We start from the raw sequence: 198585 nt of genomic DNA, 5'->3' as shown, positions 1-198585 counted from the left end.
GCCGAGGTCAGCGGGCTGCTGCCGTCAGCGTTGCCGCCGTCGGTCGCGGTGTAGGTGAAGTCCGCAGTGCCGTGGAAGTCCGCGTTTGGTTTGAAGTAAACCGTGGCTTCGCCGTTGACTGCGTCAATCGAGCCGGTCACCGGTTTGGTCATCGCCGCGTCGGTGTAGAAGGTGCCGTTGGTAGGCGTGCCGACGGTGAACGATTTCACGTCCGTCGGGCTGTCTACGTCGGTGGCGGACAGTTTGACCGCGATGCCTACGCTTGGGTCTTCAGCACCGGTCGCGCTAGTGGCTTCAGCCACCGGCGCGTCGTTGACCGGGGTCACGGTGATGGTGCCGTTGGCTGGCGCCGACGTCAGCGGGCCGCCGTCGGTGGCGGTGTAAGTGAAGTCCGCAGTGCCGTGGAAGTCCGCGTTTGGCTTGAAGTAAACGGTCGCTTCGCCGTTGACCGCGTCAATGGAACCGGTCACCGGTTTGGTCATCGCCGCGTCGGTGTAGAAGGTGCCGTTGGTAGGCGTGCCGACGGTGAACGATTTCACGTCCGTCGGGCTGTCTACGTCGGTGGCGGACAGTTTGACCGCGATCCCTACGCTTGGGTCTTCAGCACCGGTCGCGCTAGTGGCTTCAGCCACCGGCGCGTCGTTGACCGCAGTCACGGTGATGGTGCCGTTGGCGGGAGCCGAGGTCAGCGGGCTGCTGCCGTCAGCGTTGCCGCCGTCGGTAGCGGTGTAGGTGAAGTCCGCGGTGCCGTGGAAGTCCGCGTTTGGTTTGAAGTAAACCGTGGCTTCGCCGTTGACTGCGTCAATGGAACCGGTCACCGGTTTGGTCATCGCCGCGTCGGTGTAGAAGGTGCCGTTGGTTGGCGTGCCGACGGTGAACGATTTCACGTTCTCCACGCCATCGATATCAGTAGCCGAAAGCTTAACTTCGATGCCTTGAACCGGGTCTTCGGAACCGGTCGCGGTAGTGGCCATGGCTTCCGGTGCATCATTCACTGCAATCACATTGATCGGCAGGGTGATCGATTCGGATTTCGGATCAGCGGTGCCGTCCTGCGCAGTCGCAGTGACAGTCAGGTTCACCAGGCCGTTGGCGTTTTCCGCCGGGTTGAAGACCAGGGTGGCCTTGTTCCAGTCGCTGATGTCGACGCTTTGATTGCCAGCCGTCGCTGTGAAGGTGTGACCCGGCGTGCCATCGGTGATGGTCGCGTTGACCGGGACACCACTGATTTCCAGCTTGAGCGTCTCGGAGCCATCCTTGTCGGTGGCGTATGCGTCGATGGTCGACAGCTTGATCGCATGGTCTTCCAGGCCGGTGTTCAGCACCTGGGTGACGCTGATGTTGTCCAGCACGCCGCCCACCGAGTTGTTTGTATCGCCAGCCGGGGCTTTGAATTCGAGCTTGGCATCGCCGTCAGCAGTGACCGGCACGACGAAGGTGTAAGTCTTCATGCCAACGGTGGTGGTGTCCAGGGTGCCGACTTTGACGCCGCCCCAGAATACGTCGATCACCGAATTGTCCTCGGCACCCGCACGTGGCGAGTAGTCGACCGAGATGGTGTAAGCCGTGCCGGCTTCCGCCTTGATGATGGTGTACAGGCTGGAGTCGTCGCCGGCGTTTTTCTCAAGCTCGATGACCTGGCTGTTGCCTGGGGTCTCTACGCCGTAGATGCTGCTTTGGCCGATTTCGACTTGGCCGTCGGCATTACCCGTGAGCCACGGAGTGCTCGGGGTGCCATTGACGGCCGGGTTGTTAGCATTACCTACCGCGACGTCGCCCCACGAACCATTGAGATTGGCGCCGTCGAAGTTGATCGAGGTCACCACGCCGCCGCCAAGCAGGCCCAGGTGCGGGGTGTCGGTAACCGGCGCGATCGTGATGTCGGCGGTGGTTACGGTACTCGATTTACCGCCGTTGTCGACCGCAGTGAAGGTCAGCTCGGTTTTGCCGCTCCAGTCGCCGGTCGGGGCGAAGTAAACCGCTGCCTTGCCGTCGGCACCCGCTGGCACCGAGTCGCCGACCTTGAGTTCAGTTTGCAGCGTGGCGTCGCTGTACAGCTTGCCGTTCTCCGGCAAGGTGGTAATGACGAAGTTGGAGACGGTACCGTCCACATCCTTGCCGTCCAGAACGATCTTGGCCGTATGGTCTTCATCGGCGGTGGTGTTGTCGGCCGATGCAATCGGCGCGTCGTTGAACAGGTCGATAGTGACCTTGCCGGTGGCGCTGCCGGTTTCCGGTGGTTCGCGATCCAGGTTGCCGCCGCCGACGTCAGTCACAGCGATGGTGACGGTACGATCGGTGCCGACAGGATTGTCGCCCGGGCTCTGGAAGGTGATGGCTTCAACCACCTTGACGAAGTCGGCGGCGCTGCTGCCGGTCGCCGAGTCGCTGGTGAGGGTGTAGACGATTTTCCCGTCAGCGGCGCTGCCGCTCTGGGTGATGGTAATGCCGGCAACGGCCAGGGCCTTGAGCACGTCGGTATTGCTGAGCACATCCCCCGAAGCCAGGTGGTCGACGGTGACCACGACTTTGCTGAAGGTGGTGTTGTCGACGTCTTTGATGGTCAGGTTTTCGACCAGCGCGACCGCGTCTTTTTGCTCAGTGAACGTGGTGCTGTCGAACTTGACCTCAGGCGGATCGTTCACCGGAACCACGTTCACCACGGAGGTCACGGGGGCCGAATCCAACTGACCGTCGTTGACGGTGATGGTCAGGGTGCGATTGGCCGGGTCCGGGTTCTCGCTTTCGCTGGCGAAGTGTACCGAACGCAGGACTTCCTGGTATTCAGCCGTGGTGGCCTCACCAGACAGGGTCAGGATGCCAGTGGCTTTGTCGTAGCTGACTGCAATTTTGGTGTTGCTGACATCTGCGATCAGCACATCGTCTGCCAGGTGGTTGACGAGTGTGACTTTGGCGCTTTGCAGGGTGCTGTTGTCGACGTCGCTGACGGTCAAGGTCGCCGCCACGTAGCCGCCAGGCTTGCCTTCAATATAGGTGTCGCCGAATGCGTTGGTCGAAGCGTTGCCCAGCACAGGAGCGTCATTAACCGCAGTCACCGTGATGGTGCCGTTGGCGGGAGCCGACGTCAGCGGGCTGCCGTTGTCAGTAATACCGCCGTCGGTGGCGGTGTAAGTGAAGTTCGCGGTGCCGTTGAAGTCCGCGTTTGGCTTGAAGTAAACGGTAGCTTCGCCGTCGACTGCGTCAATAGCGCCGGTCACCGGTTTGGTCATCGCCGCGTCGGTGTAGAAGGTGCCGTTGGTTGGCGTGCCAAGGGTGAAAGACTTCACGTCCGCCAGGCCATCTACGTCGGTGGCGCTCAGCTTGACCGCGATGCCTACGCTTGGGTCTTCAGCACCGGTCGCGGTAGTGACTTCAGCCACCGGCGCGTCGTTGACCGCAGTCACGGTGATGGTGCCGTTGGCGGGAGCCGACGTCAGCGGGCTGCCGTTGTCAGTAATACCGCCGTCGGTGGCGGTGTAAGTGAAGTTCGCGGTGCCGTTGAAGTCCGCGTTTGGCTTGAAGTAAACGGTGGGCTTCGCCGTCGACTGCGTCAATAGCGCCGGTCACCGGTTTGGTCATCGCCGCGTCGGTGTAGAAGGTGCCGTTGGTTGGCGTGCCGACGGTGAAAGATTTCACGTCCGCCAGGCCATCTACGTCGGTGGCGCTCAGCTTGACCGCGATGCCTACGCTTGGGTCTTCAGCACCGGTCGCGGTAGTGACTTCAGCCACCGGCGCATCGTTGACCGCAGTCACGGTGATGGTGCCGTTGGCGGGAGCCGACGTCAGCGGGCTGCCGTTGTCAGTAATACCGCCGTCGGTGGCGGTGTAAGTGAAGTTCGCGGTGCCGTTGAAGTCCGCGTTTGGCTTGAAGTAAACGGTGGCTTCGCCGTCGACTGCGTCAATAGCGCCGGTCACCGGTTTGGTCATCGCCGCGTCGGTGTAGAAGGTGCCGTTGGTTGGCGTGCCGACGGTGAAAGATTTCACGTCCGCCAGGCCATCTACGTCGGTGGCGCTCAGCTTGACCGCGATCCCTACGCTTGGGTCTTCAGCACCGGTCGCGGTAGTGACTTCAGCCACCGGCGCGTCGTTGACCGCAGTCACGGTGATGGTGCCGTTAGCCGGAGCAGAAGTCAGCGGATTGCTGCCGTCAGCATTACCGCTGTCGGTCGCGGTGTAGGTGAAGTCCGCGGTGCCGTTGAAGTTCGCATTTGGCTTGAAGTACACCGTGGCTTCGCCATTGGTGGCATCAATAGCGCCCGTCACCGGCTTGGTCATGGCCGCGTCGGTGTAGAACGTGCCGTTAGTCGGCGTGCCGACGGTGAACGATTTCACGTTGGCCAGGCCATCCACATCGGTCGCACTCAGTTTGACCGCAATGCCCTGGGCCGAATCTTCAGCCCCGCCAGCTTCAACGACCGCGGCCACCGGCGCATCGTTAACCGGCGTCACCGTCACGTCCAGCGTGCTGCTCGAACCGGTATTGGTGGTGTAGCCGATCTGCGGCACTTCACCGTTGTAATCCTTGACCGGGGTAAACGTATACGCGCCATCCTTACCGATGGTGATGGAGCCGACACCTTCGATAAAGGCGACTTTGCCTGCGGCATACGTATTGCCGTCGACAGTAAACGTCGCGACGCTCAGCACGTTGTCGATGTCGCTGTCATTGCTCAGCACGTTGCCAGTGGCAGCCTGATCCTCGACAACGGTGTTGGTGTCCGCGACCAGCACGCTCGGATTGTCGACAGCGACCACTGTAGTAGTCGCGGCTTCCGGATTGATCGCCAGGTTTTCGTAGTTACCGCCGCTCGCAGCGGTGATGGTGGCGCTGATGCTCAGGTCTTTGCCGTCGGCCAGGTTCGCCGGCGTATCGACGCTGACGGTGCCCGTGGTTTTACCGGCTTCGATGGTGATGGTGGTGTTGTTGGACAGCGTGATGGTGACGTCGGTTTGCGCGGCGTTGTTCACGGTCGCGGTATAGACGATCTTGCCGCCCTCATCGACTGACGCGTTCGCGCTCAGCGTGACGGTGGTGGTATCGATGGTGTCCTTGATCAGTGTAACCGCCGGCGCCGGGTCCGTCGTAATGACCAGGTTGCCGCCGCCGGACGTGCCGGCGATGGTGGCGGAGATCGACGAGGCATCCAGGTAAGGCGTGTCATTGCCCGCGAACGTGACGTTCAGCGCACCCGAGGTCTGGCCGGCGGGGATCACGACGGACAGACCGTTGGACAAGGTGACGGTCAGGTCACTGGTCGGCGCCTGGGTGATAAACGCGGTATAGACGACGACGCCACCGGCTTCGGTGATGCTCGGCGTGGCGGTCAGGGTAATGGTGACGTCGCGCGCGGCGAGGCTGTTATTGGTAGCGGCGCTGAATTGATTGGCTGCGGCATCGGCTGCATTTAAGCCGGTCGTCGGATAACCGATAGTAGGGTTAACGGTGCCTGCGGTGGTCTCCAGCACGACAAAGCTATGGCCGCCGCCCACGGCGCCGTCCGCACCGGCGGCAGTTGGGCCAGCAGCGGCGGCTTCGAAGTCTTGGGTCGGGTCGGCACCGGCAGCGATGGCTTGCTGCAGTTCGGCAACGGAGGGGGCCGCCTGGGCAGTGGCGGCACTCAGGTCGGTCACCGAGTCAGGCGTGTTCGCGCTCCATTGAGTGTCACGACCCACGTCAAGGGTGCGGCCATCGGCAAGCTCCAGCGACACGGAGCCAGCAGGACCGGTTTCCACCAGTTCCCCTGTGAACAAGCGATCCCCTTCTACCAGCAGGCGACGAATCCCTTCCGGGGATACCGCAAACACTTGACCGACAATACTTTTGACGACCGCAACGCTGCTCATAAAAGACTCTCCGTGTATTACCGTGCAGGGGTATCCATCATGGAGACCGGCCTTTTTCTCTCGTGCCGATTCAATAGCTGGAGTACGTTAATCCCATGTAAAAAAAATTTGGCGTCAATAATTTGTTGTTTCAAGCGGCAAATTACTTTTCCGTCAAGGTATTGACCTATTTGACGCCATCCTAAACAATCCGCCCGGTAATGTCACATTGATATTTAAGCGGCATCGCGACTTTCTGTTTGCACCGTCCAGCTCCAATGACGAGCAGTGATTTCGGTTGCCACTCCAATGCACTATCCAAGTCTGTTGCGGTTTTTCAGGCAACCAATCCCCAGGGAAGAATCACAATGCGTTTGCACTTATTCAAAGCTTTGCCTTTTGCTCTAGCCGCCAGTTTCGTACAGGCTCAAACCCTGCCGGAGGCCATGCAGAAAGCGGTGGAAGTTCACCCGGAGATCCAATCGGGTGTCAATGCACGCATTGCTGCTGACTACCAAGTCGACGCAGCCAAAGGCGGCTACCTGCCTAAAGTCGACTTGCTGGGCGGTTATGGCCGTGAAAGCTCGGACAACACCACTACCCGCGCGGCCAGCAACAGCCACGATTGGAAAACCTTGAACCGCGGCGAGTCGACCATTCGTCTGCAGCAAAACCTGTTCCAAGGTTTTGGCACCCAAAATGAAATCGGCCGCCAACAAGCCACCGCCAATTCCCGTGGCTATGCGCTGCTCAACACGACCGAGCGCACCGCCCTGACGGTCGCCCAGGTTTATCTGGATGTCTTGACCCGTCGCGAGATGGTGCAACTGGCAGAAGAAAACCTGAAAAGCCACGAACGTATTTTTGACCAGATCAAATTGCGCACCAGCCGTGGCGTCGGAAGAATGGCGGACATGGACCAGGCCGAAGCCCGCCTGGCTCAAGCTCGAAACAACCTGATCACCGAACAGACCAACCTGGCCGACGCCAATACCAACTATATGAGCGTGGTCGGCCAAGACCCCGACCAACTCGAAAAGCCACTGGGTATCGTGACCTTGCTGCCGGCCAGCCTGGATGAAGCACGCCGCCAGATGATTGCGGACAACCCGGCATTGCGCTCTGCCGAGTCGGATATCACCGCCGCTGAAAAGCAGTACGAATCCGCCAAGGCGACCTTCTACCCGCGCTTTGATGCCGTGCTGCAACGTTCGGCCAACGACAACATCGCCGGCGACCCAGGCCATGACAACAGCTATTCCGCCATGTTGAACATGCAGTTCAACCTGTTCAACGGCGGCAGCGACAAGGCCAACCTGCAATCCAAGGCCTCCCAGGCCACCCAGGCGCTGGATATCCGCAACAACGCCCTGCGTCAGTTGAACGAAGAACTGGGCCTGGCGTGGAACGCCTACAATAACGCCACCCAGCAAGTACCGATCGCGCAGGAATACGTGGACCGCAGCACGCGAGTACGTACCTCGTATCAACAGCAGTTCAGCCTCGGTGAGCGTACACTGCTCGACTTGCTCGACAGCGAGAATGAACTGTTCACCGCTCAGCAGCGTCTGGCGCAGATCAAAAACCTGCAGCTATATACGCAGTATCGAATCAAGGCCGACATGGGCCAACTGCTGAGAAGTCAGGGCGTGGTAGCGCCGATGGCATCGGTTGTGCAGAACGATATTAAACCGTCGGTAAACCTGCCAGGGATGAACTGATTCTTGACGGCGTTGGACCACTCAGCAGTAAGAGAGAGTCAGCTTGGATTCTGAAATAGGTGTGGCGCAACTCAACCATGACCCGCGCAGTCAGCATGACGACCCCCTGCTGGATGGGTTGTTGACACTCTGTTCACTGCATTACAAACCCGCCAGCCGCGCGATGCTGACCACTGGGCTGCCACTGGCGGCCCAGCGTCTGAGCGCCGAGTTGCTGCCGCGTGCAGCCGCTCGGGCGGGTTTGCAGGGCCGGTTGCTGCAACGCAAGCTGGAACAGATTCCGTCCATCGCGCTGCCCGCCATGCTACTGCTCAAGGGAGGGCGCAGCGCGGTGCTGTTGGGATGGGACGGTGACACGGCGCGCCTGCTGCTCAGCGAAAGCGACGGCGGCGAAGTACACGTCGCCCGTGAAGTATTGAGTCAAGATTACAGCGGTCGGGTATTTTTCGCCCAACCGCAGCATAAATTTGACATCACCAGCGGCACGCTGATCCCGCGCGCACGCTCGTGGTTTCGAGACACCCTCAAGCGCTCGCGCTGGCTCTACGCCGACGCGATCGCCGCGAGCCTGGTGATCAACCTGATCGCCCTGGCCGCACCGCTGTTTGTGATGAACGTGTACGACCGCGTAGTCCCTAACCAAGCCACCTCGACCCTGTGGGTGCTGGCTATTGGTATCTGCGGCGCCTACCTGTTCGACCTGCTGCTCAAGAGCCTGCGCAGTTTATGCCTGGACCTGGCGGGCAAAAAAACCGACCTGATCATTTCCGCGACGCTGTTCGAGCGCATCGTGGGCATGGCGATGAAAGTACGCCCGGCACGGGTCGGCAGCTTTGCGCAGAACATCCATGAATTCCAGGGGATGCGCGATTTCCTCACCTCGCTGACCCTCGCGAGCCTGATCGACCTGCCCTTTACGCTGATCATCCTGGTGGTGATCGCCATGCTCGGCGGCCACCTGGTGTGGATTCCGATCATCGCCTTCCCGCTGGCCCTGGGTATCGGCCACATGCTGCAAAAACCGCTGACTGCGACACTGGAGCGCACCATGGCCCTAGGCGCCGAGCGCCAGTCGAGCCTGATCGAAACCCTCGCCGGGCTCGATGCGGTCAAGGTCAATAACGCAGAAAGCGAACGCCAGTATCAATGGGAACATACTATTGGCACCCTCAGCCGCCTGGAACTGCGGGTCAAGGTGTTGTCCGGCCTGGCCATGAACATCACCTTGCTGATCCAGCAAGTGGCCGGCGTGGCGATGATCATTTTCGGCGTGTACCAGATCATTGATGGCGTCCTCAGCATGGGCGGCCTCGTCGCCTGCTACATGCTCAGCGGCCGCGCACTGGGCCCGCTGGCCCAACTGTCGGGCCTGCTGACGCGTTACCAGCAAGCCAAGGTGACGATGGTCTCGGTCGACCAGATGATGGAGTTGCCGCAAGAACGCAACTACGACGAACGCCCGCTCAGCCGCAAGGCACTGCAAGGCGCGATGACGTTCCGCGAAGTCGACTTCACCTACCCGAACCAACAGACCCTGGCGCTGCGCGGCATCAACCTGAATGTAAAGCCGGGCGAGAAAATCGGCATCATCGGGCGCAGCGGCTCGGGTAAAAGCTCGCTGGCCAAACTGCTGGTCGGTCTTTACCAGCCGGATTCGGGCTCATTGCTGGTCGATGGCGTGGACATTCGCCAGATCGATGTCAGCGAATTGCGCCATAACATCGGCTATGTGGCCCAGGACATCCAACTGCTGGCCGGCACCTTGCGCGACAACCTCGTCTCGGGCGCGCGCTACGTGGATGATGAAATGGTGCTGCAAGCCGCAGAACTTGCCGGCGTGCATGAATTTGCCAGGCTGCATCCGCAAGGTTACGAACTGCAAGTGGGCGAACGCGGGCAAAACCTCTCCGGCGGCCAGCGACAAAACGTCGCCCTCGCCCGTGCGTTGCTGTTGAACCCACCGATCCTGCTGCTGGACGAACCGACCAGCGCCATGGACAACACCGGCGAAGAGCGCCTGAAACAGCGCTTGCAGTCGGTCATCGAAAACAAGACGGTGATTCTGGTTACGCACCGCGCCTCACTGCTGAGCCTGGTGGATCGCCTGCTGGTGATCGACCGTGGCCAGATACTCGCAGACGGTCCAAAAGCGGCCGTTATGGAAGCACTGAAAAAGGGGCAAATCAGTGTCGCTTAATTCCGGCCCACGCCGTTTGAAAGACGTCATCTTCGGCTATTTCAGGGGCACCGACTCGCTCGAAGACCAACCCTTGCCCGAAGTCGAAAAAGCCCTGGTCGACGACGCCCCGCGCATCGTGCGCCTGACCATTTGGGGCGTGATCGGCTTCTTTGTGTTCCTGCTGCTGTGGGCACACTTTGCGATCATCGATGAAGTGACCAAAGGCGAAGGCAAGGCGATCCCCTCCTCGCGCATCCAGAAGATCCAAAACCTGGAAGGCGGCATCGTCGCTCAGATCTACGTGCATGAAGGGCAAATCGTCGACGCCGGTGCGCCACTGGTACGCTTGGACGACACACGCTTTGCCTCCAACGTCGGCGAAACCGAAGCCGACCGCGTGGCCATGGAGCTGCGTGTGGAGCGCCTCAGCGCAGAAATCGAAAATCGCCCCCTGAATATCACCGAAGACGCGCGCAAAGCGGTGCCCAATCAGGCCTCGAACGAAGAGTCGCTGTACCTGAGCAGGCGCCAGCAACTGTCGGACGAAATCGGCGGGCTGCAACAACAACTGCTGCAACGCCAGCAGGAACAGCGTGAATTTGCGTCCAAACAGGAGCAATACCGCAACAGCCTGAGCCTGCTGCGCCAGGAGATCAGCATGTCCGAGCCACTGGTACAACAGGGCGCGATCTCGCCGGTAGAAGTGCTGCGTCTCAAGCGCTCCGAAGTGGAAACCCGCGGCATGCTCGACGGCACCACCCTGGCCATCCCTCGCGCCCAGGCCGCCATCAACGAAGTGCAACGCAAAATCGACGAGACCCGCGGCAAATTCCGCAGCGAAGCCCTGGGTCAACTGAATGAAGCGCGCACCAACCTGAGCAAGGCCCAGGCCACATCCAAAGGCCTGGAAGACCGCGTCAGCCGCACCATGGTCACCTCGCCCGTGCGCGGCATCGTCAAGCAAATGCTGGTCAACACCGTGGGTGGCGTGATCCAGCCCGGCAGCGATATCGCCGAAGTCGTACCGCTGGACGACACCTTGCTGGTAGAAGCCAAAATCCGCCCGCAAGACATCGCCTTCCTCCACCCCGGCCAGGAAGCGATGATCAAATTCACCGCCTACGACTACACCATCTACGGCGGCCTAAAAGGCAAACTCGAACAGATCGGCGCCGACACCGTGATGGATGAAGAGAAGAAGAACACCTTCTACCTCATCAAACTGCGCACCGACCGCAGCCACCTGGGCACCGACGACAAACCCCTACTGATCATCCCCGGCATGGTGGCCTCCGTGGACATCATCACCGGCAAGAAGAGCATCTTGAGCTACCTGCTCAAGCCGATCATCAAGTCCCGTGCAGAGGCCATGCACGAGCGTTGATCGGGGCAACTTGTTGCTGGAACAGCAGGTAAATGCAGGGCAATGTGCGAAAACTTGGGTTTTCGCAAAAATAGTCAGATTTCAGGGGTTTACAGAACTTTTTCAATCGCTATAATCGTCGCCCTAACACGCCGGTATAGCTCAGTTGGTAGAGCAACTGACTTGTAATCAGTAGGTCCCGGGTTCGACTCCTGGTGCCGGCACCATTTAAAAACAAAGGCTTGCAGCGATGCAGGCCTTTGTTTTTTGTGTCAGACGTAACAAGGCACGTAACAAAAGCTGACTTGTATGTCGGCTTTCAGCCATCGGAGGCAATGTATGAAGCAGGAAGGCACCATTTCTCTTGAGCGTTGCCCCCACTGCAGCACCGCAAAGCCCAATCTGACGTATGCATCCCATTTTGAGACGAGCAACTCTAGCGGCAATTTCCGTCGCAATTGGGCTTGCTATGTCTGCAGAACGTGCGGTGGGGTAATTCTTACCACTGCCATGATTGACGAGAGAAGCAGGCCCCAGGCCATTCATGAGATGTGGCCAACGCCAGCTTCCGTAGACGCAACTATTCCTCAACGTGCCAAGCAATATCTTGAGCAGGCGATCGCCAGCATCCATGCGCCATCTGGAGCAGTCATGCTGGCTGCATCGGCTGTAGACGCGATGCTTAAGGAAAAGGGCCTCAAAGAGGGCAATTTGTACGGACGGATTAATCAGGCGGCAACTCAGCACCTGATCACCCAGGAGATGGCAGCCTGGGCACACGAAGTCCGACTCGATGCAAACGATGAGCGCCATGCAGACGAAGGGGCCGATTTGCCCAATACAAGCGATGCGACGCGCGCCACCGAATTTGCACTTGCCCTAGCTCAATTCCTGTTCGTTCTTCCGAGTCGAGTCGCAAGAGGTCTGGGCAAGTAATACTTCAAAGGAGCGCTGGCCAGGTTGTAATAGCCCGGCGTCCTGAGGAATAGTCCGCCCGAAATAGGGTCGCCGCTGTGAGTGTGCACGTCGAGCGTCCCCCCCACCCTATACACGGGAAAAAATTCTCCGGTGTGCACCTCAAAAGTGCGTCAGAAGTGTAAGTGAGATTTTAGAGCCTCTTCAAACCCTTACAAATCAATGGCTTGAGCCACAATAAAAATAGTAAGTCGACTGTAAGAACACCGTCTGAGCCACACAGTTTGGCACTGTAAGTGCGCACAGCAATAACCTATTGATTTATAACGACATTTCTTTAATGCGCTCTCAGCTGACGCTTTTAGACGGCACAACTGTAAGCGACGTACCCCACGGAATACGCGGGCTCCAGGACTTTCTTTCACCCGTAGACGCCACTTACGTGTCAGGAGGGGGTGACCCAGGAAATGTTTTTTTCGGGAACCTCGAAGGTATGCTGCAAACCACGCCCAGCCCTTTGACCGATCCGGAGAACAGCAATGAGTAAGCCCCACCCACAAGCAGCACTACCGAAGATCAGCGTCGTTAAAGACGATCGACATTGGCGCGTAGATTGGGACTATCAGGAAGCTCCGGAAAGCCGAATCCTTACCAAGAAGGCAGAGTTCTTAGACGGGTATGTTTGCGGCATCCTGGCTACCCTGGGACTCTCAGCAGGCGATCTATGCCGACCCTCGGCCCGCGTTGGCACAGTTAGGAGGGTGGAGGAGGCAACGGCATTAAAGCTGGCTCAACTGCTTAAAAGTCTCTTACACCCCGTGGTTGAGGAGGAACATTGCAGGCTGGTGAATGAGGCGAATCTCCCGCATATTCGTTTCCAGGCCGAGCGAGACGCAGTGAAAGCCTCTGAAACTCAGTAAACCTGATCCAGCCCCCGCCAGCAGCGGCTTGTAGCTCTTTACGCCCTCAGCCTTACTCAGAGCGCAGAACTCATGTTTTTGAGCTGCACTCAAAATGAAAATAGAGGTTTCGGCTTGTTTTCTTGGCGTGCGCTCAGGCCGGCCGGGGCATTTAGAATCTCATCATCACCGAGGACGTCGTGCCACGCGATGCAAGCGCATGACATTTCTCTGCAATACCTTTCACTTTGTGCAATCACCAAACGCCCCACAGCCCCCGCAGCGGGCTTGGGCGCGGGCATGGTTTGCACCACCACCTGGCTTTGCACAAAAAAGGGACGCAGAGCCCGTCGGCGGGAGGGGGATAAGTGCTTTTTCATAGCGATTTTTCTCGCCCTCAGACTTTTGTTTAGCTAAAAATGCGTGCACGTTGATTCGGTTTGAACAGAACGCACTATCTTGTTGTAGATCGGTAAACCCTCCAGCCAGGTCAACCGTGACGGGCAGCAAACGGCCAAGGGCGGATTGATACCTCGCCCCTTCGGAAGATTGCTTCAGATAGACCAGAGGCGCCCCGCCGGCCTCGAAGTCACCACTAAGTGCCGGAGCAAGAGAATTTAGCCATGCTTACTGATGTCTTCTTTCGCAGGTATGCGAATCGCCCAATGTTCGAAAGCGTCGGACAAAACGAATCTGCACTTTTTGTGCAGTCATACAGAATCGTCAACGAGCAGATTTGGAAGTACTACGGACACAGCCAGAAGGTCGACGAAGGCGTTAAGAAGACTTGGACTGATATTCACGACCGTTTGGCGATGGAGATCGGGCTCAAGGAACTGTCGCCGAGGTACTACTCCTATCAAACCGAGTATATGGGCAAGCCTCACACGAACTCGGGTTTGTACAATATCAACCTAGTGGTCGAGCAGTGGCTCAACCTCAAGTTTACTGCCGGCCTGGACCCCGACATGTTCGTCAAGCGCCGACTAAGCTTCGTCGAATTGGCCTTCCGCACCCGAGAGGAGCAGGTAGCTCAAGCAAATTCCGAGTTTCCGCGCCAGCTGGCCGACGCCGAAATTCAAGATAAGAAACCCAGGGGGTCCATGACAGTTCCTGGCTCGCGATGCAGCGGCGTTCGAGCTATTAATGAGCACTTGAACAGCACGTTTGCAGCCCATGTGAATGAGCTGAACGAGCGCCTAAAGCAAGCGGGTATGCCTCTGCACTATCACAATGGGTACTTGCAGATCACACAGGATGCGCAGCTTCAGGAACATGTCGAGCAGCCATTCTGGCTCTTGGTCAACGACGCTCAATGGAAGAACGTCAGCATAGACATGGCCGAGGCGATTGATCGCAGAGACACCGGTGGCCGAGACCCATCGTTCTATGCCGCCAAGGCACTGGAAAGCACGATCAAAATCATTTGCGAACTCAAAAAATGGACTACCAATCATGAGAAAGGTGTGTCTGATTTCCTGAATCATCTTGAGAGTAAAGCGAATGGCGCATTCATAGATGGCTGGGAACGGCAATCAATGCAGCGGTTTTACAGCGACGTGCGAAACGACTTGGGACATGGACCCGGCTCAAAAGACATGCCGAACTTCACAACGCAGCAGATAGATCAAACCATCGAGTTTTGCATGTCTTGGGTCAAGAGCTTGATCAAGCGGCTATAGAAGCAGGGGCCGATGGCCCCTGCTGTGCTGCGCTACAACTGCTGAAGGATTCTGATCAAGCGGATCGACCAATACGCGGTCTGCAATGCTCGAATCAGCTCTTCAGGAAGGTATCGGCTAATGAATGACTTCATTGGCAAAAGCTCCAAGGGAAAACAAAAAGCTGTGCTTCTATAAAAGAGCCCACAGCACTTCCCACTCGTTTAGTGACTCACCCTGTAACGTTGCAAACAATATGCTTACAACGTTTACTTTTAATCGCACCAATTACGCTAATGCAACTTACGCAACTTTAGCCATTTATGGTCAACCGTTTCGGGTTGACGGGTTCGTCACATAGCCATACCCTTTGAGATTCCGGTAACAAAGAAGTACAGCTTCGAATGGTTGAGGGATGCTACCACAGCCATTCTGCGAGCAACCAGCCAGCCTGGTGCATCTTAGAAGCACAATAAAGCCCGCGTCTAAGCGGGCTTTGTCGTATCTGGTGCTGTGAGATCACGCATTTTTGAGCACCGCCTCCTGCAACATAAGGGTTTGACTGGGATCTTGCTTATATTTGTAAACCGTATTCGGTTTACAAGGTAAACACTTGTAAACACCACTACCGCCCAGCATTTCAGACGAACGGTAATGCAATGTTTTATTCTAGAATTTTACATCTACTGACTACGACACTTATGAGGCCCTCATGAGGCCCTCATTACTCCCCATTAAGACTTAAACGACATTCACTGCTCTGTAAACCGAGCGAGCTAATTATCTTTTTATAGAGTAATCATCTTTAACTTCGCACCTAATGCTCCTGCTTTAACTGCATTTCCGTTGAAAGCCACAGCATCACTTGGCGCCGGCGTTGGACCCGGTGTGTGAGTATGCGCAGCCAGTTGCGCGCTCAACTGCTGCACCAGGTCGAGCAAATCACACAGCACCTGCAGCACGCTCACCCCTTCGGATCCCAACCAGATCTTGGGCGCGACTAGCCGCTGGCTGACCGCCGCCACGCTCTTACGCAGCCCCTGAATACTTTCCTCCATATCCCCACCCACCGTGGCGTTATGCTTCTGCCCTACCACCAGGTTCAAATCCCGCCCGGTTGCCTGGTGCAAATCATCCACCGCAGCCAGGCTCGCAGACCCACCCGACAGCAGCTTGAGCGCGCCCAGCGCCTCGATCGTCTTGATCCCACCCACTGACTCTGTGGAATGGTCGTCCACCGTCCTAGTGTGATTCTGGAACGTCTCAATATTCCCCATAGCCTCTACTTCCCGCTCGATCGCCTTGTCCCGGATCTTGCCGTCAGTCTGGCGCAGCCAGTTGCCATCGGCGTCAACGCGCTGCTGACAGGCTTCGCTGTGCTGCCACACCTGGTCGCCCTTCGGCACGCTGGGCATGCTCAACCCGTGGGGCAGGATCGTTTGGATATAGGGCTTGTGCGGCAGGCCGTAGGCAAAGCACACCACTACTTGGGTGCCCTCTTCCGGGAAGGCATAGATGCCCATCTCTTCGCCACCGGTGGGCAGTGGCAACGGCACGCCTGCCAGGATCGGCAGCTTGGTGTCTGGCTCGCCGTCTGGCCCCATGACCTCGATGTCGACCGCATAGCGCGGGCGGAAGTCGTCACAGATCCCGGCGCCGGCCGGAGCGTCGGCCACGGCGACAACCCGGGCAAAGCGTGGCAGGTGGTAACCGCCGGTGAGTTCAGGGAATTGTCGTTCTACGCTGCGGCGGATTGCGTCGTCCATCGGATGGCCATCTGGTTGTCGATGAGCGCCGCACTGGTGATTCGCTCGCCGTGGTTGATCGTTGCACCTGGTCGCAACCCGGGAAGGGCTGCAATCATTGCGCTTTGGTTGCCCTGGTAGCCGTCGAACAGCTCCACCGGCAGCTGCAGCGGCGAGCGAACGCCAAAGAAGCTGTCGGCCCAACTGCCCACAAACACTTCCCCGTCACCCTGCTGCTGCCAGATGAAGTCGGGGATGTTGAAAACCCGGGCCAGGCTGTCCATGGCTTGGTATCCGGCAGCCAGGCTGTAGAAGAATGGCGCCTTGACCCCGGCGTAAGGCCGTTCCGGGACGCGAAAGCGAAGGCCGGTGTGCTGGCTGATTTCGACCAAGACGGCGCGCAGGTCGACTTGGCGCAGGTTCAGCGGTAGCGGGTTTCCGGCGTCCGTGTTCATACCTTTCCCGCATGCAACGTTGTGGAGCAATAAGGCTCAAACCACAGACGGATAGCAAAACCACCAATCTATTTTCCTGATTGCTCCCCACCGCTCACCACGCTACCCTCCACTCTGTCGCTGCCAATTCAGCGATCGGGCCTGAGAACCCCGCAAGATGCAGGCGCACCAAGCGCCCCAAAACCCGATTTGCAGGCGTTTTTTTTCGCCCACCATTTCGTGCAATGGCGGCTGTGCGTGGGAGACCTTCGGGTCTGCCGGGTTCCTGTATCTCCGGTTTCTCAGCCTGCGCACAGCTGCCACCCATTCGCCTGAGAACGAACGTGGTAGCTCTCACTTGATATGGGAGTTTTACCAATGACCGCTACAAATCCATCTGCATTAACCACCCTCGGTGTCACCCCCTTCTCCTTTCACTCCGACCAACCTCTGTTCCGCGTCAACAGCGGTGTTTCTCTGCATGAAGCCTTGCACCACGTCTCCGACTTACTCCATGTCGCCAAGCTACTCGCGGAAGATGCGGCGATGGTGCGGGAGACGGATCGTTATGCCTGGGCGTCGCATTATCTGCAGGAGATGAGCAAGGCGGTGATTGATGACGTGGTGAAGGTGTTGGCGTCGCCTTGCAACGCTGAGTAACGGTCTCCAAGCCCCACACAAAACGCCTCGGACGGTACAGACCAAGGCGTTTCAGTTTACGGAGGCAACCCACGCACAGAAATATGGCACTTCGCCACCACCCCAATTGACACCCCCTCCCCACCACGTTAAAACCCCTGTCTTGCTTGTGCTTTTTATCAAGACATGGATGTTGTCGACCCCCCGCTGTTCAAACATCGCCGCTATTGGCTGGCCGCCATCATCGCGCAGCTGGCGATCCTCGATTCTTTCGGCCTGGCCAGTTCCAGCGACAAGGCGTCGGCGCAGTGGCTCAACCGTATGTTCGCCTGTCACTACGCCAATGACGGCTAGCAGCGGGTGGCGGTGGTGTTGATCGATGATGCGCACCTGATGCGCAACGCAACCTCCTGGCCGATGCCCTATGGCGAGCAGAGCAAGTTGTTCAAGCGCTTGCCGGCGTTCAAACCCAAGGCGGTGTTTGTGGATTTGCTGTATAGCCATGACCACTCTTTCGGCGATCCGGCACGGGGCAGTCAGTTACTGGCGAATGTGTTCGGGAAATAGGGGTCTGACCCCGTTTTCACAACGAGATTTGTGCAACGCCTCGGGCTCGCCGTGGTTGCGGCCTGAGGCTCACCTGCAACCGCTTACTCGCGGACGACTTATTGATGATGGGAAAGAAATCGTGAATCTGGATCAGTTGTTTGAGTGTTGGCGACTTGAAGTATCAAACAAGAAGCGGGTGGGAAGCCGGATAGGGCTGTTCTCGAACATCGTTCGCCGGGCCAGAAAGGACAACAAATTGCGCTTCCTGTTCTCTTTCCGGCTTGCCCAGTATCTCAATGGGAAGGGTGGATTCTGGGCTGCACGCGCACGCCGGATGCAGCAAAAGCTGAATCTCAAATACGCGGTTGATATCGACCTTGGCGCGGTGATTGGTCCTGGGCTGAGAATTGCGCATCTACCAGGTGTTGTGATCACCGGCCACGCCAGGATCGGCCGTAACTTCTTCATTCGGCAAAACACAACTGTGGGTGTCAAAACGCTTGGGCTGGACCATTACGATCTGAGGATCGGCGACAACGTCAGCGTGGGGGCAAACAGTTGCATCATCGCTGACAAACTGGTGGTGGGAGACAACGCCACTATCGGGGCGATGTCCCTGGTCAACAAAGACGTGCCAGCGGGTTGCGTCTTCTACAACAAACGGGAAGCATCGACCAGCCCCTCCACGCCGCCGCATAGCTGACGCCGTTGGCAAGGGGAAATAGGGGTCTGACCCCGTGTTTACAGGCCATCAAGGACCGGAGCCTCGCAGGCCCGTCGACCTATGACCTGATGATCAGCGACCACCTCAAGCGCGGCGATGGCAAATCGGCGCTGGCGATGATCGACAAGGCCGAACGCAACCTGGGCTCGGAAGAACGGTTCATCACCGAGAAGTTGCTGGCCAACCAGCAATTGCAGAACGCGCAGCAGGCGCAAACCGTGCTGCGCAAGTGCGAGCAATACCCGACCCGCAAGGCAAACTGCAAGAAACTGGCGCCGGCCAAAGCCTGAGGTTGACCCACCGACATAAAAAAACCCCGAACCAGTCGGGGTTTTCTATCGCCTGCAATCAGGCGCGACGCCGGATCAATTAGAAAACGTTGATCGGGTAGTCGACGAACAGACGGTATTCGTTGCCGCCTACGTTGTAATCACTGGCGTTGTTGGAAACGCGCAACCACGAGGCACGAGCACGCAGGCTCAGGTCTTTGACCGGGCCGCTCTGAACGATGTACTTGAACTGGTTCCAGATTTCACGCTCGGTGCCATCGCCACGGCCGCTGCCGTCGTCGATGTTGGTACCGCGAACGTAAGCCACGTTGTAGGTCAAGCCAGGCACACCGAAGGTAGCGAAGTCGATGCCGTAGGCCGCTTGCCACGAACGCTCGTCCTTGCCGTTGAAGTCGGACCAGTAGGAGTTGGCCAGCAGGATGGTGTTGCCACCGTCGCCGATGCCGCCAGCGTTGCGGTATCCGCCGTACAGGTAGCCGGTGTCGCCGGTGCTGCGCTGGTGAGCGACGGTGAAGCTGTGCGGGCCGACAGCCCACGTGGCGCCCAGGCTCCAGATTTTGTTGTCGCGGGCGTCCGCATCACCTTGGTTCTCCAGGGCGAAGCTGCGATCCAGCTTGGTTTTGTAGCCGTTGAAGTCAAACGTCAGCGACTGCTTTTCTGGCAGGGCCAACACGTAGTTGACGTTGACGTATTGCTTCTTCAGCACGTCCTGCATGTCGGAGGCGTACAGCGCTGCCGACAGGCTTTCGGTGAATTTGTAGCTACCGCCGATGTAATCGATGCTTTTCAGACGGCCACTGTCGGTACCTTCGGCGCTCTTACGCGCTTCTTTGGTGAAGTGACCGCCATCCAGTTGCAGACCTTCGATCTCTTTGGAAACGATCGAGGTACCGGTGTAGGTTTCCGACAACAGACGAGAGTTGTCGTAAGCCAGCACGGGCACGTTCGGGAACTGGTCACCGTACTTGAGCACCGTGTTGGAAAGGCGGAACTTCACCGCCGCGCCGCCTTTGGCCAGGTCGTTGGCGGCTGAGCCGCTGTCGCCTTGCTTGAAGAAGTCGATACCGCCCGCGCCGCTGCGGCCTTTACCGCCGTCCAGGCGAATGGCGTACTGGCCAATCACGTCCACACCCACACCGACGGTGCCTTGGGTGAAGCCGGACTCAAACTTGCCGATGAAGCCCTGGCCCCATTCGGCTTTGTCTTGCTTGCCGTTCTTGTAGTCACGGCTGATGTAGGCGTTACGTGCTGCGATGTTCAGATGGCTGTCTTCAACGAAACCCTTGGATTGTTCCTGGTCGTTTGCCATTGCTGTCGATGCGCTCAAAATCCCCAGAGCGATCAGACTCATCCGTTGTTTCAACATTTTTTTTATTCCTTATTACTGATTGAATACGCGCTACGACACCAAGCTCCTTTTTGCTGTTTTGGTGTCGACTTTTTCCGAAAAAAAGAAAGCCCGCGGACGACTTAACTGCCGCGGGCCTTTTTTTATTGGTTGAGTCATGGCTGTTAGCCACAGGCGTTGGACGCAATGCTAGTCTCGCGCTGAACTATGTGTCAATTTCGCGAATCGTCTGTATTTAGGCAAAAAAATTCTAAGCCACGGCCTACAGCGCTTTAGCCATCGCCTGGAAATCTCATCCATACAGAAAAAATACGTATTTAGTAACGTATTTTTCAAGTCAGACGTTTGGGAAGACATAACGCGTGCAAATTGAATTGGGCGCTTGCGCGCGGTCGGTGTCGGTCAGCCACTTATTCAGTGGAGGGCACACCGCAATGGCGAGCAAGCTCACTCGCACATTTTGATAGGCTCGTTCCTAGTTGTGCATCAATTCACACAATGCATGCATTTCATCCTCGCTGAAAAAACCAGCCGGGTAGCGCTCATTCATCACGCTGCGTAAATCTGGCTGCTGCCTGATCTGCCGTGAGCCGTGTGTCTTCAACCAGAGCGCCAGCGCATGAATTTCGTCACTGTTGACCCGCACGGGGTGGAACGTGCGCGCGTGCATCACGTCGATATTGGCATTCATTTCAGCGCTCTCTCCTACTGCGTGAGCGGCTAACTTACTCAAGGTTTATGACAGAACTGCGCAGTCATCACCGTGAGCTACTGTGACAATGCCAATACAAGAGCTATGCCAATGTGCCGTGTTTATAGGCAATCGGACACAAAAAAGCCCACGGCCTTACGGGGCCGCGGGCTTGTTGTGAACGCTAAAAACGGCTGGCGCCCGCTCGCCGTTCCGGCGTTGTTACAACTGCACTCAATTTTTCTGCGGGGCAGGCTGTTGTTGGGTCAGGCAATGGATATTACCCCCACCCAGTAACAGTTCGCGGCCCGGCACCATCACCACTTCGTGCTGCGGGAACAGGTTCTGCAGGATTTCCCGGGCCTGGCTGTCCAGTGGGTCGTCGAAGCTCGGCGCGATGATGCCACCGTTGACGATCAGGAAGTTGACGTAGGAACCGGCCAGACGCACGCAAGGATTGCGCTCCTGGCTGCCGTCCACCGGGTCCACACCCGCGCACTCTTCCTCGGTGGCATAGAGCGGCCCCGGAATCGGCATTTTATGCACTGTGAACGAGCGTCCCTGGGCATCAGTGCTGCTTAGCAGCACGTCCATGGCCGCGTGGCAGCGGGAGTAGTTCGGGTCTTGCGGGTCGTCGGTCCAGGCCAGTAAAACTTCGCCTGGGCGCACATAGCAGCAGAAGTTATCCACATGGCCATCGGTTTCGTCGTTGAACAGACCGTCCGGCAACCAGATGATCTTATCCACAGCCAAGTTGGCGCTCAGCACCGCCTCGATGGCTTCGCGGTCGAGATGCGGGTTGCGATTGCGGTTGAGCAGGCATTCTTCTGTGGTGATCAGGGTGCCTTCGCCGTCGACATGAATCGAACCGCCTTCCAGCACAAACCCTTCGGTGCCGTAGCGCGGCGCGCGCTCGATCCCGAGAATCTTGCCGCCGACCTGCGCGTCACGGTTCCACGGCGCATACAGGCCACCGTCAAAACCGCCCCAGGCGTTGAAATCCCAGTTCACGCCGCGCACTTCGCCACTGTTGTTGATCACGAAGGTCGGGCCGGTGTCACGCACCCAAGCGTCGTCGCTGGACATTTCCACCACCCGGATATTGGGCACATCCAAACGGGCGCGGGCGTTTTCGTATTGGCCGGCGGAAACCGCGACAGTGACCGGCTCAAAACGCGCGATGGCCTTGGCCACTGCCACGTGCGCGGCCTGCGCCGGCTTGCCACCCAGGCGCCAGTTGTCCGGGCGCTCGGGCCAGATCATCCAGGCCTGGGTCTGTGGCGCCCATTCGGCGGGCATATGAAAGCCATCGGCGCGAGGTGTGCTGTGCAGGGTGGTCATGGCAATCAGGGCTCCGAAAGGGTGAAAGCCGACTTTATAGCGGATAAAAATCGGCCTTAACAGCATCAAAAGAACATAGTCGATAAATATGACAGCAAATAACCGATAACAATCGATTATTTACAGCTGTTCATCCAACACCTTCGACAGCATGTCGACAAAGAAATCCACACTGCGTTTGGAAGTGACCATCGGCGGCTTGATCTTGAGAATGTTCAGGTAGTCGCCGGTCGGTTGCATGAAAATCCCCAGCTCACGCAAGCGGTCGCACAGCAGTGTGGTCTCTTCGGTGGCGGGTTCCAGGGTATGCCGGTCGCGCACCAGCTCCAGGCCCAGATAGAAACCGGAGCCGTGAACGGCGCCGACCAACGGATGACGGTCGATCAGGGCTTCCAGGCGCGCCTTGAAATGCGCACCGACCACTTGGGCGTTTTCCCAGAGCTTTTCTTCCTCCATCACATCCAGCACCGCCATGCCGATCCGGCAACTGACCGGGCTGCCCCCCGATGACGAGAAGAAATACCCCTCGGCCTCCAGCGCCTCGGCAATCTCCCGACGGGTGATCACCGCCCCCAACGGCTGACCGTTGCCCATGCCCTTGGCCATGGTGATGATATCGGGCACCACGCCCTGCTCTTCAAAGCCCCAGAAGAAATGCCCCATGCGGCCATAACCCACCTGCACTTCATCGGCGATGCACACACCGCCCTGGGCGCGCACCAACGCATACACCTGCTGCAAATAGCCCGGCGGCAGGGAGATACCCCCGGCATTGCCATACACCGGCTCACAGATGAAGCCGGCCAATTGACGTTTGCTTGCGGCGATTTTCGCCAGGTTGTGCTCCACACTTCGCACGTAATCCGGCGCGCTGTCCTGCCCGCGGAACTCGCCGCGATAGGTATTGGGCGCGGTCACCGGATGCACCCACTCCGGACGACTGCTCAGGGCCTTGGGGTTGTCGGCAATCGACGTGGACACCGCGTCCGCCGCCACCGACCAACCGTGGTAGGCCTCCAGCACACTGAGCATGTCGCGCCCACCGCTGTAGGCCCAGGCCAGGCGGATCGCCAGGTCATTGGCTTCGGTGCCGCTGTTGACCAGGAAGACCCGATCCATGCCGTCCGGCGCCAGCGCCAGCAAACGCTCGGAGAATTCGGCAATCGCCGCATAGTGAAAGCGCGAGTTGGTGTTAAGCAGCGACCACTGCCGCGCTGCCACCGCCGCCATGCGGGGGTGCCCATGGCCGAGCACGGCCACGTTGTTGAGCATGTCCAGATAGGAGCGGCCCTGCATGTCGATCAGGTGGTTGCGCCAGCCCCGTTCGATGCGCGGCGGGTCGACGTAATAGTGCTTCTGCGAGCGAGCGAAGCTGGCGTCGCGGCGCGCCAGCAGGGCTTCAGGGTCGAGTTCGGGTTCGGCATCGCAGGCCAGCCCCAGCAGCGTCGAGGGTGACGGGCATAGCGCTTGCCACGCCAATGCTCGGCTCGGCGTGCAGAACAAAGGCGGTTCAAGATCGGCGCGGCACCATTGCACGGTCAGGGGGGCGTGGACCTCCCCCAGCATTTGCCCTTCCACCACCGTCGAACCCGCTTTCAACAGGGTTGTTACGCCCCACAACCGCAGGCTCAACGGGCCGTTCTGCACACACAACAGGCCATCGGCGCCGACATGCAGCACCCCGGCGAAAGGCGCTTCCACCGCTGTGCCGTGGGGCAGGTGCAACTCGACATGCAGCGGGAGCGTCTGCGGCTCCGTGGCGCTGTCTGGGTTCGTGCGCGACAAACGGTATTGGCCGTATCGACTGGCCGCCAACCCGTGCACCGCCGCGGCCTCGTCCAGTAACCGCCGGTCAATCCCGGGTTGTTCCCAATTGCCCGCCTCGAAGTGCGGGCTGAGCACCCCCAGGTCGATCAGCGCGAACTCACGCCCCACCAGCCCCGGCAAGAGCGGCGCAAACCCCTCGCTAGCGATCGGCGGCAGCGTCTGCCCGACACTGCACAGGATCGCCGCCTCCATCAATTCAAACGGCACCGACGTCGCAACGTGGAAAATTTCCCACTCATGCTCGGCGTTTTTCAACAGGTAGTCGTTATCGGGATCAAGGCGTTGCTGCTGTTCGCTGCTGAGTACCAGCACCGCCGCACGGGCGACGATCAGCGGCCACAGCGCCTGTAATTCTGCGCGCTGCAAAGGCGTAACGGCGTGACAAGCCTGGACTGCCGGCAAGATGGCAAAGGGATCACCCTCGGCATGGTGCAACAGCGCGGCACAGGTCACCGACAGGTCGGCGATGCGCCAGGTATGCGCCAGATCGCCGAAATCGATCACCCCCTGGACTTGCCAATGGCGCAGCGCATCGCGCTGCCAGACCACATTGTCATCGGTGATGTCCATGTGTACCGCTTGCCACGGCAAGTGATCCGCCAGGGGCCGAATGCCCGTACCAACTTGCTCGGCCACTTGCTCCAATGCGGCACGGTGGGGCAGGTCTGGCAGGGTCGCCAGCAGGTGGCTGATCAGTTCCTGAGCGTGGCGCGGATCCCATTGCAGGGTCCGTTCCAGGCCTGGGTGAGCGAAATCGGCCAGCGCCTGGCTCATCCGCCCGCACAATTCACCGAAACCTGCGATGACCTCGCGGCCCACGTGAGGCAGGTGGGTCAAGGGTTGGCCGTCGATGTAATCCAACAGCCGCAGGTGCAGGGTTTGCCCGTCGACGGTCACGGTCAGCAGGTCTTCACCGGTCAGGGCCTTGATCACCCGTGGGACGCGCAACCTGTCCTGTGTCTGCAACGTGCGGAGCGCGGCGTGCTGGGCGTGCAGTTCAATAGCGGCGTAGTCGCCCAGGCAGATTTTCAGCACAAACCGGCCACCGTCGCTGTCGACCCTGTAGTTGAGGTCTTGCTGGCTGCCCAGGGACCGTAAGGTGCCCGTGAGGCCGTAATGCTGCTCAAGTAACCGTACCGCCTGGTCGGGCCCCACTTGTGGGCAGGGCAGGCTGGCGCGATGGATCAACGTGGCGAGCAACATGGGGCGACCTCGGGTTTTTATCAGGTACTTATATCGCCATTATTGAGGGGGATTAGGCAACCCCCCGACGTGCCGCGCTTGCACAGATCCGCGTCACAACTCAAGCTATGCTCCATCCGCTTAATGTCCGTCTAAGGAAAAGGCCCTCCGACATGCGCATTCTTGTTACTGGTGGCGCTGGTTTTATCGGCTCCGCCCTGATCCGCCACCTGATTCAACACACCAAGCACGAAGTGCTCAACCTGGACAAACTGACCTACGCCGGCAACCTGGAGTCGCTGACCAGCATCGCGTCCAACAGCCGCTACGAGTTCGTCCAGGCCGATATCGTCGACCAGGCCACCGTCAGCGCCGTACTCGCGCGCTTCGAGCCCCAGGCGATCATGCACCTGGCGGCCGAGTCCCATGTCGACCGTTCCATCGACGGCCCGTCGGATTTCATCCAGACCAACATCGTCGGCACCTACAGCCTGCTGGAAGCCGCCCGCGCCTATTGGCAGACGCTCGCAGAGCCTGCCAGGAGCGCGTTCCGCTTCCACCATATTTCCACCGACGAGGTGTACGGCGACCTGCACGGCGTGGACGATCTGTTCACGGAAACCACGCCCTACGCCCCCAGCTCGCCCTACTCGGCCAGCAAGGCCGCGTCCGACCACCTGGTTCGCGCCTGGCAGCGCACGTATGGCCTGCCGGTATTGCTGACCAACTGCTCGAACAACTACGGGCCGTTTCATTTCCCCGAGAAGCTGATCCCCCTGGTGATCCTCAACGCCCTCGCCGGCAAGCCGTTGCCCGTGTATGGCGATGGCTTGCAAGTCCGTGACTGGCTGTTCGTCGAAGACCACGCCCGCGCGCTGCTCAAGGTGGTAACCGAAGGCGTGGTCGGTGAGACCTACAACATCGGCGGCCACAACGAGCAGAAGAATATCGACGTGGTGCGCAGCATCTGCGCCCTGCTGGAAGAGCTGGCGCCGCAACACCCGACCGGTGTCGCGCGCTTCGCCGACCTGATCACCTTCGTCAAGGACCGCCCCGGCCACGACCAGCGCTACGCCATCGATGCCAGCAAGATCGAACGCGAGTTGGGCTGGGTGCCGGAAGAAACCTTTGAAACCGGGCTACGCAAAACCGTGCAGTGGTACCTCGATAACCTGGAATGGTGCCGCAGGGTCCAGGACGGCAGTTATCAGGGCCAACGATTGGGCAACACAGACATGAAGGATCTAATTGCATGATGAAGGGAATCGTATTGGCCGGCGGCTCCGGCACCCGTTTACACCCCATTACCCTGGGCGTGTCCAAGCAACTGTTGCCGGTGTATGACAAGCCGATGATCTACTATCCGATCTCGGTGCTGATGCTCGCCGGAATCAAGGACATCCTGGTGATCTCCACACCGGTGGACTTGCCGCAGTATCGCAACCTGCTGGGGGATGGCAGCCAGTTTGGCGTGCGTTTCACCTATGCCGAGCAGCCGTCTCCAGACGGTTTGGCTCAAGCCTTCATCATTGGCGAAGAGTTCATCGGCGACGACCCCGTGTGCCTGATTCTGGGCGACAACATTTTTCACGGCCAACACTTCGGTGATCAACTGCGCACCGCCGCCAAACGCCCGTCAGGTGCCACCGTGTTCGGCTATTGGGTCAAAGACCCAGAACGTTTCGGCGTAATCGACTTCGACAAGGAGGGCCGTGCCCTGTCTATCGAAGAGAAGCCGGCGAAGCCGAAATCCAGCTATGCCGTGACTGGCCTGTATTTTTACGATAACGATGTGATCAGGATCGCCAAAGCGGTCAAGCCTTCGCCACGCGGAGAGCTGGAGATTACCGATATAAACAATGCCTATCTCCAACGCGGTGACCTGCATGTAGAGCGCTTCGGCCGTGGCTTTGCCTGGCTCGACACCGGCACCCATGACAGCCTGCTCGAAGCCTCGACCTATGTGCAGACCATTGAGCACCGTCAAGGACTGAAAGTGGCGTGCCTTGAAGAGATCGCTTACGAGAATGGCTGGATCGATCGTGAGCATCTGCTGGAACGCGCCAAGTACTTCGGCAAAACCGGCTATGGACAATATTTGTACACGCTCGCCGGGGATACCGAATGAATGTGACCGCCACTGAGTTGCCCGGTGTATTGATCATCGAGCCGAAGGTTTTTGGCGATGAGCGCGGCTTTTTCTACGAGAGCTTCAACACCAGGGACTTTGCCCAGACCACAGGGTTTCAAACGCAATTTGTGCAGGACAACCACTCGCGCTCGCAAAAAGGCGTGCTGCGGGGCTTGCACTATCAGATCGAACACGCCCAGGGCAAACTGGTACGCGTGACGGCGGGTGAAGTATTGGATGTGGCGGTGGATATCCGCCGCAGCTCACCTAATTTCGGCAAATGGGCAAGCGTGCGCCTATCTGCCGACAATAGCCGCCAACTGTGGATTCCACCGGGGTTCGCCCACGGCTTTGTGGTACTCAGCGACTACGCCGAGTTTCTCTACAAGACGACTGATTACTACACGCCTGCTGCAGAGCGTTGCATTCGCTGGAACGACGCCGAACTCAACATCGATTGGCAGTTGGACGGCGCACCGACATTGTCGGCCAAGGATCAGAACGGCAAAGACCTGAAGGACGCGGAGCTGTTCCCTTGAGCGGCCACCTTAAAATCCTGATCACCGGCCAACACGGCCAACTCTCCCAAGCGCTGCAACAACGGCTCCAGGGCCAGGGCGAACTCATCGTGCTGGGCCGCGACAGGCTGGACTTGGCCCACGTTGACCAGATCCGCGAGCAAGTGCGCGCCCATCGCCCCGACCTGATCATCAACGCCGCAGCCCACACTGCGGTCGATCAGGCCGAAAGCGAGCCGGACGCGGCCTTCGCGGTCAACGCCACCGCGCCCGGCGTCCTCGCCGAAGAAGCCAAGGCCTTGGGCGTGCCGCTGATCCACTACTCCACCGACTACGTGTTTGACGGCAGCAAACCTGCGCCTTACACCGAAACCGACATCCCCAACCCGTTGGGCGTCTACGGCCAGAGCAAGCTCGCCGGTGAGCAGGCGATCGCGGCCGTGGGGGGCGAATACCTGATCCTGCGCACCAGTTGGGTCTACTCCCTTCACGGCAAGAACTTCCTGCTGACCATGCAGCGCCTGCTGCAAGAAAAACCGCAGATGCGCATCGTCGCCGACCAGATCGGCGCGCCGACCTGGGCCGGCACCATCGCCAACAGTACCCGCGCGTTGATCGAGCGCTGGCAGGCCGGGCAGGCGGGCGACTGGGGCGTCTATCACCTGACCGCCCAAGGCGAAACATCGTGGTTCGGCTTCGCCCAGACGATTGGCGAGCACCTGCGCGCCGCTGGCCAACCCTGCGCCGAATTGGAAGCGATCCCGTCCAGCGCCTACCCGACGCCGGCCAAGCGCCCACTGAACTCGCGCCTCGATTGCAGCCGCCTGCAACAGCAGTGGCAGGTCAGCCAACCGTCGTGGCAAGACGCATTGCGCGAGTGTCTTGCACGGCAGCACTAGGCATAATGCGCCGGTACCCTCAGGCGCATGACTCCCATGACCCCATCCCTCCCGCGAAGACCCCGCTGGCGCAGCCTCGCCCTGTTGGCGCTGTGCCTGGCGCCGCTGCTGTGGCCGCTGGAGCACCTGGCCGAGCGCTACTATCGCAGCGAGCTGGCCGGGCAGAACCGTCAGACCCTCGACCTGTACGTCGCCAACCTGCTGGGCACCCTGCATCGCTATGAAGTACTGCCGCAGATCCTCGGCGACTTGCCAGCCCTGCGCACCGCGCTGGCGGCACCGCAGGTCAGTACTAATCTGGTCAACGCCAACCTGCTGCTCAAGGACGTCGCCGCCCAGGCCGGGGTCGAAGTGATGTACCTGATGGACACCACCGGCAAGACCCTCGCCGCGTCCAACTGGGACAAGCAAGACAGCTTCGTGGGGCGCAATTTCTCGTTCCGCCCCTATTTCAGCGAAGCCATGGCCGGGCGCCTGGGGCGGTTCTTCGGCCTGGGCACCACCTCGGCCAAACGCGGCTACTTCTTCGCCGCCGCGGTGCGCGATGGCGCGAAAATCATCGGGGTGCTGGTGGTCAAGGTCGACCTGGACCACACCGAAAGCCTGTGGGGCAACACCCCGGAGCAACTGCTGGTCACCGACCACAACGGCGTCGTGATCCTGACCTCGCGCCCACAATGGCGATTTCGCGCCACCCGGCCACTGACGGCCGAAGAGCACCAGGCGATTATCGCCATCCAGCCCTACCCCACCCGCGATCCGCAACCGCTGGTCTTGAGCCCTACGGCGTGGCTGCGCCAATCCACGGTCATCGCCGAAACCGGCTGGAACGTGGAGATCCTCGCGCCACAATCGTTGATCAACCGCCCGGTGCGCACCGTGGTTGCGGTGGGCGGCGCCACGCTGCTGGTGCTGATGTTGCTGCTGGGCCTGATGATGCAGCGCCGTCGGCACTACCTGGACCGCATCGCCTTCGAAGCCAAGGCCCGGCGCGAGCTGGAAATGCGCGTGGCCGAGCGCACCAGCGACCTGGAAGGCCTCAACCGGCGCCTGAAACAGGAAGTACTGGAGCGCGAACACGCCCAGCAGGAACTGGTGCGCGCCCAGGATGACCTGGTGCAGGCCGGCAAATTATCGGCGCTGGGCACCATGTCGGCGAGTATCAGCCACGAGCTCAATCAACCCCTGGCGGCGATTCGCAGTTATGCGGAAAACGCCGAAATCCTGCTCGACCATGAGCGCACCAACGATGCCCGCGGCAATCTCAAGCTGATCAGCGAACTGACCGGGCGCATGGCCTCGATCATCGCCCACTTGCGCGCTTTCGCCCGGCGCGATCGGCATGCGCCGGAAAGCGTCGCCCTGCAACCGGCGCTGGACGACGCGCTGGCGTTGCTGGCCAAGCGGCGGCGCGCGATGGAAGTCGAGTTGATCCGTGACTTGCCCGAGGCCACCCTATGGGTCGAGGCCGGTGAAACCCGCCTGCGCCAGGTGCTGGGCAACTTGCTGGCCAATGCCCTCGACGCCCTCACCGAAAAAGGCCCGCCGCGCAAACTCTGGCTGAGTGCCGAAACCACCGAACAGGGCGTCAATCTGTACATTCGCGACAACGGCCCGGGGTTTTGCATGGAAGCCCTGGGCCGCGCCAGCGAGCCGTTCTACACCACCAAGACCCGCACCCAAGGCCTCGGGCTGGGCCTGGCGATCTGTGACACCTTGATGCGTGCCTTTGGTGGCGAACTGCTGTTTGCCAACCACAAGCAAGGCGGCGCGCTGTTAACCTTGAAATTGCGTGCCGGCTCGCCGGGCGTCAGTCTGCAACCGTCCGAGGACCGCAGTGTATGAGTATCGATAACCAGATCCAGGTAGTGTTGATCGACGACGATCCACACTTGCGTCAGGCCCTGTGCCAGACCCTGGACCTGGCCGGGCTGAAAGTCCTGCCCCTGGGCGAAGCCACCGGCCTCACCGCACGCCTGTCGCGGGATTGGCCGGGCGTGGTGGTCAGCGATATCCGCATGCCCGGCATGGATGGCCTGGAGCTGCTGGCCGAGCTGCACGGCCAGGACCCGGACCTGCCGGTGCTGCTGATCACCGGCCACGGCGATGTACCGCTGGCGGTGCAGGCCATGCGTGCCGGGGCCTATGACTTCCTTGAAAAGCCGTTCGCCAGCGACGCCCTGCTCGACAGCGTGCGCCGCGCCCTGGCCCTGCGCCGGCTGGTGCTGGATAACCGCAGCCTGCGCCTGGCCCTCAGCGATCGCCAGCAATTGAGCACGCGCCTGGTCGGGCACTCCCCGCAAATGCTGCGCCTGCGCGAGCAGATCGGCGCGCTGGCGGCAACCAAGGCCGATGTGCTGATCCTCGGCGAAACCGGCGCCGGCAAAGAGGTGGTCGCCCGCGCACTGCACGACTTGTCGAGCCGGCGCAGTGGGCCTTTCGTGGCGATCAACGCCGGAGCGCTCGCCGAATCGGTGGTCGAAAGCGAGCTGTTCGGCCACGAGCCAGGCGCCTTTACTGGCGCGCAAAAACGCCGCATCGGCAAGTTCGAATTCGCCAACGGCGGCACGCTGTTCCTCGATGAAATCGAAAGCATGAGCCTGGATGTACAGGTCAAGCTGCTGCGCCTGCTGCAGGAGCGCGTGGTCGAACGCCTGGGCGGCAATCAACTGATCCCGCTGGATATCCGCATCATTGCCGCCACCAAGGAGGACCTGCGCCAGTCCGCCGACCAGGGCCGCTTCCGCGCCGACTTGTATTACCGCCTCAACGTCGCACCGTTGCGCATTCCGCCTTTGCGCGAGCGCGGTGAAGATGCGTTGATGCTGTTCCAGCACTTTGCCGACGAAGCCAGCAGCCGCCATGGCCTGCCGCTGCACGAACTGCAGCCGGGCCAGCGTGCGTTGCTGCTGCGCCACAGTTGGCCGGGCAATGTGCGCGAATTGCAGAACGCCGCCGAGCGCTTTGCCCTGGGCCTGGAGTTGGCGCTGGACAACACCCAGGACAATCCGTCCGCCGGCGTGCTGACCTCCACCCCCGGCGGCCTGAGCGAACAAGTCGAACAGTTCGAAAAAAGCCTGATCGCCGCCGAACTGACCCGCCCCCACAGCTCCCTGCGCAGCCTCGCCGAAGCCCTCGGCGTACCGCGCAAAACCCTGCACGACAAGCTGCGCAAGCACGGCCTCAACTTTGCCGACAGCGCCAGCCACAGCAGCGACGACGAATGACCCACCCTACCCACCAAGAGGCCGCCATGAGCCGCGACAGCCGTTACCTGGAATCCATCCTCCACCACGACATTCCCCTCACCCGGGAAATGGGCCTCAAGGTGCTCGACTGGCAACACGGCCAATTGCAATTGCACTTGCCCTTGCAAGCCAATATCAACCACAAGAGCACCATGTTCGGTGGCAGCCTCTATTGCGGCGCCGTATTAGCGGGTTGGGGCTGGCTGCATTTGCAACTGCGCGAAGAAGGTGTTGAAGACGGGCATATCGTGATCCAGGAAGGGCAGATCAGTTACCCGCTGCCGGTCACACGAGACGCGACCGTGGTCTGCCAGGCCCCGGAGGAGAAGGTGTGGAAGCGCTTTGTGACGACGTACAAGCGACACGGTCGCGCGCGGTTGACGCTGGAGACGTGGATTGTGAATGACGGCAGTGACGAGCACGCAGTGGCGTTCAGCGGCCAGTACGTCCTCCACCGCTAGCCGCCAGGCCACAAAAACAAGTAGGAGGGGCGGTGCGACGATTCGACTTGCTCCCGACGGCGGGGTATCAGTCGGTACATCTGTGACTGAACCACAGTCATCGGGAGCAAGCTCCCTCCCACATTTTGATCTGCTGAGGCCTTAAGAGCGGGCCAGGGTCAACAAGCGTTCACGCCACGCGGCCTTCGCCGGCAACGCCAGGAAGAACGGGTTCAACAGCGAGGCCCGCGCCGGATAGCTGAACGGCTCACCGCTCAACTCCAGCACTTCACCGCCCGCGCCTTCGAGCACGCCCTGGGCTGCGGCGGTATCCCACTGGGATGTCGGCGCCAGGCGCGGGTAGCAATCGGCGCTGCCTTCGGCCAACAGGCAAAACTTCAACGAGCTGCCGATATTCGCCAGCTTCAGCTCGCCCAACCCGTCGCTCAAACCCTTGAGCAAACGCTCCTGCTCAGGGCTGCTGTGCCGACGACTGGCAACCACGGTAAACGCCTCGCCGGCGGCCGGGGCCTGGCGCACTTGGATCGGCATCGGCGCTTCATTCACATCCGAACGCCACGCCCCCAGGCCCGCGCCGCCAAAGTAGCAGCGGCCGCTGGTGGGCATCGACACCACGCCAAACACGACGCGGCCCTGTTCGATCAAGGCGACGTTGACGGTGAATTCCTCGCTGCCAGAAATAAACTCCTTGGTGCCATCCAACGGGTCCACCAACCACCAGCGCTGCCAGCCGGCGCGCACGTCCTGGTCGATATCGGCGTCTTCTTCGGAAAGCACCGGGATGCTCGGGTCAAGTGCGGTCAGGCCGGCGAGAATCAGATGATGAGCGGCAAGGTCCGCCGCCGTCACAGGTGAATCATCGGACTTGGACGTCACCGCCACGTTGGCACGCCAGTACGGCATGATGACTTCACCGGCCTGGCGGGCCAGCTCGATCACCGGGGCTATAAAAGGATGGCCTAGAAACAATTCGCTCATGCGCTGAACGCTCCACGCTGGGTCAACAGGTCTCGTACCAGGTACAACGCGGCCAGGGCACGGCCTTCGCTGAACTGCTCGTTTTGCGCCAGTTGCGACAGCTCGCGCAGGTTGACCCTGTCTACACGCATCGGCTCGGGTTCATCGCCTTCCAGGCGTTCTTCATACAGATCGGTGGCCAGTACCACCTGAATTTTCTGGCTCATGTAGCCAGGCGACAGCGAAAGCTCGGTGAGATGCTCCAACTGGCGTGCGCCATAGCCGGCTTCTTCCTTGAGTTCGCGGTCTGCCGCCGCCAACACATCCTCGCCCGGTTCGATCAGGCCCTTGGGCAAGGAAATCTCATAGGCGTCGGTCCCGCCACAGTACTCTTCCACCAGCAACGCGTGGTCGGCGTCGATCATCGCCACGATCATCACCGCGCCGTAGCCGGCACCGCGCCCCACCAGACGTTCGTAGGTCCGTTCAACGCCATTGGAAAAGCGCAGTTGCACTTCCTCCACGCGGAACAAACGGCTACTGGCGACTATTTCGCGGGCGAGGACGGTGGGTTTCTGGCGCATGAGCGGCTCCTTGGCGTGATCGGGTTACTATACCGTGGCTTTTCCGATTGTCTGTGTCGGATATCTTTACTTACATGAGAACGCCCCATGCCCTCTTTGCCCTGGCACGCCATCGACACCGTCCTGCTGGACATGGACGGCACCCTGCTCGACCTGCATTACGACAACCACTTCTGGATGGAGCACCTGCCCCAACGCTACGCCGAGTTGCACGGGGTGAGCCGGGCCATGGCCGAGATGGAGCTGCAGCCGCTGTTCGAGCGTAATGCCGGCCAGTTGCAATGGTATTGCCTGGATTTCTGGAGTGCGGAGCTGAAGATCCCAGTGCGCGAACTCAAGCTGGAAACCGCCCACTTAATCGCGCTGCGCCCGGATGCGGACACCTTTCTGGCCGCGCTCAGACAGGCCGGCAAGCGCGTGATCCTGATCACCAACGCGCATCGTGATTCGCTCTCATTGAAGATGGAGCGCATTGAACTGGCGCCGTATTTCGAGCGGTTGATCAGTTCCCACGACTACGGTTTCGCCAAGGAAAACCCACAGTTTTGGGACGCCCTGCAAGCCGACATCGACTTCGACCAGGCGCGCAGCCTGTTTATCGACGACACCTTGCCGATCCTGCGCAGCGCCCGAGACTTTGGCGTGGGGCATCTGCTGGCGGTGAAAGCACCGGACAGCCAGAAAGGGCCCAAGGACACAGCTGAATTTGCAGCGGTAGATGACTACCGAGATCTCATTGCGGGACTCTGAACAACTGTGGGAGGGGGCTTGCTCCCGATAGCGGTAGGTCAGTCAACTTATGCATCGACTGAAACGCCGCGTTCGGGAGCAAGCCCCCTCCCACAGTTTTACCGCGTGTACTACTCAGGAATACGCAGTGTCTGCCCTGGGTAGATCTTGTCTGGACTCGACAACATCGGCTTGTTGGCCTCAAATATCTTGTTGTACAGGTTGGCCTTGCCGTACACCGCCAGGGAAATCGCGCTGAGGGTGTCGCCCTTTTTCACCACGACGAAACGCGCTGCCACAATCGGGTCGGTGTTGGTGACCTTGATCTGGTCATCCACGCTCGCGACACCGGCAATGTTGCCCAGCGCCAACAGGATCTTCTCTTTCTCCTCCTGGCTGGCCACTTCACCGGTCACGGTCACTTTGTCGCCGTCGACAGCGGTCTGTACGTTCGGATTACCCAGACCGACCTTGGCCACATGCGCCTTCAACTGATCACTGGCGTTTGCATTACCCGGCGTCAACAGATCGATCAACTTCTCGCCGGCTTCCTTTACAAAGCTGAGAATACTCATGGTGCTCTCTCCTTGGGGGTTAAGTTCCAGATGCAAAAGACTAGACCAGTCCTACAGAATCGGGTTCCAACCCGGCCAAAGATCCAAACGCGCTAGAATCCCCCCGCCATTGGAATAAGCCCTGGAGCGAAGATGGACATCAAGCAGCTGAAATTCCTCATCGCCCTCGACGAAACCCGTCACTTCGGCCAGGCGGCAGCGCGTTGCCATATCACCCAGCCTACCCTGTCGATGCGCCTGCGCAGCCTCGAAGAAGAACTTGAGCTTCCACTGGTCAACCGCGGCCAGCGCTTCGAAGGCTTCACCGCACCGGGTGAACGCGTGCTGGCCTGGGCGCGCACGGTGCTGGCGGCGTATGACGGCCTGCTGGCCGAAGCCGCCGCCTGTCGCGGTAACCTGGTGGGGACGTTGCGTTTGGGCGTGGTGCCGCTGTCGAGTTTCGATCCGCTGGCGCTGATGCAACAACTGCACAAAGAACACCCGAGCCTGCGCTTTGAGCTGTCGGCCCTCAGCTCCGAACAAATCCTCGAACAGTTGGCGAGCAATCGCCTGGACCTCGGCGTGTCGTACCTCGACCGCCTGGACAACGAGCGCTTCGACTCCCTGGCCCTCGGCGAAACCCGCATGGGCCTGCTGTACGACCAACGCTATTTCAGCTTCGGCGAAAAGCCGCTGAGCTGGGAGGCACTGATCGAACTGCCCCTGGGCATGCTCACCAGTGGCATGCACTTCCGCCAGTCCATCGATCACAACTTCCATAGCCGAGGCCTGCAGCCGCAGCCGCTGTTGCAGACCGATGCGGTCCATCAGTTGTTACAAGCTGTCCACGGCGGGCTGTGCTGTGCGGTGATGCCCTTGGACGGCGGCCTGGACGCCCTGACCGAGCATTTGCGCCTGCAACCGATTGAAGACGCCCACACCCTGGCCCGCCTGGGGTTGATCATGCGACGCAGCGCCCCGCGTTCGGCGTTGGCGGAAGCATGTTTCGCGCTGTTTCAGAAATCGCAGACAGAGTCTTGATCGACGTCATCTATCGGTAGATCAGTACTGGCAATTAGACGCGACGCTTTGTCGCGCCTAGTCTAACCACTGACCCATCCGCCGTCGGTACTGCCCCATGAACGCCAAGCGCCCAGTCTGCGCGGCGCCCGCTCTTCAAACGCCCGCGCCCGCCGCCAGCCAGAGCTACCAGTTTTGCACTCTCGAACACACTGAAGTCGCCAGCACCGCGCTGGCGGAAGAAGTGGCGTTGGCGATCGCCTATAACGACATCAGCCAGGCCGTGATGCTGGTGACGCCGACAGACCTGGAAGACTTCATTGTAGGTTTCAGCATCGGCAGCGGCATTATCGCCGACGTTAGCGACATTTATGACCTCAAACTCAGCGGTACGGGCTCTGCCCAGTACGCTCAGGTGCAGATTTCCAGCCGTGCGTTCTGGAACCTTAAGCAGCAGCGCCGCCAACTGGCCGGTACCAGCGGTTGCGGGTTATGCGGCGTGGAAGCGCTGGAGCAAGCCCTGCCGGACCTTGAGGTACTGCCCGGCGCGCCCCTGCCACCGGCCGAATGGCTCGACGGCCTGCGCCAGCGCATCAGCGCGTTCCAGCCTCTGGGCCAGCACAGCGGCGCGGTGCATGCGGCAGTGTTCATGAACAACCAGGGCGAGTTGTTGCTGGGCCGCGAAGACATTGGCCGACACAACGCCCTCGATAAATTGATCGGCGCATTGATCCGCCAACGGATTCCCAGCGAAGGCGGCCTGGCAATTGTCACCAGCCGTTGCAGCCTTGAGTTGATCCAGAAAGTCCTGCGCGCGGGCATCCAGACCCTGGTCAGCCTGTCGTCGCCCACCGGCCTGGCCCTGCAATGGGCACGCCGGCACAACCTCAATCTCATCCACCTGCCGCAGAAAAGTGCGCCGCGGGTCTACAGCCCTGCGATGGAGAAACAGCCGTGAGCAATCATCATCAAGCCGACCAAACCCCGACCCCGCGCTACAAGCCTTACAAAGGTGCCGCAGGCGGCTGGGGCGCGCTGATCAGCGTGGCGCAGGCATGGCTGACCAGCGACAACGCGCTGAAAAACCTGCGCATGATGCTCAAGACCAACCAGAACGGCGGCTTCGACTGCCCGGGCTGCGCCTGGGGCGATTCGCCGGAAAGCGGCATGGTCAAGTTCTGCGAAAACGGCGCCAAGGCGGTCAACTGGGAAGCCACCAAACGCCGCGTCGATGCCGCATTTTTCGCCAAACACAGCGTCACCGCCCTGATCGAGCAGAGCGACTATTGGCTGGAATACCAGGGCCGCCTGACCGAGCCGATGCGCTATGACGCACAGACCGACCGCTATCAGCCCATCAGTTGGGCGGCGGCGTTCGAGCTGATCGGCAAGCACCTCAACGCCCTGCCCAGCCCGGACATGGCCGAGTTCTACACTTCGGGTCGCGCCAGCAACGAAGCGGCGTACCTCTACCAGTTGTTCGTGCGCGCCTACGGCACCAACAACTTCCCGGATTGCTCGAACATGTGCCACGAAGCCAGCGGCGTGGCCCTGGCGCAAAGTGTCGGCGTCGGCAAAGGCACCGTGACCTTTGATGACTTCGAACACGCCGACGCGATTTTCGTCTGGGGCCAGAACCCCGGCACCAATCACCCACGCATGCTCGAACCGCTGCGCGAAGCGGTGAAACGCGGTGCTCAGGTGGTGTGCATCAACCCGCTCAAAGAGCGCGGCCTGGAACGCTTCCAGCACCCGCAACACCCGCTGGAAATGCTCACCAACGGCGACAAGCCGACCAACACCGCGTACTTCCGCCCGGCGCTGGGTGGCGATATGGCCATCCTGCGCGGCATGGCCAAGTTCCTGTTGCAATGGGAACGCCAGGCCCAGGCCGAAGGCAAGGAAGCGGTGTTCGACCACGACTTCCTCAACGAACACACCATCAACGTGCTCGATTACCTCGGCCAGATCGACGACACCTCCTGGGATGAAATCGTCGCGCAGTCCGGCCTGCCCCTGGTGGAAATCGAGCAAGCGGCGCGCATGTACGCCAAAGGCAAGAACGTGATCATGTGTTGGGCGATGGGCATCACCCAGCATCGTCACTCGGTGCCGACCATCCAGGAAATCGCCAACCTGATGCTGCTGCGCGGCAATATCGGGCGCCCGGGCGCCGGCCTGTGCCCGGTGCGCGGCCACAGTAACGTGCAGGGCGACCGCACCATGGGCATCAACGAACGTCCGCCGGTGGCGTTCCTCGACGCTCTGGAGCGGCGTTTCCAGTTCCAGGTGCCGCGAACCAACGGCCACAACGTGGTCGAAGCGATCCACGCCATGTTGGAAGGACGCGCCAAAGTGTTTATCGGCCTGGGCGGCAACTTCGCCCAAGCGACGCCAGACAGCCCGCGCACCTTCGAAGCGCTGCGCAATTGCGACCTGACCGTGCAAATCAGTACCAAGCTAAACCGCAGCCACCTGATGCACGGTAAAGACGCGCTGATCTTGCCGTGCCTGGGCCGCACCGACATCGACATCCAGGCCGAAGGCCCGCAGGCGGTCACGGTAGAAGACTCGTTCAGCATGGTCCACGGCTCCAACGGCCAGTTGCAACCGCTGTCGCCCCTGATGAAATCCGAGCCGGCCATTCTCGCCGGCATCGCCGCCGCGACCCTGGGCAGCAAACCGGTGGACTGGAACTGGCTGGTGGCCGACTACGGGCGTATTCGCGAGCTGATCGCCGACACCCTCCCAGGCTTCAAGGACTTCAACGAACGCATCAAGAACCCAGGCGGTTTCTACCTGGGCAACTCCGCCGGGGCACGTCGCTGGAGCACGCCTTCGGGCCGCGCCAACTTCCGCCCGAACGTCCTGCCCAAGGACCTGATCCACGAACGCACTCACGCCACCGGACGCGTGCCGGACCTGATCATGCAGTCGATGCGCTCCCACGATCAGTACAACACCACCATTTATGGCCTGGACGACCGCTATCGCGGGGTGAAAGGTCAGCGTGACGTGTTGTTCGTCAACGAAGCCGACATCATCCGCCTGGGCTTCAAACCGGGGCAGAAGGCGGACATCGTGTCGCTGTGGGAAGACGGCCGTGAACGCCGCGTAAAAGGCTTCACCTTACTGGCGTTCGATATTCCGGCGGGACAGGCAGCGGCTTACTACCCGGAAGTGAACCCGCTGGTGCCATTGGAAAGCACCGGGGATGGCAGCCATACGCCGACGTCGAAGTTTGTGGCGATTCGCCTGGAGGCGGCGAGCGACAATGGCCTGATCATGGCGCGCTCGGCGTAAATTCCGGGCACAAAAAAGGCCGCTTTTGCATAAAAGCGGCCCTTCCGAAGTAACTACAGACCCGCCAAAATCACTTAAGTTCCTTAGTGAAAACAATAACTTGGCGAATTGTGTACAAGTCGTGTTACTGGTCGGATTTCTATTGTCACAATGTCGACACAGCCTCAGGATCGCGCCGTCATCCTCTTGAGGTCTCTCTATGAAGTTCTCCTCCATTCTCTTGTTGTCCCTTGGACTGGTCAGTGGCGCAGCCATGGCCGGCGGCACCACCGAAGCCGGTGTGGGCGGCGCATTGGGCGGGGTACTCGGTTCGGTTGTCGGCCAGCAGGTCGGCGGTAACACCGGTTCGACCATCGGTGCGGCCCTGGGCGGCGCGGGCGGCAGTGCGGTTGGCGCCGACAAGCGCAGCCGCGGCGAAGCAGCCATTGGCGGCGCCCTGGGCGCAGCGGGCGGCAACGTGGTAGGCCGCAGCATGGGCGGCACCACCGGCAGCCTGATCGGCGCAGCCGCAGGCGGCGGTGCGGGTGGCGCACTGGGCAACTACATGGGCAACAAGAGCAATGAAGACGACCGTGGTTACCGTGGCCGTGACAACCGTCGTTATGACCGGGATGATCACCGTGGTCGTGGCCATGCCTATGGGCATCGCAAGAACAAGCATCACGACCGTGATTGATCAGATCTAGAGAACACTGAAGAAACAATGTGGGAGGGGCGGTGCGACGATTCGGCTTGCTCCCTCCCACATGGGTTTCTAGGCCACCAACCGCTGCAACGCCTCGCGCAACATCCCCGGAATCGTCACCGGCTGGTTCGTTCCCCGATCCACAAACACATGCACAAAGCGCCCCGCCGCACAGGCGTCCTCCTCGCCAGCCTTGAATACCGCCAACTCATACTGCACCGAGCTGTTGCCCAACTTGCCGACACGCAGGCCAATTTCGATGCGCTCGGGAAAGGCGATGGACGCAAAGTAATCACACGCCGAGCTGACCACAAACCCCACCACCTCGCCGTCATGAATATCCAAGCCACCGTGTTCGATCAGGTAGGTATTCACTGCGGTGTCAAAGAAACTGTAATAGGTCACGTTGTTCACATGGCCATACACATCATTGTCGTGCCAGCGCGTGATGATCGGCTGGAAGTGGCGGTAATCGGCGCGCTGGGGCATGGAGTCAGGCATGGGCACCTCTCGTCAAAGTGGGTTTACAGATTACTCAAATGGATTTCGGCCCACTCGCGGACCTCGGCGTAGGGGTAGTCCTCCAGCGCAGCAAAGCCAGGAATGCCGCGTGCCTTCAACTTGGTGAACAGCGGCACGCTGATACCCCCCAGGAACCGCGTCAGCCGTTCGGCGCCGGGCAGTTGGCCGTTGTGCTCATGATGCCTGTGGATAAAATCACCGCACAGCGCCATGAAGTTTTTATCCACAAGCGGCGCCAGGCTCGGCGGCGCGGGCAGATGCGCGACATGGCCGTGACACACAGAACAATGCCCGCAGCGCTGCGGCGCATTTTCATCACCAAAATACCGGGCCAGGCGCTGGCCCAGGCAGTGTTCGGTGGCAAACAGATCGAGCATCGCGTGAATCCGCGCCACTTCTGTGACCTCGTGTTGCTTGAAGCCTGTGTATAACTCGGCGCTCAACACCTGCGGGTCGAAATCGGTATTCAGCAGGCTGTAAACCTCCGTCATCTGCTTGCTTTCCAGCTCGATCAGGCCCTGTTCCTGGAAGTAATCCAGCGCTTTCACCACGCGATTGCGCTCGGCGTGGTGCTGTTGATAAAGCGCGTCGAAATCCACTGTCGCCCAGGTCTTGGCACGTTTACACACCTGGATGATCGCTGCGACAAACGCCTGCCGTTCCCCGGAAAACCGCGCCAACAAGGCGTCGGGCTCGATCAGGTACTTGAACCGGTACTCGGCGTAAAACGCATAGCGCGGCGCGATCACACCTTTGAGTTCCAACTGCACCAGCAGCGTTTTGAGGGGCAGCTCGCGGATGTTGCTGTGGTCCGACAGCGACCGCAGCAGAAACTCCCACTGCCCATCCCCCCGCGCCGCCTGCAACTCTTCCAGCACACGGCGAATGCCTTCCTGCTCCGGCGTGTCGCCGTACACGAAGTTTTCCAGCACATTGAGGCTGTCGCGGTTGGCGAGCACCAGGCAATCCGAGGGCTGCCCGTCACGCCCGGCACGGCCGATTTCCTGGCTGTAGTTCTCGATGGATTTGGGCAGGTCAAAATGCACCACATTGCGGATATCGCTCTTGTCGATGCCCATGCCAAACGCGATGGTGGCGACGATGCAATTGGAACGCCCGCCCATGAAACGCTGCTGGATGCCCTCGCGTTTGTCGTGGGGCAGGCCGGCGTGATACGCCTCGGCCTGGATGCCATTGCGATTCAAGTGCTCGGCGATCTGTTCGGCGGTTTTCTGCAACGTGACGTAGACGATGCTCGGTTGGTTGGGCCGCTCGCTCATCCATTGCACCAGCCGCCGACGCTTGTCCGCGCCGCTCACCGGCTCTACCAACAGGTTGAGGTTCGGCCGGTAGAAGCCCGTGGTGATCACGTTGTCAGGCGCAATGGCGAACTTGGCCTGCATGTCGGCAATCACCTTGGGCGTCGCTGTAGCCGTCAGCAGCAGCGCTTGTGGGATATTGAACTGACGCTGGTAGTCCGGCAGCTTCAAATAGTCCGGACGGAAGTTGTGGCCCCATTCGGAAATACAGTGCGCCTCGTCCACTACCAGCAACGAAATGGGCACGCTTTGCAGGAAGTTGCGAAAACGCTCGTTCTTCAAGCGCTCCACGGAAATCATCAGGATTTTCAACTCACCCGAACGCGCACGAGCCATCACCTCATTGGCCTCATCGCGGCTTTGCGCCGAATCGATACTACCGGCCGAGATGCCATGGCGTTGCAGGAAACCCAACTGGTCCTGCATCAGCGCCAGCAACGGCGACACCACCAGCGTCAGGTGCGGTAGCAACACCGCCGACAACTGGTAACACAGGGACTTACCCGACCCGGTAGGGAAAATCGCCGCCGCCGAACGACCGGCCAGCACGGCACTGACCGCGGCTTCCTGACCCAAACGAAATTGTGGATAACCAAAGACCTGCTGGAGGGTGTCGTGCATAAGCTGTCACTCCATTGACCGCTGAAGGTGGCTCAAAAACATAGCCTGGGATGCTCAGCGAATCGAGATAGGTCGCAAGGAAAAAAGAGACAGGATGATACACAGACTGGGGCAATGGCCTTGGGCCAAATGCGACAAGTTCGACTGTGTCAGTAGGAACATCACAAACCAAATGTGGGAAGGGGATTGCTCCCGATGGCGGTGTATCAGTCAGAAATTAATCGACTGAATTAGCGCCATCGGGAGCAACCCCCCTCCCACATCTTAGAACTGCCCTACAGCTAAATCAGCGGTTTTGCACGCGCTCGATAGCCGTGTCATACACCGGATTGGCCTTCTGCTCCTTGGCCAACTGGTAGTGACGCAACGCATCCGCGAACTGCCCCGCTGCTTCGTAGATCCGCGCAATGTTGTAGTAGGCGCCGGCACGCACGGTCGCAGCATTGGCACCGGTAGCGAGGGCGATGGCCTTGCGGTTGGCCCAGATCGACTCGGCGGTGTTGCCGGCCTTCTGATAGGCCAGGCCCAGGTTGCCGTAGGCTTTGCCGAAGCTATTGTCCAGGTCGATGGCCTGACGGAACAGGTCGATGGCTTCATCCAGCTTGCCAGCCTGGTAGGCCGCTTCACCTTGCAGGTTCAGACGCTTCGCATCCGTTTGCGCGGAAGAGCTGACAGCCACGGCCGCGACTGCAACGCTGTCATCCAGCAACGGTTTGACTTCATTGAGCACGTCCTTGGCGTCCACCTTCACACCGCTGAAGGTGTTGATATCCTGGAAGTCACCGCTTCCGGTCATGCGGAACACTGTCCACAGGTTGCCACTGCGGTTTTTCGGCACGTAGTAAGTACGCACGAGGGACTGGCCCATGTACACGAACACCTTGGCCTCACTGTTGGACAGCTGACGCGAACCTGGGTTGGCGATGTTGGTGAAGTCATGCACGGCATACACGTAGCTTTCGCCGAAGTGTTTTTTCTGCAGGGTGATGGTTTCCGGGCCGTAGCTGTCGACGTCGTCCACATCCAGCTCAGCATCGGCACCCTGCTGATTCTCGAAGTAGATGTTGTTGCCGGGGAAAATCATGTGGGAGTCGAGGTCTTCCGGGGTCTTGCCCCAGGTCAGCACCACACGCAGGCCGTCGAGGTTTTCCATCACTGGGCTGATGGCGTAGGTCATGCCTGCACACGGGCACTTCACTACCAGGTTGGAATAGCCGGGCTTCTTGATGATCAGCAGGTTGCTGGCATCATCGGCCGCTTCGCTGGTGAGGGTCACCTGGCCCTGGGCGTTGGTACGGCCCACTACGTTCTGTGCGCCGTTACGTTGCAGCAGGACTTCGGCGTCGGCGATTTTCTGGTCCTTGACCACCGCACTGAGCACCTCGATTGGCAACTGCTCGGCCTGAACTGAAAACGCTACCGCACACAATGACATCGCCGAAGCGACACGAAGCAAACCCATGCTTAACTCCCTTTAAGTAGTGGACGGGATCGTCCTACAAGATTTTGCGGTGAAACATACGCTGAATTTAGAGCGCTGGCAGAATTTTTCTACAGATTGTGATGTGGTTTTATCGAGCACTGGGTACTACGCCAAGATCAGCTTTTGCCTTGGAGGACGGGCAAACGCAGCGCCCACAATTGATTGGTTTTACCCGGCAAGTCGCTAGCGAAATAAAAAATGCCGGAAGCGCCTGTAAGAAACCGTCAAATACAGCGTAATCCTCTTCCTAAACCGCTTCAAACACCCGCGTGGCCCTCTATAGAAGTGACCTGCGGCTGACCGAAAATAGCGGCTTCTCAACTATTTCGGCAAAAGCCCGTGAATTTAGAAAGGACTCAATACATCGGTCATTACGGCGTCACGCTCTCCGTGATTCGCTTCACCGTAAAGCCTAACGGCAAGCAAGCGCTCAGCGATTTGATATCTCGCAAACCCTGCAACTTGCATAGCGCAGACATCATCATCGGCCTCGATGCTCAGGCGAGCGGTGGCATAGACACTCAGCGCTCAAGCATCTCAATGCACGTGTATTCACATGAACCATAATCAATGGCTTTACCTACAGACGGCGTTATTTCTTGCCTGCTATTTATTGCTTTACTACAAAATCACCGACTGCATGCTAAGAAAGCGTTTCGCCGTTACCTTCGTCGTCACTGGGTTAGTCCTTTTGTTCTGGCTACCCTACGTCGCCATCATCCTTAGCATTCAACTCCTTCCTCTAGCCCTGTTATTGATAGGCTTGGCACTCTTCATCACCCGAAACAAATTTCGCCTCAAACGCAACCATCCCCCTCACCCACTCCTGCGTGCCCCCACCATGAACCTCGCCCCCAACTTCCCCGAAGACCCCGTCATGCAGCAGCTCCTGCAACTGCTGCACGAAGAAATCGGCCTGCCGAAACACAAGACCATTCGCCTGCAGACCTCACTCAACTTCGACCTCGGCTGCGACGGCAGCGAGGCCAAGCAACTCATGGAAGCACTGGAGCAGGAATTCGCCCTCGATCTGGGCGACTACGACACTTATCGTTACTTCAACCCACCGGTGTTTGATGTGTTCCTCAAGCGGCGGGCCAAGGGGCGTGGCGAAAAGGTGCCGCTGACCATCGGCATGCTTTATCTGGCGATCAAAACCCATAGCTGGGACACGCAGACGCTGGAAAATCTGAGCTAACCAGCAAAACAGCCGCAGGCGCCAACTGACCGTTCGCGCAAAAAAAAGCCGCCCACATGGGGCGGCCTTTTCACAACGACCGAATCTTACAACTTCGGACCCGCTGCCTTGATCGCTTCGCTCACGTCAAACTTCTTGAAGTTCTCAACGAACAAACCCGCCAGCGCCTTCGCCGCTTCATCGTAGGCAGCCTTGTCAGCCCAGGTGTTACGGGGGTTCAACAGGCCGGTCTCAACGCCCGGCACAGCCAATGGCACGTCCAGGTTGATGGTGTTGAGGTGTTCGGTTTCAACGCCGATCAACGCGCCGCTCTGGATCGCTGCGATCACGCCACGGGTGGTCGGGATGTTGAAGCGTTGGCCGACGCCGTAGCCGCCGCCGGTCCAGCCGGTGTTGACCAGGTAGACCTTGGAGCCGAAGCCGCGGATGCGCTTGATCAGCAGCTCGGCGTATTCGCCAGCCGGGCGCGGGAAGAACGGCGCGCCGAAGCAAGTCGAGAAGGTCGACTTGATGCCGCTGCCCGAACCCATTTCAGTCGAGCCCACCAGTGCGGTGTAGCCGGACAGGAAGTGGTAGGCGGCTTGTTCTTCGCTGAGGATCGACACAGGCGGAAGTACGCCGGTCAGGTCGCAGGTCAGGAAGATCACCGCGTTTGGCTCGCCACCGAGGTTTTTCTCGGAACGCTTGGCTATGTGCTCAAGCGGGTAGGCGGCTCGGCTGTTCTGGGTCAGGCTGACATCGCTGTAGTCGGCGTGCTTGGCCTCGTCGATGACGACGTTTTCCAGAACGGCGCCGTGCTTGATGGCTTTCCAGATAACCGGCTCGTTCTTCTCGGACAGGTCGATGCACTTGGCATAGCAACCGCCTTCGATGTTGAACACCACGCCCTCGCCCCAGCCATGTTCGTCGTCACCGATCAGGTAACGGCTTTCGTCGGCGGACAGAGTGGTCTTGCCAGTGCCGGACAGGCCGAAGAACAGGGTCACGTCGCCTGCTTCGCCGATGTTGGCGGCGCAGTGCATCGGCAGTACGTCGACGGCCGGCAGCAGGAAGTTCTGCACCGAGAACATGGCTTTCTTCATTTCACCGGCGTAAAGCATGCCGGCGATCAGCACTTTTTTCTGGGCGAAGTTGAGGATCACGCAACCATCGGAGTTGGTGCCGTCACGCTCAGGCACGCACTCGAAGTTGGCCACGTTGAGCACTTGCCACTCATCACGGCCGGCCGGGTTGTACTGGGCCGGATTGATGAACAGGCAAAGACCGAACAGGTTATGCCAGGCAGTCTGGGTGGTCATCTTCACGGCCAGGTAGTGGTCTTCGGAAGCCCCTACATGGACGTGGGAAACAAAATGCTCTTGCGCGTTGTTGAATGCCTCGACGCGAGCCCACAGGGCATCGAACTTGTCGGCCGGGAACTTGCGGTTGATCGGGCCCCAGGCAATGGCGTCCTGGGTCGAAGGCTCTTCAACGATGAAACGGTCAACTGGCGAACGGCCGGTACGGTGACCGGTTTCTACGACCAGCGCGCCAGTATCGGCAAGCACGCCTTCACCGCGCTGCAGGGCTTCTTTGACCAGATCGTCAACACTCAGATCGGTGTATACGGCGTTATTGGCTTGCGTCATGAGGTTCCCCGTCGGCCTATGGCCGAGTGCTCCAAACGTTTTGTAGTAGAAAGTTGCGCACTACTACCGCGAAAAAAGTGGGCCGGATTATGCCAGAAAAGCCCAAAAAAAGTAGGGCCCTCCCGTCAGAACAGCGCTAATCCGGCAATTGTCAGGTGATTTACCTGTGCTTAAACGTTTTAGTGGCGGGTATCAGAGGGCGTGTCGATACCAGCGCCGGCGAACAATTGGACGATATCAGCGGCGTCGAACAGGTACCGCTGGTTGCAAAACTGGCAGTCGATCTCGATATGACCACCGTGTTCCACCACCAGGTTTTGCGCATCTTCCAGGCCGAGGCTGACCAGCGCATTCGCCGAGCGCTCGCGGGAGCAACTGCAATGGAAGCGCAGGCCCTGCGCATCGAACAGGCGCACAGCCTCTTCGTGGTACAGGCGGTGCAGGATGGTTTCGTTGTCCAGGGCCAACAGCTCTTCAGCGGTCAGGGTGCCGGCCAGGGCAGTGAGGTTGCGCCAGCTTTCAGTGCGGTCGTCGTCATCCTTGATGCGGTCGGCGGGCAACTGTTGCAGCAACAGGCCACGGGCGCGCTTGCCGTCGGCGTTGAGCCAGAAACGCGTGCCAATCTGCTGGGACATGACGAAATAGTTGGTGAAGCAGTCCGACAGGTTTTCGCCGTCGAGGTCGACGATGCCCTGGTAACGCTGGCCTTCGGTCGGGTCGACGGTGAGCGCCAGCACGCCGTTGGGCATCAGGTCGGCCAGGGTGGCGTCAGGGGCGATCAGGTCAGCGTCATACCGGGCCAGACCACGGATCTCACGCTCGCTGGAGCACTCGATCATCAGCAACGGGACCGGACCTTCGGAGCGGGCTTGCAGGATCAGCAAGCCGTCGAATTTCATGCTGCCTACCAGCAGCGCCGCGGCGGCCATCAACTCACCGAGCAGTTGCGCGACAGGCTCCGGATAGGGGTGCTTGGCGAGGACTTCGGCATAGCTGCGCTCCAGCGAGACCAGTTCGCCACGGGCGTCGTTCTCGTCGAAGATGAAGCGTTGGGTGAAGTCGGTATCCGGTAAATCAGTCATAGGTCTAGGTATCTGAATTGATGACAAGATTATTACAAATTTTATAAAAATGAACGCTTTAGCACCATTATGGTGCGGCCCTCTCCTGAAAACAGAGAGCTTATAGAGAGCGAAGAGGGACAGTTTATGAACAATCCGGGTTTGTTCCAAGCCAAGTGGAATCCCCGGCGATGGGCTCTTTGCAATTTACTCGCAATCGGGCTGCTGTGTTTTTGGCTGTGGCCCGCGGGCCAGATGCTGTGCGTGTTTTTCGACGAGTGGCTGTTTCACCTGCTCAATGCCCCGCTGGCGAACAATTCGACCTGGCTGCATGCGTGGGCCGTGGCCAGCCAGCGGCGTTTGATGTCGATGCTGCTCAGCGGCGCTGATTCAGATGAGCGACTATTTCCCGGGGCTGGAGAAAACCTGCGCGTTGAAAGACCGTTCGAGCCAGGGTGTCCCTGGGGATCATGCTTCGGTGTTGCTGATCTGGGGGCCGGCGCGCGCTGCCACATGCATCGATCTGCTTTGCGCTAAAGATGCGCGCGGTCAATCGTCATTACCACTGCCGCGAAACTTGAACAGGTCACGGCGCTGCTTCTTGCTCGGCTTGCCATCGGTGGTCATGCCTGTGGCACCGGCCTTGCGCATGGCCGCTGCGTTTTCGCGCTTGGCAATGCTGGCTTCGGTCTCGGCGTACAGCGCCTGCGCTTCGGGCGCGCCACGGCGCACGGCGGAAAGCGCCTGGACCACGATCGTTTTTTCGTCAAACCCTATACGAATCTGCAACTCATCGCCGACGCGCGGCTCTTTGCCCGGCTTGCAGCGTTCGCCGCGATGATGCACCTTGCCACTCTCGATAGCGGCCTTGGCCAAGGCACGGGTTTTATAGAAGCGCGCCGCCCATAGCCACTTGTCCAGACGGATTTTGTCTTCCTCTGCCTGCTTCTGAGCCACTTGAATTCCTCGCACTGAAAAATGCCGCAACTTTAACTGTTGAAACGCTTCGACGCATAAACCCCAAGGCTCACCTAAGATACGCCAGGTAGCCGCCTGTTTTCGCGAGGATACGCTGTGACCGACTTCCCGACTTCACTCACATCGCCCAACCAGCGTTGCGTGGGCTGCCAGCAAAGCGAGCAATTGGGTTTTGATTTTGCATTCGCCTACCAACCGATCGTAGACCTTCGCGACCATTCGGTGTTCGCCCACGAAGCCTTGGTGCGAGGCACGCAGGGTGAGGGCGCGTTGTCGGTGTTAAACCAGGTCAGCGATAGCAACCGCTACCGTTTCGACCAGCGCTGCCGCACCAAAGCGATCGCCGGCGCCGCCGCCCTGGGGATGCAAACCTATCTTTCCATCAATTTCATGCCCAACGCGGTGTATCGACCCGAGCTGTGCATTCGCAGCACCCTGGAGGCCGCCCGCACGCACAATTTTCCGCTGAATCAGCTGATTTTCGAGACGCTGGAAAGCGAGCACATAGATAACCATCGCCATTTGACGAATATTCTGCGTGAATACCGCGAATTCGGCTTCAAAACTGCCATCGACGATTTCGGCGCGGGCTATTCGGGGCTGAACCTACTGGCCGATTTCCAACCTGACTTGATCAAACTCGACATGGCGCTGATCCGCAATATCGACCAGGATCGTGTCCGCCAGGTCATCGTCCAGGGGATTGTCACAATCTGTGAGCAGTTGGGCGTTACTGTCATCGCTGAAGGCATTGAAAGTGCCGGTGAGCGTGACTTCCTGTCCGACTGTGGAATATTTCTGATGCAGGGCTACTGGTTCGCCAGACCCGCATTCAACGCGCTGGCCGAGGTTTCCCCTCAAGCCTGGGCGAATTGACCGGTTACCCATATTGAAGACATTTGACCATTTGACCGTTGTCGGTCTGCGTGAGTGGGTGGCACTTCCCGACTTGGGAGTGGCAGGCCTGCGCGCGAAGATCGACACCGGAGCCAGCACCTCAAGCCTGCATGCCACCGATATCGAGCCCTTTGAGCGCGACGGTGAGAAATGGGTGCGTTTTACCGCACACCTGGGCAGCGTCGTGCAGTTGCGTCACCGCCGCTGCGAAGCGCCGCTGATGGCGATGAAAACCATCAAGAGCTCCAATGGTCATGCGCAGGTGCGCTATGTGATCAGCACCACCCTGGCATTGGGCGACCGGGTATGGCGGGTCGAATTCACCCTCGCCTGCCGCAAGGCCATGCGCTACCGCCTGCTCCTCGGTTCCAAAGCGCTGATTGACGGCCAGTTGGTGGTCAATCCCGGCGTCAAGTACGTTCAAGACAAGCCGGTGTTCCCGGTCTCTACTATTTCTGCCCCAGGTGCTGCATGAAGATTGCTGTGCTGTCGCGAAACCCGCGCCTATATTCCACCCGCCGCCTGGTCGAGGCCGGCACCGAACGCGGCCATGAAATGGTGGTGATCGACACGTTGCGTGCGTATATGAATATTGCCAGCCATAAGCCGCAGATCCACTACCGCGGCAAACCATTGGAAGGCTTTGACGCGGTAATCCCGCGTATCGGCGCCTCGGTGACCTTTTATGGCTGCGCGGTGCTGCGCCAGTTTGAAATGATGGGCGTCTCCCCGCTGAATGAATCCGTCGCGATTGCGCGCTCACGGGACAAGCTGCGCTCGCTGCAATTGCTCTCGCGCCGGGGTATCGGCCTGCCGGTTACAGGCTTTGCCCACTCTCCGGACGACATTCCCGACCTGATCGAAATGGTCAACGGCGCGCCGCTGGTGATCAAGGTGCTGGAAGGCACCCAGGGCATCGGCGTGGTGCTGTGCGAAACCGCCACGGCGGCGGAGTCGGTGATCGAGGCGTTCATGGGCCTCAAGCAGAACATCATGGTGCAGGAATACATCAAGGAAGCCGGCGGTGCGGATATCCGCTGCTTCGTGGTCGGCGACAAGGTGATTGCCGCGATGAAACGCCAGGCCAAGCCTGGAGAGTTCCGCTCCAACCTGCACCGTGGCGGCAGCGCCAGCCTGATCAAGATCACCCCCGAAGAACGCATGACCGCGCTACGGGCGGCCAAGGTCATGGGGTTGAGCGTGGCGGGTGTGGATATCCTGCGCTCCAACCATGGCCCACTGGTGATGGAAGTCAATTCATCACCCGGCCTGGAAGGCATCGAGACTACCACCGGCAAGGATGTGGCGGGGATCATCATTCAGCATCTGGAGAAGAGTGGTGGGGCGAATATGACCAGGACCAAAGGCAAGGGCTGATCGCGTAACACCTTAAACACGCTGAAAAACCTATATGGGAGCGGGCTTGCCCGCTCCCATATTTGATCCTGGTTGTTTAAACCGCATCTCGGGGCAACATCAAACCCAACGGCAAGCGGACCCGTGCTTCAAGCCCGCCGTTCTCGCGATTGCGCAACTCAACATTGCCGCCATGCATCGAGGCAATCCGCCGCACAATCGCCAGCCCCAAACCGGTGCCCTTGCCACCCCGAGCGCGGTCGCCACGGGTGAAGGGGTTGAAAATGCCTTCCAGCTCGGCCGGGTCGATACCGGCCCCCCGATCCATCACGCTCAGCACCACATAGGGCGCAGCACTGTCACCGGAGACATACGCCGCCACTTCCACATCCGAGCCGGCGTGGTGCAAGGCGTTGCCGATCAGGTTGTTCAGCAGGCGCTTCATCGAGACCCGACGCAACGCGAACGGCTGGATCGGCTCCAGGCGCATGCGCACCTGCTCGCCATTCTGGTTGTAAGGCGCCACCACCTCGCGCACCAGGTCCGTCAGGTCGACGACTTCCACCACCTCGTCACGGCCGTCGCGGATAAATGCCAGGAACTGGTCAAGAATCGCATCCATGTCCTCGATATCACGCACCATGTCATCCGTGAGATCGGTATGGTCGCCCATCAACTCCAGGGACAGCCGCAAACGCGTCAAGGGCGTGCGCAAGTCATGGGACACGCCCGCGAGCATCAGCTCGCGCTCGCGCCCGGCCTGTTCGACATCCTCGGCCATCTGGTTGAACGCACTGTATACCTCGGTCATCTCACTGGGCGTGTCGCTGACCGGCAGGCGCACACTGCGCCCCTGTCCCAACTGGCGGGCGGCAAACACCAGGCGTTTAAGCGGTTGATTGAGCTGGCGCACGAAAATCCACGCCGATGCCGTTGAAAGCAAGCCGATAGCCAGGAACCAGCCCAGCACGTTCCAGATCTTCTGCCCTCGCAAAGGGTGCGGATACAGCGGCACCTTCAGCCAATCTTCCCCCAGGCTCGGCGCGCGCACCCAGAGTGCGGGTGACACATGCATACGCAACCGCACTTCGGTGTCGTCGCCCAGTTCCGCCTGCATCTGGCGCTGGTAAATCTCACTGTAGGGCCAATGTTGCTCGCCTTCCGGCACACCTGCACCCGCCACGCGCACCAGCGTGGCCGCCTTGGCGATTTTTTCGCGGTTCTCGGGGTCGGCCGCCCAATAGGCGCGCAGGGTCAGGGCGACACCGTGGCTGTACTGTCGATCCACCAGCACGTCTTCGTTCATCAGCAGATAAACCAGCGTGAGTGCCTTGGAAAACAGAACGACGATAAGCACCAGCCAAAGGGTGCGGGAGAAAAAACTTTGCGGGAACCACAGCGGGGTTTTCATAGGAAACAGCTAGACACCTTGCAGGAACGAGCAGCGCTCGCAGAATTGCAGACGCCGGACATCCCGTCGACCCTCACGGAGCCAAACGCCAGGATGCCCGCCCCTGCAAATCATCGGTCACTTGGTTGCAGTGCCATCCGGCACAAACACATACCCCACGCCCCACACCGTTTGGATATAACGCGGTTTGGACGGGTCCGGCTCGATCATTCGTCGCAGACGAGAGATCTGCACGTCGATGGAGCGCTCCAAAGCATCCCATTCCCGACCACGGGCCAGGTTCATCAGTTTGTCGCGGGTCAGCGGCTGGCGTGCGTTCATCACCAGCGCCTTGAGCACGGCGAACTCGCCGGTGGTCAGCATGTGGACTTCATCGCCACGCTTGAGCTCACGGGTGGCCAGCGACAGTTCGTAATCGCCGAAGGTGACGCTTTCGTCCTCGCTACCGGGTGCGCCCGGCACCGGCGCTGCCTGGCGACGTAATACGGCCTTGACCCGCGCCATCAGCTCGTCCGGGTTGAACGGCTTGGCCAGGTAGTCATCAGCGCCCAGTTCGAGTCCCTTGATGCGGCTCAGCTCATCGCCCTTGGCGGTGAGCATGATGATCGGAATCTGGTTGTTCGCGCCGCGAAGGCGTTTGCAGGCGGTGAGGCCGTCTTCACCGGGCAACATCAGGTCGAGCACGACCAGGTTGAACACCTCACGCCCCAACAGGCGGTCCATCTGCTCAGTGTTTGGCACCGAGCGGGCACGGTAGCCCTTGGAGTTGAAAAAACGCTCCAGCAGGCTGCTCAGCCCCGGATCGTCATCAACGATGAGAATTTTTTCGCCTTCAGCAGTTTGTGCAGTGCTGCTCATTGGATGCTCCTCTTATCTCGGCGCGCATTATGGCCTAGCTGCGGTTATACGCACCGAGTGCATTGTTAGCAGATTTTTCCTCTACTGCCAGCGAACCCGCGCCCTACAACCTGTGGCGCAGTACCCCCCAAGGACAGAACGCTGGTTATAATGCGGCGCCTTCGTGCAGGGCAACGTCAGATCGTTACCGTTTACTGCCGGGCTTTTTTCACCCGCTTGTCGTGATTTTTTCGATTTCGAGGGTCAATAGGCAGCCTCTTGACCCAGGCAGCGGCGCCAGTCGGGCCGCTCAACCAGCCTCGCCGGGCCTTGTTTTTCCGGGCCTGCGAGCTGCTTTTAAGAATTTCAGGTGGTTTTATGGACAGCATCAACAGCCGCATCGCCGAGGAACTCGGTGTACGCCCCCAACAGGTCGAAGCGGCCGTCGCTCTACTGGATGAGGGCTCCACGGTGCCCTTCATCGCCCGTTACCGAAAAGAAGTGACCGGCAGCCTCGACGACATTCAACTGCGGCACCTGGAAGAGCGCCTACGCTACCTGCGAGAACTCGACGAACGGCGCATCAGCATCCTCGCCAGCATCACGGAGCAGGGCAAGCTGACCCCGCAATTGGAACGCGACATCAAACTCGCCGATACCAAGACCCGCCTCGAAGACCTTTACCTGCCGTACAAACAGAAGCGCCGCACCAAGGGCCAGATCGCCCTGGAAGCCGGCCTCGGCGACCTGGCCGACGGTCTGTTCAACGACCCCTCGATGACCCCGGACACCGAAGCCGCGCGCTTCATTAACGCCGAAAAAGGTGTCGCCGACGTCAAGGCCGCCCTCGAAGGCGCCAAGTACATCCTGATGGAGCGCTTCGCCGAAGACGCCAGCCTGCTGGAAAAGCTGCGCACCTACCTGAAGCAGGAAGCCATCCTCAGCGCCCGCGTGATCGCCGGCAAAGAGGAAGAAGGCGCCAAGTTCCGCGACTACTTCGAACACGACGAACCCCTCAAAAGCATGCCGTCCCACCGCGCCCTGGCGATTTTCCGCGGCCGCAACGAAGGCATTCTCAGCTCCGCGCTGAAAGTCGGCGACGAACTGCCGGGCACCATGCACCCGTGCGAAGGCATGATCGGTCAACAATTCGGCATCCAGAATCAGAACCGTCCTGCGGACAAGTGGCTCGATGAAGTGGTGCGCTGGACCTGGAAGGTCAAGCTCTACACCCACCTGGAAACCGACCTGCTCGGCGAGTTACGTGACGGCGCCGAAACCGAAGCGATCAACGTATTCGCCCACAACCTGCACGACCTGCTGCTGGCCGCACCGGCCGGCCCGCGTGCCACCCTGGGCCTCGACCCAGGCCTGCGCACCGGCTGCAAGGTCGCCGTGGTCGATTCGACCGGCAAGCTGCTCGACCACGCCACCGTGTATCCGCACGTGCCCCACAACAAGTGGGACCAGACGCTCGCGATCCTGGCGGCCCTGTGCGCCAAGCACGCGGTAGACCTGATCGCCATCGGCAACGGCACCGCCAGCCGTGAAACCGACAAACTGGCCGCCGAACTGATCAAAAAATACCCAGCCATGAAGATGACCAAGGTCATGGTTTCCGAGGCCGGCGCTTCGGTGTACTCGGCATCGGAACTGGCTTCCAAGGAATTCCCGGACCTCGACGTGTCGATCCGTGGCGCGGTGTCCATCGCCCGTCGCCTGCAAGACCCGCTGGCCGAACTGGTGAAAATCGATCCGAAATCCATCGGCGTCGGCCAATACCAGCACGACGTGTCGCAGCTGAAACTGGCGCGCGGCCTGGATGCGGTGGTGGAAGACTGCGTAAACGCCGTGGGTGTGGACGTGAACACCGCCTCCGTCGCACTGCTGGCGCGGATCTCCGGCCTCAACGCGACCCTGGCGCAGAACATCGTGACCCACCGCGACGAAAACGGGGCGTTCAAGACCCGCGCCGCGCTGAAAAAAGTCGCACGCCTGGGTGAAAAAACCTTCGAACAGGCTGCCGGTTTCCTGCGCGTCATGAACGGCGACAACCCGCTGGACGCCTCGGCGGTTCACCCGGAAGCCTACCCGCTGGTGCAACGCATCGCCGCCGAGACCGACCGCGACATCCGCTCGCTGATTGGCGACGCCGCGTTCCTCAAGCGCCTGGACCCGAAGAAGTACACCGACGAAACCTTCGGCGTGCCGACCATCACCGACATCCTGCAAGAGCTGGAAAAACCTGGCCGCGACCCACGCCCAGGGTTCAAGACCGCCGAGTTCCAGGACGGCGTCGAAGACCTCAAGGACCTGCAACTGGGCATGATCCTCGAAGGCGTGGTGACCAACGTGACCAACTTCGGTGCCTTTGTGGACATCGGCGTGCATCAGGACGGTTTGGTGCATATCTCCGCGCTTTCGGAGAAGTTCATCAAAGACCCACGCGAAGCGGTGAAGGCCGGTGACGTGGTCAAGGTCAAGGTCATGGAAGTCGACATCCCGCGCAAACGCGTCGGCCTGTCGATGCGCATGAGCGACACCCCCGGCGAGAAAATCGACGGTGCCCGTGGCGCCCGCCCGGGCTCGGCGCCACGCCAGTCGCAAAACAACGCGCCGCGCAAGGAAACCGCGATCGCAGCGCCGAGCAACAATGCCATGGCCTCGCTGTTCGCCAACGCCAAACAGTTGAAGAAGCGCTGATGGAGATTCCGGCCGGTTTGACCCAGAGCGCGTTCAGCGAACTGATCGGCTGCCGCCTGCAACGCCTGGAGCAGGGCGTTGCCGAGGTGGCCCTGAGCCTGGAGCCGCAACTGCGCAATCGCGCAGGCAAGCTCCATGGCGGGGTGATTTTCAGCCTGGTCGACATCACCATGGGGCTGGCCTGTTCCAGCGCCCACGGGTTCGACCAGCAGAGCGCCACCATCGAATGCAAAATCAACTACATCCGTGCGGTGGAAAACGGCGACGTGCTGTGTACCGCACGGGTTATTCACCCGGGTCGGCGCACGTTGGTGGTCGAGGCCGACGTGTACCAAGGTGAAAGACTTGTCGCAAAAGCGCAGGGCACCTTCGCTGTCCTATAGCTCCCCACCCTCGATTTGAGTTAATTTCGGCGCTGCGATAACGGCGTCGGAATTTTCTTGCTGCGCTATAGCCCAATTCATGGAGTGAAGTAGGCTTTTTCAAAACGGGTCAAATCGACTCAAAACCAGGCGATCACGCCAGTTTTAACTTCACCCTTGTAGACCGTCCTGCCCACCCCCATATTGGGGCGACTGACGCGTGAAGGAATCCAACTTGAGCGAACTTCTCAACCGCCGCCTGGCCCTGCTCGGCAAGCGCGAACACCTCTCCCTGCTGGAGCATTGCTTGCACGGCATCGAGCGCGAATGCCTGCGTGTCACCCATGAAGGTCGCCTGGCGCAGACGCCGCACCCCGAAGCCCTGGGCGCCGCGCTGACCCACGCACAGATCACCACCGACTACTCGGAATCGTTGCTGGAGTTCATCACCCCAGCCCTGCCCAACCCGGCCGATACCCTGAGCAATCTGGACAAGATCCATCGCTTTGCCTACAGCAAGCTCGGCAGCGAATACCTGTGGAGCCCCTCGATGCCGTGCCCGTTGCCGGCCGAGGAAGACATTCCGATTGCCTACTACGGCACCTCCAATATCGGACAGCTCAAGTACGTGTATCGCAAGGGCCTGGCCCTGCGTTACGGCAAGACCATGCAGTGCATTGCCGGCATCCACTACAACTTTTCCCTACCGGAACAACTGTGGCCGCTGCTCAAGGAAGCGGAAGGGTTCATCGGCACCGATCGCGACTATCAGTCCAACGCCTATATCGCCCTGATCCGTAACTTCCGCCGCAACAGTTGGCTGCTGATGTACCTGTTCGGTGCCTCGCCGGCACTGGACGCAGGCTTCCTGCGCGGCCGTTCGCACCAGTTGGACGTGCTGGATGCCGACACCTTGTACCTGCCGTATGCCACCAGCCTGCGCATGAGCGACCTGGGTTACCAGAGCAACGCCCAGGCCGGCCTGACGCCGTGCTACAACGATTTGGCCAGCTACACCGACAGCCTGCGCGAAGCGGTGGCAACGCCCTACGCGCCTTATGTCGAAGTCGGCACCCACAAGGACGGCGAGTGGGTGCAACTCAACACCAACATCCTGCAGATCGAAAACGAGTACTACTCCAACATCCGTCCCAAGCGTGTGACTTACACCGGCGAGCGGCCGATCCAGGCGCTGATGGCCCGTGGCATCCAGTACATCGAAGTGCGCTGCCTGGACATCAACCCGTTCCTGCCGATGGGTATCGACCTGCAGGAGTCGCGTTTCCTCGATGCGTTCCTGCTGTATTGCGCGCTGAACGACAGCCCGCTGTTCGCCGACAACGAGTGCGGCAACGCCACGTCGAACTTCCTCAGCGTGGTCAAGGAAGGCCGGCGTCCGGGCCTGCAACTGCAGCGCAAGGGCCAGGCGGTGGACATGAAGGAATGGGCCACCGAGTTGCTGGAAAAGATCGCACCGTTGGCCGCCCTGCTCGACGAGAGTCACGGCATTACCGAACACAGCCAGGCACTGGACGCCCAGTTGGCCAAGGTCAACGACCCGTCCCTGACGCCGTCGGCCCAGGTGCTGGCCGCGATGGCCGAGCGCAAGGAAAGTTTTGCGCAGTTCTCCCTGCACCAGAGCGAGGTGCATGCCGAGTATTTCCGCAAGGAGCCGCTGCCGGCCGCAGAGCAGGCGCACTTTGAAGAACTGGCGCGCACCTCGCTGGCGCAACAGGCGGAACTGGAGCAGAACGAAGTGGGCGATTTCGATGTGTTTGTCGGCTCGTACCAGGCCAGCATCCTCGCGATCAGCAACTAAACGCCGAACTCGTTCCCTCAGGGGAATGAGCTCTAATGTGGGAGGGGGCTTGCCCCCGATGACGGTGGGTCAGTCAGTACATGCATTGACTGATCCACCGCCATCGGGAGCAAGCCCCCTCCCACATTTGTCCTCATTGGGGTGAAGAATCCCCTCCACCCTTCTCCTCATAAGCTAATTCGAAAAAGTTATTTATTTTCGAGTTCTTAGATCATTTAGTCTCCTCACATGCCGATTCTCGGCGGCCTGATTGAGGAGCTTCCCCTTGAAACTGCTTACCCCTCTGCGCCTATTGGCCGCGTTGTCCCTGGCCGGTGCCAGCCTGTTTGCCCAGGCGACGGATGTGACCATCGCCTACCAGACCACCGTGGACCCGGCGAAAGTCGCCCAGGCCGACGGTGCGTATGAAAAAGCCACGAACGCCAAGATCGACTGGCGCAAATTCGACAACGGCGCCGACATCATCGCCGCCATCGCGTCCGGCGACGTGCAGATCGGCTACCTCGGTTCCAGCCCGCTGACCGCAGCCATCACGCGCAAAGTGCCGGTGCAGACCTTCCTCGTCGCCACCCAGATCGGCGGTGCCGAAGCCCTGGTGGCGCGTAACGGTTCGGGGATCAACAGCCCGCAGGACCTGATCGGCAAAAAAGTCGCCGTGCCGTTCGTTTCCACCGGCCACTACAGCCTGCTGGCCGCGCTGAAGCACTGGAACATCGACCCGTCGAAAGTGACCATCCTCAACCTCGCGCCGCCAGCCATCATCGCCGCCTGGAAGCGCGGTGATATCGACGCCACCTACGTGTGGGACCCGGCCCTGGGCGTGGCCAAGGAAAACGGCAAGGTGCTGATCACTTCCGGCGAACTGGCCACGTTCGGCGCGCCGACCTTCGACGCGTGGATCGTGCGTAAGGACTTCGCCGAGAAGCACCCGGAAATCGTCAGCGCTTTCGCCAAAGTCACCCTGGATGCCTACGCCGCGTACCGCAAAGACCCACAAGCCTGGCTCGCCGACAAAGCCAACGTCGACAAGCTGGTGAAGCTCTCCGGTGCCAAGGCCAGCGACATCCCCGCGCTGCTGCAAGGCAACGTCTACCCGCTGGCCGCTGAGCAGGTGACCCTGCTGGGCGCGCCAACCACCAAGGCAGTGACGGATACCGCGGCGTTCCTCAAGGAACAAGGCAAGGTCGAAGCGGTGCTGCCGGACTACGCCCCCTATATCAGCGCCAAGTTCATTACCCACTGATCAGGAGTTCATCGCGATGGCCTTGCTACAACTGGAGCGCATCAGCGCACAGTACCCAGGCGCCACAGAACCGGTACTGTCTGACATTTCACTCGAACTTGGGCCCCAGCAATTGCTGGTGGCCCTCGGCCCGTCCGGCAGTGGCAAGACGTCGCTGTTGAACTTGATTGCCGGTTTTGTCGAACCCTCTGCCGGGCGCATCAGCCTCGATGGCGTGCCGGTCAAAGGCCCGAGTGCCGAGCGCGGCGTGGTGTTCCAGGACGATGCCCTGCTGCCCTGGCAGGACGTGCTGGCCAATGTCGGCTTCGGCCTGGAGCTGGCCGGCGTGAGCAAGGCGCAACGCGAAGTGCGCGCCCGGGAAATGCTCGCGCTGGTGGACCTGGCCGGTTTCGACAGCCGGCGCATCTGGCAACTGTCCGGCGGCCAGAAGCAACGTGTCGGCCTGGCCCGCGCCTTGGCGGCAGACCCGCGTGTGCTGCTGATGGACGAACCCTTCGGCGCCCTCGATGCGTTCACCCGCGAACAGATGCAGGAGCTGCTGCTGCAAGTCTGGCGGCGCACGGCCAAGCCGGTGTTCCTGATTACCCACGACATCGAAGAAGCGGTATTTCTCGCCACCGATTTGATCCTGCTGGCACCCAACCCCGGTCAGATCGTCGAGCGCCTGCACCTGGATTTCGGCCAGCGCTATGCCGCCGGCGAGTCTGCGCGAGCGATCAAATCCGACCCGCGCTTTATCGAAACCCGCGAACACGTACTGGGCAAAGTGTTCTCCCAACGGCAGGTGTGCGCATGAGCAGCTACGAACTTCCCGCCACGGCCGCCAAGCCGGTGGCGCACGCGGTTATCCCGCTGCGGCGCAGCCTCAGCACACGCTGGATCAGCCTGCTGACGCTGATCGCCTTGCTGGCGATCTGGTGGGCGGTGACCGCCAGCGGCCAGATCGAACCGCTCTTCCTGCCGCCGCCGTCCGCCGTGCTGCAAAAAGGCTGGTTGCTGGCGACCACGGGCTACATGGACTCCACCTTGTGGCAGCACCTCGGCGCGAGCCTCGGCCGCATCGGCTTGGGCCTGGGTTTTGCGGTGCTGACCGCGGTGCCGGTGGGAATTGCCATCGGCTCGAATCGTATCGCCCGGGGCATTCTCGACCCGCTGATTGAGTTCTACCGGCCGATTCCACCCCTGGCCTACCTGCCGCTGATCGTGATCTGGTGCGGCATCGGCGAGCTGTCCAAGGTGCTGCTGATCTACTTGGCGATCTTTGCGCCGATCGCCATCGCCACCGCGACCGGCGTGCGCACGGTCGACCCGGCCAAGCTGCGTGCCGCGCAGTCGTTGGGCGCCACGCGCGCCCAACTGATTCGCCACGTGATCCTGCCGAGCGCCCTGCCCGACATCCTCACCGGTGTGCGCATCGGGCTGGGCGTGGGCTGGTCGACATTGGTCGCCGCCGAGCTGATCGCCGCCACCAGCGGCCTGGGCTTCATGGTGCAGTCGGCGGCGCAGTTCCTGGTCACCGATGTGGTGGTGCTGGGGATTCTGGTGATCGCGCTGATCGCCTTCGCCATGGAAATGGGCCTGCGTGCCCTGCAGCGTAAATTAGTGCCGTGGCATGGCCAGGCACACTGAGTGATGAGAACCCCATGAGCCGCCTGACCGTTACCCCATTAAGCACCGCCCTTGGCGCCCAGATCAGTGGCGTCGATATCACCCAGCCGCTGAACCTCGAACAGCGCGACGCCATCGAACAGGCGTTGCTCACCCATTCGGTGCTGTTCTTCCGTGACCAGCCGCTCACCCCGCAGCAACAAGCACGCTTCGCGGCGAACTTCGGCGACCTGCATATTCATCCGATCTACCCTAACGTGCCGGAACAGCCTGAAGTGCTGATCCTCGATACCGCCGTCACCGACGTGCGTGACAACGCCGTATGGCACACCGACGTGACCTTCCTACCCACTCCAGCCCTCGGCGCGGTGCTGAGTGCCAAGTTGCTGCCGGCGTTTGGTGGCGACACGTTGTGGGCTAGCGGGATTGCCGCGTATGAGGCCCTGTCCGAGCCGTTGAAGGGGCTGCTCGACGGGCTCACCGCCACGCACGACTTCATCAAATCCTTCCCGCTGGAGCGCTTTGGCAACACTGCCGAAGACCTGGCGCGCTGGGAAGAAACCCGCAAGAAGAACCCACCGCTGTCGCACCCGGTGGTGCGCACCCACCCGGTAAGCGGGCGCAAGTCGCTGTTTGTCAGTGAGGGCTTCACCACCAAAATCAATGAACTGGAACCGGCGGAAAGCGAGGCGATCTTGAAGCTGCTGTTCGCCCACGCGACACGCCCGGAGTTCACGATTCGCTGGCGCTGGCAGGAGAATGACGTGGCGTTCTGGGACAACCGCGTCACCCAGCATTACGCAGTGGATGACTACCGGCCGCAGCGGCGGGTGATGCATCGGGCGACGATTTTGGGGGATGTGCCGTTCTGAGCCGAACACGAGAGTCGCCACACTGAAAATCAAATGTGGGAGGGGGCTTGCCCCCGATGGCGGTGTATCAGTCAGTACATCCATTGACTGGTCCACCGCCATCGGGGGCAAGCCCCCTCCCACATTGACTGTGTGCTGCCAGGTTATTCAGCCGTCGATGGTTTTTCCCACAGGTTGATCCCGCCTTCCAGCGCAAACCGATCGATCTCCGCCAGTTCCTCGGCGGTGAAACTCAGGTTCTTCAGCGCCCCGACGTTTTCAATAATCTGCTCCGGCCGGCTCGCGCCGATCAGTGCGCTGGTCACCCGTGGGTCGCGCAGGGTCCAGGCCAGGGCCAGTTGGGCCAGGCTTTGGCCACGACGCTTGGCGATTTCATTGAGCGCACGCACGTGAGCGATGTTGGCGTCGGACAGGTGCTTGGCCTGCAACGAACCGCCACCAGGACGATTCACCCGCGCATCGGCCGGCACGCCATTGAGGTACTTGTCGGTCAACAACCCCTGTGCCAGCGGCGTGAATGCGATCACCCCGGCACCGAGGGCTTCGGTGGTGTCGAGCAGGTCTTTTTCCACCCAGCGGTTGAGCAGGTTGTAGGCCGGTTGGTGGATCAGCAGCGGGACTTTCCACTCGTTGAGCAGGGCTGCGATTTCGCGGGTTTTCACCCCGGAGTAGGAGGAAATACCAATGTACAACGCCTTGCCTTGTTGCACGGCGGTGGCGAGGGCGCTGGCGGTTTCTTCCAGCGGTGTGTCGGCGTCGAAGCGGTGCGAATAGAAAATATCCACGTAGTCGACGCCCAGGCGTTGCAGGCTCTGGTCCAGGCTCGCCAGGATGTACTTGCGCGAACCGCCGCCCTGGCCATACGGGCCGGGCCACATGTCCCAGCCGGCCTTGCTGGAGATGATCAATTCGTCACGGTAGTGCTTGAAGTCTTCGCGCAGCAAACGCCCGAAGTTGATCTCGGCGCTGCCATACGGCGGGCCATAGTTGTTGGCCAGGTCGAAGTGGTTGATGCCTAAGTCGAACGCGGTGCGCAGCAGGGCGCGCTGGGTGTCGATCGGGGTGCTGTCGCCAAAGTTGTGCCACAGCCCCAGGGACAGGGCCGGCAGCACCAAGCCACTGCGGCCGACGCGGCGATAAGGAATAGATTCATAGCGGTTTTCGGCAGCGATATAAGTCATCGAATCCTCTCTTGGACGGGGGCAAATAAGGCCTGGGAATAAGCCTATTCCCAGGCCTTTTAAGCAGCTGAATCGCTTAACGTTGCCCTTCCGTTTTACAGCAAACGCCTACCAAAGTGGAACGACATAGCTGACATAAAAGCGGTTTTCATCCTGCACGGTGGCACCGGTAATGTCCGGGCTGGCGTGGGCATTTTTCCAGGTCACGCCCAGGCCCTTGAGGGTGCCGGTCGGCACTTGGTAGGCCACGGCAACGTTGCGTTCCCATTCGCTGGTAGTGCCCTGTGCGGTGCGGATGTCATCGCCATGGGCATAGGCGGCGGAGAATGTCAGACCGTTGAGGCCCAGTTTGCCGAAGTCATATTTATACTGCGCCAGCCAGGTGCGTTCGCCGGCGTGCTGGAATTTGTTCAACTGCATGTTGGTCAGCGCCGGGGTGTCGGCACCTGAGCCTGGGCCCTGACGGTTGTCGCCGCTGTTCAGGCCGGAATCCAGGTACGGGAAGTCGCTGCTGCCGCTGTTTTTCTGGATGCCGAGACCGACGGTGTGACCGTCCAGGCTGTAGCTTTCCAACAGGCTGACGGTGGACTGGTTGATGCGGCCCTTGTTCACGCCATCGCCATAGACACCCGCCGCCGAATAATTCTTGTCGCCATCGGCGTTACCGCCCACCCCCAGGCTGCGGAACATACGCACATCGGTGTCGATCGCACCGACCGACAAGGCGTCATGGCGCTTGGCACCGAGGAAGAACTGTTGGTAGTAATCCTCAAGGTTGGAATACCACAGGCTGACGGTGGTGCCCGGCAAGCCAGTGTAGTCGGCACCGCCGAAGAGGAAGCGATCGCTCTCCTTGGTGCCGCCGGCGGTGATCATGCCCTGGTCGCCGGTTTCATTGCGGATCTTGGTCTTGAAGATATCGCCACCGGTGAAGGTGAAGTCGGTGAGGTCCTTGGAGACCAGTTGCACACCGGTGTTGGTCTGCTGGTACAGGCGGCCGTCGGTGTTGGCCAGCACCGGGTTGTTGCCATACAGCGTACCGATCCGCAGTTCATCCTTGGCGAAGCGCGTCTTGAACGTTGGGCTCAGCACGCCGAACTGGTCAGCGGATTTGCCGTTGTCCAGCGGGAACATGCTGCCGGGGTAGCGGCCCTGGTGGTCTTTGTCATTGAGGTCGCCGCCGGAGTCCAGTTTCAAACCGTAGAACGCCTGCAAGTCGAGGCCGAAACCCACGGGGCCCTCGGTGTAGCCGGACTTGAAGTTGAACTCGAAACCCTGGCCCCAATCACGAATGCTATGGGCCTTGGCGTTGCTGCCGACCACGTCACGCCCCTGCTGGTTGAGATAGCGGTTGAGCAGGGTCACATCGGCGTGGCTGTCATCGATAAAATCGGCATGGGCGGACAGCATAAAGCTCGCCATGGCGACACCCACCATGGGGCTTAATAACGTCTTCATTGTTACCGGTCTCCGTCACTGTTCTGAAATGAAAGCGTCAAACGCTTCACACAATTACGCAGTGGCCAGATGACAGTTGCGCGTCAAAACGCGGTTGGGGCACATGAAATTAAATTTAAGAAAGCCCCGCATTACGGGGCTTGGCGTGAAGTGAAGCGAGCCCTGCCCACTCGGGAACAGGGCCTTGGACGTCACCGCACCAAGTGCAGGAACTGCAGGTGGCGCTCGTACTGGTCGAGGATGTCGTTGATGATCTGCTCCTTGGTGTAGCCCACCAGATCGTAGTCCTGGCTGCCCTCGCTCAAGTGCACTTCTGCCCGGTAGTAGCGACGGTTATTGAGCTCCTTGGAGCCCATGCCGCCACGGGCAAACGACGGTGTGAAGTAGCCGCGCATTTGCACCTGGTAGACGAACGGGTGCTCTTCGCCATGGCCGATTTCCAGGCTGACGCTGTCGTTGGACGGGTCAGGCTGGGTCACCACACTCAGGCCCTTCTCGACGAACACGGCGGTCACTTCTTCAATCGCCGGGCGCACCGTCGACTCAAGGAAGCGATACACCTCATCGCGCGACGGGAAATGCACCGCCTGGCTCAAACGCTGGCGCCAGCCGCCACGGCCCTTGCCCGTGGCCGACACCGGGGCCAACGAATGCAACTGGGCGATCTGCTTCTGCGATTCGAGGTAGAAGGCCTTGTGGAGCCCCCACATCATCAGCAGCAGGATCAACGAGAACGGCAGCGAGGTCAGCACCACCGCCGACTTCAGCGAATCGATGCTCCCGGCAAACAGCAAGGCACTGGTCACCAGCGCGGTCATCGCGCCCCAGAACACCCGCAGCCACTTCGGCCCGTCTTGATCGGCGTTGCCGCCTTTGGACGACAGGGTGGAGAGCACCACGGTGCCGGAGTCGGCGGAGGTGACGAAGAACACGAAGCTGATAAACACCGTGACCGCGATCACCGTCTTGCTCCACGGGTAGGTTTCCAGCAGCAGGTAGAGGCTCATCGACGGGTCATCGATGGCCGACTGGCCGAGCGCGGTCAACCCGTGATTGAGCACCTGGTCGATGGCGCTGTTGCCGAAGATCGACATCCACGCCAGGGTGAAACCCAGCGGGATCAGCAGCACGCCGAACACGAACTCGCGGATGGTACGGCCACGGGAAATGCGCGCGATAAACAGGCCCACGAACGGCGACCATGCAATCCACCAGGCCCAATAGAACACCGTCCAGCCCCCCAGCCAGTCGCTCGGCTTGTCGTAGGCGTACACGTCGAAACTCTTGGTCGGCAGCGCGCCGAGGTAGTCACCGATGTTCTGGATCAGGGTGTTGAGCAAGTGCTGGGTGGGCCCGGCGAACAGCACGAACAGCAGCAGCGCACAGGCCAGCAGCATGTTGATGTCGGACATCACGCGCACGCCCTTGTCCACACCGGCCACCGCCACCAGGATCGCCGCGCCCATCATCAGGGTGATCAAGCCCACCTGAATCCACTGGGTGTGGGCAATGCCAAACAGGTAATCGAGACCGGAGTTGAGGTGCAGCACACCGAAGCCCATGTCAGCACCGAGACCGAACACCGTGGCGATGATGCCGAAGCCGTCCACGGCGTAGCCGATCGGGCCGTTGATGCGCTTGCCGATCAGCGGGTACAGCGCCGAACGCAACGCCAGCGGCAGGTTATGCCGATAGGCGAAGTACGCCAGGGCCATGCCGACGAAGGCGAACACACCCCAACCGTGCAGGCCCCAGTGCAGAAACAGGATCTGCATGGCCTGGCGTGCAGCGTCGGCGTTCATCGCCGCGCCCTGGGGCGGTTGCACCAGGTGCGTGAGCGGCTCGGAGACGCAGAAGAAAAACAGCGTGATGCTGATCCCGGCGGCGAACAGCATGCCGGCCCAGGACAGGTAACTGAATTCGGGCTCGTCGTGGTCGGCACCGAGTTTTATCTTGCCGTAGCCCGATAGCGCGGTGACCACCACGAAGACCAGATACAGGGTCATCGCGAGCATGTAGTACCAGCCGACCGTATTGGCCGCCCAGTTTTGCGCCGCCAGCAGCCAGGCACCGGCCTGTTGCGGGATTGCAATAACGGTGATGCCAAACAGCAGGATGAAACTTGCGGCGAAATAGAACACGGGCGCATTCATGCGCACCAGACCGCTGGGTGGGGTGGTCGGCGCACTCATGAACGATGCACCCCGGGGGTGTGAGATGTGGCTGTGTATAACGGACTCAGCAAAGGTAAGCCTCCTGTTGTGAGCGGGCAGCGAACCACCGATTTAACTTGAACGAGCGTTCAAGTTAAACATGGATAGGCGGTTTTGGACTAATCGCAGGGCTGAGTGGTAGATGATTCCTACACTGTCTCAAGGATTGGTATGACGCTTGGGCGAGGCAAATCGTTCAGCGGTTGCAGGCTGAAATACGGCTCACAATTGAAATGCAGTCAACCTGTGGGAGGGGGCTTGCCCCCGATGGCGGTGGGTCAGCCAGCACAGGCATTGACGGGTCCACCGCTATCGGGAGCAAGCCCCCTCCCACAGGGTTTGGTGTGATGTTTAAGGGTGTGCGCTACTTTTGAGTGCCGTCGTCATGCTGATGAACGAACGTTCAAATTGAACATGGATAGGCGGTTTGGAACTAATGCTCAAGGATTGGTATGACATTTGGGCGAGGTAAATCATCCAGCGGTTGCAGACTGCAATACGGCTCACATTTGAAATGCAGTCAACCTGTGGGAGGGGGCTTGCCCCCGATGGCGGTGGGTCAGCCAGCACAGGCATTGACGGGTCCACCGCTATCGGGAGCAAGCCCCCTCCCACAGGGTTTGGTGTGATGTTTAAGGGTGTGCGCTACTTTTGAGTGCCGTCGTCATGCTGATGAACGAACGTTCAAATTGAACATGGAGAGGCGGTTTGGAACTAATGCTCAAGGATTGGTATGACATTTGGGCGAGGTAAATCATCCAGCGGTTGCTGGCTGAAATACGGCTCACATTTGAAATGCAGTCAACCTGTGGGAGGGGGCTTGCCCCCGATGGCGGTGGGTCAGCCAGCACAAGCATTGACGGGTCCACCGCTATCGGGAGCAAGCCCCCTCCCACAGGGTTTGGTGTGATGTTTAAAGGTGTGCGCTACTTTTGGGTGCCGTCGTCATGCTGCAGATTCGCCTGCGTGATGTTCGCCCCCGCTGGCACGCTGCGGGTCAGCCACACGTTGCCGCCAATGGTCGAGCCCTTGCCGATGGTGATCCGCCCGAGGATCGTCGCCCCGGCATAGATCACCACGTCATCCTCGACAATCGGATGCCGCGGATGGCCTTTCTGCAATTGCCCGTCCTCATCCGCCGGGAAGCGCTTAGCCCCCAACGTCACCGCCTGGTAGATACGCACGCGCTCGCCGATGATCGCGGTTTCGCCAATCACCACACCCGTGCCATGGTCGATAAAGAAACTCGGGCCGATCTGCGCGCCGGGGTGTATGTCGATGCCCGTGGCCGAGTGGGCGATCTCTGCGCTGATGCGCGCCAACAACGGCAGGCCGGCGCGGTACAGATGGTGGGCCAGGCGATGGTGAATCACCGCCAGAATGCCCGGATAGCACAGCAGCACTTCATCCACACTGCGCGCGGCCGGGTCGCCGTGGTAGGCAGCCAGCACATCGGTGTCCAACAGGCTGCGCAGGGACGGCAAGGCCAGGGCGAAATCCTGGATCAGGCGGATGGCGTGGGCGTCGACCGCGCTGTCATCCTGGCCGCCCTGGCGCGCGGCGTAGCGCAGCTCCAGGCGCGCCTGGGCGAGCAAGGCATTCAAGGCGACGTCGAGGGTGTGGCCGACGTAGAAGTCTTCACTTTCTTCACGCAGGTCCACCGGCCCCAGACGCATCGGAAACAGTGCGCCGCACAGCGCTTCAAGGATCTGCCCAACGGCCTCGCGCGAGGGCAACTCGCGACCGCCGTGCTCACCACTCATGCGGCCATTGCGCGTTCGCCACTGGTCCCGCGCGCTGCGCAATTGGCTGACGATGGTGGGTAATTGCCAATGACTGGAACGCTCACTCACGGTATTCACTCCTGACAAAATGGCCATCACTTTACGATAGGCACCCTGGGCGCCCTTAAGAACCAATGGTGCAATGCTAAGAACCATCGAGCATAAGCGATTGGCGGTTGCCCGATGAAAAGTGCCTGCCTATAGTCGCCCCATCACTTAGCCACCGTGCGTAGCCATGATCAAACAACAGCTCGACCGCTTTAACCGTCTGGAACTGCTGGGCGGCGCCACCGCCCTGGAAAAACTTGAGCGGCTGTCGACCTGGCTGGGCAGGGATATCTACGTCAAGCGCGACGACACCACGCCGCTGGCCATGGGCGGCAACAAGCTGCGCAAACTCGAATACCTGGCGGCCGATGCCATCGCCCAGGGCGCCGACACCCTGGTGACCGCCGGCGCCATCCAGTCCAACCACGTGCGCCAGACCGCCGCCCTGGCCGCCAAGCTGGGCCTGGGCTGCGTCGCCCTGCTGGAAAACCCCACCGGCACCGAAGACCCCAACTATCTGGGCAACGGCAACCGTCTGCTGCTAGAGCTGTTCGACGCCAAGGTCGAGTTGGTGGAGAACCTCGACAACGTCGACGACCAGCTCAACGCCATCGCCGATCGCCTGCGCAGCAACGGCAAGAAGCCATATCTGGTGCCCATCGGCGGCTCCAATGCGCTCGGCGCCCTGGGCTATGTGCGGGCCGGGTTGGAACTGGCCGCGCAGATCGAAGACAGCGGGATTGAATTTGCCGCCGTGGTCTTGGCCTCGGGCAGTGCGGGCACCCACAGCGGCCTGGCCCTGGCGTTGAGCGAAGTGCTGCCGCAGTTGCCAGTGATCGGCATCACCGTATCGCGCACTGAAGAAGCGCAGTTCCCAAAAGTGCAGGGCCTGGCCGAACGCACCGCCGCGTTGCTCGGTGTGGACATCCCCGAGGCCTTCAAGGTGATCCTGTGGGACGAATACTTCGGCCCGCGTTATGGCGAACCGAACGCCGGCACCCTTTCAGCGGTCAAGCTATTGGCGAGCCAGGAAGGCTTGCTGCTGGACCCGGTCTACACGGGCAAGGCCATGGCCGGCTTGCTGGACGGTATCGGGCGTCAGCGCTTTGAGGATGGCCCAATCATTTTCCTGCATACCGGCGGCGCGCCGGCGTTGTTTGCTTACAACGCCGTATTTAACTGAATAAACAGGGATCAACATGTGGGAGGGGCGGTGCGACGATTCGACTTGCCCCCGATAGCGGTGGGTCAGTGATACATGCATAAACTGACTCGGCCCTATCGGGGGCAAGCCGCCTCCCACATTGGATTCAGTACATATTCAAAAATAGAATATAAATTTAGATTTATATTATTTTCAAGTCTTAAAAACCGGCTTTATCATCGCGCCGTAAGCGAAGACGCGCTACGCGCTTTAAGGCAGGATACGCCTACCGCGTCACCTGCTTCGCTCAACATAACAACACAGGGGCTCTTCATGACTATTTCTGTATTCCGTCGCACATTGCTGGTCGGCACACTGGGCCTGGCCCTCGGCGCTGGTTGGTTGGGCCAGGCCGTGGCTGGCGAACAGTTGGGCAACATCAAGAAAGCCGGTGAGATCAAGATCGGTCTCGAAGGCACCTACCCACCGTTCAGCTTTGTCGACGAAAGCGGCAAGCTCAGCGGTTTCGAGGTTGAGTTGTCGGAAGCGCTGGCCAAGGAGCTGGGCGTCAAGGTCAAACTGCAAGCCACGCCATGGGACGGTATCCTCGCCGCCCTGGAATCCAAGCGCCTGGATGCCGTCGTCAACCAAGTCACCATCTCCGACGAGCGCAAGAAGAAGTACGACTTCTCCAAGCCTTACACCGTCTCCGGTATCCAGGCCCTGACCCTGGCCAAAAACGTCGACACCATCAAGACCGCCGCCGACCTGGCCGGCAAGAAAGTCGGTGTGGGCCTGGGCACCAACTACGAACAATGGCTCAAGGACAATCAGCCCAAAGCCATCATCAAGACCTATAACGATGACCCCACCAAGTTCCAGGACCTGCGCATCGGCCGCATCGACGCGATTCTGATCGACCGCCTGGCCGCGCTGGAATACGCCAAGAAAGCCAAGGACACCGCCGCTGCCGGCGATGCCTTCTCCCGCCAGGAAGCCGGTATTGCCCTGCGCAAAGGCGAGCCTGAATTGCTCGAGGCAGTGAACAAAGCGCTCGACAACCTGCGCGCCGACGGCACCTTGAAGAAGCTGTCCGAGAAGTACTTCAACGCTGACGTCACTCAATAATGGAAGCAGGTTTCCAACTCGCACTGGACTCCGCGCCCTTTCTGCTCAAGGGCGCGTATTTCACGGTAATCCTCAGCCTCGGCGGGATGTTTTTCGGCTTGCTGCTGGGCTTCGGCCTGGCCTTGATGCGCCTGTCGCGCTTCATGCTGCTGCGCTGGATCGCTCGCGTCTACGTGTCGTTCTTTCGCGGTACGCCCCTGCTGGTGCAGCTGTTCCTGATCTACTACGGCTTGCCGCAAGTGGGCATCGAGCTGGACCCGATCCCGGCCGCCATGATCGGCTTCTCGCTGAACATGGCCGCCTACGCCTGTGAAATCCTGCGGGCCGCCATCTCGTCCATCGAGCGCGGCCAGTGGGAAGCCGCTGCCAGTATCGGCATGACCCGCGCGCAGACCCTGCGCCGGGCCATCCTGCCGCAAGCGATGCGTACCGCATTGCCGCCGCTGGGAAACAGCTTTATTTCGTTGGTCAAGGACACGGCGCTGGCCGCCACCATCCAAGTGCCCGAGCTGTTCCGCCAGGCGCAACTGGTGTCGGCGCGTACCTTCGAAATCTTCACCATGTATCTGTCCGCAGCCCTGATCTACTGGGTCCTGGCAAGTATCCTGGCGTATTTTCAAAATCGTCTGGAAGACCGGGTCAACCGGCATGACCTGGAGTCTTGAAGCATGATCGTGGTTGAAAAACTGACCAAGCAATTCAACGGCCAGGTGGTGCTCAACGGCATCGACCTGGAGGTCAAGGAAGGCGAAGTCGTCGCCATCATCGGCCCCAGCGGCTCCGGCAAGACCACCTTCCTGCGCTGCCTGAACTTCCTCGAAACCCCCACCAGCGGTCGGATCAAGGTCGGTGACATCGAGATCGACAGCAGCAAGCCGCTCAATCAGCAACAAGGCCTGGTGCGGCGCCTGCGCCAGCACGTGGGTTTTGTGTTCCAGAACTTCAACCTGTTCCCGCACCGCACCGCGCTGGAAAACGTCATCGAAGGCCCGATCGTGGTCAAGAAGATGCCCCGCGAGGCGGCAACCGCCCTGGGCCGCAAGCTGTTGGCCCGGGTCGGCCTGGCCGGTAAGGAGGACGCCTACCCACGGCGCCTCTCCGGCGGCCAGCAACAGCGCGTGGCGATTGCCCGGGCGTTGGCCATGGAGCCGGAAGTGATTCTGTTCGACGAACCCACCTCGGCCCTCGACCCGGAACTGGTGGGCGAAGTGCTGGCGACCATTCGCAGCCTCGCCGAAGAAAACCGCACCATGGTGATCGTCACCCACGAAATGAGTTTTGCCCGGGATGTCGCCAACCGGGTGATCTTCTTCGACAAGGGCGTGATCGTCGAACAAGGTGAGGCCAAGGCGTTGTTCGCCAACCCCAAGGAAGAACGCACGAAGCAGTTCCTGAGCAAGTTTCTCGCGCATTAACGCGGTGCAACGCTAGGGTGGGAGCCCGCTCCCACCCTACAAGAACGCCCGGCCTGCCTAAGTAAAACACCCCCCCGCACTGCCCTTAAAATGCCCCCTCCCGGTCAGACCGTTCTGAATCTTCCCAAACCCGCCGTTTAGCCTTTTGCCGCCATTGACGCCCTCCGGCCAACGCTCTTATCTAGCGCCCAGAGGATTGGATCCTATCCCGGCTTTTCACTGAATCGTTCCTTTCGGCCCCCGTCGCGCTCCCGCGCCAAGGGACCGGAACGATTGCTGCTGGCTGCATCAAGGAGATTACTATGACGCGCACCGCAACCCCGGCCCTGCTCACTGCCCCGACCCTGCCCCAGGCGCTTCGCAATGGCATCAATGCCCTGGCGGCGACACAACTGCAAGTCAACATCGCGCCCTACCCCGGCATGGATGAGGGTGACCTGATCGAGCTGTTCTGGAACAACTGCTTTGCCGACTCACGGCGCGTCACCGCGTGCAAGGTCGGCACCGCCACCCAACTGCGGGTGCCGGAAAGTTTTGTGCAGGACGGCGATGCGCGGGTTCACTACCAGGTCATGCAGATCGGCCACGGCCCCGCGCGCTCAGCCGTGACCACGGTGCGGGTCAAGACCAACTACCCAGGCGGCCAACCGAGCGCGCTGTACCGCGACGAAAACCAGAACCTCGCCCCCGTGGGCCTGCCCGACATGATTCGTCGCTACGGCGTCAACAGCAGCCAGGTGCGGCGCGGCATTCCGCTGACCATCGAACCCTACCTGAACATGACCAGCGGCGACGCCATCACCCTGCGCTGGGGCGATGTGCGCCTGGACCTGCCGAAAATCCAGGCCAAAACCGTCGGTATTGCGCTGCAGGTGTGGGTGCCCTCGGCGATCATTATCGAAGCGGGCGACGACAGCCGGCTGGAGGTCACGTACTGCATTCTCGATCGCGTGGGCAATAACTCACGCTGGGCGCCGGCCCGCACATTGCGCATCGCCGCCTATGTGCCAGCGGCGCCGAAGCGCCCGGCCAGCGCCGCGCCGGTCTATCAACCGCGTCGCCCCTGAAGCGTGGGTAACGGCCCTTCTATGCATATTCCTAAAAGTTAGTTTATTTATAAATTTAACACGCTTAGGGTATATACACCGGACCACCGGACATTCCTGATTGTTTTGTTTTCATTTCATTGAATGCGAGGTCGGTATGGTCAGAATTACCCCGGTGCAGAACGCCAGGGCATTACGTGCAGCCAAGGAGCGGCGCTGATGTCTAATTTGGCTCTAACACCCCCCCAGCGTGATCTGGACGTAGCCCCCCTGCTGTTGCCGGCCGCTGTGCTGCGCGACGACGCCCAAGCGCTGAGCGCGGCCCACGAGCTGGCCCAGGCCGCGCGCGTGCAGGCCGCCAAGCGCGACCAACTGCGCAAGCTGCCATGGGCGCAGATCGAGCAGTTCACCCGCAGCGGGCTGGGCAGTATTTCCATTCCCCGCGAGTACGGCGGCCCGCAGGTGTCGTTCACCACCCTGGCCGACGTCTTCGCGATCATCAGCGCGGCCGACCCGGCACTCGGGCAGATCCCGCAGAACCATTTCGGCATCCTGCACCTGCTGCAGGGCGCCGCCACCGAACGCCAGAAAAAACAGCTGTTCCAAAGCGTGCTCGACGGCTGGCGCATCGGTAACGGCGGCCCGGAACGCGGCACCAAAAACACCCTGGAGCTCAAGGCGCGGATCAGCGCCGAAGGCGACGGTTACGTGATCAGCGGCCAGAAGTTCTACTCCACCGGGGCACTGTTTGCGCATTGGGTCGCGATAAAGGCGCTGAACGATGACGGCAAGCAGGTCATGGCGTTTGTGCGCCGTGGCACGCAAGGGCTGCGCATCGTCGATGACTGGTCCGGCTTCGGCCAACGCACCACCGCCAGCGGCACCGTGCTGCTCGACCGGGTGCCGGTGGATGCAGAGCTGGTGGTCGAAAACTGGCGCCTCGGCGAAAGCCCGAATCTCCAGGGCGCGGTCTCGCAGTTGATCCAGGCCGCCATCGACGCCGGCATCGCCCGTGGTGCGCTGGATGACGCCATTGCGTTCGTCCGTGAGCGCTCACGCCCATGGATCGACGCCAAGGTCGAACGCGCCAGCGATGACCTGTATGTGATCGCCGATATTGGCAAGCTGAAGATCGAACTGCACGCCGCCGAAGCCCTGCTGCGCAAGGCCGGCCAGGTGCTCGACCAGGTCAGCGCCGCGCCGATTACCGCGCAATCCGCCGCACGCGCCTCGATTGCCGTGGCCGAGGCCAAGGTGTTGACCACTGAAGTGTCGTTGCTGGTCAGCGAAAAACTCTTCGAACTGGCCGGCAGCCGCGCCACCCTCGCCGAATTCAACCTCGACCGCCACTGGCGCAATGCACGGGTCCACACCCTGCACGACCCGGTGCGCTGGAAGTATCACGCGGTGGGCGCTTATCGCCTGAACGGCACGTTGCCGGCTCGCCACTCCTGGATTTAACCACCCAGAACACTTTTTCCACGCGCTTCTGGAGAACACCTATGACTTTTTCTACCAACGTCGCGCTCATCACCAGCGACGAACAAGCCCTCATTGTCGCCAGCGACCTGGCCGACGACTTGCGCCGCGACAGCGCCCAACGCGACCGCGAGCGCCGCCTGCCGCTGCCCGAACTGGACGTATTTTCCCGCTCCGGCCTGTGGGGCATCAGCGTGCCGAAAGCCTACGGCGGCGCCGGCGTGTCCAACGTCACCCTGGCCAAGGTCATCGCGCTGATCGCCCAGGCGGATGCCTCGCTGGGCCAGATCCCGCAAAATCATTTCTACGCCCTCGAAGTGCTGCGCGTGAACGGCAGCCCCGCGCAGCAACAACGCCTGTACGCCGAAGTACTCGCCGGCCAACGCTTCGGCAATGCCCTGGCGGAACTGGGCACCAAGACCGCCCATGACCGTGTGACCGCTATCACCCGCGACGGCGACGGTTTTCGGATCAGCGGCCGCAAGTTCTACGCCACTGGCGCGATCTACGCCCAGCGCATCCCGACGTCCGTGGTGGATGAACACGGTATCCAGCAACTGGCCTTCGTGCCGCGCGACAGCGAGGGCCTGACGGTGATCGACGACTGGAGCGGTTTCGGCCAGCGCACCACCGGCAGCGGTTCGGTGGTGTTCGACAACGTGTGGGTCGCGGCGCACGACGTAATCCCGTTCCAGAGCGCCTTCGAACGCCCGACCACCGTCGGCCCGCTGGCGCAGATCCTCCACGCCGCCATCGACACCGGCATCGCCCGCGCCGCCTTCGAGGATGCGCTGCACTTTGTACGCACCAAGACCCGCCCGTGGATCGACTCCGGCCACGACAAGGCCAGCGAAGACCCGCTGACGCTGAAGAGCTTCGGCCACTTGAGCATCCGCCTGCACGCCGCCGAAGCCTTGCTGGAACGCGCGGGCGAGTTTCTCGACCGCGCCCAGGCCGACAGCAATGCCCAGACCGTGGCCGCCGCCTCGATCGCGGTCGCCGAAGTGCGTGCCCTGAGCAGCGAAATTTCCCTGGCCGCCGGCAGCACCCTGTTCGAACTCGCCGGCAGCCAGGCGACCCTGGCCGAACATGGCCTCGATCGCCACTGGCGCAACGCCCGCGTGCATACCCTGCACGACCCGGTGCGCTGGAAGTACCACGCCGTCGGCAATTACTACCTCAACGATGAAAAACCGCCACTGCGGGGGACCATCTGAATGGCGAAGAAAAAAATCCTGCTCAATGCCTTCAACATGAACTGCATCGGGCATATCAATCACGGCTTGTGGACGCACCCACGGGACACGTCCACCCAATACAAAACCCTCGAATATTGGACCGACCTGGCGCAAACCCTGGAGCGCGGGCTGTTCGACGGGTTGTTCATCGCCGATATCGTCGGCGTCTATGACGTGTACCAGCAATCGGTCGACGTGCCGCTCAAAGAGTCGATCCAACTGCCGGTCAACGACCCGTTGCTGCTGCTCTCGGCCATGGCCGCCGTGACCAAGAACCTCGGCTTCGGCCTGACCGCCAACCTGACCTACGAGCCGCCGTATCTGTTCGCCCGGCGCATGTCGACGCTCGACCACCTGAGCCGTGGCCGGGTCGGCTGGAACATCGTCACCGGCTACCTCGACAGCGCCGCCAAGGCCATGGGCCTGACCGAACAGGTCGAACATGACCGGCGCTACGACCAGGCCGACGAATACCTGGAGGTGCTCTACAAACTCTGGGAAGGCAGTTGGGAAGATGACGCCGTGCTCAACGATCCGCAGGCGCGGGTGTATGCGCAGCCGGGCAAGGTCCACAAAGTCGAGCACCACGGTGAGTTCTACCAGGTGGAGGGTTATCACCTGTGCGAGCCGTCGCCGCAACGCACACCGCTGCTGTTCCAGGCCGGCACTTCGGCGCGTGGCTTGGTGTTCGCCGGGCAGCATGCCGAGTGCGTGTTCATCAGCGGGCGGGACAAGGCCAGCACCCAGCTGCAGGTCGACAAGGTGCGCGCCAGCGCCGTGGCGGCCGGACGCAACCCGGACGACATCAAGGTGTTCATGGGCCTCAACGTCATCGTTGGCGCCACCGAGGAACTGGCCTGGGCCAAGCACGCCGAGTACCTGAGCTACGCCAGCGCGGAAGCCGGCGTGGCGCATTTCTCGGCGTCCACGGCGATCGATTTTTCCCAGTACGAACTCGACGAACCGATCCAGTACGTGAAGAGCAATGCGATCCAGTCGGCCACCCAGCACCTGCAAAACAACGATTGGACCCGGCGCAAATTGCTCGAGCAGCACGCCCTCGGCGGGCGCTACATCACCCTGGTCGGCTCGCCCGAGCAGGTGGCCGACGAGCTGGAATCCTGGGTCAGTGAAACCGGGCTGGATGGTTTTAACCTCACGCGCATCGTCACGCCGGAAAGCTATGTGGACTTCATCGACTTGGTGGTGCCGGAGTTGCAGCGGCGGGGGTCGTACAAGACAGCGTATGACACCGGAACGCTGCGCGAAAAAGTCTTTCACGGCACGGCGCGCCTGCCTGAACAACACACCGGATCTACCTACCGACACTGATCGAAAAATGTGGGAGGGGCGGTGCGACGATTCGACTTGCCCCCGATAGCGGTGAATCAGTCACCGGATTGGTTTGCTGACACACCGCTATCGGGGGCAAGCCCCCTCCCACATTGGATATGCGTTGTTTGTCCTAATCCCTTATGACTGGAAATCCAATATGAAAAAGACATTCCTCAACAACCCAGTCAAAGCACTGGCCCTGGCCTTCGGGTTGTTCAGCTCGGCGGTATTCGCCGCCGATGCGCCGCTGAAAATAGGTACCACCGCTGCCTTCGCGATCCCCTTGGAAGCGGCCGTCACCGAGGCCGGCAAGCAAGGCCTGAAAGTCGAGCTGGTGGAGTTCACCGACTGGATCGCGCCCAACGTCAGCCTGGCGGCCGGCGATATCGACGTGAACTACTTCCAGCACATCCCGTTCCTGGAAAACGCCAAGGCCGCCGCCGGGTTTGATCTGGTGCCGTACGCGCCGGGCATCATCAACAACGTCGGGCTGTATTCGAAAAAATACAAAAGCTTCAACGACCTGCCCCAAGGCGCCAGCGTGGCGATTGCCAACGACCCGATCAACAGCGGGCGCGGCCTGCAATTGCTGGCCAAGGCGGGGCTGATCACGCTCAAGCCGGGCGTGGGTTACAAAGCCACCGAAGAAGACATCATCGCCAACCCGAAGAAGCTCAAAATCCTGCAAGTCGAGGCCGTGCAGTTGGTGCGCGCGTATGACGATGCGGACCTGGTGCAGGGTTATCCGGCGTATATCCGCCTGTCCAAGACCTTCGATGCCGAGTCGGCGCTGCTGTTCGACGGCCTCGACCACCCGGAATACGTGATCCAGTTCGTGATCCAGCCGAAAGCCAAAACCGACCCACGGGTGATCAAGTTCGTCGACATCTACCAGCACTCGCCGGTGGTGCGCGCCGCGCTGGATAAATCCCTCGGCAAGCTCTATCAAGTCGGCTGGGAAGGCTGAGCATGACGGCCGCCAACGCCCAACAGCGCGACCAGGGCACCGCGCCCAGGACCGCCGAGCAGACTGAACTGCATCCGCACCTTAACCGCGCCCATGTGCGCTTTATCAACCTGGGCAAGACCTACGACGGCAGGGTGCATGCCCTGCAAGGCATCGACCTGGCGATCCAGCGCAGCGAAGTGTTCGGCATCATCGGCCGCAGCGGCGCCGGCAAGTCGTCGCTGATCCGCACCATCAACCGCCTGGAACAGCCCAGCAGCGGGCGCGTGCTGATCGATCAGGTCGACATCGGCGAGTTCGACGAAGACCGCCTGGTGGCGCTACGGCGGCGCATCGGCATGATCTTCCAGCACTTCAACCTGATGTCGGCCAAGACCGTGTGGCAGAACGTCGAGTTGCCGCTCAAAGTTGCCGGCATCCCCAAGTTGCAGCGCGAGCAGAAGGTGCGTGAACTGCTAGAACTGGTGGGCCTCCAGGACAAGCACAAGGCCTACCCGGCGCAACTCTCCGGCGGGCAGAAACAGCGCGTGGGCATTGCCCGTTCGCTGGTCCACGACCCGGAGATTCTGCTGTGCGACGAGGCCACCTCGGCCCTCGACCCGGAGACCACCCAATCGATCCTCGGCCTGCTGCGCGAGATCAACCAGCGCCTGGGCCTGACCATCGTGTTGATCACCCATGAAATGGCGGTGATTCGCGAGATCTGCGACCGCGTGGTGGTGCTCGAACACGGGCGCATCGTCGAGCAAGGCCCGGTGTGGCAGGTGTTTGGCGACCCGCAGCACGCGGTCAGCAAAACCCTGCTGGCGCCGCTGCAACACGGCCTGCCGGAAGAACTGCAAAACCGTTTGCAAGCCACGCCGGCCTCGGCTGACGCAGCGCTGGTCCTGCGTTTGCAGTTCACCGGCAGCGCCACCGATGAGCCCGACCTGGCCGCGCTGTTCGGCGCCCTCGGCGGGCGCGTGCGCCTGCTGCAAGGCGGCGTGGAACGGATTCAGGGGCATGCCCTGGGGCAATTGCTGCTGGCGGTGAACGGCTCGCCGCATGAGGCCGACACACTGCGCAGCCGTGCCGGGAATTGGGCACAACACGTGGAGGTGCTGGGTTATGTGGTTTGATCGTTTAGTGCAGGGCGCCATCGACACGCTGTTGATGGCCGGTGTGTCGTCGCTGATCGCGTTGCTGGTGGGGATTCCGCTGGCGGTGTTCCTGGTCACCAGCGACAAGGGCGGCATCTATCAGGCTCCGGCGCTGAACCGGGTGCTGGGAGCGTTCGTCAATCTGTTCCGCTCGATTCCGTTTCTGATCCTGATGGTGGCGCTCATCCCGTTCACCCGGCTGATCGTCGGCACCACCTACGGCGTGTGGGCGGCGGTGGTGCCGCTGACCATCGCCGCCACGCCGTTCTTTGCGCGCATCGCCGAAGTGAGCCTGCGCGAAGTCGACCACGGCTTGATCGAAGCCGCGCAAGCCATGGGCTGTCGGCGCTGGCACATCATCTGGCATGTGCTGCTGCCCGAAGCGCTGCCGGGGATTGTCGGCGGGTTCACCATCACCCTGGTGACCATGATCAACTCCTCGGCGATGGCCGGGGCGATCGGTGCGGGCGGGTTGGGGGATATCGCTTACCGCTACGGCTATCAGCGCTTTGATACGCAGATCATGCTGACGGTGATTGTGCTGTTGGTGGTGCTGGTGGCGGTGATTCAGTTGGGTGGGGATCGGTTGGCGCGGGGGCTGAACAAGCGGTGAGGTATAGTCGGGCCATCTCAGCGCCCGGTATTCCCCGTCATGACCCTCAAGCCCGACGACCTCAACCAGATCACTGCCACCACCCTCGGCCACTACAACAGCGTGGCCGAGGACTTCCGTGAAGGCACCCGCGATCACGATGTGAGCCAGAACATCGAGGCGCTGCTGCGGCATCTCTAGGGCGTGCCACCGTTTACCGTGCTGGACTTCGGCTGCGGGCCGGGGCGGGATTTGCAGACCTTTACGCGCATGGGCCATATCGCCGTGGGGCTCGACGGCTCCGAGCGCTTTGCGCAGATGGCGCGCGAAGACAGCGGCTGCGAGGTGCTGCAGCAGGACTTCTTGAAGCTGGATCTACCCAGCGAACGCTTCGATGGGATCTTTGCCAATGCGGTGCTGTTTCACATTCCCAAGCAGGAACTGCCGCGCGTGCTCAAGCAGTTGCAGGGCGCGCTGAAACCGGGCGGGGTGTTGTTCAGCTCCAATCCACGCGGTGACAACCGGGAAGGCTGGAATGGGCCGCGGTATGGTTCCTATCACGACGTGGAGGCGTGGCAATCGTTGCTGACAACCGCCGGTTTTGTGGAACTGGAGCACTACTACCGCCCAGCCGGACTACCTCGCGAGCAGCAGCCCTGGTTGGCCAGCGTCTGGCGCAAAACCTGAATAGCCGCCTGACAATACATTCCAAATGTGGGAGGGGGCTTGCCCCCGATAGCGATGGATCAGTTGGAGCACTCTCAGCCAAAACCATCGGCGCCGTGAACTTCGCAGATTGCGCAGAGAATAGACACTAACCATGCAGCTCCAACGTAATTGCCGCCTATACGCGAAATCACTCTCCCTCCTTATAAAAATACCACTACCTACTCAGACTCTTACGACTCTGTTTTCGGAAACGTCTGACTTTACTTTCAACTTCCACATCATCACGTTAGCGGAGTAATAAACACACGCTGACCACTGTCACCGTCTGATAGACACCAGACACATCATTCCAACTGCAGTGACAAAGGAAAGCAGCGCACTAAACCCACGGATCAGGATAATAAAAATGAATGTAGTATCGTCGCCGTTGTACACCAATGAAGTTTCATCAGAGTTCCTAAGCAATTTAGACAAATCAAGATTGGCAGAGAGAACACCGGATACCTGCAACGAACACGTGTTAGCGATAGTCAAGCAGCGGCAGGAGCACATCAAAGCTCATCCGCCTATCGCTATTTACCGCATCGCAGCGCAAGGCAGCCAAACCGGCAACGGCGGAGTCATTCAACACGCAACTTCGCCGATGCAATTCAAGTTGGATAACGGTCAACAAGTACGTGCCGCGCAGAAAGGCGATTACGTCGTGTACGCCGATGGCACTCAGGCACAAATTGTAACGGCCGCCGGAGAAGGTAATAGCCATATTGCGCTGGTGGGTAGCCTGCTCAGTAATGGTGACCAAATCATCAATACACCCCAAAACCATACGTTACTCATAGCGCGTGAGGGTGTGCCGATGGCTGAAGATTTTTTGCCCTCTGTTTGAGTGTTTAACCAGAAGACGTAACACCACCTGATGATTACTTAGCGTACCGCCATTGGATAATTTTTAAACGGACAGCTAACTAACGGCCACACCTTTTTACGCGGCCGTCTCTAATGGAGAAGAACAATGACTGAAGGTTATTTCATTGGCCGGGGTGATAAAACGACCTGCGGCGGGATAGTTCTGGATGGTGATCCGAGAGTTAACATATTCGGCCTGCTTCATGCTCGTGAAGGCGGCGACGTCACGTGTGGAAAAAATGGGCAAACTTATACGATAGTCGGTGGCGTATCGCACATAGTAAGTCATGGCAAGCGTGTGGCCGGCACGCTGGATAGTTTCAGCAGTTGCCCATGCCAAGCGCAGTTGCTCCCCTCCGTGTTCACGGCAACCTACGGCAATGAAGGCGTCGCACCACAAGCGGCCAGGCAAGCCGCTGAACCGGCCCCACCCCCCGTCACCAGCCGCCCGCAAACGCCGCCCCCATCAAGTTTCACGCCTTCAAGCCATCAGGCACCCGTGGCATTCAACAGCGTAGAGGCCCAGGAACCAGGCTTCTATGTGGTGCCAAAAAGCATGACTCGCGAAGCACTGGAGGCCACGCTTTTCTCCACCCGCAACACGGCCGTGATGCGTAAGTTTCAGGCGCTCAACCCTAATCTGAGCGAAGTTAAAGCCGGTTCCATGATCGTGCTGAGCGATCCGAACAACACCTCTTGTACCTACCAGGAAGCGCATCTGATGCAGGCCGCTCAACAGGTCGACGCCTCCCTCGATCCCTTGACGCCAGACGAGGCCGACTTTCTATATCGACACGGCGCAGAAATCGCCGGTTTTATCGGCCATACCTCAACCTGGCTAGGCGTCAGCGCGGTGGTGATGGAAAAGCACCTGGCCAATCTGCGCGACACCCTCCAAGCCATCGAACGTTTGCACCAGGAAACCTATCGCCAGCACGGCCACCTCAAATCGCCACAGTTCTTCGCCGAACGCCAGCGCCTGCTCGCGCAGTTGGATGCTCACCTTCTGAACTCCACTCGTCTGCGCGGCCAGACAACCTTGGGCGATCATCCCAAGTTGAAGACGGCACTCGGAATATCCAGTCGGAGCCTGGTACATCATTGGGACAAGGCCGGTGCGGCGGGGAAGATTCCGGGGTATTCCGCCCATGTAGAGGCGGTCAGTCGTGCAGCCAAATATATGAAGACGGGGGGCTATATCGCCATTGGTATTGGTGGCGTGTCCTCGTTGCTGGCTATTCAGCAGGTGTGTAAAGGCGGTTCTGACGCGGCTTGCGAGAAGATCAAGTTTACTGAAGGAGGAAAGTTCGGATTTTCTACTGCCCTCGGTGTTGCAGGTGGCGCTTTGGCTAGTTCTGCAAGCGGTTCGATCTGCTTAGCAATCGGTGTAGCTACAGGAGGTATCGGAGGCGTCGTCTGCGTCGCTGCCATAGTGGGAACTGGCGCATGGGTAGGTACGACTGTCGGTGGTATGGGTGGAGAATATATAGGTGGGAAAATCTACGAGGCCACACAACCTTGACCAGTATCGATAATTGGAATCCCTGGGTTGCGATCATTTTTATAGGAGTGCCCGGTCTGCTCGCAATTGCCGGTATTGCACACAGTCTGTACCTAAGCCGCTGCCACCTTGATGATATAAAGGAAGCCTTGAAGAACAGCCGTTACATTTATCTTTGGGGGCCAAGCCTGGGGAGACGGGGATTGATCTGGTCTCTCTTGGAAATATCAAAGATTGCCGGAATGGTCGTGTGGTCAAGGGCGTCCATCATTATTGGAGAGGTAAACCCTGCTGACCTTGAACACTTCCCACCTCACCTAAAACGGCATTTAGTCATCAATTTGATGGTAATGGCCACTGGTTTTACCTGGATGATAGTAGTAGCCATTTTGCTGGAGTTTAGATAGCTAAAGCGGGCCTCACCCGAGGCCCGCCATCAGGACGACTCGACTGACTCCCGATAGCGGTAGAACAGGCACAGTAAAAGATGACCGCCGGATTCGCGGGTTCGGCGAGTGGCAGCTATGGTTGTGGGGTCTGTGATTCGAGGGAGTGAACAATGAACAAAGCAAAACCGATTGATCCGCAGAAGCTGGTGAAGTGGCTGGTGGCGTTGCGAAGGGCGATCAACACCCGAGCGCTATGAAACCCTGAAAAATCCACTGTGAGATGAAAATCAAATGTGGGAGGGGGCTTGCCCCCGATAGCGGTGTGTCAGTCACCGATACTCCAACTGATCCACCTCCATCGGGGGCAAGCCCCCTCCCACCGTTTTGAGCGTATTCCAAACTCCAACCCTAAAAAAACGCCGACGCTATGCAAGCCGTCGGCGTTTAAACCTTGAAAGGTTTTACTGCTCGATCAGAACGCCGGCACGACCGCGCCGTTGTATTTCTTCTCGATGAAGGCTTTGACTTCCGGGCTGGTCAGGGCCTTGGCCAGTTTCTGGATCGCAACGCTGTCCTTGTTGTCCGGGCGCGCCACCAGGAAGTTCACATACGGCGACTTGGCGTCTTCGATGATCAACGCGTCCTTGGCCGGGTTGAGGCCGGCTTCCAGGGCGTAGTTGGTGTTGATCAGATCCAGGTCAACCTGGTCCAGCACGCGTGGCAGCAGGGCCGATTCCAGCTCTTTGAACTTCAGGTGTTTCGGATTGCTGGCGATGTCTTTTGGCGTAGCCAGCGCGTTGGTCGGGTCTTTCAGGGTGATCACACCGGCCTTCTGCAGCAGCAACAGGGCACGGCCGCTGTTTGAGCCTTCGTTCGGAATGGCCACGGTGGCGCCATCTTTGAGCTCAGAGATGTTTTTGATCTTTTTCGAGTAACCGCCGAAGGGTTCAACGTGTACACCCACCACGGTGACCAGGTTGGTGCCCTTGCCCTTGTTGAAGTTTTCCAGGTACGGCAGGGTCTGGAAGTAGTTAGCGTCCAGGCGCTTCTCGGCCACCTGCACGTTGGGCTGTACGTAGTCGGTGAAGACTTTGATTTCCAGATCCACGCCTTCTTTGGCGAGGGTCGGCTTGACCAGTTCGAGGATCTCGGCGTGCGGGATCGGGGTGGCGGCCACCACCAGTTTTTCGTTGGCCTGGGCGAAGCCTGCAGTCAGGGCAGCCGCCAATGCGGTAAACAACAGAACCTTTTTCATGCAGTGTCCTTATCGACATTCCGGGGCGTCTCTGACGACCGTATGGGTGTGGAGTGCCAGCGAAGTGCTATCGCGGCGTGAGAGCGACAATACCTAGATTTTTTATTCCCGAACAATATCTTTTATTCACGTTGATATTCCATTTTGTTCATGTAGGAATTTGCGCAAGGTTGCCTGCTCGGCCGCACTGGCGCTTTCGAATATCCGCTGCACCTGCTCCAGCGGCGAGCCGACGGTCGGCAGGTTCAAATGCTCCGGCAAAATCTCGTCGCCACTGCTGACCAGCAAGGCAAAGTGGATGACGTTCTCCAGCTCGCGGGTATTGCCCGGCCAGCTATGGTGTTCCAGCACACGCTGGGCCGCGTCGCTGATCAGCGGCACTGGCAGGTCCAGGCGCTGGCTGTAGATGCCGAGGAAGTATTCGGCCAGGGACAGGATGTCGCCGACCCGCTCGCGCAAGGCCGGCAGGTCCAGTCGGCCTTCGCTGAGGTAATGGAACAGGCGCTCATGGAACTTGCCTACGGCCACGGCCTGGGCCAGGTCAATGCTGGTCGCCGCTACCAGGCGCACGTCCACCGGGCTCGGCTGATGGGCGCCGACGCGGGTGACTTCGTGGTTTTCCAGGGCGGCGAGCAATTTGACCTGGATCGGCAGCGGCAAGTCGCCGATTTCATCCAGGTACAAGGTGCCGCCATTGGCCGAGCCAAACCAGCCGGCCCGACTGCTCGCCGCGCCACTGTGGGCGCCGGCGGCGTAGCCGAACAGCTCGGCATCGGCATACGTCGGGCTGATCGCGCCGCAATTGACCGAGACAAACAGCCCGGGGCGATCACTGCCCCGGTGAATATGCCGCGCGAGCAACTCTTTACCGCTGCCGGTCTCGCCGCGAATCAACACCGGCAAGGCGCGAGGCGCGAGGTTTTCCAGTGCTTCGCGCAGTTGCCGCGAACGTGGGTCGACGAATACCAGCGCCTTGGCGCGGATGCTCAGCGGGCTTTTTTCGGCGTCGGGGAAGGTCAGCAGCGGCTGACCGAAGGTTTCATGCAGACTCATGGCAGGCTCCCGCCCCCAATCCGCTCAGGGACGGGGCGTTGAAAAATGTTCAGGCCGTGCGCCGGGCGTGATGCTCCAGGCGGCTTTGCAGGCGATAGAGATACGCGAAACCCTGCTCCCAGCGCTGGTGGCCGGACTTCACATTGATATGCCCGGCGCCGGACAAAATGCCCGCTTCGGCGCCCCAATTGCGCGCCAGCTCCAGGGCCCTGGGGGCGCTGACGGCACTGTCGTTGTCGGAACTGACCACCTGGCTTGGAAACGGCAGCAGGTCGCGCGCAATCGGCGCAAAGTTGCGCAGGGCGGGGGCACAGGCCGGGCGTTCGACATCCGCCGGCGCCACCAGCAACGCCCCGCGTACCTGCCGCAAAAACTGCAGCGGTGCAGTGGCGGCCCAATGGGCCACGGTGATGCAGCCCAGGCTATGGGCGATCAGAATCACCGGGGTGCTGTCGGCGGCAATCGCCTCGGCCAGCGCGGCCACCCAGTCTTCGCGACGCGGCGTCAGCCAATCGGCCTGTTCCACCCGCGCACTGTTGGGCAGGCTGTTCTGCCAATGAGTTTGCCAATGATCTTCTGGCGATCCTTGCCAGCCCGGCACGATCAGGTAACGAATCGATTCGCTGTGCATGGGTGTGCCCTCCTGCAGCGTTTAACGTTGCTGAACAGTATAGGGACGGGGTTTATATTCGTTAAGGAATAAGAAGCTATTTATTAATAACTAAAAAATCAAACTATGAGAGGGGCGGTGTATCAGCTAGCGCATTCATCAACTGATCCACCGTCATCGGGGGAAAGTCCCCTCCCATATTTAACAGCCGGGCTTGCCCGCGATCGCGAGAGCCCAGGCCACACATCTGTCAGCGCCCGCGATCACGACGCAGTAGCTTTTTCACCCGCATGACCAGCGCCTTGTCTTCAAACGGCTTGAGCAAATAATCATCCTCATGCAATTCCAAGTCGCGCAGACGGTCTTCGATCCCACCCGGACTGGTCAGAAACAATACCGGCGTCTCGCCCTTGTGCCGAATCGCCTGCTGCAACTTCCAGGCATTCTGCCCGGGCAGCATCACATCCAGAATCACCAGGTCGTACTCGGTGCCTTCGACAAGCCGCTGCGCCACCATCCCGTTGGCCGCGACTTCCACCGAATAACCGGCTTCGTTCAAGCCCTGGGCCATCCGCTGTGCCTCTTCGGATTCATGTTCCACTAACAGCACGTGCATAACACACCTCGATTGGTCAGGCTTGCAGGCTAACACCCTCAGGCATGCGCCGCCTCACGCAGGCGCTGTGCATCGAGGATTTCGATCTCGCCATAACCCAGGCGCACGATGCCCTGGGCTTGCAGGTCCTTGAGCAAGGCGTTGGTGGTCTGGCGCGACAGGCTCAACATCGCCGCCAGGTCCTCCTGGGGCAACTGCAGCCGGCGTTTTGAGTGTTCGATGTCGCCGTACCCCTCAATGATCATCAATAAGCGATGGGCCAGCCGCACCGACGCCGGCATCAGGCTGAGCTGTTCGAGACCGATAAAACTCAGGCGCAACTTTTGGCTCATCAACAAGGCCAAGTCGCGCCAGTACTGCGGGGTTTCATCGAGAATCTTCAGCAATGCCTGCTGAGGCACCTGCAACACCGTACAGGGTCCGACCGCGCAGGCGTCGTGGGTGCGCGGCAGGCCATCGAACAGGCAGATTTCGCCGAACCAATAGGGCAACTCCACCAGGCTCAGCACCGCCTCCTTGCCCTGCTCGCTTACCGCGCTGATACGCAGGGTGCCGTCGAGCACCGCATACAAGCCGCAGGGTGGGTCACCACGCTTGAACAGGTATTGCCCCGCCGTCAGCTGCCGCAGCCGGGCGTGGGCCAGCAAACTCTGCTGAAAAGCGGCGGGCAGGTGGCGGAACCAGTGCCCGGTAGCCAGCCGGGGTCGCCATTGCTCTGCGTTCATGAGAACTCCGAAGATTGTCGCCCAGCTGACAGTTAGGCGAAGGCTGACAAGGCATGATCAAACATCCTACAGGAGGAATAACAATGAAAAGCCTCGTCGACCACCTCGGTCAATACGCCGCCTACCACCGCGACCCGCGCAATATCGCCAGCCACTTTATCGGCATCCCGCTGATCGTGCTCGCCGTCGCCGGGTTGCTTTCACGCCCGGAGTGGCCGCTGGCCGGGTTCTGGCTGTCGCCGGCGCTGATCGTCGCGTTGCTTGCCGCGTGGTTCTACCTGCGCCTGGAACTCGCGCTGGGCGTGCTGATGAGCGTGCTGATGGGCTTGTCGGTATGGGCCGGGCACGTGCTGGCGGCGCAAAGCACGACGGTCTGGCTCAGCGGCGGTGTCGGTATGTTCGTGGTGGGTTGGGTGATTCAGTTTGTCGGGCATTACTACGAAGGCAAGAAGCCAGCGTTTGTGGATGACGTGTCGGGGCTGATCGTCGGGCCGTTGTTCGTGGTGGCGGAGTTGGCGTTTTTGCTGGGGTTGCGGCATGAGCTCAAAGAGCAGATTGAACACCGCTCCGGGCCAGTCGCTCGCCGCGATCTAAAGCCGAGAGAAGCCTAAATGTGGGAGGGGGCTTGCCCCCGATAGCGGTGGATCAGTCACTAAAGATGTTGACTGATCCACTGCAATCGGGGGCAAGTCGAATCGTCGCACCGCCCCTCCCACATTGGGTTTGTGGCGGGGTTTAGGCTTTTTGCCAGACCTTGGGCTTGAAGAACAGGGTTTCACCACGGGTCAGGCCAGTCAGGCTGTCGTGGTCTTTCACCACTTCGGCCTCGATCAGCTCGCTCTGGCCTTCGACTTTCAAGGTCACCCGCGTGGTCGCCCCCAGCGGCCGGATATCGCGCACTTCGGCCGCATGGTGGTCTTCCAGTTCATGACGTGACAGCGACACTTCATGGGGGCGGAACAGCACGTGCTGGTCTTCACCTAGGTGCAGGCGGTTGGAGTCGCCGAGGAAGTGGTAGACGAAATCGCTGGCCGGGTTTTCGTAGACGTCGCCCGGTGAGCCGATCTGCTCGATCACGCCCTTGTTCATCACCACGATACGGTCGGCAACTTCCATCGCCTCTTCCTGGTCGTGGGTCACGAACACCGAGGTCAGGTTGATGTCTTCGTGCAGGCGCGCCAGCCAGCGGCGCAGCTCTTTGCGCACCTTGGCGTCGAGGGCGCCGAACGGTTCGTCGAGCAGCAGCACTTTGGGCTCCACCGCCAGGGCGCGAGCCAGGGCGATACGCTGGCGTTGGCCGCCGGAGAGTTGTTCCGGGTAGCGGTCCGACAGCCAGTCCAACTGCACCATGTTCAACAGTTCGTGGACTTTGACCGCGATCTGGCTTTCGCTCGGGCGCTGGTTTTTCGGCTTCATGCGCAGGCCGAAGGCGACGTTGTCGAACACGGTCATGTGGCGGAACAGCGCGTAGTGCTGGAACACAAAACCGACGTTGCGATCACGCACGTCGTGGCCGGAGACGTCTTCACCGTGGAACACGATGCTGCCCTCGTCCGGGGTTTCCAGGCCAGCAATGATGCGCAGCAAGGTGGTCTTGCCGCAGCCGGACGGGCCGAGCAACGCCACCAGCTCGCCACTCTGGATGTCCAGATTGATGCTGTTCAGGGCCTTGAAGGCGTTGAAATTCTTGCTGACATTACGGACTTCAATGGACATGGATTATTCCTCACCGCTTGCTGCGCGCAGGCGGTTGATACGGTTCTCGCTCCACTGCTTGAGCAGCAGGATGAAGAGCGCCAGGATCAGCAACAGGCTCGCTACCGCAAACGCGGCAACGTGGTTGTATTCGTTGTAGAGAATCTCGACGTGCAGCGGCAAGGTGTTGGTCACGCCGCGAATGTGGCCGGACACCACCGACACCGCGCCGAACTCACCCATGGCCCGCGCGGTACACAGCACCACGCCGTAGATCAGGCCCCATTTGATATTCGGCACGGTGACGTGCCAGAACATCTGCCAGCCATTGGCGCCGAGCAGCCGCGCGGCTTCTTCTTCCTGGGTGCCTTGTTCCTGCATCAGCGGGATCAGCTCCCGGGCCACGAACGGCACGGTGACGAAGATGGTCGCCAGCACGATGCCGGGCAAGGCGAACACGATCTGGATGTCGTGGTCTTGCAGCCACGGGCCAAAGAAGCCCTGGGCGCCGAACATCAGTACATAGACCAGACCTGCGATCACCGGCGACACCGAGAACGGCAGGTCGATCAACGTCACCAGGATGCTCTTGCCACGGAACGAGTACTTGCTCACGCACCACGCGGCGCTGACGCCGAACACCACGTTGAGCGGCACCGAGATCACCACGGCGACCAGCGTGAGCTTGAGCGCCGACAGCGCGTCGGGCTCAAGAATCGCGGTGAAGAACGCGCCGAGGCCATTCTTCAAGCCCTGGGACACCACGATAAACAGCGGTAGCAGCAGGAACAGGAAGAACACCAGCCAGCCCAGGCTGATCAGGATGCGCCGCGACAGCGCACTGCCACGCCGGGCGGCGTTGGCCGAGGACGCGGCGGAGATAGACGATTGGGACATGTTCCGCGCCTCCTTATGGGTGTTCGATGCGCCGCTGCAGCAAATTGATCAGCAGCAGCAACACGAAGGAAACCACCAGCATCAGCACACCGATGGAGGTGGCGCCGTGGTAGTCGTACTGGTCGAGCTTGACCATGATCAGCAGCGGCAGGATCTCGGTCTTCATCGGCATGTTGCCGGCGATGAAGATCACCGAGCCGTACTCACCGACGCCACGCGCAAACGCCAGGGCGAAGCCGGTCAGCCAGGCCGGCAGCAACGCGGGCACGAGGATGTAGCGGAACACCTGCAACGGCTTGGCGCCCAGGCAGGCGGCGGCTTCTTCGATTTCCCGGGGGATATCGGCGAGGACCGGCTGCACCGTGCGCACCACGAACGGCAACGTGACGAAGGTCAGCGCCAGGGTGATGCCCAAGGGGCTGTAGGCGATCTTGAAACCCAGGTCGGCGGCGAACTGGCCGACCAGGCCGGTCGGCGTGTACAGCGCGGTCAGCGCGATACCGGCGACAGCGGTGGGCAGGGCGAACGGCAGGTCGATCATCGCATCGATGATCTTGCGCCCGGGGAAGGTGTAGCGCACCAGCACCCAGGCCAGCAGCGTACCGATCACGCCATTGATCAGCGCGGCGTACAGCGCGGTGCTGAAGCTCAATTTCAATGCCGCCAGCACACGCGGTGCGGTGATGATGTTCCAGAACTGATCCCAGGTAAGTTGAGCGGCGTGTACGAACATCGCCGCGAGCGGGATGAGTACGATCAGGCTGAGGTACACCACGGTGTAGCCCAGCGTCAGCCCGAAGCCGGGTATGACGGGGGAAATACGACGCGACATAAGAGTCCTTGGTTAGCAGGTCTGACACACAAAACCCGCAGGTGAATGCGTGCTCTGTAGGAGCGGGCTTGCCCGCGAAAAACGTCAACGATAACGCGCACATTCTGGGTGCACGCGGTGCCTGGACCTTCTTCGCGAACAAGCTCGCTCCTACAGAGGGCGGTGTTTTTACTGCGCCGTGTAGATCTGGTCGAACACGCCACCGTCATTGAAGAATTTCGGCTGCGCAGTTTTCCAGCCGCCGAAGTCTTTGTCGATAGTCACCAAATCCAGTTTCGGGAACTGCTGGGCGTATTTGGCGGCGATTTTCTCATCGCGTGGGCGGTAGAAGTTCTTCGCCGCAATCTCCTGGCCCGCCGGGCTGTACAGGTGCTTGAGGTATTCGGTGGCGATCTCGGTGTTGCCCTTTTTCTCGGCGTTTTTGTCGACCACGGCCACCGGCGGTTCGGCGAGGATCGACAGGGACGGCACGACGATATCGAACTTGTCGGCACCACCGTCTTCTTTCAACGCCAGAAACGCCTCGTTTTCCCAGGCCAGCAGCACGTCACCCTGACCGTTGTTGACGAAGGTGATGGTCGAACCGCGCGCGCCCGTGTCGAGGACCGGTACGTGCTTGAACAGCGCTTGCACGTATTCCTGGGCCTTGGCTTCACTGCCCCCGGCTTTGAGGCCGTAGGCCCAGGCGGCGAGGAAGTTCCAGCGCGCACCGCCGGAGGTTTTCGGGTTCGGGGTGATGACCGACACGTCTTTCTTGATCAGGTCGCCCCAGTCCTTGATGCCTTTTGGGTTGCCCTTGCGCACCAGGAACACGATGGTCGAGGTGTACGGGGTGCTCGCGTCCGGCAGACGGGTCTGCCAGTTTTGCGGCAGGGTCTTGCCCAACTTGGCGATTTCGTCGATGTCACCGGCCAGCGCCAGGGTCACCACATCGGCGCGCAGGCCGTCGATCACCGCACGGCCTTGCTTGCCCGAGCCACCGTGGGATTGCTGGATCTTGACGGTGTCGCCGGGGTGGGACTGTTTCCAGAAATGGGTGAACTCAGCGTTGTAGTCCTGGTACAGCTCACGGGTCGGGTCATACGAGACATTGAGCAACTCGTAGTCCTTGGCCACGGCAGAGCCAGCAAACACGGCGCTGGCCAACGCAGCCAGGGCGTAACGGCGAATCGACGACATAGAAAGCTCCTGAAATTCTGGGGTGTTGGCTTTTTCTTATAGTTGCGGGTCTAGCGTGCGAATCGCCGTGGTTGCTTAGCTCGGTTTGTTACCCGGGTTCTGCAGGCGGAATTTTTCTTTGCGTTCGATCTGTACCACTTGAGCGTTGTGCACAGTGATTTCCACCGCGCCAAAGCGCAGATCGCGCAACGCGCTCTGGATCTCACGCAAAATGGCTGCTTCGTCCTGGCCGTCGACGCTACGTAGAGATGCGCTCATGGTCTCGCTCCTGAAATGAAGAGTGCCGCGCAGTAGCGGCACTGCTTGCGGCGTGAGGGCGATAGTAGATAAGCGCGGATATTCTTAAAAATACTATTTAAGAATGTTTATATAACCAAAAAGAATTTTCTGGCAGGACGCGGGGTTGCGAAGGTTTTGAGGGTGAAAATACTGACGCACAGACGCTGCTGACCCCTGAGGGAGCCGCGCTTACTCGCGATGAGGGTGTCGACAGGCTGCGAATATTTCGTCCGACAGTCCCTCACAGAGCGCAAGCCCGCACTCACATTTTGGCGGTGTTTCAAGTCTCGTTCGAGGAGGGCTGTCGAATAACGGGCGCCAGCGCCCAATCGATCTCACTCGCCGGCATCGGCCGCCCAAACCAATACCCCTGCCCCATGCCGCATTCGTGATCCAACAGGAACCGCGCCTGTTCCACCTGTTCAATCCCTTCCGCCTGGACCTGCATGCCCATGCTTTTCGCCAGGGCGATCACCACGCGCACGATGGCGGCGTCGTCTTCATCCCACGGCAACCCGGCAACAAAGCCCTGGTCGATCTTGAGCTTCTGCACCGGCAGGCGCTTGAGGCGCAGCAGCGAGGAATAGCCGGTGCCAAAATCGTCAATGGCCAGGCGCAGGCCAAGCTCGCGCAGGCGGTGCAGCTGCTCCAGGGCCACTTCGGGGTCTTCCATCACTGCGCTTTCGGTGACTTCCAGCTCAAGGTAAGCCGGGTCCAGGCCGGTGTCATGCAGCACCTGGGCGACTTGCTCATACAACTCGCGTCGCGCAAACATGCGGCTGGACACGTTGATCGCCATAAAGCTCAGCGGCGCGCCGTCAGCCAGCCACTGGCACATCTGGGCGCACGCCTGGTGCATGACCCAGGCGTCGATATCGGCAATCAGGCCGGTGCGTTCGGCGATGGGGATGAACTCGACCGGCGGCACCAGGCCGCGTTCCGGGTGCTGCCAGCGCACCAGGGCTTCGACGCCGACCAGGCGGCTGGTTTGCAGGTCGTGAACCGGCTGGTAGTAGACACGCAGCTCCTGCTGGTCGAGGGCGCGGCGCAGCTCGCTGGCAATCTCCACGCGGTTCTGGGCGTGGGCGGTCAACTCTTCGGTGTACAACGCGTAGCCTTCACGGCCGACGCTCTTGGCCTTGAACAACGCGGAATCAGCGTTACGCAACAACTGTTCGGCGCTCAGCGCGTCGCTGGGAAAAAGGCTGATGCCAATGCTCGCGCTGATAAACAATTGATGTCCATCAAAAACAAACGGGAGTTTCATCGCATCGAGCATGCGTTGCGCGAACGCGGCGGCTTGCACCACCTGTGGACAATTTTCCGCCAACACCGCGAATTCGTCCCCTCCCAGCCGCGCCAGCGTCACGCCGGGGCCGAACTGGCTTTTCAGGCGTTCACCGACCAGTTTGAGCAATTGGTCGCCGACGTTATGGCCAAGGCTGTCGTTGATGATCTTGAAGTGGTCCAGGTCGAGCAGCAGCAATGCACAGCCGCGTTTATGCACTTGCGCCGAAGCCAGGGCCTGCTCGGCGCGGTCGGTGAACAGCAGACGGTTGGGCAGGTCGGTCAGCGGATCGTGGTGAGCGAGGTGCGCCAGTTCGTGCTCGGAATCCTTGATCGCACTGATATCGGAAAACACCGCGACGTAATGGCTGACCTGGCCCAGGTCATCGTGAATCACCCGGATGGTTTGCCATTGTGGATAAATTTCGCCGCTTTTGCGCCGGTTCCAGATTTCGCCGCTCCACTCGCCGGTCTGCTCCAGAGCCTGGAACATCTGTTGATAAAAACTCGACGAATGGCGGCCTGACTTGAACAGGCTGGGCTGCTCACCCATGACATCTTCGCGCCGGTAGCCGGTGATCGCCATAAAGGCCCGGTTTACATGGACGATCTGCCCCTGGGCATCGGTGACCAGCACCCCTTCGCGGGTGCAATCGAACACGGCAGCGGCCTGGCGCAGGCGTTCGCGGCTCTCTTTCAGCGGTTGCAGCCGTTGGTTGACGTGTGCAAAGCGCGCACAAATCAGGTAAATCACCAGGGCGCTGATGGCCACCCACACGTAGCCGCGCAGCTGCAGCCACCGGTTTAACTCGTCCGGGTTATCGAGAAACTCGATCAATACCCGGTGAGTAAGCACGACCCACAGCAGCGAAACCAGCAGATATACCAACCCTGCGCGCCGGGCCCCTCGGTATGAAAACAACATATGGCCAATAATCCTTACTAAAAAGCTAGATTCGCCCTACAAAGGTTAGGGATTATAGAATAAGAAACATCCGCTCACTTCTATCTGAAAGGTCGGCTGGTTTTCTCTGTAGGCTTAGTGATAATGCGTAAGCTGTTTTTTTCTTTATCTGAGGGCCATACAGCCTATGTGGTACAACGGTTTTCTTGACCTGTCAGCCTGGCAACTGGTGGCAGTCACCCTGTTGATGACCCACGTGACCATCATTGGGGTCACCGTCTATCTGCACCGCTATTCAGCCCATCGCTCCCTGGAGCTCAATGCTGGCCTGAAACACTTCTTCCGCTTCTGGCTGTGGCTGACCACGGCGCAGAACACCCGCGAGTGGACCGCCATCCACCGCAAGCACCACGCCAAATGCGAAACCGTCGACGATCCACACAGTCCCGTCATTAAAGGCCTGTCTACCGTATTGCGCAAAGGCGCCGAGCTCTATCGCGCCGAAGCGGAGAACCCCGAGACACTGCGCATCTACGGCAAGAACTGCCCGGACGACTGGATCGAACGCAAACTCTACACGCCTTACCCGCTGCTGGGTGTGGCAATCATGGGTGTGATCGACCTTCTGCTGTTCGGCACCATCGGTATCACTATCTGGGCGATCCAGATGATGTGGATTCCATTCTGGGCCGCCGGCGTGATCAACGGCCTGGGCCATGCCGTGGGCTATCGCAACTTCGAATGCCGGGACGCGGCGACCAACCTGGTGCCGTGGGGCATCATTGTGGGCGGTGAAGAGCTGCACAACAACCACCACACCTACCCCAACTCCGCCAAGCTGTCGGTGAAGAAATGGGAGTTCGACCTCGGCTGGGCGTGGATCAAACTGTTCAGCTTCCTGCGCCTGGCCAAGGTGCAGCGTGTCGCGCCGATCGCCCACCGCGTGGAAGGCAAGGGCCACCTGGACATGGACACCGCCATGGCGATCCTCAACAACCGTTTCCAGATCATGGCCCAGTACCGCAAGCTGGTGATCGGCCCGCTGGTCAAGCAGGAACTGGAGAAGGTCGATCACTCGGTGCGCCACCAGTTCCACCGTGCCAAACGCCTGCTGTCGCGGGAAACCAGCCTGCTGGATGACCGTCACCACCTGCGTATCCAGAGCATGCTGGAACACAGCCAGGCCCTGAAAGTGATCTACGAAAAGCGTCTGGCCCTGCAGCAGATCTGGCTCAAAACCAGCTCCAACGGCCACGATATGCTGGCCGCGATCAAGGAGTGGGTGCATGAGGCCGAGGCCAGCGGCATCCAGTCCCTGCGCGATTTTGCCCACCAACTGAAGACTTATTCGTTGCGCCCAGCAGCGGTGTGAACACGCCGGGGGAAGGCTTGCCTTCCCCCCGCGATCACTTTTTTGACGCCATTCTCCAGACACCCCTTAATCCGTCAAAATCGCCCCCGATGACGGAACTTAGACGCAATTCACCCCTCTCAAACAACACTTCGCCATCATGGCGGCCCCTTGTTGTGACCGCTGCTGAACCCTGCGGCGCGCCCAGAGAGAGTTGTGCCGATGGTCCAAAAAAAGACTCACCTACTCGATCCCCCGACCGCTGAAACCCCACGCCCCCCTACCGCAGCGAACTTGCTGGCGTTGATGCACGCCCAGGGCGAGGTCGAGCGGCTGAGTGAGCGTGAACAATTACTGAGTTCACTGCTGGTCAGCGTGAGTGCGGTGCTATGGGCCATCGACTGGGAGTCGCGGCGCGTGCTGTATGTGAGCCCGGCGTATGAGCGGGTGTTCGGCCGTTCAGCCGGCCTGCTGCTGGCCGACCACCGGGAATGGCGCAACAGCATTCATCCCGAAGACCTCGACTACGCCGAACACAGCCTGGCCCGCGTGTTGGACCAAGGCGCCGTGGAAGACCGCGAGTACCGCATCATCACGGCCGACGGGCAGATTCGCTGGCTCAGCGACAAGTGCTATATCAACCAGCAGGTCGAGCCGGGTGAACCGCTGATTGTGGTCGGCATGGCCGAGGACATCACCGACAAGAAACAAATGGAGCTGGAGCTGCACCGTCTGGCCACCACCGACGTGCTGACCCAGAGCAGCAACCGCCGGCACTTTTTCGAATGCGCCAACCAGGCCTTCGACAGTGCCTGCGCCCAGGCTGCGCCGCTGGCGTTCCTGCTGCTGGACATCGATGACTTCAAGGACGTCAACGACACCTACGGCCACCTGGAGGGCGATCAAGTGTTGCGGCGCATCGCCGAGAGCGGTCGTAGCGTATTACGCCGTGGCGACCTGTTCGGGCGGATTGGCGGCGAAGAGTTCGCCGCTGTACTCCCCGGTTGCGCGCCGGAGACGGCCCTGCAAGTCGCTGAACGGCTTGGCAAGAAAATCCAGGCGTTGAGCTTCAGCTATGACGGCCATGCGTTTACCGTGACGGTCAGCCAGGGGCTGGCCAGCCTCAACGAGCAAGACTCGACCTTGAACAGCCTGTTCGGCCGCGCCGACGCCGCCATGTATGAAGCCAAGCGCCTGGGCAAAAACCGCGTGGTTGCTGGCTAGAGGATCAACACAGATCAAATGTGCGAGTGGGCTTGCCCCCTCCCACATTTGAATTGCATAGCCCTCTAGGCCTTGCGCAACCTCATCAGCTCCGACAACCCCACCTTGAGCAAGCGCGCGGTTTTGCTCCTGGCCAGTGCTTCCAGCCCTTCATGCTCGGTCAACCGCGCCATCTGCGCCGCCAGGTTCATCACCAGCGCCTCCCGCGAATACACCCCGCCCTCCAGCGAGTAGACCGCCGCGATCAACTGGCGCAGCTCCAGCGGCAAGCGCCAACGCGTGCGCAACGACGAACCGTAAGCGGCACCCAAGGCGTGGAGGGACTCGCCAATCACTTCGTCATCCAACGCCCCGCCACCCTGGCGCCAGTCTTCCAGGCAGCGCAATAAAGCCAGGTCGCCGAGCCGATGCAGGATACCCGCGCTGTAACAGCGCTCGTGGTCCAGCTCCAGCATGCGCGCCAGGCGGCGGGCGTAGTCGGCGGTGTCTTGGGACAACTGCCAGTGACGCTCGGCATACGCCACCAGGCCTGGATCACCCAACACCACGCGGTGCTTGAGGGCCAGACCGAGGATCAGGTTCATGCTTTGCCCGGCCAGCAGCGTGTGCAGCGCCGCCGACAGGGTCTGCACCGGCGTGCCGTGATTGCCCGCGCTGTTGGCGGCGGCAATCAGCACGGCGGTGATCTGCGGGTCCATGCGCACCCGGTCTTCCAGGCGATTGAGGTCCAGGCCCTCCGGCCCGAGGCTGTCTTGCACGGCGGCCTTCACATCGACCCACAGCGGCGCGCCATCGCAGGCATCGCGGCGGCGCTCGAGGAACACCGGCAAGGTCATGCCCGGCGCCAGTCGCGGCACTTCGCAGTACACGCTTTCGCCTTCGTTGAGCAGCAGGTCTTGCAGGCGCTGGGTCAGGCCTTCCATGTTCAGGGGTTTGGTCAGATACGCCGTGGGCGCCAGGGGCAAGGCCTCACGCACGCTGGCGCTGTCATTGCGGCTACTGAGCAGGATGAACGGCAGCGCGGGCGAACGACGCTGCTGGCGCACGTTGCGCAACAGGCTCAGGCCATCGATGCCCGGCAGTTCCCAATCCGCCACGATCAGGTCGTAGGCTTTGTCGCGCAGCAGCGTAGCCGCTTGCCAGCCATCGGCACACACATCCAACCGTGCATCGCAGCGCACATTCAACAACACCTGCTTGAGCAGGTCCCGCGACCAAGGGTCTGCCTCGGCAATCAACACTCGGGGTACAGCGGGCAAATCAACAGCACTCATCCAGCACGCTCCATCCGCAATGCCTGCACCTTAGACAATGCGGCGGCCTACGCACAATGAACAGCCGTTGAATGTGCTGTATCGGGCACAAAAAAAACCCGCCGAAGCGGGTTTTTTCTATCGATCGGTTCAGCCCGTGCTTACAGCTCGGAGAAGCACTCTTCGATGATTGCCAAGCCTTTGTCCAACTGCGCATCCGGCGCGGTCAACGGGACCAGTACGCGCAACACGTTGCCGTAAGGGCCGCAGGACAGCAGGATCAAGCCCTTCTCACGCGCCTTGGCCACCACGGAGGCGACGGCAGCGGCGTTTGGCTTGTGGCTGTCGCCACCTTCGAACAGCTCGATCGCGATCATCGCGCCCAGGGCACGCACGTCGCCGATCACCGGGTACTTGGCCTGGATGGCCTTGAGGCCGGTGACCAGACGCTCGCCGACGGCTTTGCAGCGATCCAGCAGGTGTTCTTCTTCGAACACTTCCAACACGGCCAGGGCCGCGGCGCAAGCGATCGGGCTACCGGCGTAGGTGCCGCCCAGGCCACCTGGCGCAATGGCGTCCATGTATTCGGCCTTGCCGCACACACCGGCCAACGGGAAACCGCCAGCGATGGATTTGGCGAAGGTGGTCAGGTCGGCAGTCACGCCCATCTGTTCCATGGCGAAGAACGTACCGGTACGGCCGGCACCGGTTTGCACTTCGTCGGCGATCAGCAGGATGCCGTGCTTGTCGCACAGTTCACGCAGGCGCTTCATGAAGGCTTTAGGCGCGACGTAGAAACCGCCTTCGCCCTGCACTGGCTCAATGATGATGGCAGCGATATCACGCGGCTCGGCATCGTTTTTGAAGATGCGTTCGATGCTGGCGATGGAGTCGTCGTCGCTCACGCCATGCAGCTCGTTCGGGAACAGCGCGCGGAAGATGCCGCCTGGCATCAGGCCCATGCCGGCCGAGTAAGGCACGACTTTACCGGTGAGGCCCAGGGTCATCATGGTGCGACCGTGGTACGCGCCGGTGAACGCGATAATGCCAGCACGGCCAGTCGCGGCACGGGCGATTTTCACGGCGTTCTCAACGGCTTCGGAACCGGTGGTGACCAGCAGGGTTTTCTTGGCGAAATCACCTGGGACCTTGGCGTTGATTTTTTCGCACAGTTCCACGTAAGGCTCGTAGGCCAGTACCTGGAAGCAAGTGTGGGTCAGCTTGTTCAGCTGCTCGGTCACGGCCGCGATGATTTTCGGGTGTACGTGACCGGTGTTCAGCACGGCGATACCGCCGGCGAAGTCGATGAACTCGCGACCTTCAACGTCGGTCACCGTGGAGTTCTTCGCGGATTCGGCGAAGATCGGGTGAATCTGGCCAACACCGCGTGGTACAGCGGCTTCGCGGCGTTTCATCAAAGAAGCGTTGGTCTTGCTCATAAAGTCCTCATTCGCCACTCATCGGGTGGCGTGGTCCAAGGAATACGTGGCGGGGAGGCAACTAGGGCAGCATGCGATGATCGACTGCCACAGCGTTCCCGGCCACTACGAATAACGATGTAAAACGCGCAAAGGGTCAGCGCTCTCGTGCCCTTTGCGCTTGCAGCAATGCCTTGCCGGGCTTAGATGCCCAGGCAGAGGTATTTGATTTCCAGGTAATCCTCGATCCCGTACTTGGAACCCTCACGGCCCAGGCCCGAAGCCTTGATGCCGCCGAACGGTGCCACTTCGTTGGAGATCAGCCCGGTGTTGACGCCGACCATGCCATATTCCAGGGCTTCGGCCACACGGAATACACGGCTCAGGTCGCGAGCATAGAAGTAGGAAGCCAGACCGAACTCGGTGTCGTTGGACATCGCGATCACTTCGGCTTCGTCCTTGAAACGGAACAGCGGCGCCAGCGGGCCGAAGGTTTCTTCCTTCGCCACAGCGGCGTTTTTCGGCACGTTGGTCAGGATGGTCGGCTCGAAGAAGTTACCTTCCATGACCTTGCCACCCGCCAGCAGCGTAGCGCCTTTGGCCAGGGCATCAGCAATGTGCTCCTGGACCTTGGCCACAGCTTTGCCGTCGATCAGCGGGCCGGTAGTGGTGCCGTCTTCCAGACCGTTGCCGATCTTGAGCTTGGCCACCGCCACTTTGAGTTTTTCAGCGAACGCGTCGTACACCGCGTCTTGAACGTACAGACGGTTGGCGCAGACGCAGGTCTGGCCGTTGTTGCGGTACTTGGAGATGATCGCGCCTTCGACGGCCTTATCCAGGTCAGCGTCATCGAACACGATGAACGGCGCGTTGCCGCCCAATTCCAGGGACACTTTCTTGATGTCCTTGGCGCATTCAGCCATCAACTGGCGACCGATTTCGGTCGAGCCGGTGAAGGACAATTTACGCACGATCGGGTTGCTGGTCAGCTCGCTGCCGATATCGCCGGCGCTGCCGGAGACCACGCTGAACACGCCTTTCGGAATGCCGGCACGCTGGGCCAATTCAGCCAGGGCGAACGCGGAGAACGGCGTTTGCGATGCAGGCTTGAGCACCATGGTGCAACCAGCGGCCAGGGCCGGGCCGGCTTTACGCGTGATCATCGCAGCAGGGAAGTTCCACGGTGTGATGGCGGCGGTCACGCCGATCGGTTGCTTGATCACGATCAGACGCTTGTCCGGCTGGTGGCCGGGAATCACGTCACCGTAGACGCGCTTGGCTTCTTCGGCGAACCACTCGATAAAGGACGCGGCGTAGACAATTTCGCCCTTGGCTTCGGCCAGCGGCTTGCCCTGTTCCAGCGTCATCAGACGGGCCAGGTCTTCCTGGTTCTCGATGATCAGCTCGAACCAGCGGCGCAGCTTGTTGGCGCGCTCCTTGGCGGTCAGCGCACGCCAGGCCGGCAGCGCCTTGTCGGCGGCTTCGATAGCGCGGCGGGTTTCAGCGGCGCCCATCTTCGGCACGGTGCCGAGAATTTCGCCCGTGGCGGGGTTGTTGACCTTGATGGTCTGACCGTTGTCCGCATCGACCCAAGCCCCATCGATAAAGGCTTGCTGGCGGAACAACTGGGCATCTTTAAGCTGCATGTCGGCTTTCCTTAACAGCACCGCGCGCGCGCGGAGCGAATTAGAGTTTTTGAAAGGCGCCTTGTGGGCTGCCGTCAGGGAAATCAGCCCCAGCGTGCAAGCAAGTGGATAGCGCACGGGAGACAGAGCGTTTGAAATCTCAAACGAATCCTAGGATCAATGGGGGTATAGGGCAATAGGATGTTCGAAAAAAAGAACAAAAACCGCACATTTGCCAGATCTATCGGATCAGCGACCTTCAGCCCGGTTTCCCGCCACCGCTCCCTCGCGCCCGGCGCAGAGCCCCAACACAGACAATTCCTACCCGCCAACGGCCAAAAACCAGCATGGACGCCCAAGGTCGACATGGGTATGATGGCGCCCGCACAAGCATCCGTAGCTCAGCTGGATAGAGTACTGCCCTCCGAAGGCAGGGGTCGTGGGTTCGAATCCCGCCGGGTGCACCATATAGCAGTCTCGGGCTGTCTCAGACAGTCTACGAAACACCCCAAGAAGCCCGCCCCGTGCGGGCTTTCTTGTTTCTGGCTATCCATCCCTGTCCACCCCTATAACTTCCCGCCGTGTATGCCCACGTGTATGCTTTGAGATTCCTATAACTGGAGGCATACAGGAAGTGAAGCGCTCTGAAATCAAACGCCGCCCCTTAGCAGATACCACCCTTTCAGGCCTGGAGCCGGAGCACGCTACATATCGGGAGCAGGACGGGAATGGCCTGTACTTCCGGGTGAAACCTAACGGTCAAAAATCGTGGGAGCTGCGCTACAAAAAGCCAGACGGGAAATGGTCTTGGCTGGGTCTCGGAGGCTACCCGGAAATCAGTGGCTCTTTGGCGAGACAGAAAGCAGCTCAACTGCGGGAAGACGCATCGACCGGCAAAAATCCATTGGTGAGCAAGCAAGCTCGCAAGGTTGCAGACCAGGTTGCTGCCAACAACACCTTTGAAGCATTAGGCCGCGAGTGGTTTGAGGCCAGACGCACAAGCTGGGAGTCAGGTACGTCTCGACGAGTGCTTGGCGCACTGGAGCTTCACGTGTTCCCCGTGCTCGGCAAACGCGTATACACGGAAATACTGCCCCTGGAATGGATGGAGTTTCTACGCGGCATGGAGCAGAAGGGGATCATTGAACAAATGGGCCGAGTTCGTGCCTTTTGCAAAGAGATCTATGACCTGGCACGCGTAACAGGACGAGCCGTCCACAACCCCCTTGAAGGTCTCAGCAAATTCCTGCAATCACGTAGCGCTGAAAACTATGCACACGTTTCGATTGAAGAACTGCCTGCTCTACTTCGAGCGATCAACTCCTACCCTCACGCAAAGGACGTTCGTATAGGGCTTCGCTTGCTGTCCTTATTAGCATCGCGCCCGAGCGAAATCCGAGAAGCACGCTGGTCAGAAATCGATCTCTCCAAAAAGCTATGGACGATCCCGGCCGAGCGAATGAAACGTCGTCGCGAACATGTGGTGCCTCTCTCTCGACAGGCAATTGAAGCGCTCACTGAGTTACGAACACTGACAGGTGCGTACCCTCTCCTATTTCCAGGCAGGAAAGACAGGACAGTCCCCCGTAGCAATACAGTCTTTCTAATGGCGCTCCGCAGACTGGGATATGCCGGTCGGCAAACAGGTCACGGCTTTCGTCACATCGCGAGCACCATACTCAATGAGCAGGGTTTCGATGAAAATCACATTGAGGCCCAGCTCTCTCACGCAAAGGAAGGAATAGCAGGGGTGTACAACAAGGCGGTTTACCTGCCTCAGCGCAGAGTGATGATGCAGTGGTACGCAGATCATCTGGATGAGCTAGTAGATGGCAACATTATTCAGGGACAGTTTGGCAAGGCGGGTTGAATACGCCAACCGCACACCCATCAAAAATCGGTGTTACTGGTGTTACGCACGTTACGCATCCGACCAAACAATTGATTTTATTGAATATTTATTGCGTAACACCTATTAAAAGAGATCCGTACACCATGTGTTACGCGTCAAAAGCGTGTTACGCCTAAGGCGCCCAAAACCTCTGGCGGCCATCTCTTATTGGTCGCCCCACGCTGAGGAGGGGCCGCTGTTATCGGACTACCAGAAGGGGCTCAGGGGACTACCGTTCGTCGGGGATTCACTGGATTTCATTTCTCACTTTCCGATTTTTAACTGTATAGAAAACCAGTAGGGCAAGGTAGGACAGCCCCGGAAAAAACTGAAACTTTGCTGCGATCTTGCTCAATTAAATTGCCTTATCCATAAACCCCGCGTCGAAAACTATAAAAATAAAACTTTTAAAAAATAGAAAATCGTTTACATAGCTGGGGCCTGTACGAACTACGACAGGAAACGCGCTATGCAGCCTCACGACACTTCACACCACTCCACCACCTCTCTCACCCCTGCTTGTTTGCTCACTACCGACCAAGTCGCTAATGCACTAGGTCTGTCCAGCCGAACGCTTGCCGCCTGGCGAAGTTCTCGCAGCAACTCACTTCCCTATATCAAAACCGGGTCTCGGGTTCGTTATCGCTCCCAAGACGTGGTCGCGTGGCTTGAAACCCAACTGCGCTCACCTGCAAAAACCGCTGGAGACAGGACCTGATGAGCGCCCCAAAGCAATCTGCAAAAGTTGTGGGGCTTGCGCCCTCCACTCCACGAGAAAGTCACCAAAAGGCCCCTAGCGGATCCGCATGCTTGCCGATCAGCGCGCCTCATACGGAACTGGGACAGTTCGATCCGGCCGCCACGCTGATACGCATCAATCAAGTCATAGCCCTGACAGGTATCGGCCGCGCAACGGTTTACAAACTGATGAGCCAGCCCGAGAGCGGTTTTCCGCAAGCCGTGAAGCTCACCGACAGCACAGCCCGTGGCGCTCCGGTCGCGTGGGTGTTGGCTGAAGTTTTGAGTTGGACGCGTGCACGTATCGCATCTCGCGACAGGGTGGCGGCATGAAGAACAGTGTCGCTAACAAGGCTATTTTGCAGCCCTTCTCTGCACTCAGAAAAGTCGGTTTCTCGTCACGATGGATGAAACGTTTTGAGCGTCATCGCACAGAGCAAAAACGCCTGAATCGAGTAGTTGTAGTCATGCGATGGGCAGACGGTACCTGGTGTGCACTGTCAGTACCCAGCGAAGCACCGCGTGCCGTGATAGTGGATGAAGGGCAACAAATCGACGCTTACGAAGATGCACGATCTTGCCTCGAAGCCGACTTCCTTCCACTGCTCTCCCTGCGCTGGGAAGCCAATGCCTGAAACGAAAACGCCCCCGGCGGCAACCGGAGGCGTTGAGGTAAATCTAAATGCCTGATCAATTTATGCCGCATCGAAGAAATCCGCAAGCGATCCGCCCAGTTGCACTTTTAAAAAACGGACGTTACTCTCTGGCCGTCGCTGCAAATTCAGCGAACGGGCTTGGTAACCCGACGAAATCAAGGCGCAACAGCGCCCCATTACGATTGCAGGCGCTTTTTTTGTGCCCGCAATTACGTGTTATGGCGGCTGTGCGTGGGAGGCATTCGTGCCTGCCGGGTTCCTTGATTCCCGGTTTACCAACCTGCGCACAGCTGCCACCCATTCGCTTGGTAACGAACGTGGCAGCTCCTCAAATCAAGGAGCTACACAGATGAAACACGCCCTCAATCCGTCCAAAATTCGCGCTGCTGCTCATCGAGCAATGGCTCTCGCCGCTTTACACGCCAACTCCAGCCTCGCTACACGTCTCTCCCGTTACAACGCCCATATGTCCAAGGCTCGCGCCCTGGAAGCCGCAGGAGGTGCCCAATGAGCATGCTCCCAGGCTTTGCACTGCCCGAGGATCTACTCTGCGTCAGCCAAGACGCCGAAGCCGGTCTACCTATCGACGCCATCACCTGTGCGCTCGACCGTGCCGATTCAGTTCTCATGCTGTTGGAAGATCACTTAGACGGGGATAAACCCCTGCTCTCCAACCGCGTGCTGTCGTCCGTTATTTGGGATGTGCGCGGCACCTTGGGCCTGATCAAAACACTCACCATGTACGGTGATGCCTCATCTGTGCCAATGGGCCAGAAAGGCGGTGCTCTGTGACCCACTCCAGCACGCTTGGACGCTCCGAGTTTTCCCCTGCCAACGGTAACGGCCAGAACCTGTTTCGGGTGAATGCCGGTATCCCGCTGGAGGACGCACTTGAGGCTGTCTCCCAGATTCTGCACCACGCCAATCAACTGATCCTAGACGCGGCCATCAGCGATGCGGGCGAGCGTTTTAGTTGGCCTGCGTTCTACCTCGGCGAGATGGCCAAGGCGCTGATCGACGACGTGAACGAGGCGCTGCTTGAGTCGAGGACCACACCATGACTCAGCGCACCGGCAACACCTCAAAACGTCCCAGCTTTGCCGACGTAAAAAGCGCAGCTCTGAAGAACATCGACCGCGTCCTTACTCACTGGCTGCCGAACGGCAAACGCGTCGACGGCGGCAAGGAATACACCGCACCAAACCCCACACGCACGGACAAACATGCAGGCTCACTCAAGGTCAATTTGAGCAAAGGCACCTGGGCAGATTTCGCCACTGGCGATAAGGGCGGTGACCTGATCGACCTGGTGCGCTACATCGACGGCGGCACGGACGTCGATGCCTGCAAAAAGCTGGCGGATCTGCTCAGTGTTTCCGCTGGCTCTGCGACTGCCAAAAGCGCACCGGCCAAGAGCGCTACGCCGGAGTGGATTGCGATCCAGCCGATCCCGGCCGAGGCCATGAACAAGTGCCCAACCAAACACCGGCAACACGGTGTTCCGTCCAAGGTGTGGATCTATCGGGATGCGCAAGGCCAACCGGTCATGGCGCTGTATCGATTCGACTTGGGCCCAGATGAAGACGGCAAACCGAGGAAGGTCTTTGCGCCGCTGACCTGGTGCAAGCGCTCCGATGGACAAACCACACAATGGCGCTGGCAAGGCTTGGCGGAGCCTCGGCCCCTGCTGCGTCTGAATGAGCTGGTACAGCGCACCGATGCGCCCGTCGTGTTGTGTGAAGGCGAGAAGGCTGCTGACGCCGCCGCTGAGTTATTGCCCGACCACGTAGCCACCTGCTGGCCGAACGGCTCAAACTCTTGGCACAAGGTCGACCTAACACCACTCAAAGGGCGCACGGTGGCGCTCTGGCCGGATAACGATGCCAGCGGCAAGGCGTGCATGGACTCCATCGAGCTCAAGCTGATTGAGCTGGGCGCCGCTTCCGTACAGCGAATCTCGCTCGACGTGTTCAAGCTCAAGCCCAGCAGCAAAGGCGGCAAGCCGACGCTCGTCAAAGGTGGAAAATGGGCGGACGGCGACGATGCAGCTGACGCGTTAGCCAAAGGCTGGACCGCTGGCCACGTCGCCGAGCTGGTGCGCGACGGTGAGTTTTTCGGCAGCGTCGCTGAGACCACCGAGCCTCAACAACCGAAGGCTAAGGCGCCGGCCAAACGCTCTGCGAAATTGAAAAATGACCTGTTGCCGGGTGGCTTTCGCCTGACGCCTGAAGGGGTGTTTTATTCCGGCGATGATGGTGAGGCGCGCCCCGTGTGCTCGCCTCTCGAAATCATCGCTCGCACTCGCGACGACAAGGGCCACAACTGGGGTTTGTTGGTCGAGTTCGATGACCCGGACGGCGCCAAAAAACGCTGGAACATTCCGGCCCGAACCATGACCGGCGACTTCGGCAAGGACGTACTCGGCCCACTGGTCGACATGGGCCTGCGCCTCGCTGGAAGCCGTTCGGGGCGGAATGCCCGCAACGACCTGCAGAGTTATCTCGGTGGCTTCGATAGCGCCCAGCGCGCACGCTTGGTGACGCGCTTGGGCTGGCATGACAATGCGTTTCTATTGCCCGAACAACAGATAGGCTCGCACGCCGAACACCTGCATTTTTATGAAGCTGGTGCGCAGTTGCCACCGATCAGCGAGGCGGGCTCTCTGGAGCAATGGCAGCAGCAAATCGGCGCACTGTGCGTTGGCAACCACCGCTTGGCATTTGTCGTCTCTGTGGCGTTTGCAGGGCCTCTGCTCAACCTGCTCGGGCATGAGTCGGGCGGCTTTCACCTGTATGGCGACAGTTCCGGGGGCAAGACTACCCACTTGCAGGTCGCTGCCTCGGTTTATGGCGGGCCTCGTCTGGTGCGTTCGTGGCGCTCGACAGATAACGCTTTGGAGTCCATCGCCGCTGCACACTCAGACGGTCTCCTGGTGCTGGATGAAATCGGCATGTGCGACCCGCGCATTATCGGCGAGACGGTCTACATGCTCGGCAATGGCACCGGCAAGGCCCGGGCGAATGATCGAGGACAAGCGGGCCGACAGGTGCAGGAATGGCGCTTGCTGTTTCTCTCGACCGGCGAGAAGACATTGGCGCAGCACATGGCGGATGCCAACAAGGAGCTGAAAGCCGGCATGGAGGTGCGCATGCTCGCCGTGCCGGCGGATGCAAGCAAAGGGCTCGGCATGTTCGATGTGCTGAACGGTTTTGAGGACGCTGCCGCCCTCTCCGATGCGCTCAAGGCGCGTGTAGCCAAATACTACGGCACACCCCTCGCTGCCTTCCTGCACGCACTGTGTGTGCCTGGCGAAATGCTCAGGTGGTCGGTGATCGTTCGCCATACGGTGGAGCAGTTCATCACCCAAAACCTGCCCGCCTCGGCCAGCGGCCAGGCCCAGCGCGCCGCCCTTCGCTTTGGCCTCGCAGCAGCGGCCGGAGAGTTGGCCACCGCCTTCGGCGTCACCGGCTGGCCGGACGGTACGGCCACGACCGCCGCACGTGTGTGCCTGCACGCGTGGCTGGCCGAACGCGGCGGCGCCGGTAACTTCGAGGGCGATGCGATCTTGGCGCGACTGCGCCAGGTGATCGAGCGCTTCGGAGAAAGCCGCTTTACCCGTTGGGAATCTGCTGCCGCCAAGATCGACGAACACGGCCCACGCACGATTGATCGGTTGGGCTTTCGCAAGACGATGGAACACGGCATGGGTGATGCCCTGCACACGACCAACACCTACTACGTGCTGCCTGAAGCCTGGAGGGCCGAAATCTTCAAGGGCATGAACATCAGTGCGGTGAACAAGGAGCTACTGCAACGGGGCGTACTTGAGCCGGGAAGCGACGGAAAGGCGTACAGCTTGATTCGCCTGCCCGGGTTAGGACCTCAACGCTGCTATGTGGTGAAGACAGTTTCAGGAACAGATGAAAGCGAGGCTAAGGCCGCCTGACGGCATGCCTGCCGATCGAGGTAGCGCCGGCTCATTCCCGGCCTCGCCAGCCGTTGAACCATCCTTATCAACCGCAATGCCCAGAGACAATACAGATGAACACTATCCAAGAACTGAAAGACCGCCGCGACAAACTGACCCTCGAAATGGAGAGCATTCAGAGCGATCTCGCGCCTTTGGAAGTAGCGCTCGATAGCCCTGAGGTGATCCAACAGCGCCGACAAAAGGCTGTGCAGGATGAAATCAACGATCACAAAAGACGCATCGACTCGCGAGGTCTTGAGATCCACCTCCTGAATCAAAAGATCGATCGCCTTGAGGCACTGGCGAACCGTGAGAGCTTGGCTGCGGGCTACCTCAGCGGCATGGCGACCTGGAAAGCCGACGAGATGGAACTCAACGAAAAGCGCATCAGTATCGAGACCCGGTTGCAGCAGGTCCGCCAGAGCGCCCAGGAAGACATGGCAAAAGCTCGACAAGCTGAAACGGACGCCGCCACCGCTTACGCGCAGGCTGTCGCATGGGGCGATGTGGAGGGCGAGAAAGCCGCTAACGCAGAAGCTCAAAAGGCAGCAAAAAACCTCACGGCGGCGGTTGAGTATCACCGCCGCCAACAATTGCTCATCACCGCACTAGAGCAAGAGCTGGAGACGATTGATCTGCACATCACAGAGGCTCAAAAAGAACGCGACAAGATCGAGAACAAAGCGGCTCACCTGGCGAACACTGTGCTGGAAGAACAATGGAACGAGGCCGCGAAAGCATTGCTGGAGACCGGCGGCAAGCTGTGGGCTGCACGAAAACTGATTAGTCGAGATCCGGTTGCTCTGCTGAAGCTGGACATCCCTGAGCAAGGCGAAAACTTCGGAAGCTGGACCTGGCGAGCGCTTGCAGATCGCTCACGCCAACACAGCCTGATTGACCTATTGGCAGCCTAACCCAACCCTTCCCCGAAGCAACCTGCGAGAAACAGGTTGTTTCGGACATACCAACGGTCCCCACATGAACAAACCACCTCAGAACAGCACCCAATGGCCAGAGCACCTGAAGGCTCGAAAGCTCCATTTGAACGGGATAATTATCGCCCTAGCCGAAAAAAAGGAACCCAATAAAAAAGAAAACAAGCACAGCAAAATCGAGACGTTGACGATTGAAGCAATCAAAGCAGAGCTTGATTTCATTGACCATCAGCTCAAAAGGAACGGTGGCTAATGCAAAGGCGGAAGTCTGCCTTACAGATGGAGTTCTTACTTGCCCCGCTTCCGGCCAAAAGCCGCTGGTCACGATCAGACACCATAGATCCACAGGGCCTTCACTCACGCAATGAGTCACTTAAATTCGATTCGATGAATGAGCTGAGGATCAAGAAAATTTCATAGTCCCTAGAGAAGGCGCCCCCTTAGGTGCTAGCTTTCTGGCGGACAACCAACGTTTAAAGCAGAAAATATAGTTAGTCTCTTTTTAGCGAGTGACGAAGAGGCTTCTGAAAAACATGGTAGCCATATTCGCACGCGCTCGAATATATTGTTCACGGAGTAAAATATGCGCTGTTATCAGCGCAAAAAAAGGAGGACCCGATGCCAAAACAACAGTCGTACCGGCACCACTACGTCCCACAATGGTACCAACGAGGATTCCTCCTAAAAGGGCATACTGCATTTAAAATATTGGATATGTGTCCGGATGTCTTCCGCGACAACAAGGGTACGATTGTTGGGAAAGGACGGCAGATATTAACCAAGGGTTCGGATGCTTGGTTTTTTGAGCGAAATCTTTACACGATTCGAGTTTTCGGGGAACCAAACGACGACATTGAGAGATTGCTATTTGGAGAAATAGATAGAACGGGGAAGGAAGCAATAAAAGCATTAGTAGAAAATGACTTAGAAAAAATCCACTTTACATACACACAAGTTTTTGAATTCCTCGACGCACTTAGGCTGCGCACACCTAAAGGCCTACGCTTCCTTCGTTCAAAACTTCAAGCAAGAAATCAACAAGAACTCATGTTTCGTATGCAAGAGTTTCGCAGGATGCACTGTGTCATGTGGATGGAGGGCTCGATTGAAATTTTTGAGGCGGCCCAGTCTGCTACTAAGTTCATTTTTTCAGACCATCCCGTGACATTTTTCAACCCTCATGTGTTCCCAAAAGATCGAGGAATACCTGAGGGTTTAGACGCGCCTCAGCATTGGTTAGGAACACAAACTCTTGTGCCTCTTGATAGTAATCGTGTGATGGTGATCACCCATCGGGAATGGGGGCAAAAGCAAGGCGAGCTTCGAGCTAGAAAGTCTCGTACCAACCCTCGACTATTCGATAATCCACTGATTACTTACGACAGAATTCAGAGAGGAAGGCAGCTTTCTGAAAGGCAAGTTCGGGAGGTCAATTACATAATCAAGATGCGCGCGGAGCGATATATCGCTAGTTGCACAGAAGGAGATCTATTTCCTGAGCGCCAGCTCAAAACGACGCTCTGGAGCAAGCTGGGAAAGTTCCTACTTCCTCGAAGCTATGCGACGGCGCCTCAAGTCGGCTTCATGACAGTGAAGATGCAGGATGGGACCTATTATTTTCAAGATGAATTCGGTCGTCGCCCAAACAGCAAAACCGAATTTAATAAAGCGAAAAAAGATGCAAAAGAGATGGAAGCAATGATGAAGAGAGTTCTGGATAAGCACTTCCAGAAAAATGACTAACTAAAAACATACTTCTTTTTAACCCTATCAACTGATAGCATTCAGAATACCCAAATAATTTGCACCATCTACAAATGAAGCAAATAGAATCATATAAAGCAATACAAGAAATGTTCAACTTTTAAATTCAAAAAGTTTTTATCTACGGATAATCCCTAAACAGGTAGGTACTTGCCGAATCTAGACTTCTTAACGAAGTCAGAAAGTTAGCTCGCGCTACTACGCATACCAGCGCTGGCAAAATGGCAGATACCCGATTCGACTGGACGCCCTGAGCGGGGCGTCCTACGGAGCTTTAAAAACTGCCCAGCAGCCGTCGATTTCACCCCGCAACGCAGGACCTAAGAGACACCATGCCAATTTGAAGTAGAGCCTTTATTATCTAAAACATAGTTTCGGCAATTTGATATTTTTTCAACACCGCACGATTTGGAAAGCCTTACTTTTAGATTTAGGTCACTCATTAAGGTTCTAACCGTTGAACGTAACCTCGTTTTCAACAAAGGAAATAGATAATCTTTACCAGAAACGAAGTCCAAATCGTCCAACTGACTTTTCGCATGCTCAAGCAAGATCTTCTCTCGTGTAACTCTATAATTGTCCTCGCCAACTTTACCAATTGCTTTGCCGGCCAAGTCTGCTAGACGAGCAGCAAGCTTAACATCGTCTATACATCCATCACTGCCTGAAACTAGATGCTTAACTTCATAAGAGATGGTCGGTTCAGACGGATTAAGAACTCGGGATATTGCATACTCAATAAACAAATCTTTCAACTTAGACTTATTCAAAGCACTCCAACCTTCGTAATCAAAAGCGTCGATAAGATCAGACTCAGCTCGAACCGGATCTTCCTCGTCCATTACCGTATGCAATGCGAGTGGATCCACCATTAAATTCTCTATGCAATAACAAGGCAACCGATATAGACCCACCTCGTCTTTCACATGATCTCCGGTAAGATGATAAATATCACCATCTATGATAAAAAGACTTGGACGGGTTAGAGAGTTTTTTTCTTCATTAAACTTAGAAATAACTGCCCCTCTCCCACCCAAAGGAAAAATTTGCTCGAGTTTGTAGGCTCCGTGAAAAATCCTTGAATATATCTTCGAAGCTATTTTTTCAGAGCCTAGAGCCGTATCTTCGATATAAATATCAATCTCGTTACGCTCTTCGAAGAAAACTGATTTAGCGAATTTACCGGCCGTGCCGCGCTCTGGTATCATATCAACGGCACCTAACCGATTTATTTTTATTATTCCCCACTATCTCTGGGGAATGAGTCGCCAGAATAAATTGAATACTTGGATTAATAGTGAATAAAACTTCAGAAATCTTTTCTTGCCACCTCAAATGCAGCGACAATTCAGGCTCATCAATAAGGAAGATAGCAGTAGAGTTTCTGCCACCAAAAAACACTTGAGCCAAGATTACAAGAATTTGCCTCTCACCAGAAGATAGCGCTTCGATAGTACATTCGCTACCACCTGGGCGGACGACCACCAGTTGCCCCACAGCGTCAATACCTAAACTTTTATTTGAGTCTTCATAAAACTCGTTAACAACCTTAAGAAATCCTCTGATAGGATTAAACAGCTGATCAACTCTTGATTTATGCTCATCAATAATATCAACTATTTTCGCCATCCTATCAATTTGAGCTTTATTCAAAAGCCACTCAATGGATACTTTATCTCCATTTTCTTGCAACTGTTCCGCCAACGTTGTGAGCCTAGTAAAGAAGTTATCAACCTCGCTACTTACCTTAGAATCCCTCGCAACAACTTTATAAAGAGCCTGCCTGATTTCCCTTTGCCGCTCTAACAATTTCCACTTGTTAATATCTGGAGCGAAAGACTCGTCATCCACCTCGCTATATTGAAAGGAGGAGAGCAAGATACTGTCTCGAAGATTGGACTGATGCTTCTCTTCCAACTCCCTTAACCGTCGATAGGTGTTCTGAACTAGAAGCTCAGTCTCCATCAAGCTTACGCCAAGAGAACCTTTTATATGCTTCCTGGTGGACAGTGTCTTTTTAACATTTCCTGAATAAAACACTTCACGATGCCGATAGTAGTCCTCCCCCTTCGTCTCTTCTCCGTCGCGGCGCCGGTCCAACCCTAAGAATATTGGTTTAGGGAGACTCGTAATAAGCTTCGTAACTTCATGATCCGTATAACGCCTAAGAATTAAATCTATTTCTTCCTCAAGCTTGTCATTCTTATGAAGAGGGAATTCGTCAGCACTGAAATTTGGTAAAACCAACTCCTCCTTACACACACTACAGGTAAGCACCTTATTATTTTCTCGCGTAAATGCAGATATTCGTATATTACGATTTTTGTCCTCTACAACCAACTCAACGCTTTCAAATGGAATAGTTAGCAAATCCTTGAAGTTCGGAGCAGCTAACGCATTAATTAGTTTTAGCTCTGTGGTCTTGCCAGAGCCATTCCCCCCAACCAAAAAGTTTATATCTCGATTGAAGTCCGTCTGAAAATCGAGATAGCCAAACACCTGCCTTGCTGAAAAACTCCGTATCTTCATTTTCTAAATTTCCTTTTTACGCATCAACACAGCTGATTAGATAACTTTACGACGCTCACTATTTTTAAGTAGCTTAATTTTTTTGAGTTTCACGAAGCATGTTCTCCTGCGACCCATATTATCTTCACCAAGATCCCGACTCTTGTCCATGGATTCTTTCAAGATTTTTATGCTAAGGACACTACTTCTCAAAAAGCCTCTGTATCCACCAGTTTGGACTACTCGGCGGCTCAGATTAGCCTCCCATGCACGAACTCGGCTGTCCGCTCTAAGCCGTCTCAGACCACGCCAGACCTTGTGCTTCTGGCTGATAGGTACGCCACACACATCAAGGAGCTTGGCCCGTCACCAGTGGGCGTAGGCTCAAATTTTTTCCTAAACATAGTCAAGATTTGGGATCATCAGACTCAGAAAGAGAGAGGAATGGAATGATATGGGTTTGAGGGTAAACGACGTATGAGGTCCCGCGCGTCTGGTTACTCTGTCTACAATGACCTATCAGCTCACTACATCTAAGCAGAGGTATCCATGGATCCAGGGAACGTATCAGCTATCATCTCTGCCGTAGCGGGTATCAGCGGGGTCTTACTCGGAAACTCTTTCGTCGCGATCAAAGAGTGGTGGACCAATCGGAATAAGGTTAACCAGGCTACGACTTACTTAGGAATTATTGTCGTCTCTCATTTGGAGAGATTTGCCACTGGGTGTTTAGAGGTTTCATTAGACGATGGAACTTCACAAGGTCAACCTGCAGGCGAAGGCGGGCAGTATGTAACAACTACTACAGCCCCTTTATTTCATCCATTGGAGCTTGATGTTGACTGGAGGCTATTACCAAAATATTTGATGTATTCGGTTCTTAGACTTCCCGATCAGCAGGACCAACTCCATGGAAGGCTTGGAGGAATAATGGAGTTTAATTACGACCCGCCAGATCATGCTGATTTTTTTTGGGCAAGGCGCCGTGGGTATGCCGTGTTAGGACTTCAGGCGTCTGACATAGCGAAAAACCTTCGTTCACACGCAGGGTTACCAGCAGACAAGCATCATCCAGGGGAATGGAGTCGGGATCAAAACATGAGGGATGTGATCGCCCATCTCGATGCTCTTGAAAAAAGTATATTACGAAACGCTAACCCGCACGAACTTTAATAATCTCAGACGGAACCGTCGCGAAGTGAACCGCTAGTTCCCACCTTAAAATCAGTTCAGGAGTTAAATTATGAGAAAAGCATTAAGGGTTTTACTTTTTATCAGTGGAGGCATGACCTTAGCTTTAATTATATATTTGATGTTTTTTGACCGGATCACCGATTACCTATCAAAACCCGATGCACCTGCGTGGGTTCAGGCTATTGGCGCAATCTTCGCCTTAGTTGTTGCTATCTTAGTGCCACATCTTCAGGTCAAGAAAGCTCTTTCTGAAAAACGGAAAGCAATGTTGGCTGTAGCCGAAGCGGCCAATGCACACGCCTGTAATATACGCGAAGTTATCGCCGCTACGAATTATACGGAAGGGCATGTTAGTCCCCGCATACATGAGGTTTATCACAAAGTCATAATAGAAGGCATAGTTAAGGCGCTTCAAGGGGTACCCATGCATGAGCTTGGATCAACTAATGGAGTCCTCGCGATGCTTAGTCTGACAGACCAGATGGTGTTTCTTGGTAACGCGGTCGAAGCGCTTATCTCAGGCCCCGCGCGACATCCAGAGCTGTCCAAGACGCTAGCGTCAATCGAGCCCAATGATCGGAAGTCGTATCGAGAGGCAAACGAGAGAGGCTTTGCGGTTTTGGCGGGGAACGTCAGAATACACTTGAACAAAATTTATAAAGACTACGAATCTCTGGTCAAATCGGTGCAACCATGACGTGATATCGCTAATTTCGCTGACTTTTTATAGCACCGCTAACATAGAAAAGTCGCCCCCCCCCTGGAGCCAAGTGTGAGTTTTTTTCATGCGCAACTGAGCGCCTAGCCGCCCTCCCCTACAGAGGTTTTACTCATAAAAGAAGCATCCATAGATAGCACAATCGTCTGTAGACGTGAATTGCAACCCTTGGAACTTGCAGACCGACTGCCTGCGGTGTATCTGCGACACCTCCATGTTATTTGCATTCCTCGACAACGACGCCACGTCTCTCCTTTAGGAGCAATCATCATAATCGGGGGAGGAAATCCGAACGGGCACCCTAAGGCCGTGGTCAACACGTGAGCAGGAGTGGGTCGTGGGTCGCTTCGCCCAGGTAGCGGGCCTTTCAGAAGTGAATGTGTGCTGATGACGGACAAGCGCTTCAATACCACTTGGATCACGCAACAGCATCCGGACCGGACCGCAGCCATGAACTAGTTCTCGTAGGGTAATGAGGACCAGGTGGCCATTGGACTATCCAGTCAATGGTGGTGATAACGGTAGCCAACAATTGACTGCCATACCTGTGGGTATTGACTCTGGACGACCTACAGAAAGCGCCATGCCCAAATGGTGGATATCGATGTAACACCTATTGACCGTGTAACACACCTAAACGATAAAATCGTACGCGCTTGTAACGAGAAAATATCCATAAAATTCAAATAGTTATACTTGATTGTAACACCCGTAACACCCGTAACACCGTATTTGAAGGAGCATCCCCCAGCCCCACCAACTACATCTCCTCCAGCGAAGAAACCGGTCCCGTCGACTGTTTCGAAAAATGGCCAGGCAATAGGCCACTCTGCTAATTGTGAGATAAGAACCCCGCGTGATCGTGCCTGCGGAGAGATACCCAGATCCAACTCACCAGATCGCCGGGGCCCCTGGGGGTTTCGGATAGTACGGGGTAGGAAACCCGCCGGATTGTGTTAGCGGAAGGGCACCCAGCTTAGTGAACAGGTGAACCTGGTGAACTCCAGTTCCCCTGTGCATATGCCCTACCCTTTAAGCCATCTGCGAGTACCGTTACCAATACGGTAACGATGCCCTTTTTCCTTCAAGATCCTTTCAATTTCAATATTGAAATTTCAGTAAGCTGGTGTGGTTGCCGCTACCACGATCCCGCGGGTTTCATGCCCCGTGTGAAGCTAAAGCTCTCAGGGTCCCCAGCGTGATTTCCTCTCATCGAAAGGCGGAGCCCGCGAAATTCGCTTGGTAGGCTTGAGCGCAAAGCGCCTGCCCACAACACCCGGATGCTGACTTTAGCGTTACACGCAGTGGCAGCGTTACATCGGAGGTACGCTATGTCGCCCGACTGTGTAACAGGCATGAAAGCCAATGAAACCGGGCGTTTGGTGAAGAGCGTTACACTCGTAACACCGGTTACACCAGTTTTGGAGGGGGGCTGGATACGTGCTCTCATGCTGCCTTTCCAAATTGGCCCTACACCACATGGTTGGCCTCTAGGGTGGGTAATTGCACTCAACCTGACCACCCATCTGCATTGCACTTGCCCACTCATTTGCATTCGACTTGGCAAGTCGTTCGCATCGGATTTGACCAGCACACTGGGTGGCCCTGATTGGCAGAAGTCGACCCAATGTGGAGACTGCAGAGATGAAATCACGCTCGCTTAAAAGCAACCTTAATCGCCGCACCAGCTTGACCAGCGAGCAAAGCTATCTCAGAGTTGATGACAACCTCGCTCCAAGACAATTTGGTTGCGACGCACACTATTAAATACAGCTCACAGTAGCGCCCCCCGAGTTCGGTTTTGACCCAAGCAAGGGTGCCCCCTAAGGCAGCCATCGTGACTGGGATGGAGATATACCGGCTTCCGTCCGTCACTCGCATGCCGCCACGACGACATTCGAAGTGAACGGCCAGTCGTTCGTAGGTCTCAATGTCAATGCCATGCACGACGACGAAATAGCTTAAGCAATCATCTTGGTTCACTGTAGTGATCATATTTTTACAGCCTACCTCGCAGGCCAACTCGTCATTGGTGTCATAGCAGATAAATTCCGCTTTTGGCCCACTTCTGCCAGTGTCGACCGGCTGTATTGGGACGTTTTCTTCCATCTCGCGACGGGCAGAAGACGACCCATAGCTGTCATTAAATTGAGGTAACGAAGCGGGTTTCGAGACCTACACTTACTGGCGGTAGCGCATTAATCAATACGACGGCGTCGTCGCCCTGGTTAAGGTAGATCAATGAGTCACCGGTCTCGAACGTAACTCTGAATCCGGCCAGCCAAGGCTCTTGCCCGTTGAAAGAGTCAAGAATCCCCTCAACTGCGCAAATTTTTGTGTTCTCGAGGTGGGTTGCTGATAGACCTGCAAGTAGGTTTTCCCTCTTCCAGGAGCAGGTCACGTTCGGCTCTATCTCGAAGGAAACCGGCGTATCACAAGGCAACAAGTCCGCGCCTACTCTCTCGCCATCACTCAAGAGATACATGGATACAACTTCTCGCTCGCCAAAACGCCACTCTAGAGAACCTATGTCTCCCAGATCTTTCTCGTCGTTGAAATAGTACTGATCGTGCAGCAGCACACTCAGCCGCTTTCCCAAAAGCGAACGTGCGTTTTGTAGGTCTAGGGCAGCTCTTGTAGGGGATGGGGAGTGTCGGCTAGACATCGGGCACCTCATACAGGTGGGAAGAGAGGCAGATACTACACAAACGCCATTACGTCCGCTTCTGGCCGTTTTCTGCCGATCAAGGCCACCCAGTGTGCTGGTCAAATCCGATGCAAACGATTGGTCAAGTCGAATGCAAATGGGTGGACAAGTCCATGCAACTACGCATCTAGGGAATCAAGATGGTCGGCGTGATTTCTGATCACCAGGTGGTAAGGACAGCTGATATGCAATGCTACTGGCTAGAGGTAGATTGACTACCTGATAACAGGGCGGGAGAACATCATGGAAGACACCCCTTTGCTTGCGTCATTGCTCAAGCGCATGAATGAAAACCAACTGGCCCTGGGGGCAGCTATCGAGGAGCTGTCAAACTGGGTTGAGCAAAGAGGATCTACAGAAGTGGCACAGAACATTCGAGGGGCACTGGATACCCTGGATGGAAATGCAGGATTCATCACCCTTGCGCTCGCCTCACTGGCAGCAGAAGGTCGAACGAAGAAGTAACCACTAAGCCGGATGGCAACACATCAGCAACCATTTGGTGTTGCTTTACCCTACGGGGATACCTCGAAAAAAGTGGCCAGACGGAAGCGCCGTGTATGCCCACATGTATGCCTAACCGAAGCACCACCAAACACACCCAATGAATACGGGCATATTACTGCCCAGTTCAAACGACGCCGGGCCATATAGCAGTCTCGTGCTATCTCAGACAGTCTACGCCCCCCCAAGAAGCCCGCCCCGTGCGGGCTTTCTTGTTTCTGGCTATCCATCCCTGTCCAACCCTACAACTGGAGGCATACAGGAAGTAAGGCGCACTGAAATCAAACGCCGAACACTACTTTCGAGAATCAAGGCAGCCGCTTCTCCATCGGCTGATAGATAAGCCCTGCGAACTCGCCCACGTCTCCTGACAGGGCGAATCCATAGCTTTCGTAGGCTGCCACCGAACACAACGATGCCCTGACCGTCACGACCTCATCCCTGACTTGCTCCAGTGCAGCGCTCATCAGGCGCATGCCGATGCCCCTACGTTGCGAGCCCGGCGCGACGAACAGCATCGCCACGTGGCGCCCTTCCTTGAGTTCAATCAGCCCCGTTATCGCCCCATCCGCGACACACACCAGCATTAGGTTGTCGCCCTCCATACGGTCGGCAAACGCCTGCGCCGCTGCCACCTTGGCGAAGGTCTCCACACCCTGCGTCGACAGCGAGGGCGCAACCGCAATCATGAACGCGTCGAGGCAAAGAGCGCTCGCGTGAGGCAGGTCGTCGTAGGTCAGTTTACGTATCTGCATAGCAGTCGCTCGTGTCTGGAAGATGAGAATGGGGCAATTCCCGCACTCAAAAGTCCGGGCCAGGCCGACAGGCGTCTGTCGCATGCATCAGCTCTGGGCCGACTTCCGTTCGTCTCGACAGGCAGCGATCGGCCGATCCTGCTGAAAGCAGTCGGATGTTTAGATTGCCTGAACGCCGGCTAGCATCGGCGCGGCGCCGTAAGCAGTAAGACCACGCCGTGCTCAGTGTCGATCAGGTGGTTTGTGGAATAGGCAAAAAAGGCTGGGCTACCCGAATCGGCCGAAAGCAGGGATCTAGACCCCAACTACCTCGACCCTGTTGCGTCCGGCTAACTTGCCCTCGTAGAGCGCGTAATCGGCCCGTGCAATAGCGTCGCTGAGCACCTCCTCAACGCGATATTGAGTGACGCCGATGGACAGAGTCACGCTGACTTTTTTGCCATTGCTGTAAATCTCCAACGCCTGCACAGCCTTGCGTATACGTTCTGCGCTATCAGTTGCATGGCTAAAATCCGTGTCCGGCAATATGCAGAGAAATTCTTCGCCGCCCCAGCGGCCGATAAAGTCTTGCTCTCGCATTGAACATTTGAGTAGTTCACTCACCGCTTCGAGGACACGATCGCCGGTATCGTGACCGTGCAAATCATTGACCTGCTTGAAGTGATCTATATCCATCAACATCAAGGTGAGATTGCTGGGGCGCCTATGATGTCGTGCCAGAATTTTCTCGGTCAGCGCAATCATGTGCCGACGGTTGAATAGGCCAGTTAATGAGTCCGTCGTTGCCATACGCGCCAGGCTCTTGTGCGCGCGGGTTACCGTGACCACATAGAACAGCGCGAGATAGCTGAACATGCAGAACACCACTGTCAGGTTGAAAACATGCACACCCAACAGAGCATTGGAGGAGATGGGTTGCAGAGGACTTACGAACCACATCAGTACATCCAGGCTTACGTAGTAGGCCCAAAGCCAACCGGCGTATATCCAGGCGCTACGGGCCCGCATACTGACGAACAGGGCCGGAATAAACATTAACAAGAAATAGTGAAAACCACTTCCCCAGCCGATTAGAACGGTGCCCAGCCCTGCGTGTACAAGTACTTCAATGCGTATCAGGAGAACTGCCAGCCGATTTCGTCGCTGCTTGAAGGCGTGATAGGCATAGACATACATGGCCACACTGACCACGTTTATCCACGCCAAAATGGGCGAGCCCAGAATGAGAAAAATAAAAAAGAAGGCAACGTCTACGCTACCCGCCAACTGGCAGCAACGCATGGAAAGCTGCCAAAATTCTGGCCGAGCGTCGCGTCTGGGTAGGCTTTCTGAGTGTGTCCCTTGCATCGAACCTGTTACCTCAATATCCGGGTATACGTCGGCTTTTAGGTTGGCTATTTCACACCAGCAAATGAGGCGTAAGAAAGGTTTCGCAGGGCGTTTAGATTGAAGGTACGAGGCTATACATCAGTTGTCTAGTGGCTACTGGCCGCTTTTTATGGCGATTATATTAAAGAGAACGGCAAATCGGCCGGCAAAAAACCGTGACAGCAGCAGGCTAATAAAAAGCCCCGCAGGGTGATGCTCTGGCGGGGCTTTTTTGTGCGATTGAGCTTTTGCCAGTCCTCAACCGGGAGCATGGAGCGGCGGTCGAAGCGATGGCTCGATCAGTGAACGGTCGTCGCCCACTTCAAACCCGAGCAGGCGACACAATAATCTTCACGTTGTGCTCCTTATTCTTAACCAACTCCTCAAAGCCCTGCCCCACAATCTGTTCCAACTGAATGCGCCCCGTCACCAGCGGCGTGATATCCAGCCGTCCATCAGCGATAAACGCGATCACATCAGCAAACTCACCGTTATAGGCCAGCGCCCCCATTACCTGTTTTTCCGTCGCCACCAACTCGAAAAAGTTGAACTCGCTGGGCTCTTCGAAGATTCCCACCAGGACGCACTTGCCGGCCTTGCGGATCAGGTCGATCGCGAGCTTGGCCGTGTGTTTGTTGCCGATGCATTCGAAACTGACATCCGCGCCGAGCCCGCCCGTAAGGCGGCGTACTTCGGCCAGGGCATCGCACTCATTCGGATCGAGCACATGGGTCGCTCCCACTTCCCGGGCCTTGGTCTTGCGCGCTCCGGACATTTCCAGCGCGATCACCTGCGCGGCACCGGCCGCTTTGGCGCACATGATGGTGCACAGGCCAATGGTGCCGGCACCGACCACCACCACGTTTTGCCCGAGCAGGCTTCCGGCTTTTTTCACTGCGTGCATGCCCACGGCCAGCGGTTCGATCAGTGCCCCGGCTTCAGCCGGAAAGTTCGCCGGCAATTTGTACAGTAGGTTGGCTGGCACGTTGACCAGTTCGGCGAAGGCGCCATTGTTCATCAGCCCGGTGAAGGCCAGGTTCTCGCAGATGTTGTACATCCCGTGGGTGCAGTAGTAGCACGTGCCGCAATGTTGGCACGCATCGGCCGCCACCGGCTCGCCGACGCTGAAGCCCTGCACGCCGGCGCCGAGTTCGACGATCTCACCACAAAACTCATGACCGAGAATGCACTGGCCCTTTATCCCGGTCAGCGGGTGCGGGGCGTCAACCGGTATGAACACCGGCCCGGCCACGTACTCATGCAAATCGGACCCGCAAATTCCGCACCACTGCACGCGGATTTGCACCCAACCCGCAGGCGGCGAAATGGGCAGCGGAACGTCTTCGACGCGGATATCGTTACGGCCGTGCCAGACAGCGGCACGCATGCTGCGTTGCGGATTGATCGAAAGGGTCATCGCGAAATCTCCTTGAAACGGTTGGTCCTGGCGCCCCGCCAGCGTCCGCCAGCAGGGGCGTCAGTGCGGTTGCACAACGTCCAGAATCAGTCGATTGGCCTGCTCGGGGTGATGCCAACGGTCAGCGACACACGACTCATGACGCCGCCACGGGCAGAACAGGGAAAGGGGGCTGGGCTGGACATCGGGCACCTGTTTTTATTATTGGGTTGCCAGTCGGGCTGGTAGCCAGAGCCAGAGCAAGGCCGGTGCCATATCCGCAAAAACACCTGAATAGCCCTTGCTTAGAGCGGTCCGATGGAAACCCAAGCAGGGCCGGGATCGCGTTCGAATGAGACGCGTCATATCAGACCGCACGAAGTGGCGACGAGACCGTGAGACGCTGCGTCTCGCCGCCAGCCCCGACCCTGCAAGCCCATTGGCAACACGTATCGTCGCCCCTCCCTCAAGAATTCAGCTCGCTCGCCGATGCTTCTAATCACCGGTTCTGTGCCCTTTAACCGACCATCTTCCGCATTAAGGAGTCAACGCGACATGGGGGGTTTCTATAGCCTGTTTATCGACACGCCGGTCGCAGCACTCTACGTGCCGGGCTCGCACAATCCGGGCTTGGTAGTGCTATCTATCCTGGTGTCGATCTTTTCGGCCACCATGTCGCTGCAAACCGCACAGATTGCACGCAAAGCCGAAAGCGCGTTGCATCGACACATGGCTGTCAGCACAGGTGCATTCGCCCTGGGCGGTGGCATCTGGACCATGCACTTCATCGGCATGTTGGCGTTCGAGCTGCATACCCACGTCCACTACGCCACCGGCCTGACCCTTTTTTCTCTGCTGCCGGCTTGCGTAGCTTCCTGGCTCGCTCTGCGCATGCTTGCAAGTCCCACCGTCACCGGATTGCATCTCGTCATGAGTGGCACCCTGGTGGGCTTAGGTATCGGGGCGATGCACTACAGCGGCATGGCAGCGATGCAAACATCATTGCAGATGCGTTATGACCCGCTCATCTTCACGCTTTCCATCGTGCTGGCGATCGTCCTCGCCGTGTTCGCTTTGTGGGTGCATTACCGACTTCTACGAACCACCTTGACCTCCATGCAACGGCTGCTGGTCAGTGGGACCGTCTTGGGGTCGGCAATTGCTGGCATGCACTACACAGGCATGGCAGCAGTACGGTTCGTCGGTGTGCCGGACAGCATTTCGCCAGGTGTTCTGCTTAACACCACATTCGCGTCTATCGCGCTTTCCACGTTCACCGTCACGGTGACGGTGCTGGTGCTTGCACTCAATGGCTTGATCCATTCACGCAAGCTGTACCGAACGATGGAAGAGAACAACCTCAAGATTGAGGAAAGCAAGTCACGCATGGATGCCATCCTAGACACCGCAGTCGACGGCATTATCACTATCGATAGCCGAGGCCTGATCCAAAGTTTCAACCATTCGGCGGAACGACTGTTTGGCTGGAACGCCGACGAAGCCATTGGCCGCAACATCAATATGCTGATGCCCGAACCCGATCAGTCGCAGCACGATGGTTACCTGCATAACTACAAGACCACGGGTGCTCCGAAGATCATCGGCATCGGCCGGGAGGTCATGGGCTTGCGTAAGGACGGCAGCCTGATGCCAATGCGGCTTGCCGTCGGCCGGGTAGACCTGCCCAATGAGCTACTGTTTGTCGGTTTCGTCACCGACATCACCGAGCGTCACACGCTGGAAGCCTCATTACGCGAGACCGCTGAACGCGCCGAACGCGCGGCCATCGCCAAGAGCACCTTTTTGGCCAATATGAGCCACGAAATTCGTACACCGATGAACTCGATCATCGGTTTCACCGAGTTACTTCTCCAGGGTGATCTGACATCGATCCAGCGCAACCACCTGCACACAGTGGGGCAATCATCCAGATTACTACTCGGGTTGATCAACGACATTCTTGATACCACCAAAATGGAAAATGGGAGCATGACGCTGGAGTCCATTGATTTTTCGCTCAAAGGGCTTGCTCTACAGATCGAATCCTCAATGCGCTTGGGCGCACAAAGTAAGCACCTGACGCTCACCCCGCACTACCCGACCGACATGCCTGAATACTTTCAAGGTGATCCCCTTCGCATCTTGCAAGTACTGACCAACCTGGTCGGCAATGCCATCAAGTTCACCGAGCGTGGTGGTATTGAAGTTTCATTTAGCTATACGGACGCCATGGTGCACGTCAAAGTCGCGGACACCGGCATTGGCATGACGCCCCAGCAAATCGAACTGATTTTTGCACCGTTTACTCAGGCCGACGCGTCCATCAGCCGGCGTTTCGGCGGTACCGGTTTGGGCACCACTATTGCGCGTCAGTTGGTCGAGCAGATGGGGGGAAGTATTGAGGTGGTGAGCGAGTTCGGACATGGCAGTATCTTCCATGTGCAACTGCCCCTGCCGACCGGACAAAAACCCGAGGCGACACCGGTTGCGGCGCCCCAGCAGGTGTTGCCACCGCTGAAGATTCTGATCGCCGATGACGTGCCCCAAAACCTCGAGTTGTTGACCCTGACACTCAGTGGCCGCGGACATCAGGTAGTGGCTGCGCGCGATGGTGGCGAAGCTGTCGCGAAATTCATAAGCGATCACTTCGATCTCATCTTGATGGATGTGCACATGCCAGGCACTGACGGCCTGCAGGCAACGCGGCTTATCCGTCAGTACGAGCGCACACACGCTCGCCCTTACACCCCGATCATCGCGCTCACCGCCAGCGTGTTGGCCGAAGACCGACAAACCGCACAGCAGGCCGGAATGGACGGTTTCGCGGTCAAGCCGCTAGACGTACCTCGACTGTTCGATGAGATCGCCGGGGTCTTGAAGATCGAACGCGCCCCCGCTCTCCCCGGCGACACCGATAAAACCCTTGCACCGCACCCACTGATCGATTGGAACTCAGGCATCTCACTATGGGGCAGTGAAAAGCGACTGGCCAAGGCACTCAAGCAATTCCTGGAGTCAGCGGCTACAAACCATCCGTTGCCGGGTGACGCGGACGCCGATATCGACTGGGAGACGACACTTCTCAGCCTACATGGCATCCATGGGGCGTCCGGCAACTTATCGCTCCCCTCCGTGGCCGAGCTGGCCAGCACGCTGGAGGATAGGGTCAGGACAGGAAGGCATGAAGAGGCACGCCCTCAAATCACCGAGCTGCGTACTCTGCTAGCGTCCGTAACCCGAGAATTACAGGCCAGCAACGCGCTACTCGTTGAGAAGCAACGCCCCTTAGCCCAGCCCTCAGCTTCCGAACTGCTAGCCCATATGCACCAACTGCTGGCCTGCCTTGCGCACAACGAATTGAACGACGCAGCGCTAGACAAGGTCTGCGCCGGGCTCGAGAGCCTGGGCGAACATACACACGTTCAGGTTTTGCGAACGGCGGTCGATGCTTTTGAGTTTGGGCGAGCTCAAACCCTGCTGCAGCAACTCGTTGCCGACCACACCCTGGAAACTCAAGCATGAGCAGGACCATTGCATGAAGTACATGAAGGACACTCGCCAGACCTTGCTGGTGGTCGACGATGAAGCGACCAATCTCCAGGTGCTGCGCCACACGCTGCAAGATGAGTACCGCTTACTCTTCGCCAAGGACGGTTACAAGGCGCTAGAGCTGGCGCAGGCTGATCGGCCGGATCTGATCCTGCTCGACATCATGATGCCCGGGCTCTCGGGCTATGACGTCTGCACGGCGCTCAAGCAGGACTCGAGTACGACCTCTATCCCCATTATCTTCGTCAGTGCTCTGGCCGAGGCTGACAACGAGATGCTCGGCCTTAAGCTCGGGGCCGTGGACTACATCAGCAAACCTTACAATCCCGGCATCGTCAAAGCGCGTGTGCGCACCCATCTGTCCTTGGTGCAGGCACAAGAACTACGCGATACACGTTTGCAGATCGTTCAGCGGCTGGGTACCGCAGCCGAGTTCAAGGACAACGAAACTGGACTGCACGTTATCCGCATGAGCCACTATGCCAAGACGCTGGCCCTGGGCGCGGGTTACAGCCGGTTGGCAGCAGAAGACTTGCTGCATGCAGCGCCCATGCACGACGTTGGCAAGATAGGCATTCCCGACGCGATCCTGCAAAAACCGGGAAAGCTCACTGAAGACGAGTGGACCATCATGCGCCAGCACACGTCTATCGGTGCCAAAATCATCGGTGAGCACCCTTCTGGACTGCTGCATATGGCGCAGATCATCGCGCAGAACCATCACGAAAAATGGAACGGCACCGGCTACCCAAGCAGGACTGCGGGTGAAGACATTCCCCATGCCGCCCGAATAGTTGCCGTGGCTGATGTGTTTGATGCTCTGACCAGCGTGCGTCCCTATAAACCTGCCTGGTCAGTTGAAGACGCCACAGGGTTAATCCAGCAGGAAAGCGGCCAACACTTCGATCCGGAACTGGTCGAGGTTTTTATGGACTGCCTACCCGACATTCTCGAGATACGCGAACACTGGGCCGACGTTGAGCCCGTCAGCGTCGATTGATACTAGCGCGTGCTTCGCACACGCCAGCTTCTGACTACTGCTGCAACATCTCCAACCGCGCCGGCAAGTCCTCCTGGGGAAAGCGCGCGTGCAACGCCAGCAACTTCTCATCCGCCGCTTTGCTTTCCCCGGCTGCGCGCAGGTTCACGATCTCCTGCAACGCCTCCTCCAATGAAGGCAGTGCGACCGGCGCTCGCTTGCTGAGTTTGGCCATCGATTGATCCGCCAACGCACCGGCAATTTCGGCTTGGACCGGTGCGCTTTCGGCCTTGGGCGCGGCGGCCATTCGGGCCATCGGCGCGGGAGCGGAGAGCGTTGGCGGGGCGGGGCGGCTTGCTTCTTCGTGGAACGCGGAGAAGGTCGCGGGGGAGATGTCGGGGGCTGGCACGGGCGAGCGCATGACCACGCCGATCATCAGCGCCAAGCCTGCGACGGTGGCGAATGCCATTTGCCAGCGCGGACGTTGGCAGGCTTGCAGCCAGCGTTGCCACACACTCGGTTGCGGCGCCGGGGTTTCGCGGCGGGCAGCGGCGAGGATGAAGGCGTCGAGGGATGCCGGCGGTTCGCCGCTGCTGTATTGACGAACATGCTCGATGAGCCGGTCGTCGGGGGTGTGTCGGGACTCGGTCATGCGGGTATCTCCTCGGCCAGCAGGCGGCGCAGTTTCTGCTGGGCGTAACGCAGGCGGCTTTTGACGGTTTCCAGCGGGGCGCCGGTGAGCGCGGCGATTTGCGGCACTTCGAGGTCGCCGTGCAGGCGCAGCAGGAAGACTTCGCGCTGGTCTTCGGGCAAGTCTTGCAACGCGGCGTCGAGACGCGCCTGGTCGCGACTCAGGCTCAGTTGCTGCTCGGGGCCGGCGCAGGTGTCGGGCTGGGCGTGCAGTTGCTCATCGTAGCTGTCGTGCAACGGGTTGTGGATGCCGTGCTTGCGCCAGTAGTCGATCAGGCGGTTGCGGGCGATCTGGAACAGCCAGGTGCGAAAACTCGCCCGGCCTTGTGGCTGGGTGGCGCTGCGGATCAGGCTGAGCCAGGTCTCCTGATAAATTTCCTCGGCCAGTTCGGCCTTGTTGCTCAGGGACACGAGGAAGCGGTACAGGCCCTGGCGATGCCGCGCGTATAAGACTTCGAACGCGGCACCGTCACCGGTTCGGTAGCGGGCCAGCAGCGATTCGTCGCTGGGTGAATCATCTGGAGCGGGCATGTCGGTGGCGAACTCCTTTCCGGTCGGCGTGTTGACGATCAAGGTTTGAGGCTTTGGGCCACTTCGACCAGTTGCACGAATTCATTGCGCAGCCCGAACGGGTCGTCGCCCCGGGCCGAGCGGGCGAGTGCGGCGGTGTCCTGCAACGTCATGCTGCCAGTGTAGCGGCCATCGCCCTTGAGTTGCTGGGCGAAGGCGGCCACGGCGGCGCAGAAGCGCAGGTCGTCGCTGGCCTTGGCCGACTGGCTGGCCACCGGCCGCTCGATCAAACGGCTCGCACCACCGGCCGCCGGCTTATAGCGCACGCGCAACATGGCCAGCTCAGCGGATTGGCCCTGCGCCGCAGGTGCGGAGGCGTAGCGCAGCGGCTCCAACCAGCCCTGCTCGCCCTTCGGTACAATTTCGTACAGCGCGGTCAGCGTGTGCCCGGCGCCGATCTCTCCCGCGTCGACCTTGTCGTTATTGAAATCCTCACGCTTCAATGCGCGGTTTTCATAACCCAGCAAGCGGTATTCGCTGACCTGGGCCGGGTTGAATTCCACCTGCACTTTCACGTCCCGCGCCACCACCGCCAGGGTCGAGCTGAGTTGGTCCACCAGCACCTTGCGCGCTTCGCGCAGGGTGTCGATGTAGGCATAGTTACCGTCGCCCGCGTCAGCCAGTTGTTCCATCAGGTGTTCGTTGTAGTTATCCACACCGAAGCCGAGGGTGGTCAGCGACACACCACTTTTGCGCTGTTCGACGGCCATCTGCTTGAGGCTGTCAAAATCGCTGACGCCGACATTGAAGTCGCCATCGGTGGCCAGCAGGATGCGGTTGATGCCCTGCTCGATAAAGCCTTCGCGGGCCATCTGGTAGGCCAATTCGATGCCTGATGCGCCGGCGGTAGCGCCGCCTGCGCTGAGCTGATCGATGGCGTTGCGCAGCTTCACTTTGTCGCGCCCGGAGGTCGGCGGAAGCACCACGCGCGACTCACCGGCGTAGACCACCAGGGACACGCGGTCTTGGTCGCGCAACTGATCCACCAGCAATTTCAGGGTGCTTTTCACCAGCGGCAAGCCTTCGCGGCGGTCCATGGAGCCGGACACATCGACCAGAAATACCAGGTTGGCCGGCGCCAACTCCGCCACGGCGCGGTCGGACGCCTTGATGCCGATGCGCAGCAGTTGAGTGCGCGGGTTCCACGGGGTGGCCGCCAGTTCAGTGGTCACGCCAAAGGGCGAGCCGTCGGTGGGCAACGCGTAGTGATAGGGGAAATAGTTGAGCATTTCCTCAAGTCGCACAGCGCCCTCGGGCGGCAGACGGCCTTGGTTGAGGAAACGCCTCACGTTGGCGTAGCTGCCGGTGTCGACGTCGATGCTGAAGGTCGAGACCGGCGTTTCGGCGACCCGATGCACCGGATTGTCCGGCAGGTTGGCGTATTGCTCGCGGGGCTCGCTGCGGTAATCCAGGCTCGCCGACGCCTGCATCCGCATCGGTGCAGGCATCGCCATGCGCTTGACCAAAGCACCCTGGACCGGCGTGTTTTGCAGCTCGACGACGGGCTCAGCCGGTTTGGCTAAATCAGGCGACGAAGACAGCCCACAACCGGCCAGCCCCACCAGCAAGGTAACCGCAAAGCCCTGGGCAGCAGGACGCAGGAAAAGCAGAGGACGGGACATGGACTGAACCTCGTGAATAAATGATCCGTTCACAAGGTCAGACGCAGGGTGCGGGGTGTTCGGGTTAAACCCTGGTTTAGATAACACCTCGATCAGTGTGGGAGGGGGCCTGCTCCCGATTGCCAAGTATCAGCCACTGCATCGGGTGACTGACCCACCGCTATCGGGAGCAAGCCCCCTCCCACATTTGATATTCGGTGGTGCCAGAATCGAGACGGTTAACTCAGTCCAGTGCGCTGCCCCGCCGTTAGCGTTCGGATCGAATCCTGGTTTAGATAACACCTCAATCAGTGTGGGAGGGGGCTTGCTCCCGATGGCCAAGTATCAGCCACTGCATCGGGTGACTGACCCACCGCTATCGGGAGCAAGCCCCCTCCCACATTTGATCTTCGGTGGCGCCAGAATCGAGACGGTTAACTCGGTCCCGTGCGCTGCCCCGCCGTTAGCGTTCGGATCGAATCCTGGTTTAGATAACACATCAATCAGTGTGGGAGGGGGCTTGCTCCCGATTGCCAAGTATCAGCCACTGCATCGGGCGACTGACCCACCGCTATCGGGAGCAAGCCCCCTCCCACATTTGATCTTCGGTGATGCCAGAATCGAGACGGTTAACTCGGTCCAGTGCGCTGCCCCGCCGTTAGCGTTCGGATCGAATCCTGGTTTAGATAACACCTCGATCAGTGTGGGAGGGGGCTTGCTCCCGATAGCAGTGTGTCAGCCACTACATGCATGACTGATGCACCGCTATCGGGAGCAAGCCCCCTCCCACTTTTTGATCTCCGTGGATCAGATAGAACTCGTTCTGCTTTTGTTCTAGCTCTGGTTTTTGATCTTGATCTTAGGCTCACCAAGCACTAGCGAGGTACCGAGTGTTGGGGCAAGAGGCCTTTGGTTGCGTTGGGCTGGGCCGGCATTCCGGCTTTTCCAAAGTGACCCGCTGTAAGAGCGGAACCACCCGCCGCCATGACCAAAAAAACGAATATGTACCCAATACCAAAGCAGCCTGGTCGGCCCGGAGGCCGCCAAGTTCACCCCGCCTGCCGCAAATGCTCCATCGCCCAAACCGCCGCCTCCACCCGCGACCGCAACCCCAACTTATGCAGCAAATTCTTCACGTGTACCTTCACCGTCCCCTCGGTAATCCCCAGCTTATGCCCGATCACCTTATTGCTATACCCACTGGCAATCGTGCGCAGCACCTGCCGCTCCCGCTCAGTCAACTCCACCGCCGCATGGGGTTGCGGCGAACGCAGGGCCTGGGCCAGCACCCGCGTCAACCCGGGGCTGATCACCAACGCCCCATGCAACGCGTCGCGGATGAACTCCACCACCAACTCCGGCTCCATGTCTTTGAGCAGATACCCGTTGGCATCCAGGCGCAGCGCATCGCGAATGTCATCCTCAGCATCGGACACGGTAAACAGCAGCACCTTGCCCGCATAGTTCATCGCGCGCAGGCGGCGCAGGGTTTCCAGGCCGTTCATCTGTGGCATGTTGTTGTCCAGCAGCACCAGGTCCGGTTGCAGGCTCTCGATCTGGTCCAGGGCTTCCTGGCCATTGCCGGCTTCGCCGACGACCTGCAAATCGTCTTCCAACTCGAGTATCTGGCGCATGCCGCGGCGCATCATCGGGTGATCGTCGACCAGCAGGATACGGTGGCGGGGGAGTGTGCTCATGGGAGGTTGCCTTGTAGAGGTTGCCCGAGAAATTCCGGTTGAAAGCGCATTTGCACCCGTGTGCCCTGGGGCTCGCGGGGGCCGATGTCGAGTTGGCCGTGCAGGCTGCGTGCACGTTCGTCCATGATGGTCAGGCCGTGGTGTTCACGTTGGTCGACGGCACCGCAAAAGCCACGGCCGTCGTCCTCGATGCTCAGGCTTACGGTCTCGCCCTCCTGGCGCAGTTCCAGCCAGGCGTTTTGCGCATGGGCGTGGCGCAGGCAGTTGGACAGGGCCTCGCGGGTGATTTGCAGCAAGTGAATCTGCTCGCTGGCCGACAATTGGAAGGCGAGCGCGTCGACGTGCAGGTGCACCTGGAATTCGCCACGCCGGGAGAACTCTTCGGCGGTGTCCGACAGTTCCTGTACCAGCCCGGCATCGTGGATTTGCAGGCGGAAGGTGGTCAGCAGCTCGCGCAGTTGGCGGTAGGCGTTGTTCAGGCCGTCGCGCAGTTCGGCGGTGACGGTGGCCAGGGTCTCCACCGGCTCGCCACGGCGGATCAGGGTTTGCATGCGGCTGACTTGCAGCTTCATGTACGACAGCGCCTGCGCCAGGGAGTCGTGCAGTTCCCGGGCGATGATGGTGCGCTCGTCAAGCAGCAGCAAACGATGATCCTGTTCGCGCTGGCGTTTGAGCGACAGCGAGGTGCCGATCAGGTTGGCCAGGGCCTGGATCAATTGCTTCTCCCAGTCCTGCGGGGGGTGGCCATCGTCGAAGTGGGCCTTGAGTTCACCCAGTTCCGAGCCCTGGTTGCTGATGCTGAATACCTGTGGCGGCGCGACGTTGTGTTTATGGCAGCTCGCGCAATCGCCGATGGCGCAGATGTTGCGGCTGTCGCCGCCGTGCAAGGCGAGCATCTGCTGGGCTGGTGCGAGGAAGTGGCCTTGCAGGCACAACGACAGGCGCAACCCCGGCAGGCGTTTCTGGAAGCGCCGGATCAGTTCGTCCAGGCCTTCGGCATTGGCCAGGCGCGTGGCCAGGCTGCGGCTGCTCTGGTAGAGCAGTTCGAGCGCGGCGTTGGCTTGTTGCAGGTTGAGGGTCTTGAGGCGCACCTGGCTTTCCAGGGTGCGGTGCGACGCCTCGATGGTCTCGGCCATGGCGTTGAAGCTCAGGGCCAGTTGGCCCAGTTCATCCTCGGAGCGGTGGTTGACCCGGGTCTTGAAGTCGCCGTCGCGAAAGCGCCGGGTGGCCTGTACCAGTTCCTGCAAGGGGTTGACCACGCCGTACTGCAATTCATACAGGCCGATCAACAGGATGATCAGCGTGCTGAACAGCGCCAGGCCCTGGATCCCTTGCTGCCAGCCTTGTTTTTGTTCGCTCTGTTGCTGCAACAGGCTGACGAATTGATTCATTTGCTCGACAAAGGCCGGTGCGCTGGCCTGGAACAGCGCCGCATCACCGCGCCCCAGGGCCGGGCGCAGCTCGTCGTTCCAGCGTTGCTGGATTTGTTGGTAGCTCTGCAGCAGGGCGCTGTTCGGGCCGTCTTCCAGCACCGCCTTGAGCGACTGGCTGTCGAGGCGCCCTTGCAGGCTCTGGGTGATGGCGTCGATCTCCGCAACCGGCGCGGCAGCGGCGAGTCGCCAGCTCAGGTGGTAGGTCTCCATGCGCACGGAACCTGCGGTGTTGATCGCGGCGGCGTCGCCCTGGCTGAACCAGGCGATCAGCCCCGCGCTCAAGGAACTGGCGAGGGCCAGAATGGCGATCAGGATCACGGCCAAGCCAGCGCGCGCGGGCAGGGAGCTGCGCAGCCAGTTAAACATCACGGCGTATTCGGAGGGGGGACAAAGCCTGCATGGCGGCACCTGAAAAGGAAAAACGAGCTGGAAAGCCGCAATCCCTGGCGCACTACCTCTAAAGAGTTGCCGGCAAACCCTCCCACGGGAAAACGCCGGCACAAGAGATCAATCCATTGATAAATAAAGACTTTCTCTTGTTATAGGGACTACCTCCTTAGAGGTATGTGCGGTCAGCATAGCCTTATACCCCCCAGGCCGACGTTGATCTGCGTCAAGTTCCACGGGGGTGTCGCCCCTAACCTGCGCTCATGAAATCACCTTCTGGAGCGCATACCGTGACTCAACCCCGTATAAGACAAGGCCTGGTGCTGGGCATGAGCACGCTGGCCTTCACCGTCTGCTTTATGGTGTGGATGATGTTCGCCGTGTTGGGCGTGCCGATCAAAGAGCTGCTGCAACTCAACGAAACCCAGTTCGGCCTGCTGGCCGCCACGCCGGTCTTGACCGGTTCCCTGGTGCGCTTGCCATTGGGCTTGCTGACCGACCGTTTCGGCGGGCGCATCGTGTTCTTCCTGTTGATGCTGGCCTGCGTCCTGCCGCTGTACCTGATCACCTACGCCACTGCCTATTGGCAGTTCCTGGTGCTGGGCCTGTTTGTCGGCCTGGCTGGCGGTTCGTTTTCGGTGGGCATCGCCTATGTCGCCAAATGGTTCGACAAAGAGAACCAGGGTTTTGCCATGGGCGTCTTCGGCGCCGGTAACGCCGGGGCTGCGGTCACTAAATTCCTTGCCCCGGCGCTGATCGCCCTTGGCACCTGGCACCTGGTGCCCAAGGTGTTCGGCGCGATCTTGTTCATCACCGCGCTGCTGTTCTGGTTCCTCACCAGCGAAAACAAGGCCCACCGCAGTGCCGGCGGCGCCACCTTGCGCGAGCAACTGCGGTGCCTGAAAGACCCGGCCGTGTGGCGCTACTGCCAGTACTACTCGATTGTCTTCGGCGGCTACGTCGGCCTGGCGTTGTGGATGACCAAGTACTACGTGCAGGAATACGGTTTCAACCTGCAAAGCGCCGCGCTGCTGGCCGCCTGTTTCTCCCTGCCCGGTGGCGTGCTGCGTGCGGTCGGCGGTTGGATGTCTGACCGCTGGGGCGCCCAGAGCGTGACCTGGTGGGTGTTGTGGGTGAGCTGGATCTGCCTGTTCCTGCTCAGCTACCCGCAGACCCAACTGCAAGTGATGACCGTCAACGGTCCCCTGGATTTCCATATCGGCCTCAACCCCACCCTGTTCACCGTGCTGCTGTTCGTGATGGGCATCGCCTTCGCGTTCGGCAAGGCCTCGGTATTCAAGTACATCGCCAATGACTACCCGCAGAACATGGGCGCGGTGTCCGGCATCGTCGGCCTGGCCGGCGGCCTGGGGGGCTTTGTGCTGCCGATTCTGTTTGGCGCCCTGGTGGACCTCACCGGCGTGCGCTCGTCCTGCTTCATGTTGATGTACGGCGTGGTCTGGGTGTCCCTGACCTGGATGTACTTCAGCGAAATCCGCAAACAACCGCTGCTGGGCCACACCGCCCAACGTCTCCAAGGAGAATGAACATGTCCATCGCGCAAAAGCCCGAGTCGGGCCCGGTGATTCACGACTGGCGCCCTGAGGACCCCGCGTTCTGGGGGGCCAGCGGCAAAAAAACCGCCACCCGCAACCTGTGGATCTCGATTCCCGCGCTGCTCCTGGCCTTCGCCGTGTGGATGGTGTGGAGCACGGTGATCGTGCGCCTGAACGCCATCGGCTTTAGCTTCACCACCGACCAGCTGTTCTGGCTGGCGGCGTTGCCCGGCCTGTCCGGCGCGACCTTGCGGGTGTTCTATTCGTTCATGGTGCCGATCTTCGGCGGACGCCGCTGGACCGCCCTGAGCACCGCGTCGCTGCTGCTGCCGGCGCTGTGGATGGGTTTCGCGGTGCAAGACCCCAACACCTCCTACAGCGTGTTTGTACTGATCGCCTTGTTGTGCGGGTTTGGCGGCGGCAACTTTGCCTCCAGCATGTCCAACATCAGCTTCTTCTACCCCAAGGCGCAGCAGGGCACGGCCCTGGGCCTGAACGCCGGTCTGGGCAACCTGGGCGTCTCGGTGATGCAGTTCTGCGTGCCGCTGGTGATCACCTTTGGTGTGTTTGGCGTGGTCGGCGGGCAAGCGCAGACCCTGCCGGACGGTAGCCAGTTGTGGCTGCAAAACGCTGGGTTCATCTGGGTGCCGTTCATCCTCACCGTCACCGTGGCGGCGTGGTTCGGCATGAATGACCTGTCCAGCGCCCGCGCTTCGTTCAGCGAGCAGGCGGTGATCTTCAAGCGCAAGCACAACTGGCTGATGTGCTGGCTGTACCTGGCGACCTTCGGTTCGTTCATCGGCTTTTCGGCGGCGTTCCCGCTGCTGATCAAAACCTCGTTTCCGGACGTGGTGGCGTTGAAGTTTGCCTTCCTCGGCCCGCTGGTCGGCGCGCTGGTGCGCCCATTGGGCGGCTGGCTGGCGGACAAATTGGGCGGCGCGCGGGTGACCCTGTGGAACTTCGTGCTGATGATCGTGATGGTGTTCGGCGTGCTGCACTTCCTGCCGCAGAACGGCCAGGGCGGCAGCTTCTACGGCTTCCTCGGCATGTTCATGTTGCTGTTCATCACCACTGGCGTGGGCAACGGCTCCACCTTCCGCATGATCCCGGTGATCTTCCGCACCCAGCACGAGAAAGCCAGCGCCGGTAAATCCGCTGCCGAGCGCGAGCAGGCCATCAAGGATGCCGGCAAGGAATCCGCCGCGGTGCTGGGGTTCAGTTCGGCCATGGGCGCCTTCGGTGCGTTCTTTATTCCCAAGTCCTTCGGCACGTCCATGGCCGCCACCGGCAGCCCGGCGATGGCCTTCTACATGTTTGTCGGTTTCTACCTGAGCTGCATCGTCGTGACCTGGTGGTGGTACGCCCGCAAAGGCTGCGCCACACCCTGCTAGTCCGACCTGAATTCGCGGGGCAACGCACCCCGCAGCACGCCTGATGAGGAAAGCACCATGAGTCACTTATTGGATCAACTGCGGTTCTTCAACCGCAAACAAAACGAATTCTCCGACGGCCACGGTGAGACTCGCAAAGAGTCCCGTGACTGGGAAAACGTCTACCGTTCGCGCTGGCAGTACGACAAGATCGTGCGTTCCACCCACGGCGTGAACTGCACCGGCTCCTGCTCGTGGAAGATCTACGTGAAGAACGGCCTGATTACCTGGGAAACCCAGCAGACCGACTACCCGCGCACCCGCAACGACCTGCCCAACCACGAACCTCGTGGCTGCCCGCGTGGTGCGAGCTACAGCTGGTACATCTATAGTGCCAACCGGCTCAAGTACCCGAAGATCCGCAAGCCGCTGCTCAAACTGTGGCGTGAAGCGCGCCAGACCCTGGCGCCGGTGGAAGCCTGGGCGAGCATTGTCGAGGACAAGGTCAAGGCCGACGCCTACAAGAGCAAGCGCGGCATGGGCGGTTTCATTCGCTCGAACTGGGAGGAGGTGAATGAAATCATCGCCGCCTCCAACGTCTACACCATCAAGCAATACGGCCCGGACCGCATCGTCGGCTTCTCGCCGATCCCGGCCATGTCCATGGTCAGCTACGCGGCGGGTTCGCGTTACCTGTCGCTGATCGGCGGTGTGTGCCTGAGCTTCTACGACTGGTACTGCGACCTGCCACCGGCCTCGCCGATGGTGTGGGGCGAGCAGACCGACGTGCCGGAATCGGCCGACTGGTACAACTCCAACTACATCATCGCCTGGGGTTCGAACGTTCCGCAGACCCGTACCCCGGACGCGCACTTCTTCACCGAGGTGCGCTACAAGGGCACCAAGACCGTGGCGATCACCCCCGACTATTCGGAAGTGGCCAAGCTCACCGACCTGTGGCTCAACCCCAAGCAGGGCACCGACGCCGCGCTGGCCCAGGCCTTCAACCATGTGATCTTCAAAGAATTTCACCTGGACAAGCCGAGCGCCTACTTCACCGACTACGCCAAGCGCTTCACCGACTTGCCGGTGCTGGTGATGCTCAAGCCCATGACCGGTTTCGCCCCGGGTGCAGGCTACCAGCCGGACCGCTTCCTGCGCGCCTCGGACCTCACCGGCAACCTCGGCCAGGACAACAACCCGGAATGGAAAACCATCGCCCTCGACGAGAGCGGCGAACTGGTCTCGCCGCAAGGCTCCATCGGCTATCGCTGGGGCGAGAAGGGCAAGTGGAACATCCTCGCCAAAGAGGGCGGTGAAGGCCGTGCGATCGACCTGAAACTCAGCCTGATCGGTGACGACGTCGCCGAAGTCGCGTTCCCGTATTTTGCCGGCGAAGTCCAGGAGCATTTCCAGCACGTGGCCGGCGAGGCGGTGCAGTACCGCCGCGTGCCGGTGCATAACGTGACCCTGGCCGACGGCAGTGTGGCCAAGGTGGCGACCGTGTTCGACCTGTCGGCGGCCAACCTGGCCATCGACCGTGGCCTGGGCGGCCACAACGTGGCCAAGGACTACGACGACGCCAGCGTGCCGGGCACCCCGGCGTGGCAGGAAGCGATCACCGGCGTCAGCCGCGAGAAAGCCATCCAGATCGCCCGTGAGTTTGCCGACAACGCCGACAAGACCAAGGGTCGCTCGATGATCATCGTCGGCGCGGCGATGAATCACTGGTACCACATGGACATGAACTACCGTGGGCTGATCAACATGCTCATGCTCTGCGGTTGCGTCGGCCAGACCGGCGGCGGCTGGGCCCACTACGTCGGCCAGGAAAAACTGCGCCCGCAATGCGGCTGGCTGCCCCTGGCCTTCGGCCTCGACTGGAACCGCCCACCGCGCCAGATGAACGGCACCAGCTTCTTCTACGGCCACAGTTCGCAATGGCGCCACGAGAAAATGAGCATGCACGATGTGCTCTCGCCACTGGCCGACAAGTCGCAGTTCCCCGAACACGCGCTGGACTACAACATCCGCGCCGAACGCGCCGGCTGGTTGCCCAGCGCGCCGCAGCTCAACACCAACCCGCTGCATATCTGCCGTGAGGCGGCCGCCGCTGGCATGACGCCGAAAGACTACGTGGTCAAGTCCTGGCAGGACGGCAGCCTGCGCTTTGCCTGCGAACAGCCGGACAGCCCGGTGAACTTCCCGCGCAACATGTTCATCTGGCGCTCCAACCTGCTCGGTTCGTCGGGCAAGGGCCATGAGTACATGCTCAAGTACCTGTTGGGCACCAAGAACGGCGTGATGAACGAAGACATCGGCCACAGCACCGAGTGCAAACCGACCGAGGCCGAATGGGTCGAGGACGGCGCCATCGGCAAGCTCGACCTGGTGACCACCTTGGACTTCCGCATGTCCTCCACCTGCGTGTATTCCGACATCGTCTTGCCGACCGCCACCTGGTACGAAAAAGACGACATGAACACCTCGGACATGCACCCGTTCATCCACCCATTGTCGGCGGCTATCGACCCGGCGTGGGAATCGCGTTCCGACTGGGAAATCTACAAAGGCATTGCCAAGGCGTTCTCGGCCATGTCGGTCGGCCACTTGGGCGTGGAACAAGACCTGGTTACCGTACCGCTGATGCACGACAGCGTCGGCGAACTGGCACAGCCGTTTGGCGGCACCGACTGGAAAAGCGCACGCGTGGCCCCGGTGCCCGGCAAGAATGCGCCGAACATTGCGGTGGTGGAACGCGACTACCCGAACATCTACAAGCAGTTCTCGTCGCTGGGCCCGATGCTGGAAAAACTCGGCAACGGCGGCAAGGGCATCAACTGGAACACCGATGAAGAAGTCGAGTTCCTCGGCGAACTCAACCATCACGAAAACGATGCCGGGATCAGCCACGGTCGGCCGAAAATCGACACGGCTATCGACGCCGCCGAGGTGATCCTGTCCCTGGCCCCGGAAACCAACGGCAAGGTCGCCTTGAAAGCCTGGGCCGCACTGTCGGAATTCACCGGCATCGACCACAGCCACCTGGCGATCTCCAAGGCCCATGAAGCGATCCGCTTCCGCGACATCCAGGCGCAACCGCGCAAGATCATCTCCAGCCCGACCTGGTCTGGTCTGGAAGACGAACACGTGAGCTACAACGCCGGCTACACCAACGTCCATGAAAACATCCCATGGCGCACCATCACCGGCCGTCAGCAGTTCTACCAGGATCACCCGTGGATGCAGGCGTTCGGCGAGCAGTTGATGAGCTACCGGCCACCGGTCAACACCAAGACCATCGAAGGGGTGAAGGGCAAGCGCAGCAATGGCGAAACCGAGATCGTGCTGAACTGGATCACCCCGCACCAGAAGTGGGGCATCCACAGCACCTACAGCGACAACCTGCTGATGCTCACCTTGAGCCGTGGCGGCCCGATTGTGTGGCTCTCGGAAATCGACGCCAAGCGCGCCGGGATCGAGGACAACGACTGGATCGAGTGCTTCAACGTCAACGGTGCACTGACCGCCCGTGCGGTGGTCAGCCAGCGCGTCAAGGAAGGCATGGTGATGATGTACCACGCCCAGGAACGCATCGTGAACGTGCCGGGTTCGGAAACCACCAAGACCCGTGGCGGCCACCACAACTCGGTAACCCGCGTGGTGCTCAAGCCGACCCACATGATCGGCGGCTATGCCCAGCAGGCTTACGGTTTCAACTACTACGGTACGGTCGGTTGCAACCGCGACGAGTTTGTCGTGGTGCGCAAAATGGCCAAGGTCGACTGGCTCGATGGTTCCACCGGCGATGACTTGCCGCGCCCATTGCCGACTGATATCGAGGAGAACTGAGATGAAGATTCGCTCACAGATCGGCATGGTCCTGAACCTGGACAAATGCATCGGCTGCCACACCTGTTCCATCACCTGCAAAAACGTCTGGACCAGCCGTGAAGGCATGGAATACGCCTGGTTCAATAACGTCGAGTCCAAGCCCGGCATCGGTTACCCCAAAGAATGGGAAAACCAGGACAAGTGGAAGGGCGGCTGGGTGCGCAACGCCAACGGCTCGATCAACCCGCGCATCGGCGGCAAGTTCCGCGTGTTGGCGAACATCTTCGCCAACCCTGACCTGCCGAGCCTGGACGACTACTACGAGCCGTTCGACTTCGACTACCAGCACCTGCACACCGCGCCTTTGGGCGAGCACCAGCCGACCGCGCGCCCGCGTTCGCTGGTGTCCGGCAAGCGCATGCAGAAAATCGAGTGGGGCCCGAACTGGGAAGAAATCCTCGGCACCGAGTTCGCCAAGCGCCGCAAGGACAAGAACTTCGACCAGATCCAGGCCGACATTTACGGCGAGTACGAAAACACCTTCATGATGTACCTGCCGCGCCTGTGCGAGCACTGCCTCAACCCGGCGTGCGCGGCCTCGTGCCCGAGCGGCGCGATCTACAAGCGTGAAGAAGACGGCATCGTGCTGATCGACCAGGAAAAGTGCCGCGGCTGGCGCATGTGCATCAGCGGCTGCCCGTACAAGAAGATCTACTTCAATTGGAAGAGCGGCAAGTCCGAGAAGTGCATCTTCTGCTACCCACGCATCGAAGCCGGCATGCCTACCGTGTGTGCCGAAACCTGCGTCGGCCGGATTCGCTACCTCGGCGTGCTGCTCTACGACGCCGACCGCATCAGCGAAGTGGCGAGCACCGCCAACGAGCAGGACCTGTACGAGAAACAGCTGGACATCTTCCTCGATCCGAATGACCCGGCGGTGATTCGCCAGGCCCTGGCCGATGGCGTGCCGCAGTCGGTGATCGACTCGGCGCAGCGCTCGCCGGTGTACAAAATGGCCGTCGATTGGAAACTCGCACTGCCGCTGCACCCGGAATACCGCACCTTGCCGATGGTCTGGTACGTGCCGCCGCTGTCGCCGATCCAGAACGCCGCAGCCGCCGGCACCGTGGGCATGAACGGGGTGATCCCGGATGTCGACAGCCTGCGCATTCCGCTGCGTTACCTGGCCAACCTGCTGACCGCCGGCGATGAAAAACCGGTCAAGCGTGCGCTCAAACGCCTGTTGGCGATGCGTGCCTACAAACGCTCCCAGCAAGTCGACGGCGTGCAGGACCTGCAAGTGCTCGAAGACGTCGGCCTGAGCGTGGAACAGGTGGAAGAGATGTACCGCTACCTGGCGATCGCCAACTACGAAGACCGCTTTGTGGTGCCGAGCGCGCACCGTGAAGACGCCATGAGCGATGCGTTCGCCGAACGCTCCGGCTGTGGTTTCAGCTTCGGCAGCGGTTGCAGCGGCAGTTCCGATACCAACATGTTCGGCGCCAAGAAGGCCAACCGCCGCGACGTGCTGAAAACCGTCCAGATCTGGGAGGACTGAGCCATGCGCATTCTTAAAGTGATTTCGTTGCTGCTGGACTACCCCACCGACACCCTGGTGAACGGCCGCGACGAACTGGAACAGGCGATCATCGAGTCGCGGGAAATCAGCCCCAAGCAGCGCGGCGCGTTGTTCGAGCTGCTTGAGCTGATCTGCGCCAATGACCTGATGGACGGCCAGGAACACTACGGCGCGTTGTTCGGCCGTGGGCGTTCGCTGTCGTTGCTGCTGTTCGAACACGTCCACGGCGAGTCCCGCGACCGTGGCCAGGCCATGGTCGACATGATGGCCCAGTACGAAGAGGCCGGGTTTGCTATCGGCGTCAAGGAGCTGCCGGACTATATCCCGTTGTACCTGGAGTTCCTCTCGACCCGCGAAGACATCGAGGCCCGCGAGGGCCTGGCGGATGTGGCGCACCTGCTGGCGTTGCTCGCCGCACGCTTGGACGAGCGCGAGAGCGCCTATGCCAGTTGCTTCCGTGCGTTGCTGCAGATCGCCGGCGCCGAGCCGCACCAGGCCGTGGCCGAGCTGCGTGCCCAGGTCGCCGCCGAGCCGCGTGACGACTCCCTCGAAGCCCTGGACAAAATCTGGGAAGAGGAAGCGGTGGACTTTATGCAGGCCGAACAACAGGACCGTTGCAGCTCGATGCCCAGCGCACCGGGTAAAGCCCGCGAAGAAAGCGCGGTGCCGTTGCACTGGGTGGATTTTCAGCAAGAAGGGCAGGCCGCAGTGCCGGCCGGGGAGGTGGGTAATGTCTAAGTGGAATTTGCTGGTTTTCGGGGTGTACCCCTATGTCGCCCTAGCGATCTGCCTGTTGGGCAGTTGGGCGCGGTTCGACCTGTCGCAGTACACCTGGAAGGCCGGTTCCAGCCAGATGCTCAACAACCGTGGCATGCGCGTGGCGAGCAACTTCTTCCACATCGGCGTGCTGTTCGTGCTGGCCGGCCACTTCGTCGGCCTGCTGACCCCGGCGTCGGTCTATCACCATGTGATCAGCACTGAGCACAAGCAATTACTGGCGATGGTCTCCGGTGGTGTCTTCGGCCTGCTGTGCCTGGTGGGCTTGCTGATGCTGGTCAAGCGCCGCCTGAGCGACCCGCGTGTACGCGCCACATCGAGCCCGTCGGACATCCTGATCCTGCTGGTGCTGCTCGCGCAGTTGGTGCTTGGCTTGCTGACCATCGTCGCGTCCACCGGGCATATGGACGGTTCGGTGATGGTGATGCTCGCCGACTGGGCGCAGAACGTGGTGCTGTTGCGGCCGCTGGACGCGGCGGCTTCGATCGAGCCGGTCAGCCTGATCTACAAGGCGCATGTGGCGCTGGGCTTGACCTTGTTCGTACTGTTCCCGTTTACCCGCTTGGTGCATATGGTCAGCGCGCCGATCTGGTACCTGGGGCGTCGTTATCAAATCGTGCGGCAGAAGTATTGAGGAGAGCGTCATGACAACTGGATGCGGATGTGGTGGCGGTAAAGGCGGCAGCGGTGGTTGCGGCTCGTCGGTCAAAGAACCGGTGATTGCCGAGGTTGCGGCCCCGGCGCTGTTCGAGGAGCTCAAGGCACCTGAGTTGATCGCCAGCAGTGAACAGGAATGGCCGATCATCAGCGTTAACGGCGTGCCTGTCACGCCGGAGGCCATGGCCCTGGAGTTGCAATATCACCCGGCGCAAAGTCGCGAAGAGGCGGTGTATTTGGCCGCCCGCGCGCTGGTGATCCGAGAGCTGTTGCAGCAGCGGATCGCCGAGCTGGGCCTGGCGGTGGAGATCGCCGCCGGCGAGAACGAAGAAGAAGCCGCCACGCGCTTGCTGCTGGAGCGTGAGGTCAAGGTGCCCGAGTGCGACGAGGCCACCTGTGTGCGTTACTTCGAGAACAATCGCGGGCGCTTTCACAGCGCGCCGTTGCTGGCGGTGCGGCACATTCTGCTCGAATGCGCGCCGGACGACGCCGAGGCGCGCCATTTGGCGCACACCCAGGCGGAAGTGCTGCTGGCGAACCTGAAAGACCAGCCCGGCCACTTTGCCGAGTTGGCCCTGCAGTATTCGGCGTGCCCGTCCAAGGCCCAGGGCGGTTCGTTGGGCCAGGTGAGCAAGGGCCAGACCGTGCCTGAGCTGGAGCGTCAGCTGTTTACCCTGGCGCCGGGCCTGGCGGGCAAGCCGCTGGAAAGCCGTTACGGCTGGCATGTGATCAATGTCGATCAGCGCATCGAAGGCCAACCGCTGCCGTATGAAGCGGTGGCGGTGGCGATCCGCACCCAGTTGCAGCAAGGGGTGTGGCAAAAGGCATTGGTGCAGTACCTGCAAACCCTGATCGGCGCGGCGGACATTCGTGGCATCGCGCTGCAGGGCGCCGACTCGCCGCTGGTGCAGTGACATGAGCCTGGTGGATGGGGTAGGCCGTTCGATCGATTACCTGCGCTTGTCGGTGACCGACCGTTGTGATTTTCGCTGTGTGTACTGCATGGCGAAAAACATGACGTTCCTGCCGCGCCAGCAGGTGCTGACCCTGGAAGAGCTGGAACGCCTGGCCGCGCTGTTCGTCGGCCAGGGCGTGCGCAAGATCCGCCTGACCGGCGGCGAGCCGTTGATTCGTCCGGGCATTGTCGGGTTGTGCCGCAACATCGCGGCGCTGCCGGGCTTGCGCGAACTGGTGATGACCAGCAACGGCTCGCAGTTGGCACGCCTCGCGCAGCCGCTGGTGGACGCCGGGGTCAAGCGCATGAACATCAGCCTCGACAGCCTCGATGCACAACGCTTTCGCGCGATCACCCGCAACGGCGATCTGCGCCAGGTGCTGGACGGTATCGAGGCGGCGCGAGAGGCCGGGTTCGAGCGGGTCAAGCTCAATTGCGTGGTGATGAAAGGGCGCAACTTCGATGAAGTGCCAGCGCTGGTGCAGTACGCGATCGACCAAGGCATCGACATCAGCTTTATCGAGGAAATGCCCCTGGGCGACGTGGGCCGTTCACGGGGCGAGACGTTCTGTGCCAGTGATGAAGTGCGCGCCGTGATCGCGCGTCACCATGCTGTGCTCGACAGCACCGAAAACAGCGGCGGCCCCGCGCGCTATGTGCGCCTGGCGCGGCATCCGGGGACGCGCATCGGCTTTATCTCACCCAACTCCCATAACTTCTGCGGCAGTTGCAACCGCGTGCGCATGACCGTCGAAGGGCAGTTGCTGCTGTGCCTGGGGCAGGACAACGCGGTGGACTTGCGCGCTTTGCTGCGGCGTTATCCGTTGGACGATGGGCCGTTGATAGAGGCGTTGCACAAGGGGTTAAAAGGCAAGCCGCTGCGCCATGATTTCACCGGGGCAGGCGAGGTGCAGGTGGTGCGCTTCATGAATATGAGCGGCGGTTGACTGTGGGAGGGGCGGTGCGACGATTCGACTTGCTCCCGATAGCGGTGTGTCAGTCAATACATGCATGACTGATACACCGCTATCGGGAGCAAGCCCCCTCCCACATTTTGATCTTCATTCAGACTTGACCCTGATCAATGGCAGCCCAAACGCTTGACCGTAATATCACTGCATATTGTGTTTTAAAGATTTATTAAATCTATATGTAGTGTCTGGAGCCTTCCAATGCAAAGCATGCTCAGCCCGCTGGTCAGTAACCGCCTGCACAAACGCGACGGCAGTCTCGTTGCGTTCGACACCGAAAAAATCCGTCAGGCGCTGATCGCCGCCGGCAATGCCACCGGCGAGTATCAGGAGGCCGAGGTCGACCTGTTGCTCGGTGCGGTACTGGCGCGGCTGCGCGGCATCGAACGGCTGGATGTGGAGCAGATCCAGGACAGCGTCGAGCGGGTGTTGATGGATGCCGGGTACTTCCTGTCGATGCGCGCTTATATCGTCTACCGCGAACAGCACGGCCGCCTGCGCCGCGATCGCAAGACCCTGGTGGAAGTCGCCACCTCGATGAACGAATACCTCGACCGTGAAGACTGGCGCGTCCAGGCCAATGCCAACCAGGGATATTCCCTGGGCGGGCTGGTGTTGAACGTGTCGGGCAAGGTCACCGCCAATTACTGGCTGGATGAGGTCTACAGCCAGCAGATCGGCCGCGCACACCGTGAGGCGGATCTGCATATCCATGACCTGGACATGCTCGCCGGCTACTGCGCCGGTTGGTCGCTGCGCTCGTTGTTGCACGAAGGCCTCAATGGCGTGCCGGGCCGCGTGGAAGCGGGGCCGCCCAAGCATTTGAGCAGTGCCCTGGGGCAGATGGTCAACTTCCTCGGCACCTTGCAAAACGAATGGGCCGGCGCCCAGGCGTTCAGCTCGTTCGATACGTATCTTGCGCCCTACGTGCGCAAGGACCAGTTGAGCTACCCCGAGGTGCGCCAGGCGGTGCAGGAGTTCATCTACAACCTCAACGTGCCGTCGCGCTGGGGCACGCAGACGCCGTTCACCAACCTGACCTTCGACTGGGTCTGCCCGGAAGACTTGCGCGAGCAGGTGCCGGTGATCGGTGGTGAGGAAATGCCGTTTGCCTATGGCGACCTGCAAACGGAAATGGAGCTGATCAACCGCGCCTACATCGAAGTGATGCAGGCCGGGGATGCCAAGGGACGGGTGTTCACCTTCCCGATTCCGACCTACAACATCACCCATGATTTTCCCTGGGACAGCGAGAACGCCGACCGCTTGTTCGAGATGACGGCGCGCTACGGTTTGCCGTATTTCCAGAACTTCCTCAATTCCGACATGCAGCCCAACCAGGTGCGCTCCATGTGCTGTCGCCTGCAACTGGACGTGCGCGAGTTGCTCAAGCGTGGCGGCGGGCTGTTCGGTTCGGCGGAGCAGACCGGCTCCCTGGGCGTGGTGACGATCAACTGCGCGCGCCTCGGTTACCTGTTCAAGGGCGACACCAGCGGCTTGCTGCAACGCCTGGACAGTCTGATGGAAATGGCCATGGAAAGCCTGGAGGTCAAACGCAAGGTGATCCAGCACCACATGGACGCCGGGTTATACCCGTACACCAAGCGTTACCTGGGCACCTTGCGCAACCACTTCTCCACCATCGGCCTCAACGGCATGCACGAGATGCTGCGCAATTTCACCGATGACACGCAGGGCACGCACACCGAAGAAGGGCGCGCGTTTGCCTTGCGCCTGCTTGACCATGTGCGCGCCACCTTGCTGCGCTTTCAGGAAGAAACCGGCCACCTCTACAACCTCGAAGCCACGCCGGCGGAAGGCACCACCTACCGCTTCGCCAAGGAAGACCGCAAGCGCTACCCGGACATTCTGCAAGCCGGCAGCGTGGATGCGCCGTACTACACCAACTCGTCGCAACTGCCGGTGGGCTTTACCCAAGACCCCTTCGAAGCCCTCGAACTGCAAGACGAACTGCAATGCAAATACACCGGCGGCACCGTGCTGCACCTGTACATGGCCGAACAGATTTCCTCGGCCCAGGCCTGCAAGCAATTGGTGCGCAAAGCGCTGGGGCGTTTCCGCCTGCCGTACCTGACCGTGACCCCGACCTTCTCGATCTGCCCGGTGCACGGCTACCTCGCCGGCGAACACGAGTTCTGTCCCAAGTGCGATGAAATCCTCGCGCTTGCTGCCCAGTCCTGAACCTGTTTTTCAACCCGCAAGGAGATTCACCATGCAAACATCCCAGCCACAACGTCAGCGCTGCGAAGTCTGGACCCGGGTGATGGGTTACCACCGGCCGGTGTCCGCGTTCAACCCCGGCAAACAGTCCGAGCACAAGGAGCGTGTTCACTTTACCGAAGCGGCTTGTGCGGCCGGGCGCCAATGAGTCGAATGCTACGGGTTGGGGGCATGGTGCCCCTGACCACCCTCGACTACCCTGGCATGCTCGCCTGCGTGCTGTTTTGCCAGGGCTGCGCCTGGCGCTGTCGTTATTGCCATAACCCGGACCTGATCACACCGCGCGGAAGCGCAGAGATCGATTGGCGCCGGGTTCTGCTGTTTTTGCAGCGCCGCCAGGACCTGTTGGACGCGGTGGTGTTCAGCGGCGGTGAGCCGACCCTGCAGGAAGGCTTGCCGGCGGCGATGGACGAAGTGCGCGCCATGGGCTTTCGCGTGGGCCTGCACAGCGCGGGGATCAAGCCGGCAGGCTTTGCCAACGCGCTGCGCCATGCTGACTGGGTGGGTTTCGATGTGAAGGCCCTGGTCGAGGACTATCAAATGATCACCCAGGTCAAAGGCAGCGGCGCCGCCAATTGGCGCAGTTTGGAGACCTTGTTGGCCAGTGGCGTGGACTACGAATGCCGCACCACGGTGCATTGGCACCTGATCGACCCGACGCGCCTGTTACGCCTGGCCCAGCGATTGCAAGCCAGTGGTGTCAAGCGCTTCGCCGTGCAGATGGTACGCACGGCGAGCATGCTCGATGAGCAACTGCCGATTGCTCCGGCACAGATGGCGTTGCCGGAATTATGGGGGCGCATGCGCGAGTTGTTTCCGGCTTTTGTATTACGAGGGTGACCGATCGCCCTCCCAGGATTTTTAAAGATGTTGCCCGTTTCGGGCCGATATTCATCAAGGAATGTTTAGAATGACGCAGTTAACCACGGCACAACGCATTGTCATCGGCTTCGCGATTGCGCCGCTGGCTCTGGTCGGTTTGGTGTTTTACGCCTTGCACGACCTGGCAACCCTCAAGCAACAATCCGAACAGATCGTGCAGCAGGACTGGCCGAGAATCGCACCGATCATGGTGATCGCCACCGGCGTGCGCGATAACGGGCGCAACACCCGCGACCTGCTGATCGACCAGGATAACCAGCCGGCCCAGGAGGCCATCGGCACCACCCGGCAGCGCATTACCCAGGCGTTCGCCACCCTCGAGCCGCTGTTCGATACCGCCGAAGGCAAGGCGGCGTATGCCGCGTTGAAAACCCATCGGGAAACCTACGTCGCGGCCTTTACCCAGGTGCAGGCGCTGATCAAGCAGGGCGCCCGCGAGCAGGGCCTGGCCCAGCTCAAACAGCAGGTAGTGCCGGCCGAACTTGACGTGTTCAAGAGCCTCGATGCGTTGATGGCTATGCAGGGCCGGCTGTTTGTCGAGCGCGAGCAAGCTGCGCAAATCCTCTACGACGATGCGCGCCGCACGATGATCGGGCTGTTGCTGCTGTGCGTGACCCTGGTCGTGGCGGCCGCCGTGATCGTCACGCGCAGCGTCACCCGACCTTTGGGCGGCGAGCCGGACGAGGTGGCGCGGGTGCTCAACCATATCGCCCAGGGCGACCTGACCATCGACGTGCCGCTGGGCAACAGTGCCGACGGCAGCGTGATGCGCAACCTGCACCGGATGCAGCAGAGTCTTAACCAGATGGTCCGGCAGATCGCCGCCTCGGTGGATGGCGTGGCCAGCTCGTCGGAAGAGTTGAGTGCGGTCAGCAGCCAGACCAGCAGCAGCCTGCAGTTGCAGGGCCAGGAAATCGAACAGGCCGCCACGGCGGTGAATGAAATGACTGCCGCCGTCGACGAAGTGGCGCGTAACGCCGTGAGCACCAGCGAAGCCTCGCGCCTGTCGGAACAGACCGCCCAGCTTGGGCGGGCGCAGGTGCAGGAAACCGTGGCCTCGATCAACACCCTGGCCACCGGCGTGGTGGAAACCTCCGAACGTATCCAGCAACTCGCCGGCCGCGTGCAAGACATCAGCGGCGTGCTGGACGTGATCCGCAGCATCGCTGACCAGACCAACCTGCTGGCCCTCAACGCCGCGATCGAAGCGGCCCGGGCCGGCGATGCCGGGCGCGGTTTTGCGGTGGTCGCCGATGAAGTGCGCGCACTGGCCCATCGTACTCAGACCTCGACCCAGGAGATCGAGCAGATGATCGGCAACATCCGCCAGGACACCGAACACGCCGTGGCCGCGATGCACGACAGCAGCGAGCGGGTGCAGACGACCTTGGGCGTGGCGCAGCGTTCGGGGGAAGCGCTGGATGAAATCACCCGGTCGATTTCGCAGATCAATGAGCGCAATTTGATGATTGCCAGCGCCACCGAAGAACAGGCACTGGTGGCGCGGGAAGTGGATCGCAACCTGGTGGGGATTCGAAACCTGTCGCAGCAGGTGTTGCAGGGAGCTTTGCATACCGAGACGGCGGGGCATGATCTGGCGGGGATGGCGGGGGAGCTGCATCAGACGGTGGCGCGGTTTAAGGTTTAAGGGGGTGATACGGTGTGCATATCCGTTATTTAGGTAACGGCGGCTATTGGTTCGGCTCTTACAGTGGGTCACTTTTGGCAAACGCCCCAAAAGTAACCAAAAGGTCTTTGCCCCACCACTCGGCACCTCGCCTGCGTTCGGCCAGCGTGGTTTACGGGGCGCCCCAGATCAAAAGCCAAAGCAAAGCAAGGCGGCCTTATAGCCGACCTGATCCTGGAAGCCGAACTCGGTCAGAAATGTGGGAGGGGGCTTGCCCCCGATAGCAGTGTGTCAGCCAATACATGCATGACTGATCCACCGCTATCGGGGGCAAGCCCCCTCCCACATTTTGATCTCCATGGATCAGATAGACCTCATTCTGCTTTGCTCTTGCTCTTGCTCTTGCTCTTGCTCTTGCTCTTGCTCTTGCTCTTGCTCTTGCTCTGGCTCTGGCTCTGGCTCTGGCTCTGGCTCTGGCTCTGGCTCTGGCTCTGGCTCTGGCTCTGGCTCTGGCTCTGGCTTTTGATCTTGATCTTAGGCGCCCCGTAAAACCACGCTGGCCGAACGCAGGCTTGAATCCGTGGGTAACCCGGCAGGACGCCGGGTTAGCCGTCCTGGGCCAAGGATGGCCCATGACGGCGGCCCACGGATTCAAGCCTGCGTTCGGGCACACCGAGCCTAGGCGAGGTGCCGAGTGGTGGGGCAAGAGCCCTTTGGTTACTTTGGGGCTTTTCCAAAGTGACCCGCTGTAAGAGCGGAACCATAAGCCGCCGTTACCAAAAAAACGGATATGCACTCAACCGCCATCCCCGAAAAAACGGCACTCAACCCCACCCCCAAAACTGCAACCACCACCCACCTCCCCCCAACCCAACACTCACCCCCACACACAACCACCCACCCCAACGCCGCAGCCCCCCAACCCCCCGAAGCTGCCGCCACCCCAACCACAAACACCACCCAACCGCCGCCATCAACAACACCGCCCGCGCCGATTGCACCCAAGCCAACCCCAACCCCTCATACCGCAACAACTTCACCGTGGTCGCCGACAACCCGAGGAACAACCCCGCACCCCCCAAGGGCGTCAGCGTCAGTACCAGGGGCCGAAACAGCGCACGATCCCCCGCCACCCGCGCCGCCAGGCGCAGCAGCAGCCAGCAGCCACCCCCCAACACCAATGAGCTCCCCCCCAGATACAGCACAATGCACACGCCATCCAACCAACTGAAGCTGTCATTGAGCTGCGGATAATGGGTCAGCAGCCACCACGGCGCGTTGTCTTGCAATGGCCACAACCAGTCATGGCTGACCAGCCACGTCGCCAGGCTTTGTTTAAGCGCGATAAACCACGGACTGACGGTCCATTGAAAAGCCCCCATCGCCAAACCGATCACACCAAACAGCAACAGGCGCGCGTCCCACACCGAGCCTTGCTGATGGGACGCCTGCAGGATCTCCTGATTGCACGAGCGGGCGATCAGTTGCACCGCGCCGCGTTGCCCGCTGCAGCGGCCGCAGGCGTGGCACTCGCTGGCCCCTTGCAGGCGGCGGATATCCAGCAGCGGCGCGCAGTTGGGCAGCGGCAGGCGCGGTGCGTCGTTGGCTTTCCAGCGTTGCTCATCCACCGCGAAATGCACCGGCGCCAGGCGGGCGAGCAGGGCGAAGACGCCGCTGACCGGGCACAGGTACCGACACCACACGCGCTTGCCGCGCACGAACAGCAGGCCGGTGATCACCGCGGCCAGGGTCGAGCCGCCGAGGATCAGCAAGGCGGCCTGGGCGTAGTCATACACGCTGATCAATTGGCCATAGAGGGTGGTCAGGCAAAAGCCCAGCGTCGGCCAACCACCCCAGCGTACCCAGCGCGGAATGCCGAGGCCGCGCCCGTGCTGGCTGGCCCATTCGCTCAGGGAACCTTCCGGGCAGAGCACGCCGCACCACAGGCGCCCGAACAGCACCATCGAGAGCAACACGAACGGCCACCAAAGGCCCCAGAAGATGAATTGCGCAAGCAGCGTCAGGTTGTTCACCAGGCGTGCCTGGCTGTCCGGCAACGGCAGCAGCGCCGGCAGCACCAGCAGCACGGCGTAGATCAACACCACGGCCCATTGCACGGCACGGATCAGCCGGGCATGGCGACGCATGCCATCGCCCAGGCGCTGCAGCCAGCTCATGCGGCGTGCCGCGAGCGGCGCAGGCCGTTGCCCACCCACAGCCAATAACCGAGCAGCACCAGCACGGTCACCAGGCTCGGCGCGGCGCGGTAGCCGACAAAGTCTGCCAGCAGCGCCCCCAAGCCGTGGCTGTCACTGAGCAGGGCGCTGCTGTCCCAGCGGCTTTCACCGAAGCTGGAATAAACCCACTCGGGCATGTCCATTGCCAGCAATTGCCCGCTGATACGGTCCACGGCCGCCACCAGCAAGGCTCCGCCCAACAGCAGCAACAGCGCTTCGCTGAGGGCGAAAAACAGCGACCAGGAAATGAAGCGCCGCGTACTGCGCAACAGCAGCACCGTGAGCCCCGCCAACACCAGGCCCAGCACGCCGCCGATGGCGAACAGGTTCAGCGCCGGGCCCTGCAGACGTGCGCCGGCACCGTATAGGAACACCACGGTTTCACTGCCTTCGCGGCTCACCGCCAACAGTGCGAGCAACAGCACGCCCCATCCGCCCTGGCGGGCCAGGCGTTCATCGGCTTCGCGTACCAGGGTGTGTTTGAGCGTGGCTGCGTGGCGATGCATCCAGAACACCATCTGCACCATCAGGCTGCTGGCCAATAACGTCAGCGCCGCTTGCAGCCATTCGCCCTGGGGGCCGGTCATGGCCTCACCGGCCCACAGCATCAGGCCGGCCAAGCCTGCGGAGCAAAACAACCCCAGGACCACCCCGGCCCACAGGAAACGCCCCAGGCGCGAATGCGCGGTCTGGCGGCTGATCCAGACCTGCAGAATGCCGATCACCAGCAGCGCCTCGACGCTTTCGCGCCAGACAATAAACATCGATTGATTCATCAACGGCTTCCGGGGCTATTGGGCGAGGATGCTGCCTTCGGGCAACTGTGGGTTGAACTCGTCAAAGAACGGATACAGCCCTGGCGTGAGCGGGTGGATCACCACGAAGGTGGTCACACCGGGCGACAACACTTTCTCCACGCGCAGCGGCGTGCTCTCGAATTCGGCCGGGCCTTGGCCGAGGTTGTGCAGCACGATCTTGAAGCGCTCACCGGCCTTGACCGTGAGTTGCGGAGGGATGAAGTGGCCGTCCTGCAGGCTCAGTTCATAGGTTGGCAACGGCGCTGCCACGGCCGCGCCGCTCAGCAGCACGCTGCCCAGCAGCAGGGCGCGGCGCATCAGTAGCCGCCTTTCTTGCCGATGCCGGCGTAGACGAATTCGTAATGCACTTCGCAGCGTTCGAACCACGGTGCGACGCCGGTTTCCTTGTCGGTATGGCGGCCCAGGGACTGGTGGCCGCTGGGCGGCAATACGCTGAAGGTCAGGGTGTATTTGCCTGGGCCTTGCAGCTTGACGTTGTCGCCGTAGTGCGGCCCGTCATTGGCGACCATGGCGTGGAAATCACCGGTGATCGGCGTGTCGCTGCCTTGCTTTTTCAAGGAAAAGGCCAGGTTCAGGTACGGCACGAAACTGCCCTCCTGGAAGCCTTGGGCATTGTCCGCCGTGGCGCGTACATCGGCTTCAAGGTGGACGTCGGAGTCGGCGGTGGCGCGCATCATGCCGGCGGGCGCCATCTCGATCGGTTGCAGGTACACCGCGCCGATTTCCAACCCTGGGCAGTGCTGCGGCTCGCCGATCGGGTACTCCTTGGCGAACGCCGCAGAGGTGGACAACAGCAGGATCAGGGACACTGAAGAAGGGATACGCATGGAGGCTTCCTGACGGGGGAGGGGAGAGAACCCGAGTCTAGAAAGGTTGACCGTAAACAATAATGATTCTTGTCAAGTTTAGGCGATATTTCATGTTGCCCGACCTTGACGGCGGTCAAGGCCATCCTCCCCTGCTCAGGTTAGGTTGGCGCTATTGTTCGCCGGTAGGGAACCTCGTCATGGCCAAGCCTTTTCCGCTGCACCCCAAGCACCCCGAACGCATCTGTTGGGGCTGCGACCGCTATTGCGCCACGACCGACCTGGCCTGTGGCAACGGCGCCGACCGCACCATGCACCCGGCCGAGATGATCGGTGATGACTGGTACGAGCATGGCGACTGGGGGCTCACCCCCGAGCCATCCGCCACGGACGAGCCGTCAGCGGCCTGAGCAGCGTTTGGGTTTCGTGTTTTGAGGCTTTGACGAGGGTTTTTCGCAGCAAATTCGATGGAACCCTGAGGTCGGATGCTTGACCTAACGCATAGACCTCAGGAGGTGAACCATGCAAATCGAATATATCTGGATCGCATTGGCAGTGATTCTGCTGCTGTTGGAATTGTGGGCGATCAACATTGTATTGCGCAGCACCAGCGGCTGGGAGACCAAGGGGTTGTGGTTGGTGGTCCTGATCTTTGTGCCGTTGCTGGGGCTGATCGCCTGGGTGATGGCGGGGCCCAAGCGAGAGATGCAGGAACCGCGTAAAAGCTAGGTGATATCCGCAAAAAACAGGCGCTGATGGGCTAATGCTGGTCAGTTAAGCGATAGAGCAGGTAACCGCTAACCCGTGGCGAGGGAGCGTTCTTCCTTAACTGACTGGCATTACGCCGATGGGCGCCTGTTTGCATTCAAGGCCGGCCGCTGTAGTCAGCCGTCGATATAAACGCAATGACTGGTTGTGCGGCCGATGGGCGGTTACTCTTCCTACTCAGTTCAGGGAGAGGTAACCCCGATGTCGTTGATCACAACCATCGAAGACTTACGCAAGCTGGCGCAAAAACGCGTTCCAAGGATGTTTTACGACTACGCCGATTCCGGTTCTTGGACTGAAAGCACTTACCGGGCAAATGAAAGCGATTTTGCCCAGATCAAATTCCGCCAACGGGTGGCGCGCAATATCGATGAGCGCTCGATCCGCGCCACCATGATCGGCCAGGACATGGCCATGCCGGTCGCCCTGGCGCCCACTGGCCTGGCCGGGATGCAGCATGCCGATGGTGAGATTCTCACGGCCCGCGCCGCTGCGGCCTTTGGCCTGCGCTACACCTTGTCGACCATGAGCATTTGCTCCCTGGAAGACATCGCCGAACAGGTCGGCCAGCCGTTCTGGTTTCAACTCTATGTGATGCGCGACCGCGCCTTTATCGAACAGTTGATCGAGCGCGCCAAGGCCGCGGGTGTCGATGCGTTGGTGTTGACGCTGGACCTGCAGATCCTCGGGCAACGCCACAAGGACCTGATCAACGGCCTATCGGCGCCACCCAGGCTGACCCTGCCAAATATCCTCAACATGATGACCAAGCCGCGCTGGGTGATGGGCATGCTCGGCACCAAGCGCCATGGCTTCGGCAATATCGTTGGGCATGTCAAAGGCGTGGCCGACATGAGTTCGCTGTCGTCGTGGACCGCCCAGCAATTCGACCCGCGCCTGAGCTGGGACGATGTGGAGTGGATCAAGAAGTGCTGGGGCGGCAAGCTGATCATCAAGGGCATCCTCGATGTGGAAGATGCGCGCCTGGCCGCGAATGCCGGCGCCGATGCGTTGGTGGTGAGCAATCACGGTGGTCGTCAGCTGGATGGCGCGCCGTCGAGCATCAGCCAATTGCCGGCGATCGTCGAGGCGGTGGGCGAACGTATTGAAGTGTGGCTCGATGGCGGTATCCGTTCCGGCCAGGACGTGCTCAAGGCGATGGCATTGGGCGCCAAAGGCACCATGATCGGTCGCCCGCATTTGTACGGTTTGGGCGCGATGGGTGAAGTGGGGGTGACCAAGGCGCTCGAGATCATCGCCCGCGAGTTGGACGTGTCGATGGCGCTGTGCGGGTATAACGATATACGCAATGTGAATCGCGATATTTTGCTGCCTGGCACCTTTCCCCAAGGTGCGGGTTGAGCAAAAAAATCGTAAAAAAATAAAAAGAGTTGTCCACGAAAACCGTGGGTATCTCTGTGGATAACTTTGCGCGGGCCCGGCGGGGGTTGGCGATTCAGCCCAAGGTCAATATTTGATCAACTTCTGGCGCGGGCCAGCATAGGCTGGGTTTGCGCTTGACAGCCCCGTGCGAACCCAGTGCCGAAAACACACTTTATGAGTCGTTGGTGTGCCCAGTTGAGTGGGTGACAACCTGTGTCGGCATCTTCGCCTGCATCAGGTTGTCCAGTGCTTTGCGATAGCTGCGACCGGCCAGGCTCATGCTGTTGTTGTGGCTGGCGCCAGGCACCAGCAACAGCCGCTTGGGTTCCTGGGCGGCGGCAAATAGTTGCTCGCTGAACCGCGCAGGGACATAGAGGTCGTCCAGGCCGTGGACCACCAGCAGGGGCATATGGATGTCGGCAATCTTGTCGATCGAATCGAATTTCTGCGACAGCAGCCAGCGCACCGGCAAGGAGGTATTCGCCATGGCAGTGGCCACATCCGCCAGGGAAGTGAACGTCGATTCGATCACCAGTCCGCGCACGGGCAAGGGGGTTTGTCGGCCCAGTTCAGCGGCCAGGTCGATTGCCACCGCGCCGCCCAGGGAGTGCCCGTAGATCAGGCGTTTGCTTGGGTCGGGTTGCAACAGTTGGAAGCGTTCCCAGGCGATGCGTGCATCCTCGTACACCGTGGTTTCCGAGGGCAGGTCGCCCTGGCTCTGGCCGAAGCCGCGGTAGTCGATGGCCAGCACCGAATAGCCCAGCGCGTGCAATTGCTCGATGCGAAACAGCTGCCCGGTGAGGTTCCAGCGCACGCCATGCAGGTACAGGATGGCCGGCGCGTCCTTCTTGTCTGCCGGCCACCACCACCCGTGAATGTTCTGTCCCGACTTGAAACTGGCGGGCGTGAGCTCGAATTCCTGCACCGTCTTGGGTAAGCCGCTGTACCAACTGGCGGTGCCCGGTTCGATGCGAAACAGCAGCTCGCGCTCTTTGTGTTGCAGCACGGCGCAACCCACCGGCAACCCGAGGATCAAGATGGCCATGCACAGCAGGGGAAACCAGCGCAGGCCCAGGCGGGAGAGAAAACGAGAGGACATGAAGGTTCCAGGACAAAGGCGAGGCACGGGTTTTACCCGATGGCCACCGGGGGCAGGCATTAATTCGACGGCCGTCGGCGGGGATTGCTTGCAAAGTATTACGGCATTCAGGTGCCGTCCAGTCAGGCGATCGCCACCACCTGCACCCGATTGCGTCCATGGGCCTTGGCCTGGTACAGCGCCTGGTCGGCCTGGGACAGTAAGTGCGAGAGGTCATGGCCTGCCGCCGTGGTGGTCACGATGCCGATGCTCACACTCAAGAACCCTGGTGTCAGCAGGTCCAGTTCGGCAAACCCCCGGCGGATGCGCTCGGCCACTTCAAACGCACCGGCCGCATCGCTGTCGGCCAGCAGGCAGGCGAACTCTTCACCGCCGATACGCGCAAACACATCACCGCTGCGCAGCGTTGCCCGGGTCACCTGGCTGAAGGCGATCAGCACCTGGTCGCCCATGGGGTGGCCGAAACTGTCGTTCACGCGCTTGAAGTGGTCCAGGTCGCACAGCAACAAGGCTGCGCTGCGCTGGCGACGGCTGCTGTCGACTAGCAGTTTTTCGCCCTTGAGCATAAAGGCGCGGCGGTTGCTGGCGCCGGTCAGTGCATCGCTGAAGGCGGCGGCCTTGAAGCGCAACTCGGCGCGCTCCTTGACCATCGCCAGGGTGACGTAGGCAATGCCGATGGCATACAGCATCGATTCAAACAGCATGAACGAAAAAAACGGCACGCCTTCGCCCCCCGAGGCCTGGGCGTTTTTCAGCGGCAGGCCGGGGTCGGTGAGCGCGCGTATGGCGTAGAACGCGGTATGCAAAAGGGTCAGCACCAGGGCGGGGGCGTAGGCGACTTCCAGGGTCGCGCGGTTGCGCCATAGCTCCATGGCCGACAGCACGCCATAACTGGCCGCCAGCAGCGAATACAGGGTGACCCGCGCCGACAGCGAACAATAGAACTGCGGCAGCAGGCACATCAACAGCCACACGCCACACCCGGCAAAAATCCCCGGCAGGCTGGGCTTGCGTTGCACGAAGGTGCGCATGGCGGTCCAGTTCATCGCAGCGCTGAGCACTAGCACGACATTGCCCAGGATCAATGCGACAAAGTCCACGCCCACGCCGCGCACCACGATCAGCCCGGTGCCCAGGGAGGCGAGCAGCAGCATGATGCCGAGATAGCCCAAGGTTGGCTCACGGCCACGGCTCCAGGCATGCACGGTGAGCAGGCCCATCAGGCAGAACACGAACACGGCCACTATCAGTAGCGTCGGGATATGCAGCGACATTGCCTTGCCCTTGCAGAGACCTTTTGTGGGCGCGATTGTAGCGGTATGCGACCCGCTTGACGCTGACCTTGCCACCGCGACATGCTCCTGCTCCTTTGAGCAAAGGCCCGACCATGGACAACAGCCCCGTTCGCATCACCGCCGAAGAGACGCTTTCGGACAATTGGTACCTGCTGAAAAAATACAGCTTCGACCTACGCCGCCGCGATGGCAACTGGCAGGCCCAGACCCGCGAGGTGTACGACCGGGGCAACGGCGCGACCATCCTGTTGTACAACCGCGCACAGCGCACTGTGCTGCTGATCCGGCAGTTCCGCATGCCCACCTTCGTCAACGACTACCCCGGTTACCTGATCGAAGCCGCAGCCGGCTTGCTGGACAACGCCAGCCCGGAAGAACGCATTCGCCTGGAGGCGGAGGAGGAGACGGGCTATCGGGTGGGGCATGTGGAGAAGATCTATGCGGCGTTCATGAGCCCGGGGTCGGTGACTGAGCGGATTCACTTTTTTCTCGGCGAGTACCAACCGGGGGATCGGGTGGGCACGGGCGGTGGGATTGAAGAGGAGGGTGAGGATATCGAGGTGCTGGAATTGGGATTTGAGCGGGCGCTGGCGATGGTGGAGAGTGGGGAGATTGTGGATGGGAAGACCATCATGTTGTTGCAGCATCTGGAGTTGCGGATGTTGAAAGAGGGGTGGTGAGGGTTTGGGTTGGGTTTGGGTGATTGTGTACATATCCGTTATTTAGGTCACGGCGGCTATTGGTTCCGCTCTTACAGCGGGTCACTTTTGGCAAACGCCCCAAAAGTAACCAAAAGGTCTTTGCCCCACCACTCGGCACCTCGCCTAGGCTCGGTGTGCCCGAACGCAGGCTTTGGAGCGTGGGCCGCCGTCATGGGCCATCCTTGGCCCAGGACGGCTAACCCGGCGTCCTGCCGGGTTACCCACGCTCCAAAGCCTGCGTTCGGCCAGCGTGGTTAACGGGGCGCCCCAGATCAAAAGCCAAAGCCAAGCGAGGCGGCCTAGTAGCCGACCTGATACTGGAAGCCGAACTCGGTCAGAAATGTGGGAGGGGGCTTGCCCCCGATGGCAGTGTGTCAGTCACTACATGCATGACTGATCCACCGCTATCGGGGGCAAGCCCCCTCCCACATTTGGATCTCCATGGATCAGATAGACCTCATTCTGCTCTGGCTCTGGCTCTGGCTCTGGCTCTGGCTCTGGCTCTGGCTTTTGATCTGGATCTTGATCTTAGGCGCCCCGTAAAACCACGCTGGCCGAACGCAGGCTTGAATCCGTGGGTAACCCGGCAGGACGCCGGGTTAGCCGTCCTGGGCCAGGGATGGCCCATGACGGCGGCCCACGGATTCAAGCCTTCGTTCGGGCACACCGAGCCTAGGCGAGGTGCCGAGTGGTGGGGCAAGAGCCCTTTTGGTTACTTTTGGGGCTCTTTTCCAAAAGTGACCCGCCGTAAGGGCGGAACCCATAGCCGCCGTTACCTAAATAACGGATATGTACACAATCACCCAGCCCAACCCCAACCCCCGACTACCGGCTATTGTCAGAAATTTCCCACAGGAGTACAAATGTACTCCATGACAACCCTAACCCCCCGCCGCACCGCCATCCTGACCTTCATCCGCGACCGCATCGCGCAACAAGGCCAACCCCCCAGCCTCGCCGAGATCGCCGAGGCATTCGGCTTCGCCTCCCGCAGCGTCGCGCGCAAACACGTGGTGGCCCTGACCGAAGCCGGCTTCATCGAGGTCAACCCCAACCAAGCCCGTGGCATTCGCCTGCTCAACCAGCCAGCGCGGCCTGAATGGCTGGATATTCCAGTCCTGGGCCGAGTAGCCGCCGGCTTGCCCATCGGCGCCGATGCCGAAGTCCACAGCCGCCTGCAACTCGACCCGGCCACTTTCGCGAAAACCCCGGACTATCTGTTGCGGGTACAGGGCGACTCAATGATCGAAGACGGCATCCTCGACGGCGACCTGGTGGGCGTGCGCCGCAGTGCCGAAGCCGTGAACGGGCAGATTGTGGTGGCGCGCCTGGACGGTGAAGTCACCATCAAGCGTTTCGAACGCAATGGCGACAGCGTGCGCCTGCTGCCGCGCAACCCCGCGTATCAACCCATCGTGGTCGGGCCCGATCAGGACCTGGCCATCGAAGGCGTGTTCTGCGGCCTGGTGAGGCAAGGCTGATGGGCGCCGTCGTTGCCCTGGACGCGCTGTTCAATGGCGGGCGCGTCTGGAAGGGCCGGCCCGCCGCGCCACCGGCCAGCGTCCATCCCACGGGGCTGGCGGCGCTGGATGCGGTGCTGCCCACGGGCGGCTGGCCGGAGTCGGCCCTCAGCGAAATCCTGATGGCCAAGGACGGCGTGGGCGAACTGCAACTGGTGTTGCCAACCCTGGCGCGGTTGTCGGCGGCGGGGGAGCGCATAGTGCTGGTGGCGCCGCCCTACACGCCGTACCCCCACGCCTGGCAGAACGCCGGGGTGGATGTGCGCCAGCTCTCGGTGGTCCGCGCCGAGGAGCGGGATGCGCTGTGGGCGGTCGAGCAGTGCCTGCGTTCCGGCAGTTGCGGCGCGGTGTTGTGCTGGCCGCGCAAGGCCGATGATCGTGCCTTGCGGCGCTTGCAGGTGGCGGCGGAAACCGGGCAGACCCTGGCGTTTGCCTGGCGCGCCTTGAGTGAAGCGCTCAACGCCTCGCCGGCCGCCTTGCGCCTGGCGGTCGACGCTCGGCCCGCGCAAGTGCGGGTGCTCAAGTGCCGGGGCGGGCTGGCCCACCCGGCGCCGATTGCCCTGGTCGGGCACTGAGGTTGGCATGCGCTGGGTCTGTATTGTCTTTCCGCAATTGGCGCTGGACGCGGTGCAGCGTATGCATCCGGCGCCGCACGAGCCGCTGGCACTGCTGGCCGGTACGCCGCAGCGGCGCGTCCTGCAAACCGTCAATGCGGCCGCGCACGCCTTGGGCCTGCGCCCCGGTCAATCCCTGACGGCGGCGCATGCCCTGGTCAACACCTTTGCCTGCGCCGAATACGACCCCGTGGAAATCGAACGCTGGCAGCAGTTTCTGGCGGCCTGGGCCTACCAGTTCAGTTCCCAGGTCAGCGTGTTTTACCCACGCGCCTTGCTGTTTGAGATCGAGTCGAGCCTGGGCCTGTTCGGGCCTTGGCCGCGCTTTGAGGCACGCCTGCGCAAAGAGCTGACCGAGCTGGGCTTTCGTCATCGCATCGTCGCCGCCCCCAACCCGGCGGCGGCGCGGGTGCTGGCGAACCTCTACAATGGCTTGGCCGTGGCCGATGATCAGGCATTGATGCAGGCCTTGGCGCCGCTGCCCATTGACCGCGCCGGCCTTGATCCGCAGGCCGCTATCGCCTTATCGCGCATGGGCTTGCGCAGCCTGGCCCAGGTGCAGGCGTTGCCCCGGCACACCTTGGCGCGGCGCTTTGATGCGGCGTTGCTCAAACACCTGGATGCCCTGAGCGGGCAGCGGCCGCTGGCCCTGGGGTTCTATCAGCCGCCGGACCGCTTCGATGTGCGCATCGAGCTGAACTTCGACGTGCAATCCCACCAGGCCCTGCTATTTCCGCTGCGCCGTCTGACCGGTGACCTGTCCGCCTTCCTCTGTGGCCGCGACAGTGGCGTGCAGCGTTTCGACCTGCACCTGGAACACGCCCAGGCCCCGGACAGCGTGATCAAGGTCGGCCTGCTCAGCGCCGAGCGTGACGCGGCGATGCTGTTCGAACTGGCCCGTGGGCGCCTGGAGCAGGTGCAAGTCAGCGCACCCGTGCGCGGTTTTCGCCTGGTGGCCCAGGACCTGCCGGTGTTCGTGCCGCAACGCCAGGACCTGTTCGATGACCGCCCGCAACAGACACTGCCCTGGGAGCAACTGCGCGAACGCCTGCGCGCGCGGCTTGGCGACGAAGCGGTGCAAGGCCTGCGCTTTCACGCCGACCACCGCCCCGAATGCGCCTGGCAAGCGGCGGCCGATAAAACCCCGTGCCCAACCTTGAACAACGTCCAGCGCCCCGGCTGGCTGCTCAACGAGCCGACCTTACTGGCCGAGCCGGGCGTGCAGATCCTGATGGGCCCGGAGCGCATTGAATCGGGCTGGTGGGATGGCGCCGATATCCGCCGCGACTATTACCTGATCCAGACCCGCGCCGGCCAGCAAGGCTGGGCCTACCGCACCGTGGGGCACAGCGATGGGTTGTGGCTGCAAGGCTGGTTTGCATGAGCTACGCCGAGCTGCATTGCCTGTCCAATTTCAGCTTCCAGCGCGGTGCCTCGACGGCGCTGGAGTTGTTCGAGCGGGCCAAGCGCCAGGGCTACAGCGCCCTGGCGATCACCGACGAATGCACCCTGGCCGGCATCGTGCGCGCCTGGCAGGCGGCGAAGGCCGTGGGCTTGCCGCTGATTATCGGCAGCGAGATGCGCCTCGAAAACGGCCCGAAACTGCTGCTGCTGGTGGAAGACCTCAGCGGCTACCAACACCTGTGCCGCTTGATCACCCTGGCCCGGCGGCGGGCGGAGAAGGGCCGTTATCGCCTGCTGCAAGAAGACTTCGACCAACCGCTGCCCGGCCTGTTGGCGCTCTGGATCGCCGAAGACCGCGACACCCAGGCCTCGATCCAATGGCTGCGCCGCACCTTCGCCGGGCGCCTGTGGCTGGCGGTGCATTTGCACTGCGGGCAGAATGATGCGCGCCACCTGGAGCAACGCCTGCAACTGGCTGCGACCTTGCAGCTCCCGGCAGTGGCCTGCGGCGATGTGCATATGCATGCACGCGGCCGCCGCGCCCTGCAAGACACCATGACCGCCATCCGTCACCACGTGCCGGTGGCCGAAGCCGGTACGCGCCTGCATCCCAATGGCGAGCGGCATCTGCGCAGCCTGCCGGCGTTACAGGCGCTGTATCCGCCGTCGTTGCTCGACGAAACCCTGGCCATCGCCCGCCGCTGTACCTTCGACCTCAGCCAACTGCGCTACCAGTACCCGCGTGAGCTGGTGCCCGCCGGCCATGACGCCCGATCCTGGCTGCGCGCCGTCACCGAAGAAGGCATCGCCCGGCGCTGGCCGCAAGGGGTCGACGCGAAGACCTTGCAGCAGATCAATAACGAACTGGAGCTGATCAGCGAGCTGGGTTACGAAAGCTATTTCCTCACCGTGCATGACATCGTGCGCTTTGCCCGCAGCCGTTCGATCCTGTGCCAGGGCCGGGGTTCGGCGGCCAACTCGGCGGTGTGTTTCGCCCTGGGCATCACCGAGATCAACCCGAGCCTGATGAACATGCTGTTCGAGCGCTTCCTGTCCAGGGAGCGTAACGAGCCGCCGGACATCGATGTCGACTTCGAACACGAACGCCGCGAAGAGGTGCTGCAATACGTGTTCCAGCGCTATGGCCGCACCCGCGCCGCACTGACGGCAGTGGTCAGCAGCTACCACGCTGCCGGCGCGGTGCGCGATGTGGCCAAGGCCCTGGGTTTGCCGCCGGACCAGGTCAATGCGCTGGCCGAGTGCTGCGGGCGCTGGAGTGACGATGCACCGCCCGTGGAGCGCTTGCGCGAAGGCGGTTTCGACCCCGACAGCCCGGTGCTGCGCCGCGTGCTCACGCTGACCCAGCAACTGATCGGCTTCCCCCGGCACCTGTCCCAGCACCCCGGCGGCTTCGTGATTTCCGAACACCCGTTGGACACCCTGGTGCCGGTGGAAAATGCGGCCATGGCCGAGCGCACCATCATCCAGTGGGACAAGGACGACCTCGACGCCGTCGGCCTACTCAAGGTGGATATCCTTGCCCTGGGCATGCTCAGCGCGATCCGCCGTTGTTTCGACCTGCTGCGTCGCCACCGCAGCCTCGACCTGTGCCTGGCGACGATCCCCAAGGAAGACCCGGCCACCTACGCGATGATCAGCAAGGCCGACACCCTCGGCGTGTTCCAGATCGAGTCGCGGGCGCAGATGTCGATGTTGCCCAGGCTCAAGCCGCAAACCTTTTATGACCTGGTGATTGAAGTCGCCATCGTGCGCCCCGGTCCGATCCAGGGCGGCATGGTGCATCCGTATCTGCGGCGGCGGAACAAGGAGGAGCCCACCACCTATCCGTCGCCGCAGCTTGAAGCGGTGCTCAAGCGCACCCTGGGCGTGCCGCTGTTCCAGGAACAGGTGATGCAGATCGCCATGGTCGCCGCCGATTACGGCCCTGGCGAAGCCGATCAGTTGCGTCGTTCCATGGCGGCCTGGAAACGTCACGGCGGCCTCGAACCGCACCAGCAACGCCTGCGCACCGGCATGCTCAAAAACGGCTACAGCGAAGCCTTTGCCGCGCAGATTTTCGAGCAGATCAAGGGTTTTGGCAGCTATGGCTTTCCCGAGTCCCACGCCGCCAGTTTTGCCTTGTTGACCTACGCCAGTTGCTGGCTCAAATGCCATGAACCGGCGGCCTTCGCCTGTGCGTTGATCAACAGCTGGCCCATGGGTTTCTACAGCCCGGACCAGATCCTGCAGGACGCCCGGCGCCATCGCTTGCAGATCCGCCCGGTGGATGTGCAGGCCAGTGACTGGGAGTGCAGCCTGGAACCCATCGCCGGCGAGCAACCGGCGATTCGCCTGGGTTTGCGCATGATCGCGGGGTTTCGCGAGGAGGATGGGCGGCGTATCGAAGCTGCGCGCCAGCGCCGTGCATTCAGCGACATTGCCGACCTGGACCAACGCGCCGGGCTGGATACCCGTGCCCAGGCCTTGCTGGCGGATGCCGGAGCCTTGCGGGCCTTGGTCGGCAACCGGCACAAGGCGCGCTGGGACGTGGCGGGGGTACACAAGCAACTTGGGCTGTTCGCCGGCCTGCCCAGCCCTGACGAAGCGCGGGTGGAACTGCCAGCGCCGACGGTGGGCGAGGACCTGCAGGCCGATTACGCCACGGTCGGCACGACCCTCGGCCCGCATCCGTTGGCGTTGCTGCGTGAAGAGTTGCGCAAACGCCGCTGCCGCAGTTCCCTTGAGCTGATGGCGGTGGAGCATGGACGCACTGTCAGCGTCGCCGGGCTGGTGACCGGTCGCCAGCGCCCCGGCACCGCCAGCGGCGTGACCTTTGTGACGTTGGAGGATGAGTTCGGCAACCTGAATGTGGTGGTCTGGCGCGACCTGGCAGAACGCCAGCGCCAAGCCTTGGTAGGCTCGCGTCTGCTCAAGGTGGACGGGCGCTGGGAGGCGGTGGGCGAGGTGCGGCACCTGATCGCCGGGCGTCTCACCGATCTGTCGCCGTTGCTGGAAGGCGTTGCGGTGCGCAGTCGGGATTTTCACTGATGGAAGTTGGCCGGACCTCCGTGGATAAGCTATATGCAATGAAACGAATGATTGCCGACAAGCTCCAAGTTTTTATCAGCGGTGCAGCACCCCCAACCAACGCTTCTCTTCGCCAAGAGCCCACCGATGCGTTTTTTATCCAATACCCATGGCTGCGAAGGCTGGGGCGGTGAAATGGCCCAGCGAATCCGCGACTTCGACTGGTCGAACACCGACCTCGGGCCGATCGATCGCTGGTCCACCAGCCTGGCCTGTACCGTGCAGATGCTGCTGGCGTCGCCCGTGCCCATGGTGATGCTCTGGGGGCGGGCGGGTTACATGATCTACAACGACAGCTACTCGGCGTTTGCCGGTGGCCGCCACCCGTATCTGCTGGGCACGCCGGTGGAGCTGGGCTGGCCGGAAGTGGCCGACTTCAACCGGTATGTGGTGGATACCTGCCTGGCGGGCGGCACCCTGTCCTATCACAACAAGGACCTGGTGCTGTTGCGCAACGGCAAGCCGGAAGACGTGTGGCTGGACCTCTACTACAGCCCCGTCGCCGGCGATGACCAACAACCGGCCGGGGTGTTGGCGATTGTGGTGGAGACCACTGCCCATGTGATTTCCGAACGCTTGCGCGAGGAACTGACCCATAACCTGGAACAGCGCGTAGCGGCTGAAGTGCAGGCGCGCTCCGCCGCCGAGGAGCAGTTGCGCCAGTCGCAAAAGCTCGAAGCCATTGGCGGGCTGACCGGCGGCGTGGCCCACGACTTCAATAACCTGCTGCAAGTGATCGCCGGCAACCTGCACCTGCTGGCCCGTCATGAACCGGATAACCCCCAGGTACAGCGGCGTGTCAGTGCCGCCATCGCGGCGGTGGAGCGCGGTGCCAAGCTGTCCTCGCAATTGCTGGCTTTCGCGCGCCGCCAACCGCTCTCACCGGCGGTCTACAACCCGCAGCGCATCTATGCCAGCCTCGGTGAACTGCTGCAACGTGCGCTGGGTGAAACCATTCAGATCGAGGTGCAACTACCCCAGGATTGCTGGTGCATCCATGTCGACCGCAACCAGTTGGAAAACGCACTGCTCAACCTGGCGATCAATGCGCGGGACGCCATGAAAGGCGAGGGCGTGATTCGCATCACAGGCGAAAATATCATCCTCAACCCGCGAGATTGCACCGGTAAAAGTCTGCAGCCCGGCGAGTATGTGCGCCTGGCCGTCACCGATATCGGCGTGGGCATGCCGAAGGCGATCCTGGCGCGGGTATTCGAGCCGTTCTTCACCACCAAGCGTGACGGCCACGGCACCGGCCTGGGCCTGAGCATGGTGTTTGGTTTCGTGCGGCAAAGCGGCGGGCATGTCGAGGTGTCGAGCGAGGAAGGCAAGGGCACCGTGGTGCACATGTATTTCCCGCGCAGCTTGGGTGAAGAAACCCCCGAGCCCCACGCCGAGCCTGTGCCACATGCCGTGGGCCAGGAAACCATCCTGGTGGTCGAGGACAACGAAGACGTGCGGGTGACCGTGGTGGAACTGCTGAAACAGGCCGGCTACACCGTGCTGACCGCCGAGGATGGCGACCGGGCGATGCAGGCCTTGCAGGGCGGTGTGCGGCCCGACCTGATTTTCACCGACGTGGTGATGCCCGGGCGGATCAAGAGTATCGACCTGGCCGAGTGGGCCCGCGCACAGTTGCCCCCGGTGCCGGTGTTGTTCACCTCGGGCCATACCCGCGACATCCTGTCCGGCACTCACCTGCTGAGCCCCGACATTCATCTGCTGAGCAAGCCCTATAGCCCCGAAGCGCTGACGCAACGGGTGCGCAGCGTGCTCACCGCGCCACAAGGTTGACCATGACTTCATCGCGCAACATCCCTCAGATCACTGCCCAACAGCTTGGGTTCGTCCGGGTTCGTGGCGCTCGCGAACATAACCTGCGTAACGTCGATGTGGATATCCCACGGGATGCCTTGGTGGTATTTACCGGCGTGTCGGGTTCCGGCAAGTCGTCCCTGGCCTTTTCCACGGTGTATGCCGAGGCCCAGCGGCGCTATTTCGAATCGGTGGCGCCTTATGCGCGGCGCCTGATCGATCAGGTCGGCGTGCCCGATGTGGATTCCATCGAAGGCCTGCCGCCCGCCGTGGCCCTGCAACAACAGCGCGGCACGCCGAGTGCGCGTTCGTCGGTGGGCAGTGTGACCACGTTGTCCAGTCTGATCCGCATGCTGTATTCGCGCGCCGGCAGTTATCCGCCGGGGCAGGCGATGCTGTATGCCGAGGACTTTTCGCCAAACCTGCCCCAGGGCGCCTGCCCGCAATGCCACGGCCTGGGCCGCGTGTATGAAGTGACCGAGGCGCTGATGGTGCCCGATCCCTCGCTGACCATCCGCCAGCGCGCAGTGGCGTCCTGGCCTTTGGCGTGGCAGGGCCAGAACCTACGCGACATTCTGGTGACCCTGGGCTATGACGTCGACATCCCGTGGCGCGACCTGCCGAAAAAGCAGCGCGACTGGATTCTGTTCACCGAAGAAACCCCGACCGTGCCGGTGTACGCCGGCTTCACCCCGCAACAGACCCGCGAGGCGTTGAAGCGCAAGTTGGAGCCGAGCTACCAGGGTACGTTCAGCGGCGCGCGGCGCTATATCCTGCACACCTTCAGCCACACCCAAAGTGCGCTGATGAAAAAGCGTGTCGCGCAGTTCATGCAGGGCAGCGCCTGCCCGGTGTGCGCCGGCAAGCGGCTGACTCAGGCGGCGTTGTCGGTGAAGTTCGCCGGGGTGGACATTGGCGAGCTGTCGCAACTGTCGCTGACCCAGTTGGCCGAGCTGCTGCGGCCGGTGGCGGCGGGGCAGGACACGATGACGCTGTCGGTGGAAAAACGCTTGGCCGCCCAACGCATCGCCGAGGATTTGCTCGAGCGGGTCAGCACCTTGACCGAGTTGGGCCTGGGTTACCTGTCCCTGGAGCGCAGCACGCCGACGTTGTCGTCCGGCGAGTTGCAGCGCTTGCGCCTGGCCACGCAATTGGGTTCGCAGTTGTTCGGCGTGATCTATGTGCTCGATGAGCCGTCGGCGGGGCTGCACCCGGCGGATGGCGAGGCGCTGTTCACTGCGCTGGCGCGTTTGAAAGCCGCCGGCAATTCGCTGTTTGTGGTGGAACACGACCTGGAAACCATGCGCCGCGCCGACTGGCTGATCGACGTCGGCCCGGCGGCCGGAGAACACGGCGGGCAAGTGCTGTACAGCGGGCCGCCGGCGGGCTTGGCGCAGGTTGCAGCGTCGCAGACCCGTGAGTATCTGTTTGCCGAACGGCGCCCGGCGAATCCTCGGCGCCGGGAAGCGAGCGGTTGGCTGAGCCTGGAGGGTGTGACGCGCAATAACCTCAAGGCGGTGAGTGTCGATTTCCCGCTGGGTTGTTTCACGGCGGTGACCGGTATTTCCGGCTCGGGCAAATCCAGCCTGGTCAGCCAGGCGCTGCTGGAGTTGGTGGGCAGCGGCCTCGGCCGCGTGCTGGAAAGCGACGACGAGCCGAGCCTGGAAGATGACACCCCGCCAACCAGCGGCGGGCGTATCAGCGCCGGGCTGGAGCAGATTCGCCGACTGGTGCAGGTGGACCAGAAACCCATTGGCCGCACCCCGCGTTCCAACCTGGCGACCTACACCGGGCTGTTCGACAACGTGCGCAAACTGTTCGCCGCCACGCCGGGCGCGAAGCTGCGTGATTACGATGCGGGGCAATTCTCGTTCAACGTCGCCAAGGGCCGCTGCGCGAACTGTGAAGGCGAAGGGTTCGTCAGCGTTGAGTTGCTGTTCATGCCCAGCGTGTATGCGCCGTGCCCGACCTGCCACGGCGCGCGCTACAACCCCGAGACCCTGGCGATCCAATGGCAAGGCTTGAACATTGCCCAAGTGCTCGGCTTGACCGTCGAGCAGGCGGTGGCGGTGTTTGCCGAGCAGCCAGGGGTGCTGCGTTCGCTGCTCGTGCTGCGCGATATCGGCCTGGGTTATCTGCGCCTCGGCCAACCGGCGACTGAGCTGTCCGGGGGCGAAGCGCAACGCATCAAGCTGGCCACCGAGCTGCAGCGCAATGCCCGGGGCGCGACCTTGTATGTGCTGGACGAACCGACCACCGGCTTGCACCCACGGGATGTCGACCGCTTGCTCAGCCAGTTGAATCATCTGGTCGAGGCGGGGCATACGGTGGTTGTGGTGGAACATGAAATGCGCGTGGTGGCCCAGAGTGACTGGGTGATCGATATCGGCCCGGGCGCTGGGGATCTGGGCGGCAAGGTGGTGGTCAGCGGTACGCCGCAACAGGTGGCGAAGAGCAAGAAAAGCCGCACCGCGCCGTTCCTTGCTCGAGAGCTGATCTGAGCATCGAAGGAGATTAACTGTGGGAGGGGCGGTGTTCATGAGAGCGGGGCTCACCGCCAGCACCAGGATGCTGCCTTTGATGATCATCGGCCACTAACCCCGCCGATCAAGCAAGGGAGTGAGGTCAATGTGGGAGGGGCGGTGTTCATGAGAGTGGGGCTCACCGCCAGCACCAGGATGCTGCCCTTGACGATCATCTGCCACTAACCCCGCCGATCAAACAAGGGAGTGAGGTCAATGTGGGAGGGGGCTTGCCCCCGATAACGGTGCATCAGTCACAGTATCTGTGCCTGACCCACCGCCATCGGGAGCAAGCCCCCTCCCACATGGGTTAGGCGGTGTTCATGAGAGTGGGGCTCACCGCCAGCACCAGGATGCTGCCCTTGACGATCATCTGCCACTAACCCCGCCGATCAAACAAGGGAATGCGGTCAATGTCCCAGCAGTTGGATCTGTTGCTTGGCCAGCTTCACCACATTCTCCACGGTAAACCCGTACTTTTCCTGCAACTTGGCCAGCGGCGCCGACGCGCCAAAGCTGTTCATCACCACTTTGGCGCCGGTCTGCCCGACATAACGGTCCCAACCCAACGGGCCGGCCTGTTCCACCACCACCCGCGCGGTTACCGCCGGCGGCAGTACGCTGTCGCGGTAGGCCTGGGGCTGCTCTTCGAACAGCTCCCAACTGGGCATCGAGACCACTTGCGCGGCAATGCCTTCGCTTTTGAGCTGTTCATACGCCGCCACCGCCAGGCTGACTTCACTGCCGGTTGCCAGCAGGATGACCTTGGGGTGTGCGGCGCCGGCCAGCACATAGGCACCCTTGGCGGCACCGGCTGCGGCCGCGTAGTGCGTGCGGTCCAGGGTTGGCAGCGGTTGGCGCGACAACACCATGCAGCTTGGCCGATGGGTCTGGGCCAGGGCGACCTTCCACAGTTCCAGGGTTTCATTCGCGTCGCCGGGACGCAGGGTCAGTAACCCCGGCGTGGCGCGCAATTGGGTCAGGTGCTCGATCGGCTGGTGCGTCGGGCCGTCCTCGCCGACGCCAATCGAGTCATGGGTAAACACGAACACCACCGGTAACTCCATGATTGCCGCGAGGCGGATCGGCGGTTTCATGTAGTCGCTGAACACCAGGAACGTCGAGGTATAGGGCCGCAAGTAAGACAATGCCATGCCATTGGCAATCGCGCCCATGGCGTGTTCGCGGACGCCGAAGTGCAGGTTGCGGCCGCTGTAGTCATCGGCACTGAAACGCCCGGCGCCGTCGAAGGTGAGGTTGGTCTTGGTCGACGGTGACAGATCCGCCGAACCGCCCAGCAGCCAGGGGATTTGCCGGGCGAAGGCATTCAGCACTTCGCCGCCGGCGGCACGGCTGGCCACGCCCTTGGCGTCGCGGTCAAAGCTGGGCAGTTCAGCCAGCCATTGCTCAGGCATCTTCCCGGCGCGCATGCGTTGCAGCTCGTCGGCCAGTTGCGGGTCGAGGCAAGACAGGGTTTGCTGCCACTGCCGATGCAACGGCTCGGCACGCTCGCGCAACGCATCACGCAATACCGTGCGTGCCTCATCGGGCACTAGGAAGCTGGAGTCTTGCGGCCAGCCATACGCGGCCTTGGTCAGGCGAATTTCTTCCGCGCCCAACGGCTCGCCATGGGCGGCAGCGGTGTTGTGTTTGTGTGGCGAGCCGTAGCCGATCACGCTGTCGACCACGATCAGGGTCGGCGCGCCGGTGTTGCGCTGGAAGGTCTCCAGTGCCGTGCTCAAGGCGTGCAGGTCATTGGCGTCGGTCACGTGCAAGGTGTGCCAGCCATAGGCCTGGAAGCGCTGGATCACGTCCTCGCTGAACGCCAGCTCGGTGTGGCCCTCGATGCTGATGGTGTTGTTGTCATAGATCCAGCACAGGTTAGCCAGCCGCAAATGCCCGGCCAGGGAGGCGGCTTCGCTGCTGATGCCTTCCATCATGTCGCCGTCACCGCAAAGGGTGTAGACGTTGTAGTCGAACAGCACCTGGCCGTCGTGGTTGAAGCGCTCGCCCAGCCAGCGCCCGGCCATGGCCATCCCGACGCTATTGGCACAGCCCTGGCCGAGGGGCCCGGTGGTGGTTTCCACGCCGGTGGTCATGCGGTACTCGGGATGGCCCGGGGTCTTGGAACCCATCTGCCGGAACTGCTTGATATCGTCCAGGCTGATCGCTGGCTGCCCCGAGCGCTTGCCCTGGGCATCGATCTCGACCACGCCGGCCAGGTGCAGCAACGAATACAGCAGCATCGACGCATGCCCCACCGACAATACAAAGCGGTCACGGTTGGGCCAGTCGGGATGCTCCGGGTGATAACGCAGGAAGCGACTCCACAGCGTATACCCGACCGGCGCCAGGCCCATGGGCGTGCCGGGGTGGCCGGAATTGGCCGTTTGCACAGCATCCATGGCCAGGGTGCGCAGGGTGTTGATGCACTGGGTGTCCACAGCGGTGGCAGCGTGATTCATGAAACCGGTCTCCCTCGGGTGGCGATCTACAGTGGAGGGCAGGGCGCGGCAAAGGTTTGATCCCATCGCCGGTGTGGCGACGAACGGGACGGGTTTGCCCGCAAACATGACAAGACCCCTTGGAATGGGCTAGCTTCAAGGGCGTAGTCATTGATCAACTTGCGGAGGTAGGCCATGCCAGTGAAACACGACCTGTATCAGGACTTGGGTTTGAGCAAGGACGAAGTCGATGGGCACCGGGCGCAAAATCCGCGTCTGAATGCGCTGTTTGATAAATACAACGCCGTCGACGACTTGGTGGTGAGCGCTGAAAAGGCGGCCGGCAGCGATGAGGAGCTGAAGAAGTTAAAGGAAAAACGCTTGTTGGTTAAAGATGAGATCAAGGATTTGCTGCAGTAAAACGGGCGATCCATTCACTACTGAGGGAGCGCATCAGTCGCTCCCTTGCACATTTTTTCAGATTTGACTGAAAGACATCATCCCCGCCGATACTTATGATCCCCGCCGCCCACCCGGCTCTGGGGGCTTATAGGGCGCGAGGATTGCGCTGATGAGCCGGGTGGGCCGCTTGTTTCAGGCCAGTAGCGCGTGAGTGCATTCATCCATCGAGCGCTGCTGTGTCTCGGCATACAGCGTCAATTCATCAATCGTCTTGCGCCCCAGCGCCTGTTCGAATTCGGCCTGGTTCGAATTGGCCGCGTAGTGACTTTGCGCCGCGTCCCCCAGGTTCGACTGGAAAATCCCCGCCGCGCTGACCGGCAGAAAATCCTCGTACACCAGCGGCTCGACATCCACGTGACCGGCGGCGATCAGTGCGTCCAGCGTGCGCGGCTGGTCGGCGTGGCCGCGTGCTGCCAGGCCTTTGTCGGTGGCGAAGTAGCGGAAGTAGGCCAGGCCTTGTTCGCGCATCTGCGTGTGGTCATCCGGGAAGGCCTGGAAGTGCTGTTCCATCAAGTGCATGTAACGCGCAGCATTGGCCTCGTTGGGGAAGGCGCCGAGGGCGTCGCGGGCGGCGTTCAGCAGTTGGTCGTACAGCGTGCGGCCCTTGGGCGTGAGGGCGACGCCGCGTTGTTCGATTTCGCCGAAGCGCGCGCTGTGGCTGCCTTGGGCGTCGGTGAAGGCGATGGTTTCGTCGAGGGCCTTGAAGCTGGTCTGGCGCAGCAGGATCGGGCAGTCGCGACGCGGCGGGCCTTCGATCACCGCCTTGGGGGTGATGCCTTTGCCGGGCATGGCGGCCTGGACCTGGTCGATATCCAGGGTGCGCGGGGTCAGGTGATTGATGTGCGGGCCCTTGAAGGCCACCACGTCGGCGATCAGGCGGTGCTGGTCGCTCAGTTGCCGGTACTGCGCGGCGGTGACGGTGGCGGTGTGGTGCCAGCGGAAGGTTTCCAGGGCCTGGCGGATGAATGCCTCGGCGTCGCTGGCGTTGAGGCCGCCATCGCGTTCGGCTTGTTCGATCAGGGCGAGGGCGCCGGGGGTGAAGATCGAGCGCTTGGCCAGGGCGGCTTCGGCGAAGGCGCGCAGTTCGGGGCTTTCGATCAGTTCCAGGCGCAGCAGCGAGGTGAACACGCGGAACGGGCTGGTTTGCAGCGCACGTTCATGCACGGCGCGAAACGCAGTGGAATGCACCGGCACGCCGGCCGGGGTCAGGTCGTAGTAGCCCACCGGTTGCATGCCCATCACCGCGAACAGGCGGCGGATGGTCGTCAGTTCGGCGGCGGTACCCAGGCGAATGGCGCCGTGGCGTTCCATGTCCAGGCGCTGGATTTCGCCGGTCCGTTGCAGGTGTTGCGCCAGGCTCGGGTCAGCGTCGAGCACGCGGCGGTTGGTGTCGGCCACCAGCTCCATCAGCGCGCCGTACAGGGGCACTTCATCGCGGTACATGTCGGACATGGCCTTGGAAAAGCCTTTGCGGATGTCGTCGGGGCTGATAAACGCGGTGGTGGGCATAGAAAAATTCCTGGCTGCTGTAAGAGTAATGAATGCCGTTATCCCGATTCTGTTGGGCGCCGCAGGCCCGCGCAAACGAAGATTCCTCTGGACTTCATTCTGCAAACGAATGAGTGGGGTAAAACCGTCTTCATGTGCATCTGAGCGTGGATGGGTTCTACACTGGCCTGACGCGATGGCTGAGGGAGGATTGGATGAGCGCCACAATTGTGCAAACCACTGAAGGCCAGCGCCTGGCCGCCGAGACGGCCGAGCGCTGGCGCGAGTGGGGCCCGTACCTGAGCGAGCGCCAATGGGGCACGGTGCGCGAGGACTACAGCGCCGATGGCGATGCCTGGCGCTACTTCCCGCACGAACATGCGCGCAGCCGTGCTTACCGCTGGGGCGAGGATGGCCTGGCCGGGTTCAGTGACAAGGCGCAACGCTGGTGCATGGGCCTGGCGCTGTGGAACGAGCGTGACGCGATCCTCAAAGAGCGCCTGTTCGGCCTGAACAACGCGGAGGGCAACCACGGTGAAGACGTCAAGGAACTGTACTTTTTCGTCGACGGCGTGCCGAGCCATGCCTACATGCGCATGCTCTACAAATATCCCCACGCGGCGTTTCCCTACGCTGACCTGATCGCCGAAAACGCCCGACGTGGGCTGGCGGATGCCGAGTACGAAATCCTCGATACCGGTGTGTTTGAAGACAACCGGTATTGCGACGTCAGCGTCGAATACGCCAAGCACCAGCCCGACGATATCTTCATGCGCGTCAGCGTCCACAACCGCTCGGACCAGCCGACACGCCTGCAAGTGCTGCCCCAGGTCTGGGCGCGCAATGATTGGAGCTGGACCGTCGGCGCGCCGAAACCGCAGTTGCGGCTGGACGGCGACCGCGTGCTGGCGCGTCATCATGAATTGCCCGATCACCACCTCAGCGCCTGGGGCCAGGACGGCGTCGAATGGCTGTTCTGCGAAAACGAAAGCAACTTCCCCAAGCTGGACGGGCAACCGGCGCCGGGGCCGTTCAAGGATGGGATCAACGATTACGTGGTGGCGGGGCAGGAAACCGCGATTCGCCGCGACACCGGCACCAAGGCGGCCGCGCGTTTCATCCTGGAATTGGCGGGCCTGGAGCGCAAAGATGTCTATCTGCGTTTTGCGCCCAAGGACGCGCCCCAGGTCAATGCGCGCAAGCTGTTTGAACAGCGCCGCCAGGAAGCCGATGACTTTTACGCCGCGTTGCAGCAGGGCATCGCCGATGCGGATGCGCGTAATGTGCAACGCCAGGCCCTGGCCGGTTTGCTGTGGTCCAAGCAGCTCTATTACTTCGACGTTAACCAGTGGCTCGACGGCGACCCGACCCAACCTGCGCCGCCGCCCGAGCGCCTGCAACGGCGCAATAGCCATTGGCGGCACCTGTCCAACTTCGACATTCTCTCCATGCCCGACACCTGGGAATACCCGTGGTACGCCTCCTGGGACCAGGGTTTTCAGGCGGTGGCCATTGCGCTGATCGATCCGGGGTATGCCAAGCAACAGCTGTTGCTGCTGGTAAAGGACCGCTTCATGCACCCCAACGGCCAGTTGCCGGCCTATGAATGGCGCTTCGACGACGCCAACCCGCCGGTGCATGCCTGGGCCAGTTGGCGGGTGTATCAGCAGGACAAGGCGTTGACCGGCGTAGGTGACATGGATTTCCTGGAGCGGATCTTCCACAAGCTGCTGCTGAATTTCTCCTGGTGGGTCAACCGCAAGGATGCCGAAGGACGCAACCTGTTCCAGGGTGGGTTCCTGGGGCTGGACAATATCGCCTTGTTCGACCGCTCGGCCACGCTGCCGCCAGGCTACCAACTGGATCAGGCCGACGGCACGGCGTGGGTCGCGGCGTATGCGCTGGACCTGATGCGGATGGCTCTGGAACTGGCCAAACGCAATGTCGTGTACGTCGATATCGCGGTGAAGTTTTTCGAGCATTTCCTGTATATCGCCGGCGCCATCAACCGTGTCGACGACAGCGCCGAGGGCTTGTGGGACGAACAGGACCTGTTCTTCTACGACGTACTGCACCGTCCCGACGGCCAGAACGAACCGGTGCGCCTGCGCTCCATCGTCGGCCTGATGCCGCTGTTCGCCGTGTTGGTGCTGGAGCAGCGCGAGCATGAAGGCCTCGAAGGCTTGCGTGAGCGGCTTTTGGGCTTCATGCACCACCGGCCGGAACTGGCCAAGCTGGTCTCGCGCTGGAACGAGCCGGGGCAGGGCAATCGCCTGCTGCTGGCGCTGTTGCGCGGTGAGCGCACCAAGGACTTGCTGCGGCGCATGCTGGATGACGATGAGTTTCTTTCGGCGTTTGGCGTGCGTTCGTTGTCCAAGGCCTTCGCCGAGCAGCCCCTGGCGCTGAAGATGAATGGCGACACGCTGTGCGCACGTTATCAACCCGGTGAATCCGATTCACGTCTGTACGGCGGCAACTCCAATTGGCGCGGGCCGTTGTGGATGCCGGTGAATTACATGCTGATCGAATCGTTGCGCGAGTTTCATCGGTACTACGCGGATAACTTCTCGGTGGAGTACCCGACGGGCAGTGGTTACCTGTCGTCCCTGGAGGAAGTCGCCGACAGCTTGAGCCTGCGCCTGAGCCGATTGGTCTTAAGGGATGAAAATGGCCTGCGCCCATCGATGGCGGGGTATGCGCAGTTGGAGGCGGACCCGGCCAGCCGTGACCTGGTGTTGTTCCATGAGTATTTTCATGGGGAAACCGGGCGTGGGTTGGGGGCGTCCCACCAGACGGGGTGGAGTGCATTGGTGGCGTTGCTGTTGCATGTACCCGCCACGCCTTGAATCGGGTAAATTTGCCGCCCCGACTTTTACAAGGATGTAGATCATGGCGAACGCCGCCACCGCTTTAAGCCCTGCCAACCTATTGAGTGCCGTGCTGATCAGCGCCAGTGTTTTCACCGCAAGCCTGTATGTCGACAGCGCCAGTGCCGCCTCAGCGAGGGCCGCTTGTTTGCGCTGCCAGGATTCAGAAAGTGCCGATGCGACCAAATGGGTCAAAAATGGCACGTACCGTCTGGAGGCCGTGACCCTGTCGCTAGACGATGAGGTCAGGGGCGCGGACCCTGATTCGGTGCGCAAAATGACCCGGGTCAAACCTGCGGTGCTTGGCGCCGATGAGAATGATGCGCTGGTTGAAGAAACCATTCGCGCGATGGACATCGTCGGTGAAGCCGGGGATGTCGCGGCCCTGGAGGCGCAGTGGCCCAACCTGACCGGTCGCGCGCATTATGCGTACAGTATGTTTATCACTGAAGATCAACTCGTGGATTTCTACAACGTGTATGTGCGCGTTGGCCGCAACAAGTATGTGATTGTGATTGGCCGGGATGTGGAGTCCGGGGAGTTCCAGTTGAGGTCGGGTGAGGGGCGCCTCATCAACCGGTACGGTACCGAGGGCAAACCCCGGGATTTGGAACAGTTCAAGAAAGTCGACGCCGCTGCTGGCCGCTGATCGCCAGCCCTGGACCAGAAACGACAAATCCCGCCATTGGCGGGATTTGTCGTTTTAAAGCGTGCTTTACAGCCAGCGTTCTCAGGAAGGGAACAGCTCGCTCAGTTTCATCGCCAGCATCATGTCGCCTTCGGTGCGCAGCTTGCCGCTCATGAAGGCCTGCATGCCGTCGGTGGAGCCGTCGACGATGCCTTCCAGTGTTTCGGCGTCCATGACCAGGGTTACCTGGGCGTCAGGGTTTTCGCCTTCTTGCAGTTCGCAGGCACCGTCTTTGACGATCAGCGAAAAGTTTTTGCTGTCATCGATACGAAAACCGAACACCAGGTCCAGACCGGCAGCAGCGGCTGGGTTGAATTTGGCTTTCATTGCTTGTACGGCTTTAGCTACGTCAGTCATGGTTTCGATCCTTTAGGGTGGAGTCCAGTGACCTTGGGGTCACGGTTGGCCGCAATTCATCGGAAAGTGATGAGCTGCGGCGCCTTCAACAGTTGCAAGTGGGTATGACTGTTGAAGGAAGCCAGTGCCACCTCGCGACCGCGGAATTTCAGCTGGTTGAGCGAGGTGTTAACAATTTGCCAGTTCAGTTCGAAGGCCTGGGCGGCAGGCATTCGGGTAATCAGGTGGAGCAGGGCGGTAATGGTGCCGCCGGAGGTAAACACAGCGATCTTGTGTGTGTTGTCGGCCACTTCCAGCAGACGCTGCAGGCCACCCTGGACGCGCTCGACAAACCCCAGCCAGCTTTCCAGCCCGGGCGGGTCGTAAGTGCCGGCCAGCCAGCGCTCGATGATCAGCGCGAAGATACGCTGGAACTCGCTGCGGTTCTGCGCGGCGTTGCGCAGGATGTCCAGGGCGTCGGGTTCAGTGGTGAGCAGGTCGGGGAGCAGGGCGCGGATGATCGCGTCGGCGTCGAATTCGTTGAAGGCGCTGTCGACTTCCAGGGCCGGAACCGGCAGGCCAAGGGCGCTGTACTGATCGAAAGCGGCCGTGGCGGTGTGCTGTTGGCGGCGCAGGTCGCCGGCGACGCAGCGGTCGAACGTGACACCCATGGCTGCCAGGTGGCGACCGAGGATTTGCGCTTGTTCCACGCCAACGGGCGACAGGACGTCATAGTCGTCTGCACCGAAGGAGGCCTGGCCATGTCGAATCAGATAGATGCTGCCCACGTCCGTTTTCCCGGTACGTTGAAAGTCTGGCGAGGTTATGAGGATGCCTGCGAGCTGTCAATGAAAAAACATACGCTTGTTTTAAAAGCGCGTTAGAGAGCCTGCCTGCTGGCGGTTTGAGCACTGGCCCCCCGGCGGTCCCGTCGGTATGCTTGGGCGATCCGCGCCTGGCGCCGTGCATTGTTAAGGAGACACATGGATTTTTTGGCTGAATACGCGAGCTTTTTGGCGAAGACCGTCACCCTGGTGGTCGCGATTCTGGTGGTACTGATCAGCTTCGCGGCACTGCGCAGCAAAGGTCGTCGCAAATCCGCCGGCCAGTTGCATGTCAGCAAGCTGAATGATTTCTACAAAGGCCTGCGTGAGCGCCTTGAATCGACCCTGCTCGACAAGGATCAGCTCAAGGCCCTGCGCAAGTCCGAAAGCAAAGCCGAAAAGAAGAACAGCAAAAAGAAACCCGAGGCCAAGCCACGCGTGTTCGTGCTCGACTTCGACGGCGACATCAAGGCCTCGGCCACCGAGAGCCTGCGCCATGAAATCACTGCCTTGCTGAGCCTGGCCACGCCCAAGGACGAAGTGGTGCTGCGCCTGGAAAGCGGCGGCGGCATGGTCCACAGCTACGGCCTGGCGTCGTCGCAACTGGCACGGATTCGCCAGGCGGGCGTGCCGTTGACCGTGTGCATCGACAAGGTCGCGGCCAGCGGCGGCTACATGATGGCGTGCATCGGCGAGAAGATCATCAGCGCACCGTTCGCCATCCTCGGTTCGATCGGGGTGGTGGCGCAGTTGCCCAACGTCAACCGCCTGCTGAAAAAGCACGACATCGACTTTGAAGTGCTGACCGCCGGCGAATACAAACGCACCCTCACCGTGTTTGGCGAAAACACCGAGAAGGGCCGGGAGAAGTTCCAGGAGGACCTGGACATCACTCACCAGTTGTTCAAGAACTTCGTGTCGCGCTATCGCCCGCAGTTGGCAATCGATGAAGTGGCGACCGGGGAAGTGTGGCTGGGCGTTGCAGCTCTCGACAAGCAACTGGTCGATGAGCTGCAAACCAGCGACGAATACCTGGCCACCAAGGCCAAGACCGCCGAGGTGTTCCACTTGCATTACGCCGAGCGCAAGAGCCTGCAAGAGCGCGTGGGCCTGGCGGCCAGCGGTTCGGTGGACCGCGTGCTGCTGACCTGGTGGAGCCGGTTGACCCAGCAGCGGTTCTGGTAAGCCTCTTTGGGGTATAGGTAATACCTGTGGGAGGGGGGCAAGTCCCCTCCCACATTTAGTTCGGTGTGGGTATCGGCTTGCGCATCAGCCTCCCCACCACCAGCGCTCCGAGCAATCCCAATAACCCTGCCACCCACAACACCCCGCTGAACCCTTCCACAAACGCCTGCCGCGCCAGCGGTTGCACCCTCACCCGCGCCGCCTCGGGCACCAGGTTCAGCGCCGCCGGCATATCACCCGCCACCACCCGCGAAGCAATTCCCGCCACCTGCGCCTGCCATTGCGGGTCGATACGTGCGCGCAACAACTGTTCGCTGTGGCTGCTCAGCAGTGCCCCATACACGCCAATCGCCAACATGATCGCGCTGAAGCGCATGGTGGTGCTCATGCCCGACGCCATGCCGGCACGCTCCCGTGGTACGCAGGCCATGATGTTTTTCTGCGTATCGCCATTGAGCAGGCCCGCCCCGGCACCCGTGACGGCTATCGCCAGGGCGAAGGGCAGGTAGCCGCCGACATTCAGCGCCCAGGCGCTCAGCAGGTTACCGCAGCCGACGAGGGTCAAGCCGCTTGCCATCATCGTCGCCGGCGCAAAGCGCCCCGCCAGGCGTGCGCCGATCCGTGGGCAAATCAGCATCGTCAGCGCAAACGGCAACATGCCCAGGCCCGAGGCAATCGCGGAGAAACCCAAGCCGTTTTGCAGGTAAAACGGCAGCAACGTCATCATCACTTGGGCGCAGCCGGCATAGGCGAACATGCCGAGCAGGGCGCCGATAAAACGCGGGTGGCAGAACAGCTGCAGGTCGACCATCGGTCGCTGCTGCAGACGCTCGACCAGCACAAAGATGCCCAATAGCAACGCACCGCCGAGCAGGCGCGCGTAGGTCAGCGGGCTGTCCCAGCCGATGCGGTTGGCCTCGATCAACCCCCACATCAAACACACCAGGCTGGCGCTGAACGCCAGGCTGCCCCACGGGTCGAGGCGTGCGGCCTGGGTATCGCGGGACTCGGGGATGGCGTGCAGCACCAGCGCCATCAGCGCCAGGCCCACCGGCAGGTTGAGGTAGAAAATCCAGCGCCAGCCCAGGTACTCGGTGATCAAGCCGCCCAGGGTCGGCGCGGCGGTCATCGCCACGCCCATGCACGCTCCCCAGAACGCCCAGGCCTTGGCCCGTTCCGCTTCGTCGTGAAAGGTGTGGCCGATGGAGGCGAGCGCCGAAGTGAGCAACAACGCGGCACCGACGCCTTTGATGGCGCGGGCGATATCCAGCCATAGCGCGCTGGGCGCTGCGCCGCAGCCGAGGGACGCGAGGATGAAAATGCCCAGGCCCCAGATCAGGCTCTTCTTGCGGCCGAAGCGGTCGGCGATGCTACCGGCGGGCAACAATAGCGCGGCGAAGGCCAGCATATAGGCGCTGACCACCCACTCGATATCCGCGAAGTTGGCCCCCAGGTCGCGGGCGATGCTCGGCAGAGTGACGGCGACGATATTGGTGTCGAGCACGATCAGCGAGCAGACGCCGGAAGCGGTCAGCAGTGTCAGGCGTGGGCTGACCCGGCTCATAATGTAATTACCCAGCAGGCAATACGAAAAAGGCAGTTGACGGACATCGCAAGGTCTCTCTACTGTTGAAGTGCCTTGAGCTTATCCCCGCGCGCGGTTGCCTTTATTAGTCGCGGTGAAGCACTTCATTACCTTTGAGCTAATCCTTGTATGGATATCCGCCATTTTCGCTACTTCCTGGCCGTGGCCCGGCAGCGCAACTTCACCCGTGCCGCCGAGCAACTGGGCATCGCACCGCCGACCCTGAGCCGGCAGATCCAGGACATGGAAACCAGCCTGGGCACGCGCTTGTTTATCCGCCAGCAGCGCGAAGTCAGCCTGACCGAAGCCGGTGCCGCGCTGCTGGTCGAGGCCGAAGCCACCGTGCGTCAATTCGAATTCGCCCAGCGCAGCGCCCAGCGTGCCGGACGTGGCGAGACCGGACATATCGAATTGGGCTACGTGGCCTCGGCGGTGTATTCCGGGCTGTTGCAGCGGCAAATGCACGGGTTCAGCCAGGCGTTTCCCGACGTGAGCGTGAACGTGCGCGAATGTGCGATGGCGACCTTACCCGGCGCGGTGGCGGATGGGCGCTACGACATTGGCTACGTCCGTTCGCCGATGACCCTGCCCGACGGCGTGGAGGCGGTGCGCCTGCACAGCGAAGGTTTCGTGCTGGCGCTGCCCCAGGATTCCTGGCTGCTGGGGTTGAAGGCTATCGGCTGCGAGCATCTGCAAAACGAGACGTTTATCCTGCCGGAGCAAATCAGCGGCACGCTGCACGTCGCCGCCCAAGGCGGCTACGCGCCGCGCCTGGGGCCGCAGCCGGGCGGGTTGGTCGCGGTGGTGGCGTTGGTGTCATTGGGGCAGGGCGTGGCCGTGGTGCCGGCGTCGGTGGTCGGGCATGTGAGTCTGCCGGGCGTGGTCTATCGCAGCATTCAGGGCAGTGACGCGGCGTCGTGGCTGTCGTTGATTCACCGGCGCTTTGAGCAAGCGCCGGCGGTGGCGCGGTATATCCAGCAGGTCAAGCAAACGCCAACCTGAGGCGTTACACCAGCCGCGGCTGCACGGAATCCGCCAGGCGCGTGAGGATCAGGCAGCACGACACCGCACCGGCATCCAACACGCCCAGCGAGCGTTCGCCCAGGCGGCTGGCGCGGCCGATCTTGGCCACCAGGTCCTTGGTCGAGTCACGGCCCTGTGAGGCGGCGGTTTTCATCGCATCGAGCGCATCGTGGAAGGACGCCCCCCGCGCATGGGCGTGCTCAAACGCTTCGACCGCCGGGATCAAGGTGTCCATCAGGCACTTGTCGCCCACGCCGGCCTCGGTAATGTCCTGCAATGAGGTCAAGCCGCCACGCAGCAGGTGGGCGAAGGTGGCCGCGTCGATGTCTTCGCTGCTACGCACTTCATCGGCCATGCCGATAAACAGGCTGCCGTACAGCGGCCCCATGGAGCCGCCGATGCCTTCCATCAGGCTCAGGGTCAGTTCGTCCAGGGCTTCGGCAAGGCTCAGTTGGCGGCCTTCAATCGTGCGCCCGCAATGCGCGAAACCCTTGGCCATGTTGATGCCGTGGTCGCCGTCGCCAATCGCGCCGTCGACTGCGCTGAGGTACTCACGGTTGGCCACGATCACGCTGACCAGATCGGCGACGATGGCGCTGCCGTCGCGGGTGGAAAAATGCTCGCTCATGGTTCACTCCGCCTGGGTCATGCCGATGGAACGGCAGGGTTGGTCGATCAGGGTTTTCAGCTCAAAGTCGAGGCCGAGCAGGGTCAGGGTCACCCCCATCATTTCCAGGGATGTGAAGTAGTTGCCCACGTAGCAACGGTGGATCTTCAAACCCTTGGCGGTGAGTTGGCGTTCCACCTCGGCGTAGAAAATATACAGCTCCATCACCGGCGTGGCGCCGAGGCCGGAGACCAGCACCACCACGCTGTCGTCATGGCTGAAATCGCGGTCGGCGAGGATCGGCGCGAGCATGCGCTCGGCCATGGCGGCGGCGGGTTCGATCGGGATGACTTCGATGCCCGGTTCGCCGTGATGGCCGATGCCCAGTTCCATCTGGCCGTCGGCAATCTGGAAATTCGGCTTGCCCACGGCGGCAATGGTGCAGGGGGTGAGGCCAATGCCGATCGAGCGGCAGTGGTCGACGGCTTTTTGGGCGACGCGGATCACACCGTCCAGGTCGTAGTGCTGGGCGGCAGCGGCACCGCCGATCTTCCACATGAAGATCTCCCCGGCCACGCCGCGGCGCTTGGCAATCTCGGCCTTGGGCGCGGACGCCACGTCGTCGTTGGCGACCACGGTGCGGATGCGCATGTCTTTGCTGGCGGCCATTTTCATCGCCAGCTTCACGTTCATGTTGTCGCCGGCATAGTTGCCGTACAGGCAGGCCACGCCTGCGCCATGGTCGGCGGCGCGGAAGGCGTCGAAGAAACTTTTGGCGGTGGGCGAGGAGAAAATCTCGCCGACGGCCACGGCGTCGACCAGGCCGGGGCCGACGTAGCCGAGAAACGCCGGTTCATGGCCCGAGCCGCCGCCGGTGACGATGCCGACGCGGCCTTGGCTCGACGGTTTGGCTTTGACGATGACCCGTGGATTGGCTTCGTATTGGCGCAATTGCGGGTGCGCGACCAGGATGCCGCGCAGCATGTCTTCGACCACTTGGTCTGGATCGTTGATGACTCGATTCATAACGCGGGTTCCTGTGTTCTTGTTTTATGGGTTCACAGCTGTTCAGTGTGGGAGGGGGCTTGCTCCCGATGGCGGCGTGACAGTGAGCTCATCAATTACTGAGCCACCGCTATCGGGGGCAAGCCCCCTCCCACATTGGGATGTGTGGTGTGCTTAGGGTTGGAGTACGACCTTGAGCGACTTGTCGCCACGCTCCATCACCGCAAACGCCTCCTTGAAGTCCGCCAGGGCAAATTTGTGGGTCACCACGTCACGCATGTCGATCTTGCGGTTGCCGATGAAGTCGATAGCGCGTGGGTACATGTACGGGCCCAGGTGCGAACCGAGGATGTCCAGTTCCTTGCGGTCGCCGATGATCGACCAATCCACCGTGGCCTCGTCGTTGAACACGCTGAACTCGACGAAGCGCCCCAGTTTGCGCAGCATCGCCAGGCCCTGGTTGACGGCCTTGTGATGACCGGTGGCTTCGATATAGATGTCGCAGCCGTAGCCCTCGGTAATCTCGCGGATCTTCGCCAGCACGTCCACCTCGGCCGGGTTCCACACTTCGTCGGCGCCCATGCGCAGGGCGAGGGCGGCGCGTTCGGGTTTCATGTCGAGCACGATCAGTTTTTTCGGGTTGCGCAGGCGTACCGCACCGATGATCCCCAGGCCCAGGGTGCCGGCGCCGGCGACTACCACCACGTCGTCGAAATCCACATTGGCGCGCTCCGCTGCGTGCAGCGAACAGGCCAGCGGTTCGATCAGGATCGCTTCGTCCGGCGCAATCGAGTCCGGTACTTTATGGATGATGCCTTCCTTGGTGAAGATCATGTACTGGGCCATGGCACCCTGCACATTGTTCTGGAAGCCATACAGGTCGTGCTTCTGGCACATCCAGTACTGACCGTGGTTGCAGAAGCGGCAGCCCCAGCACGGCACGATCTGCTCCGAGATCACTCGGTCACCGACCTTCACCCCGCGCTTTTCCGCGCCGGGGCCGAGAGCTACCACGCGACACACGAATTCGTGGCCGGGGATCATCGGCGGTTTGACGTAGCGCGGTTGCTCGGCGTCGCCCCAGAACGAGGGGGCGCCGCGATAGGTCTTGATGTCGCCCATGCAAATGCCACACAGCTCGACCTTGGTGAGGATTTCATCGGGGCCGGGGGTGGGCACGTCGACGGTTTCCAGGCGGTAGTCTTCCGGACCATGGCAGACCACGGCCTGCATGGTTTTCGGGATGATCGGGGCGAGTTGCTCGGGCGTGCGTTCGGTAACGGTGGACATGACAAAACCTCACGACAAAAAGATCAATTATTGAATGCTGTAGCCGCCGTCGATCACCATGTTGGCGCCGGTGATCATCTGCGCTGCGTCGCTGAGCAGGTACAACGCCAGCCCGGCGATTTCTTCCGGCTGGGCAAAGCGGCCCGTCGGGATCTGCAGTTTGGCCCGCTCGCCGACTTCGCCGGCCCAGGCCTGCTTGCCCAGAGCGGTCTCGACGATGGTGGGGGAGATGGCGTTGACGTTGATCTGCGGCGCCCATTCCATGGCCAATACCCTGGTCATGCCGACGATGGCCGCTTTGCTCGCGCAATACGCGACATGCCGGTCCAGGCCAATCACGGCGGCCTGGGAGGCCAGGTTGACGATGCGCCCGCTGCCTTGGGTGAGCATGTGCCGGGCACAGGCCTGGGCGACGAAGAAGCTGGCCTTGAGATTGATGTCGAGGGTGGTGTCCCAGGCGCTTTCGCTGACGTCGATGGCCTTATCCAGCAAGGCCACGCCGGCGCTGTTGATCAGGTAATCCAGGCGTTGGAAGTGCTCGAAAACCCGGTCGACGGTGTGTTGCACCTGGTCGATCTGGCTGAGGTCGACGGCAATGCCCAGATGTTCGGCGCCGAGGCTGGCGGCCACGGCCACCACCGCCGGGTCGCGGTCCAGCAGCGCCACGCGTGCGCCGCGCTCCACCAGCAGGCTGGCGCAGGCCAGGCCGATGCCGGCAGCGCCGCCGGTGATCACCGCGCAACGGCCGCTGAGGTCGAAGGCTTGGTTCCAGAATCCAGACATGCATGACTCCTCTTTCAATAGCACTGGAGATTCAATGTGGGAGGGGGCTTGCTCCCGATGGCGGTGTGTCAGTCACCTGATCTATCACTGTTACACCGCTATCGGGGGCAAGCCCCCTCCCACACTTGCTCCCACATTTGACTGTATTTCAAGCCAATGACTACTTGCCGCCGCTGACTTGTTGGTACAGCGCGTCGGCGTTGGCGTTGGTCACCGGTACCCACGGCAGGATGTAGGTCTTGGCGGTGCCGTCGGCCCATTTCACGTCCTTGGCATAGCGCTCCCAGATCACCGATTGCGGCTTGTAGTTCTTGCCGGCGAGGGCGCGCAACGCCACGTCCAGCGCGCCTTGGGACTGGGCCTGGGCGTCCTGCAGGAAGGTGGTGACTTCGTCTTTCTTCGCTGCCTGGATTGCATCCGGCATGCCGTCGATCGAAGTGACGGGCACGTCCTTGGATGTCAGTCCATGGGACTTCAAGGCCTGCACGGCGCCGAGGGCCATGTCGTCGTTCTGCGCAATCACACCGTTGATGCCTTTGGGGTGAGCGTTGAGCCAGTCTTCGGTCAGCGCCAGGGCCTGGGCGCGGTCCCAGTTGGCGGTTTTTTTCTCGATGATCTTGATGCCTGGGTGTTTGCCGAGCACTTCCAGCTCGCCTTTTTCCCGGTCGATCTGTGCCGACTGGCCGATCGGGCCCTGGATGATCACCACGTTGCCCTTGCCGTTGAGCTTGTCGACCATGGCCTGGGCCTGCAGGCGGCCGCCTTCCACGTCATCGTTGCCCACGTAAGGCACGGCGGCGTCGGCGACTTTTGTATTGGACGCGATCACCACCACGTCGTTGCTCATGGCCTGCTTCACGGTGCCGACGCCCGCCTTGGTGTCGATGGGCACGAACAGAATCGCGTCGTAGTGCTGGGTCACCATGTTTTCGATCTGGTTGTTCTGCGTCAGGGCGTCGTAGTTGCCGTCGAACACGGTCAATTGCACGGTGCCGTCCTTGACCGCCGGGTGTTCCTTGAGCTCGCGGACCCAGTTCTGCATGAACTGGTGCTCAATACGGCTTCAACCCAGTGTTCATAAGGCCTCACGCAGTGACCACAGCGACCTCAAAGACCAGAAGTACTAAGTTTGTACTAACCCTTGCCCGTCCCTATCTGTACAGGAGGCAGGGTGTTTACTACCTCAAAGTGCGCCCTAAAGGTTCACTGACTAACGCCCTGTGCGTATCATTGGGGTCCACCTCGAAGGCCATAGCGATGCTGTCAGCAAAAGATATTCTGCGACTAACTGAACTCTTCCAGCTTGATAACCCTAATGCGGTCTGGGAGGGGCGTGGCGGTCTGAGGGATACCGTGGAGAGCTTTGCTAATGACATCCTGCGCACGAAGGTGGATCGCTGGGATGCTCACGGATATGGCGACATCTACGAAGAGACCATTCAGCAGCTGCGTGACATTGCAATCATGTTTCCGCTGACAGCCACTCAGGCGGAGGCCATAGCCACGACTCTTGAGGCGTACAAGAGGGGACAGCTATGGTTACAAGGTGACCTAATGCCCCTCACGCAGATGGCTAAAGAACTTGGCGTGGATGCAGTACCACAGCATGTAGCCATATCCAGCGGGCCACAGCTCGTGGTCGCCACACAGATATCCTTTCAGACGCTCTCAGAGGGCTACTTACGGGACCACGATAAGAACCTGAAGAAAGCCTCTAAGGACAGCATCCAAGAGGCCACACGGGCAATCGTAGCGGCCTTAGAGGCTATTGGGTTGGGTTCTGATGTGTCCCAACACACACGGGCAGACCTCGTTAAGGTCCGAGAGATTATTGGTCAGACACGGGCCATAAGTACGGTTAACAAGCTCATTGCCAAGCTCATTGCACTCCTGTCCTGGGGCGAGATTAATGGCCTTATCCCGCATAACTACTCGAAGGGCTTGAAGATCACGAAGGGAGCCAGGAGCAAGCGCCGGGGTTTCACGGAGAGTCAAGCCGATGCTGTATTGGCTGCTGCTGCAACCCATGAGGACCCCAAAGTCTTGTGGATATGCTCGATAGCTGCCGTCACTGGGGCACGTATTCAGGAGATTGTACAGTTAACGAAAGAGGACATATTGTTTGACACAATGGGTCAGGCAGCCGTCCATATCAACGAAGGTGAATATACAGGGGACGATGATGGGGATGAAGCAGGGACCGACAAGTCCATCAAGACCGAGAGTTCCCAACGGCGCATCCCATTAGTCACCACAAGTAGTTGGTTCACGGACCTCGCCGCGTTCATCGAGCACGTTAAGGGTCTCCCAGCTGGTGCCGAGGTGTTCCACCGTAAGCGGCTCGTAGATGAAGCTCGGTTAGCTGTACGGGCTGCTGTAGGCAATGACCCGGCGCTGGTCTTCCACTCTTTCAGGCACACAGTGGCTGGCCTCCTACAGACCAACGAGATAATCCTACAGACCTCAGCGGCCATCATGGGGCATGCAACGGGCAGCATCACATTTGATACCTACGGGACAGCTATGGGCCAGCAGACGCTAAGGGAGGCCCTGGAGAAGGTCCTACCGAGGCGTGAGAGCGCCCTGGCTGATAGCTAAAGGCTCTTGATGTATCATGTGCGGCTTTCTGGCTTTGGAGCTTCACAGTGCTTTCATTAGGTAAGGCTAAGGCCGTCTCCTGGGCGCTTCTTCTTTTCGGTATCACAGCTTTTTTATTGCTGTATATCGGCTGGGCGGTTGTGGTCAGCTTAGGGCATCCCTGGGCTGGGCCATTCAAAATTATGCAGGACACATTCAGCACCGCCATGGGGTGGGCTGCTGTGGCGGTACTTCCGGGCCTTGTTGGGCTGACAATCACGCTACTTTGCCAAGTTGTTAAGGCCGCTAAGGACTAAACAGATGTTGCAACCAAAGCTACACACAGATTCCCTACAGATACACGCGAAGACCACTATCAGGGCTCACTCAGCGTTGCTTAGGACCTTGATTAAGGCCATTGATGAGCTTGCCGAAAGCGGATTGATCGTGAAGGGAACAAGCCCAGGCGGCACCGTTGTGTGGGTTGCTTCAGGTGATATGGTGATCGAGGAGTTCACCTATACAGACAGTGTGCAGCGCGAACAGAAAGCCCTGCGTTTCGGCTCGTGGCTGTGCCTTGCGCTGACCCTGAAGGTTACCCAGGGGTCAGCACGACAAGCTTTCGTGGATACCCTAAAGGCTCACCCGCTACGTTGAGAATTTAAAAACCCTCACTAATAGTACTACACAGAACCCAGCTGATCCCACACAGGAGAGTTGGGTTTTCTTTTGCCTAAATTAACCCAAATAACGTGTTTACATAAACACTCATGGTGGGTATATTGCATCCATCGAGTCGCCACACAGACTCCCCAGCGAACTCCAAAGGACACCTCACCATGCAAGCAATCACCATCAAGTACCTGCCAGCTACCAACACCAAAGGCTCCCGCTTCAAGGCTACTGCCGCCGCTGGCTCCATCACGGTGGGATATGACTACGGCCTGAACACTGAAGGAAACGTAAAGGCAGCAGCAAGCGCACTAATTGCCAAGATGGGATGGACCAAGTCGGCTGGGTACACCGTGGGCTGGGCAGTAGGCCAGATGTCGAGCGGGATGTGGGCTGCTGTCGCTCTCGACGCCTACTCGACGCTTTAACTCAGTAAGCCGCAGCCACCTTTAAGAATGCCCAGGAGGGCAAAACCCGATGACTATTTACAACCTGACCAACTTCACGTCCGCCACAGTCGCCAACAAGATCCTGGGCGCGATGCAAGACGCCATCAAGACAGGCCTTGCGCAGTACGTACCAAACCGCAACGGTCGCCTTTGGCTTCGTGTGGACATCAAGCGCGACGACCACGGGCGCCTGTACTTTCAGTTCCTCACAGACACCATGTGTCAAGAGGTCGGACACCACCTCTTGAAGGCTGCCTTGTTCCACTGGTCCCGTGAGGATGAACGTGAGTTCTCTGGGCTCCATGCAGCGCTGTACAGGCTCCCACAGCATCCTCTGGACATCATTCAGGATGCACGGGAAGCAGCGACGGAGAGGGCGCGTAAGGGCTTCTCTTGGGTGGGGCGTTTGGCCGCATTGGTCGGCTACAGACCGTCTGGGCTCTGGGCCTAAGAGCCGCCTTTTATCCGAGCGTATGCATTAGTGCATATCTATAAGTGCATAAATGCATAATACTGTATGAATGCTCAGTGCTTTTAGCACCCAAATTACCACCTAAAGGAAGACCTCACATGACCTCCCAGACTTCTACCGTTATGCAATTCGAAAAGCGCAACTTTATGGGCATCGAGCTTGACGTGCTCACCGGACACCCTGGACATGACCTGTTGTTCGTAGCGACTCAGGTAGCCCGTGCGGCTGGCTTGAAGAACCCAAGTGAATTGATTAGCCGCTTGGGTAAAACAAAGCTCAGCGCTGAGGTCCTTAAACTTGGGTCTCTGGGCCTGTCTGCGGAAATTACGGAGACCCTTGGGCAGAACGTACAGGCCAAGTCTTGGATGTTCCCTGAATCAGCGGTCTACGCAATGCTCCTAAGGGGCCACGCCCCAGCCTCTGAGCCGTTCCGCAAGTGGGTCACAGAGGAAGTCCTACCGACCATCCGCAAGACCGGCAAGTACAACGCTGAGGAATCCACCAACCCAATCGCCCTGGGCGTCATGGATGAGCTGAAGACCCTTAGAGGCGAGGTAGGGGAGCTTAAGGGTCTTATTGAAATCTTGATGGCTCGCCCAGCAGTTACCACCAGCGCTGAAGGCACCTCAAACCCTGTAAGTACCTACCTGTGCCCTGAGGTCCACACCGAGTTCGTATGGCGTCACTTCGACCGGAAGCTGCTTATCAAGCTCTGTGACATGAAGGGGCTCAGTGTGCCTGTAGCTGACAAGGTGAAGTCTGCCGTGTTGGTGAAGCTCGAAGCTGCCTTGCTGGACCTGTGGAACTCTACGGACCACCGGAAGCTACGGACAGAGCTGTCGCAAGGTCCCGCTAAACGCCCCTGGGCGCGGTTCCCACTGGACTTCTTAAAGGAGCACATGAACCAAAACGCCTACGTGATAGCCCTTGAGAAGGCGCTGAATGAGCAGCTGTCCAAATGATTACTCACACTCCTACCCCTGGACAAAACCACGTCCTGAGCAAGGCCCTGACAGCCTTCGCGTCACTCGATAAGTACCACAAGGACCTTCGGGACGTTCTCGACATCCTCAAGGACATGGCGGATTACGCTGAGGACCAGCACCCAATCAGCCTGGAGGATTACAGCGCTGCATCTGACTGGACAGGCGCCTTGGGAATCGTCACGTCTTACGGCCACGGGGTCTACTCGTTCCCATACCTCTCTGAGGGTTTCTGCAAGGACCTCATGCTTGAGCTTGATTGTATGGCCTACAGCGTGAACTACGAGGAACCCGAAGAGGCTCAGATTCCTGAAGTCACCCTCCTGACTGAATGCCCAGCGCTGTTCGATTGCTTACACAGTCTGTGGGCAAACGCGGGGATTCCTTTAGCCAAGGTACTGATGGGCCAAGACCCAAGTGAGCTGAAGACCATACAGGCCGCTCAGTACACTCCAGAGAACACACCTCGTGGTCACTGGCATAACGATAAGGATTCTGACGTGACTCTCGTAGTCGCTCTAACAGCAACTCATAAAGGTGGCGGTACGTTGGTACACACAGGGCCTTTCAGCGAAAACATAGTTGTCCCTCAGTTGCCTGTCGGACACGGGATGTTCTTCAACGGGAAAGCCCACAGGCACTACGGGATGGCCGTAACGGAAGGCGAGAGGAATCTATTGGTTCATTGGAGCGAAGTTAAATGAGTGGCAATTCTTTTCATGCTGGAGATAACACTAAGACGGACCTGTGCAACACCCAACTAAGGGCGGCTCATGCACTAACGAATACAGAGAGTAGCACAGCGCCATCATTTGGCAAGCCGATAAGTGGTATCCGGTTTTACTCTCAGGTTCCGCGTGTTTGCGATGAGGGCAAGTTAACCGCATACCACGAGCGCTGCGAGTTCGCGTTAGGCCTTGGACCGTGTGGGCTTTACGTTACCGCTCTCACCCTTGAGCTTACTAAAGACTTTCTAACCATCATCCAAGAGACCCACGCGCCTTTTCCTGCGATGGGTTATGGCGTCAAGAAGTTTATCTACTTAGTAAGAGAAATACTTGGTCGGGTAGAGGTCACTTCCGTGTAACGATCCGTCTCGGGATTAAAAACCCTCACTAATAGCACACCCATCCTTCCCTCTATGAGCCTTTAACTTAGAGACTTCTTTAAGTTCCCTCTAAGGACCCTTTGCGGCCTCAATTTAGTAAATCACCTAACTACTAACTAACTAACCATCTTCATAACTTATTGGAGGCCAAGCGGCCTCTAAGGGATTCCTGTGTCCGCAGAACGACAAATCAAAGTAACTAATCACGACTTCAGTGAGATAACTAATATTTCCTCGTGGGCCTACGAGACCCTCGCAGAACTCTACGGTCCAGACTTGGCAGCTACTCAGCTCAGTCTTGAGCATGAAGCCTATACATTGGGCGAAGAGCACTTTAAGAAAGTCCTTGAGCGTTCTATTGATCGCAATGAGTTTGCAGACAACGCTACCGCTAAACCCGTGTTGTCTGCCTTGGTCCCCTTAATGGCTGAGGCTTTTGATAAGTGGGTTGAGCACCAAGTAACTAAAGTCCGCCGTAAGCATGTTGGGCTTCAATACTTCCAAATGGTCAAGGCTGAGAATGTTGCCTCAATAACTGTGAAGGTAGTTCTTAACATCATCGCTAAGAAAGGCCCACAGAGCATCCAATCCATGTGTGTCTTTCTGGGTCGCGCCCTGGAAGAAGAAGCCCGCTTTGGTCGTATCCGGGAACAGGAGGCTGAACACTTCAATAAACGCATCCGCCCAGCTCTCAACAAGCGCAATGGACACACCTACAAGGTGAAATTCCTTGAGAAGGTCGAGGCCCACATGCAGGACGCTAATGAGCTGCACACTAAGTGGTCCTCTTGGGACGCCCTGGATAACGACATGACCTATCACATGGGCATTCGTATGCTGGAGATGCTGATTGAGTCCACGCAGCTTGTGGAGGTCAAGCGGGAATTTGCAGGCAACGTGAAGTTAGACGGCGAGTTCGTCCACCTGACCCCTGAGTGGGCCGACAAGCTGTGCAATCGGGCGTATTCACTTGCAGGGATCACCCCACGCTACCAACCAATGATCGTACCGCCCCGAGAGTGGACCGGGATGATTGGTGGTGGTTACTGGGCGAAGGGGCGTAGACCTGTTCCGCTGATCCGTGTGCGCTCAAAGAAAGCCGCCCAGCGCTACCATGACGTATCCATGCCCGAGGTCTACAAGGCCGTGAACATCGCCCAGGCGTCCGCTTGGAAGGTGAACACTAAGGTTCTTGAAGTAGCCAAGGCGGTAATGGAATGGAAGAACGTTCCAATCGACAAGTTCCCCACTGCTGACAAAGAGGTCTTGCCGGTCAAGCCCACGAACATCGACGAAGACCCCGAGGTCCTGAAGGCCTGGAAGAAAGCCGCGTCCACTGTGTACCGCAAAGACCGTGCAAGGGTAAGCCGTCGTCTGTCCTATGAGTTCATCGTAGAGCAAGCCGATAAGTTCTCTGAGTACGAGGCTATTTACTTCCCGTACAACCTTGACTGGCGTGGCCGGGTCTATGCGATCCCTTCATTCAATCCCCAAGGGAACGACATGACCAAAGGGCTCTTGATGGCTTCCATCGCTGAGCCTGTAGGAAAGGAAGGCATTGAGTGGCTGATGATCCACGGCGCTAACTGCGCAGGGGTCGATAAGGTCGCTTTTGATCAACGTAAACAATGGGTGAACGATAATGAGCAACTTATTCTTGGCTGTGCCGCTGATCCACTTAGTAACACCGAGTGGTCCTCAATGGATTCCCCGTTCTGCTTCCTCGCGTTCTGCTTTGAGTGGGCTGGTGTTAAAGCTGAAGGCCCTAACTGGTGCAGCGCCTTACCCATTGCTTTTGACGGTAGCTGCTCTGGGATTCAACACTTCAGCGCAATGCTCCGTGATGAACGTGGTGGTCGTGCAGTAAACCTGTTGCCTTCGGATACCGTGCAGGACATCTATCGGCTTGTGTCTGATGGTGTGAATGTTGAGGTCCGTAAAGACCTGATTGAAGGCACTGAAGACAGCACAGCGGTGATGACCAACAAGAAGACCGGAGAGATTACCGAGCGCCGCGTATTGGGCACAAAGACCCTGGCCGCTGGCTGGCTTGGTCACGGTATCACTCGTAAGGAAACCAAGCGTTCCGTTATGACCCTTGCTTACGGCTCAAAGACCTTCGGGTTCACCGATCAGGTACGCGAGGACATCATTCAGCCCTCTATTGATGATGGCGAAGGTTCCCAGTGGTTCCCTGATGCACAGCAGTGTGCCCGGTACATGGCTGGTCATATCTGGGACGCTGTAGGCCAGGAGGTTGTTGCAGCCGTTGAGGCCATGTTGTGGCTTCAGAAGGCTGCAAAGCTCCTGGCAACCGAAGTGACCGCGACCAAGCGGACCAAGAAGAACCCTGAGCCTGAAGTCCTCAAGCCGTGCATGCCTGTTTACTGGGTGACACCTGACGGATTCCCTGTGTGGCAAGAGTACATGAAGCCTATTCAGCGCCGTGTGGACCTGATGTTCCTCGGAACGGTTCGCCTACAGGCCACTATCAACGTCCGGGACTCCAACAACATCGACGGGGCCAAGCAGGAATCAGGTATCTCCCCGAACTTCGTACACAGTCAGGACGGGTCTCACCTACGCAAGACGGTCGTTAAGGCGTCTGAGTGCTACGGCGTGGAGTTCTTCGCGCTGATCCATGACAGCTTTGGGACCATCCCAGCGAAGGCCGGGGCGATGTTCAAGGCTGTACGCGAAACGATGGTTGAGACGTACACAGAGAACGATGTCTTGGAGGACTTCCGGGACCAGTTCATGGAGCAACTGCACGAGAGCCAGCTTGAGAAGATGCCACCAATTCCCGAGAAGGGGACTTTAGATATCTCGAAGATCCTTGAGAGTCAATTTGCGTTCGCTTAATCCCACCAGATTTAAAAACCCTCACTAACAGCACAACCAAGCCTCAACGGTACTTAACGGTCCTTTGAGGCTTTTCTTTGTCTGTGTGTGTGCCATTTAAAAACCCTCACTAATAGCACAACCAAACTTCCCAACATTTTAGGAGTTCTTTCCGCTATGCAATCCACTCAAGCAGTTCAACGTAACGCCCAAACTTCCAAGCGCCGCACCGACGACGAAATGGAAGCTGTGCGGACCCGTCGCGGCAAGTTGAACAAAGTGCAGCGCCAAGCTAAGCGTGACATCTGGCAGGAGGCTGAATAAATGAGCAAGGTCCAGCCCGTAATCATTGAGACCAGTCCGCACCGTCCGGTTAACTTCAACTTGAAAGCTGTCACTAAGGTTCTCGAAGAATCCTATTCGATTGCTGACGTGAAAGAAGATGGGGTCCGTTTGAATCTGTGTGTAATTCCCGATGTTACGGGCCTATGGTTCACCGAATGGCTATCCCGTGAGGGTAAGCAGTTTCCCGCATTTAGGGCGCCTAACTATGCGCAGCCTCTGGACGCCGATGACCGTTGGCCTGACTTCTTTAAGGCCGACGAAGCGCTGTTTCCTGAAGGCTTCATGTTGGACGCTGAGCTACGCATAGACGACTTGCCCTGTAAGGACATCGCCGGGACTTTGCGCCGTCACCAAGCTATCGACCTGAGCCGCTTGAAGGTGATCGTGTTCGGGATCGTTCCGATGCCTGCTGTTCGTTCTGGTGAACCCTATGACGTGACCCACAGTGTCATGAAGTACCACGTTGAGTACCAAGTGAAGTTGCTTCAAGAGCGCTTCCCTGAGATTGCGTGGTCGGTCGTTGAGTCCCTGGACTGCTTCAGCATGGAAGAGGTCGATACGTTCTATGAGGCCGTCCGTGAGCGGAAGTTAGAAGGCGTTGTACTTAAAGACCCTAACGGTATCTGGAAGCGCTCTAAGCAGTCCGGTATGTGGAAGATGGTTCCTGATGACAACGAAGACGGCAAGGTTGTTGGTCTCGTTTGGGGCACTCCTGGGCGGGCTAATGAGGGCAAGGTCATTGGCTTCGAGGTTCTCCTTGAGTCCGGCCATGTAGTGAATGCCTGCAAAATCAGTAAGGCACTTATGGAAGAGTTCACCAACGCCGTTGTAAAGGCCAACCAAGACCTCGAAGAAGGAATAGACGGCATCAATTGGAAGGAGGCCATCAAGTATGACGGTTGCCGGGATAACCTCGCTAACCCATACCTCAGCCACACAGTCCGCGTCACGTTCATGGAGCGCTACCCGGACGGGTCTTTGCGCCATCCATCTTTTGATTCTTTCCGTGGCATCTCTGAGCCAACTATTAAGGAGTAATCAATGAAGTCAGCTCTTATTGTTTTCGGCGCGGTCGCTGTGATCGGCCTTGCAGTTTGGTACGAAGTAACCCTTTGGCAGGAGTGCCGTGCGGATCACTCGTGGTTCTATTGTCTTCGCGTTCTCTCTCATTAATGAGTAATCCAATGGACGAACACGAGAGGATGTGCCGTGAACATCTTGTGTCTTTGCAGCGTGAGTACATGGAGCGGGCTAAGCCCTGGGTAGACCAGTTAGTTCAAATAGAAAGCATGAGACCTGTCCGTTACCTGCTCACCCCTGAGCAAGCTGCTGCATTGGGCATTTACCCGAAATTCTAACAATTCTCTAAACCAAATTTAATGGAGGACTTCTATGTCTCGCTCCACGCCTGCGTTCGCCTATCGTTTGGCTCAGTCAGCAAATGATCGTGCATATAACGCTGCACTTTTTACTTCTCAGCGCTCCCAACGCCATACATCGACACCGAAGCCTAAAGAGGCTCTGTGGGTTCGCATAAAGAATCGTCTGTTGGACATCTGGCAGAAAGTAAAGGAGTACGTGAATGACTGACCTCCTGTGTCTTAACAGTATTCGAGGGAAGTCCGGTAAGGATACTTTGATTAGTCTGTTGGAATCTGAGGGCCGCAAAGTTTTTCGTGTGGCTTTTGCTGATGTCCTTAAACGAATGTGCGCCGAAGAACTGGCCGGTCGCCGTAAAGGGCTGGCGGTCATGTTTGAACGTGACATGCACAGTTCTGCTAAGGACAAGCCGTGCCCAAGTATGGCCATCGAGGAGCTGGAGCGTTCCGCTTATACGGATTTCCTGAAGT

Annotated in this window: 162 protein-coding genes, 2 tRNA genes and 6 pseudogenes (1 of these 170 only partly in view); 105 read left to right on the top strand and 65 right to left on the bottom strand. The window is 59.9% G+C overall.

Annotated features, from left to right (window positions below; translation table 11 throughout):
* Together ACP7CJ_RS13000 and ACP7CJ_RS12995 are read right to left on the bottom strand one after the other, a co-directional pair.
* Positions 1-3554: beta strand repeat-containing protein (locus ACP7CJ_RS13000; protein ID WP_426244285.1), on the bottom strand; the 3554-nt coding region annotated here is incomplete at its 3' end.
* The gene (locus ACP7CJ_RS12995; protein ID WP_426244283.1) at positions 3451-5844 is read right to left on the bottom strand and encodes a retention module-containing protein; all 2394 of its coding nucleotides are present in this window, start codon (positions 5842-5844) and stop codon (positions 3451-3453) included. The genes ACP7CJ_RS13000 and ACP7CJ_RS12995, both read right to left, overlap by 104 nt.
* Before the next feature lie 347 nt (positions 5845-6191).
* Between ACP7CJ_RS12995 and ACP7CJ_RS12990 the strand changes: the two genes are divergently transcribed.
* The 6 genes from ACP7CJ_RS12990 to ACP7CJ_RS12965 all read left to right on the top strand — a co-directional run bounded on the left by ACP7CJ_RS12990 (position 6192) and on the right by ACP7CJ_RS12965 (position 14582).
* Positions 6192-7544 (top strand): TolC family outer membrane protein, encoded by a 1353-nt coding sequence (locus ACP7CJ_RS12990; protein WP_276195853.1) that lies wholly within the window; start codon positions 6192-6194, stop codon positions 7542-7544.
* A gap of 43 nt (positions 7545-7587) precedes the next feature.
* Positions 7588-9741, top strand: a complete 2154-nt coding sequence (locus ACP7CJ_RS12985) for a type I secretion system permease/ATPase (protein ID WP_276195852.1) — start codon at positions 7588-7590, stop codon at positions 9739-9741.
* Positions 9731-11107 (top strand): HlyD family type I secretion periplasmic adaptor subunit, encoded by a 1377-nt coding sequence (locus ACP7CJ_RS12980; protein ID WP_426101859.1) that lies wholly within the window; start codon positions 9731-9733, stop codon positions 11105-11107. Before ACP7CJ_RS12985 ends, ACP7CJ_RS12980 begins: the two co-directional genes overlap by 11 nt.
* Before the next feature lie 130 nt (positions 11108-11237).
* Positions 11238-11313, top strand: a tRNA-Thr gene (locus tag ACP7CJ_RS12975).
* A 112-nt stretch (positions 11314-11425) separates the two neighbouring features.
* Positions 11426-12022 carry a DUF4145 domain-containing protein gene (locus tag ACP7CJ_RS12970; RefSeq protein ID WP_426101857.1) on the top strand — a complete coding sequence of 199 codons (597 nt, stop codon included), beginning with the start codon at positions 11426-11428 and terminating at the stop codon, positions 12020-12022.
* Between the two features lie 1501 nt (positions 12023-13523).
* The gene (locus ACP7CJ_RS12965) at positions 13524-14582 is read left to right on the top strand and encodes an AbiJ-NTD4 domain-containing protein (protein ID WP_426101855.1); all 1059 of its coding nucleotides are present in this window, start codon (positions 13524-13526) and stop codon (positions 14580-14582) included.
* Positions 14583-15349: 767 nt separating this feature from the next.
* Here the strand turns inward: ACP7CJ_RS12965 and ACP7CJ_RS12960 are convergent.
* Positions 15350-16327: a hypothetical protein gene (locus ACP7CJ_RS12960; RefSeq protein WP_426101853.1), complete on the bottom strand. Its 978-nt coding sequence runs from the start codon at positions 16325-16327 to the stop codon at positions 15350-15352.
* Positions 16300-16743 (bottom strand): annotated as a pseudogene (locus ACP7CJ_RS12955) (hypothetical protein); the annotation flags it as partial. The gene ACP7CJ_RS12960 and the pseudogene ACP7CJ_RS12955, both read right to left, overlap by 28 nt.
* 375 nt (positions 16744-17118) lie before the next feature.
* Between ACP7CJ_RS12955 and ACP7CJ_RS12950 the strand changes: the two are divergent.
* The 4 genes and pseudogenes from ACP7CJ_RS12950 to ACP7CJ_RS12935 all read left to right on the top strand — a co-directional run.
* On the top strand, positions 17119-17400 hold the full coding sequence (locus ACP7CJ_RS12950) for a DUF3077 domain-containing protein (RefSeq protein ID WP_426101851.1): 282 nt from the start codon (positions 17119-17121) through the stop codon (positions 17398-17400).
* A 165-nt stretch (positions 17401-17565) separates the two neighbouring features.
* Positions 17566-17937: pseudogene (locus ACP7CJ_RS12945) on the top strand (CHASE2 domain-containing protein); the annotation flags it as partial.
* A gap of 130 nt (positions 17938-18067) precedes the next feature.
* Positions 18068-18631: a serine acetyltransferase gene (locus tag ACP7CJ_RS12940; RefSeq protein WP_426101849.1), complete on the top strand. Its 564-nt coding sequence runs from the start codon at positions 18068-18070 to the stop codon at positions 18629-18631.
* Between the two features lie 38 nt (positions 18632-18669).
* A pseudogene (locus tag ACP7CJ_RS12935) lies at positions 18670-18942 on the top strand (peptidase M48); the annotation flags it as partial.
* Between the two features lie 79 nt (positions 18943-19021).
* Here ACP7CJ_RS12935 and ACP7CJ_RS12930 read toward each other — a convergent pair.
* From ACP7CJ_RS12930 to ACP7CJ_RS12915, 4 genes are all read right to left on the bottom strand, one after another.
* A complete protein-coding gene (locus tag ACP7CJ_RS12930) occupies positions 19022-20308 on the bottom strand; it encodes an OprD family porin (RefSeq protein ID WP_426101847.1) in 1287 nt (428 codons plus the stop codon).
* A 457-nt stretch (positions 20309-20765) separates the two neighbouring features.
* Positions 20766-20981 (bottom strand): hypothetical protein, encoded by a 216-nt coding sequence (locus tag ACP7CJ_RS12925; protein WP_247400211.1) that lies wholly within the window; start codon positions 20979-20981, stop codon positions 20766-20768.
* A gap of 234 nt (positions 20982-21215) precedes the next feature.
* Complete coding sequence (gene aguA, locus ACP7CJ_RS12920) at positions 21216-22322, bottom strand: agmatine deiminase (protein WP_426101845.1); 1107 nt, start codon at positions 22320-22322, stop codon at positions 21216-21218.
* A gap of 120 nt (positions 22323-22442) precedes the next feature.
* A complete protein-coding gene (locus tag ACP7CJ_RS12915; RefSeq protein ID WP_426101843.1) occupies positions 22443-25352 on the bottom strand; it encodes an aminotransferase in 2910 nt (969 codons plus the stop codon).
* Positions 25353-25504: 152 nt separating this feature from the next.
* Here ACP7CJ_RS12915 and rfbB point away from each other — a divergent pair, with 152 nt between their 5' ends.
* Genes rfbB through ACP7CJ_RS12880 form a run of 7 tightly spaced genes read left to right on the top strand, consistent with a single transcriptional unit; the run spans position 25505 to position 32588 of the window.
* Positions 25505-26587 (top strand): dTDP-glucose 4,6-dehydratase, encoded by a 1083-nt coding sequence (gene rfbB / locus ACP7CJ_RS12910; RefSeq protein WP_426101841.1) that lies wholly within the window; start codon positions 25505-25507, stop codon positions 26585-26587.
* The gene (gene rfbA / locus ACP7CJ_RS12905) at positions 26584-27459 is read left to right on the top strand and encodes a glucose-1-phosphate thymidylyltransferase RfbA (protein WP_426101839.1); all 876 of its coding nucleotides are present in this window, start codon (positions 26584-26586) and stop codon (positions 27457-27459) included. The genes rfbB and rfbA overlap by 4 nt, the downstream gene beginning before the upstream one ends.
* Positions 27456-28001, top strand: a complete 546-nt coding sequence (gene rfbC / locus ACP7CJ_RS12900) for a dTDP-4-dehydrorhamnose 3,5-epimerase (protein WP_426101837.1) — start codon at positions 27456-27458, stop codon at positions 27999-28001. The genes rfbA and rfbC overlap by 4 nt, the downstream gene beginning before the upstream one ends.
* Positions 27998-28879 carry a dTDP-4-dehydrorhamnose reductase gene (gene rfbD, locus ACP7CJ_RS12895; RefSeq protein WP_276195838.1) on the top strand — a complete coding sequence of 294 codons (882 nt, stop codon included), beginning with the start codon at positions 27998-28000 and terminating at the stop codon, positions 28877-28879. The genes rfbC and rfbD overlap by 4 nt, the downstream gene beginning before the upstream one ends.
* 36 nt (positions 28880-28915) lie before the next feature.
* Entirely contained in the window at positions 28916-30724 is a 1809-nt protein-coding gene (locus tag ACP7CJ_RS12890) for a sensor histidine kinase (protein WP_276195837.1), read from the top strand.
* Positions 30721-32106: a sigma-54-dependent transcriptional regulator gene (locus ACP7CJ_RS12885; RefSeq protein ID WP_276195836.1), complete on the top strand. Its 1386-nt coding sequence runs from the start codon at positions 30721-30723 to the stop codon at positions 32104-32106. Before ACP7CJ_RS12890 ends, ACP7CJ_RS12885 begins: the two co-directional genes overlap by 4 nt.
* 26 nt (positions 32107-32132) lie before the next feature.
* Complete coding sequence (locus ACP7CJ_RS12880) at positions 32133-32588, top strand: YiiD C-terminal domain-containing protein (protein WP_276195835.1); 456 nt, start codon at positions 32133-32135, stop codon at positions 32586-32588.
* A gap of 141 nt (positions 32589-32729) precedes the next feature.
* Here the strand turns inward: ACP7CJ_RS12880 and cysQ are convergent, their stop codons facing one another.
* Both cysQ and nudE read right to left on the bottom strand, forming a co-directional pair.
* Entirely contained in the window at positions 32730-33566 is an 837-nt protein-coding gene (gene cysQ / locus ACP7CJ_RS12875; RefSeq protein WP_426101835.1) for a 3'(2'),5'-bisphosphate nucleotidase CysQ, read from the bottom strand.
* Positions 33563-34129, bottom strand: a complete 567-nt coding sequence (gene nudE, locus ACP7CJ_RS12870; protein WP_247404398.1) for an ADP compounds hydrolase NudE — start codon at positions 34127-34129, stop codon at positions 33563-33565. The genes cysQ and nudE overlap by 4 nt, the downstream gene beginning before the upstream one ends.
* Before the next feature lie 87 nt (positions 34130-34216).
* Here nudE and yrfG point away from each other — a divergent pair, with 87 nt between their 5' ends.
* The gene (gene yrfG, locus ACP7CJ_RS12865) at positions 34217-34879 is read left to right on the top strand and encodes a GMP/IMP nucleotidase (protein WP_426101833.1); all 663 of its coding nucleotides are present in this window, start codon (positions 34217-34219) and stop codon (positions 34877-34879) included.
* Between the two features lie 110 nt (positions 34880-34989).
* On the opposite strand, the gene lysM is transcribed toward yrfG, so the two are convergent.
* Entirely contained in the window at positions 34990-35433 is a 444-nt protein-coding gene (gene lysM / locus ACP7CJ_RS12860; protein ID WP_276195832.1) for a peptidoglycan-binding protein LysM, read from the bottom strand.
* A 132-nt stretch (positions 35434-35565) separates the two neighbouring features.
* Here lysM and ACP7CJ_RS12855 point away from each other — a divergent pair, with 132 nt between their 5' ends.
* The 4 genes from ACP7CJ_RS12855 (at position 35566) to ACP7CJ_RS12840 (ending at position 40411) form a co-directional block, all read left to right on the top strand.
* A complete protein-coding gene (locus ACP7CJ_RS12855; protein ID WP_276195831.1) occupies positions 35566-36453 on the top strand; it encodes a LysR family transcriptional regulator in 888 nt (295 codons plus the stop codon).
* A 97-nt stretch (positions 36454-36550) separates the two neighbouring features.
* On the top strand, positions 36551-37390 hold the full coding sequence (fdhD, locus tag ACP7CJ_RS12850) for a formate dehydrogenase accessory sulfurtransferase FdhD (RefSeq protein ID WP_247404386.1): 840 nt from the start codon (positions 36551-36553) through the stop codon (positions 37388-37390).
* Positions 37387-39735: an FdhF/YdeP family oxidoreductase gene (locus tag ACP7CJ_RS12845; RefSeq protein ID WP_426101831.1), complete on the top strand. Its 2349-nt coding sequence runs from the start codon at positions 37387-37389 to the stop codon at positions 39733-39735. The genes fdhD and ACP7CJ_RS12845 overlap by 4 nt, the downstream gene beginning before the upstream one ends.
* Positions 39736-39934: 199 nt before the next feature.
* The gene (locus ACP7CJ_RS12840; protein ID WP_276195829.1) at positions 39935-40411 is read left to right on the top strand and encodes a glycine zipper domain-containing protein; all 477 of its coding nucleotides are present in this window, start codon (positions 39935-39937) and stop codon (positions 40409-40411) included.
* Positions 40412-40489: 78 nt separating this feature from the next.
* On the opposite strand, the gene ACP7CJ_RS12835 is transcribed toward ACP7CJ_RS12840, so the two are convergent.
* The 3 genes from ACP7CJ_RS12835 to ACP7CJ_RS12825 form a co-directional block, all read right to left on the bottom strand.
* Complete coding sequence (locus ACP7CJ_RS12835; RefSeq protein ID WP_253392607.1) at positions 40490-40921, bottom strand: acyl-CoA thioesterase; 432 nt, start codon at positions 40919-40921, stop codon at positions 40490-40492.
* A 23-nt stretch (positions 40922-40944) separates the two neighbouring features.
* Entirely contained in the window at positions 40945-42882 is a 1938-nt protein-coding gene (locus ACP7CJ_RS12830) for a RecQ family ATP-dependent DNA helicase (protein WP_426101829.1), read from the bottom strand.
* Positions 42883-43168: 286 nt separating this feature from the next.
* A complete protein-coding gene (locus tag ACP7CJ_RS12825; protein ID WP_426101827.1) occupies positions 43169-44344 on the bottom strand; it encodes a tetratricopeptide repeat protein in 1176 nt (391 codons plus the stop codon).
* 862 nt (positions 44345-45206) lie between these two features.
* On the opposite strand from ACP7CJ_RS12825, the gene ACP7CJ_RS12820 reads away from it, so the two are divergent.
* Positions 45207-45563 carry a DUF1493 family protein gene (locus ACP7CJ_RS12820; RefSeq protein WP_017848567.1) on the top strand — a complete coding sequence of 119 codons (357 nt, stop codon included), beginning with the start codon at positions 45207-45209 and terminating at the stop codon, positions 45561-45563.
* An 86-nt stretch (positions 45564-45649) separates the two neighbouring features.
* On the opposite strand, the gene ACP7CJ_RS12815 is transcribed toward ACP7CJ_RS12820, so the two are convergent.
* Complete coding sequence (locus ACP7CJ_RS12815) at positions 45650-47191, bottom strand: phosphoenolpyruvate carboxykinase (protein ID WP_276195824.1); 1542 nt, start codon at positions 47189-47191, stop codon at positions 45650-45652.
* A gap of 179 nt (positions 47192-47370) precedes the next feature.
* Entirely contained in the window at positions 47371-48273 is a 903-nt protein-coding gene (hslO, locus tag ACP7CJ_RS12810; protein ID WP_276195823.1) for an Hsp33 family molecular chaperone HslO, read from the bottom strand.
* A gap of 126 nt (positions 48274-48399) precedes the next feature.
* Between hslO and ACP7CJ_RS12805 the strand changes: the two are divergent.
* A pseudogene (locus ACP7CJ_RS12805) lies at positions 48400-48748 on the top strand (phosphatase PAP2 family protein); the annotation flags it as partial.
* 53 nt (positions 48749-48801) lie between these two features.
* On the opposite strand, the gene ACP7CJ_RS12800 reads toward ACP7CJ_RS12805, so the two are convergent.
* Positions 48802-49209 (bottom strand): RNA-binding S4 domain-containing protein, encoded by a 408-nt coding sequence (locus tag ACP7CJ_RS12800; protein WP_426101825.1) that lies wholly within the window; start codon positions 49207-49209, stop codon positions 48802-48804.
* Positions 49210-49326: 117 nt separating this feature from the next.
* On the opposite strand from ACP7CJ_RS12800, the gene ACP7CJ_RS12795 reads away from it, so the two are divergent.
* The 3 genes from ACP7CJ_RS12795 to rimK are packed head-to-tail and all read left to right on the top strand — an operon-like array spanning position 49327 to position 51504.
* Entirely contained in the window at positions 49327-50106 is a 780-nt protein-coding gene (locus tag ACP7CJ_RS12795) for an EAL domain-containing protein (protein WP_426101823.1), read from the top strand.
* A 31-nt stretch (positions 50107-50137) separates the two neighbouring features.
* On the top strand, positions 50138-50602 hold the full coding sequence (locus ACP7CJ_RS12790; RefSeq protein ID WP_426101863.1) for an ATP-dependent zinc protease: 465 nt from the start codon (positions 50138-50140) through the stop codon (positions 50600-50602).
* Positions 50599-51504 carry a 30S ribosomal protein S6--L-glutamate ligase gene (rimK, locus tag ACP7CJ_RS12785; protein WP_049710586.1) on the top strand — a complete coding sequence of 302 codons (906 nt, stop codon included), beginning with the start codon at positions 50599-50601 and terminating at the stop codon, positions 51502-51504. Before ACP7CJ_RS12790 ends, rimK begins: the two co-directional genes overlap by 4 nt.
* A gap of 76 nt (positions 51505-51580) precedes the next feature.
* On the opposite strand, the gene ACP7CJ_RS12780 is transcribed toward rimK, so the two are convergent.
* Positions 51581-52894, bottom strand: coding sequence for an ATP-binding protein (locus tag ACP7CJ_RS12780; protein ID WP_247401471.1), 1314 nt, complete (start codon positions 52892-52894; stop codon positions 51581-51583).
* A gap of 117 nt (positions 52895-53011) precedes the next feature.
* A complete protein-coding gene (gene ompR / locus ACP7CJ_RS12775) occupies positions 53012-53752 on the bottom strand; it encodes a two-component system response regulator OmpR (RefSeq protein WP_133103043.1) in 741 nt (246 codons plus the stop codon).
* Between the two features lie 357 nt (positions 53753-54109).
* Here ompR and ACP7CJ_RS12770 point away from each other — a divergent pair, with 357 nt between their 5' ends.
* The 7 genes from ACP7CJ_RS12770 (at position 54110) to tauD (ending at position 62338) form a co-directional block, all read left to right on the top strand.
* Positions 54110-56434 (top strand): Tex family protein, encoded by a 2325-nt coding sequence (locus tag ACP7CJ_RS12770; RefSeq protein WP_426101821.1) that lies wholly within the window; start codon positions 54110-54112, stop codon positions 56432-56434.
* Positions 56434-56817 (top strand): PaaI family thioesterase, encoded by a 384-nt coding sequence (locus ACP7CJ_RS12765; RefSeq protein WP_276195820.1) that lies wholly within the window; start codon positions 56434-56436, stop codon positions 56815-56817. Before ACP7CJ_RS12770 ends, ACP7CJ_RS12765 begins: the two co-directional genes overlap by 1 nt.
* Before the next feature lie 214 nt (positions 56818-57031).
* Positions 57032-58615 carry a glutamate--cysteine ligase gene (gene gshA, locus ACP7CJ_RS12760; protein WP_426101819.1) on the top strand — a complete coding sequence of 528 codons (1584 nt, stop codon included), beginning with the start codon at positions 57032-57034 and terminating at the stop codon, positions 58613-58615.
* Between the two features lie 265 nt (positions 58616-58880).
* Positions 58881-59858: a taurine ABC transporter substrate-binding protein gene (gene tauA, locus ACP7CJ_RS12755; RefSeq protein ID WP_276195818.1), complete on the top strand. Its 978-nt coding sequence runs from the start codon at positions 58881-58883 to the stop codon at positions 59856-59858.
* 16 nt (positions 59859-59874) lie between these two features.
* A complete protein-coding gene (tauB, locus tag ACP7CJ_RS12750; RefSeq protein ID WP_253392582.1) occupies positions 59875-60654 on the top strand; it encodes a taurine ABC transporter ATP-binding subunit in 780 nt (259 codons plus the stop codon).
* Positions 60651-61487, top strand: a complete 837-nt coding sequence (gene tauC, locus ACP7CJ_RS12745; protein WP_426101817.1) for a taurine ABC transporter permease TauC — start codon at positions 60651-60653, stop codon at positions 61485-61487. Before tauB ends, tauC begins: the two co-directional genes overlap by 4 nt.
* A gap of 14 nt (positions 61488-61501) precedes the next feature.
* On the top strand, positions 61502-62338 hold the full coding sequence (gene tauD / locus ACP7CJ_RS12740; RefSeq protein ID WP_426101815.1) for a taurine dioxygenase: 837 nt from the start codon (positions 61502-61504) through the stop codon (positions 62336-62338).
* Between the two features lie 143 nt (positions 62339-62481).
* Here tauD and mgrA read toward each other — a convergent pair whose 3' ends face one another.
* From mgrA to epsC, 4 genes are all read right to left on the bottom strand, one after another.
* Positions 62482-63519, bottom strand: coding sequence for an L-glyceraldehyde 3-phosphate reductase (mgrA, locus tag ACP7CJ_RS12735; protein WP_247402315.1), 1038 nt, complete (start codon positions 63517-63519; stop codon positions 62482-62484).
* Between the two features lie 108 nt (positions 63520-63627).
* Positions 63628-64956 (bottom strand): OprD family outer membrane porin, encoded by a 1329-nt coding sequence (locus ACP7CJ_RS12730; RefSeq protein WP_276197881.1) that lies wholly within the window; start codon positions 64954-64956, stop codon positions 63628-63630.
* A 212-nt stretch (positions 64957-65168) separates the two neighbouring features.
* Positions 65169-67130: a choline transporter BetT gene (gene betT / locus ACP7CJ_RS12725; RefSeq protein ID WP_276197880.1), complete on the bottom strand. Its 1962-nt coding sequence runs from the start codon at positions 67128-67130 to the stop codon at positions 65169-65171.
* 986 nt (positions 67131-68116) lie between these two features.
* Entirely contained in the window at positions 68117-69043 is a 927-nt protein-coding gene (epsC, locus tag ACP7CJ_RS12720; RefSeq protein ID WP_253392577.1) for a serine O-acetyltransferase EpsC, read from the bottom strand.
* Positions 69044-69209: 166 nt separating this feature from the next.
* On the opposite strand from epsC, the gene ACP7CJ_RS12715 reads away from it, so the two are divergent.
* From ACP7CJ_RS12715 to ACP7CJ_RS12645, 15 genes and pseudogenes are all read left to right on the top strand, one after another.
* A complete protein-coding gene (locus tag ACP7CJ_RS12715) occupies positions 69210-70205 on the top strand; it encodes a D-cysteine desulfhydrase (protein ID WP_247406665.1) in 996 nt (331 codons plus the stop codon).
* A 294-nt stretch (positions 70206-70499) separates the two neighbouring features.
* Positions 70500-71294, top strand: coding sequence for a cystine ABC transporter substrate-binding protein (gene tcyJ, locus ACP7CJ_RS12710; RefSeq protein WP_276195815.1), 795 nt, complete (start codon positions 70500-70502; stop codon positions 71292-71294).
* Positions 71294-71959, top strand: coding sequence for a cystine ABC transporter permease (gene tcyL / locus ACP7CJ_RS12705; protein ID WP_276195814.1), 666 nt, complete (start codon positions 71294-71296; stop codon positions 71957-71959). The genes tcyJ and tcyL overlap by 1 nt, the downstream gene beginning before the upstream one ends.
* A 3-nt stretch (positions 71960-71962) precedes the next feature.
* Entirely contained in the window at positions 71963-72709 is a 747-nt protein-coding gene (tcyN, locus tag ACP7CJ_RS12700; protein ID WP_247406662.1) for an L-cystine ABC transporter ATP-binding protein TcyN, read from the top strand.
* Positions 72710-73011: 302 nt separating this feature from the next.
* On the top strand, positions 73012-73776 hold the full coding sequence (locus tag ACP7CJ_RS12695) for a hypothetical protein (protein ID WP_426101813.1): 765 nt from the start codon (positions 73012-73014) through the stop codon (positions 73774-73776).
* A 198-nt stretch (positions 73777-73974) separates the two neighbouring features.
* Positions 73975-75216 carry an SfnB family sulfur acquisition oxidoreductase gene (locus ACP7CJ_RS12690; RefSeq protein WP_426101811.1) on the top strand — a complete coding sequence of 414 codons (1242 nt, stop codon included), beginning with the start codon at positions 73975-73977 and terminating at the stop codon, positions 75214-75216.
* Between the two features lie 41 nt (positions 75217-75257).
* On the top strand, positions 75258-76451 hold the full coding sequence (locus ACP7CJ_RS12685; protein WP_426101809.1) for an SfnB family sulfur acquisition oxidoreductase: 1194 nt from the start codon (positions 75258-75260) through the stop codon (positions 76449-76451).
* Positions 76452-77804: an LLM class flavin-dependent oxidoreductase gene (locus ACP7CJ_RS12680; RefSeq protein WP_426101807.1), complete on the top strand. Its 1353-nt coding sequence runs from the start codon at positions 76452-76454 to the stop codon at positions 77802-77804.
* Positions 77805-77964: 160 nt separating this feature from the next.
* Entirely contained in the window at positions 77965-78774 is an 810-nt protein-coding gene (locus tag ACP7CJ_RS12675; protein WP_426101805.1) for a MetQ/NlpA family ABC transporter substrate-binding protein, read from the top strand.
* Positions 78775-78776: 2 nt separating this feature from the next.
* Positions 78777-79892, top strand: coding sequence for a methionine ABC transporter ATP-binding protein (locus tag ACP7CJ_RS12670; protein WP_426101803.1), 1116 nt, complete (start codon positions 78777-78779; stop codon positions 79890-79892).
* Positions 79882-80526, top strand: a complete 645-nt coding sequence (locus tag ACP7CJ_RS12665) for a methionine ABC transporter permease (protein ID WP_426101801.1) — start codon at positions 79882-79884, stop codon at positions 80524-80526. Before ACP7CJ_RS12670 ends, ACP7CJ_RS12665 begins: the two co-directional genes overlap by 11 nt.
* 39 nt (positions 80527-80565) lie before the next feature.
* Positions 80566-81192: pseudogene (locus ACP7CJ_RS12660) on the top strand (class I SAM-dependent methyltransferase).
* 388 nt (positions 81193-81580) lie between these two features.
* The gene (locus ACP7CJ_RS12655) at positions 81581-82060 is read left to right on the top strand and encodes a hypothetical protein (protein ID WP_247395709.1); all 480 of its coding nucleotides are present in this window, start codon (positions 81581-81583) and stop codon (positions 82058-82060) included.
* A gap of 126 nt (positions 82061-82186) precedes the next feature.
* Positions 82187-83602, top strand: coding sequence for a PAAR domain-containing protein (locus tag ACP7CJ_RS12650; RefSeq protein WP_426101799.1), 1416 nt, complete (start codon positions 82187-82189; stop codon positions 83600-83602).
* Entirely contained in the window at positions 83599-83988 is a 390-nt protein-coding gene (locus ACP7CJ_RS12645) for a hypothetical protein (protein WP_276195800.1), read from the top strand. The genes ACP7CJ_RS12650 and ACP7CJ_RS12645 overlap by 4 nt, the downstream gene beginning before the upstream one ends.
* A gap of 454 nt (positions 83989-84442) precedes the next feature.
* Here ACP7CJ_RS12645 and ACP7CJ_RS12640 read toward each other — a convergent pair whose 3' ends face one another.
* The 5 genes from ACP7CJ_RS12640 to ACP7CJ_RS12620 form a co-directional block, all read right to left on the bottom strand.
* Positions 84443-85225: a MetQ/NlpA family ABC transporter substrate-binding protein gene (locus ACP7CJ_RS12640; protein WP_276195799.1), complete on the bottom strand. Its 783-nt coding sequence runs from the start codon at positions 85223-85225 to the stop codon at positions 84443-84445.
* Positions 85226-85351: 126 nt separating this feature from the next.
* Positions 85352-86278 carry a sigma 54-interacting transcriptional regulator gene (locus tag ACP7CJ_RS12635; protein ID WP_426101797.1) on the bottom strand — a complete coding sequence of 309 codons (927 nt, stop codon included), beginning with the start codon at positions 86276-86278 and terminating at the stop codon, positions 85352-85354.
* Positions 86279-86327: 49 nt separating this feature from the next.
* Positions 86328-86909, bottom strand: coding sequence for an alpha/beta hydrolase (locus ACP7CJ_RS12630; RefSeq protein ID WP_426101795.1), 582 nt, complete (start codon positions 86907-86909; stop codon positions 86328-86330).
* 229 nt (positions 86910-87138) lie between these two features.
* Positions 87139-87504, bottom strand: a complete 366-nt coding sequence (locus ACP7CJ_RS12625) for a response regulator (RefSeq protein ID WP_247395715.1) — start codon at positions 87502-87504, stop codon at positions 87139-87141.
* A 38-nt stretch (positions 87505-87542) separates the two neighbouring features.
* Complete coding sequence (locus ACP7CJ_RS12620; RefSeq protein WP_247395716.1) at positions 87543-88229, bottom strand: Crp/Fnr family transcriptional regulator; 687 nt, start codon at positions 88227-88229, stop codon at positions 87543-87545.
* An 83-nt stretch (positions 88230-88312) separates the two neighbouring features.
* Between ACP7CJ_RS12620 and ACP7CJ_RS12615 the strand changes: the two genes are divergently transcribed.
* On the top strand, positions 88313-88840 hold the full coding sequence (locus ACP7CJ_RS12615) for a DUF962 domain-containing protein (protein ID WP_276195796.1): 528 nt from the start codon (positions 88313-88315) through the stop codon (positions 88838-88840).
* A 124-nt stretch (positions 88841-88964) separates the two neighbouring features.
* Here the strand turns inward: ACP7CJ_RS12615 and ACP7CJ_RS12610 are convergent, their stop codons facing one another.
* From ACP7CJ_RS12610 to dibA, 6 genes are all read right to left on the bottom strand, one after another.
* Positions 88965-89945, bottom strand: a complete 981-nt coding sequence (locus ACP7CJ_RS12610; RefSeq protein ID WP_276195795.1) for a sulfate/molybdate ABC transporter ATP-binding protein — start codon at positions 89943-89945, stop codon at positions 88965-88967.
* Positions 89946-89948: 3 nt separating this feature from the next.
* Complete coding sequence (gene cysW, locus ACP7CJ_RS12605; protein WP_426101793.1) at positions 89949-90821, bottom strand: sulfate ABC transporter permease subunit CysW; 873 nt, start codon at positions 90819-90821, stop codon at positions 89949-89951.
* A 13-nt stretch (positions 90822-90834) separates the two neighbouring features.
* Positions 90835-91653 carry a sulfate ABC transporter permease subunit CysT gene (gene cysT, locus ACP7CJ_RS12600; RefSeq protein WP_247395722.1) on the bottom strand — a complete coding sequence of 273 codons (819 nt, stop codon included), beginning with the start codon at positions 91651-91653 and terminating at the stop codon, positions 90835-90837.
* Between the two features lie 168 nt (positions 91654-91821).
* Positions 91822-92832: a sulfate ABC transporter substrate-binding protein gene (locus ACP7CJ_RS12595; RefSeq protein ID WP_426101791.1), complete on the bottom strand. Its 1011-nt coding sequence runs from the start codon at positions 92830-92832 to the stop codon at positions 91822-91824.
* A gap of 75 nt (positions 92833-92907) precedes the next feature.
* Positions 92908-93090: a sulfur starvation response protein OscA gene (gene oscA, locus ACP7CJ_RS12590; protein ID WP_003170956.1), complete on the bottom strand. Its 183-nt coding sequence runs from the start codon at positions 93088-93090 to the stop codon at positions 92908-92910.
* Between the two features lie 301 nt (positions 93091-93391).
* Positions 93392-95323, bottom strand: a complete 1932-nt coding sequence (gene dibA / locus ACP7CJ_RS12585; RefSeq protein WP_276195777.1) for a phosphodiesterase DibA — start codon at positions 95321-95323, stop codon at positions 93392-93394.
* A 166-nt stretch (positions 95324-95489) separates the two neighbouring features.
* Here dibA and desA point away from each other — a divergent pair, with 166 nt between their 5' ends.
* The gene (gene desA / locus ACP7CJ_RS12580) at positions 95490-96674 is read left to right on the top strand and encodes a delta-9 fatty acid desaturase DesA (protein ID WP_276195775.1); all 1185 of its coding nucleotides are present in this window, start codon (positions 95490-95492) and stop codon (positions 96672-96674) included.
* Between the two features lie 201 nt (positions 96675-96875).
* Positions 96876-97877, top strand: coding sequence for a GGDEF domain-containing protein (locus tag ACP7CJ_RS12575; RefSeq protein WP_426101789.1), 1002 nt, complete (start codon positions 96876-96878; stop codon positions 97875-97877).
* A gap of 65 nt (positions 97878-97942) precedes the next feature.
* On the opposite strand, the gene ACP7CJ_RS12570 is transcribed toward ACP7CJ_RS12575, so the two are convergent.
* From ACP7CJ_RS12570 to gabD, 3 genes are all read right to left on the bottom strand, one after another.
* Entirely contained in the window at positions 97943-99151 is a 1209-nt protein-coding gene (locus ACP7CJ_RS12570; protein WP_426101787.1) for an HDOD domain-containing protein, read from the bottom strand.
* A gap of 140 nt (positions 99152-99291) precedes the next feature.
* Positions 99292-100569 (bottom strand): 4-aminobutyrate--2-oxoglutarate transaminase, encoded by a 1278-nt coding sequence (gene gabT, locus ACP7CJ_RS12565; protein ID WP_247400183.1) that lies wholly within the window; start codon positions 100567-100569, stop codon positions 99292-99294.
* Positions 100570-100751: 182 nt separating this feature from the next.
* Positions 100752-102194: an NADP-dependent succinate-semialdehyde dehydrogenase gene (gene gabD, locus ACP7CJ_RS12560; protein ID WP_276195770.1), complete on the bottom strand. Its 1443-nt coding sequence runs from the start codon at positions 102192-102194 to the stop codon at positions 100752-100754.
* Positions 102195-102563: 369 nt separating this feature from the next.
* On the opposite strand from gabD, the gene ACP7CJ_RS12555 reads away from it, so the two are divergent.
* From ACP7CJ_RS12555 to ACP7CJ_RS12505, 11 genes are all read left to right on the top strand, one after another.
* Positions 102564-102640, top strand: a tRNA-Arg gene (locus tag ACP7CJ_RS12555).
* A gap of 167 nt (positions 102641-102807) precedes the next feature.
* Positions 102808-104043: a tyrosine-type recombinase/integrase gene (locus tag ACP7CJ_RS12550; protein ID WP_426101785.1), complete on the top strand. Its 1236-nt coding sequence runs from the start codon at positions 102808-102810 to the stop codon at positions 104041-104043.
* A gap of 490 nt (positions 104044-104533) precedes the next feature.
* Entirely contained in the window at positions 104534-104782 is a 249-nt protein-coding gene (locus ACP7CJ_RS12545; protein ID WP_116079674.1) for a helix-turn-helix domain-containing protein, read from the top strand.
* Positions 104783-104874: 92 nt separating this feature from the next.
* Positions 104875-105135: a helix-turn-helix transcriptional regulator gene (locus ACP7CJ_RS12540; protein ID WP_426101783.1), complete on the top strand. Its 261-nt coding sequence runs from the start codon at positions 104875-104877 to the stop codon at positions 105133-105135.
* Positions 105132-105437, top strand: a complete 306-nt coding sequence (locus ACP7CJ_RS12535) for a hypothetical protein (RefSeq protein WP_426101781.1) — start codon at positions 105132-105134, stop codon at positions 105435-105437. Before ACP7CJ_RS12540 ends, ACP7CJ_RS12535 begins: the two co-directional genes overlap by 4 nt.
* Before the next feature lie 528 nt (positions 105438-105965).
* Positions 105966-106250, top strand: a complete 285-nt coding sequence (locus ACP7CJ_RS12530) for a hypothetical protein (RefSeq protein WP_017846196.1) — start codon at positions 105966-105968, stop codon at positions 106248-106250.
* A complete protein-coding gene (locus tag ACP7CJ_RS12525) occupies positions 106247-106519 on the top strand; it encodes a DUF3077 domain-containing protein (RefSeq protein ID WP_178912076.1) in 273 nt (90 codons plus the stop codon). The genes ACP7CJ_RS12530 and ACP7CJ_RS12525 overlap by 4 nt, the downstream gene beginning before the upstream one ends.
* Positions 106516-109404 carry a DUF927 domain-containing protein gene (locus ACP7CJ_RS12520; RefSeq protein ID WP_426101779.1) on the top strand — a complete coding sequence of 963 codons (2889 nt, stop codon included), beginning with the start codon at positions 106516-106518 and terminating at the stop codon, positions 109402-109404. Before ACP7CJ_RS12525 ends, ACP7CJ_RS12520 begins: the two co-directional genes overlap by 4 nt.
* A gap of 95 nt (positions 109405-109499) precedes the next feature.
* Entirely contained in the window at positions 109500-110342 is an 843-nt protein-coding gene (locus tag ACP7CJ_RS12515; protein WP_426101777.1) for a chromosome segregation protein SMC, read from the top strand.
* Positions 110343-110406: 64 nt separating this feature from the next.
* Entirely contained in the window at positions 110407-110616 is a 210-nt protein-coding gene (locus ACP7CJ_RS12510) for a hypothetical protein (RefSeq protein ID WP_426101775.1), read from the top strand.
* A 365-nt stretch (positions 110617-110981) separates the two neighbouring features.
* Complete coding sequence (locus ACP7CJ_RS12505) at positions 110982-112106, top strand: DUF4238 domain-containing protein (protein ID WP_426101773.1); 1125 nt, start codon at positions 110982-110984, stop codon at positions 112104-112106.
* A 341-nt stretch (positions 112107-112447) separates the two neighbouring features.
* On the opposite strand, the gene ACP7CJ_RS12500 is transcribed toward ACP7CJ_RS12505, so the two are convergent.
* Both ACP7CJ_RS12500 and ACP7CJ_RS12495 read right to left on the bottom strand, forming a co-directional pair.
* Complete coding sequence (locus ACP7CJ_RS12500; RefSeq protein WP_426101771.1) at positions 112448-113335, bottom strand: DUF4435 domain-containing protein; 888 nt, start codon at positions 113333-113335, stop codon at positions 112448-112450.
* Position 113336: 1 nt separating this feature from the next.
* Complete coding sequence (locus ACP7CJ_RS12495) at positions 113337-114656, bottom strand: AAA family ATPase (RefSeq protein WP_426101769.1); 1320 nt, start codon at positions 114654-114656, stop codon at positions 113337-113339.
* Between the two features lie 528 nt (positions 114657-115184).
* Here ACP7CJ_RS12495 and ACP7CJ_RS12490 point away from each other — a divergent pair.
* The gene (locus tag ACP7CJ_RS12490) at positions 115185-115808 is read left to right on the top strand and encodes a hypothetical protein (protein ID WP_426101767.1); all 624 of its coding nucleotides are present in this window, start codon (positions 115185-115187) and stop codon (positions 115806-115808) included.
* Positions 115809-115878: 70 nt separating this feature from the next.
* Complete coding sequence (locus tag ACP7CJ_RS12485) at positions 115879-116526, top strand: hypothetical protein (RefSeq protein ID WP_426101765.1); 648 nt, start codon at positions 115879-115881, stop codon at positions 116524-116526.
* A gap of 1671 nt (positions 116527-118197) precedes the next feature.
* On the opposite strand, the gene ACP7CJ_RS12480 is transcribed toward ACP7CJ_RS12485, so the two are convergent.
* Positions 118198-118656: a hypothetical protein gene (locus tag ACP7CJ_RS12480; protein ID WP_426101763.1), complete on the bottom strand. Its 459-nt coding sequence runs from the start codon at positions 118654-118656 to the stop codon at positions 118198-118200.
* A gap of 34 nt (positions 118657-118690) precedes the next feature.
* Positions 118691-119128 (bottom strand): hypothetical protein, encoded by a 438-nt coding sequence (locus ACP7CJ_RS12475; RefSeq protein WP_321850321.1) that lies wholly within the window; start codon positions 119126-119128, stop codon positions 118691-118693.
* Positions 119129-119497: 369 nt separating this feature from the next.
* Here ACP7CJ_RS12475 and ACP7CJ_RS12470 point away from each other — a divergent pair, with 369 nt between their 5' ends.
* Positions 119498-119719 carry a hypothetical protein gene (locus ACP7CJ_RS12470; RefSeq protein WP_056858122.1) on the top strand — a complete coding sequence of 74 codons (222 nt, stop codon included), beginning with the start codon at positions 119498-119500 and terminating at the stop codon, positions 119717-119719.
* 347 nt (positions 119720-120066) lie between these two features.
* On the opposite strand, the gene ACP7CJ_RS12465 is transcribed toward ACP7CJ_RS12470, so the two are convergent.
* From ACP7CJ_RS12465 to ACP7CJ_RS12455, 3 genes are all read right to left on the bottom strand, one after another.
* Positions 120067-120513: a GNAT family N-acetyltransferase gene (locus tag ACP7CJ_RS12465; RefSeq protein ID WP_426101761.1), complete on the bottom strand. Its 447-nt coding sequence runs from the start codon at positions 120511-120513 to the stop codon at positions 120067-120069.
* Positions 120514-120807: 294 nt separating this feature from the next.
* On the bottom strand, positions 120808-121794 hold the full coding sequence (locus ACP7CJ_RS12460) for a GGDEF domain-containing protein (protein ID WP_426101759.1): 987 nt from the start codon (positions 121792-121794) through the stop codon (positions 120808-120810).
* A 409-nt stretch (positions 121795-122203) separates the two neighbouring features.
* Positions 122204-123268: a 2,3-butanediol dehydrogenase gene (locus ACP7CJ_RS12455; RefSeq protein WP_247400187.1), complete on the bottom strand. Its 1065-nt coding sequence runs from the start codon at positions 123266-123268 to the stop codon at positions 122204-122206.
* A gap of 564 nt (positions 123269-123832) precedes the next feature.
* Here ACP7CJ_RS12455 and ACP7CJ_RS12450 point away from each other — a divergent pair.
* A complete protein-coding gene (locus ACP7CJ_RS12450) occupies positions 123833-126799 on the top strand; it encodes an MHYT domain-containing protein (protein WP_426101757.1) in 2967 nt (988 codons plus the stop codon).
* A 13-nt stretch (positions 126800-126812) separates the two neighbouring features.
* Positions 126813-127826, top strand: coding sequence for an HD domain-containing phosphohydrolase (locus ACP7CJ_RS12445; protein ID WP_426101755.1), 1014 nt, complete (start codon positions 126813-126815; stop codon positions 127824-127826).
* Positions 127827-127860: 34 nt separating this feature from the next.
* Here ACP7CJ_RS12445 and ACP7CJ_RS12440 read toward each other — a convergent pair whose 3' ends face one another.
* The 5 genes from ACP7CJ_RS12440 to ACP7CJ_RS12420 form a co-directional block, all read right to left on the bottom strand.
* Complete coding sequence (locus tag ACP7CJ_RS12440; protein ID WP_426101753.1) at positions 127861-128457, bottom strand: hypothetical protein; 597 nt, start codon at positions 128455-128457, stop codon at positions 127861-127863.
* A complete protein-coding gene (locus ACP7CJ_RS12435; RefSeq protein ID WP_276195759.1) occupies positions 128454-129026 on the bottom strand; it encodes an RNA polymerase sigma factor in 573 nt (190 codons plus the stop codon). The genes ACP7CJ_RS12440 and ACP7CJ_RS12435 overlap by 4 nt, the downstream gene beginning before the upstream one ends.
* A 38-nt stretch (positions 129027-129064) precedes the next feature.
* Positions 129065-130687, bottom strand: a complete 1623-nt coding sequence (locus ACP7CJ_RS12430; RefSeq protein WP_426101751.1) for a vWA domain-containing protein — start codon at positions 130685-130687, stop codon at positions 129065-129067.
* A 1028-nt stretch (positions 130688-131715) separates the two neighbouring features.
* Positions 131716-132363 (bottom strand): two-component system response regulator NarL, encoded by a 648-nt coding sequence (gene narL, locus ACP7CJ_RS12425; protein WP_276193417.1) that lies wholly within the window; start codon positions 132361-132363, stop codon positions 131716-131718.
* Positions 132360-134162, bottom strand: coding sequence for a HAMP domain-containing protein (locus ACP7CJ_RS12420; protein WP_426101749.1), 1803 nt, complete (start codon positions 134160-134162; stop codon positions 132360-132362). The genes narL and ACP7CJ_RS12420 overlap by 4 nt, the downstream gene beginning before the upstream one ends.
* Before the next feature lie 311 nt (positions 134163-134473).
* Here ACP7CJ_RS12420 and ACP7CJ_RS12415 point away from each other — a divergent pair, with 311 nt between their 5' ends.
* The 12 genes from ACP7CJ_RS12415 to ACP7CJ_RS12360 all read left to right on the top strand — a co-directional run bounded on the left by ACP7CJ_RS12415 (position 134474) and on the right by ACP7CJ_RS12360 (position 150653).
* Entirely contained in the window at positions 134474-135730 is a 1257-nt protein-coding gene (locus tag ACP7CJ_RS12415) for an MFS transporter (RefSeq protein ID WP_276193415.1), read from the top strand.
* A gap of 2 nt (positions 135731-135732) precedes the next feature.
* Entirely contained in the window at positions 135733-137130 is a 1398-nt protein-coding gene (locus ACP7CJ_RS12410) for a NarK family nitrate/nitrite MFS transporter (protein WP_426101747.1), read from the top strand.
* Between the two features lie 57 nt (positions 137131-137187).
* Entirely contained in the window at positions 137188-140961 is a 3774-nt protein-coding gene (locus tag ACP7CJ_RS12405; protein ID WP_276193413.1) for a nitrate reductase subunit alpha, read from the top strand.
* Position 140962: 1 nt separating this feature from the next.
* Entirely contained in the window at positions 140963-142501 is a 1539-nt protein-coding gene (gene narH, locus ACP7CJ_RS12400) for a nitrate reductase subunit beta (RefSeq protein ID WP_426101746.1), read from the top strand.
* A 3-nt stretch (positions 142502-142504) separates the two neighbouring features.
* Positions 142505-143260, top strand: a complete 756-nt coding sequence (narJ, locus tag ACP7CJ_RS12395) for a nitrate reductase molybdenum cofactor assembly chaperone (protein ID WP_426101744.1) — start codon at positions 142505-142507, stop codon at positions 143258-143260.
* Positions 143253-143933 (top strand): respiratory nitrate reductase subunit gamma, encoded by a 681-nt coding sequence (gene narI / locus ACP7CJ_RS12390; protein ID WP_426101742.1) that lies wholly within the window; start codon positions 143253-143255, stop codon positions 143931-143933. Before narJ ends, narI begins: the two co-directional genes overlap by 8 nt.
* Positions 143934-143943: 10 nt before the next feature.
* The gene (locus tag ACP7CJ_RS12385; protein ID WP_426101740.1) at positions 143944-144870 is read left to right on the top strand and encodes a peptidylprolyl isomerase; all 927 of its coding nucleotides are present in this window, start codon (positions 143944-143946) and stop codon (positions 144868-144870) included.
* 1 nt (position 144871) lies between these two features.
* Entirely contained in the window at positions 144872-145858 is a 987-nt protein-coding gene (gene moaA, locus ACP7CJ_RS12380) for a GTP 3',8-cyclase MoaA (RefSeq protein WP_426101738.1), read from the top strand.
* Positions 145859-146083: 225 nt separating this feature from the next.
* Positions 146084-148084 carry a ribonucleoside triphosphate reductase gene (locus tag ACP7CJ_RS12375; RefSeq protein WP_426101736.1) on the top strand — a complete coding sequence of 667 codons (2001 nt, stop codon included), beginning with the start codon at positions 146084-146086 and terminating at the stop codon, positions 148082-148084.
* Positions 148085-148115: 31 nt separating this feature from the next.
* Entirely contained in the window at positions 148116-148271 is a 156-nt protein-coding gene (gene nrdD / locus ACP7CJ_RS12370; protein WP_017849317.1) for an anaerobic ribonucleoside-triphosphate reductase, read from the top strand.
* Positions 148268-148963 (top strand): anaerobic ribonucleoside-triphosphate reductase activating protein, encoded by a 696-nt coding sequence (locus ACP7CJ_RS12365; RefSeq protein WP_276193407.1) that lies wholly within the window; start codon positions 148268-148270, stop codon positions 148961-148963. The genes nrdD and ACP7CJ_RS12365 overlap by 4 nt, the downstream gene beginning before the upstream one ends.
* A gap of 70 nt (positions 148964-149033) precedes the next feature.
* The gene (locus ACP7CJ_RS12360; protein ID WP_276193406.1) at positions 149034-150653 is read left to right on the top strand and encodes a methyl-accepting chemotaxis protein; all 1620 of its coding nucleotides are present in this window, start codon (positions 149034-149036) and stop codon (positions 150651-150653) included.
* An 803-nt stretch (positions 150654-151456) separates the two neighbouring features.
* Here ACP7CJ_RS12360 and ACP7CJ_RS12355 read toward each other — a convergent pair.
* Genes ACP7CJ_RS12355 through ACP7CJ_RS12340 form a run of 4 tightly spaced genes read right to left on the bottom strand, consistent with a single transcriptional unit; the run spans position 151457 to position 154514 of the window.
* Positions 151457-152809, bottom strand: a complete 1353-nt coding sequence (locus ACP7CJ_RS12355; RefSeq protein ID WP_426101397.1) for a 4Fe-4S binding protein — start codon at positions 152807-152809, stop codon at positions 151457-151459.
* Positions 152806-153645: an FTR1 family iron permease gene (locus tag ACP7CJ_RS12350; protein ID WP_426101399.1), complete on the bottom strand. Its 840-nt coding sequence runs from the start codon at positions 153643-153645 to the stop codon at positions 152806-152808. The genes ACP7CJ_RS12355 and ACP7CJ_RS12350 overlap by 4 nt, the downstream gene beginning before the upstream one ends.
* A 15-nt stretch (positions 153646-153660) precedes the next feature.
* Positions 153661-153984 (bottom strand): cupredoxin domain-containing protein, encoded by a 324-nt coding sequence (locus ACP7CJ_RS12345; protein ID WP_276193403.1) that lies wholly within the window; start codon positions 153982-153984, stop codon positions 153661-153663.
* Entirely contained in the window at positions 153984-154514 is a 531-nt protein-coding gene (locus tag ACP7CJ_RS12340) for an iron transporter (protein ID WP_276193402.1), read from the bottom strand. The genes ACP7CJ_RS12345 and ACP7CJ_RS12340 overlap by 1 nt, the downstream gene beginning before the upstream one ends.
* Positions 154515-154693: 179 nt before the next feature.
* Between ACP7CJ_RS12340 and ACP7CJ_RS12335 the strand changes: the two genes are divergently transcribed.
* From ACP7CJ_RS12335 to ACP7CJ_RS12325, 3 genes are all read left to right on the top strand, one after another.
* Positions 154694-154903, top strand: a complete 210-nt coding sequence (locus ACP7CJ_RS12335; protein WP_276193401.1) for a DUF3079 domain-containing protein — start codon at positions 154694-154696, stop codon at positions 154901-154903.
* A 112-nt stretch (positions 154904-155015) separates the two neighbouring features.
* Positions 155016-155222, top strand: coding sequence for a PLD nuclease N-terminal domain-containing protein (locus ACP7CJ_RS12330; protein WP_247406845.1), 207 nt, complete (start codon positions 155016-155018; stop codon positions 155220-155222).
* Positions 155223-155462: 240 nt separating this feature from the next.
* Complete coding sequence (locus ACP7CJ_RS12325; RefSeq protein WP_276193400.1) at positions 155463-156623, top strand: alpha-hydroxy acid oxidase; 1161 nt, start codon at positions 155463-155465, stop codon at positions 156621-156623.
* A gap of 193 nt (positions 156624-156816) precedes the next feature.
* Here the strand turns inward: ACP7CJ_RS12325 and ACP7CJ_RS12320 are convergent, their stop codons facing one another.
* Positions 156817-157743, bottom strand: coding sequence for an alpha/beta hydrolase (locus ACP7CJ_RS12320; RefSeq protein WP_276193399.1), 927 nt, complete (start codon positions 157741-157743; stop codon positions 156817-156819).
* A gap of 122 nt (positions 157744-157865) precedes the next feature.
* Positions 157866-159017, bottom strand: coding sequence for a diguanylate cyclase (locus ACP7CJ_RS12315; RefSeq protein ID WP_426101401.1), 1152 nt, complete (start codon positions 159015-159017; stop codon positions 157866-157868).
* Between the two features lie 113 nt (positions 159018-159130).
* Between ACP7CJ_RS12315 and ACP7CJ_RS12310 the strand changes: the two genes are divergently transcribed.
* From ACP7CJ_RS12310 to ACP7CJ_RS12280, 7 genes are all read left to right on the top strand, one after another.
* Positions 159131-159718 carry an NUDIX domain-containing protein gene (locus ACP7CJ_RS12310; protein WP_247406823.1) on the top strand — a complete coding sequence of 196 codons (588 nt, stop codon included), beginning with the start codon at positions 159131-159133 and terminating at the stop codon, positions 159716-159718.
* Between the two features lie 884 nt (positions 159719-160602).
* Positions 160603-161220: a transcriptional repressor LexA gene (gene lexA / locus ACP7CJ_RS12305; RefSeq protein WP_426101403.1), complete on the top strand. Its 618-nt coding sequence runs from the start codon at positions 160603-160605 to the stop codon at positions 161218-161220.
* Complete coding sequence (imuA, locus tag ACP7CJ_RS12300; protein WP_276193393.1) at positions 161220-161834, top strand: translesion DNA synthesis-associated protein ImuA; 615 nt, start codon at positions 161220-161222, stop codon at positions 161832-161834. The genes lexA and imuA overlap by 1 nt, the downstream gene beginning before the upstream one ends.
* Before the next feature lie 7 nt (positions 161835-161841).
* Positions 161842-163257, top strand: coding sequence for a Y-family DNA polymerase (locus ACP7CJ_RS12295; protein ID WP_276193392.1), 1416 nt, complete (start codon positions 161842-161844; stop codon positions 163255-163257).
* Complete coding sequence (locus tag ACP7CJ_RS12290; protein WP_276193391.1) at positions 163233-166325, top strand: error-prone DNA polymerase; 3093 nt, start codon at positions 163233-163235, stop codon at positions 166323-166325. The genes ACP7CJ_RS12295 and ACP7CJ_RS12290 overlap by 25 nt, the downstream gene beginning before the upstream one ends.
* A gap of 126 nt (positions 166326-166451) precedes the next feature.
* The gene (locus ACP7CJ_RS12285; RefSeq protein ID WP_276193390.1) at positions 166452-168158 is read left to right on the top strand and encodes an ATP-binding protein; all 1707 of its coding nucleotides are present in this window, start codon (positions 166452-166454) and stop codon (positions 168156-168158) included.
* A 2-nt stretch (positions 168159-168160) separates the two neighbouring features.
* Positions 168161-170680, top strand: a complete 2520-nt coding sequence (locus tag ACP7CJ_RS12280) for an excinuclease ABC subunit A (protein WP_426101405.1) — start codon at positions 168161-168163, stop codon at positions 170678-170680.
* Between the two features lie 431 nt (positions 170681-171111).
* Here ACP7CJ_RS12280 and tkt read toward each other — a convergent pair whose 3' ends face one another.
* Entirely contained in the window at positions 171112-173166 is a 2055-nt protein-coding gene (tkt, locus tag ACP7CJ_RS12275; RefSeq protein ID WP_426101407.1) for a transketolase, read from the bottom strand.
* A 174-nt stretch (positions 173167-173340) separates the two neighbouring features.
* Between tkt and ACP7CJ_RS12270 the strand changes: the two genes are divergently transcribed.
* Positions 173341-173565, top strand: a complete 225-nt coding sequence (locus tag ACP7CJ_RS12270; RefSeq protein WP_253395168.1) for a DUF465 domain-containing protein — start codon at positions 173341-173343, stop codon at positions 173563-173565.
* A 174-nt stretch (positions 173566-173739) separates the two neighbouring features.
* Here ACP7CJ_RS12270 and hglS read toward each other — a convergent pair whose 3' ends face one another.
* Positions 173740-175116 (bottom strand): 2-oxoadipate dioxygenase/decarboxylase HglS, encoded by a 1377-nt coding sequence (gene hglS / locus ACP7CJ_RS12265; RefSeq protein ID WP_426101409.1) that lies wholly within the window; start codon positions 175114-175116, stop codon positions 173740-173742.
* 194 nt (positions 175117-175310) lie between these two features.
* Between hglS and ACP7CJ_RS12260 the strand changes: the two genes are divergently transcribed.
* Both ACP7CJ_RS12260 and ACP7CJ_RS12255 read left to right on the top strand, forming a co-directional pair.
* Entirely contained in the window at positions 175311-177941 is a 2631-nt protein-coding gene (locus ACP7CJ_RS12260; RefSeq protein WP_426101411.1) for an MGH1-like glycoside hydrolase domain-containing protein, read from the top strand.
* A 43-nt stretch (positions 177942-177984) separates the two neighbouring features.
* Positions 177985-178611, top strand: coding sequence for a hypothetical protein (locus tag ACP7CJ_RS12255; RefSeq protein WP_426101413.1), 627 nt, complete (start codon positions 177985-177987; stop codon positions 178609-178611).
* Positions 178612-178692: 81 nt separating this feature from the next.
* Here ACP7CJ_RS12255 and ACP7CJ_RS12250 read toward each other — a convergent pair whose 3' ends face one another.
* Positions 178693-179007, bottom strand: coding sequence for an SCP2 sterol-binding domain-containing protein (locus ACP7CJ_RS12250; RefSeq protein WP_426101415.1), 315 nt, complete (start codon positions 179005-179007; stop codon positions 178693-178695).
* 56 nt (positions 179008-179063) lie between these two features.
* The gene (locus tag ACP7CJ_RS12245; RefSeq protein WP_426101417.1) at positions 179064-179774 is read right to left on the bottom strand and encodes a histidine phosphatase family protein; all 711 of its coding nucleotides are present in this window, start codon (positions 179772-179774) and stop codon (positions 179064-179066) included.
* 195 nt (positions 179775-179969) lie between these two features.
* Between ACP7CJ_RS12245 and sohB the strand changes: the two genes are divergently transcribed.
* Positions 179970-180995 (top strand): protease SohB, encoded by a 1026-nt coding sequence (sohB, locus tag ACP7CJ_RS12240; RefSeq protein ID WP_247405249.1) that lies wholly within the window; start codon positions 179970-179972, stop codon positions 180993-180995.
* A gap of 55 nt (positions 180996-181050) precedes the next feature.
* On the opposite strand, the gene ACP7CJ_RS12235 is transcribed toward sohB, so the two are convergent.
* Positions 181051-182559 (bottom strand): MFS transporter, encoded by a 1509-nt coding sequence (locus tag ACP7CJ_RS12235; protein ID WP_426101419.1) that lies wholly within the window; start codon positions 182557-182559, stop codon positions 181051-181053.
* A 150-nt stretch (positions 182560-182709) separates the two neighbouring features.
* Here ACP7CJ_RS12235 and ACP7CJ_RS12230 point away from each other — a divergent pair, with 150 nt between their 5' ends.
* A complete protein-coding gene (locus ACP7CJ_RS12230) occupies positions 182710-183582 on the top strand; it encodes a LysR family transcriptional regulator (RefSeq protein WP_253395180.1) in 873 nt (290 codons plus the stop codon).
* 4 nt (positions 183583-183586) lie between these two features.
* On the opposite strand, the gene dhaL is transcribed toward ACP7CJ_RS12230, so the two are convergent.
* From dhaL to ACP7CJ_RS12205, 5 genes and pseudogenes are all read right to left on the bottom strand, one after another.
* Positions 183587-184231 (bottom strand): dihydroxyacetone kinase subunit DhaL, encoded by a 645-nt coding sequence (gene dhaL / locus ACP7CJ_RS12225; RefSeq protein WP_253395182.1) that lies wholly within the window; start codon positions 184229-184231, stop codon positions 183587-183589.
* Positions 184232-184234: 3 nt separating this feature from the next.
* Positions 184235-185236: a dihydroxyacetone kinase subunit DhaK gene (locus ACP7CJ_RS12220; RefSeq protein ID WP_426101420.1), complete on the bottom strand. Its 1002-nt coding sequence runs from the start codon at positions 185234-185236 to the stop codon at positions 184235-184237.
* Between the two features lie 153 nt (positions 185237-185389).
* Positions 185390-186505 (bottom strand): MDR/zinc-dependent alcohol dehydrogenase-like family protein, encoded by a 1116-nt coding sequence (locus tag ACP7CJ_RS12215; protein WP_276193380.1) that lies wholly within the window; start codon positions 186503-186505, stop codon positions 185390-185392.
* Between the two features lie 27 nt (positions 186506-186532).
* Complete coding sequence (locus tag ACP7CJ_RS12210; RefSeq protein WP_276193379.1) at positions 186533-187288, bottom strand: SDR family oxidoreductase; 756 nt, start codon at positions 187286-187288, stop codon at positions 186533-186535.
* Positions 187289-187448: 160 nt separating this feature from the next.
* Positions 187449-188345 (bottom strand): annotated as a pseudogene (locus ACP7CJ_RS12205) (substrate-binding domain-containing protein); the annotation flags it as partial.
* Positions 188346-188380: 35 nt separating this feature from the next.
* Here ACP7CJ_RS12205 and ACP7CJ_RS12200 point away from each other — a divergent pair.
* From ACP7CJ_RS12200 to ACP7CJ_RS12155, 10 genes are all read left to right on the top strand, one after another.
* Positions 188381-189886, top strand: coding sequence for a tyrosine-type recombinase/integrase (locus tag ACP7CJ_RS12200; protein WP_426101422.1), 1506 nt, complete (start codon positions 188381-188383; stop codon positions 189884-189886).
* Positions 189887-190186: 300 nt separating this feature from the next.
* Positions 190187-190522, top strand: coding sequence for a hypothetical protein (locus ACP7CJ_RS12195; protein WP_426101424.1), 336 nt, complete (start codon positions 190187-190189; stop codon positions 190520-190522).
* A 182-nt stretch (positions 190523-190704) separates the two neighbouring features.
* Positions 190705-190965, top strand: a complete 261-nt coding sequence (locus ACP7CJ_RS12190) for a hypothetical protein (protein WP_426101426.1) — start codon at positions 190705-190707, stop codon at positions 190963-190965.
* A gap of 49 nt (positions 190966-191014) precedes the next feature.
* Complete coding sequence (locus tag ACP7CJ_RS12185; protein ID WP_426101428.1) at positions 191015-191437, top strand: hypothetical protein; 423 nt, start codon at positions 191015-191017, stop codon at positions 191435-191437.
* Between the two features lie 119 nt (positions 191438-191556).
* Positions 191557-192420, top strand: coding sequence for a BRO-N domain-containing protein (locus tag ACP7CJ_RS12180; RefSeq protein WP_426101430.1), 864 nt, complete (start codon positions 191557-191559; stop codon positions 192418-192420).
* Positions 192417-193145 (top strand): hypothetical protein, encoded by a 729-nt coding sequence (locus tag ACP7CJ_RS12175; protein ID WP_426101432.1) that lies wholly within the window; start codon positions 192417-192419, stop codon positions 193143-193145. Before ACP7CJ_RS12180 ends, ACP7CJ_RS12175 begins: the two co-directional genes overlap by 4 nt.
* A gap of 575 nt (positions 193146-193720) precedes the next feature.
* Positions 193721-196411: a DNA-directed RNA polymerase gene (locus tag ACP7CJ_RS12170; protein WP_426101434.1), complete on the top strand. Its 2691-nt coding sequence runs from the start codon at positions 193721-193723 to the stop codon at positions 196409-196411.
* A 156-nt stretch (positions 196412-196567) separates the two neighbouring features.
* The gene (locus ACP7CJ_RS12165) at positions 196568-196714 is read left to right on the top strand and encodes a hypothetical protein (protein WP_426101436.1); all 147 of its coding nucleotides are present in this window, start codon (positions 196568-196570) and stop codon (positions 196712-196714) included.
* Complete coding sequence (locus ACP7CJ_RS12160; protein ID WP_426101438.1) at positions 196715-197773, top strand: hypothetical protein; 1059 nt, start codon at positions 196715-196717, stop codon at positions 197771-197773.
* Between the two features lie 544 nt (positions 197774-198317).
* A protein-coding gene (locus tag ACP7CJ_RS12155) for a hypothetical protein (protein WP_426101440.1) crosses the window boundary here: on the top strand, positions 198318-198585 show its 5' portion. Its footprint extends 401 nt past the window's final position; 268 of the gene's 669 nt are visible here — the first part of the coding sequence; it begins with the start codon at positions 198318-198320; the stop codon falls past the right edge of the window.

Origin of the sequence: Pseudomonas sp. PSPC3-2 (assembly GCF_049897085.1) — a bacterium.
In the GTDB taxonomy this organism is placed as follows: Bacteria; Pseudomonadota; Gammaproteobacteria; order Pseudomonadales; family Pseudomonadaceae; genus Aquipseudomonas; species Aquipseudomonas paraveronii.
The sequence above is the reverse complement of the archived record's forward strand: the minus strand, read 5'-3'. Positions and strand labels throughout refer to the sequence as shown.

Excerpts from the sequence above, each read along its gene's own strand:
- ACP7CJ_RS12995 (WP_426244283.1), bottom strand. The coding sequence starts at position 5,844 with ATGAGCAGCGTTGCGGTCGTCAAAAGTATTGTCGGTCAAGTGTTTGCG.
- ACP7CJ_RS12990 (WP_276195853.1), top strand. The coding sequence starts at position 6,192 with ATGCGTTTGCACTTATTCAAAGCTTTGCCTTTTGCTCTAGCCGCCAGT.
- ACP7CJ_RS12970 (WP_426101857.1), top strand. The coding sequence starts at position 11,426 with ATGAAGCAGGAAGGCACCATTTCTCTTGAGCGTTGCCCCCACTGCAGC.
- ACP7CJ_RS12965 (WP_426101855.1), top strand. The coding sequence starts at position 13,524 with ATGCTTACTGATGTCTTCTTTCGCAGGTATGCGAATCGCCCAATGTTC.
- ACP7CJ_RS12960 (WP_426101853.1), bottom strand. The coding sequence starts at position 16,327 with ATGGACGACGCAATCCGCCGCAGCGTAGAACGACAATTCCCTGAACTC.
- ACP7CJ_RS12950 (WP_426101851.1), top strand. The coding sequence starts at position 17,119 with ATGACCGCTACAAATCCATCTGCATTAACCACCCTCGGTGTCACCCCC.
- ACP7CJ_RS12930 (WP_426101847.1), bottom strand. The coding sequence starts at position 20,308 with ATGTTGAAACAACGGATGAGTCTGATCGCTCTGGGGATTTTGAGCGCA.
- ACP7CJ_RS12925 (WP_247400211.1), bottom strand. The coding sequence starts at position 20,981 with ATGAATGCCAATATCGACGTGATGCACGCGCGCACGTTCCACCCCGTG.
- aguA (WP_426101845.1), bottom strand. The coding sequence starts at position 22,322 with ATGACCACCCTGCACAGCACACCTCGCGCCGATGGCTTTCATATGCCC.
- ACP7CJ_RS12915 (WP_426101843.1), bottom strand. The coding sequence starts at position 25,352 with ATGTTGCTCGCCACGTTGATCCATCGCGCCAGCCTGCCCTGCCCACAA.
- rfbB (WP_426101841.1), top strand. The coding sequence starts at position 25,505 with ATGCGCATTCTTGTTACTGGTGGCGCTGGTTTTATCGGCTCCGCCCTG.
- rfbA (WP_426101839.1), top strand. The coding sequence starts at position 26,584 with ATGATGAAGGGAATCGTATTGGCCGGCGGCTCCGGCACCCGTTTACAC.
- rfbC (WP_426101837.1), top strand. The coding sequence starts at position 27,456 with ATGAATGTGACCGCCACTGAGTTGCCCGGTGTATTGATCATCGAGCCG.
- ACP7CJ_RS12890 (WP_276195837.1), top strand. The coding sequence starts at position 28,916 with ATGACCCCATCCCTCCCGCGAAGACCCCGCTGGCGCAGCCTCGCCCTG.
- ACP7CJ_RS12885 (WP_276195836.1), top strand. The coding sequence starts at position 30,721 with ATGAGTATCGATAACCAGATCCAGGTAGTGTTGATCGACGACGATCCA.
- ACP7CJ_RS12880 (WP_276195835.1), top strand. The coding sequence starts at position 32,133 with ATGAGCCGCGACAGCCGTTACCTGGAATCCATCCTCCACCACGACATT.
- cysQ (WP_426101835.1), bottom strand. The coding sequence starts at position 33,566 with ATGAGCGAATTGTTTCTAGGCCATCCTTTTATAGCCCCGGTGATCGAG.
- nudE (WP_247404398.1), bottom strand. The coding sequence starts at position 34,129 with ATGCGCCAGAAACCCACCGTCCTCGCCCGCGAAATAGTCGCCAGTAGC.
- yrfG (WP_426101833.1), top strand. The coding sequence starts at position 34,217 with ATGCCCTCTTTGCCCTGGCACGCCATCGACACCGTCCTGCTGGACATG.
- lysM (WP_276195832.1), bottom strand. The coding sequence starts at position 35,433 with ATGAGTATTCTCAGCTTTGTAAAGGAAGCCGGCGAGAAGTTGATCGAT.
- ACP7CJ_RS12855 (WP_276195831.1), top strand. The coding sequence starts at position 35,566 with ATGGACATCAAGCAGCTGAAATTCCTCATCGCCCTCGACGAAACCCGT.
- fdhD (WP_247404386.1), top strand. The coding sequence starts at position 36,551 with ATGAACGCCAAGCGCCCAGTCTGCGCGGCGCCCGCTCTTCAAACGCCC.
- ACP7CJ_RS12840 (WP_276195829.1), top strand. The coding sequence starts at position 39,935 with ATGAAGTTCTCCTCCATTCTCTTGTTGTCCCTTGGACTGGTCAGTGGC.
- ACP7CJ_RS12835 (WP_253392607.1), bottom strand. The coding sequence starts at position 40,921 with ATGCCTGACTCCATGCCCCAGCGCGCCGATTACCGCCACTTCCAGCCG.
- ACP7CJ_RS12830 (WP_426101829.1), bottom strand. The coding sequence starts at position 42,882 with ATGCACGACACCCTCCAGCAGGTCTTTGGTTATCCACAATTTCGTTTG.
- ACP7CJ_RS12825 (WP_426101827.1), bottom strand. The coding sequence starts at position 44,344 with ATGGGTTTGCTTCGTGTCGCTTCGGCGATGTCATTGTGTGCGGTAGCG.
- ACP7CJ_RS12820 (WP_017848567.1), top strand. The coding sequence starts at position 45,207 with ATGAACCTCGCCCCCAACTTCCCCGAAGACCCCGTCATGCAGCAGCTC.
- ACP7CJ_RS12815 (WP_276195824.1), bottom strand. The coding sequence starts at position 47,191 with ATGACGCAAGCCAATAACGCCGTATACACCGATCTGAGTGTTGACGAT.
- hslO (WP_276195823.1), bottom strand. The coding sequence starts at position 48,273 with ATGACTGATTTACCGGATACCGACTTCACCCAACGCTTCATCTTCGAC.
- rimK (WP_049710586.1), top strand. The coding sequence starts at position 50,599 with ATGAAGATTGCTGTGCTGTCGCGAAACCCGCGCCTATATTCCACCCGC.
- ACP7CJ_RS12780 (WP_247401471.1), bottom strand. The coding sequence starts at position 52,894 with ATGAAAACCCCGCTGTGGTTCCCGCAAAGTTTTTTCTCCCGCACCCTT.
- ompR (WP_133103043.1), bottom strand. The coding sequence starts at position 53,752 with ATGAGCAGCACTGCACAAACTGCTGAAGGCGAAAAAATTCTCATCGTT.
- ACP7CJ_RS12770 (WP_426101821.1), top strand. The coding sequence starts at position 54,110 with ATGGACAGCATCAACAGCCGCATCGCCGAGGAACTCGGTGTACGCCCC.
- ACP7CJ_RS12765 (WP_276195820.1), top strand. The coding sequence starts at position 56,434 with ATGGAGATTCCGGCCGGTTTGACCCAGAGCGCGTTCAGCGAACTGATC.
- tauB (WP_253392582.1), top strand. The coding sequence starts at position 59,875 with ATGGCCTTGCTACAACTGGAGCGCATCAGCGCACAGTACCCAGGCGCC.
- tauC (WP_426101817.1), top strand. The coding sequence starts at position 60,651 with ATGAGCAGCTACGAACTTCCCGCCACGGCCGCCAAGCCGGTGGCGCAC.
- tauD (WP_426101815.1), top strand. The coding sequence starts at position 61,502 with ATGAGCCGCCTGACCGTTACCCCATTAAGCACCGCCCTTGGCGCCCAG.
- mgrA (WP_247402315.1), bottom strand. The coding sequence starts at position 63,519 with ATGACTTATATCGCTGCCGAAAACCGCTATGAATCTATTCCTTATCGC.
- ACP7CJ_RS12730 (WP_276197881.1), bottom strand. The coding sequence starts at position 64,956 with ATGGTGGGTGTCGCCATGGCGAGCTTTATGCTGTCCGCCCATGCCGAT.
- betT (WP_276197880.1), bottom strand. The coding sequence starts at position 67,130 with ATGAATGCGCCCGTGTTCTATTTCGCCGCAAGTTTCATCCTGCTGTTT.
- ACP7CJ_RS12715 (WP_247406665.1), top strand. The coding sequence starts at position 69,210 with ATGATCAAACAACAGCTCGACCGCTTTAACCGTCTGGAACTGCTGGGC.
- tcyJ (WP_276195815.1), top strand. The coding sequence starts at position 70,500 with ATGACTATTTCTGTATTCCGTCGCACATTGCTGGTCGGCACACTGGGC.
- tcyL (WP_276195814.1), top strand. The coding sequence starts at position 71,294 with ATGGAAGCAGGTTTCCAACTCGCACTGGACTCCGCGCCCTTTCTGCTC.
- tcyN (WP_247406662.1), top strand. The coding sequence starts at position 71,963 with ATGATCGTGGTTGAAAAACTGACCAAGCAATTCAACGGCCAGGTGGTG.
- ACP7CJ_RS12695 (WP_426101813.1), top strand. The coding sequence starts at position 73,012 with ATGACGCGCACCGCAACCCCGGCCCTGCTCACTGCCCCGACCCTGCCC.
- ACP7CJ_RS12690 (WP_426101811.1), top strand. The coding sequence starts at position 73,975 with ATGTCTAATTTGGCTCTAACACCCCCCCAGCGTGATCTGGACGTAGCC.
- ACP7CJ_RS12685 (WP_426101809.1), top strand. The coding sequence starts at position 75,258 with ATGACTTTTTCTACCAACGTCGCGCTCATCACCAGCGACGAACAAGCC.
- ACP7CJ_RS12680 (WP_426101807.1), top strand. The coding sequence starts at position 76,452 with ATGGCGAAGAAAAAAATCCTGCTCAATGCCTTCAACATGAACTGCATC.
- ACP7CJ_RS12675 (WP_426101805.1), top strand. The coding sequence starts at position 77,965 with ATGAAAAAGACATTCCTCAACAACCCAGTCAAAGCACTGGCCCTGGCC.
- ACP7CJ_RS12670 (WP_426101803.1), top strand. The coding sequence starts at position 78,777 with ATGACGGCCGCCAACGCCCAACAGCGCGACCAGGGCACCGCGCCCAGG.
- ACP7CJ_RS12665 (WP_426101801.1), top strand. The coding sequence starts at position 79,882 with ATGTGGTTTGATCGTTTAGTGCAGGGCGCCATCGACACGCTGTTGATG.
- ACP7CJ_RS12655 (WP_247395709.1), top strand. The coding sequence starts at position 81,581 with ATGAATGTAGTATCGTCGCCGTTGTACACCAATGAAGTTTCATCAGAG.
- ACP7CJ_RS12650 (WP_426101799.1), top strand. The coding sequence starts at position 82,187 with ATGACTGAAGGTTATTTCATTGGCCGGGGTGATAAAACGACCTGCGGC.
- ACP7CJ_RS12640 (WP_276195799.1), bottom strand. The coding sequence starts at position 85,225 with ATGAAAAAGGTTCTGTTGTTTACCGCATTGGCGGCTGCCCTGACTGCA.
- ACP7CJ_RS12635 (WP_426101797.1), bottom strand. The coding sequence starts at position 86,278 with ATGAGTCTGCATGAAACCTTCGGTCAGCCGCTGCTGACCTTCCCCGAC.
- ACP7CJ_RS12630 (WP_426101795.1), bottom strand. The coding sequence starts at position 86,909 with ATGCACAGCGAATCGATTCGTTACCTGATCGTGCCGGGCTGGCAAGGA.
- ACP7CJ_RS12625 (WP_247395715.1), bottom strand. The coding sequence starts at position 87,504 with ATGCACGTGCTGTTAGTGGAACATGAATCCGAAGAGGCACAGCGGATG.
- ACP7CJ_RS12620 (WP_247395716.1), bottom strand. The coding sequence starts at position 88,229 with ATGAACGCAGAGCAATGGCGACCCCGGCTGGCTACCGGGCACTGGTTC.
- ACP7CJ_RS12615 (WP_276195796.1), top strand. The coding sequence starts at position 88,313 with ATGAAAAGCCTCGTCGACCACCTCGGTCAATACGCCGCCTACCACCGC.
- ACP7CJ_RS12610 (WP_276195795.1), bottom strand. The coding sequence starts at position 89,945 with ATGTCCATTGAAGTCCGTAATGTCAGCAAGAATTTCAACGCCTTCAAG.
- cysW (WP_426101793.1), bottom strand. The coding sequence starts at position 90,821 with ATGTCCCAATCGTCTATCTCCGCCGCGTCCTCGGCCAACGCCGCCCGG.
- cysT (WP_247395722.1), bottom strand. The coding sequence starts at position 91,653 with ATGTCGCGTCGTATTTCCCCCGTCATACCCGGCTTCGGGCTGACGCTG.
- ACP7CJ_RS12595 (WP_426101791.1), bottom strand. The coding sequence starts at position 92,832 with ATGTCGTCGATTCGCCGTTACGCCCTGGCTGCGTTGGCCAGCGCCGTG.
- oscA (WP_003170956.1), bottom strand. The coding sequence starts at position 93,090 with ATGAGCGCATCTCTACGTAGCGTCGACGGCCAGGACGAAGCAGCCATT.
- dibA (WP_276195777.1), bottom strand. The coding sequence starts at position 95,323 with ATGTTGTTTTCATACCGAGGGGCCCGGCGCGCAGGGTTGGTATATCTG.
- desA (WP_276195775.1), top strand. The coding sequence starts at position 95,490 with ATGTGGTACAACGGTTTTCTTGACCTGTCAGCCTGGCAACTGGTGGCA.
- ACP7CJ_RS12575 (WP_426101789.1), top strand. The coding sequence starts at position 96,876 with ATGGTCCAAAAAAAGACTCACCTACTCGATCCCCCGACCGCTGAAACC.
- ACP7CJ_RS12570 (WP_426101787.1), bottom strand. The coding sequence starts at position 99,151 with ATGAGTGCTGTTGATTTGCCCGCTGTACCCCGAGTGTTGATTGCCGAG.
- gabT (WP_247400183.1), bottom strand. The coding sequence starts at position 100,569 with ATGAGCAAGACCAACGCTTCTTTGATGAAACGCCGCGAAGCCGCTGTA.
- gabD (WP_276195770.1), bottom strand. The coding sequence starts at position 102,194 with ATGCAGCTTAAAGATGCCCAGTTGTTCCGCCAGCAAGCCTTTATCGAT.
- ACP7CJ_RS12545 (WP_116079674.1), top strand. The coding sequence starts at position 104,534 with ATGCAGCCTCACGACACTTCACACCACTCCACCACCTCTCTCACCCCT.
- ACP7CJ_RS12535 (WP_426101781.1), top strand. The coding sequence starts at position 105,132 with ATGAAGAACAGTGTCGCTAACAAGGCTATTTTGCAGCCCTTCTCTGCA.
- ACP7CJ_RS12530 (WP_017846196.1), top strand. The coding sequence starts at position 105,966 with ATGAGCATGCTCCCAGGCTTTGCACTGCCCGAGGATCTACTCTGCGTC.
- ACP7CJ_RS12520 (WP_426101779.1), top strand. The coding sequence starts at position 106,516 with ATGACTCAGCGCACCGGCAACACCTCAAAACGTCCCAGCTTTGCCGAC.
- ACP7CJ_RS12515 (WP_426101777.1), top strand. The coding sequence starts at position 109,500 with ATGAACACTATCCAAGAACTGAAAGACCGCCGCGACAAACTGACCCTC.
- ACP7CJ_RS12510 (WP_426101775.1), top strand. The coding sequence starts at position 110,407 with ATGAACAAACCACCTCAGAACAGCACCCAATGGCCAGAGCACCTGAAG.
- ACP7CJ_RS12505 (WP_426101773.1), top strand. The coding sequence starts at position 110,982 with ATGCCAAAACAACAGTCGTACCGGCACCACTACGTCCCACAATGGTAC.
- ACP7CJ_RS12500 (WP_426101771.1), bottom strand. The coding sequence starts at position 113,335 with ATGATACCAGAGCGCGGCACGGCCGGTAAATTCGCTAAATCAGTTTTC.
- ACP7CJ_RS12495 (WP_426101769.1), bottom strand. The coding sequence starts at position 114,656 with ATGAAGATACGGAGTTTTTCAGCAAGGCAGGTGTTTGGCTATCTCGAT.
- ACP7CJ_RS12490 (WP_426101767.1), top strand. The coding sequence starts at position 115,185 with ATGGATCCAGGGAACGTATCAGCTATCATCTCTGCCGTAGCGGGTATC.
- ACP7CJ_RS12485 (WP_426101765.1), top strand. The coding sequence starts at position 115,879 with ATGAGAAAAGCATTAAGGGTTTTACTTTTTATCAGTGGAGGCATGACC.
- ACP7CJ_RS12480 (WP_426101763.1), bottom strand. The coding sequence starts at position 118,656 with ATGGAAGAAAACGTCCCAATACAGCCGGTCGACACTGGCAGAAGTGGG.
- ACP7CJ_RS12470 (WP_056858122.1), top strand. The coding sequence starts at position 119,498 with ATGGAAGACACCCCTTTGCTTGCGTCATTGCTCAAGCGCATGAATGAA.
- ACP7CJ_RS12465 (WP_426101761.1), bottom strand. The coding sequence starts at position 120,513 with ATGCAGATACGTAAACTGACCTACGACGACCTGCCTCACGCGAGCGCT.
- ACP7CJ_RS12460 (WP_426101759.1), bottom strand. The coding sequence starts at position 121,794 with ATGCGTTGCTGCCAGTTGGCGGGTAGCGTAGACGTTGCCTTCTTTTTT.
- ACP7CJ_RS12455 (WP_247400187.1), bottom strand. The coding sequence starts at position 123,268 with ATGCGTGCCGCTGTCTGGCACGGCCGTAACGATATCCGCGTCGAAGAC.
- ACP7CJ_RS12450 (WP_426101757.1), top strand. The coding sequence starts at position 123,833 with ATGGGGGGTTTCTATAGCCTGTTTATCGACACGCCGGTCGCAGCACTC.
- ACP7CJ_RS12445 (WP_426101755.1), top strand. The coding sequence starts at position 126,813 with ATGAAGTACATGAAGGACACTCGCCAGACCTTGCTGGTGGTCGACGAT.
- ACP7CJ_RS12440 (WP_426101753.1), bottom strand. The coding sequence starts at position 128,457 with ATGACCGAGTCCCGACACACCCCCGACGACCGGCTCATCGAGCATGTT.
- ACP7CJ_RS12435 (WP_276195759.1), bottom strand. The coding sequence starts at position 129,026 with ATGCCCGCTCCAGATGATTCACCCAGCGACGAATCGCTGCTGGCCCGC.
- ACP7CJ_RS12430 (WP_426101751.1), bottom strand. The coding sequence starts at position 130,687 with ATGTCCCGTCCTCTGCTTTTCCTGCGTCCTGCTGCCCAGGGCTTTGCG.
- narL (WP_276193417.1), bottom strand. The coding sequence starts at position 132,363 with ATGAGCACACTCCCCCGCCACCGTATCCTGCTGGTCGACGATCACCCG.
- ACP7CJ_RS12420 (WP_426101749.1), bottom strand. The coding sequence starts at position 134,162 with ATGTTTAACTGGCTGCGCAGCTCCCTGCCCGCGCGCGCTGGCTTGGCC.
- ACP7CJ_RS12410 (WP_426101747.1), top strand. The coding sequence starts at position 135,733 with ATGTCCATCGCGCAAAAGCCCGAGTCGGGCCCGGTGATTCACGACTGG.
- ACP7CJ_RS12405 (WP_276193413.1), top strand. The coding sequence starts at position 137,188 with ATGAGTCACTTATTGGATCAACTGCGGTTCTTCAACCGCAAACAAAAC.
- narH (WP_426101746.1), top strand. The coding sequence starts at position 140,963 with ATGAAGATTCGCTCACAGATCGGCATGGTCCTGAACCTGGACAAATGC.
- narJ (WP_426101744.1), top strand. The coding sequence starts at position 142,505 with ATGCGCATTCTTAAAGTGATTTCGTTGCTGCTGGACTACCCCACCGAC.
- narI (WP_426101742.1), top strand. The coding sequence starts at position 143,253 with ATGTCTAAGTGGAATTTGCTGGTTTTCGGGGTGTACCCCTATGTCGCC.
- ACP7CJ_RS12385 (WP_426101740.1), top strand. The coding sequence starts at position 143,944 with ATGACAACTGGATGCGGATGTGGTGGCGGTAAAGGCGGCAGCGGTGGT.
- moaA (WP_426101738.1), top strand. The coding sequence starts at position 144,872 with ATGAGCCTGGTGGATGGGGTAGGCCGTTCGATCGATTACCTGCGCTTG.
- ACP7CJ_RS12375 (WP_426101736.1), top strand. The coding sequence starts at position 146,084 with ATGCAAAGCATGCTCAGCCCGCTGGTCAGTAACCGCCTGCACAAACGC.
- nrdD (WP_017849317.1), top strand. The coding sequence starts at position 148,116 with ATGCAAACATCCCAGCCACAACGTCAGCGCTGCGAAGTCTGGACCCGG.
- ACP7CJ_RS12365 (WP_276193407.1), top strand. The coding sequence starts at position 148,268 with ATGAGTCGAATGCTACGGGTTGGGGGCATGGTGCCCCTGACCACCCTC.
- ACP7CJ_RS12360 (WP_276193406.1), top strand. The coding sequence starts at position 149,034 with ATGACGCAGTTAACCACGGCACAACGCATTGTCATCGGCTTCGCGATT.
- ACP7CJ_RS12355 (WP_426101397.1), bottom strand. The coding sequence starts at position 152,809 with ATGAGCTGGCTGCAGCGCCTGGGCGATGGCATGCGTCGCCATGCCCGG.
- ACP7CJ_RS12350 (WP_426101399.1), bottom strand. The coding sequence starts at position 153,645 with ATGAATCAATCGATGTTTATTGTCTGGCGCGAAAGCGTCGAGGCGCTG.
- ACP7CJ_RS12345 (WP_276193403.1), bottom strand. The coding sequence starts at position 153,984 with ATGCGCCGCGCCCTGCTGCTGGGCAGCGTGCTGCTGAGCGGCGCGGCC.
- ACP7CJ_RS12340 (WP_276193402.1), bottom strand. The coding sequence starts at position 154,514 with ATGCGTATCCCTTCTTCAGTGTCCCTGATCCTGCTGTTGTCCACCTCT.
- ACP7CJ_RS12335 (WP_276193401.1), top strand. The coding sequence starts at position 154,694 with ATGGCCAAGCCTTTTCCGCTGCACCCCAAGCACCCCGAACGCATCTGT.
- ACP7CJ_RS12330 (WP_247406845.1), top strand. The coding sequence starts at position 155,016 with ATGCAAATCGAATATATCTGGATCGCATTGGCAGTGATTCTGCTGCTG.
- ACP7CJ_RS12325 (WP_276193400.1), top strand. The coding sequence starts at position 155,463 with ATGTCGTTGATCACAACCATCGAAGACTTACGCAAGCTGGCGCAAAAA.
- ACP7CJ_RS12320 (WP_276193399.1), bottom strand. The coding sequence starts at position 157,743 with ATGTCCTCTCGTTTTCTCTCCCGCCTGGGCCTGCGCTGGTTTCCCCTG.
- ACP7CJ_RS12315 (WP_426101401.1), bottom strand. The coding sequence starts at position 159,017 with ATGTCGCTGCATATCCCGACGCTACTGATAGTGGCCGTGTTCGTGTTC.
- ACP7CJ_RS12310 (WP_247406823.1), top strand. The coding sequence starts at position 159,131 with ATGGACAACAGCCCCGTTCGCATCACCGCCGAAGAGACGCTTTCGGAC.
- lexA (WP_426101403.1), top strand. The coding sequence starts at position 160,603 with ATGTACTCCATGACAACCCTAACCCCCCGCCGCACCGCCATCCTGACC.
- imuA (WP_276193393.1), top strand. The coding sequence starts at position 161,220 with ATGGGCGCCGTCGTTGCCCTGGACGCGCTGTTCAATGGCGGGCGCGTC.
- ACP7CJ_RS12295 (WP_276193392.1), top strand. The coding sequence starts at position 161,842 with ATGCGCTGGGTCTGTATTGTCTTTCCGCAATTGGCGCTGGACGCGGTG.
- ACP7CJ_RS12285 (WP_276193390.1), top strand. The coding sequence starts at position 166,452 with ATGCGTTTTTTATCCAATACCCATGGCTGCGAAGGCTGGGGCGGTGAA.
- ACP7CJ_RS12280 (WP_426101405.1), top strand. The coding sequence starts at position 168,161 with ATGACTTCATCGCGCAACATCCCTCAGATCACTGCCCAACAGCTTGGG.
- tkt (WP_426101407.1), bottom strand. The coding sequence starts at position 173,166 with ATGAATCACGCTGCCACCGCTGTGGACACCCAGTGCATCAACACCCTG.
- ACP7CJ_RS12270 (WP_253395168.1), top strand. The coding sequence starts at position 173,341 with ATGCCAGTGAAACACGACCTGTATCAGGACTTGGGTTTGAGCAAGGAC.
- hglS (WP_426101409.1), bottom strand. The coding sequence starts at position 175,116 with ATGCCCACCACCGCGTTTATCAGCCCCGACGACATCCGCAAAGGCTTT.
- ACP7CJ_RS12260 (WP_426101411.1), top strand. The coding sequence starts at position 175,311 with ATGAGCGCCACAATTGTGCAAACCACTGAAGGCCAGCGCCTGGCCGCC.
- ACP7CJ_RS12255 (WP_426101413.1), top strand. The coding sequence starts at position 177,985 with ATGGCGAACGCCGCCACCGCTTTAAGCCCTGCCAACCTATTGAGTGCC.
- ACP7CJ_RS12250 (WP_426101415.1), bottom strand. The coding sequence starts at position 179,007 with ATGACTGACGTAGCTAAAGCCGTACAAGCAATGAAAGCCAAATTCAAC.
- sohB (WP_247405249.1), top strand. The coding sequence starts at position 179,970 with ATGGATTTTTTGGCTGAATACGCGAGCTTTTTGGCGAAGACCGTCACC.
- ACP7CJ_RS12235 (WP_426101419.1), bottom strand. The coding sequence starts at position 182,559 with ATGAGCCGGGTCAGCCCACGCCTGACACTGCTGACCGCTTCCGGCGTC.
- ACP7CJ_RS12230 (WP_253395180.1), top strand. The coding sequence starts at position 182,710 with ATGGATATCCGCCATTTTCGCTACTTCCTGGCCGTGGCCCGGCAGCGC.
- dhaL (WP_253395182.1), bottom strand. The coding sequence starts at position 184,231 with ATGAGCGAGCATTTTTCCACCCGCGACGGCAGCGCCATCGTCGCCGAT.
- ACP7CJ_RS12220 (WP_426101420.1), bottom strand. The coding sequence starts at position 185,236 with ATGAATCGAGTCATCAACGATCCAGACCAAGTGGTCGAAGACATGCTG.
- ACP7CJ_RS12215 (WP_276193380.1), bottom strand. The coding sequence starts at position 186,505 with ATGTCCACCGTTACCGAACGCACGCCCGAGCAACTCGCCCCGATCATC.
- ACP7CJ_RS12210 (WP_276193379.1), bottom strand. The coding sequence starts at position 187,288 with ATGTCTGGATTCTGGAACCAAGCCTTCGACCTCAGCGGCCGTTGCGCG.
- ACP7CJ_RS12195 (WP_426101424.1), top strand. The coding sequence starts at position 190,187 with ATGTTGCAACCAAAGCTACACACAGATTCCCTACAGATACACGCGAAG.
- ACP7CJ_RS12190 (WP_426101426.1), top strand. The coding sequence starts at position 190,705 with ATGCAAGCAATCACCATCAAGTACCTGCCAGCTACCAACACCAAAGGC.
- ACP7CJ_RS12185 (WP_426101428.1), top strand. The coding sequence starts at position 191,015 with ATGACTATTTACAACCTGACCAACTTCACGTCCGCCACAGTCGCCAAC.
- ACP7CJ_RS12180 (WP_426101430.1), top strand. The coding sequence starts at position 191,557 with ATGACCTCCCAGACTTCTACCGTTATGCAATTCGAAAAGCGCAACTTT.
- ACP7CJ_RS12175 (WP_426101432.1), top strand. The coding sequence starts at position 192,417 with ATGATTACTCACACTCCTACCCCTGGACAAAACCACGTCCTGAGCAAG.
- ACP7CJ_RS12165 (WP_426101436.1), top strand. The coding sequence starts at position 196,568 with ATGCAATCCACTCAAGCAGTTCAACGTAACGCCCAAACTTCCAAGCGC.
- ACP7CJ_RS12160 (WP_426101438.1), top strand. The coding sequence starts at position 196,715 with ATGAGCAAGGTCCAGCCCGTAATCATTGAGACCAGTCCGCACCGTCCG.